218 protein-coding genes, 2 tRNA genes, 1 other RNA gene and 2 pseudogenes (1 of these 223 only partly in view) are annotated in these 225937 nt (G+C 67.0%); 104 read left to right on the plus strand and 119 right to left on the minus strand.

All coding sequences use genetic code 11. The features are described 5' to 3' along the window. Window positions 1-21: 21 nt before the first annotated feature. The 14 genes from GYM46_RS02775 to GYM46_RS02840 form a co-directional block, all read right to left on the minus strand. Entirely contained in the window at window positions 22-939 is a 918-nt protein-coding gene (locus GYM46_RS02775) for a flagellin (RefSeq protein WP_008263660.1), read from the minus strand. Window positions 940-1073: 134 nt separating this feature from the next. Next, window positions 1074-1370 carry a hypothetical protein gene (locus GYM46_RS02780; protein WP_008260919.1) on the minus strand — a complete coding sequence of 99 codons (297 nt, stop codon included), beginning with the start codon at window positions 1368-1370 and terminating at the stop codon, window positions 1074-1076. Window positions 1371-1457: 87 nt separating this feature from the next. After that, window positions 1458-2255 (minus strand): flagellin, encoded by a 798-nt coding sequence (locus GYM46_RS02785; RefSeq protein WP_008260604.1) that lies wholly within the window; start codon window positions 2253-2255, stop codon window positions 1458-1460. Window positions 2256-2368: 113 nt separating this feature from the next. Further along, complete coding sequence (locus GYM46_RS02790; RefSeq protein ID WP_008263969.1) at window positions 2369-3106, minus strand: flagellin; 738 nt, start codon at window positions 3104-3106, stop codon at window positions 2369-2371. Window positions 3107-3219: 113 nt separating this feature from the next. Then, window positions 3220-4032, minus strand: coding sequence for a flagellin (locus tag GYM46_RS02795; protein WP_008260582.1), 813 nt, complete (start codon window positions 4030-4032; stop codon window positions 3220-3222). Between the two features lie 113 nt (window positions 4033-4145). After that, window positions 4146-4889, minus strand: coding sequence for a flagellin (locus GYM46_RS02800; protein WP_008264382.1), 744 nt, complete (start codon window positions 4887-4889; stop codon window positions 4146-4148). A 277-nt stretch (window positions 4890-5166) separates the two neighbouring features. Further along, complete coding sequence (locus GYM46_RS02805; RefSeq protein WP_008262853.1) at window positions 5167-5979, minus strand: flagellin; 813 nt, start codon at window positions 5977-5979, stop codon at window positions 5167-5169. Between the two features lie 222 nt (window positions 5980-6201). Beyond that, window positions 6202-6366, minus strand: coding sequence for a hypothetical protein (locus GYM46_RS02810; RefSeq protein WP_008259209.1), 165 nt, complete (start codon window positions 6364-6366; stop codon window positions 6202-6204). Further along, window positions 6356-6835, minus strand: coding sequence for a hypothetical protein (locus tag GYM46_RS02815; protein ID WP_040349307.1), 480 nt, complete (start codon window positions 6833-6835; stop codon window positions 6356-6358). The genes GYM46_RS02810 and GYM46_RS02815 overlap by 11 nt, the downstream gene beginning before the upstream one ends. Beyond that, entirely contained in the window at window positions 6832-7215 is a 384-nt protein-coding gene (locus GYM46_RS02820) for a M15 family metallopeptidase (protein ID WP_008258918.1), read from the minus strand. Before GYM46_RS02820 ends, GYM46_RS02815 begins: the two co-directional genes overlap by 4 nt. Continuing rightward, the gene (locus GYM46_RS02825; RefSeq protein WP_008258731.1) at window positions 7212-7499 is read right to left on the minus strand and encodes a hypothetical protein; all 288 of its coding nucleotides are present in this window, start codon (window positions 7497-7499) and stop codon (window positions 7212-7214) included. Before GYM46_RS02825 ends, GYM46_RS02820 begins: the two co-directional genes overlap by 4 nt. Beyond that, the gene (locus GYM46_RS02830) at window positions 7496-7651 is read right to left on the minus strand and encodes a hypothetical protein (RefSeq protein WP_164952585.1); all 156 of its coding nucleotides are present in this window, start codon (window positions 7649-7651) and stop codon (window positions 7496-7498) included. The genes GYM46_RS02825 and GYM46_RS02830 overlap by 4 nt, the downstream gene beginning before the upstream one ends. Continuing rightward, window positions 7648-9129 carry a DUF2793 domain-containing protein gene (locus tag GYM46_RS16930; RefSeq protein WP_164952586.1) on the minus strand — a complete coding sequence of 494 codons (1482 nt, stop codon included), beginning with the start codon at window positions 9127-9129 and terminating at the stop codon, window positions 7648-7650. Before GYM46_RS16930 ends, GYM46_RS02830 begins: the two co-directional genes overlap by 4 nt. 144 nt (window positions 9130-9273) lie before the next feature. Further along, the gene (locus GYM46_RS02840; protein ID WP_008260778.1) at window positions 9274-9735 is read right to left on the minus strand and encodes a DUF4112 domain-containing protein; all 462 of its coding nucleotides are present in this window, start codon (window positions 9733-9735) and stop codon (window positions 9274-9276) included. 69 nt (window positions 9736-9804) lie between these two features. Between GYM46_RS02840 and GYM46_RS02845 the strand changes: the two genes are divergently transcribed. Then, window positions 9805-10758 (plus strand): endonuclease/exonuclease/phosphatase family protein, encoded by a 954-nt coding sequence (locus GYM46_RS02845; protein WP_008260265.1) that lies wholly within the window; start codon window positions 9805-9807, stop codon window positions 10756-10758. Here the strand turns inward: GYM46_RS02845 and GYM46_RS02850 are convergent. From GYM46_RS02850 to GYM46_RS02875, 6 genes are all read right to left on the minus strand, one after another. Then, window positions 10739-11944, minus strand: coding sequence for a CCA tRNA nucleotidyltransferase (locus GYM46_RS02850; RefSeq protein ID WP_008263788.1), 1206 nt, complete (start codon window positions 11942-11944; stop codon window positions 10739-10741). The two genes, GYM46_RS02845 and GYM46_RS02850, sit on opposite strands and share 20 nt — an antisense overlap. Then, window positions 11941-12603: a CoA pyrophosphatase gene (locus GYM46_RS02855; protein WP_008261829.1), complete on the minus strand. Its 663-nt coding sequence runs from the start codon at window positions 12601-12603 to the stop codon at window positions 11941-11943. The genes GYM46_RS02850 and GYM46_RS02855 overlap by 4 nt, the downstream gene beginning before the upstream one ends. Further along, entirely contained in the window at window positions 12600-13145 is a 546-nt protein-coding gene (locus GYM46_RS02860; RefSeq protein ID WP_008261102.1) for a DUF1285 domain-containing protein, read from the minus strand. Before GYM46_RS02860 ends, GYM46_RS02855 begins: the two co-directional genes overlap by 4 nt. 50 nt (window positions 13146-13195) lie before the next feature. Then, window positions 13196-13693, minus strand: a complete 498-nt coding sequence (locus GYM46_RS02865; protein ID WP_008263041.1) for a GNAT family N-acetyltransferase — start codon at window positions 13691-13693, stop codon at window positions 13196-13198. A 76-nt stretch (window positions 13694-13769) separates the two neighbouring features. Continuing rightward, entirely contained in the window at window positions 13770-14543 is a 774-nt protein-coding gene (locus tag GYM46_RS02870) for an enoyl-CoA hydratase (RefSeq protein ID WP_008259614.1), read from the minus strand. After that, window positions 14540-15622 (minus strand): MBL fold metallo-hydrolase, encoded by a 1083-nt coding sequence (locus GYM46_RS02875; protein WP_008263335.1) that lies wholly within the window; start codon window positions 15620-15622, stop codon window positions 14540-14542. Before GYM46_RS02875 ends, GYM46_RS02870 begins: the two co-directional genes overlap by 4 nt. Window positions 15623-15745: 123 nt before the next feature. Here GYM46_RS02875 and GYM46_RS02880 point away from each other — a divergent pair, with 123 nt between their 5' ends. The 4 genes from GYM46_RS02880 to GYM46_RS02895 all read left to right on the plus strand — a co-directional run bounded on the left by GYM46_RS02880 (window position 15746) and on the right by GYM46_RS02895 (window position 19085). Further along, window positions 15746-16678, plus strand: coding sequence for a hypothetical protein (locus GYM46_RS02880; RefSeq protein ID WP_008264355.1), 933 nt, complete (start codon window positions 15746-15748; stop codon window positions 16676-16678). A 104-nt stretch (window positions 16679-16782) separates the two neighbouring features. Then, window positions 16783-17580, plus strand: coding sequence for an exodeoxyribonuclease III (gene xth / locus GYM46_RS02885; protein WP_008262908.1), 798 nt, complete (start codon window positions 16783-16785; stop codon window positions 17578-17580). 3 nt (window positions 17581-17583) lie between these two features. Continuing rightward, window positions 17584-18099, plus strand: coding sequence for a hypothetical protein (locus tag GYM46_RS02890; RefSeq protein WP_008260878.1), 516 nt, complete (start codon window positions 17584-17586; stop codon window positions 18097-18099). A gap of 80 nt (window positions 18100-18179) precedes the next feature. Continuing rightward, window positions 18180-19085 (plus strand): hypothetical protein, encoded by a 906-nt coding sequence (locus tag GYM46_RS02895; RefSeq protein WP_008262599.1) that lies wholly within the window; start codon window positions 18180-18182, stop codon window positions 19083-19085. Window positions 19086-19136: 51 nt separating this feature from the next. Here the strand turns inward: GYM46_RS02895 and GYM46_RS02900 are convergent, their stop codons facing one another. The 5 genes from GYM46_RS02900 to GYM46_RS02920 all read right to left on the minus strand — a co-directional run bounded on the left by GYM46_RS02900 (window position 19137) and on the right by GYM46_RS02920 (window position 23694). Further along, entirely contained in the window at window positions 19137-20315 is a 1179-nt protein-coding gene (locus tag GYM46_RS02900) for a carboxynorspermidine decarboxylase (RefSeq protein ID WP_008263617.1), read from the minus strand. A 10-nt stretch (window positions 20316-20325) separates the two neighbouring features. Further along, entirely contained in the window at window positions 20326-21531 is a 1206-nt protein-coding gene (locus GYM46_RS02905; protein ID WP_008259685.1) for a saccharopine dehydrogenase family protein, read from the minus strand. 258 nt (window positions 21532-21789) lie between these two features. Further along, window positions 21790-21978, minus strand: a complete 189-nt coding sequence (locus tag GYM46_RS02910; RefSeq protein ID WP_035308827.1) for a hypothetical protein — start codon at window positions 21976-21978, stop codon at window positions 21790-21792. 67 nt (window positions 21979-22045) lie between these two features. Next, complete coding sequence (locus GYM46_RS02915; protein WP_050771597.1) at window positions 22046-22900, minus strand: hypothetical protein; 855 nt, start codon at window positions 22898-22900, stop codon at window positions 22046-22048. 11 nt (window positions 22901-22911) lie between these two features. Beyond that, window positions 22912-23694 carry a hypothetical protein gene (locus GYM46_RS02920; protein ID WP_040349303.1) on the minus strand — a complete coding sequence of 261 codons (783 nt, stop codon included), beginning with the start codon at window positions 23692-23694 and terminating at the stop codon, window positions 22912-22914. A 33-nt stretch (window positions 23695-23727) separates the two neighbouring features. Here GYM46_RS02920 and GYM46_RS02925 point away from each other — a divergent pair, with 33 nt between their 5' ends. Further along, window positions 23728-24642: a hypothetical protein gene (locus GYM46_RS02925; protein ID WP_008258721.1), complete on the plus strand. Its 915-nt coding sequence runs from the start codon at window positions 23728-23730 to the stop codon at window positions 24640-24642. Window positions 24643-24688: 46 nt separating this feature from the next. Here GYM46_RS02925 and recN read toward each other — a convergent pair whose 3' ends face one another. From recN to GYM46_RS02945, 4 genes are read right to left on the minus strand one after another with little or no spacing between them, the layout of a single operon-like run. Next, window positions 24689-26386, minus strand: coding sequence for a DNA repair protein RecN (gene recN / locus GYM46_RS02930; protein ID WP_008262611.1), 1698 nt, complete (start codon window positions 26384-26386; stop codon window positions 24689-24691). 55 nt (window positions 26387-26441) lie between these two features. Beyond that, entirely contained in the window at window positions 26442-26732 is a 291-nt protein-coding gene (locus GYM46_RS02935) for a BrnA antitoxin family protein (protein ID WP_008262269.1), read from the minus strand. Beyond that, window positions 26695-26979: a BrnT family toxin gene (locus GYM46_RS02940; RefSeq protein ID WP_008262224.1), complete on the minus strand. Its 285-nt coding sequence runs from the start codon at window positions 26977-26979 to the stop codon at window positions 26695-26697. Before GYM46_RS02940 ends, GYM46_RS02935 begins: the two co-directional genes overlap by 38 nt. A gap of 37 nt (window positions 26980-27016) precedes the next feature. Next, on the minus strand, window positions 27017-27871 hold the full coding sequence (locus tag GYM46_RS02945; protein ID WP_008262322.1) for an outer membrane protein assembly factor BamD: 855 nt from the start codon (window positions 27869-27871) through the stop codon (window positions 27017-27019). 191 nt (window positions 27872-28062) lie between these two features. Here GYM46_RS02945 and GYM46_RS02950 point away from each other — a divergent pair, with 191 nt between their 5' ends. Both GYM46_RS02950 and GYM46_RS02955 read left to right on the plus strand, forming a co-directional pair. Continuing rightward, on the plus strand, window positions 28063-28998 hold the full coding sequence (locus GYM46_RS02950) for a ribose-phosphate pyrophosphokinase (RefSeq protein WP_008261436.1): 936 nt from the start codon (window positions 28063-28065) through the stop codon (window positions 28996-28998). Between the two features lie 84 nt (window positions 28999-29082). After that, window positions 29083-30183, plus strand: a complete 1101-nt coding sequence (locus GYM46_RS02955; protein WP_008261773.1) for a hypothetical protein — start codon at window positions 29083-29085, stop codon at window positions 30181-30183. A gap of 67 nt (window positions 30184-30250) precedes the next feature. Here GYM46_RS02955 and GYM46_RS02960 read toward each other — a convergent pair whose 3' ends face one another. Continuing rightward, the gene (locus GYM46_RS02960; protein WP_008262023.1) at window positions 30251-30460 is read right to left on the minus strand and encodes a hypothetical protein; all 210 of its coding nucleotides are present in this window, start codon (window positions 30458-30460) and stop codon (window positions 30251-30253) included. Between the two features lie 30 nt (window positions 30461-30490). Continuing rightward, on the minus strand, window positions 30491-31771 hold the full coding sequence (gene aceA / locus GYM46_RS02965; protein WP_008264350.1) for an isocitrate lyase: 1281 nt from the start codon (window positions 31769-31771) through the stop codon (window positions 30491-30493). A 156-nt stretch (window positions 31772-31927) separates the two neighbouring features. Between aceA and GYM46_RS02970 the strand changes: the two genes are divergently transcribed. The 3 genes from GYM46_RS02970 to GYM46_RS02980 are packed head-to-tail and all read left to right on the plus strand — an operon-like array spanning window position 31928 to window position 34011. Continuing rightward, window positions 31928-33358, plus strand: a complete 1431-nt coding sequence (locus GYM46_RS02970) for a helix-turn-helix domain-containing protein (protein ID WP_008264176.1) — start codon at window positions 31928-31930, stop codon at window positions 33356-33358. Between the two features lie 36 nt (window positions 33359-33394). Further along, window positions 33395-33742, plus strand: a complete 348-nt coding sequence (locus tag GYM46_RS02975; protein ID WP_008261236.1) for a hypothetical protein — start codon at window positions 33395-33397, stop codon at window positions 33740-33742. Then, entirely contained in the window at window positions 33739-34011 is a 273-nt protein-coding gene (locus GYM46_RS02980) for a type II toxin-antitoxin system RelE/ParE family toxin (RefSeq protein ID WP_008261618.1), read from the plus strand. The genes GYM46_RS02975 and GYM46_RS02980 overlap by 4 nt, the downstream gene beginning before the upstream one ends. 4 nt (window positions 34012-34015) lie before the next feature. Here the strand turns inward: GYM46_RS02980 and GYM46_RS02985 are convergent, their stop codons facing one another. The 3 genes from GYM46_RS02985 to GYM46_RS02995 form a co-directional block, all read right to left on the minus strand. Continuing rightward, window positions 34016-34846 carry a universal stress protein gene (locus tag GYM46_RS02985; protein ID WP_008261966.1) on the minus strand — a complete coding sequence of 277 codons (831 nt, stop codon included), beginning with the start codon at window positions 34844-34846 and terminating at the stop codon, window positions 34016-34018. A 71-nt stretch (window positions 34847-34917) separates the two neighbouring features. After that, on the minus strand, window positions 34918-36366 hold the full coding sequence (locus GYM46_RS02990; RefSeq protein ID WP_040349300.1) for a hypothetical protein: 1449 nt from the start codon (window positions 36364-36366) through the stop codon (window positions 34918-34920). Between the two features lie 65 nt (window positions 36367-36431). Continuing rightward, a complete protein-coding gene (locus GYM46_RS02995) occupies window positions 36432-37421 on the minus strand; it encodes a helix-turn-helix transcriptional regulator (RefSeq protein WP_008263974.1) in 990 nt (329 codons plus the stop codon). 93 nt (window positions 37422-37514) lie between these two features. Here GYM46_RS02995 and GYM46_RS03000 point away from each other — a divergent pair, with 93 nt between their 5' ends. Then, a complete protein-coding gene (locus GYM46_RS03000) occupies window positions 37515-37739 on the plus strand; it encodes a hypothetical protein (RefSeq protein WP_040349298.1) in 225 nt (74 codons plus the stop codon). Window positions 37740-37741: 2 nt separating this feature from the next. On the opposite strand, the gene GYM46_RS03005 is transcribed toward GYM46_RS03000, so the two are convergent. From GYM46_RS03005 to GYM46_RS03035, 7 genes are all read right to left on the minus strand, one after another. After that, window positions 37742-38851 carry an acyltransferase family protein gene (locus GYM46_RS03005; RefSeq protein ID WP_008262840.1) on the minus strand — a complete coding sequence of 370 codons (1110 nt, stop codon included), beginning with the start codon at window positions 38849-38851 and terminating at the stop codon, window positions 37742-37744. A gap of 173 nt (window positions 38852-39024) precedes the next feature. Next, complete coding sequence (locus GYM46_RS03010; RefSeq protein ID WP_035307114.1) at window positions 39025-40446, minus strand: NAD(P)(+) transhydrogenase (Re/Si-specific) subunit beta; 1422 nt, start codon at window positions 40444-40446, stop codon at window positions 39025-39027. A gap of 13 nt (window positions 40447-40459) precedes the next feature. Continuing rightward, window positions 40460-40726 carry a hypothetical protein gene (locus GYM46_RS03015; RefSeq protein ID WP_035307111.1) on the minus strand — a complete coding sequence of 89 codons (267 nt, stop codon included), beginning with the start codon at window positions 40724-40726 and terminating at the stop codon, window positions 40460-40462. Beyond that, window positions 40723-41058: an NAD(P) transhydrogenase subunit alpha gene (locus GYM46_RS03020; protein ID WP_008261129.1), complete on the minus strand. Its 336-nt coding sequence runs from the start codon at window positions 41056-41058 to the stop codon at window positions 40723-40725. Before GYM46_RS03020 ends, GYM46_RS03015 begins: the two co-directional genes overlap by 4 nt. Then, entirely contained in the window at window positions 41058-42197 is a 1140-nt protein-coding gene (locus tag GYM46_RS03025; RefSeq protein ID WP_008261772.1) for a Re/Si-specific NAD(P)(+) transhydrogenase subunit alpha, read from the minus strand. Before GYM46_RS03025 ends, GYM46_RS03020 begins: the two co-directional genes overlap by 1 nt. Before the next feature lie 94 nt (window positions 42198-42291). Further along, window positions 42292-42564: an aa3-type cytochrome c oxidase subunit IV gene (locus tag GYM46_RS03030; protein WP_008264067.1), complete on the minus strand. Its 273-nt coding sequence runs from the start codon at window positions 42562-42564 to the stop codon at window positions 42292-42294. A 63-nt stretch (window positions 42565-42627) separates the two neighbouring features. Continuing rightward, window positions 42628-44436, minus strand: coding sequence for a M3 family oligoendopeptidase (locus GYM46_RS03035; protein ID WP_040349293.1), 1809 nt, complete (start codon window positions 44434-44436; stop codon window positions 42628-42630). Between the two features lie 103 nt (window positions 44437-44539). On the opposite strand from GYM46_RS03035, the gene GYM46_RS03040 reads away from it, so the two are divergent. The 3 genes from GYM46_RS03040 to GYM46_RS03050 all read left to right on the plus strand — a co-directional run bounded on the left by GYM46_RS03040 (window position 44540) and on the right by GYM46_RS03050 (window position 48433). Continuing rightward, a complete protein-coding gene (locus tag GYM46_RS03040; protein WP_040349289.1) occupies window positions 44540-45025 on the plus strand; it encodes a DUF1203 domain-containing protein in 486 nt (161 codons plus the stop codon). A gap of 64 nt (window positions 45026-45089) precedes the next feature. Then, complete coding sequence (locus GYM46_RS03045) at window positions 45090-46871, plus strand: DUF4153 domain-containing protein (RefSeq protein WP_008260888.1); 1782 nt, start codon at window positions 45090-45092, stop codon at window positions 46869-46871. Window positions 46872-46984: 113 nt separating this feature from the next. Then, the gene (locus GYM46_RS03050; protein ID WP_008259872.1) at window positions 46985-48433 is read left to right on the plus strand and encodes a sigma-54-dependent transcriptional regulator; all 1449 of its coding nucleotides are present in this window, start codon (window positions 46985-46987) and stop codon (window positions 48431-48433) included. Window positions 48434-48749: 316 nt separating this feature from the next. Here the strand turns inward: GYM46_RS03050 and GYM46_RS03055 are convergent, their stop codons facing one another. The 3 genes from GYM46_RS03055 to GYM46_RS03065 all read right to left on the minus strand — a co-directional run bounded on the left by GYM46_RS03055 (window position 48750) and on the right by GYM46_RS03065 (window position 50208). Next, on the minus strand, window positions 48750-49058 hold the full coding sequence (locus GYM46_RS03055; RefSeq protein WP_164952587.1) for a hypothetical protein: 309 nt from the start codon (window positions 49056-49058) through the stop codon (window positions 48750-48752). 230 nt (window positions 49059-49288) lie between these two features. Beyond that, window positions 49289-49606 (minus strand): sigma factor-like helix-turn-helix DNA-binding protein, encoded by a 318-nt coding sequence (locus GYM46_RS03060; protein WP_164952588.1) that lies wholly within the window; start codon window positions 49604-49606, stop codon window positions 49289-49291. 47 nt (window positions 49607-49653) lie between these two features. Then, window positions 49654-50208, minus strand: coding sequence for a helicase (locus GYM46_RS03065; RefSeq protein ID WP_164952589.1), 555 nt, complete (start codon window positions 50206-50208; stop codon window positions 49654-49656). A gap of 96 nt (window positions 50209-50304) precedes the next feature. Here GYM46_RS03065 and GYM46_RS03070 point away from each other — a divergent pair, with 96 nt between their 5' ends. Next, window positions 50305-50559, plus strand: a complete 255-nt coding sequence (locus GYM46_RS03070) for a helix-turn-helix domain-containing protein (protein ID WP_164952590.1) — start codon at window positions 50305-50307, stop codon at window positions 50557-50559. A 376-nt stretch (window positions 50560-50935) separates the two neighbouring features. Then, entirely contained in the window at window positions 50936-52318 is a 1383-nt protein-coding gene (locus tag GYM46_RS03075; RefSeq protein ID WP_280114356.1) for a recombinase family protein, read from the plus strand. On the opposite strand, the gene GYM46_RS03080 is transcribed toward GYM46_RS03075, so the two are convergent. Together GYM46_RS03080 and traA are read right to left on the minus strand one after the other, a co-directional pair. Next, on the minus strand, window positions 52315-53010 hold the full coding sequence (locus tag GYM46_RS03080; protein ID WP_164952592.1) for a DUF6118 family protein: 696 nt from the start codon (window positions 53008-53010) through the stop codon (window positions 52315-52317). The genes GYM46_RS03075 and GYM46_RS03080 overlap by 4 nt on opposite strands. 17 nt (window positions 53011-53027) lie before the next feature. After that, window positions 53028-56018, minus strand: coding sequence for a Ti-type conjugative transfer relaxase TraA (traA, locus tag GYM46_RS03085; protein ID WP_164952593.1), 2991 nt, complete (start codon window positions 56016-56018; stop codon window positions 53028-53030). A gap of 428 nt (window positions 56019-56446) precedes the next feature. On the opposite strand from traA, the gene GYM46_RS03090 reads away from it, so the two are divergent. The 10 genes from GYM46_RS03090 (at window position 56447) to GYM46_RS03135 (ending at window position 70860) form a co-directional block, all read left to right on the plus strand. Next, on the plus strand, window positions 56447-56737 hold the full coding sequence (locus tag GYM46_RS03090; RefSeq protein WP_164952594.1) for a mobilization protein: 291 nt from the start codon (window positions 56447-56449) through the stop codon (window positions 56735-56737). A 16-nt stretch (window positions 56738-56753) separates the two neighbouring features. Next, window positions 56754-58355 (plus strand): type IV secretory system conjugative DNA transfer family protein, encoded by a 1602-nt coding sequence (locus GYM46_RS03095; protein ID WP_244304273.1) that lies wholly within the window; start codon window positions 56754-56756, stop codon window positions 58353-58355. Window positions 58356-58392: 37 nt separating this feature from the next. After that, a complete protein-coding gene (locus GYM46_RS03100; RefSeq protein WP_164952595.1) occupies window positions 58393-59259 on the plus strand; it encodes a hypothetical protein in 867 nt (288 codons plus the stop codon). A gap of 284 nt (window positions 59260-59543) precedes the next feature. Continuing rightward, a complete protein-coding gene (locus tag GYM46_RS03105) occupies window positions 59544-61268 on the plus strand; it encodes a hypothetical protein (protein WP_164952596.1) in 1725 nt (574 codons plus the stop codon). A gap of 76 nt (window positions 61269-61344) precedes the next feature. Beyond that, complete coding sequence (gene istA / locus GYM46_RS03110) at window positions 61345-62859, plus strand: IS21 family transposase (protein ID WP_164952597.1); 1515 nt, start codon at window positions 61345-61347, stop codon at window positions 62857-62859. Next, window positions 62846-63574: an IS21-like element helper ATPase IstB gene (gene istB / locus GYM46_RS03115; protein ID WP_003170613.1), complete on the plus strand. Its 729-nt coding sequence runs from the start codon at window positions 62846-62848 to the stop codon at window positions 63572-63574. The genes istA and istB overlap by 14 nt, the downstream gene beginning before the upstream one ends. 207 nt (window positions 63575-63781) lie before the next feature. Further along, window positions 63782-65710, plus strand: a complete 1929-nt coding sequence (locus GYM46_RS03120; RefSeq protein ID WP_164952598.1) for a hypothetical protein — start codon at window positions 63782-63784, stop codon at window positions 65708-65710. A gap of 162 nt (window positions 65711-65872) precedes the next feature. Next, a protein-coding gene (locus GYM46_RS03125; RefSeq protein ID WP_115616106.1) for an IS3 family transposase occupies window positions 65873-67059 on the plus strand; the annotation gives its coding sequence in 2 pieces (ribosomal slippage) (window positions 65873-66134 and window positions 66134-67059; 1188 coding nt in all). Window positions 67060-67109: 50 nt separating this feature from the next. Next, entirely contained in the window at window positions 67110-69242 is a 2133-nt protein-coding gene (locus tag GYM46_RS16935) for an SEC-C metal-binding domain-containing protein (RefSeq protein WP_164952599.1), read from the plus strand. Window positions 69243-69969: 727 nt separating this feature from the next. Beyond that, window positions 69970-70860 (plus strand): hypothetical protein, encoded by an 891-nt coding sequence (locus tag GYM46_RS03135; protein ID WP_164952600.1) that lies wholly within the window; start codon window positions 69970-69972, stop codon window positions 70858-70860. A 192-nt stretch (window positions 70861-71052) separates the two neighbouring features. On the opposite strand, the gene GYM46_RS03140 is transcribed toward GYM46_RS03135, so the two are convergent. The 9 genes from GYM46_RS03140 to GYM46_RS03180 all read right to left on the minus strand — a co-directional run bounded on the left by GYM46_RS03140 (window position 71053) and on the right by GYM46_RS03180 (window position 82481). Further along, a complete protein-coding gene (locus GYM46_RS03140) occupies window positions 71053-71781 on the minus strand; it encodes a M48 family metallopeptidase (protein WP_164952601.1) in 729 nt (242 codons plus the stop codon). Beyond that, on the minus strand, window positions 71771-74833 hold the full coding sequence (locus GYM46_RS03145; RefSeq protein WP_164952602.1) for a type I restriction endonuclease subunit R: 3063 nt from the start codon (window positions 74831-74833) through the stop codon (window positions 71771-71773). The genes GYM46_RS03140 and GYM46_RS03145 overlap by 11 nt, the downstream gene beginning before the upstream one ends. 91 nt (window positions 74834-74924) lie before the next feature. Further along, entirely contained in the window at window positions 74925-76112 is a 1188-nt protein-coding gene (locus GYM46_RS03150) for a restriction endonuclease subunit S (RefSeq protein ID WP_244304281.1), read from the minus strand. 2 nt (window positions 76113-76114) lie between these two features. Then, complete coding sequence (locus GYM46_RS03155) at window positions 76115-78592, minus strand: type I restriction-modification system subunit M (protein WP_208861703.1); 2478 nt, start codon at window positions 78590-78592, stop codon at window positions 76115-76117. A gap of 829 nt (window positions 78593-79421) precedes the next feature. After that, window positions 79422-80849: a tyrosine-type recombinase/integrase gene (locus GYM46_RS16675; protein WP_208861704.1), complete on the minus strand. Its 1428-nt coding sequence runs from the start codon at window positions 80847-80849 to the stop codon at window positions 79422-79424. A gap of 287 nt (window positions 80850-81136) precedes the next feature. After that, on the minus strand, window positions 81137-81433 hold the full coding sequence (locus GYM46_RS03165; RefSeq protein ID WP_040349953.1) for a hypothetical protein: 297 nt from the start codon (window positions 81431-81433) through the stop codon (window positions 81137-81139). Window positions 81434-81565: 132 nt separating this feature from the next. Then, on the minus strand, window positions 81566-81841 hold the full coding sequence (locus tag GYM46_RS03170; protein ID WP_008263716.1) for a DUF2312 domain-containing protein: 276 nt from the start codon (window positions 81839-81841) through the stop codon (window positions 81566-81568). A gap of 196 nt (window positions 81842-82037) precedes the next feature. Further along, complete coding sequence (gene ykgO, locus GYM46_RS03175) at window positions 82038-82163, minus strand: type B 50S ribosomal protein L36 (protein WP_008263184.1); 126 nt, start codon at window positions 82161-82163, stop codon at window positions 82038-82040. 241 nt (window positions 82164-82404) lie between these two features. Then, window positions 82405-82481: transfer RNA gene (locus tag GYM46_RS03180), tRNA-Ala, on the minus strand. A gap of 182 nt (window positions 82482-82663) precedes the next feature. Between GYM46_RS03180 and GYM46_RS03185 the strand changes: the two genes are divergently transcribed. Continuing rightward, on the plus strand, window positions 82664-83941 hold the full coding sequence (locus GYM46_RS03185) for a lytic murein transglycosylase (protein WP_008263359.1): 1278 nt from the start codon (window positions 82664-82666) through the stop codon (window positions 83939-83941). Between the two features lie 190 nt (window positions 83942-84131). On the opposite strand, the gene tdh is transcribed toward GYM46_RS03185, so the two are convergent. From tdh to GYM46_RS03220, 7 genes are all read right to left on the minus strand, one after another. After that, the gene (gene tdh, locus GYM46_RS03190) at window positions 84132-85184 is read right to left on the minus strand and encodes an L-threonine 3-dehydrogenase (RefSeq protein WP_008258650.1); all 1053 of its coding nucleotides are present in this window, start codon (window positions 85182-85184) and stop codon (window positions 84132-84134) included. 104 nt (window positions 85185-85288) lie between these two features. Continuing rightward, window positions 85289-86479, minus strand: a complete 1191-nt coding sequence (locus GYM46_RS03195) for a glycine C-acetyltransferase (protein WP_008264384.1) — start codon at window positions 86477-86479, stop codon at window positions 85289-85291. Between the two features lie 41 nt (window positions 86480-86520). Then, window positions 86521-87450: a DUF4232 domain-containing protein gene (locus GYM46_RS03200; protein WP_008259085.1), complete on the minus strand. Its 930-nt coding sequence runs from the start codon at window positions 87448-87450 to the stop codon at window positions 86521-86523. A 40-nt stretch (window positions 87451-87490) separates the two neighbouring features. Further along, window positions 87491-87913, minus strand: a complete 423-nt coding sequence (gene mce, locus GYM46_RS03205) for a methylmalonyl-CoA epimerase (protein ID WP_008264256.1) — start codon at window positions 87911-87913, stop codon at window positions 87491-87493. Beyond that, window positions 87910-90066 (minus strand): methylmalonyl-CoA mutase, encoded by a 2157-nt coding sequence (gene scpA, locus GYM46_RS03210; RefSeq protein WP_008260341.1) that lies wholly within the window; start codon window positions 90064-90066, stop codon window positions 87910-87912. Before scpA ends, mce begins: the two co-directional genes overlap by 4 nt. Next, window positions 90063-91442 (minus strand): methylmalonyl-CoA mutase family protein, encoded by a 1380-nt coding sequence (locus tag GYM46_RS03215; RefSeq protein WP_040349284.1) that lies wholly within the window; start codon window positions 91440-91442, stop codon window positions 90063-90065. The genes scpA and GYM46_RS03215 overlap by 4 nt, the downstream gene beginning before the upstream one ends. A gap of 232 nt (window positions 91443-91674) precedes the next feature. After that, window positions 91675-93654, minus strand: coding sequence for an acetyl-CoA carboxylase biotin carboxylase subunit (locus tag GYM46_RS03220; RefSeq protein ID WP_008264219.1), 1980 nt, complete (start codon window positions 93652-93654; stop codon window positions 91675-91677). Window positions 93655-93768: 114 nt separating this feature from the next. On the opposite strand from GYM46_RS03220, the gene GYM46_RS03225 reads away from it, so the two are divergent. Beyond that, the gene (locus tag GYM46_RS03225; protein ID WP_040349283.1) at window positions 93769-94269 is read left to right on the plus strand and encodes a DUF2199 domain-containing protein; all 501 of its coding nucleotides are present in this window, start codon (window positions 93769-93771) and stop codon (window positions 94267-94269) included. A 21-nt stretch (window positions 94270-94290) separates the two neighbouring features. Here the strand turns inward: GYM46_RS03225 and GYM46_RS03230 are convergent, their stop codons facing one another. Then, entirely contained in the window at window positions 94291-95826 is a 1536-nt protein-coding gene (locus GYM46_RS03230; RefSeq protein WP_008259414.1) for an acyl-CoA carboxylase subunit beta, read from the minus strand. Here GYM46_RS03230 and GYM46_RS03235 point away from each other — a divergent pair. The 6 genes from GYM46_RS03235 (at window position 95825) to GYM46_RS03260 (ending at window position 101706) form a co-directional block, all read left to right on the plus strand. Beyond that, complete coding sequence (locus GYM46_RS03235; protein WP_156796404.1) at window positions 95825-95965, plus strand: hypothetical protein; 141 nt, start codon at window positions 95825-95827, stop codon at window positions 95963-95965. The two genes, GYM46_RS03230 and GYM46_RS03235, sit on opposite strands and share 2 nt — an antisense overlap. Beyond that, a complete protein-coding gene (locus GYM46_RS03240; protein ID WP_008261034.1) occupies window positions 95958-97394 on the plus strand; it encodes a helix-turn-helix domain-containing protein in 1437 nt (478 codons plus the stop codon). The genes GYM46_RS03235 and GYM46_RS03240 overlap by 8 nt, the downstream gene beginning before the upstream one ends. A gap of 7 nt (window positions 97395-97401) precedes the next feature. Beyond that, window positions 97402-98439: an oxidoreductase gene (locus GYM46_RS03245; RefSeq protein WP_040349952.1), complete on the plus strand. Its 1038-nt coding sequence runs from the start codon at window positions 97402-97404 to the stop codon at window positions 98437-98439. A 288-nt stretch (window positions 98440-98727) separates the two neighbouring features. After that, on the plus strand, window positions 98728-99102 hold the full coding sequence (locus GYM46_RS03250; protein WP_008262949.1) for a BlaI/MecI/CopY family transcriptional regulator: 375 nt from the start codon (window positions 98728-98730) through the stop codon (window positions 99100-99102). Then, window positions 99099-100781, plus strand: a complete 1683-nt coding sequence (locus GYM46_RS03255; protein WP_008262443.1) for a M56 family metallopeptidase — start codon at window positions 99099-99101, stop codon at window positions 100779-100781. The genes GYM46_RS03250 and GYM46_RS03255 overlap by 4 nt, the downstream gene beginning before the upstream one ends. A gap of 94 nt (window positions 100782-100875) precedes the next feature. Then, complete coding sequence (locus GYM46_RS03260; RefSeq protein WP_008260646.1) at window positions 100876-101706, plus strand: hypothetical protein; 831 nt, start codon at window positions 100876-100878, stop codon at window positions 101704-101706. A gap of 63 nt (window positions 101707-101769) precedes the next feature. Here the strand turns inward: GYM46_RS03260 and GYM46_RS17000 are convergent, their stop codons facing one another. From GYM46_RS17000 to GYM46_RS03280, 4 genes are all read right to left on the minus strand, one after another. After that, window positions 101770-101886: a phospholipase domain-containing protein gene (locus tag GYM46_RS17000; protein ID WP_164952604.1), complete on the minus strand. Its 117-nt coding sequence runs from the start codon at window positions 101884-101886 to the stop codon at window positions 101770-101772. Between the two features lie 32 nt (window positions 101887-101918). After that, window positions 101919-104825 (minus strand): TonB-dependent receptor, encoded by a 2907-nt coding sequence (locus GYM46_RS03270; RefSeq protein WP_156796403.1) that lies wholly within the window; start codon window positions 104823-104825, stop codon window positions 101919-101921. 254 nt (window positions 104826-105079) lie between these two features. Continuing rightward, window positions 105080-105655, minus strand: a complete 576-nt coding sequence (locus GYM46_RS03275; protein ID WP_040349281.1) for an HD domain-containing protein — start codon at window positions 105653-105655, stop codon at window positions 105080-105082. A gap of 53 nt (window positions 105656-105708) precedes the next feature. Beyond that, window positions 105709-107847, minus strand: coding sequence for a phosphocholine-specific phospholipase C (locus GYM46_RS03280; RefSeq protein ID WP_008264153.1), 2139 nt, complete (start codon window positions 107845-107847; stop codon window positions 105709-105711). Between the two features lie 184 nt (window positions 107848-108031). Here GYM46_RS03280 and GYM46_RS03285 point away from each other — a divergent pair, with 184 nt between their 5' ends. Further along, entirely contained in the window at window positions 108032-108751 is a 720-nt protein-coding gene (locus GYM46_RS03285; protein WP_008264036.1) for a UTRA domain-containing protein, read from the plus strand. Here the strand turns inward: GYM46_RS03285 and phnX are convergent. Next, a complete protein-coding gene (gene phnX, locus GYM46_RS03290; RefSeq protein ID WP_008260318.1) occupies window positions 108748-109557 on the minus strand; it encodes a phosphonoacetaldehyde hydrolase in 810 nt (269 codons plus the stop codon). The two genes, GYM46_RS03285 and phnX, sit on opposite strands and share 4 nt — an antisense overlap. Continuing rightward, a complete protein-coding gene (locus GYM46_RS03295) occupies window positions 109554-110687 on the minus strand; it encodes a TIGR03364 family FAD-dependent oxidoreductase (RefSeq protein ID WP_040349277.1) in 1134 nt (377 codons plus the stop codon). The genes phnX and GYM46_RS03295 overlap by 4 nt, the downstream gene beginning before the upstream one ends. Window positions 110688-110760: 73 nt before the next feature. On the opposite strand from GYM46_RS03295, the gene GYM46_RS03300 reads away from it, so the two are divergent. After that, entirely contained in the window at window positions 110761-112074 is a 1314-nt protein-coding gene (locus GYM46_RS03300; protein ID WP_008261144.1) for a DUF5690 family protein, read from the plus strand. 17 nt (window positions 112075-112091) lie between these two features. Here GYM46_RS03300 and GYM46_RS03305 read toward each other — a convergent pair whose 3' ends face one another. From GYM46_RS03305 to GYM46_RS03315, 3 genes are read right to left on the minus strand one after another with little or no spacing between them, the layout of a single operon-like run. Then, window positions 112092-113216, minus strand: coding sequence for an osmoprotectant NAGGN system M42 family peptidase (locus GYM46_RS03305; protein WP_008262271.1), 1125 nt, complete (start codon window positions 113214-113216; stop codon window positions 112092-112094). Between the two features lie 10 nt (window positions 113217-113226). Then, on the minus strand, window positions 113227-114996 hold the full coding sequence (ngg, locus tag GYM46_RS03310) for an N-acetylglutaminylglutamine synthetase (protein WP_008260917.1): 1770 nt from the start codon (window positions 114994-114996) through the stop codon (window positions 113227-113229). Further along, window positions 114986-116761, minus strand: a complete 1776-nt coding sequence (locus GYM46_RS03315) for an N-acetylglutaminylglutamine amidotransferase (RefSeq protein ID WP_008260016.1) — start codon at window positions 116759-116761, stop codon at window positions 114986-114988. The genes ngg and GYM46_RS03315 overlap by 11 nt, the downstream gene beginning before the upstream one ends. A gap of 64 nt (window positions 116762-116825) precedes the next feature. Between GYM46_RS03315 and GYM46_RS03320 the strand changes: the two genes are divergently transcribed. Continuing rightward, a complete protein-coding gene (locus GYM46_RS03320; protein ID WP_008261289.1) occupies window positions 116826-117308 on the plus strand; it encodes a MarR family winged helix-turn-helix transcriptional regulator in 483 nt (160 codons plus the stop codon). Between the two features lie 30 nt (window positions 117309-117338). Here the strand turns inward: GYM46_RS03320 and GYM46_RS03325 are convergent, their stop codons facing one another. Next, a complete protein-coding gene (locus GYM46_RS03325) occupies window positions 117339-118181 on the minus strand; it encodes a hypothetical protein (RefSeq protein ID WP_008259659.1) in 843 nt (280 codons plus the stop codon). An 88-nt stretch (window positions 118182-118269) separates the two neighbouring features. On the opposite strand from GYM46_RS03325, the gene GYM46_RS03330 reads away from it, so the two are divergent. After that, a complete protein-coding gene (locus GYM46_RS03330; RefSeq protein WP_008260165.1) occupies window positions 118270-119679 on the plus strand; it encodes an SLC13 family permease in 1410 nt (469 codons plus the stop codon). A 59-nt stretch (window positions 119680-119738) separates the two neighbouring features. Here GYM46_RS03330 and GYM46_RS03335 read toward each other — a convergent pair. The 7 genes from GYM46_RS03335 to GYM46_RS03365 form a co-directional block, all read right to left on the minus strand. Continuing rightward, window positions 119739-119825, minus strand: a tRNA-Leu gene (locus GYM46_RS03335). Window positions 119826-119873: 48 nt separating this feature from the next. Next, the gene (locus GYM46_RS03340) at window positions 119874-121325 is read right to left on the minus strand and encodes a M20/M25/M40 family metallo-hydrolase (RefSeq protein ID WP_008262247.1); all 1452 of its coding nucleotides are present in this window, start codon (window positions 121323-121325) and stop codon (window positions 119874-119876) included. 43 nt (window positions 121326-121368) lie between these two features. Continuing rightward, window positions 121369-121608: a DUF3297 family protein gene (locus GYM46_RS03345; protein WP_008263719.1), complete on the minus strand. Its 240-nt coding sequence runs from the start codon at window positions 121606-121608 to the stop codon at window positions 121369-121371. A gap of 300 nt (window positions 121609-121908) precedes the next feature. Further along, entirely contained in the window at window positions 121909-122811 is a 903-nt protein-coding gene (locus tag GYM46_RS03350; RefSeq protein WP_008264214.1) for a MotE family protein, read from the minus strand. A gap of 16 nt (window positions 122812-122827) precedes the next feature. Further along, window positions 122828-123418, minus strand: coding sequence for a DUF6468 domain-containing protein (locus tag GYM46_RS03355; protein WP_008259282.1), 591 nt, complete (start codon window positions 123416-123418; stop codon window positions 122828-122830). Further along, window positions 123418-124458 carry a flagellar motor switch protein FliM gene (gene fliM, locus GYM46_RS03360; RefSeq protein ID WP_008260695.1) on the minus strand — a complete coding sequence of 347 codons (1041 nt, stop codon included), beginning with the start codon at window positions 124456-124458 and terminating at the stop codon, window positions 123418-123420. Before fliM ends, GYM46_RS03355 begins: the two co-directional genes overlap by 1 nt. 2 nt (window positions 124459-124460) lie before the next feature. Next, window positions 124461-125138, minus strand: coding sequence for a flagellar basal body-associated FliL family protein (locus GYM46_RS03365; protein ID WP_008259658.1), 678 nt, complete (start codon window positions 125136-125138; stop codon window positions 124461-124463). 178 nt (window positions 125139-125316) lie between these two features. Between GYM46_RS03365 and flgF the strand changes: the two genes are divergently transcribed. The 8 genes from flgF (at window position 125317) to GYM46_RS03405 (ending at window position 131674) form a co-directional block, all read left to right on the plus strand. Then, window positions 125317-126057, plus strand: coding sequence for a flagellar basal-body rod protein FlgF (gene flgF, locus GYM46_RS03370; RefSeq protein ID WP_008262304.1), 741 nt, complete (start codon window positions 125317-125319; stop codon window positions 126055-126057). 14 nt (window positions 126058-126071) lie between these two features. Continuing rightward, window positions 126072-126860: a flagellar basal-body rod protein FlgG gene (gene flgG / locus GYM46_RS03375; protein WP_008264364.1), complete on the plus strand. Its 789-nt coding sequence runs from the start codon at window positions 126072-126074 to the stop codon at window positions 126858-126860. Window positions 126861-126863: 3 nt separating this feature from the next. After that, entirely contained in the window at window positions 126864-127475 is a 612-nt protein-coding gene (locus tag GYM46_RS03380; RefSeq protein WP_008264100.1) for a flagella basal body P-ring formation protein FlgA, read from the plus strand. A gap of 11 nt (window positions 127476-127486) precedes the next feature. Then, window positions 127487-128227, plus strand: a complete 741-nt coding sequence (gene flgH, locus GYM46_RS03385) for a flagellar basal body L-ring protein FlgH (RefSeq protein ID WP_008260909.1) — start codon at window positions 127487-127489, stop codon at window positions 128225-128227. A 98-nt stretch (window positions 128228-128325) separates the two neighbouring features. After that, on the plus strand, window positions 128326-128796 hold the full coding sequence (locus GYM46_RS03390; protein WP_008263605.1) for a hypothetical protein: 471 nt from the start codon (window positions 128326-128328) through the stop codon (window positions 128794-128796). Window positions 128797-128846: 50 nt separating this feature from the next. After that, a complete protein-coding gene (locus tag GYM46_RS03395; protein ID WP_008261582.1) occupies window positions 128847-129308 on the plus strand; it encodes a hypothetical protein in 462 nt (153 codons plus the stop codon). Between the two features lie 11 nt (window positions 129309-129319). Continuing rightward, window positions 129320-129817 carry a hypothetical protein gene (locus GYM46_RS03400; RefSeq protein ID WP_008263373.1) on the plus strand — a complete coding sequence of 166 codons (498 nt, stop codon included), beginning with the start codon at window positions 129320-129322 and terminating at the stop codon, window positions 129815-129817. A 63-nt stretch (window positions 129818-129880) separates the two neighbouring features. Then, window positions 129881-131674: a DUF885 domain-containing protein gene (locus tag GYM46_RS03405; RefSeq protein ID WP_008260330.1), complete on the plus strand. Its 1794-nt coding sequence runs from the start codon at window positions 129881-129883 to the stop codon at window positions 131672-131674. A gap of 154 nt (window positions 131675-131828) precedes the next feature. Here GYM46_RS03405 and GYM46_RS03410 read toward each other — a convergent pair whose 3' ends face one another. From GYM46_RS03410 to cysG, 5 genes are read right to left on the minus strand one after another with little or no spacing between them, the layout of a single operon-like run. Then, complete coding sequence (locus tag GYM46_RS03410) at window positions 131829-132827, minus strand: cysteine synthase A (RefSeq protein WP_008259265.1); 999 nt, start codon at window positions 132825-132827, stop codon at window positions 131829-131831. A 36-nt stretch (window positions 132828-132863) separates the two neighbouring features. After that, on the minus strand, window positions 132864-133943 hold the full coding sequence (locus GYM46_RS03415; protein ID WP_008259014.1) for a phosphoadenylyl-sulfate reductase: 1080 nt from the start codon (window positions 133941-133943) through the stop codon (window positions 132864-132866). Next, window positions 133927-135597, minus strand: a complete 1671-nt coding sequence (locus tag GYM46_RS03420; RefSeq protein WP_008264342.1) for a nitrite/sulfite reductase — start codon at window positions 135595-135597, stop codon at window positions 133927-133929. Before GYM46_RS03420 ends, GYM46_RS03415 begins: the two co-directional genes overlap by 17 nt. Continuing rightward, window positions 135597-135872: a DUF2849 domain-containing protein gene (locus tag GYM46_RS03425; protein WP_040349276.1), complete on the minus strand. Its 276-nt coding sequence runs from the start codon at window positions 135870-135872 to the stop codon at window positions 135597-135599. The genes GYM46_RS03420 and GYM46_RS03425 overlap by 1 nt, the downstream gene beginning before the upstream one ends. Further along, the gene (gene cysG / locus GYM46_RS03430; RefSeq protein WP_008263762.1) at window positions 135869-137254 is read right to left on the minus strand and encodes a siroheme synthase CysG; all 1386 of its coding nucleotides are present in this window, start codon (window positions 137252-137254) and stop codon (window positions 135869-135871) included. The genes GYM46_RS03425 and cysG overlap by 4 nt, the downstream gene beginning before the upstream one ends. Window positions 137255-137378: 124 nt before the next feature. On the opposite strand from cysG, the gene gcvA reads away from it, so the two are divergent. From gcvA to GYM46_RS03465, 7 genes are all read left to right on the plus strand, one after another. Continuing rightward, window positions 137379-138308: a transcriptional regulator GcvA gene (gene gcvA / locus GYM46_RS03435; protein WP_008261515.1), complete on the plus strand. Its 930-nt coding sequence runs from the start codon at window positions 137379-137381 to the stop codon at window positions 138306-138308. Between the two features lie 50 nt (window positions 138309-138358). Then, window positions 138359-139660: an adenylosuccinate lyase gene (purB, locus tag GYM46_RS03440; protein WP_008264378.1), complete on the plus strand. Its 1302-nt coding sequence runs from the start codon at window positions 138359-138361 to the stop codon at window positions 139658-139660. 43 nt (window positions 139661-139703) lie between these two features. Further along, window positions 139704-139949 carry a type II toxin-antitoxin system Phd/YefM family antitoxin gene (locus GYM46_RS03445; protein ID WP_008261500.1) on the plus strand — a complete coding sequence of 82 codons (246 nt, stop codon included), beginning with the start codon at window positions 139704-139706 and terminating at the stop codon, window positions 139947-139949. Continuing rightward, entirely contained in the window at window positions 139939-140226 is a 288-nt protein-coding gene (locus tag GYM46_RS03450) for a type II toxin-antitoxin system RelE family toxin (protein ID WP_008261032.1), read from the plus strand. The genes GYM46_RS03445 and GYM46_RS03450 overlap by 11 nt, the downstream gene beginning before the upstream one ends. After that, window positions 140223-140726, plus strand: coding sequence for a DNA-deoxyinosine glycosylase (locus GYM46_RS03455; protein ID WP_008258747.1), 504 nt, complete (start codon window positions 140223-140225; stop codon window positions 140724-140726). The genes GYM46_RS03450 and GYM46_RS03455 overlap by 4 nt, the downstream gene beginning before the upstream one ends. Further along, window positions 140726-141568: a formyltetrahydrofolate deformylase gene (purU, locus tag GYM46_RS03460; protein WP_008261825.1), complete on the plus strand. Its 843-nt coding sequence runs from the start codon at window positions 140726-140728 to the stop codon at window positions 141566-141568. Before GYM46_RS03455 ends, purU begins: the two co-directional genes overlap by 1 nt. A gap of 106 nt (window positions 141569-141674) precedes the next feature. Continuing rightward, window positions 141675-142304, plus strand: coding sequence for a fasciclin domain-containing protein (locus GYM46_RS03465; protein ID WP_008261651.1), 630 nt, complete (start codon window positions 141675-141677; stop codon window positions 142302-142304). Between the two features lie 184 nt (window positions 142305-142488). Here GYM46_RS03465 and GYM46_RS03470 read toward each other — a convergent pair whose 3' ends face one another. After that, window positions 142489-142812, minus strand: coding sequence for a DUF1476 domain-containing protein (locus GYM46_RS03470; protein ID WP_196066380.1), 324 nt, complete (start codon window positions 142810-142812; stop codon window positions 142489-142491). A 285-nt stretch (window positions 142813-143097) separates the two neighbouring features. Between GYM46_RS03470 and purC the strand changes: the two genes are divergently transcribed. Together purC and purS are read left to right on the plus strand one after the other, a co-directional pair. Further along, window positions 143098-143856, plus strand: coding sequence for a phosphoribosylaminoimidazolesuccinocarboxamide synthase (gene purC / locus GYM46_RS03475; RefSeq protein WP_008263270.1), 759 nt, complete (start codon window positions 143098-143100; stop codon window positions 143854-143856). Continuing rightward, window positions 143856-144092 (plus strand): phosphoribosylformylglycinamidine synthase subunit PurS, encoded by a 237-nt coding sequence (gene purS, locus GYM46_RS03480; RefSeq protein ID WP_008260221.1) that lies wholly within the window; start codon window positions 143856-143858, stop codon window positions 144090-144092. The genes purC and purS overlap by 1 nt, the downstream gene beginning before the upstream one ends. 10 nt (window positions 144093-144102) lie before the next feature. Here the strand turns inward: purS and GYM46_RS03485 are convergent. Next, window positions 144103-145266: pseudogene (locus GYM46_RS03485) on the minus strand (class I SAM-dependent methyltransferase). Window positions 145267-145380: 114 nt separating this feature from the next. On the opposite strand from GYM46_RS03485, the gene GYM46_RS03490 reads away from it, so the two are divergent. The 5 genes from GYM46_RS03490 to GYM46_RS03510 all read left to right on the plus strand — a co-directional run bounded on the left by GYM46_RS03490 (window position 145381) and on the right by GYM46_RS03510 (window position 148993). Further along, the gene (locus GYM46_RS03490) at window positions 145381-145860 is read left to right on the plus strand and encodes a YbhB/YbcL family Raf kinase inhibitor-like protein (RefSeq protein ID WP_008261374.1); all 480 of its coding nucleotides are present in this window, start codon (window positions 145381-145383) and stop codon (window positions 145858-145860) included. 71 nt (window positions 145861-145931) lie between these two features. Then, window positions 145932-147158, plus strand: a complete 1227-nt coding sequence (locus GYM46_RS03495; RefSeq protein WP_008264286.1) for an MFS transporter — start codon at window positions 145932-145934, stop codon at window positions 147156-147158. A 25-nt stretch (window positions 147159-147183) separates the two neighbouring features. Then, a complete protein-coding gene (locus tag GYM46_RS03500) occupies window positions 147184-147414 on the plus strand; it encodes a hypothetical protein (RefSeq protein ID WP_008262274.1) in 231 nt (76 codons plus the stop codon). 33 nt (window positions 147415-147447) lie between these two features. Then, a complete protein-coding gene (gene purQ / locus GYM46_RS03505; protein WP_040349274.1) occupies window positions 147448-148110 on the plus strand; it encodes a phosphoribosylformylglycinamidine synthase subunit PurQ in 663 nt (220 codons plus the stop codon). Between the two features lie 145 nt (window positions 148111-148255). Beyond that, complete coding sequence (locus tag GYM46_RS03510) at window positions 148256-148993, plus strand: hypothetical protein (RefSeq protein ID WP_156796402.1); 738 nt, start codon at window positions 148256-148258, stop codon at window positions 148991-148993. Window positions 148994-149159: 166 nt separating this feature from the next. Here GYM46_RS03510 and GYM46_RS03515 read toward each other — a convergent pair. From GYM46_RS03515 to GYM46_RS03525, 3 genes and pseudogenes are all read right to left on the minus strand, one after another. Next, window positions 149160-150096, minus strand: a pseudogene (locus GYM46_RS03515) (aspartyl/asparaginyl beta-hydroxylase domain-containing protein); the annotation flags it as partial. 43 nt (window positions 150097-150139) lie between these two features. Continuing rightward, window positions 150140-150322 carry a hypothetical protein gene (locus GYM46_RS03520; protein WP_154726307.1) on the minus strand — a complete coding sequence of 61 codons (183 nt, stop codon included), beginning with the start codon at window positions 150320-150322 and terminating at the stop codon, window positions 150140-150142. 55 nt (window positions 150323-150377) lie between these two features. Further along, complete coding sequence (locus GYM46_RS03525) at window positions 150378-150770, minus strand: hypothetical protein (protein ID WP_008263920.1); 393 nt, start codon at window positions 150768-150770, stop codon at window positions 150378-150380. Between the two features lie 123 nt (window positions 150771-150893). Here GYM46_RS03525 and GYM46_RS03530 point away from each other — a divergent pair, with 123 nt between their 5' ends. Further along, window positions 150894-151685, plus strand: coding sequence for a hypothetical protein (locus GYM46_RS03530; RefSeq protein ID WP_008262651.1), 792 nt, complete (start codon window positions 150894-150896; stop codon window positions 151683-151685). On the opposite strand, the gene GYM46_RS03535 is transcribed toward GYM46_RS03530, so the two are convergent. Genes GYM46_RS03535 through GYM46_RS03550 form a run of 4 tightly spaced genes read right to left on the minus strand, consistent with a single transcriptional unit; the run spans window position 151682 to window position 152785 of the window. Then, window positions 151682-151933, minus strand: coding sequence for a hypothetical protein (locus tag GYM46_RS03535; protein ID WP_008259943.1), 252 nt, complete (start codon window positions 151931-151933; stop codon window positions 151682-151684). The two genes, GYM46_RS03530 and GYM46_RS03535, sit on opposite strands and share 4 nt — an antisense overlap. Continuing rightward, complete coding sequence (locus tag GYM46_RS03540; protein WP_008260671.1) at window positions 151933-152076, minus strand: hypothetical protein; 144 nt, start codon at window positions 152074-152076, stop codon at window positions 151933-151935. The genes GYM46_RS03535 and GYM46_RS03540 overlap by 1 nt, the downstream gene beginning before the upstream one ends. Before the next feature lie 59 nt (window positions 152077-152135). Beyond that, on the minus strand, window positions 152136-152525 hold the full coding sequence (locus GYM46_RS03545; protein ID WP_008261384.1) for a type II toxin-antitoxin system VapC family toxin: 390 nt from the start codon (window positions 152523-152525) through the stop codon (window positions 152136-152138). Then, window positions 152525-152785: a type II toxin-antitoxin system VapB family antitoxin gene (locus GYM46_RS03550; protein WP_008262398.1), complete on the minus strand. Its 261-nt coding sequence runs from the start codon at window positions 152783-152785 to the stop codon at window positions 152525-152527. Before GYM46_RS03550 ends, GYM46_RS03545 begins: the two co-directional genes overlap by 1 nt. 67 nt (window positions 152786-152852) lie before the next feature. On the opposite strand from GYM46_RS03550, the gene purL reads away from it, so the two are divergent. The 8 genes from purL to GYM46_RS03590 all read left to right on the plus strand — a co-directional run bounded on the left by purL (window position 152853) and on the right by GYM46_RS03590 (window position 160990). Then, the gene (gene purL, locus GYM46_RS03555) at window positions 152853-155069 is read left to right on the plus strand and encodes a phosphoribosylformylglycinamidine synthase subunit PurL (RefSeq protein WP_008259717.1); all 2217 of its coding nucleotides are present in this window, start codon (window positions 152853-152855) and stop codon (window positions 155067-155069) included. Continuing rightward, a complete protein-coding gene (locus tag GYM46_RS03560; RefSeq protein WP_008259316.1) occupies window positions 155066-155419 on the plus strand; it encodes a DUF305 domain-containing protein in 354 nt (117 codons plus the stop codon). Before purL ends, GYM46_RS03560 begins: the two co-directional genes overlap by 4 nt. A 2-nt stretch (window positions 155420-155421) precedes the next feature. Next, on the plus strand, window positions 155422-155925 hold the full coding sequence (locus GYM46_RS03565; protein ID WP_035308435.1) for a hypothetical protein: 504 nt from the start codon (window positions 155422-155424) through the stop codon (window positions 155923-155925). Between the two features lie 97 nt (window positions 155926-156022). Further along, complete coding sequence (locus GYM46_RS03570) at window positions 156023-157411, plus strand: cytochrome P450 (protein WP_008261181.1); 1389 nt, start codon at window positions 156023-156025, stop codon at window positions 157409-157411. Between the two features lie 170 nt (window positions 157412-157581). After that, window positions 157582-158589, plus strand: a complete 1008-nt coding sequence (locus GYM46_RS03575; protein ID WP_232216209.1) for a glycosyltransferase family 4 protein — start codon at window positions 157582-157584, stop codon at window positions 158587-158589. Window positions 158590-158687: 98 nt separating this feature from the next. Further along, window positions 158688-160253: an alkaline phosphatase D family protein gene (locus tag GYM46_RS03580; protein ID WP_040349272.1), complete on the plus strand. Its 1566-nt coding sequence runs from the start codon at window positions 158688-158690 to the stop codon at window positions 160251-160253. A 58-nt stretch (window positions 160254-160311) separates the two neighbouring features. Beyond that, window positions 160312-160668 (plus strand): type II toxin-antitoxin system RelE/ParE family toxin, encoded by a 357-nt coding sequence (locus tag GYM46_RS03585; protein ID WP_008259953.1) that lies wholly within the window; start codon window positions 160312-160314, stop codon window positions 160666-160668. A gap of 1 nt (window position 160669) precedes the next feature. Continuing rightward, the gene (locus GYM46_RS03590) at window positions 160670-160990 is read left to right on the plus strand and encodes an XRE family transcriptional regulator (RefSeq protein WP_008264199.1); all 321 of its coding nucleotides are present in this window, start codon (window positions 160670-160672) and stop codon (window positions 160988-160990) included. A gap of 49 nt (window positions 160991-161039) precedes the next feature. Here GYM46_RS03590 and GYM46_RS03595 read toward each other — a convergent pair whose 3' ends face one another. The 7 genes from GYM46_RS03595 to GYM46_RS03625 form a co-directional block, all read right to left on the minus strand. Then, the gene (locus GYM46_RS03595; RefSeq protein WP_008261349.1) at window positions 161040-161861 is read right to left on the minus strand and encodes a TIGR00282 family metallophosphoesterase; all 822 of its coding nucleotides are present in this window, start codon (window positions 161859-161861) and stop codon (window positions 161040-161042) included. After that, on the minus strand, window positions 161858-162277 hold the full coding sequence (locus GYM46_RS03600; protein ID WP_154726295.1) for a type II toxin-antitoxin system VapC family toxin: 420 nt from the start codon (window positions 162275-162277) through the stop codon (window positions 161858-161860). The genes GYM46_RS03595 and GYM46_RS03600 overlap by 4 nt, the downstream gene beginning before the upstream one ends. Beyond that, a complete protein-coding gene (vapB, locus tag GYM46_RS03605) occupies window positions 162274-162507 on the minus strand; it encodes a type II toxin-antitoxin system VapB family antitoxin (protein ID WP_008264254.1) in 234 nt (77 codons plus the stop codon). Before vapB ends, GYM46_RS03600 begins: the two co-directional genes overlap by 4 nt. A 31-nt stretch (window positions 162508-162538) precedes the next feature. Next, window positions 162539-163096, minus strand: a complete 558-nt coding sequence (locus tag GYM46_RS03610; RefSeq protein ID WP_008264368.1) for a 5-formyltetrahydrofolate cyclo-ligase — start codon at window positions 163094-163096, stop codon at window positions 162539-162541. A 163-nt stretch (window positions 163097-163259) separates the two neighbouring features. After that, window positions 163260-163422, minus strand: a non-coding RNA gene (gene ssrS / locus GYM46_RS03615) — 6S RNA. A 65-nt stretch (window positions 163423-163487) separates the two neighbouring features. Beyond that, window positions 163488-163808 carry a cell division protein ZapA gene (locus GYM46_RS03620; RefSeq protein ID WP_008263136.1) on the minus strand — a complete coding sequence of 107 codons (321 nt, stop codon included), beginning with the start codon at window positions 163806-163808 and terminating at the stop codon, window positions 163488-163490. After that, window positions 163808-164086 carry a hypothetical protein gene (locus GYM46_RS03625; RefSeq protein WP_008263869.1) on the minus strand — a complete coding sequence of 93 codons (279 nt, stop codon included), beginning with the start codon at window positions 164084-164086 and terminating at the stop codon, window positions 163808-163810. Before GYM46_RS03625 ends, GYM46_RS03620 begins: the two co-directional genes overlap by 1 nt. Before the next feature lie 96 nt (window positions 164087-164182). On the opposite strand from GYM46_RS03625, the gene tkt reads away from it, so the two are divergent. The 3 genes from tkt to GYM46_RS03640 all read left to right on the plus strand — a co-directional run bounded on the left by tkt (window position 164183) and on the right by GYM46_RS03640 (window position 169383). Further along, entirely contained in the window at window positions 164183-166174 is a 1992-nt protein-coding gene (gene tkt / locus GYM46_RS03630; RefSeq protein WP_008262676.1) for a transketolase, read from the plus strand. 181 nt (window positions 166175-166355) lie between these two features. Next, window positions 166356-167567 carry a formate-dependent phosphoribosylglycinamide formyltransferase gene (gene purT, locus GYM46_RS03635; RefSeq protein WP_008261305.1) on the plus strand — a complete coding sequence of 404 codons (1212 nt, stop codon included), beginning with the start codon at window positions 166356-166358 and terminating at the stop codon, window positions 167565-167567. A 706-nt stretch (window positions 167568-168273) separates the two neighbouring features. Continuing rightward, window positions 168274-169383 (plus strand): site-specific DNA-methyltransferase, encoded by a 1110-nt coding sequence (locus GYM46_RS03640; protein ID WP_008258856.1) that lies wholly within the window; start codon window positions 168274-168276, stop codon window positions 169381-169383. A 9-nt stretch (window positions 169384-169392) separates the two neighbouring features. On the opposite strand, the gene mutY is transcribed toward GYM46_RS03640, so the two are convergent. Next, on the minus strand, window positions 169393-170427 hold the full coding sequence (gene mutY / locus GYM46_RS03645; protein WP_008262490.1) for an A/G-specific adenine glycosylase: 1035 nt from the start codon (window positions 170425-170427) through the stop codon (window positions 169393-169395). Between the two features lie 21 nt (window positions 170428-170448). Between mutY and GYM46_RS03650 the strand changes: the two genes are divergently transcribed. From GYM46_RS03650 to GYM46_RS03675, 6 genes are all read left to right on the plus strand, one after another. Continuing rightward, a complete protein-coding gene (locus tag GYM46_RS03650; RefSeq protein WP_008261212.1) occupies window positions 170449-171000 on the plus strand; it encodes a DUF721 domain-containing protein in 552 nt (183 codons plus the stop codon). A 95-nt stretch (window positions 171001-171095) separates the two neighbouring features. Continuing rightward, window positions 171096-171743 (plus strand): DsbA family protein, encoded by a 648-nt coding sequence (locus tag GYM46_RS03655; RefSeq protein WP_008261078.1) that lies wholly within the window; start codon window positions 171096-171098, stop codon window positions 171741-171743. A gap of 3 nt (window positions 171744-171746) precedes the next feature. Then, a complete protein-coding gene (locus GYM46_RS03660; protein WP_008261295.1) occupies window positions 171747-172349 on the plus strand; it encodes a thioredoxin domain-containing protein in 603 nt (200 codons plus the stop codon). A 12-nt stretch (window positions 172350-172361) separates the two neighbouring features. Then, the gene (locus GYM46_RS03665; protein ID WP_008263665.1) at window positions 172362-175799 is read left to right on the plus strand and encodes an AAA family ATPase; all 3438 of its coding nucleotides are present in this window, start codon (window positions 172362-172364) and stop codon (window positions 175797-175799) included. Further along, a complete protein-coding gene (locus tag GYM46_RS03670) occupies window positions 175796-176221 on the plus strand; it encodes a surface-adhesin E family protein (RefSeq protein WP_008260344.1) in 426 nt (141 codons plus the stop codon). The genes GYM46_RS03665 and GYM46_RS03670 overlap by 4 nt, the downstream gene beginning before the upstream one ends. A gap of 70 nt (window positions 176222-176291) precedes the next feature. After that, window positions 176292-176678: an endonuclease domain-containing protein gene (locus tag GYM46_RS03675; RefSeq protein ID WP_035310524.1), complete on the plus strand. Its 387-nt coding sequence runs from the start codon at window positions 176292-176294 to the stop codon at window positions 176676-176678. On the opposite strand, the gene GYM46_RS03680 is transcribed toward GYM46_RS03675, so the two are convergent. The 4 genes from GYM46_RS03680 to GYM46_RS03695 all read right to left on the minus strand — a co-directional run bounded on the left by GYM46_RS03680 (window position 176675) and on the right by GYM46_RS03695 (window position 180191). Beyond that, window positions 176675-177796: a mechanosensitive ion channel family protein gene (locus GYM46_RS03680; protein ID WP_008262698.1), complete on the minus strand. Its 1122-nt coding sequence runs from the start codon at window positions 177794-177796 to the stop codon at window positions 176675-176677. The genes GYM46_RS03675 and GYM46_RS03680 overlap by 4 nt on opposite strands. A 55-nt stretch (window positions 177797-177851) precedes the next feature. Continuing rightward, on the minus strand, window positions 177852-178940 hold the full coding sequence (murG, locus tag GYM46_RS03685) for an undecaprenyldiphospho-muramoylpentapeptide beta-N-acetylglucosaminyltransferase (RefSeq protein WP_008259100.1): 1089 nt from the start codon (window positions 178938-178940) through the stop codon (window positions 177852-177854). A gap of 72 nt (window positions 178941-179012) precedes the next feature. After that, window positions 179013-179411: a dihydroneopterin aldolase gene (gene folB, locus GYM46_RS03690; protein ID WP_008259843.1), complete on the minus strand. Its 399-nt coding sequence runs from the start codon at window positions 179409-179411 to the stop codon at window positions 179013-179015. A gap of 3 nt (window positions 179412-179414) precedes the next feature. Further along, entirely contained in the window at window positions 179415-180191 is a 777-nt protein-coding gene (locus tag GYM46_RS03695) for an SDR family oxidoreductase (protein WP_008262999.1), read from the minus strand. Window positions 180192-180484: 293 nt separating this feature from the next. On the opposite strand from GYM46_RS03695, the gene GYM46_RS03700 reads away from it, so the two are divergent. The 9 genes from GYM46_RS03700 (at window position 180485) to pgsA (ending at window position 189028) form a co-directional block, all read left to right on the plus strand. After that, entirely contained in the window at window positions 180485-182944 is a 2460-nt protein-coding gene (locus GYM46_RS03700) for an SIR2 family NAD-dependent protein deacylase (RefSeq protein ID WP_008264040.1), read from the plus strand. A gap of 277 nt (window positions 182945-183221) precedes the next feature. Next, a complete protein-coding gene (locus tag GYM46_RS03705; RefSeq protein WP_008259138.1) occupies window positions 183222-183692 on the plus strand; it encodes an NUDIX domain-containing protein in 471 nt (156 codons plus the stop codon). A 52-nt stretch (window positions 183693-183744) separates the two neighbouring features. Then, entirely contained in the window at window positions 183745-184599 is an 855-nt protein-coding gene (locus GYM46_RS03710; RefSeq protein ID WP_008263779.1) for an alpha/beta hydrolase, read from the plus strand. A 31-nt stretch (window positions 184600-184630) separates the two neighbouring features. Beyond that, on the plus strand, window positions 184631-185077 hold the full coding sequence (locus GYM46_RS03715; RefSeq protein ID WP_008259965.1) for a DMT family transporter: 447 nt from the start codon (window positions 184631-184633) through the stop codon (window positions 185075-185077). A 16-nt stretch (window positions 185078-185093) separates the two neighbouring features. Further along, complete coding sequence (uvrC, locus tag GYM46_RS03720) at window positions 185094-186959, plus strand: excinuclease ABC subunit UvrC (RefSeq protein ID WP_008261183.1); 1866 nt, start codon at window positions 185094-185096, stop codon at window positions 186957-186959. A 67-nt stretch (window positions 186960-187026) separates the two neighbouring features. Beyond that, a complete protein-coding gene (locus tag GYM46_RS03725) occupies window positions 187027-187650 on the plus strand; it encodes a carbonic anhydrase (protein ID WP_008261644.1) in 624 nt (207 codons plus the stop codon). A 36-nt stretch (window positions 187651-187686) separates the two neighbouring features. Continuing rightward, window positions 187687-187932, plus strand: coding sequence for a type II toxin-antitoxin system Phd/YefM family antitoxin (locus GYM46_RS03730; RefSeq protein WP_035309584.1), 246 nt, complete (start codon window positions 187687-187689; stop codon window positions 187930-187932). Next, window positions 187929-188384, plus strand: a complete 456-nt coding sequence (locus tag GYM46_RS03735; protein ID WP_008259070.1) for a PIN domain-containing protein — start codon at window positions 187929-187931, stop codon at window positions 188382-188384. The genes GYM46_RS03730 and GYM46_RS03735 overlap by 4 nt, the downstream gene beginning before the upstream one ends. Then, complete coding sequence (pgsA, locus tag GYM46_RS03740) at window positions 188381-189028, plus strand: CDP-diacylglycerol--glycerol-3-phosphate 3-phosphatidyltransferase (protein ID WP_008262640.1); 648 nt, start codon at window positions 188381-188383, stop codon at window positions 189026-189028. Before GYM46_RS03735 ends, pgsA begins: the two co-directional genes overlap by 4 nt. On the opposite strand, the gene GYM46_RS03745 is transcribed toward pgsA, so the two are convergent. Next, complete coding sequence (locus GYM46_RS03745; protein WP_008262498.1) at window positions 189025-189540, minus strand: retropepsin-like aspartic protease family protein; 516 nt, start codon at window positions 189538-189540, stop codon at window positions 189025-189027. The genes pgsA and GYM46_RS03745 overlap by 4 nt on opposite strands. Window positions 189541-189615: 75 nt before the next feature. Beyond that, window positions 189616-189966, minus strand: a complete 351-nt coding sequence (locus GYM46_RS17005) for a DUF1289 domain-containing protein (protein ID WP_197019785.1) — start codon at window positions 189964-189966, stop codon at window positions 189616-189618. 24 nt (window positions 189967-189990) lie between these two features. Here GYM46_RS17005 and GYM46_RS03755 point away from each other — a divergent pair, with 24 nt between their 5' ends. After that, window positions 189991-190143, plus strand: coding sequence for a hypothetical protein (locus GYM46_RS03755; RefSeq protein ID WP_164952605.1), 153 nt, complete (start codon window positions 189991-189993; stop codon window positions 190141-190143). A 116-nt stretch (window positions 190144-190259) separates the two neighbouring features. Continuing rightward, complete coding sequence (locus tag GYM46_RS03760) at window positions 190260-191057, plus strand: crotonase/enoyl-CoA hydratase family protein (protein WP_008263585.1); 798 nt, start codon at window positions 190260-190262, stop codon at window positions 191055-191057. Between the two features lie 9 nt (window positions 191058-191066). Here GYM46_RS03760 and GYM46_RS03765 read toward each other — a convergent pair whose 3' ends face one another. Genes GYM46_RS03765 through GYM46_RS03775 form a run of 3 tightly spaced genes read right to left on the minus strand, consistent with a single transcriptional unit; the run spans window position 191067 to window position 194029 of the window. Next, the gene (locus tag GYM46_RS03765; RefSeq protein ID WP_008261649.1) at window positions 191067-192080 is read right to left on the minus strand and encodes an HlyD family secretion protein; all 1014 of its coding nucleotides are present in this window, start codon (window positions 192078-192080) and stop codon (window positions 191067-191069) included. Window positions 192081-192107: 27 nt separating this feature from the next. Next, window positions 192108-192863, minus strand: coding sequence for an ABC transporter ATP-binding protein (locus GYM46_RS03770; protein WP_035309575.1), 756 nt, complete (start codon window positions 192861-192863; stop codon window positions 192108-192110). Further along, window positions 192860-194029, minus strand: a complete 1170-nt coding sequence (locus tag GYM46_RS03775) for an ABC transporter permease (protein ID WP_035309573.1) — start codon at window positions 194027-194029, stop codon at window positions 192860-192862. The genes GYM46_RS03770 and GYM46_RS03775 overlap by 4 nt, the downstream gene beginning before the upstream one ends. Before the next feature lie 209 nt (window positions 194030-194238). On the opposite strand from GYM46_RS03775, the gene GYM46_RS03780 reads away from it, so the two are divergent. The 7 genes from GYM46_RS03780 (at window position 194239) to GYM46_RS03810 (ending at window position 202936) form a co-directional block, all read left to right on the plus strand. Beyond that, window positions 194239-196332 carry a S46 family peptidase gene (locus tag GYM46_RS03780; protein ID WP_008260601.1) on the plus strand — a complete coding sequence of 698 codons (2094 nt, stop codon included), beginning with the start codon at window positions 194239-194241 and terminating at the stop codon, window positions 196330-196332. A gap of 179 nt (window positions 196333-196511) precedes the next feature. Then, complete coding sequence (locus GYM46_RS03785; RefSeq protein WP_008261637.1) at window positions 196512-198587, plus strand: S46 family peptidase; 2076 nt, start codon at window positions 196512-196514, stop codon at window positions 198585-198587. Next, window positions 198584-199093 (plus strand): GNAT family N-acetyltransferase, encoded by a 510-nt coding sequence (locus tag GYM46_RS03790; protein WP_008260148.1) that lies wholly within the window; start codon window positions 198584-198586, stop codon window positions 199091-199093. Before GYM46_RS03785 ends, GYM46_RS03790 begins: the two co-directional genes overlap by 4 nt. A 208-nt stretch (window positions 199094-199301) precedes the next feature. Beyond that, the gene (locus GYM46_RS03795; RefSeq protein WP_008261319.1) at window positions 199302-199877 is read left to right on the plus strand and encodes a TetR/AcrR family transcriptional regulator; all 576 of its coding nucleotides are present in this window, start codon (window positions 199302-199304) and stop codon (window positions 199875-199877) included. Next, the gene (locus tag GYM46_RS03800) at window positions 199877-201589 is read left to right on the plus strand and encodes an MFS transporter (protein WP_008260279.1); all 1713 of its coding nucleotides are present in this window, start codon (window positions 199877-199879) and stop codon (window positions 201587-201589) included. Before GYM46_RS03795 ends, GYM46_RS03800 begins: the two co-directional genes overlap by 1 nt. Window positions 201590-201614: 25 nt before the next feature. Further along, on the plus strand, window positions 201615-202709 hold the full coding sequence (locus GYM46_RS03805; protein WP_083793331.1) for an HlyD family secretion protein: 1095 nt from the start codon (window positions 201615-201617) through the stop codon (window positions 202707-202709). Between the two features lie 50 nt (window positions 202710-202759). Next, a complete protein-coding gene (locus GYM46_RS03810) occupies window positions 202760-202936 on the plus strand; it encodes a hypothetical protein (protein ID WP_008263847.1) in 177 nt (58 codons plus the stop codon). 20 nt (window positions 202937-202956) lie between these two features. Here the strand turns inward: GYM46_RS03810 and GYM46_RS03815 are convergent, their stop codons facing one another. From GYM46_RS03815 to GYM46_RS03830, 4 genes are all read right to left on the minus strand, one after another. Further along, window positions 202957-203160 carry a hypothetical protein gene (locus tag GYM46_RS03815; protein ID WP_231492465.1) on the minus strand — a complete coding sequence of 68 codons (204 nt, stop codon included), beginning with the start codon at window positions 203158-203160 and terminating at the stop codon, window positions 202957-202959. Between the two features lie 211 nt (window positions 203161-203371). After that, window positions 203372-204805, minus strand: a complete 1434-nt coding sequence (locus GYM46_RS03820; protein ID WP_008261681.1) for an efflux transporter outer membrane subunit — start codon at window positions 204803-204805, stop codon at window positions 203372-203374. After that, window positions 204805-208077, minus strand: coding sequence for an efflux RND transporter permease subunit (locus tag GYM46_RS03825; RefSeq protein ID WP_008259664.1), 3273 nt, complete (start codon window positions 208075-208077; stop codon window positions 204805-204807). The genes GYM46_RS03820 and GYM46_RS03825 overlap by 1 nt, the downstream gene beginning before the upstream one ends. 3 nt (window positions 208078-208080) lie before the next feature. Continuing rightward, window positions 208081-209286 (minus strand): efflux RND transporter periplasmic adaptor subunit, encoded by a 1206-nt coding sequence (locus tag GYM46_RS03830; RefSeq protein ID WP_008260475.1) that lies wholly within the window; start codon window positions 209284-209286, stop codon window positions 208081-208083. A 132-nt stretch (window positions 209287-209418) separates the two neighbouring features. On the opposite strand from GYM46_RS03830, the gene GYM46_RS03835 reads away from it, so the two are divergent. Beyond that, the gene (locus tag GYM46_RS03835) at window positions 209419-210027 is read left to right on the plus strand and encodes a TetR/AcrR family transcriptional regulator (RefSeq protein WP_164952606.1); all 609 of its coding nucleotides are present in this window, start codon (window positions 209419-209421) and stop codon (window positions 210025-210027) included. 71 nt (window positions 210028-210098) lie between these two features. On the opposite strand, the gene GYM46_RS03840 is transcribed toward GYM46_RS03835, so the two are convergent. Together GYM46_RS03840 and GYM46_RS03845 are read right to left on the minus strand one after the other, a co-directional pair. Further along, window positions 210099-211373, minus strand: coding sequence for a sugar MFS transporter (locus GYM46_RS03840; protein ID WP_008259895.1), 1275 nt, complete (start codon window positions 211371-211373; stop codon window positions 210099-210101). 215 nt (window positions 211374-211588) lie between these two features. Further along, window positions 211589-212683, minus strand: coding sequence for a hypothetical protein (locus GYM46_RS03845; RefSeq protein ID WP_244304275.1), 1095 nt, complete (start codon window positions 212681-212683; stop codon window positions 211589-211591). Window positions 212684-212788: 105 nt separating this feature from the next. Here GYM46_RS03845 and GYM46_RS03850 point away from each other — a divergent pair. Further along, window positions 212789-213546, plus strand: a protein-coding gene (locus GYM46_RS03850; protein WP_156796487.1) for an IS5 family transposase whose coding sequence is annotated in 2 segments (ribosomal slippage) — window positions 212789-213110 and window positions 213110-213546 — 759 coding nt in all. Because the reading frame shifts where the segments join, the coding sequence is not laid out codon by codon here. On the opposite strand, the gene GYM46_RS03855 is transcribed toward GYM46_RS03850, so the two are convergent. Beyond that, window positions 213524-215221 carry a TonB-dependent receptor gene (locus GYM46_RS03855; protein ID WP_208861705.1) on the minus strand — a complete coding sequence of 566 codons (1698 nt, stop codon included), beginning with the start codon at window positions 215219-215221 and terminating at the stop codon, window positions 213524-213526. The genes GYM46_RS03850 and GYM46_RS03855 overlap by 23 nt on opposite strands. Before the next feature lie 285 nt (window positions 215222-215506). On the opposite strand from GYM46_RS03855, the gene GYM46_RS03860 reads away from it, so the two are divergent. Continuing rightward, window positions 215507-217327: an alpha-amylase family glycosyl hydrolase gene (locus tag GYM46_RS03860; protein ID WP_008262176.1), complete on the plus strand. Its 1821-nt coding sequence runs from the start codon at window positions 215507-215509 to the stop codon at window positions 217325-217327. Further along, entirely contained in the window at window positions 217324-218964 is a 1641-nt protein-coding gene (locus GYM46_RS03865) for an alpha-amylase family glycosyl hydrolase (RefSeq protein WP_008258837.1), read from the plus strand. The genes GYM46_RS03860 and GYM46_RS03865 overlap by 4 nt, the downstream gene beginning before the upstream one ends. Before the next feature lie 5 nt (window positions 218965-218969). On the opposite strand, the gene GYM46_RS03870 is transcribed toward GYM46_RS03865, so the two are convergent. After that, complete coding sequence (locus tag GYM46_RS03870) at window positions 218970-219983, minus strand: LacI family DNA-binding transcriptional regulator (protein ID WP_008264064.1); 1014 nt, start codon at window positions 219981-219983, stop codon at window positions 218970-218972. A gap of 103 nt (window positions 219984-220086) precedes the next feature. Here GYM46_RS03870 and GYM46_RS03875 point away from each other — a divergent pair, with 103 nt between their 5' ends. The 3 genes from GYM46_RS03875 to GYM46_RS03885 form a co-directional block, all read left to right on the plus strand. Beyond that, window positions 220087-222150, plus strand: a complete 2064-nt coding sequence (locus tag GYM46_RS03875) for a glycoside hydrolase family 97 protein (RefSeq protein WP_008260821.1) — start codon at window positions 220087-220089, stop codon at window positions 222148-222150. Window positions 222151-222292: 142 nt separating this feature from the next. Then, window positions 222293-223828: an MFS transporter gene (locus tag GYM46_RS03880; protein ID WP_035306550.1), complete on the plus strand. Its 1536-nt coding sequence runs from the start codon at window positions 222293-222295 to the stop codon at window positions 223826-223828. Between the two features lie 9 nt (window positions 223829-223837). Further along, window positions 223838-225937: the 5' portion of a glucan 1,4-alpha-glucosidase gene (locus GYM46_RS03885; protein WP_008264391.1), read on the plus strand. 270 nt of this gene lie beyond the right edge of the window; only the first 2100 of its 2370 coding nucleotides appear in the window; its start codon is at window positions 223838-223840; its stop codon lies off the right edge, out of view.

Below are 225937 nucleotides of genomic sequence, written 5' to 3' on the forward strand. Positions count from 1 at the left end.
ACGAAGTCTTAAGCCGCGACGTCAGTTCTTGAACAGCGACAGGATCATCTGCGGCGCCTGGTTGGCGATCGACAGGGCCTGGACGCCGAGCTGTTGCTGCACCTGCAGGGCCTGGAGACGGGCGCTTTCCTTGGCCAGGTCGGCGTCGACCAGATTGCCGATGCCGGCTTCCAGCGAGTCCGAAAGCTTGCCGACATAGGTGGTGTGGCGTTCGATCTGCTTGGCCTGCGCCCCCAGTTCGGACAGTCGTGAACTGGCCACGGTGATGGCGTCGTCGATCCGCTGCAGCGCGAACTTGGCTTTTTCCTGGGTGAGCAGATCAGGGGCGGCGTTCAGCAGGGTCTCGTCTTCTGGCGTGCCGGCATTGTCGGTCCAGGCGTCGATCGCCGCAGTCGCCTTGTTCGAGTCATACGAGTTGGCCGCCAGGCCCAGGCCGACAAGCGTCAGATTCTGACGCTTCATCGCAATGGTTTCATTGCCGTCCGCACTCGCCAGGAACGTCATGTCGGTCGTGGCGGCGCCGTCGAGAATATTGGCCCCGTCGAAAATCGCGTTGTCGGCGAAGGACTGCACCGACTTCAACAGCGCCTGGAATTCCTGGTCATAGGAGGCGCGCGTCGCGGCGCTCTGGCTAGGATCGGCTGCAGCGGTCGCCTTCTGCTTCATTTCCAGCAGAATGTCCGAGATCTGTTCGCCCGCGGCCAGGGAGACATCGGCGATCGAGGTCGCCCGGTTCAGGCTGGTCGTGACGGCTTCCAGAGACCCCTTGTCCGCGCGCTGTCCCTGGGCGACAGCCCAGACGGCGGCGTTATCCTTGGCGCCCTGGACCTTCAGGCCCGTATTCACCCGGCTCTGCGTCGACGCCAGCTGGTCGCTGGTGCGGTTCAGATTCTGCAGGGCGATCATCGCCGAGGTATTGGTGTGGATGCTGGTGGTCATGGCTTCAAGCCCCGGACGTTCTGTTCCCTGCAGGATTAACCATGAGTCGTGAGCGTATGGTTAACGGCGGAGAAAGCATGTTTGCGCCGCCCGGCGAGCCGGCGACGTTGGGTCCGCTTGACTGAAAGACCTCGCTAGATGGAGGTCTTCAGCAGATTTCCGCCCTTGTAGTCCGGGTCCTTGGCCAGATCCTGAACCACCTCTCGCGGCAGTTTCAGCACCACCTGGCCCGTAACCGGGTCGCTGATCGTATAGATGTAACGGCCGTTCTCAGCCGTCTCGATGGTCAGGCGGTAGTTGCTGGACTCGCCCTTTTCCTCGACTGCGGTCTTTGGCGACTGCGGCTTGGTTGGAGGCGAATAGGCTGCGAGGTCGGTGTTTTCGGAAGCAAAGATCTTTACCGGCGGTACGCTCGCGACATTGTCTACCATGGCTCCTCGCGCGGATGGACCGCGCCCTTCTAGGTTTGAACGAGAGCGAAGGGTCGGGACGGCGAGCGCCGTCCCGACCGATCATTCTTAGCGGAAGAGGCTCAGCAGCGTCTGACTGGCCGAGTTGGCGATCGACAGCGCCTGCACGCCCAGCTGTTGCTTGGTTTGCAGGGCGGTCAGCTTGGCGCTTTCCTTGGCCAGGTCGGCGTCCACCAGGTTGCCCACGCCGGCTTCAAGAGCGTCCTGAAGCTTGTTGACGAAGGTGATGCTGCGTCCCAGCGACTTCGACTTGGTGCCGAAATCGGACAGGACGCTGGTGAAGGCGGTGATGGCCGAGTCGACCGTGGCCACGATAGTGGCCGCGTCGCCGGCCACGGCCGCCGTCGTGGTCGCCACGGCGGTGTCCGCCCCCGCGATGGCCTTCAGCGTGTAGGAGGTCGAAGCACCCGTCTGCACGGTGATGGCGGCTGCGTTCGCCTTGTACAGATTGACGCCGTCGAAGGTGGCGCCCGCCAGCGCGCTGGCGATTTCCGTGCCGATGGCGTTGTATTCCGCCAGATATGAAGTCTGGGCGGCGCCGGTGGATCCGGCGATGCTGACCGCCAGGCCCTTCTGTTCTTCCAGCGCGCTCGTGATCGTATCGCCGGCGGCCAGGGCCACGTCAACGATGGATTGACCACGCTGGATCGAGCTGCGGACCGCGTCCTGGGACGCGGCGGCGGCGCGTTGCGACGTGGCGATCGAGAAGATCGCCCCGCTGTCCTTGGCCGAAGAGACCTTCATGCCGGTGTTGATGCGGTTTTGCGTCCGCTCCAGCTCCGAGCTGGTCTTGTTCAGGTTCTGCAGCGCGATGGCCGCGCCGTAGTTCGTATTGATGCTCGCCATTTTGGCGTTCCTTCTTCACTTCGTGATGGCCGTCGTCATTTTGGCGACGGGAGCGTTTTGCTCGGGGTTCAAGACCTATGGCCCGGCCGTCGAGACGACCGGGCCTCCGGGCCTTAGCGGAAGAGGCTCAGCAGCGTCTGGCTGGCCGAGTTGGCGATCGACAGCGCCTGCACGCCCAGCTGTTGCTTGGTTTGCAGGGCGGTCAGCTTGGCGCTTTCCTTGGCCAGGTCGGCGTCCACCAGATTGCCCACGCCGGCTTCAAGCGCGTCCTGAAGCTTGTTGACGAAGGTGATCTGGCGGCCCAGCGACTTGGACTGGGTGCCCAGAGTCGACAGAGCCGTCGTCGTCGCCGTGATTGCGGCATCGACGTTTGCGGTCGTGGCGTTGGCGGCGGTGACGCTGCCCGTATTCACGGCCGTGATCGCCGCATCGGCGCCCAGAGTGGTCAGGCTGTTGACGCCGTCGAAGGTGGCGCCCGTGATCGCCGAAGCGATTTCGGTTCCCAGGGCGTTGTATTCGGCCAGGTACGAAGTCTGCGCATTACCGGTGGATCCGGCGATGCTGACCGCAAGGCCTTTCATCTCTTCCAGAGCGGAAGTGATGGTGTCGCCGGCGGCCAGGGCCACGTCGGTGATCGACTGGGTGCGTTGCAGACCCGAGCGGACTGCGTCCTGGGACGCGGCGGTGGCGCGTTGTGCTGTGGCGATCGAGAAGATCGCCCCGCTGTCCTTGGCCGAAGAGACCTTCATGCCGGTGTTGATGCGGTTTTGCGTCCGCTCCAGCTCCGAGCTGGTCTTGTTCAGGTTCTGCAGCGCGATGGCTGCGCCGTAGTTCGTATTGATGCTCGCCATTTTGGCGTTCCTTCTTCACTTCGTGATGGCCGGCGCCGTTTTGGCGACGGGAGCGTTTTGCTCGGGGTTCAAGACCTATGGCCCGGCCGTCGAGACGACCGGGCCTCCGGGCCTTAGCGGAAGAGGCTCAGCAGCGTCTGGCTGGCCGAGTTGGCGATCGACAGCGCCTGCACGCCCAGCTGTTGCTTGGTTTGCAGGGCGGTCAGCTTGGCGCTTTCCTTGGCCAGGTCAGCGTCCACCAGGTTGCCCACGCCGGCTTCAATCGAATCCTGAAGCTTGTTGGTGAAGCTGATGCTGCGACCCAGCGACTTGGACTGGGTGCCCAGGGTCGATAGAGCGCCGGTGACAGCCGTGACGACCAGATCGACGTTGGCGGTCGTGAAGTCGGCGACAGCCGGCGTCGCCGCCGTAAACTTGGCCAGATCGGTATTGGCGCTGAGAGCGGCGGCCGTACCCAGAACCTTGGTGTCGGTCGCGCCCGTGCCGGTGCGGACCGTGGTGGTCGCGCCGGAGGCGGTGGTCAGCAGGTTGACGCCGTCGAAGCTCGCGCCGTCCAGAGCGGACTTGATTTCCACACCCAGAGCCTTGAACTCATCCTCGTAAGACGTCTTTGCCGCGCCGGTGGATCCGGCGATGCTGACCGCGAGGCCTTTCATCTCTTCCAGGGCGGAAGTGATGGTGTCGCCGGCGGCCAGGGCCACATCGACGATCGATTGACCGCGCTGCATGGAACTGCGGACCGCATCCTGAGCGGAGGCGTTGGCCCGCTGTCCGGTGGCGATCGAGAAGATCGCCCCGCTGTCCTTGGCCGAAGAGACCTTCATGCCGGTGTTGATGCGGTTTTGCGTCCGCTCCAGCTCCGAGCTGGTCTTGTTCAGGTTTTGCAGCGCGATGGCTGCGCCGTAGTTCGTATTGATGCTCGCCATTTTGGCGTTCCTTCTTCACTTCGTGATGGCCATCGCCGTTTTGGCGACGGGAGCGTTTTGCTCGGGGTTCAAGACCTATGGCCCGGCGGTCGAGACGACCGGGCCTCCGGGCCTTAGCGGAAGAGGCTCAGCAGCGTCTGACTGGCCGAGTTGGCGATCGACAGCGCCTGCACGCCCAGCTGTTGCTTGGTTTGCAGGGCGGTCAGCTTGGCGCTTTCCTTGGCCAGGTCAGCGTCAACCAGGTTGCCCACGCCGGCTTCAAGCGCGTCCTGATACTTGTTCACGAAGGTGATCTGGCGCCCCAGCGACTTGGACTGGGTGCCCAGCGTCGATAGAGCGCCGGTGACGGTGGAGATGGCGGTATCGATCTTGGCGGTTGTGGCGTCTGCGCGAGCCTTGCTACCGCCGCTGACGTCAGTCACGCCGGCGACGCCCAGAGGCGTCGTCAGGCTGTTGACGCCGTCGAACGAGGCGCCGGAGATCGCAGAGGTGATTTCCAGGCTCAGAGCGTTGTATTCCGCCAGATAAGAGGTCTCGGCGCTGGAACCGGCCGTCGAGGCCTGGATGCTGACCGCCAGACCCTTCATCTCTTCCAACGCGGTCGTGATCGTGTCGCCGGCGGCCAGCGCCACGTCGGTGATCGACTGGGAGCGTTGCAGACCCGAGCGGACCGCATCCTGGGACGCAGCAGTGGCGCGTTGAGCCGTGGCGATCGAGAAGATCGCGCCGCTGTCCTTGGCCGAAGAGACCTTCATGCCGGTGTTGATGCGGTTTTGCGTCCGCTCCAGCTCCGAGTTGGTCTTGTTCAGGTTTTGCAGCGCGATAGACGCGCCGTAGTTCGTATTGATGCTCGCCATTTTGGCGTTCCTTTCACTTCGTGAGATCCAACGCCATTTTGGCGAAGGGAGCTTTTTGCTCGGTGGGTAAGAAGCAATTGCCGGGCCAGAGGCGACGGCGAAATATCATCGTAACCTATTGAAAAGTCGCGTTTACTATTGATTTACCCTCCCTGGATGCCCGGCAATATTTGCCCACTACAGCCCGCACTTCGGCAAATTTTGCCGAGCTGAGCCTAAAGAGGTGGAGCGGCCGGCGGCCGACCGCGCCCCGAAAGAGACGCGCCTGAAGGCCGCCCTAGTTCCGGAAGAGGCTCAGCAGGGTCTGGCTGGCCGAGTTGGCGATCGACAGCGCCTGCACGCCCAGCTGTTGCTTGGTTTGCAGGGCGGTCAGCTTGGCGCTTTCCTTGGCCAGGTCAGCGTCAACCAGGTTGCCGATGCCGTTCTCGGTAGCGTCCTGCAGCTTGTTGACGAAGGTGACCTGACGGCCGACCGACTTGGACTGGGTGCCCAGCGTCGACAGGGCGCCGGTGATTTTGGTGATGGCCGCATCGACGACCGCCGTCGTCGCGGCTGCTGCGGTGATGGTCTGGCTGGTGATGGTGGTGATGTCGGTGTCCGCCGCCATGCCGCCGGCGACCGTGAAGCCGATGGCGGTGGTGCCGCCGCTGACGTCCTTGATCAGGTTCGTCGCGGTCGCGCCGGTCCACAGATTGACGCCGTCGAAGGTCGCGCCGGCCAGGGACGAGGTGATTTCAGCGCCCAGCGCGCGGAATTCGGTCAAGTAGGAGGTCTGGGCTGCGCCGGTGGAGGCGGCCAGGCTGACAGCCAAACCCTTCATCTCTTCCAAGGCGGCGGTCACGGTGTCGCCCGAGGCCAGGGCCACGTCGACGATGGATTGGCCGCGTTGCAGAGACGCCCGCACGGATTCCATGGCGCCCATGTTGGCGCGCTGGCCGGTCGCGATGGAGTAGATCGCGCCGCTGTCCTTGGCGGAGGAGACCTTCATGCCGGTGTTGACGCGATTTTGCGTCATTTCCAGCTGAGCGTTGGTCTTGTTCAGGTTCTGGAGCGCAATTGCTGCGCCGTAATTCGTATTGATGCTCGCCATTTTGGCCGCCCTCTTCACTTCTGTGCATGTACGACGCCGTTTTGGCGTCGGGAGCATTTTGCTCCGCCCTCCTAAGAGCAAAGGCGGGGCCAGGCTGGCACGGCGAGAAAACCGAGATGAACTTTTGATTTTGTTGAATTTTTCAAAGTCAGCCGCACGCTGACCCGGCATTTTCCGTCGCATGGCGGCAGAAGTTGCCGAGTCGTTTTTGCCGCTTTGCGGTCAGGGTCGCTCTTTCGCCGCCTCCGAGATCCGGGCGTCCTGCATGGCCCGCTCCGCCAGCAGGGTCTCGACCGCCAACCGCCTCGCCCCGTCGCAGGCCAGGATCTGGGCGCCGCGCTGCACATAGGCGGCGTCCAGGTCCGCGGCTGTGGGTTCAGCCGGCAAAACCGCCAGGGCGCACGGCCGCCTCGCCGCCTCCGGCAGGCTGAGCCGCACCGGCGCAACCGTCGAGGTCAGTAGCGAGCGCGCACAGCTCGCGGTCATGAGCGCGCAGACGGTCGGCGCGGCGGCTTTCCAGAGGGATTTCGGCGTCATCGGCGTTCCTGGCCTGTGCGACGGCGGTCGCGGTCGCGCGCGCCGCCGCCGTCTGCTGTTGTTGAAAATCATCGAGACGACGCAACTGTTCGTCCGCCCCCTCGCTCTCAAGACGACGCGCCGCCGTCTGGGCCCGGGCGTCACGTTCGCCGGACGCGGCCCGCGCCTCGGCCGCCGCCAACCGGCGCTGCTGCAGGCCCAGCGGGTCCCAGCGGAAACCGAGACCGCCCAGAAGCGCCGCCGCCAACCCCGCCACGACACCCGCGACGGCGAGCCAGCCGAGCGGCGTCAGCGCCTTCAGGATGGACACGGCCCTCATGGGAAGATCCTTCGATCCAGTTCGAAATGCGGGCCGTCGCGCAGGCTCTTCCAGTCGCCGCCCCAGACGATGGGGGTCTTCAACTCCAAAGCCGCCGCCTTGAAGGCCGAGGCGATGCGTCCATACAGCGGCCAGTCCCAACGGACCTGCCCTTCGACCAGGGCCGCCACATCGACGGCGTGGCCGCTCAGATGGCGAGACCTCAAGGTCCGGCTGGCTCCGGCCTGGACCAGAGCCGCCTGCCGTTCAGGCGATCGCAGCCCCTCCGTGATCATGAAATCAACAGGGCTGCGTGCGACCGCCGCCTCGACCACAGCCACCAGGGCTGGATGCACCCCCTTCAATCGCGCCCTTGAGCGAACGGACAACAGGCCGCTCATGGCCGGCCTCCCGTCAACCGCACCCGCGCATTGGCGATGAGCGCCACCAATTGCTCGGCCGTGGGCGCAACCAGATACAGAACCAGGATCAGGGCCAGCAGCCCCATCAGCCCATCGGTCATCTTGGGCAGCATCTCGGCCGGCATCCGCGCCACCGTCCGCATCAACAGCAGCCACAGGCCGACGCTGACGGCGAAGGCGTACAGCCTGCGCCACAGCCAGCGTCCCTCGGCCAGGGTTCCGTTCTGGGGCCGGATCGGATCCGGCGTCGTCGATCTCGTCATTCCTCGTCCTCCTTGTCGAAGATTTCGGTCGCGCACCGGCCGTCGAAGCCGGTCTGGGCGCGCCAGGCCCTGTCATTCAATCTGTCGGGGGCGTCCCAGACTTCGGGCTCCAGCACCTCCACAGGCTCGGGTCGGTTCAGCCGCCGGCTCATCCGACGGCCGTGAGTCGAACCACGCCTCCCCCGCCTGCGCCGCCCGCGCCCGACAGGGTCAGGCCCGCCCCCCCGCCGCCGCCGCCCGCACCGAACAGGGCGCCCGCGCCACCCGCTGTTCCCGCACCGACGGCGGAAGCGCCGCCCCCGCCGCCCCCGCCGCCGACCCAGGCCAGGTTTGGCGCCGACGACGCCTGCCCCGCCGCACCGGCCGCGCCGCCCGGCGCCTGACGGACCGCCCAGCCGCCTGCGCCGCCCGGGCCGCCAGACCGCGCTGTATTGGCTGTGCTCAACCCGCCGCCGCCGCCTCCCCCGCCAGGACCGTCGGGACAGGCGGTCTCGCCGCCGACGAAGGCCGTCGCCGTGATCGAACCGCCGCCACCGGCGTTTCCCGCCCGCAGGCCCTGACCGCCGGCGCCCCCCGCGCCTGCCGAAGCCGTTGCGCCGAGGCCGCCCGCCCCGCCTCCGGCCCGCAGCAACAGGGTTCCGCCCAGGCTCACCGCGCTCTGACCTCCCGCCCCGCCCAAGGCGCCCGCGCCTGAGCCGGCCGTCCCCGCCGCACCGCCCGCTCCGACCCCGACAACCAGGGTTTCGTTCAAGTCGGCGGCCGCCCAACAGGCCTCGCTCAGTCCGCCCGCGCCGCCGCCGCCGCCGCCGAAGCGCGCGGTTCCCGACGACCCCGCCATGCCCGATCCGCCGCCGCCGCCCCCGCCGACGCAGACCGCCTCGATCCACCGCGCCCAGGACGGCGGCTCATAGGCGCCGTCGGTGGTGAAGACCGTCGTCTCCCGTCGCGTCGCGCCCTTGTCGAATGCGATCCGCCCTGTTGCGCGATCCACCCCGAAGGCCCGGAGCCAGGTCGATCCGTCGGGACTCACCTTCAGGCTCAGGTTCTCGTCGCCTGCCAGGCCCAGTTCCGCCCGGCCGCCGTAGCCGCTCTGGAACAGCAGCGACAGGACATCCCCCGCCGCCTCCTTGTTCAGGGTCAGACGCAGGTCTCCGTCGCCGCCCTCGGCCACGCCGCGGGCGGTGAACAGGGCGGTGTTGGTCTTGACCGCCAGCGGATTGGCGGCGTCCGCCGTCGTGCCGAGGCCCAACCGCGAAAGCCCCTGCACTTCGCCCAGCCACTGTCCCAACGGGCTCCAGCCCTCTTCACTCCGCACCACCAGGACGGCCGTATCCAGCACCAGGGCGATCATCCCCACCGGCGCGGCCACGACGCTCCAGCCGCCGCTCTCGAACCGCATCAGGGCGCCGGCGGGCCGGCCGCTCCACGCCGTCCCTGCGGCGCCGTGCGGCAGGATGTAGAGATCGCCGTCGAAGGGGGCGTCCGGCTGGGTCGTCAGGGTCCGGCTGACCACCGCCGTCTGCAACAGGGCGTCCAGCCGCGTCAGGGCCGCGTTCAGGGTCACATGCTTCTGCATCTGACCGGCTGCGAGATAAGGCAGGGCTAGCCGCGCGGTGAAATCGTCGCTCATCAGGATCTCCGTTGTTGTCGGAGATCAGTCTGCAGGCGCCGCCAGATCAGGCGTGTTGAACGGCGAATTTGTCATTCAACCCACGGTATGAGTTGAAGAAAATCGCCGAAATTAGGTGATCAGGGCGCGGCTTGCGCCCGTAATTCAGTCGTGCAGATAGACGATGCGGCGCAGCTTCTTGTCGTTTCGAACCGTCTCCAGGTGGCGCTCGTGGTCGCCGCTGGCCCGGGCGTTGGCTTCGGAATCCTCGACCCAGTGGCTGGTCTCGATATCCTTCTGCAGCGCCTTGGCCGCCAACAACTGACCGGGGAAGAAGGTGTCGACCACGTCGCCGGCGATCGGCACCGTGCCCGTCGCCGTATCCACCGCCATATAGGCCGCCATCCGCGCCAGGGTCGCCGGCGACGCCTTGGCCCGCACCGCCTGCATCACCAGCCAGGCCCCGGTTCCGACCGTATAGACCGTACCCACCACCGGGACCCAGGTCAGCAGTCCGTCCATGCCGATGCCGAACGGTCCTATGCCGATCACCCGGTCGGACAGCTTCTTGATCCCCTCGACATTGGACCAGATCTTCTCGATATCCGTGATGGACCGTCTGGCCATGTCGCGCCTCTCCAAGCGTCGCCCTAACGCGGTATAGCCCACACCGTTCACCAAGAAAGGCAATAAGCCATGTCCCTGCTGAAGCCGGCGAGCAATGCGGCGGCCAGCCTCGTTCTGATCGGGCTGTCGGGCTTCGGCGTGGCTGGTCTCAGCGGGATCGGCCATCGATGGGTGGACATCCTGGCCCAGTTCACCGCCCCCGTGCTGCTGGCTGCGACGGTGCTGACCCTGGCCTGCCTGGTCCTGCGTCTGTGGCCGGCCTTCGTCGTAGGCGTGCTGGCCGGCCTTGTCCTGCTGGCCGCTGTCTGGCCCCAGTGGATGACGCCCCTTGGCCGTCCTCAACCCGACCAGCCGATAATCCGCCTGTACTCAGCCAATCTCTGGGTGGACAACACCGACGTCGCCGCGATCCGACGATCCATCGTCGACGCCGACGCCGACATCGTCGTTCTGGTCGAGGTCGGAGATGCGCCGTCGGACCGGCTCGACGAGGTTCTGGCCGGCTATCCCAATCGGGCGGTCATGGGCCGCATCGAAGACCCCAGCGGCCGGGCCCTGTCGATCGTCGCCTCGCGCTATCCGATCCAGGGCAAGCTGCCGTCGTTTCGCGACGATCTGGCGGCGATAGGCGCCGTCGTCGAAACGCCGATTGGGGCCGTCAATGTCTTCGGCGTCCACCTGACCCGCCCGTGGCCGTATCAGTATCAATGGGGCCAGATAAACCAGGTCATGGCCCTGACCGCACGACGGGAAAAGGCGGCGCCTCATCCGACCATCGTCGCCGGCGATTTCAACAGCGTGTCCAGCGCCCGGATCGGCCGTCAGATCCAGTCCGACATGAACCTGTCGCCCGCGCCCGGCTTCCCCGGCACCTGGCCTAGCCGCCTGCCCGCCTTCGCCGGCATCACCATCGATCAGGTCTATCGTTCGCCGGACTTGGCCCTGATCAGCCGCCGCATCGGCGAACCGACCGGGTCGGACCACTATCCCGTCGTCACCGAATTCACGCGGGCGAAGCCATAGCGGCCCTCAGCCGCCCCTCATGCCCGTCCGAGGGAAAATCATCGGCGATCCAGCCCGCCTCGAAGGCTTTCAGAACACGGCCCGTCTCCGGGCCCGGCTTCAGGCCCAGCCGCGCCAGGTCCCGCCCACCCACCGGCATTTTCGGCGGCGTCCACCCGGCCGCCAGCCGTCGCAAGGCCCCGCCGTCTCCGCCCGCCGCCTCGGCCCGTGTCAGCCGATCCTCGAAGGCGTCGCGGCCCAGCCGATAGATCGCCGCCCGCGCCTCGGCCTCGGTCATGTCCGTCGCCACGACCGGCCCCTCCGCAACAGCCGCCGCCAGCCGGTCCCGCGTCCCGTTCGACAGCCGCAGGCTCCCCGCGATCCTCACGACTGCGCCCTCATCCGCCGGCAACAGGGCCGACAGACGCAGCACCGGATCGCCCGTCAGTCCGCACATCGCCTCGAACAGGTTCAACGGCTGCGCCTCGGGCAAGACCTGACCCAGAACGCCCGTCTCGGCCATCGCCCGCACCGTGGATCGCGGATCGCGCGCCGCCAGCAGTTTCATTAATTCCTTGGACACCCGTTCGGCCGACAGTTGCGCCATCCCGGCCTTCAGCGCCGCGCAGGCCGCGAGCCCGGTCGCATCGGGCTGGCCCCGCCCGTACCAGGCCTGGAACCGGAAGAAGCGCAGGATGCGCAGATAATCCTCGCGGATCCGCGTCTCGGCCTCGCCGACAAAGACGATCCGCCCCTTGGCCGCATCCGCCAGGCCCCCGCCGGTCGGGTCGAACACCGTGCCGGCCGCATCGGCGTACAGGGCGTTCAGGCGGAAGTCCCGCCGCGCCGCGTCCTCGGCCCAGTCCTCGGTGAAGGCCACCACCGCGCGCCGCCCGTCGGTCTCCACGTCCCGGCGCAGGGTGGTGATCTCATAGGGTTTACGCTCGGACACCCCCGTGACCGTGCCATGCTCCAGCCCCGTGGGCACGGCCTTCAGTCCCGCGGCCTGCAAGGCCGTCATCGTCTCTTCGGGCCTCAATCGGGTGGCGATGTCGATGTCGTCCACCGGCTGGCCCAGCAGACTGTTCCGGACGCAGCCGCCGACGAACCGGGCGCAGTCGGGGCCGCCGGCCGCCTGCAAGGCCGCCATGACCGCCCGTGTGGCCTTGGCCTCAAGCCAGGGCTGCCCCCGCATGGACACGGTCATGCCGCATCTTCCTCGGCGGCGACCTCGGGCGCCGGCTCGTCGCCGTACAGCCGGACATGCAGCGCCTTCAGAATCCCGGCCGTCACGCCCCAGATATAGCGTTCGCCCCACGGCATGGCCCAGAACCAGCGCCGCAGTCCCTCGTCCATGTCATAGAAGTCTTGGCGGTGGTTGGCCGCATCCATCAGGAAGTCCCACGGCGTCTCAAACACCTCGGCCACTTCGGCCGGCGCCGGCGTCGTGACCGGCGCCTCGTGCAGCCAGCCGATCACGGGCGTGACCAGAAACCCGGTGCCGGTCTCATAGGCGTCGGACAGGCCCAGCACCTCGACCTTCGCCGGGTTCAGGGCCACCTCCTCGTCCGCCTCGCGCAGCGCCGCTTGCACAGCGGTCTCGCCAGGATCCAACCGACCGCCCGGAAAGGCGATCTGCCCTGTATGCCGCACCAGGGTGTCGGCCCGCCGCGTCAGCAGCACCGTCGCGCCCTCGGGCCGCGCCACCACCGGGATCAGCACCGCCGCCGGCCGCAACTCCCGCATCGGCCGCGCCGCCTTGGGGTTCAGGTCGAAGTCGGACCGCGCCGCCAGCCCTTCCGGACGCCAGGCTTCGACCGGGTCCAGCCGCTGGACCAGCCGGTTCCTCAAGGTCGCCAGGGTCACGCCACAGCCCCCAGGGAAAACGCCCGCCCGCCGGACCGCACAACCAGCCGCCCATCGACTTCCTCGGCCATCTCGACCAGTTCATAGAAGACCGAGCGCGCAATTCGCGCCCACAGGTCGCGCCGCACATGCACGCGCGGCGCCGGCTCGCCCGTCTCCGGATCGGTCTCCACCACAATCGCGTCGGCCTCGCCCGCCCGCACCTCGTCGCCGACGTCGGTGGTGAAGATCAGGTCGTCGCCCTCGCGCCCGACCGCCACGGCCCGGAACGGCAGATCCTCGACCGCGATCTTCAACTTCTCGACCGGCGTCACCAGATGATAGCCGTCCGGGTCCTTGCGCAAGACGGTCGAGAACAGCCGCACCAGCGCCTCGCGGCCGATGGGCGATCCCTCGTGCATCCAGACGCCGTCGCGTCGAATGACGATGTCGATCTCGCCGCAGTGTTCGGGGTTCCACAGGTGGACCGGCGGCAGGCCCCGCCCGGGCGCCTGTTTCGCCGCCTCGACGATCGCTTTCAGTCCCGGCTTCTGGTCATCCATGTGCGTCATATCGGACCATGACTTAGGCCCCGCCAAGGCCAGGCGAAAGATCAGCCGATGCGAACAGGCCCGGAGACGGTCTCGACGCCTGTCGCCAGCCACAGCACTCGACGACGATCCACCGGCCCCGGCATCTCGGCTTCGGGCGCGCCGACGAAGCCGAAACGTTCGAAATAGGCCCGGTCGCCGACCAGCAGCACCCCGCCGACCGCCAGGGTCCGCGCTTGGTCCAAACAGGCCTGCACTAGTTCGGCGCCCAGGCCGTCGCTGCGACTGGCGGCGTCCACGGCGATGGGTCCCAGGAACAGACCCGGCGTCTGACCGATCAGGACCGGCCACAGCCGTACCGAACCGACGATGCGGCCGTCCCGGCGCGCGACGAATCCGGCCGCTGGGCGCGAACCCTCGCGCAGTCGCTCCGCCGTCTTGGCGAAACGACCCGGCCCGAAGGCGGCCAGAACCAGGGCCTCCACGCCGTCGGCGTCGGCCGGGATCTCGGCGTCGATACGGCCGGCGACAGCGGCCGTCTGGGCAAGGGCGTGCGACATGGGCGCTCCAGAAAGAGGCGCGCGCACCTAGAACCAAAGCTGCGCCAAATCAAGGCGCAGTCTTGTGACGCTGGCGTCAGCCCAGCTTGGAAAAGTCCGGCGCCCGCTTCTGGGTGAAGGCCATGAAGGCCTCCATGGCTTCAGGACTCTTCATCTGCGAACCGAAGGCCTCGCCCTCGCGTTGCATCAGCGCCCACAGACCCTCGGCGTCGCGCATCAGCCGCTTGGTCTTGCGCAGGGAGTTGGGCGCGCGGGCCGCGACGCGGGCCGCAAGGTCCGCCGCCGTCGCCTCGACCTGATCGGCCGGAACCGCCCGGTTCGCCAGGCCCCAGGCCACGGCCGTCTTGCCGTCCAGCGGCTCGCCCAGGGCGAACATCTCGAACGCCCGTTGATGGCCGATCACGGCCGGCAGCAGCAGGCTGGACGCCGCCTCGGGCGCCAGGGCCAGGTTGACGAAGGGCACGGACAGCAGGGAGTCCTCGGCCACCACCACCAGGTCGCAGTGCAGCAGCATGGTCAGGCCGATGCCGACCGCCCGCCCCTTCACCGCCGCCACCAGCGGCTTGTCGAGATCGGCCAGCGCCTTCAGGAAGCGGAACACCGACATGTCGAACGGCTTTTCGGTCTGCGACCCTATGGCGATGAAATCGCCGATGTCGTTGCCGGCCGAGAAGCTGTCGCCCTCGGCGCGCAGCAGCAGCACCCGCACCGTATCGTCGGTCCGCGCCTGTTCGACGGCTTCGGACAGGGCCGAATACATGGCCTGGGTGATGGCGTTCTTCTTGTCGGCCCGGTCCAGCGTCAGGGTCAGGACGCCGTCGGCCAGTTGGGTGCGGATATGTTCGCTCACGTCGTTTCCTCGTCCCATTTGACGGCTGTCCACCAGTCGACGCCGTTCTCGTCGCGCGTCCGCTCGGCGCGGCCGCGCTTTTCCAGATAGTTCAGGTGCGCCTGGGCCTCGCCCGTGGCCATGCCCAGCACCCCGTCTCCGACCGCCCGACCGAACACGGCCGGGAAGCCGTCGATCACCCTAGACGGTTGACGCAACGTCCGCTCAAGCCGTTTCAGCGCGACCTCATGCCCGCGTTTCAGCGCGTCCAGCCTGGCGTGAACGCCGTGGAAGGGTTCGCCGTGCGCCGGCAGAACGAATGCGCCCTCGGGCAACAGGTCCCGCAGCTTCTCCAGGGAGTCCATCCAGTCGCCCAAAGGATCGGCTTCAGGCTCGGTCGGCCAGACCGAGATATTGGATGAAATCCGGGGCAGGATCTGGTCTCCGGCGATGAAGACATCATCCGAGCGCCGCCACAGGCAGACATGTTCGGGACTGTGGCCGGATCCGACCACCACGGTCCAGTCGTCCCCGTCGATCTGGATCACATCCTCATCCGACAGCCGCAGATAGCTGCGCGGCATCGGCGACACCCCCTTGGCGAAACCGCCGTAGTCCGCGCGCCAGCGATCGATCTGAGCCTCGCTCCAGCCCGCAGCGCGATAATAGCGTTCACCGTCTTCGGGCGCGTCGCCGCCCTCGGCCATCAACATCCGGGCGGTGACATATTCCAGCCGCGACATCAGCAGGGGCGCGCCACTGCGCGCGCACAGCCAACCCGCCAGGCCGATGTGGTCGGGGTGCATATGAGTGCAGATCAGCCGGTGGATCGAGCGCGCTTCCAAAGGTCCGGCCAGCGCCGCCTCCCACGCCGCCACGGCGTCCGGCGTCCGCAGTCCCGTATCAACGACCGTCCAGCCGTCGCCGTCCCGCAGGACATAGACGTTCACATGGTTCAGCTGAAACGGCAGGGCGAACCGCAACCAGAACACCCCGCGCGCGACCTCGACCGCCACGCCGGGCGCGGGCGCATCGGGCATGGGATAGGTCAGGCCTCGCGCCTCCATCCCCTGGTTCAGGGCCGCTGCATCGTCCGCCAAGTGCGTCTCCAATAAAAACGATCAAACCTTAGTCAGGTCTTGCCCACGCCGTCCACAGCCGCCTTGACCCCGCCCGATTAGACCGCCACGAAGCCTTCAGCCGTTCCCAACCGAAGGTGTTCCATGAAAGCCCGCATCGCCGCCGCCCTCGCGGCGCTCCTGTTCAGCGCCATATCGGTCGCTCCCGCCTTCGCGCAACAGCAGCGCGGCCCCGAAAACCAGCCCGCCACTGTTGAAGGCGGCTCGCGCGCCTCGGCCTCTCGTCAACGTCGCGAACGCCGCCCCGCCGCCCCGACGGCCGAGCAGATCCAGGCTGCCGCCCAGGAGCAGGCCACCCTGGCCAACACCGGATGCCAGGTCAGCGAATCCAAGCTTCTCGGCCAGACGACCGCCAACACCACAGTTTATGAAGTCGCCTGCGCCGCCGGCCCGGGCTTCATCATCGAAGCCAAGACCCCGCCCGAGGCGGCCAGCTGCATCCTGCTGGCCCATTCGGCCGAAACCCTGCGTGCGCGTGACCCGGCCGCCGACCCTGGTCCCCAGTGCACAATCGCCGCCAACACCGACACGCAGAAATTCCTGCGCGAATACGCCGTCCAGGCAGGCGTCGCCTGCACGGTCGACGAGGTCAAGGTGCTGGGCAAGGCCAACGACGGCGGCGTCATGTACGAAGCCGGCTGCTCCGACGGCGCGGGCTTCTGGCTCAAGCAATTGAACAATACCTGGACCAAGACCCCCTGCATCCAGGTGCTGGCTGAAAATGGAACCTGCGCCTTCACCACCTCGGCCGAGAACGCCGCCCTTGTGAAATCCTATTTCGCGGGTTCGGACGCCGCCTCCTGCGACGTGACCGAAGCCCGTCTGATGGGCCGCAACGCCAACGGCGTCTTCTATGAAGCCAAATGCGCGGCCGGCGACGGCCTCATCGCCCGCCTGAACACCGAGAACGTCGTGCAGCAGGTCTATCCCTGCGCCACCGCCCAGCAGATCGGCGGCGGATGCAAGCTGACGACGGCTCCGGCCGCCGCCCCGGCGCCCGCTGGCGGCCGCCCTTAAGCGACCACTGCAGACCAAACGAAGGGCCGCCGGAGCGATCCGGCGGCCCTTTTGTTTTGCGCGGCCTCTTTTCCGAAACCGAGACGCAGCCTAGCGTCGCCGTCATGCGCATCGCCACCTGGAACGTGAACTCGGTCAACGCCCGCCTGCCCACCGTGCTGGCCTGGCTGGAGCAGGCCGCCCCCGACGTCGCCTGTTTCCAGGAAATCAAATGCGTGGACGAGAAATTCCCGCGCGAGGCCTTCGAGAGCCTGGGCTATAATGTCGAGACCCACGGCCAGAAGAGCTACAACGGCGTGGCCCTGCTGTCGAAATACCCGCTGTCGGACATCCGGCGCGGCCTGCCCGGCGATGAGACCGATGAACAGGCCCGCTATCTGGAAGCCGTGATCGAGGCGCCCCGGCCGCTCCGGGTGGCGTCCATCTATCTGCCCAACGGCAATCCGATCGGGACCGAGAAGTTCGACTACAAGCTGGCCTGGTTCGAGCGATTAAACCGTCACGCCCGCGACCTGCTGGCCTTCGAGGAGCCGCTGGCCCTGTGCGGCGACTATAACGTCATCCCCGAGGCTGAGGACGCCAAGAACCCCGCCGCCTGGACCGACGACGCCCTGTTCCAGCCCCAGAGCCGACAGGCCTTCCGCGCCCTGAAGAACCTGGGCCTGGCCGACTCCCACGAGGTCGGCGGGGAGCCGGCCGGGACCTACAGCTTCTGGGACTATCAGGCCGGCGCCTGGCAGAGGAACCACGGCATCCGCATCGACTTCGCCCTGCTGTCGCCCCAGGCCGCGGACCGGCTGCGGGGGGTCGAGACCCATCGCGACGCGCGCGACATGGACAAGCCCAGCGATCATGTGCCGGTGGTGGTCGATATCGACCTGTCGGCCGGGACGGAGGCCTGAGCCATGGCGGAGGTCGTGCGGGTGATCCTGCTGATCGCCTTGGCGGCGGCCCTGCTGACGACCCTGGCCCTGGCCCTGTCCTGGTGGATGGAGCCGCCGCGCCGCATCCGCCGCGCCTTGCTGAAGGCCCTGGGCGCTCCGCCCGAGGTCGAGGCCGTTTCGCCCCGCGAGGGCCGGGCCTGCGCCCTGAACTTCGACATCGAACAGGTTGTCGTGCTTTGGGCCAACGGCGCCCACGGCCTGGCCTACGCCTTCGAGGAGGTCGAGGGCGGCGAAATCATCGTCGACGGCCATGTGGTGGCCCGCATCCGCCGCGGCGAGGCGCGCAAGTCGCTGGACGTGCTGGCGCCTGACGCCGAACAGGTGGTGCTGCGGCTGATGTTCGCAGACGCCCGCCATCCGGAGTTCGAACTGGCCCTGTGGGACGCCGCCTTGGCGGGCGAGACCGGCTCGCCCGGCGAGGCGCTGCGGCTGGGCCGGCGGTGGCTGTCGCACCTGGAAGCCCTGTTGAAGAGCTGACCGCCCCCTTCCGATTGGGCGGCGAGAGGTCTAGAACCCCCGCTCATTCCTATCGACACGCCTTTTTACGGGAGGCCGCCTTGGCCCGCCTATTCGACGCCTATGTCGTCGCCGACTGGACCGCCGCCGAAACCAAGAAACTCGGCGACACCTCGCTGTGGATCGGGGTGGCGAAGCGCGACGTGCGGTTCCGCCTCTATACCGAGACGCACAATGTCGCCACGCGGGCCGAGGGCGAGGCCCTGCTGGCCTCGATCCTGGCGGATCACAGGAAGCGCGGCGACCGGGTTCTGGTCGGTCTGGACTTCAACTTCGGCTATCCGGCCGGCACGGCCGCGCGGCTGAAGCTGGACGGAACCCCTTGGAATTCCATGTGGAAGTTCATCGCGTCCAATGTCGTGGACAAGGCTGACAATACGAACAACCGCTATCAAGTGGCGGCCAAGATGAATCGGCTGATGACGGACGAGGCCTGGCCGCTGTGGGGCGCGCCGGCGAAACAGGCGCAGCGCTGGCTGACCACGACCAAGCCGCCGGTCGGCGCGGGCGCCGACATTCCCGAGTTCCGGGCGACCGAGAATGCGGCGCGCAAAGGCAAGCTGCAGCCCAAGAGCGTGTGGCAGATGCACGGCGCCGGCGCCGTGGGCGGTCAGACCCTGGTGGGCATCCCGGCTGTGCGTAGGCTGTTGGAAAGCCTGGGGTCTTCGGGCGCCGTCTGGCCGTTCGGCACGGGCTGGCGCGCCCTGACGCCCGAGGATGTCGAGCCCCTGTCGGCCCTGGTGGTCGAGGTCTGGCCGTCCATGTTCGACGGCAAGCCCAATGAGGGCGAGTTCAAGGATCAGGCCCAGGTCCGGTCCACCGCCGAGGCCCTCGCGCAGATGGACGAGGCCGGCGATCTGGCCAAGGCCTTCGGCCCGCCCAAGGACGCCACGCCCGAACTGATCGCCCAGGTCGAGCAGGAAGAAGGCTGGATTCTGGGGGTCTGAACCTGGAGAAAACCTCGACAAATTCTGGAGAATTTGTCGAGGTTCTCGATATCAGGACAGGCGGTCGCGGAACTCGGAATAGTCGAATTCGCGGACCAGTTTCAGCGCGTCGGTGTCGCTGTTCCACAGGGCGATGGCCGGCAGCGGCACCCCGTTGAAGGTGTTGGTCTTCACCATCGAATAGTGGGCCTGGTCCAGGAAGGCGATGCGGGTTCCGGCGGTCGGCGCAGTGGTGAAGCCATAGTCGCCGATGATATCGCCGGCCAGGCAGGAGGGGCCGCCCAGGCGATAGGTCACGCCGCCCTCGGCCTCGTTCAGCATGGCCGGGCGGTAGGGCGCCTCGATCACATCGGGCATGTGGCAGGTCGCCGAGATGTCGGTGATGGCGATGGGCAGGCCGTTATGGAAGGTGTCCAGCACCTCGCCCACCAGTATGCCGGCGTCGAGCGCAATGGCCTCGCCCGGCTCGATATAGACCTGAAGCCCGTAGCGTTCGCCCAGGTCCTTCAGGAAGCCGACCAGGGCGTCGATGCGGTAGTCGGCGCGGGTCACATGGTGGCCGCCGCCCAGATTGATCCACTTCAGGTCCGGCAGCAGGGGCGTCAGCTTAGGCTCCACGGCGGCCCAGATCCGCTTCAGCGGCTCGAACCCCTGTTCGCACAGTGCGTGGATGTGCAGGCCGTCGACGCCCTGCAGATGCTCGGGCGTCAGCTGCGACACCGGGAAGCCGAGGCGCGAACCCAGCTGGCAGGGGTCGTATTTGGCGACCTGCCCCTCCGAGTGCTCCGGGTTCAGACGCAGGCCGATGTCGAACGTCTCACCCCCGGCGCGGGCGGCGGCGATCAGGTCGGCGAAACGGGCGATCTGGTCCGGGGCGTTGAAGATGACCGTGTCCGACAGACGCAGGATCTCGGGCAGGTCGGCGGGCTTGTAGGCGGGGGAATAGGTGGTCAGGTGGCCGTGATAGAACTCCCGCGCCAGCCGCGCCTCCCACAGGCCCGAGGCGCAGACGCCGTCGAGGTATTCCCCGACGACGTCGGCCAGCGACCACATGGAGAAGGCCTTCAGGGCCAGCAGGACCCGGGCGTTGCCGCGCGTCCCGACGTCCTGAAGGACCGACAGGTTGCGGCGCACCGCGACCTCGTCGACCACGAAGGCGGGCGACGGGACGCGGTTAAGATCGAACCGGGCGAAGCCGCCCGGTCCGCCGGCCTGGGTCTGCATGACCATGGGCGTATCCTCAGAAGTCCAGCGGAGCGGACAGTTCCTCGACCGTCCACGGCAGGCCGTGCTTGTTCAGCATGTCCATGAAGGGATCGGGATCCAGCTGCTCCATGTTGAACACCCCCTCGCCCTTCCACTGGCCGGTCAGCATCAGGGCCGCGCCGATCATGGCGGGGACGCCGGTGGTGTAGCTGACGGCCTGGTTGCCGGTCTCGGCATAGGCTTCCTGGTGGTCGCAGATGTTCTTGACGTAGACCGTCTTGGCCGCGCCGTCCTTCTGGCCGGTGGCGATCGTGCCGATATTGGTCTTGCCCTTGGTGATCGGGCCCAGCGACGAGGGTTCGGGCAGCAGGGCTTTCAGGAACTCGATCGGGATGATCTCGCGGCCCTGGAACATCATCGGCTCGATCGAGGTCATGCCGATGTTCTCCAGCACTTCCAGGTGCTTGAGATAGGAGTCGCCGAAGGTCATCCAGAAGCGGATGCGCTTGATTTCCGGATAGAATTTGGCCAGCGACTCCAGTTCCTCATGATACATGAGGTACATGTTCTTGGGCCCCACGCCCTCGAAGTCGAAGGTCTGCTTGTGCGACAGGGCCGGACCCTCGACCCACTGGCCGTCGGCCCAGTGACGCGACGGGGCGGTCACTTCGCGCAGATTGATCTCGGGGTTGAAATTGGTCGCGAACGGCAGGCCGGTGTCGCCGCCGTTGCAGTCCAGGATGTCGAGCGTCTCGATCGAATCCAGCAGGTGCTTCTTGGTGTAGGTGGTGAAGACCGAGGTCACGCCGGGGTCGAAGCCCGAGCCCAGCAGGGCCATCAGACCGGCGGCCTTGAAGCGGTCCTGATAGGCCCACTGCCACTTGTATTCGAACTTGGCCTCGTCGCGCGGCTCGTAGTTGGCTGTGTCGAGATAGTTGACCCCGGCGGCCAGGCAGGCGTCCATGATGGCCAGGTCCTGGTACGGCAGGGCCAGGTTGACGACCAGGGCGGGCTTGACCGCCTGGATCAGGGCCGTAGTCGCCGCCACGTCGTCGGCGTCGATCGCCGCCGTGTCGATGGTCACGCCGAAGCGCGACTTGACGGATTCGGCGATGGCGTCGCATTTCGACTTCGTCCGGCTCGCCAGGGTGATGTGCGAGAAAATGTCCGCGTTCATCGCCATCTTGTGGACGGCGACCGAACTGACGCCGCCGGCGCCAATGACCAGCACCCTGCTCATGTGTGCTTCTCCTGAAGACTGAAATGCTCTGGCGACATCGCCGCCCGTATAAAGGGCGGGGCTCTTAGCACGATGATGACAGGACCGCTAATGCGGGGAGATTCATGCCGGATTCGACGTGTTTCTTATATCGTCGCCGTGCTCTTTCTTCGGCATCCTTGGGAGCACCGACGGACAACTGGATAAGGCCGGGGATCGGCAACCATCGGCCCTCGCCAGGCGGTCTGGCGTAACCGTCACGTAAGGCGACGGTCGCCGTTATTTAGTCGCCACCACCTGCTTTCGCGATCTTACAGGCTTGCGGGGGGCAGACTTAGGCTTCGGGCTCTGCACGGGCTCGGTACGGAAGTTGAACGTCGCGCCCACGTGCGGCGAGCGGGCGAGTACCGTCTCCATTTCCCGACGCAGCTTGTCGGAGCGGATGTCGTATTGAACGGTCGTGTTCATCTGGGCTCCTCTCACAAATACCTGCTTAGCAGCAAAACGCTTAACATAATATGGGGATGCGTAGTCGTCACGCCGAGACTTCTAAGTCGGGAAAATCGTCAAACCTCTGCAGCTTGACGCCTTGGACACCGGACAATCTCAGGCGAGCGCCGCCAGCCTGATCCGCCCGCCTGTCAAGAGTCTGACGGGGATCAGGAGCGAGGGTCAGGGCAAGCAGTAGCCCGTGATGGTTGGCCGGTAGTGTGAGTGATTCCGCCGCAGCTCCCGGTTCCTTCCAGAGCGCGATCTCACACGGCGGCGACTTGCCCGGCGGCGTCGAACGTCGGATCATACCGAGCGAGGTCACAGTAAGAACCGAGCATCCGGGATCCTCGGCGAGTACGGTGGCATAGCGCCCAGGCCAGCGGCTCTCCCACTGAGGTCCATCCATCAGAAGGCCGACCAACAACGTGGGTCCGACCGCGTTGATGACGGGCATGACCGGGTCGAACCGCGCCAGATCTTCACAGACGAGGGTAGCGATGGTGGCGCCAGGACGGATGACGCTAAAGGCGCAGCTGCGGTTGGAGACGTCGATACATTCCCACCAGTCCCGCTCGGGATTGAGGGCGTAACCGAAGCTATACCGCTTGATCTGGTTCTGCTCGAGCTTCCAGCGATGGTGTTTGGGCTGACGCCAGCGATGGGCCATTTCTCCGCCAAAATAGCGCACGGTGTAGGCGCAGTTGCGCTCCCTGCCGTCGGCGTCATGGTCGAGGATGCCAGCGATGAACAGTTCAAGCTCGACATGTCGCGCTCCGAGCGCAGCCGCCACTTGTTCGATCGTCTCGCCGGCGAGCGCCAACTCGGGAAGCACGACAGCGTGCACCGTTCCGCTTTCGCGCTCAGCCTCAACGATCATCGCCGACAGAAACGCGACCACCGTGTCCGCGTCTAGTCCGCTGCGGACCAGCCAAGGCTGGGCAGTGCTGAAGAAACTGTTCTTCGGATCGTGGGGGTTCTCGACGGGATGGAAGTCGCCACCCTCGAGTCGTATGGAAACGGGATCAGCAGGGTGTTGAGGTGGGGCGTCGCCGTATCGGCGGGCGCGGCATAGAGCCAACTTGTCGCCACTAGACTGGAGGGCGGGAGCACCGCTAGGTGATTACTTGCCGAGCGCAAGGTGCAACCGACGCTTGGCGTGTTGGTCTTGGGCTGGACGCACAGCACCGAGGGCGGAACTTGCCAGCAAAGACTGCCCGGTAGGTGCGGCAGCCCAGGGTCGATCCCCTGCTGCTTTTCCGCTAGGGCCTGAAAGACGATGTGGGAATAGGCACCGAGGCCGCCGGCCGGGGGCTGGAAGCCGACGCCCGAACAGGCTTCGTCAGCAACGGCGAGCATCAGCATGATATCCTGACGCCAGTCCCGACGATACTCGCGGGCGTTCATCACCCGGTTCCACGCTTCATGGATGGGCTCCGGCGTGAATAGATTGGAATTCCAGAGCTCTGCAAGCCGGGTCACCTCGGCGAGGTGCGCGTTGTCGAAGACGTAGCCTTCGGTGTCCCAGCCCGCGTTGAATGCGTACTCGGCATAGACGCCAAGCTCCTCGGCGCACAGAGCGGCGAATGCGAATAGGTCCGGCGGCCACTCCGGTGCCGTCGTGGAGCCCAGCCCATCCGTGCCTTCCGGGAAGAGGCGCTTCCTAAGGCGCTTAAAGTCAGGTTTGCTTGCCATGGGCCTAACCTACACGCGATTCGGAGTACAATCATGCAACGCCAGAAGGCCGTCCGGTCCTCCGAAATCACACTCATGATGCTGGGGCCTCATCCCGAGGAACACTCTCCGGTTTTTGATGCGGCGGAGATAGTCTGGGTCCACAGCTATGCGGCTACCAACGCGAAGGGCGAATATCATGTCGCCTTTGGTATAGGGGACGGGATGATGCTGACAGAGGTCGCAAACGCGGCGCTCGAGCGGGCATCCCTTTTCGCTACTGATCGAACCAAGCTCTTCGTCCAGCTTGTTGATCGACGCGATACAGCCGCCAGACGCGTCACCCACACTTTGCGTGACGCCGAGCCCGGATCGCTCGTCTTCATCGGCTTCCGCGATTCCATGCTGGTGGACGCCGGAATGGCGGCCCTGCACGCCGATCCCGCTATAACCGTCATAGCTCCAGACGGGACGGCGATGCGCAAGCTAACGGCCGCAGATCGGATAGGCATCCGAAAGGCAGCAGCTGTGATCCAGGGAGGCATGCCCGCGCCGCGTCGAACGCCGGTACTTCGCCAGCAGGTGTTCAGGGCGCGTCTCGGTGATCAAGAACGACTGGTTGGTGCTGCCTTAACCTTAGGACCGGTGACCGCGAGGCACCTCGAGCAGATCGCGGAGCGTATCGGCGGTGGCCGCGTATTACTAGTGGAGGTGCTCAGTCCGACCAATGGATCGGAGGGGCGAAGTTCTATCTCGCTCAGCGAAATACTGGCCGAGGACCAGGCCGAAGGAGTGTTTTCAATGATTCACGCCGCAGCTGATCTAGCAACCTATCAGTCAATCATTGCTGAGTTCAAAGCGGCTGGTTGGCCCACGGTACGCGCAGTCGGCGTCGGCGCGCCGATGGAGGTCAATATCATGCGTGCGAACTGGACAGTTACAAAAGAGCCTTCCGAACCACCGTATTGATTTGACGCCGCCAACAGACATTTCCGCAAAGCTCCTACCTAGCCCTCTACCCGATCAACGCCCGCGCCGCCGCCCGCGCCTCATCGGTGATCTCCGCCCCCGACAGCATCCGCGCGATCTCTTCCTGACGCCGCGCGTCGTCCAGGGCCACGACGGTGGTGGTCGTCATCCCCTCGTGGTCGGCTTTCATCACCTTCCAGTGGGCGTGGCCGCGGGCGGCGACCTGGGGGCTGTGGGTGACGACCAGGACCTGGGCGCCGGTGGACAGGCGTTTCAGGCGCGAGCCGACGGCCTCGGCCACGGCGCCGCCGACGCCCTGGTCCACCTCGTCGAAGATCATCACCGGCTGGCGCATGTCCTCGCGGCTGGCCAGGGCGGCCTTCATGGCCAGGGCGAACCGGGCCAGTTCGCCGCCCGAGGCGATGGCGTCCAGCGGCCCGAAATCGGTTCCGGCGTTGGTGGCGATCTGGAAGCGGACGGTCTCGACCCCGTCGGGGCCGCGCCGGCCCTCGATCGGCTCCAGGGCGACGCGGAACCGGGCGCGCTCCAGCTTCAGCGGGCCCAGTTCGCCCATGACGGCGGCGGTCAGACGGTCGGCCGCCGCCTCGCGCGCCGAGGTCAGGAAGGTGGCGGCGAGGTCATAGGATTCGGCGGCCTCGGCGGCCTCGCGGCCCGCATTGGCCAGGGCCTCCTCTCCGTCCTCGATCAGGCGCAGCTGCTCGCGCAGGCGGATGCGCAGCGACGGCAGGGCGTCGACCGTGGTGTTCAGCTTGCGGGCGGCGGCGCGCAGGGCGAACAGCCGTTCCTCGGCCTTGTCCAGACGGCCCGGCTCATAGTCGAAGGCGTCGGCGGCGGCGTCCACGGCGGCGACCGCCTCGGCCGCCTCGACCATGGTGCGGTCGATGGCCTCGACGGCGGCGGACAGTTTGACGATGACCGGGTGGTCGCCCTCGGCCCCCGCCTGGCCGGCGCGCTGGCGGGCGTGTTCGACGGCGCGAAGGGCCGCGCCCAGTTTCTGGCTCAGCTTGTCGCCGCCCAGCTGGGTGCGGGCGTCGGCCAGGTCGGCGATGGCTTTTTCGGCGGCGCCGAGCAGGGCGCGTTCGCCGGCCAGTTCCGTCTCCTCGTCGGCGCGAGGGTCCAGGGCGTCCAGTTCGGACAGGTTGAGCGTGATCTCCTCGACGCGGGCGGCGGCGTCGGCGGCCTGGGCCTTCAGCTCCGCCAGCTTGGCCTCGGCGGCCTTCAGCTTGGTCGAGGCGGCGGCGACGGCCTGGAGCTGGGGCTGGAGACCGCCATAGGCGTCCAGCGAGCCCCGGTGGGTGCGCCAGTCCAGCAGGCCGACGGTCTCATGCTGGCCGTGAACCTCGACCAGGGCGGCGCCGATCTCGCGCAGGGCCGTGACCCCGGCGGGCTGGTCGTTGACATAGGCCCGGCTGCGGCCGTCGGCGTTCAGCACGCGGCGCAGGATCAGGTCCTCGCCCGGCTGGACCTCGAATCCCTTTTCGGCGATCAGGGCCAGCAGGTCGGGATCGTCCGGGGCGCTGAAGATGGCGGTGGCCACGGCCTGTTTGGCGCCATGACGCACCAGGCCGGCGTCGCCGCGCCCGCCCAGGGCCAGACCCAGGGCGTCCAGAATGATCGACTTGCCCGCCCCCGTCTCGCCCGTCAGCACGGTCAGGCCGGTCTCGACGTCGAGATCCAGCACGTCGACCAGGACGACGTCGCGGATGGAAAGGGCGGTCAGCATGGGCGCACGCGATTCGGCATGGGGCGCAGTCTAGCGCGCGGCGGCGTGAAAGGAATCAGAGACCGGAGGCCCGGCGCAGGGCGGCGTTGATGCCCGATTGCCAGCCCGGCCCCTGGGCGCGCCAATGCTCCAGCAGATCGGCATCCAGACGCAGGGTGACCTGTTGTTTGGGCGCGTCGGCCTTGGGGCGGCCGGGGGCGCGTTTGAACTGGTTGAGGATGTAGTCGGGCAAGACTTCACGTGCGGGGCGGAGTTTGGCCGCGCGCTCTGCGGTCAGCTCCGGCGTATCGTCGTCGTCGAGAAAGGGCTCAGTCGCCGCTTCCGACACCCCTTTGTTCTCGGACATATCTCCGCTCCCGGTCATTGGCCTTGCGCAGACTGATGGCCCGCACCCTTGCGTCTCGAACCGTGAAGGCCAGAACGTGCAGCCGCCCGTCCAGTTCGCCATAGGCGATCCATCTGGGTTCGCCGTAATCGAAGCGATCATCCACCTCGATCAAGGCTTCGTCCATCTGGATTTCGTCGGCTCGCAACAGCGAGACGCCGTGCTTGACGATATTGACTGCATCCTTCGCCGGGTCGAAGACGATCATTTATGTAACTACATAAATTCGACCGTCAAGGGGACGATCAGCCGGGGATGATCCGCTGCAGCCAGGATTCGCGCTTGGCCTCGGGGGCTTTTTCCGGAGTCTGGCCGTTTTCGGTCAGCAGGGCGTAGGCCTCGGCGTACCAGGGGCTGCCCGGGAAGTTGTAGCCCAGGACGGCGCCGTTGCGGGTCGCCTCTTCCTTCAGGCCCAGCTGCAGATTGACCTCGACCAGGCGGTACAGGGCCTCGGGCGTGTGGGAGGTGCGCTGGAACTCGGGGTTGGCGATGACGGCCTTGTAGCGGTTCAGGGCCGCCAGCGGCTGGTTGGCGCGCTGGTAATAGCGGCCGATGTTCATTTCCTTGCCGGCCAGCTGGTCGTTGACCATGTCGATCTTGACGGCGGCGTCGCTGGCGTAAGGCGTGCCCGGATAGCGGCGAGCCACGTCCTTCAGCCCGGCCAGGGCGGCGTTGGCGTAGCCCTGGTCGCGGCCCACGTCGGTGATCTGTTCGAAGTTGCAGACCGCCTTCATGTAGAAGGCGTAGGCCGCCGAGGGATTGCCCGGGAACAGGGAGATGAACCGGTCCGAAGCCGCGATGGCGTCCGCGTAATTATTGTTCTGATAGAAGGCGTAGACCTGCATCAGGATCGAGCGGCGCGCCCAGTCCGAATAGGGATGCTGGCGTTCCACCTCCTGGAAATAGTCGACGGCGTCGGCCCAGCGGCGCTGTTCCAGGCGCTGGTAGCCGGTGTTGTACAGGGCCTCGACCGGCCGTTCCTCATAGGCGAGCTTGGGTCGTGCGTTGCCGGCGCAGCCCGCGATTGTCATTGCGGCGGCGGCCGCAGCCATCAGCACCAGGCCGGAACGGATCTTGGAAACGGACAAGGATGACCCCATGACGAGCAAAGACAGACCCTCGGCCTGGCTTCGGAAACGAACGCGGCGTTCTCTAGCACCCACGACCGGACCGCGCCATGCCGACGAAAACTCTCCGCACACGACTTGCCCTGCCCGGCACCGCTGGTAAAGAGCGCGCCAACCGACCGCCGTTCATGGGGGTCGGATGACGGCGAAAGGATGACCAGCCGATGAAGCTGCTCTCAGGCAACTCCAACCGCGGCCTCTCTCAGGCCATCGCCGACCATCTGGACGCCCCCTTGACCAAGGCCCAGGTCAAGCGGTTCGCCGACAATGAGGTCTTCGCCGTCATCGAGGAGAACGTCCGCGGCGAGGACGTCTTCATCCTTCAGTCGACCAGCTATCCGGCCAACGACAATCTGATGGAGCTGCTGATCATCACGGATGCGCTGGTGCGCGCCTCCGCCCGTCGGATCACGGCCGTCATGCCCTATTTCGGCTACGCCCGTCAGGACCGGAAGACCGGCGGCCGCACGCCCATATCGGCCAAGCTGGTCGCCAATCTGATCACCCGCGCCGGCGCCGACCGGGTGCTGACCATGGATCTGCACGCCGGCCAGATCCAGGGCTTCTTCGACATTCCGACCGACAATCTGGTCGCCACGCCGGTCCTGGCCCAGGACATCCGCGAGAATTATGCGCGGGGCGACGACCTGATGATCGTCTCGCCCGACGTCGGGGGCGTGGTGCGCGCCCGATCGCTGGCCAGCCGCCTGAACGCCGACCTCGCCATCGTCGACAAGCGTCGCCCCAAGGCGGGCGAAAGCGAGGTCATGAACATCATCGGCGACGTCGAGGGCCGAAGCTGCATCCTGTTCGACGACATCGTCGATTCGGGCGGCACCCTGGTGAATGCGGCCAAGGCGTTGATTGATCAGGGCGCCACCGAGGTATCGGCCTATATCAGCCACGGCGTTCTGTCCGGCCCCGCCGTGCAGCGCATCACCGACGGGCCGCTGAAGGAACTGGTGATCACCGACTCCATCGAACAACCCGATGAAGTCCTGAAGTGCCCGAAAATCCGCAGGGTTTCCGTGGCTCCGCTTATCGGTGAAGCTATCCGGCGGATCGCCAACGAAGAATCCGTGTCGAAGTTGTTCGATTAATCTTCGGCAAACCACTTTCCTCACGTTATAAGCGGCTTCAAGTACACGCCCCGTCCGGGGCCATAGTTCTGTGGACGCGCCCCTATGCCCAAGGCCTTCATGACCCGCGGCCTGTCGATCGCCGCCCTGGCAGCCGCTGTTTTCCTGGCGAGTTGCACCACCAAGGAGCCAGAGGCGCCCCCGCCTGCCCCGCCGCCTCCGCCGCCGGTTTCGCTGAACGAGGGCGTGGCCCAGGCGGCCTCGATCTATGTCGCCTTCCTGCGGGAGGCCGAGACCATCCAGCCGGGCGGCTTCCCGGACGCCGAATCCATCCAAGCCGCCATCCGCAAGGGCGCCTCGTATGAGCCGGCCCAGTTGTCGCGCGGCCTGATCGCCTACGGCTCGATCATCGCGCTTCAGTCGCCCGAGTTCGTGGCCGGGGTGCGCCAGTTCGCCGCCGATCCCGTCCAGCGCCAGCAGATGATCGCCCAGATCGTCGCCGATCCGGCCTATGCCGCCACCCTGCCCGGCGCCGACGCTGCGGCGGGCCTGATCACCGCCACCATCGGCAAGGACGCCGTCGCGATGCGCGCCATCGCCGAGGCCGTCGAGGCCGACGCCTATACGGTTCAGGAACGCAACGATCCGCGCCGTCGCTGGGCCGTCACCCACGTGCCCAACCGCGAAGTTCGGCTGGAGGGCGCCAAGACCCTGTCGGCGGCGACCATGCTGCCTTCCGGCGATGAATCGAGCCGTCTGTTCACGGCCGCCAACACCGGCCAGGGCCTGTCGGTCGAGGCGTCGCGCAAGGCGCCGCCCTATACGCCGGCCCTGACGCGGTCGCTGGCCATCGCCGCCCTGGCCGCTCTCGGGGCCGCCGGCGACGAGGCCCGGGCCAATACCGACGCCCTGGTGGTCGAGACGAACAGCGAATTCTGCCTGAACATGTCCAAACTGATGCTGTTCCAGTGCCTGGCCGCCTCGCGCCCCGCCTATGAGGACATGTTCTGCCTGGGCCGTCACGTCGCACGCGACCTGGCCACCTGCACCACCCAGGCGGTGCTCACGACCTCGATCACGGTCGGCGATCCCGAAGAAACCAGCACGCCCCCCGCCGCGGTTTCGCCGGTTTCGGTCACCCTGACGCAGACGCCCGCGCCGTCGCCGACGGCCTCGCTGAACACCTCGCCGTCTTCGTCGCGCTAAACCCGTTCAGACGGACGAAGGCCCGCCCCGAGCGATCGGAGCGGGCCTTTTCCTTGCGCGGGACGGCCTATTCGTAGCCGTGAGCGGCCTCGTTGATCACCTGGGACGGCATGGACGAGAAGTCCACGGCGATCGGCTTGGCGACCTTGGCCTGATAGGTTCGAAGCACATGGGTCATGCGACGGCGCACCTCGCGTTCGGCCTCGGTGCCTGTGTCGAGCGCCAGGGGCGCCAGGCAGAAGTCGATAATGGCTTCGGTTCGGGTCAGCGGTTCCATGGAGGTTCCTTTCCTTGAGCTGAGGGGGCCTTAAGCCGCGTGGGTGAACTGGGCCGTCTCGGTCGAGTCCTTCAGCGCCGTCGTCGAGGACGTGCCGTTGGAGATGACCGTGGCGACCTGATCGAAATAGCCGGTGCCGACTTCGCGCTGGTGACGCGTGGCGGTGTAGCCGGCGGCCTCGTTGGCGAACTCGCGCTGCTGCAGTTCGGAATAGGCCGCCATGCCGCGATCGCGATAGCCGTCCGCCAGCTCGAACATCGAGTTGTTCAAGGCGTGGAAGCCGGCCAGGGTCACGAACTGGAACTTGTAGCCCATGGCCCCCAGCTCGCGCTGGAACTTGGCGATGGTGGCGTCGTCCAGCTTGGCCTTCCAGTTGAAGGAGGGCGAGCAGTTGTAGGCCATCAGCTTGCCCGGATGCTTCTTCTGGATCGCCTCGGCGAACTTCTTGGCGTCGTCCAGATCCGGGTGGGAGGTCTCCCACCACAGCAGGTCGGCGATGTTCGCGTACGACAGGCCGCGCGCGATGCAATGATCCAGGCCCGTGCCCTCCTTCAGGCGGAAGAAGCCCTCGGGGGTGCGGTTTTCGCGGTCGATGAAGGGCTGATCGCGCTCGTCGATGTCCGAGGTGATCAACTGGGCGCTTTCGGCGTCGGTGCGGGCGACCGTGATGGTCGGCGTGCCCATGACGTCGGCGGCCAGACGGGCGGCGACCAGATTGCGTTCATGCGCCTGGGTCGGGATCAGGACCTTGCCGCCCAGGTGGCCGCACTTCTTCTCGGACGCCAGCTGATCCTCGAAGTGGACGCCGGCGGCGCCCGCCTCGATGAAGGCCTTCATGATCTCGAAGCTGTTCAGCGGGCCGCCGAAGCCGGCTTCCGCATCGGCGACGATCGGGGCGAACCAGTCGCGCTTGGCGCCGCCCTCGGCGTGCTCGATCTGGTCGGCGCGCTGCAGGGTGCGGTTGATGCGGCGGCACAGTTCCGGCGCGGCGTTGGCCGGGTACAGCGACTGGTCCGGATACATGGCCGAAGCGGTGTTGGCGTCGGCCGCGACCTGCCAGCCTGACAGATAGATGGCCTTCAGACCGGCGCGGACCATCTGCATGGCCTGGTTGCCGGTGACGGCGCCCAAGGCGTTGATGAAGGGCTCGTCGTGCAGCAACTGCCACAGACGGTTGGCGCCGCGCTCGGCCAGGGTGTGGGTGATCGGCACGGAGCCGCGCAGGCGCAGAACGTCCTCAGGGGTATAGGGACGCTCGATGCCGTCGAAACGGCCGGCGGGCGAAGGAACCAGGTCGGCGAAGGTGGTCATGGTCGAACTCGGTCTCTGAATGGCGCGGCCGCAGCCGCCGTCTCGGAGACAAGAACACGCTGAAGTCACGAATGACACAGTGTCTAAGCCCGTATTGATGTCAGTTTGTCATATCATGACTTTGCATAGTCAGTCATAATGTGACATTCTCCGACCATGGAAATCGCCGCCGATCGCAAGCTTTTCCTCGGCGCCCGGCTGAAGCGGCTGCGGCGCGACCTGGCTCTGACTCAGACGGCCATGGCGGCCGACCTGGGCGTTTCGCCCAGCTATCTCAACCACATAGAACGCAATCAGCGGCCCGTTTCGGCCCAACTGCTGCTGCGATTGGCTGAGACCTATGACGTCGATTTGCGCAGCCTGAACCAGGGCGGGGCGGCGGACGAGGCACGGCTGGGCGAGGTTCTGGCCGACCCTCTGTTCGCGGGCCTGTCCCTGCCCCGTCACGAACTGGTGCAGTTGCTGGAAGAGGCGCCCGGCGTCGCGGACGCCATGCTGCGCCTGTACCAGGCCTTTGACGACGGCCGCGCCCGGGCCCGCGCCGCCGCCGAGAACGGCGAAGGCCTGGTGGACACCAGCCCGGCCGAATGGGTTCGCGAATATATCCAGTCGCGCGGCAACCACTTCCCCGAACTGGACCAGATGGGCGAGGCCCTGGCCGAGGCCCTGGCGGCCGAGGCGCCGGCCCACGCCGACGGTTTCGAACCCGCCGCGCGCCAGCGGCTGGCGGCGAAACACGATCTGGGCGTCCGCACCCTGCCGGCCGAGGTCATGGTGGAATGGACCCGCCGCTACGATCTGCACCGCCGCCGCCTGCTGCTGTCCGAGGCCCTGGGCCCGTCGTCGCGCGCCTTCGCCATCGCCTATCAACTGGCCCTGGCCGAGCAGGGCCCGGCCCTGAACGCCATGGTCCAGGCTGCGAACGCCCCGGACGGCCCGACGCGATCCCTGCTGAAGGTGGCCCTGACCAATACCCTCGCCGCCGCGATCCTGATGCCCTATGCCGCCTTCCAGCGCACGGCGGAAGAGACCGGATATGATCTGGCGCGGCTCCAGGCCCGGTTCGGGGTCAGCTATGAACAGGCGGCGCATCGGTTGACCACCCTGTCGCGGCCGACGGCGCGGGGCGTGCCCTTCTTCCTGATGCGGGTCGATCAGGCGGGCAATATCTCCAAACGCTATGCCGCCGGCGCCTTTCCCTTCTCCCGCTTCGGCGGCGCCTGCCCGCGCTGGCGGCTGCACTCGGCCTTCCGTACGCCGGGCCGGATCATCACCCAGATCATCGAGACGCCGGATGGCGGGCGCTGGTTCACCTTCGCCCGCACGGTCGAACGCCAGGGCCAGGACGGCTATGGCGACGCCCACGACCTGGCCGTCGGCCTGGGCTGCGAACTGCGCCACGCCCCCCGTCTGGCCTACGCCCACGGCCTGGATCTGGAACGGCCCGAGGTCACGCCCATCGGTCCGGCCTGCCGCCTGTGCCACCGCCATCCCTGCGCCGAACGCGCTGCGGCGCCCATCGACCGGCCGCTGGCCGTGGACGACTGGTCCAAATCGGTCAGCCCGTACCCGTTCGCGGCGATGTGAGTTCACAACCACTCATAGTTGTGACATGGTTGAGTCATGGCCGATCACGTCCTGACCCTGCCCCTGACCGACGCGGCGCTTGAACGGCTCAAGGCCGCTGCGCGCGCGGCGGGGATAACGCCCGAGGCCTATGCCCTCGCTGTCCTGGACAAGGCGCTCGCGAGCGGGCGTGACGCCCCCTCCGGCGACTTCGAAGTTCGAGAGAAAGATGCTGCCTTCGTCGTGGACAGCCCAGAGCCTTGGCCTCCGGCCACGCCTTACGACACCACCGAGGCCAAACGTCGGCTGGCTGAGTACGACCGCACCGGCAAGTTCATCGAGTTCGAGGACTGGGCGGCGGATTTCGAGGCTGAGATCGAGGCCATGTTGAAGGCCAAGGCTTGAAGATACGGCTTTCGCTTGATGCGATTCAGGATCGCCGACGGGTCATCGGCTTTCTGCGGGGCGTCAATCCAAACGCCGCCCGACGAGCAGGCCATACCATCACCCGGTCCATAGGCCAGCTGGCGGAGACCCCGATGATCGGGATCGAACTGGACGGTCTACGCCACCTCTACATCCCCTTCGGCGCCAGCGGCTACGTCGTCCAATACCGCGTCGATGCGGACGCCGTCGTCGTCGCCCGCATCTTCCACGCCCGCGAGGACCGCTGAGGCCTCAGTGGCTCAGCAGAAGCCAGGACTGGCTGCGGTTCAGCAGGGCCTGGGTGACGCCGCCCAGCACCCATTCCCGCATCCGGGAATGGCCCCAGGCGCCGGCGACGATCAGATTGGCGCCGGTCTGTTCGACAAGGGCCAGGATGCGGTCGCCGGCGGGGCGTTCGTCGCGCACCTTGGCCTCGCTTTCGGCGACGACGCCGTGGCGGCGCAGCCAGGCGGCGACGTCGGCGACCCGCGCGGCGGCGGCGGCGGCGTCGGCCGAGGCGCAGATCTCGACCACCTTTACCTCGCGCGCCTGTTTCATCAGCGGCAAGGCGGCGGCGACGGCGCGCTGAGCCTCGCGCCCTTCCTTCCACGCCACCAGGACGACCCCGTCGACCGGCGCGGCCGAGGCCCGGGGCGGCGCGACCAGGACAGGCCGGCCGATGTTCATGATCAGGTCGCCCGCGTCCGGCGCACGATAGGGCAGACGCCCGGCGTCACGCCCCACCAGGATCAGGTCGGCCGCCCGCGCATGGCGTGCGACACAGGAGGCGGGATAGCCGGTCTCCGCCCGCCATTCGTGATCTATGCCGGTGTCCTTCATGGCTTCGAGGAAACGGGCCTTGGCGGCGGACAGTTCGCCGTCGGCCTGGTCCCGGCGCAGGGCCAGGATTTCACCGGCCATTCCCCCGGCGACATAGGCGTCGACCAGCGGCGGCTCGGGCTCGCTGACGGAGATCCCGATCAGGGTCGCGTCGTGAATGGCGGCGAGATCGCGCGCGAAACCGATCCGCGCGACATTGTCGGCCTCGTCATCCACATAGACCATCAGGCTCGCATAGGTCATGGCGGTGCTCCTTGTTGCCGGAGTCTGGATGCGCCCTTCGGCCCCGTCCCGCCTTGATCCGCGTCAAACCGTCAGGTCAGGATCACCCGGCCGTTGTCGAGGCGGAAGGCGACGCCGGTGCGCTGGAACAGGCGGGCGATGACGGCGGAAGGATTGGCGACGCCCTGGTCCAGCATGGTCGAGATGTCGTTGGCCAGGGTGGGGTCGCGCGACAGGCGGGTCAGGGCGCCCAGCCATTCGTCGCGGCTCAGCACCCCGTCGTCATTGTCGCGGCGCTGAAAATCGGCGACCACGTCGAAGAAGTCGCCGCCGCCCGCGCGTCGTTCCGCCGCTTCGATGACCAGGCCCCAGACGGCGCCGCAGGCGTAATAGGCGCGGTTGTCGCCCCGGTCGCCGGCCGAGGCCACGGGCTTGCCCGCCGCCAGGGTGATGCAGTCGTCCACCTCGCGCTGCAACTCGGCCCGGTCGTCATAGGCGGGGTCGATGGCCTTCAGCGCGCGCACCGCCATCAGGTCGGCCCCGCCCTCGGTGATCCAGGCCTCGCGGGCGTACTGGTATTTCAGCCCCTGAGAGCCCAGCCAGAAATGCGCCGCTTCGTGACCGATGAACCAGTGGGCGCGGGCGAGGGCCTGGGCGTCGGGGTCCAGCACCCCCTCCCCTTCGAAATTCATCGAGATCAGACCCGGCAGAACGCTGCCGCCCATGCTGGACAGGGATTTGGTCGGGCCGGTCCAGCTGACCATCAGGGTCGGCGCCTCGCCCTGAGCCCGACCCAGGCGCTGGGCGTAATAGGCCATGACGCGGGGTGTGAAACCGGCCAGTTCATCGCCCAGCCAGCGCGGCAGACCGGGATCGATGACGGTGGTGATCCCTTCGCCCCGGCGGGTCGTGGCGTCGCCGAACAGGACATAGGTCTGGGCGTCAACGGCCGTGACCTGGGGCGCGCGCTCGCCCTTGAACAGCACCGGGCCGGCGCGGTCACGCCAGGTCACGCTGGCCGGGCCGCCGGGCACATCGACGCCGTTCAGGTCGCGCGGCAGGGCGCGGGCGACGGCGGCGGACTCCAGCGGGATGACGTCGAACTGACCTGAGAACAGCGCCACCGTCCCGTCCGAGAACACCAGGGCCGGATCATACTCCGCCTCCAGATCGCCGGGGCGCGGCGTCATGGCGATGCGGACATTGCGCGGCACAGGGCCGCCGTCGGTCGAGCGCAGCACGTCGTAATCGCCGATCCGCTCCAGCACGACGCTCGGCGTCTCCACCCGCCACCAGGCCGGCCGCCACGGCTGGCGGCTCTCGCGCAACAGGGCCGAGCGGAAGAAGGCCCAGGCCGGGGCGTCACGATCCAGCACATACTCCGCCGTCCAGCGATCGCCGTTGCGTTCGACCGACACGTCGACGCGGCCGTCTCCGGCCATGCTCGGGTCTTGCGACGCGACGACGGCGGGCGAAGCGCAGGCCGCAACGGTCGAAAAGCCGACAAGGGCGGCGCATATGAGGGCCGTCTTCAGACGCATGAAGTTCTCCAACAGGTCAGGCCTGCGATAGCGAGGGCCGGCGACAGCGTCACCTTAAGCCTTCTTCATCCGCGAGCCGCGTCCAGAGCGCGCCCGGCCGCCGCCAGTTCCCCGGCCATGACGGCCTTAAGCCGCTCGGGCGCCAGGATCATGGCCTGTTCGCCCCAGGTGAACAGGTGCCAAGCCAGTTCGCGCATGCCCGAGGCGCGGAACCGGACGATGACGGCGCCGTCCGCCTGATCCTCGAACGACTGGGTCGGGTGCCAGCGCCAGCTCTTCGCCTCGGCCGCACCCTCAGGGGCGATACGCAGCACCACGTCCTCGATCTCGTCCTGATAGATGCCGAAGGACTGGCTGGCGAAGACGCCCAGGTCGAAGTCGGCGGGCGGAACCGCCACCCCGTCCTGCGGGGCGACATGGCTCATCCGGTCCAGGCGGAAGGTCTGGATGCGGCCCGTCTCCCGGTCGGCGGCGACCAGATAGTTGGCCCGGCCGAACATGACGCCGCAGGGGGCGACGGTCCGCCTGCGCGGCTCGGCGCCCGGTCGGGAATAGGTGAAGCCCAGCGGCTGCTGCGCCAGCACCGCCCCGCGAATGGCGGTCAGCATGGCCTCGTCCGCCGAAGGGCGCGGTCCGGCCTGGACGGCGATGGTCTCGGCCCGGACCAGGGCCTCCAGGTCCGGGGCCATCCGGTTCAGGGTGGTGGAGCGCATCGCCGCCTTCAGCTTGCGCTCCAGCGCCTCCAGCGCCGCCGCGCGGGCCGGTTCGCCGGCGGCGCGCAGGGCCGAGGCGGCCTTGGCCAGTTCCAGCATCTCGGTCGCGGTCGGCGCCTGTTCGAAGGCGGACAGGCCGCCGCGGATGCGCCAGCGTTTCGACGGCGGATCCGACACCTCCTCCACCTGGGGGAACAGCATGAGGACGGCGTCACGCATCCGTTCGGCGGTGCGGCGGCCGACGCGCATGTCGCGCGCCATCTCGTCGATGGTCAGGCCTTCGGCGCTGGCGGCCATGCGCCGCGCCAGGTCGATCACCATGGCCGCCTTGTCGTGTCTCACCGCCGCTCCTGAAATGATACGTCCGTTTCTGACGCAACAGTGCGCCATAACGCCATCATCGACAAGAGGCCGACCGCTTCAGGAGATCATCAAATGGCTCGCTTCCAACCGAACACCGCCGTCAACACCAACCGCTATCTGATCGTGCCGTGCGAGGCCGACGGCTCGTTGGACCTGGCCGTCATCTGGGATCGGCTGGAGGAACAGGTGGTGGACGTCATCTCCGCCGCCGCCATCGCCCGCTATTCGGACGAGGACGCCCTGTGGGACGAGGCGCGGTCGGACCCGGCGGAAACGCCCTGGCTGATGGCGGCCTGAATTCAGGCGGCCTTGGGCTTGGTCCAGCGGTCGATCAGGCGCTGGGCCGGGCGTTCGACCCGATTGTGCGCCACGACCGCGATCACGACGATGAAGCCGAACAGGCCCAGCGCGAACAGGTCGTTCAGCCAGACCGAGCCGAAATCGACGCGCCGTCCGCCCGGCATCCAGTCCAGCTTGCGCGCGATGATCAGCATCACGGTCAGGATGAACATGTGGACCATGTAGATGGAGAAGGACCAGCGCCCCAGGGTCACGAGCGCCGGATGGTCCAGCAGGCGCGACACCCGTCCCTCCTCGCCCGCGAACACCCAGACCAGGACGACGAAGACCAGGGTGACGGCGACCGTCACCGGCCCCTCGGCCCAGGCCACAAAGAGGCAGACGGCGACGACGGCCGCGATCTCCAGCCCCGTGGCCGCCAGGCCCTTCAGGCGCGGGATGTTCATCCATAGACCCTGCAACAGGCAGCCCAGGAAGAAGCCGTAGACCGCGCGCGGCACGGCGAAGTCATAGGTGGTGTTCATCCAGCGCCGGGCGTAGCTGACCACCAGAACGCCGCCTATGATCGCGAGCACAAGGCCGATCCAGCGAAACCGCTTGGGCGCCGCCAGCACCAGGCCGGCGAAGATCAGATAACAGGCCCATTCCGCGCTCAGCGTCCACGACGGGCCGTTCCAGGTCAGATGCGGATGGACGTGCCAGGCCTGGATCAGGGCCAGATTGGTGAAGATCGCCCACACCGACCGGTCTCCGGTAAACGGCGCCGCACTATCGAAATGAAAGGCCAGCCGCGCCAGCTCCAGGCCGACATAGGCCGCCAGCATCAGCACGTGCATCGGCCAGATCCGCCCGAACCGCCGGACCATGAACCGGCCGGCGTCCGCCGCCGTCTTCAACCGTGCGGCATAGGCATGAGCGATGACGAAGCCCGACAGGACGAAGAAATAATCGACGAACAGATAGGCGTGCTGGATGAAGTCCCAGCTCCGCCAGTGGCTGGCCACCGGCATGTGGAACATGACGACCAGGATGGCGCACACCCCGCGCAGGGAATCGAGCGCCTCGAAACGGCGATGGGCGACGGGAGCGGGTTTGGACAGGGCGTTCACGGACGCGTGATAGCGCCGGTCAAGCTCGGGCGATAGGGGTTTCGGTGGTGGGCGAGACGATGGGCGGCGCGCCCTTTAGCTTCATCTGCCTGCTTCCCCGGATGACGGAATATGAAGCTGCGCGCTCAACCCGTCATCCTGGGCCTCGTACCCAGGATGACGACAGTGGAGCCTCACAGCGCCTTCACGATCCCCTCGACCATCTTCTTGGCGTCGGCGAACAGCATCATGGTGTTGTCGCGGAAGAACAGCTCGTTCTCGACGCCCGCATAGCCCGAGCCCATGCCGCGCTTGATGAACAGCACGGTCCCGGCCTTTTCCACGTCCAGGATCGGCATGCCGTAGATCGGCGACTGGGGGTCGGTCTTGGCGGCGGGGTTGGTGACGTCGTTGGCGCCGATGACGAAGGCGACGTCGGCGGTGGCGAACTCGGCGTTGATGTCCTCCAGCTCGAACACCTCGTCATAGGGGACGTTGGCCTCGGCCAGCAGGACGTTCATGTGGCCGGGCATCCGGCCGGCGACGGGGTGGATGGCGTATTTCACCTCGACCCCCTCCTCCTTCAGCTTGTCGGCCATTTCGCGCAGCGCATGCTGGGCCTGGGCCACGGCCATGCCGTAGCCGGGCACGATGATGACCTTGGAGGCGTTCTTCATGATGAAGGCGGCGTCCTCGGCCGAGCCCTGTTTGACGGGCCGGGTCTCCTTGGCGCCGGCCGGACCGGCCGCGGCGTCCGCGCCGCCGAAGCCGCCCAGGATGACGCTGATGAAGCTGCGGTTCATGCCCTTGCACATGATGTAGCTCAGGATCGCGCCGGAACTGCCGACCAGGGCGCCGGTGATGATCAGGGCGATGTTCTCGAGCGTGAAGCCCAGGGCCGCCGCCGCCCAGCCGGAATAGGAATTCAGCATCGACACCACCACGGGCATGTCGGCGCCGCCAATGGGGACGATCAGGGTCGCGCCCAGCACCAGGGCGATCAGGAAGACGCCCCAGAAGGCCCAGGTCGCCGCGCCGCCGGTGCCGATCAGAATGCCGATCAGGAAGACCAGGCCCAGACCCAGGCCGACATTGATCAGGTGCCGCGCCGGCAGGATGATGGGCGCACCCGACATATTGCCGTTCAGCTTGGCGAAGGCGATGACCGAGCCGGTGAAGGTGATGGCCCCGATGGCGACGCCCAGCGACAGTTCGATGATCGACAGGGTCTTTATGCCCGTCCCGTCCTCGGACAGGATTCCGAAGGCCTCGGGCGCATAGACGGCGCCGATGGCGACCAGGCAGGCGGCCATGCCGACCAGACTGTGGAAGGCGGCGACCAACTGGGGCATGTCGGTCATGGCGACGCGCCGCGCGATCAGGGCGCCGGTCCCGCCGCCAACGATGACCCCGCCCGCGATCAGGGCCAGGGTGACGGCGTCCAGCGCCCCGGTGGTTCCCAGGGTCAGCAGGGTCACGCCGATGGCCAGGGCCATGCCGATCATGCCGAAGGTGTTGCCCTGGCGGCTGGTCTCGGGGCTGGACAGGCCGCGCAGCGACAGGATGAACAGGACGCCGGAAACCAGATAGGCCAGTGCGGCCAACGATGCGTTCATCACGCCCCTCCCCTCAAGACGTGCGCGCCAGCCGCCACAGGGCGGCGGCGATGAACAACGGGCCGATGAAGAACAGGGCCCATTCGAAAACCCCCAGCGGCCGCTCCTGGCTCACGACCCGGACCAGTATGGCCGAGAAGACCAGGGCGATGCCGCAGTCGTGCAGCCGCTGACGCTTCAGCGGCAGTTTCGTCCCGAACCAGCCGTACAGCCACAGGCCGAAGCCGACGCCGGTGGCGATCCATGAGCCGGTTATGGCGATCTGGGCGGGATCGATCATGCCGCGCCCTTGGGAGCCGGCCGCTCCTTCTTCTTGTACATGGCCAGCATCCGCCGGGTGACCATGAAGCCGCCGAAGATGTTGACGCTGGCCAGGGTCACGGCCGCCACGCCCGCGCCCTTGGCGATCCAGGCGCTGGGGCCGGTGACGTCGCCCGACACAGCCGCCGCCGCGATCAGGCCGCCGACGATGATGACGCTGGACACCGCATTGGTCACGGCCATCAGCGGCGTGTGCAGGGCCGGCGTCACGCTCCAGACCACGTAATAGCCGACGAAGATGGCCAGGACGAAGATGGCCAGGCGGAAGACGGTGGGATCGACATGTTCCATCAGCTTGCTCCCTTAAGCCCTTCATGCACCACGGCCCCGCCGTGCGTCACCACGGCCGCCTTCAGGATCTCGTCCTCCAGATCCACGGCCAGGACCCCGTCCTTGATCATCAGGCCCACGAAGGCCGTCAGGTTGCGGGCGTACAGGGCGCTGGCGTCGGCGGCGATGCGGCCGGGCAGGTTGGACCAGCCGACGATGGTGACGCCGTTCGGGGTGGTCACCACCTCGTTCAGCTTCGAGCCCTCGACATTGCCGCCCGCCTCGACCGCCAGATCGACGATGACCGAGCCCGGCTTCATCGAGGCCACATGGGCCGCCGTCAGCAGCACCGGCGCGGCGCGGCCGGGGATCAGGGCGGTGGTGATGACGATGTCCTGCTTGACCACATGGCTGGCGGTCAGTTCGGCCTGTTTGGCCTGATACTCGGACGACATGGGCTTGGCGTAGCCGCCGGCGGTCTGGGCGTTCTTGAACTCCTCGTCCTCGACGGCCAGGAATTTGGCGCCCAGGCTCTCGACCTGTTCCTTGGTGGCGGGACGGACGTCGGTGGCGGTGACGACGGCGCCCAGACGCCGCGCCGTGGCGATGGCCTGGAGGCCCGCCACGCCCACGCCCATGACGAAACATTTGGCGGCGGCGACCGTGCCGGCCGCCGTCATCATCATCGGGAAACCCTTGCCATAGGCGTAGGCCGCCTCGATCACCGCGCGATAGCCGGCCAGATTGGCCTGGGACGACAGCACGTCCATGACCTGGGCGCGGGTGATGCGGGGCACGAACTCCATGGCGAAGGCGGTGGCGTTGGCGCCGGTCAGGGCCTCGACCGTGGCCTTGTCGCGCCAGGCGTCCAGCATGGCGATGACGATTGCGCCGGGCTTGAGCGCGCTGGTCTCCTGGGCCGTCGGGCCGCGGACCTTCAGCACGATGTCGGCGCCGTCCAGCACCGCGCGGGTGTCGGGCTTCACCGCCGCGCCGGCGGCGGCGTAGTCGGCGTCGGGAATGGAGGAGCCCAGGCCGGTCCCGGCCTCGACCGTGACGGTCGCGCCCAGGGCGATCAGCTTCTTGACCGTCTCGGGCGTGACGGCGCAGCGCGTCTCGCCTTCGCGACGTTCACGGGTGGCGGCGATAGCGACGGCCAAGCGAATCCCCTTGTTCCTGTATGGGACGCGAGACTAGGCCGGTTCCGAAGACGCCGTCAAAGCGCGTCGTTATTGCATCGTTGCGGACGGGGGCTCAGTGGCCCGCGTCGGCCTTGGGCTTCAGGGCGAAGAAGCCGACGCCCCCCAGCACCACTGCGCCGACCAGGGCCGCCATCAGGTTGCCGCCCGGATGGAACCACAGGGTCAGGAACAGCAGCAGGCAGGCCACGGCCAACGAGCCCCATTTGGCCAGATCCATGAACAGCTTGAAAGTCGCCGCCTGTTCATTGATCTGCATCCCGCCCCGGACATAGGCGGTCGCGTCGGCGTCTGCCTCGGCGGTGGCGGGATTGTGAGCGTCGGCCATGAGAACTCCCTCGGTCTTGTCGTTGAGGCGACTATAGCGCGGGTTCAGCCGGGCGCCAGCCTCTCACCCCAGCGCTTCGAACTGATCCACCAGACGTTCCAGCCGCTTGCAGCCCACGCTCCAGAAGGCCGGATCGCGCGGATTGAGGCCGAAGGGCTTCAGCGCCTCGACATAGGTCTTAGCCCCGCCCCCGGCCAGCAGGTCGCGGTACAGGGGGGTGAAGCCCGTCGGATCGGCCCGCCGCGCCTCCATCAACGCCGCCACCAGCAGGTCGCCGAAGGCGTAGGCGTAGACGTAGAAGGGCGAGTGGACGAAGTGGCTGACATAGGCCCACCAGTGCTCATAGCCGGGATTCAGCGTCACCGCCGGCCCCAGGGAGGCGCCCATCTCGGTCAGCCACAGCTCGTTGATCCGCTGCTGCGAGACCTCGCCCTTCTGCCGCTCGTCGTGGAAGCGGGTCTCGAACCGGTGGAAGGCGATCTGGCGCACCACCGTGTTCAGCCCGTCCTCGATCCGCCCGGCCAGCAGGCCGCGCTGCTCGCGCTTGGGCGCCGTCGCCAGCAGGCGATCAAACGTCAGACCCTCGGCGAAGATGGAGGCGGTCTCGGCCAGGGTCAGGGGGGTGTCGGCCAACAGGGTGCCCTGGTCCGCCGCCAGGGTCTGGTGCACCCCGTGGCCCAGTTCGTGGGCCAGGGTCAGGACGTCGCGCCGCTCGCCCATCCAGTTCAGGAAGACATAGGGGTGGCGGTCGGCGGTGACCGGGTGGGCATAGGCGCCCGATTGCTTGCCCGGCCGGGCGCGGCCGTCGATCCACGGCTTGTCGAAGAAACCGGCGGCGCGCTCCGCGAACTCGGCCCCAAGGTCGGAGAAACTGTCCAGAACGATCTCGCGCCCCTGGCTCCAGGTGAAGGCGCGCGGGGCGGTGGTCTCGATCGGGGCGTTGCGGTCCCAGTGGTCCAGCCGCGCCTTGCCCATGGCCTTGGCCTTCAGCGCATAATAGCGGTGCGACAGCTGCGGATAGGCGGCGGCGACGGCCTCGGCCATGGCGTCCACCGCCTCGCCGTCGACCTCGTTGCCCAGGTGGCGGCTGTCGGCGGGGCGTTTGAAGCCGCGCCAGCGATCCTCCATCGCCTTGTCGGCGGCGACCGTGTTCAGCACCAGGGCCAGGGTCGGGGCGCGGGCGGCCAGGGCCTCCGACAAACCCTCGGCGGCGGCCTTGCGGCGCGCGGGCTTGGGATCGGACAACCGGTTCAGGGCCTCGGCCAGGGTCAGGCTTTCATTGCCGGCTTTGGCCCGCAGAGCCGCCAGCTGTTCGTCGAACAGGCGCGGCCACTGGGCCGTGATCGGGCCGCGTTCGGCGATGAAGGTCTCAAGCTCGCTGGACAGTTCGTGCGGCTTCATCGCCCGCACCCGCCGCAGCCACGGCCGCCAGCGCGATGCGCCTGCGTGGGCCTGAAGCGCGGCCTCCAGCGCGGCGTCGTCGATCTGGTTGATCTCCAGCGTCAGCCAGACGGTCGGGGTGGCTATGGCGGTGATCTTCTCGCGCACATCCGCCTCGAACCCCTGAGCGCCCGCATCGTCGCGCGCCGTCGAGGCCGCCAGGAAGGCGTAGGCGCCCAGGGCGCCCAGGACGTCCGAGGCCTGTTCATACAGGCTGATCGCCCGATCCAGCGCCGCGCCCAACGAAGCCGGATCGCCGCCCTGCCCCGCCAGCCGGCCTTGCAGGCCGTTCATCTCGTCCACCAGGGCGCGCGCCCGATCCAGGTCGGCGGCGATCCGGGCGTCGTCGCGCGAACCATAGAGGTCGGTCAGGTCCCACAGAGGGGCTTCCGCAGGGTCGGACTGGGAGAGGGCTTTAAAGGGGGCGTTCATGCCCGCCTTTGTGGGGGCGGCGCGGGCGCGATGCAACGGCCGCAAGCCGCCAGACGGCGAGAACCGAACGTCGCAAGGAAAGACCTCAATCTGGAGATTCACCATGACCTATCGCATCGAAGCCCTGCCCCTGGCGCCCTTCGTGCCCTATTTCGCCATGTCCGATAAAGACTTAGCCACGGTCGGCGCGCGCCGGTGGGTCGCCGACGCCCCCGGCCGCGCGCCCTGCCGGGTCAGTCTGCGCGACGCCGACGCCGGAGAGGCGCTGGTGCTGGTCAATCACGCCCATCTGACCGACCCGACCTCGCCCTATCGCGCCTCGGGACCGATCTTCGTGCGCGAGTCGGCGGTGGAACAGGCGCCGATCACCGGACCGGCGCCGGAGATGCTGACCAAACGACCACTGTCGCTGCGCCTCTATGACCGGCGCAACATGATGATTGAGGGGCTGGTGATCGACGGCGCCGATCTGGATGCACGGCTTGCCGAGGCGTTCGACCATCCGGCCCTGGACCAGGTCCACATCCATTTCGCCCCGCGCGGCTGTTATCTGGCGCGGGCGTGTCGGATCGAGGCGCCGCTTCCCTGAACACCCCCGATCCGGCTAGATGGCGCGCCCAGGTCGGGCTCCGAACCGGACAAAAGGGCGCGTCATGACCACCGAAGCGGCGAATATTCTCGGCACGGGCTGGGGCGGGACCACGCCGGACGGCGACCGCCGCCGGATCGCCATCGTGCGGCTGACGGTCGGCCTGGTGCAGGGCATCGTCCTGTACCTGCTGCTGCGCGCCACCGAGGGCGACAGCGCCAGCTGGTCGCAGCGCCATCCCGACCTGTTCGCCCCGGCCCTGCTGACCGCCCTGTTCCTGCCCGCCGTCCTGCTGTCCGGCGTCGGCAAGCTGAGGCTGTGGGTCTATGTGGTCTGGAGCCTGATCGCAGGTTTGGTGCTGGCCCTGCTGGCCTGGCACGACATCGCCCGTCAGGCCGACGGCGCCCGCGAGGCGACCTTCCCCCTGTTCGTCTTCGCGGCGGCGGCCCTGTTCATCGCCCATCATCTGGTCGTGCCGGCAGACCGCGAGCGCCGGCTGGCGGCCTCCTACCCGGCCTATTTCGACGCCGCCTGGATGGCGGGGGTGCAGGGGGTGCTGTCGGTCGGCTTCGCCGGCGCCTTCTGGCTGCTGCTTCTGCTCGGGGCCAGCCTGTTCAAGATCATCGGGCTGAGCTTTCTCAGCGACCTGCTGCAAGAAAGCTGGTTCTCCCTGCCGCTGACCGGCCTGGCCTTCGCCACGGCGGTGCATCTGACCGATGTGCGCGACGGTCTGATCCGGGGCGTGCGGACCGTGGCCCTGATGCTGTTGTCCTGGCTGCTGCTGGTCATCACGGTGCTGGTCGGCGGCTTCCTGCTGGCCCTGCCCTTCACCGGCCTGGACGGCCTGTGGGAGACGGGCAGCGCGACGGCCCTGGTGTTGTCGGCGGCGGCCGCCCTGATCGTGCTGATCAACACCGCCTACCAGGACGGCCGTCCCGACCATCGCCCCCCGGTGGTGCTGCGCTACGGCGTCCGGGTCGCCTCGGCCCTGATCGCGCCCCTGGTTGGCCTGGCCTTCTGGGGCCTGGCCCTGCGCATCGGCCAGCACGGGCTGACGCCGGATCGGATCATCGCCACGGCCTGCGCTGTGATCGGCGCGGTCTATGGCCTGGGCTATCTGTTCGCCGCCGTCCGCCCCGGCCCCTGGATGAAGCCGCTGGAGCCGACCAACATCCTCGCCGCCGTCCTGTCGGTCGCGACCATCCTGGCCCTGTTCAGCCCCCTGGCCGACCCGGCGCGACTGTCGGCGGCGGATCAGGTCGCGCGGCTGGAGCGCGGCGCCGTGACGGCCAAGGATTTCGACTACGAGTTCCTTCGCTTCGACAGCGGCAAGGCGGGGCTTGCGGCGCTGGATCGGCTGATGCGGTCGCCGGATGCGAAGACGGCCGAACTGGCCCGCGTGGCCAGAGCCCAAGAGGTACGATCAGGCTATTCGGTTGAGGAACAGGCGGAACGGGTGAAGAGCATCCGCATTCAGCCCGTCCCCGGCCAGATCACGCCGCCCAGCTTTACCGCCCAGGAGACGCTGCAGGACACCCTGATGTACGTTTGCGGCGGCGACAAACCCTGCCGGCTTCGTACGCTCGATCTGGACGGCGACGGCCGTGCGGAGGTTTTGCTGGCGACGTCCGGCGCCATCTTGACCTTCGCTCAAGACGCCGAGGATCAGTGGGTACAAAGCGCGCAATATACCGCCGTGTGCACGCGCAGACCGGCGGATGATCTGACCAAGCCTTTTGCCGAGGCCATGACCGTCGCCCCCTCCAGCCTGCCCGACCTCGTCATCGGCGGTCAGAGATTGCAGGCTCAACCGCAGATCAGCTGCCCGCCGCCGACGCCCCGTTAACCCCCCGGTCACCACGCCCTCTCACCCGATTTTCACCTCGTCCCCCTAGAAATCGTCCCGAAACGGGCCAGTCCGCACCACGGGCGGCCTATCGGTGATGACAAGGGGCTCCCATGGCCAAGACCGTTCTGGTGGTCGACGACGATCCGACCCAGCGCCGCCTGCTGCAGGCCGTGCTCGAACGCGACGGCTACGCCGTGGTCCATGCGGCCGGGGGCGGCGAAGCCATTGACCGCATGCTCCGGGGCGGCGGCGCAGACATGCTGTTGCTGGACATGGTGATGCCCGAGATGTCGGGCCTGGAATGCCTGGCCGAGCTGCGCAGCGCGGGCGTGACCACCCCGGTCATCGTGCTGACGGCCAACGGCGGCATCGACACCGTGGTCAAGGCCATGCAGGCCGGCGCCCAGGACTTCTTCGTCAAGCCAGTCGGACCCGAACGTCTGCTGGTCGGGGTGCGCAACGCCCTGAAGATGACCCAGTTGACCGCCGAGGTCGGCCGGCTGACCAAACGGGCGCAAGGGCGCGCCAGTTTCGACGATATCATCGGCGACAGCGCCCCCATGCGAATGGTCAAGGCTCTTGGAACGCGGGCCGCCAAGTCGTCCATTCCGGTGCTGATCACCGGCGAAAGCGGCGTCGGCAAGGAGGTCATCGCCCGCGCCCTGCACGGCGCCAGCGACCGGGCCGGCAAGCCCTTCGTCGCCGTCAACTGCGGCGCCCTGCCGGCCAATCTGGCGGAATCCATCCTGTTCGGTCACGAGAAGGGCGCCTTCACCGGGGCGGTCGACAAGACCCTGGGCAAGTTCCGCGAGGCCGACGGCGGCACCCTGTTCCTGGACGAGATCGGCGAACTGCCGCTGGACCTTCAGGTCAAGCTGCTGCGCGCCCTGCAGGAGAGCGAGATCGATCCCGTCGGCGGCAAGCGGCCGGTCAAGATCGACGTCCGCATCGTCTCGGCCACCAATCGCGACCCGGCCCAACAGGTCAAGGACGGCGCCTTCCGCGAGGATCTGTTCTACCGCCTCAACGTCTTCCCGATCGAGGCCCCGTCCCTGCGCGACCGCCGCGAGGACATCCCGGCCCTGGTCGATCACTTCATCGCCCGGTTCAACGCCGAGGAAGGCAAGCGGATCGTCGCCTGCGCGCCCGAGACCCAGGCGATGCTCCAGGCCTTCGACTGGCCCGGCAATGTGCGCCAGCTCGAGAACGCGGTGTTCCGCGCCATCGTCCTGGCCGACTCGCCCTTCCTTCAGCCCTATGATTTCCCGTCCATCTCGGGCGTGGTGGCGCCGATGCCGGAGGCGACGACGACTCCGGCCCAGACCGCCCCTTCCTACGCCGACCTGCCGCCCCTGCCGGAACAGCCGATCCGCATCCTGGACGACCGCGGCCATCTGCGGACGCTGGAAGACATCGAACGCGACCTGATCCAGCACGCCATCGAGGTCTACGCCGGCCACATGAGCGAAATCGCCCGCCGCCTCGGCATCGGCCGCTCCACCCTGTACCGCAAGGTCCGCGAACAGGGGCTGGAAGGGCAGCTGAAGGAGGCGGGGTGAACGCCTCCCTCTCCCAGCGGGAGAAAGATAGCCATCTCTCTCTGGTATAATTGTCTGTAATGTAAGACAATTTTCCTAGTGGAAAATGCCGTGTAGAGTTCGTGTAGATAATTCTTCACGCTCGCAACAAACGATGGCTGGAGTCGGTGGCGGCGTCCAATGATTTGGGCTGCTTGTCAGTATCAGCAGTTGGGCTCCGCGAGGCGTCAGGCGAAGTCGCCGCAGCCCCTCCTGCGCCCAAGGCGCGGAAGCCCCGCCAGCCAAAGGCCTAACGCGTACGGCGGAAGTCCGCGCCAACCGTAACCATCCCGCCCGCCTAGAACAGCGACAACTGCCTGTTCGCCTGATCGAAAGCCCTCCATTCCGGGGAACGCGATGCTTGATCGAGCCATGCTTCAACGAAAGCTAACACGCTGTCGTAACCCTCCATCGCCGCTTTCGGCGTGAAGTGCGACCTGTAACCTGTCTCGGTGATCGGCAATGGCGCCCGCTCGGGTGACACGCTCACCACTTCCAGATGGGCCATATGAGTTCGGTCGTCATAGACCAGATAGTCGGCGTTCCATCGGATTTCGATCTCAATGCCGTTCCAGCGTGTGCGTGTGATTGAATAGTCCTTCTTCATATCCGCCTCTGGGGTTTGGGTTCGTACTGAACCCTTGCCCGTCGGCGAGACTGGGGGAGCAAACGGAGCGGGAGGCTTCGCGGGGCACCGGCTGCAACGAGCAGAGCGAGTGAAACTGGGCGGAAGACTCTCCGAAGTGCGCCAGGGGCAAGGCCCCAAGCTCTTCGCGATAGGGATTGCAACCCGCATGGGCTGAGATCACCCGCGCAGCCGGAAGCTCAGGGCGAAGCCTAAAGCCCGCCGCGCCTCGGCGCGGATCGCCCTGCTGCTGGGTCTCGCTTTTGCAGTCGCGTGAGTTCCAGGGTCTCTTCACGCTCAGAAATTCTGACCGCCAGCGCGAGCCGCACTAGCGCGGCGACCAGCGCCGCCTTCACGGCTTCCGGGGCTATTCCCAGACGCAATCCGATCTCGTCGTAGGTTAGTCTTCCGAAACGATGGAGAACGAACACGTCGCGCAGCCTGGTCGGCAGCCGCAGGATCGCGCCCTTGAGGACATCCGCAGAACTTCGTGCGCGTCCGCGCCTTGGCCGAGGCTTCGATGCCGTCATCCGCTTTTCCTCCGATCGAAGCCGTGATGGTCTCTTCCGTTTGCGGTCTACGCGCCGCACTGGGTCTCCGCCGACAGCGTGATGAGATCTTGCCGCGATCTCGCAATCATGGCGTGGGCTTCCGGGTGGTCCTCAGGCCAAATCAGATGCTCCAGGACAGCGAGCCTTGCGATGATCGCTTCGAAGCTTACGGATGCGGAATCCGGAATAGCCTTCAACAGACGCTCACGCCTCTCGAACAACGTGTCCAGGATCCCGTCGATGTCCCGAAGCTCCTTGGACCAGGGCAATGCTTGCTGCTCGGTGGGGCTAAGATTGCACCAGGAATGCTCCCGGATCAGCCAACCCTCCAGTTTCGCCCAGCGGTTCTGGAGCCGCCCTATCTGGGCGTCGATAGCCAGCCAGTTCTTGCAGTGTCTGGTCGCCTCAGTGGAAGCAATCAACGCGGCGGGCGCCAGATTGGCTGAGGCGGAGGCGGCGGCGGTACCGGTGGCAGGGTTGGCCAGTCCAAACGCCGCGACCGATGTTCCCGCGATGAGCCCGCGCCTGGAAATCTCAGGCAGGCGCGCGTCCTCTACGCCCGTCTTTCGACGTGAGTACATGACTCTACCTTTCTCTGTGTGTTAGTCTTTTAGTACCAAGACACTCCGTTGAGAGCAATCTAAAAATACCATGATCGGCACTAAAAGTGACACAACATGCTGACGCCCGCGCAAATCCGCGCGGCGCGCTCTCTTTTGGGATGGAATGGAGTTGAACTGGCTAAAGCGGCTGGTGTCTCGCTTCAAACAATCCGCCGGATGGAAAGCGAACTGGGCCCGGGTCGCAGTTCGGCCGCCAATGTCGAAGGCGTGCGGCGTGCTCTGGAGACCGCAGGCGTCATCTTCCTTGAAGCAGATGACGCGAGCGAAGTCGGCCCAGGGGTGCGACTGAAAATGGTGAGCGAGAGATAGTCCCGGCTTGTCTGGATCGAAATCGGATCAGCCGTGACCGACGAAGCAGTCATTGGCGCGAGAAGCTAGCGGAACGGCGCGAATAGTAATCCAAGGTGACGTTGGGGACATCTGTCGCGGGATTTAGCCCTCACCGAGCCGTTGCCACGAGCGAACGTTCTAAAAAGGCGCTCGGGGTGACGGGCTCAGGCGGTGACTCACCACGCTAAGTTTTCTTCGGCGCTGAAGCAGCGGCGGCGGATTTACTTTTCGGCGACTCAGCGGGCTGAGATCTGGGATCGGTGAGCGGCGTGCTCCGCTGCACCATTGGGATAGGCCGAGTCGAGACCAAGATTGCTGGGCCTCGATATTCACATTTCCGGTTTTAACCACCGGGATGAAATCAATTGTCCCAAAGTCTCTCATTCCAGCAGCGCAGTATCTGCGGATGTCCACGGACCACCAGCGGTACTCATTGGAAAACCAAGGAGCGACGGTGGCGGCGTATGCCGAGGCGAACGGATACCAAATCGTAGCCTCATACGAAGATGCGGGGAAAAGTGGCCTTACGGTGAAGGGGCGCGATGGTTTGAAAAGGCTCCTGTCGGACATCCTCACCGGCTCACCGCCTTACAAAACGGTCCTCATCAGGGACGTAAGCCGTTTGGGACGGTTTCAGAACCCCGACGAGGGCGCCCACTATGAATTCTTGTGCGACCAAGCAGGCGTACACATTCACTACTGCGCGGAAGCGTTCACCAACGATGGATCGACCGTTGCGAACATCGTCAAGCATCTCAAGCGAGTGATGGCTGGCGAGTACAGCAGGGAACTGTCGGAGCGTCTGAAGACAGCCATCCGTAGAACGGTTGTTGCAGGGGGCGTGAAGGGCGGACCAGCAGCTTATGGAGTCCGTCACCAGGCGTTTGACGATGGCGGAAATGCGCTTGAAGTGCTGACAGGCGGACGCCGGAAGCAGCGATCTACCGATGTTGTTAAGATGGTTCATGGCCCTGCCGAAGAGGTCGCTACGATCCGGGAGGTCTTTAGACTGTTCACTCACAAGAGCATGCGACGTTCGCAGATTGCCGCGAAGCTGAATCAGCAAGGCATAAAGCCCCCGAGAGGCGTTCTGTGGACCGGGATGCAGGTAGACGTCGTTCTTCGCAATGAAGTTGCTCTCGGGCTCTCCGTGTTCAATCAATCACGGGGTCAGGTAGGCGGACCGCGCACACTAGTGCCCCATGCCGAGTGGGGTCGCATCAAGGTGATGAAGCCCCTCGTTAGCGAAAGCCTTTTCAGGAAGGCATCTGACCGGCTGGCCGCAACGAGGAGGCGGAAATACACGAATGAGGAATTGCTTGAGGGCCTTCGACGGCTTTCGCAGGAGAAGGGGGTGTTGTCGGCGGCGCTTATCGAAGGTTGCTGCTATCTCCCAACCTTCAACGTGTTCCGCAATCGCTTCGGCTCGATCCATGAGGCCTACAGGCTCATTGGATATAGCTACACTGACAAGCAGCTTCGTTCGATGCAATCGAAGCGAACGAACGACGCGGACGTGATAGCCGCCCTGACCGCGCTCAGAGAGCGGCACGGCCACCTGACCGCAAAGATCATCGCGGCAGACCGAAGCGTCCCAGCAATGGCTTCTTTGGTGGCACGGTTTGGCTCAACCACACGAGCATATGAGCTTGCTGGCTTTGTCGGGAGTCCGCATTTGCTGGCTTGGGATCGCAAACGCGTTCGACGATCCAATGCGGCAGCTAGGGCCGATCGCTAATCTAGCGCCCGGTCCGCTGCCGAATCCTGCGGCGGTGCCACCATCACCGTACACCGCTGCGTCTTCCCGCTCTCGACCGCCGCCGTCCGGCACGCGTCGAGGGCGTCCCGGTTCTCGTCGGCCAGCCGGGCATCCGCGACCACCCGATCCCAGCCAGCCGGATTCGCCGCCCGCATTAACGCCCCGCCCGCCGTCCACCGATCCTCCCGCATCACCAGAGCCGCCACCCGCGTGTTCAGCCCGAACGGCAAGACGCCGGCGAGGATCGGCGACAGCAACAGCCCGACCGCGAAGGCCACGCCCCCGATCCAGCCCAGCAACCGGACCTGCCGATCCTTCGCCCACGCCTGACCGATCAGGCCCGACAGCCGCGCCCGCTCGCGCTCCGCCTCCTGCGCCGCCCGATCAAGCCGCTGCGCCGCCTCGCGCACCAGCGCCGAACCCGCCCGCGCGATGCCCTGACCCTGCTGCTCCGGCGTCAGGGTCAGCGCGGGAGAGGCCAGCACGGTCTCCAACGATTGCCCGATCTCGTCCAACCCCTTGCCGAGAATGGCGAGGTCCTGGCTGTAGTCAGGCGGCCGGTTTTCGCGCATCGACGCCGGGAGGCCCTCGATCGCGCGGCGCAGCACCGAGACCTCGGCCCGCAAATCCTCGAACGCCTGGGCGGGGTCGCCCGCCTGATCCTCCGCCATCCTCGCCTCCTGTTCCGTTACAACGCCGGACCCCGATCGCGGTCCCGTCCAATCTCCAGGGCGGCCTGCCGCACGCTCGGCGCGGACATCACCCTACCTAGCGTAGAGCCATGACCTACACCCAACTCTCGTGCCCGCGACCGCACCAGCGATTCCAGCTCTGGATCGCGCTTCAAGGTGCCCGCCATCGCCGTCATTCGGCCCTCCAGCCGTTGGCGCGCCGGCCTGTGTCGCCACCCGTCCAGCCTATCGTGCTGCGCTTCCAACCGCTTCCAGTCCTTGACCAGGCGGTCGGCCTTCAAGGTCGGGTCTGCCCGCACCCGATCTTCATGGCGGATGGCACCGGCCAGTTCCACGCCACGCTCCTTCCCGCGCAGATCCCGCATCGCGCGCCAAGTGGCCGGTTCGTGACGCAGCGCCTCATGCAGGTCACGCGTCGCCCCCGGCCGCATACGATCCAGAGCCGCCCCGGCGTCGCGCAGTTCGCGTGTCTGATGGGCGAGCACTGGCAGCTTCTGGCTGCGCATCCGCTCCGCGTCATCCATCGCCCGCGCATACCGCTCCACGGAGAGCTCCAGCGTCTGCCCGAGAACGGGAGCCGTTCGCCCCGGCCCGGAAGACGACAGGCCTTCCACGCGGTCGAGCGACGGGGCCGTCGCACGTTTGTTCAGGGTCAACCCATCGAACATCCCCCGTTTGCGGGGCTCGGCGTCGTGACCCGTGGCGGGGGGCCGCGCATCAAGGCCCCGTCGCGCGGCATAGTCCAGCGTCGTCTCTTTAAGCCCGGCCCGAGACAGCCGCGCCGACAAGGCCTCGACGTCCCGGAACGTCTCGCGCCCGGCGTAGAGGGTCACGGTCTCCCGGTGGCGGGTCATAGCCACATAGGTCAGGTGCCTGTCCATCGTGGCGGACGCCAGCACATGAGTCCGGTCCACCGTCGCCCCTTGCGCCTTGTGGATGGTGGTGGCGTAGCCGTGATCGACGGCGGCGTAGTCCGCCATCGATACCGACACGGCCCGGCCGTGACCGGGGCCCTTGGCGGTGTCCAGCCGTACCTCCAACCGACCGGCCTCGGCCCGTTCCACCGTCCCAAGCATACCGTTCTTCAGCCCGAGGTCGCGATCGTTCTCCCGGAAGAGCAGGCGGTCCCCGGCGGCAAAGGCTCGGTGGCCCTCGGTTGTCCGGTAGACCTGCTCGCCGCGTAGCTCGCCCCGGTCCTGCCGTGCGGCCCGGATGGCGTCGTTCAACTTCGCCACGTCCACGCGGCGATGAGCCAGCACCAGACGTGACCCGTCCGGCCGCGCGTCCATGTCGGCGATCACGTTGCGGACGATCGCGTTGCGGGCCGCGTCGGTATCGGCCCCCAACCGGACCGCGCCGTGTTCGGCATAGGCCGTCAGACCTTCCGCCGTCCGGTGGCGGGCGAAGTCCACGGAGGCCTCCCGCTGCCAGCCCTCGCGCTGGCGCCGGATCTCGCCCAACTCGACGAAGCCGACGCGTTCGGCCACAGCGCGGAAGGCCGCGCCCGGACCGATCGGCTGCAGCTGTTCGGGGTCGCCCACCAGCACCACCTTGGCGCCGGAACGATTGGCCTGCGCCAAGACGCGCGAGAGCTGGCGACTTCCCACCATCCCCGCCTCGTCGATCACCAGCACACTGCGCGGATCCAGCAGGTGCCGACCCCGCTCCCAGCTCCGTTCCCAGCTCGCCAGCGTCCTTGACGCGATACCCGAGGACTCCTCAAGACCCTCGGCCGCCTTGCCCGCCAGCGCCGCGCCCATCACCCGATAGCCTTCGGCCTCCCACGCTTGGCGGGCGGCCCCGAGCATGGTGCTCTTGCCGGCCCCCGCCATGCCGACCACGGCCCCGATCCGTTCGGGACCAATGATGTGGCGGACCGCCTGGCTCTGCTCCCCGGCCAGGAACGGCCGTTCGGTGAGCGCGCGCTCTGTATGTTGGCGGTCGACCCCGAAGGTCCGGCTCTCCGCCATCCGGTCGGCGCTGTCGGCCATCGCCTTCTCGACGGCGATCATCTCTTGCGTGGAATAACGCGCCGGCTCCAGGGTGCGCCCGAATTCGTCCCTCTGCTCGGGGCGGAGTTCGACCAGCGCGGGCGAGGCCATCGCCCTAGCGAAGGCCCGCTGGAAGGCGTCGGGATCATCGACGTAGCGATGGATGACCTTGGCCACATCGGTGCGGTCGAACACGCTCTTCTCGTTCGTGACGAGCGTCAGCGCCTGTTCGGGCTTTTCGCGGATCAGTGTGGCGTTCCGCTGCGCCTGTTCGGCATCCTGGCGGGCCCGGACCACAGGCTTGCCGCGCCGGTCCATCTGGGTGGCGTGCACGCCCATATGCTGGGTCGGCTCGATCTCCAGCCCGCAGGCCTGGTGCGAGCGATGATCGATGCGCAGGTCGTGACCAGCCAGGGCCAGATGCCGGTTGGCCCGATCCTCCCAATCCAGACGAAGGTCACGAAGCTGATCGTGCGACGTCGGCAGGCCGAGCGCGATCAGCCGCTTGTTCTCCAGCTCTATCTCGGACTTCTCGCCCAACCCCTCGCGTTCGACCTTGCGGGTGGTCAGCAGGATATGGGCGTGGTGGTTGCGCACGTCGGTGTCGCCGTGCGGACTGTGGATCGCAAAATCCACCGCCACGCCGTAGCGATCGGCCAAGCCGTGAGCAAACTCCCGCGTCAGGGCCAGGCGCTGCTCGGGCGTCAGCTCGTGCGGCAGCGCGACCTCGACCTCGCGGGCCACACGGGCATCCTTGCGCGCCTCGGCGAACTCCGCCGCATTCCACAGGGCCGATCTGTCCTGCGCCCACTCCGCATCCGCGCCTTCGGGCAGCACGATCTCGGTGTGCTCTACGCCGCGACGCGCGGTGAAGTCATGGGTCTGGCCGTCGCGTTCGTTGGTGAGCTTTTGCGAGGCGCGATAGGCGGCGGCAGCGACGGCGCTACGCCCGCTCGAGCGGCTGATCGGCTTCATCGCCAGATGATAGATCGCCATGACGACCTCCAGGGAGCCGCCACGGTGGCGGCCAGACTGGCGGGCCGAGATCACGCAAAGCCAGGACACAACCTGGGTCCGTCGATCTCAAAATACCAAGCCCTGAGTTGCGCAGCAACTCGTAAGTGCGCCCTTCGCTAATCTTCACTTCGCTCAATAGGCTCGGTGAGGCGCGCTTGTAAGCAAGCGGGTCAGCAAATGGGAGAGGCGGATCAGGAATGTAGTATCGGCCGCTGGCGCGAATCGAGTCCGCATCGTCGTGATAGCATGACGGGGCTTGCGGTCCGTCGCAACGTCATCGTGAACGCAAGGGCATTGCTGGGACGTTGCTGGCAGCGTTGCCGGGTGCGGCGCTGAAGACAGATGACGCCTCTGCGATCTCGCGCTACCTTGGGTTCTGAAAGAGGAGTGGCGACACGGAGGAGACGATGGCGAGGCGTTCGATCGCCGAGAGGCTGGCTCAACTGGAGGCCCAGCGCAAATCGCTGCAGACCAAGCTCGGCAAACAGGAACGGGCCAGGGATACGCGCCGTAAGATTCTGCTCGGCGCCTTGATCTTGCACCGGCTGGAGAAGGGGCAGGACGCCTTCTCCAAAGACCAACTTCCCGACTGGCTGCGGCGCGAGCTACCCGGCTTCATCACCCGTGACGACGACGTTGCCCTGTTCCCCGATCTGATCGGCGAGAGCGGCGCGGCGCCGCTGCCAGACAAGACCTGATCGGGGCGCTGGAGTGGTGCGCCGGCTCTTCGGATTCGTCGGGCTGATCATCACCCTGATCGGCGGCTACCTGATGGGCACCATCATCGGCCTGGTCTTCATAATTCCGTTCATCCTGATCCGGCACACCAATGAGACTGAGCAGAACTGGCTGTTGCTCGCGGCAGGATCGGCGGGAGCTCTCATCGCCTGGCTAAAACGGCGGGCGGCGGGCGCGGGACTCGAAGACACCGGCGACGTGCATGGCTCGGCCCGGTGGGCGAGCGAGCGGGAGGTTCGGGCGTCACTCGGCGGGGCGGACGGGTTGATCGTCGGTCGCGAGAACCAGCGGGGTGGCCAGCTTCTTCGCTACGATGGCGAGCAGCATCTGATCACCATCGCGCCTACCCGGTCTGGCAAGGGCGTCGGCGCCATCATTCCCAATCTGCTGACCGCCAACCGCTCGATCCTCTGCATCGACCCCAAGGGTGAGAATGCGCGGATCACCGTGCGGGCGCGGCTCGGCTTCGGGCCGGTCGAGGTGCTGGACCCGTTCGGCGTGTCGGGTGTGCCGTCCGCCGCCTTCAATCCGTTGGACGGTCTCGATCCGGACAGTCTGGAGCTAGCCGAGGACGCAGCCCTGTTGGCCGACGCCCTCGTTTACGATCCGCCGGGCCAGATCGGGGAGGCTCACTGGAACGAGGAGGCCAAGGCGCTGATCACCGGCGTCATCCTCCATGTCGTCTGTTCCGAACATCCGGGCGCCCGCAACCTCGTCACCGTGCGCGACCGGCTTACCGCAGCTCCCGAGGCCTTCGCCGAAATGCTGGCGGTCATGCAGAAGTCGCGATGCGCCGGTGGCCTCGTCGCGCGGGCCGCAAATCGGCATCTGAGCAAGAGTGGTCGGGAGGCGGCGGGCGTGCTGTCGTCGGCCCAGCGCCATACCCATTTCCTAGATAGTCAGCGGATGGCGGCGGTGCTGGAGCATTCGGATTTCCGGTTCGAGAATTTGAAGGCCGAGGTCTGCACGGTGTTCCTGGTCCTGCCGCCCGAGCGGTTGAGCACGCATGCGCGCTGGCTGCGTCTGCTCGTGGCCCAAGCCATCGGAGACCTCGCCAAAACCACGGCGCGGCCGGAACCGCCGGTCCTGCTTCTGCTCGATGAATTCGCGGCTTTGGGTCGATTGGAGCCGCTTGAGCAGGCCTTCGGTCTGATGGCGGGTTATGGCCTGCAACTGTGGCCGATCCTTCAGGACCTGCACCAACTGCGGAGCGTCTATGGCGAAAGGGCGGGGACCTTCCTATCAAACGCTGGCCTGATCCAGATCTTCAATGTCGGCGATGTCGAGACCGCGAGTTGGGTGTCCCGGTCGATGGGCTCGGGGACCGTCGCCTACCGAACGGCTAGCAGCGGAGAATCCCAATCGCCGGGGCCGATGATGTTCTCGCAGACGTCCACCAACACCTCCACGACAGACCATCTCGTGAAGCGCGAACTGCTGACGCCGGATGAGGTGATGCGGCTGGACTCCAGCCTCGAGATTCTGCTGCGCCAGGGGCAAGCGCCGGTCGCGGCGCTGAAGGTGCGGTATTTTTCTGATCCAGAGTTCACCGCTACCCCTACCAATGGGTTGTGGTAGCGTGACCCTAACCTTTTGAACAATTTCCAGGGGCGACGTGAAAACTCTGACGCCCCTTGAACAAGAAGCCATCGTCCTGAGCGCGGTCGCGGGGATGGTGGATGACATGGTCAATCAGGTCATCTTCTGTTCACTCGGCGAGAAGAAGACCGACACCAACCTCCTTCCGCAGTCGGCCGATACGCTTCGGCAGTTTGCGATCCTGCTGCGAGATTTCCTGTCGCCCGTGAAGAGCCTTGGAAAGAACCCGATGCCATTCGGACTTCCCAAGCCTAGCGATAGCGACCGGGCATCGGATCACACCACGCTCTTCTACCTCGCGCGAGTTTGCGAGAACCCCTTGATTGGGACGGATCCCACCTTCTTGGCCGAACAGGTGCGTCAGTTCAGAGATTGGCTCGACACGACCATCACGGTTCCGAAGGTTTGGCTCTCAAGAATCGGCGTTGAGGTTGACTTGGAGATCAAGCGCATCGACTTCATCCGGATCGGCGGAGACCTCGGCAAGCACAACTTCCTTCGCTTGGGAGGGCAGGCCGCGAAGCTGAAATCGATCCTTGGAAAGCAAGGTGTCGAGATCGACGAAAGCCAAGCTTATTCAGCGTTGCCGGACTGTTGGGATTGGTTCCACACCCACCTGCTTGCCTACCACGCGAGCACGATCGCGGAGTTCCTGAACAACATCAGGTACGCGATCCGCCTGTATGTCGAGCCCACCGCGCAGGCGACCTATCAGGTGAACTACAAGATCGACGAGTACGCGGACGCTTACACGTTCGAGCGACCGGCGGAGATAACCAATTCCTTCGGCTGGGAGCAGTATTATGGACTGTTGGATTGGTCGCGGCGGAAGCCAAACTTCCCGCCGTTCACGGTCACGAGGTTTCTGAAGGATCAGTTCTAGTGGTTAAATGATTTTGACTCACGTATCCGAAGTGGGTCAGGCTGCCTTCCACGATGTCGCTGATGGGCCAAAATCAGTTATTGGCGACGGGCCTGAAAGCAGACCTTTCGTCGACGGCCTCGCTGAGGCCAGTTCCGTCCCACTGCAGAAGTTCAACATCATGGCGAACAATACGCCTGCATGCTCTCTACTATATGGCCTAACCACCGCGCCCGATGGCGCGCCTCCGTGAAGCCTCTCAATCGAGCCTCGCCGTGATACACCCCGACCCACAAGCTACGAGAGTGATCGCCGACCTGGGCGACGAACTCGGCCCGCTGAACCCAATGCGCGCTGCGGCCGTCTTGGGCGGGCTGATGACCCTCCCGGCACTGCAGGCGAACACGCTGCGACTGGAGACGCTTGCGACCACAGCTGCCGCAGTTGCGGCCGGCGGACAGGCACCTGGTCGTGGCCGGCTGGCCGGCTGGCTCAATAATGGTATGCGCGGCATCGCTTTCGCCGAGGATCCGCCCGAGGACGCTTTCCTGCTGCCGGTCCTGACAGACTTCGGAGAGTTCCGTGTTTTCGAGGGTGTGTTCGAGAAGAATGCTGCGATGACGGACGGCCTCGTTGAAGCTCTCGCGGATCTCTCGCGGGAAGAGCCCGACGTCACCGAACTCATGTTTGAAGCCTTTGCGCTGTTGTCGCTCTCTGAGGTAATCGCCACACGCGCTCGCCTCGCTCGCGCGAAATATGGTGGCGGATCAAACGGCGGGACGATCGAGCTGCCGCCCAGCGATCGGCTATCTGCGTTGGGCCGTCGCGTTCAGTTCAGCCGCGCCGACCTAGCGTTAGCGCGCGCGCCGTATCAGTTGTTGAAGCCATACCTGCTGGACGTGCGGGAGGAGGTCGGCAAACGCGACTCGCTGCGCCGCCAACCGGTGATGACCGACGGGACGACATTCGTAGTCGGCGCGCCAAGTTTCCTGCTCGCCGCGTGGCGCCAGCGCGTCGCCATTCAGGCCGAGACGGCCTCTTGGGGGCCTCGGCTGGCCGAGAAGCGCGTCTTCGCCGAGCTCCGTCGGGTGGCGGAGAGCGGCTTCGAGAAACTTCCGGACCGGTTTGTGATGAAGCCGGTCGGTTCGTTCGTAACAACGTCGGTTCTGCGCGACCACGGCCCCGGTCGATGGGTTCATCTGATGGTCATAGGCGACGGCTTCGCCAATGCATCGGAGGCCAGCCTTGACGAGATGGCACCGAACGCCACCGAGGTCGGCGACTTCCTTATACAACAGGCGGCCCAGGCTGAGTCTTTCGTCTCGACGCAACCCGGTTTCATCGCCGGTGCCCACCTGGTGATCCTGTGTGGGTGGGGTCGCGGTCTGATGTGTCGGCTTCCGGCACCTGCGGCCGGTTGGACGGTGATCCATGCTCCAGCCGCTGATTTCGCGACGATCGGCGCTTTGGGCGTCGACCTCGACGATCTCTGGCGCATGGAGCAACAGCAGGAGCGTCTGACCGAGGCCGGCATCCGGCTCCTGAATCTGAACGGTACGCTCAATCTGGTTCAGTACTGGCGCTCGACCGACAATCTGCTCACCCCCAATGTCGACGATGGAGCGGTCCCGGTGACCATCTCCGTAGGCACTGACTACGTCCTGCCCGCCCGGCGCGAGGCGTTCAATCGACTCGGCCTCCAATCACTTTCCTGGCGCGAAGACGGCCCCTTCATCCGCGTCCGCCGCAAAGCTACGTCGAGCTGGTTCACCGAACCCGAAGACCTGATGCAGTTCATGGCGATGGGAATGGTCATGCAGGGCGAGACTGTCGGTGCGGTCGCTATCGACGGTCTCGCGCCGGTGTGGGTTGAAATTCCCAAGGCCTGCGGGTCGCACACCTATCGGGTTCCGATGCTGGACATCGTGATCGGCTGGACGGAACGCGCGGTGAAGGCTCTCGCATCCGCCGGTAAAGGGCCAGACCAAGTTGTGGATCGGCGTGGAAAAGGGACCCCGTTAGCGGTGTGATCGGCGTCGAATAAGGACCCCTCATTCCTGAGGTCTAACGGTGGCGGCTTGGCGGATGTCAGGCGGCGAGTTCGGGATGTTGGTGTTGGAGACGGTGTTGAGGATTCGGCGCGAGTTTGCGTCCGGGAAGGCGATCAAGGCGATCGCGCGTGACCTTCGATTGTCGCGCAAGGTGGTGCGCAAGGCGATCCGGGAGCCGGATGCGGAGTTCGCCTATCGGCGGGCGGTGCAGCCGTTGCCGAGGCTGGCGCCGTTCCAGGCCAGGCTCGATGAGCTGCTGGAAGAGGACGAGGCGCGGCCGCGGCGCGAGAAGCTGCGGATGACGCGGGTTCATGACCTGCTGGTGCGCGAGGGGTTCGACGGGTCGTACGACGCGGTCCGGCGCTACGCGGCGGGGTGGCGGCTGAAGCGACGCCGGGGCGTGGCGGACGCGCCATCGTTCATCCCGCTGATGTTCCGGCCGGGCGAGGCCTACCAGTTCGACTGGAGCCACGAGGACGTGGAGATCGCGGGCAAGCCGATGCGGGTGAAGGTGGCGCACATGCGGCTGTGCGCCTCGCGGGCGATCTATGTTCGGGCCTATCCGCGCGAGACCCAGGAGATGCTGTTCGACGCGCATGCGCGGGCGTTCGCCTTCTTCGGCGGCGTGCCGACGCGCGGGATCTACGACAACATGAAGACGGCGGTGACGACGGTGTTCACGGGCAAGGACCGGGTGTTCAACCGGCGCTTCCTGGTCATGGCGAGCCACTACATGGTGGAGCCGACGGCCTGCTCCCCGGCGGCGGGCTGGGAGAAGGGCCAGGTCGAACACCAGGTCCAGACGGCCCGGGGACGGTTCTTCCAGCCGCGCCTGCGCTTCACCAGCCTGGAGGAGCTGAACGGCTGGCTGGAGGCGGAGTGCCGGCGCTGGGGCGAGCTGCGTCAGCACCCCGAGCAGAAAGAGCTGACGGTTGCTCAGGCCCTGGCCGCCGAGCGGCCGGCGCTGCAGCCGATGCTGGGCCCGTTCGACGGCTTCCACGAGAGCGAGCACGCGGTGACGGGGACCTGCCTGATCAGCTTCGACCGTAACCGCTACTCGGTGATGGCGAAGGCCGGGCGCCGTACGGTGCAGGTCCGCGCCTATGCCGACCGGATCGTCGTGCGCTGCGAGGGTGAGGTCGTCGCCGACCATCGCCGGTTCTTCGGTCGTGACCGGACCCTCTACGATCCCTGGCACTACCTCCCGGTGCTGGCGACCAAGCCCGGAGCCCTGCGCAATGGCGGCGCGCCGTTCCAGGACTGGGAGTTGCCGCCGGGGCTGGCCCGCCTGAGGCGCAAGCTGGGTGCGGGCGACGAAGCCGATCGCCGGTTCGTGCGGGTTCTGGCGGCGGTGCTGGAAGACGGCCTGGAGCCGGTCGAGGCCGCGGCGCGCGAGGCGCTCGCCGCCGGGACCGTCAGCGACGACGTCATCCTCAACATCCTGGCGCGCCGGCGCGAACCGCCCCGGCCGCTGAGCATCGTCACGCCCGATGACCTGGCGCTGCGGCATCCGCCTCTGGCGGACTGCGACCGCTACGACAGCTTGCGAGGCATGCATGCAGCGGCATGAGATGATGGCGGCCCTGACCGGCCTGGGCCTCAAGGGCATGGCCGGAGCCTTCGACGAGGCGGTCACCACGGGCCTGCAGCGCAAGCGCACGACCATGGAGATCCTCGCCGACCTGCTGCGCGCCGAGACGACCCACCGGCATGCGGCTTCCATCCGTTACCGGATGGCGGCGGCCAGGCTGCCCGCCGTGAAGGACCTCGACGCCTTCGTGTTCGACGACACGCCGATCAACGAGGGGCTGGTGCGCTCGCTTCACAGCGGCGCCTTCCTGGCGAACCGGCGCAACATCGTGCTGGTCGGCGGGACCGGCACGGGCAAGACCCACCTGGCCACCGCCATCATCGCCAACGTCGTGCGGGCCGGGGCGCGTGGCCGGTACTTCAACACCGTCGACCTGGTGAACCGCCTCGAGGAGGAGACCCGCCTGGGCAAGGCCGGTGCGCTGGCTGCTCACCTCTGCCGCCTCGACGTCGTGGTCCTCGACGAGCTTGGCTACCTGCCGTTCGCCCGCTCGGGCGGCCAGCTGCTGTTCCACCTGATCAGCAAGCTCTACGAGCGGACCTCGGTGATCGTCACGACCAACCTCGCCTTCGGCGAATGGCCGACCGTGTTCGGCGATCCCAAGATGACCACGGCCCTGCTCGACCGCATCACCCACCACTGCGACATCGTCGAGACCGGCAACGACAGCTGGCGCTTCAAACACCGCAGCTAACCCTCCACGAAGAACGCCAGGCGAGGGTTGAGCCTCCGGTCGGGCTACGCCCTCCCTACGCCCCAACCCTCGCAAGCGGTGCGCTCGTGACGTCCATCCCGAACCTCAAAAGGGGGTCCCTATTGCACGCCGATAGGGGGTCCCTTTTAGACGCCGATTGACAACCAAGTCCTGCACCTGACGTTCCAGATCCCCGCCGAAGCCGATGTGGAGGTCTTCGAAACCGCTGGCAACGAAACGGCTCCCGACATCTCAGAAACCATCCAGGTCCAGGTAGACGGCAAGTCAGCGACATTCGAGCTGTCTCCCGTCTGGTTCGGTCGATGGCACGACAAGGCTAACACGGCCGAGCGTGCGTTGGCGGAGCGGATACTACTCGTCGTGAGCGACCTCTCGGACCGACCCGCGACCACGGCTACCTTGGCGCGGCTGGCCACCGTAGTCGTGCCCGACGATCGCGCCCGCTACCGGCATGCGATCGCGGCCCAAACCTACTACGACCTGATCCAAGGCGTAGACGCACCCGAATATCGGGACCTTCCAGAGTCTGCGGCGGCCCTAGCAAAAACGGGCCTCGTCTGGGATGCCTTAGGACGCAACATCGTTGGGCGGCTGCCCGAGACCGACGTCCTGCCGACCATCCGCGCGTCTGTGAACCATCTTCTCCACAAGGTGGCTTCGCGCGCCCTAGCCCTCGATCATGCTGCGCTGGTTCGTCAGATCCTTCGCCGCCTCGAGGGCGCCAACATCGACGAACGTCTCTGGAATGACACTGCCGGATCGGCTTTGTCCCTCGCCGATGACAGGGAAAAAGCCGAGGAGGTCTTGCGCGACCGCATCTGGGCCGGGACCGCCGTGCGCATCGGTTGTCGATTGCTTGCCGAGATCGTTGGATCGGTCCCACTGAATGACGGCGCCAACCCTGAGCCGAGCGTCGTCGATGTAGACGAGATGCTCGCTGACACGGTTCTGGCGCTGCACATGGGCGACCTCCACGCCGAGATTGAGAATGGGGTCACGCCGCCGGAGGTCGCGGTGTCGCTTTCCGGCGAGTTGCTGAGCCAGCAGGACTTCAGCGAAGCGGTGGTTCGGCCAGTGGGTGAGCGGGTCGCCAACCGTAAGATTCGCGCGGACATGCGCCGCTATGAGAGGCGCGTCGTTCAGCAGGAGGGGATGCCGTCCGTGGATGACAAACTTCCTGCAGAGTATGGCGAAGCCCTAGCTGCCGAGTTCGGCCTCACTATGGATGGAATCCGCCACTTTCGGGACGAGCTCGAGAACATCGCGCTCGGGAGAGGCGAGGCCGTGTTCCGGATGCGCCGGTCCGAGGTGGTGAAGCACGTAGTGGCGGCGCGTGGATTGTCAGAGTCGAGCGTGACGCAGTTTGTCATCCATCTGACGATGCCCGTACGCACCCACTGGAGTGCGCCGCCGCTCGGCTTCTCGCGCCAGGAAGTCGAACCGTGGCGCTCGGGACGCCGGCTGGCCTTTTACGCTCGTCCGCTGCTCCCTCTCGACGCGAGTGACGACCCAGAGCTGATGATCGCCCCCGGGGCGGTTGGAACGGGCTTGGAATGGATGACCCGCCGCGCGTTCGACGGCGCGCTGCCCGAGACGTTCTGGACCAGTCCGCAGATGAAGGCTTGGTCCATCGACGCGGCCGCGCAGGAAGCCGCCGAATTCGCTGAGGACGTCGGCCGCAGGTTTGAAGCGCTAGGATTGGAAGTCGACGTCGGGGTCTACGCCAGCAAAATTCTGAATGCGAAGGTCCCGCCCGAGCTTGGGGATATCGATGTCTTCGCGCTGGATCGCGCGAGGAACCGCGCCTGGATCGTTGAGGTGAAGGACCTTGGTCTCTGCCGGAGCCAGCGCGAGATCGCGCTGCGCCTGGCTGACTATGCCGGCATAGTAAAACCCGGCGGCCGTCCCGACCCCATGATGAAGCATCTCCGCCGCGTGCGATATGTGCGCGACCAGGCCGCAGCGCTGGCCAAGCACAATCGCCTGACGGCACCCGTCGAGGTCCGGGGTCTTCTCGTGGTCTCCACCCCGCAGCCCATGATGGTCGTGGAACCGGCCGACTCGGACGCTCGCGTCGTGCTGCTGGATGATCTTGAGACGGCGATTAAGGATTAGCATACGCGCAACAGGCCTTGCCGATGGGCCAGGACAGTAGCCATGCCACTCACGATTCTGTAGAACATTTGGCGAACAAAAACGCGCGCTTCTGGAGGTGACGTGCCCCTGAGAATTTCCTCCACGCGGAGCTAGAGTCCGCCCCTTGAAAGGACGGACGGAATGAAACGAGCGAGATTCACGGAAGAGCAGATCATCGGGATCCTGCGGGAGAACGAGGCCGGCGCGAAAGCGGGCGAGCTGGCGCGCAAGCACGGCGTGTCTGAGGGCACGATCTACGCCTGGAAGGCCAAGTTCGGCGGGATGAGCGTGTCGGACGCCCAACGCCTCCGGGCCCTGGAAGATGAGAACGGAAAGCTGAAGCGCCTGCTGGCCGACGCCATGCTCGACAAAGCGGCGCTGAACGATCTGCTCTCAAAAAAGTGGTAGGGCCCGCAGCGATGCGCCAGGCCGTCGCCCATCTGAAGGCGGCGTTCGGCGTCAGCGAGCGGCGGGCCTGCTTCATCATCAAGGCCGATCGAAAATCGGTGCGCTATCGCTCCTGCCGTCCGCCGGACACGGCGCTGCGGGAGCGGTTGCGCGCGTTGGCCGTGGAGCGGCGACGGTTCGGCTATCGCCGGCTGTTCGTGCTGCTGCGGCGTGAGGGCGAGCCTTCGGGCAAGAACCGGATCTACCGGCTCTATCGCGAGGAAGGCCTGACGGTGCGCAAGCGCCGCTCACGTCGTCGCGCCATCGGCACGCGGGCGCCGATCCTGGTCGAGGTCAGGCAGAACGCCCGTTGGTCGCTGGACTTTGTGCACGACCAGTTCGCCACGGGCCGCCGCTTCCGCATTCTCAACGTGGTCGATGACGTCACCCGCGAGTGCCTGGCGGCGATCCCCGACACCTCGATCTCGGGACGCCGCGTCGCGCGTGAGCTGACCGCGCTGATCGCTCGGCGGGGCCGCCCTGCCATGATCGTCAGCGACAACGGCACGGAGTTCACGTCCACCGCCATACTGGCCTGGGCGCAGGATCATGGCGTCGACTGGCACTACATCGCGCCGGGCAAGCCGACCCAGAACGGGTTTGTGGAATCCTTCAACGGGCGGATGCGCGACGAACTTTTGAACGAAAGCTTGTTCTTTAGCCTCGACCACGCCCGCCAGAAGGTCGCTGCCTGGGCGCTGGACTACAACACCCGCCGGCCGCACTCATCAATCGGCTACCTCACCCCGGAGGCTTTTGCCGCCAGTCTGACCGCAACAGGCCGACCCGCTGCGCAGGATGAAAGCTGCGCGGTCCGGCCTGTTGCTCATCCCACGCTGCGAGGCGTAACTAACCCAAGGACTCTGGTCGCCGCTGGATGAAAACTCAGGGGCACGTCAGAGGAACTATGGACGCGAGGACCGAGACAGAAGTGTTCGCGGACCTGGCTGACCTTTGCCGGTCACCCGGCTTCATCCATGCGATCGCCTACTTCGACTTTCGCGACAACCTCATCCGGTTTGGGGACCGGCTCGATGCCGAGGCGATGGAAAGCCAGCACGCAGCGGAGCGGCTAGTCCGTACCGAGATCGCCACCATGATCGGCCTTATGGTTCAGGCCACCATCGACGCCACCCTCCCGGCTCCCGAGCGGTTTCAGGAATATGTCGATCGCGCGCAGGCGCTTCTCCAGGAGCTCCATTGGGCGATGTCGGCGTCTTGGCGCGACAGCTTCAAGGTCGTGGATGGCGTCGCGCAGATTCAGGAGCCCATGTGGGCCGGCCCCAGTCTACGCGAGCCAATCTTCTACTCGGGGGAGTCTGCCTACGGGTTCCAATACCGCGCCTTGGCGATACGAAAATACGCCGCCGACAATCCTTGGCTCTTAGCAAACAAGGGTTTTGAGATCGGCGACGCCGTCGCGGTCGCGAAAACGCTAGCGGATGTGCTTTCGGAACGTCAGATGGCGCTCTCCAAGGCAATGGTGGAGCTTCCGCCCGACGCGTGGACGATGCTGCCGGGATCGGTTTTTTCGGTCGATGACCTTCAGGCTCGATGCGAGTTGGATCGCTCACGGATTGAGGCGGTGCTGGCGGCGTTCACCTTACCGTCGGGAGATCTAAACCCACGCTTCACGGCTCTCCACGAGTTCAACGCCACCAACGCGATGCCCCTCTTGCATTGGGACGATGGGCAGTTCCTGCTGCTCCAGCACTACAGTCTGCTGGAAGCGATCTACGAAAGTCCGGTGTTCTGGCTGACGGACGACAAGGCATATGCGCCGACCGCCGTGCGTCATCGCGGCGCATTTACCGAGACCTTCGCTGCCGAACGCCTGGAAAAGGTTTTCGGGAAAGCTCGAGTGTTTCGGAACATCGACATCTATGGCCCTGACCGCAATCGCGTCGGCGAGATTGATGTTCTCGCCATCTATGGCCGCCGGGCGATCCTCGTGCAGGCAAAATCCAAACGCCTGACCATTGAGGCCCGCAAAGGCAACGACCTGCAGCTCAAGGACGATTTCAAGAAGGCGGTGCAGGATGCAGCCGATCAGGCGTTTCTCTGCGCCACTGCCTTGCTGGACTCATCCTTCAAGCTGAAAAATGCCGCAGGCGATGAGATCGAACTGCCGCGCCGTTTCGACGTCATCCAGCCGCTGTGCATCGTCTCTGACCACTATCCAGCCCTCGCCTTTCAGGCGAGCGAGTTTCTCAAACAGAAGACGACTGAGCACATCGTCGCCCCCTTGGTGATGGATGTGTTCGCCCTGGACGTGATGGCCGAAATGCTCGCCTCACCCCTGCAATTTCTACATTATTTGACGCTACGGGAGCGGTTCGGCGACCGGCTTTCGGCCAGTCACGAGCTCACTTTGCTAGGTTATCATCTCACGCATCATCTCTGGTTCGACGACGAATTCAACATGATGACACTGGGGGATGACTTCAGTATTCCGCTCGATATCGCCATGCTGGCGCGTCGCGACGGACTTCCGGGGCTAGAAACACCGGAAGGCATCCTGACCAAGCTCAAGGGTACGACCTTTGGCCGTTTGGTCGCACAGATCGAAAGCCACGATGACCCCGACATCGGGGAGTTGGGATTGTTGTTGCTCCAACTCGGTGAGGAGACGGCCAGGTCACTCAGCTCGGGTATCGATACGCTTGCCGGCGCGGCCAGAAGAGATCGACGTTCCCATGACCTTTCGCTGGAGTTCGGCGAAGCCCAGTCGGGCCTGACTGTGCATTGTCGTTACCCGGACACGCCTGACACCATGCCGAGGCTGTTGGCGCATTGCCAGCTCCGCAAGTACGCCAGCAAAGCCGACCACTGGCATGGTCTTCTCATTCACCCCGATACTCTCGATATCCTGGCCGGTGTCGGATCACGCGAGTCATGGGCGTTCGACGCCAAGATGGAAGAATTGGTGAAGCAGTGGCCAGTTCGCCCGCAAGTGCCGTGGAACGCCATAAAGCAGCAGATTGCTCAAAAGGTCGGCCGAAACGATCCTTGTCCTTGCGGCAGCGGAAAGAAGCACAAGAAATGCTGCCTGGTGAGCTACTGAACGGACCCTCCCGGTTTCCGATTTGAGCCAGAAGTGGCTGGGCCTAGGGTCTGAAATGCGCCAGCAGCGGAACTTGGCCCCGCTCCAAAAACCGGACATTCTGCACCCGGCTACGCAGAGATCTGTAGTCTACCGCGCTGTTATGCGTGTCGTAGGCTGCTCCCAACCGTCCTCAGCGGGGCCACACCTCCTAACCCGATCAGGTTTGTTCAACTACCTATTGTCAGGATCGCCATGCCGTTTCCCCGAATGGACCAAGCGCTAGCAGAAGCATCACGCGAAACATCGCCGCCCACGGCGTTTGTGCTTAGCCAGGCCGACTATGCAGTCTTCAAAGTCTCATCGAACGCCGAGAAAACGGTGACGATTTTCCATGGAACTCTTCCCGCGGGTGCGAGCTCGCCGGCCGAGTGGATCTACAAGACGACCCCGGTCACTGAGGCGACGGACAGCGGATCGCCATCGCGTCTGCACGTCTATAAAGCTCAAGGAGCCTTGTCCGACGTGTTCGAGTTTTAGCCGGACCAACGAATGGATCGCCAGCCGTGCCGTTAACTGGGTTCACCTCAGCGTCGAAAGCAAACATCGGCCTGCTTGCGCGAAGCAGACATTTCGCCAAGATCGCAGATTCGACGATGCCTAAGTTGGGACGATCCGGTGCGGCTCGTCGGCCATCCCATCTCCTGTCTTGGGGCCACCCGAGCCGGGGCTTAACGTGAGGCTGTTGATGAACCTTGACTATGGGGTTACCGACCCGTTCGCACCGGCCAGCCAAGTGGGATTTGGAGGCGAGGCGCGGACGGTTCACGCGCGGCGGCACACCGATTCAGCCGAGGCGTGGCTGCGATTGCTGGTGCACCGCAAGCTGAGTCCCACGCGCCAAAATTACATAACGGAAGGAACATGGAAGCAAGCCCTGCGGGACCACGTCGCCGCACGCTATCTCGCCAACCTTGGACAGTTTTCGCGTGAGATCGATGCGACCACGTTCGACCAGTTGATCGACATGGTATGTCACCCGAACCATTGGTCTGCCTGGTCGGAGGCTCTCGACGAGGCTTATCCGAACGGCCCGAAAGAGGCGCGCGTATTCCTTGAGCGCCTTCAGGTCATCCGTAATGCTGTCGCTCACGGGCGCATGGCCTCAGAACGGGATCTTGAACGGGCGGTTTGTTACGCCAACGATCTGGCGGATAGCATCAAATCATACTTCGGGAGGCTAGGTTTGGAGCGCGAGTTTAATGTGCCGACAGTTGTTCGCGCCTACGACAACCTTGGCAACGACATCCATGTGGTCGCGGACCCAAACTACTCCTATCGGCCGATAGATTTCTCGTCGCCTCCCGCCCGCTCCCTATCTCCCGGCGATACCCTTATCGCGGAGGTGGAGGTGGACCCGACCTATGCTGCCGGGACCTATGACGTCGTCTGGCGCGTCAAAACGCACGACATCGGACTGCAACAAGGTTCAAAGGCTATCCTGGCCATCACAGAACGCCACATCGGCGCGCGATTGGAGATACAGTTCAAAGTCGTCAGCCATCTCGATTGGCATAAGGGTTCGGATGCGGACGACGTTATAGACCTCTACTATCGGGTTAGACCGCCGCCAGCCTAAGCGGCAGACGGAGCCGGAAAGCGCCATTAGCGGTCACAGTCTTGCGCGCCTGAACCGGACGTTCACGCAGGTCGCGCTGACAAGCCCTCAAGGACCAGCCGGGCGCTTTCCCGCACTCAGCCTCGGCCACCCGCCGGCTTCTCTCCAAGGGCTTTGAACTAGCCTGCGCGATTAAGTCTGACTGCGTTGTCGCTAGCCGAGCCACTCTTCATGGGCCAACGGCTCGGCGTTGAGCTCGTCACGTAGCAGTCGCCAGTTCGGCAACGCGCCATCCATCAAGGCGACAAACCGCTCCGAATGTTGCCGCTCCAGAAAATGCACCAGCTCATGCACGACGACATACTCCAGAGACTGGGGGGGCTTCTTGACCAGCTCCAGATTGAGCCAGATGCGACCGGCATCGACGTTGCAGGCTCCCCACTTCGTCTTCATCCGCTTGATTCCCCATATCGGCAAAGGAAGGACTAGCTTGGCGGCCCACTTGTCGATGAAGGGCGTTGCCTGCGAGCGAAGTTCTTCCCGATACCAGCTGAGTAAGATGCGCTCTCGGGTTTCCCGGTCGCTTCCGGTCCTGACAAAGAGATCAAGCGCCTTGCTGCTACGGACGTGCACGCGGCCAGAAGGAGCCCCTTCGATCAGGCGGAGCCGGTAGGGCCGGCCCATGAAATAATGGGTCTCGCCTGACACATAGGCGCGCTCGGATTGCCGAGGCTGCGCGGCGAACCGGGCGCGTTGGCGCTTGATCCAGGGCAAACGGGTCACCACGGCCAGCCGCACCGCGTCGTCGCTCACGGTAAGCGGCGCGGCCACCCGAACCCGCCCGTGGGGTGGATAGACACCGACGTGCAGGTTCTTGATCGGCTTGCGTATGACGTCGATACGAAGGCCGCCAACGCTGAGCCTCTGGGCCTCAATACTCATGCTGGTTCTTCACCAGATCCATGATGAATTCGGCCTGTTCGTTGTCCGAAACGTGGAACCGGATCGCATTGCGGACCTCGCGCTCTTTGAAGGTATTTCCCCGCCAATCGTCCTTCTTGACCTTGCGAATTTCCGTATCGATCGCTCTGGCCAAGTCCTCGTCCTTGCCGAGGTTGTCGTACAGGGCCCGCCGCGCGGCCGAGTTCATGGCGTCGGGATAAACCGCCCCGGAAGCCGGGCTGCTCGCCTTCTTCGTGAGCTCTACGATCTCGGCGAGGTATTTCTCGTAATCGATAGCTTGCTGCTTCCGCTGCTCGATCAAGGCGTCGAGGAGTTCCGACATCGTCTCGTAGTATTTTGGATTGATCGGCGTCTCGTCGATGATCAGTTTGCGGACGTTATTCTCGATGGTCTCGGCAACGGCTTCCCGGCTCTCACGAATGCCCTTCGGCAAGGCGTCAACCGCGTCCGGGCCGCGTTCGACGATCAACTGGATCAGCGACATATCGTCGAAGGCCGAGATCAATTCGCTTTCCTCGGCCCGGATGTAGGTGTCGATCAGGTGCCGCATCGCCGGCTCGTACATCTTGAGATCGATGTAGTCGCCGCTGGCCAGCTTCACTTCATTGCGGACCTTCTCGAAATGGTCGACGTCCGTCTTGATCGTTGTGATGCCGGCATCGGAATAGCCCGCTTCGGACATTTCACCGGCAATGTCCGCATAGGCCCGCACCAGCGAGGCGGCGAGTTTGTAGAGCGCCAGCCGCTTCGGCTCATTGGCTTTCAGCGCATCTTTGTCGCTGGTGTCCGCTCCGCAGAAGAACCGGATGTAGGCGGGTGTGTCGCGCGGATACTCGACCGGCTCACATAGGGCTCTGATGGTCTCAAGGGCTTCGTCCAGGCGCTTGCGACCCATCTCCAGCCGGTCTGACAAGAGGCCCGCGACGTCCTCCTTCGCATAGCCGTCGAGCGCACCCTTGGTGTAATCGTGGATCGAGGTCTCAAGGCTCTGGAACAGGTCCTTGTAATCGATGATGTAGCCATATTCCTTGTCGTCGCCATCCAGCCGGTTGACCCGGCAAATGGCCTGGAACAGGCCGTGATCCCTCATCTGCTTGTCGATGTAGAGGTAGGTCGCCGCCGGGGCGTCGAAGCCGGTCAGGAGCTTGTCCACGACGATGAGCAGCTTCATTTGGCCGGGCTCGTCGACGAACTTCTTCTTGGCCTCCTTCTCGAAGGCTTCGGGATCCTGGCCCCCGAGCATGTTGTTATAGATCTCGAACTTTCGCAGGCGTTCCGTCAGGCCCTCGCCGCTCGCCTCACCCTTGATGTCGTTCGGAGAGGGTTTGTAGGAGGTGACGATCGCGCACTTGCCGGCGAGGTCGGTCTTGGCGAACAACTCATAGAATTTGCACGCCTGATAGATGCTGCCGGAAACCAGCATCGCATTGCCGCGACCGCTCTTCAGGCGATCCCGGGTCTCCATGTCGAGCAGGATGTCGGCGACGATTTTCTCAAGCCGCGACTGGCTGGAAAGCACCTTCTGGAGAGTCCCCCAGCGCTGCTTCAACTGCGCCTTGGCCAGATCGTTCAAGCCCTTGGTCTTGGCCTCGAACCATTGATCGATCTTGGCGGGCGAGGTGATGTTCTGATCGATGTCCCGCGCCTCGTAGCGCAGGTCGAGCACGACCCCGTCGCTGACCGCCTCGTCGAACTTGTAGGTGTGGATGTAGGGGCCGAAGACCTCGATGCTGGTCTGCCGGTCGGCTTTCAGCAGAGGGGTTCCGGTGAAGCCAATGAACAGGGCATTGGGCAGCAGGGCCTTCATCGCCTTGTGCAACTCCCCGGTCTGGGTCCGGTGACACTCGTCGACAAACACATAGATGTCGCCCTTGGGCGTGAACCCGACCGGCAGCGCCTGTTTCATCGCCTCGATATAGCCGGTGACATCGCCACCCTGATCGTCGTCCTTGCCGGCGAACTTGTGGACCAGCGAGCAGAGCAGCCACGGGTCGGTCTCGTTGAGTCTGGCGATCAGATCGGCGCCGCTCTTGGTCCGCACGATCTGTTCGTTCACGCCCTTGAACACCTTCTCGATCTGCTCATCGAGTTCGGTACGGTCGGTGATGATCAGGATCCGGGCGTCGCTGACATGCTCCCGAATCCATTTGGTCAGCCACACCATGGTCAGGCTCTTTCCCGACCCTTGGGTGTGCCAGATGATCCCGCCCGCACGCCGTCGGACATGATCCTGCGCGGCCCGCACGCCGAAATACTGGTTGTGGCGGCATAGCTTCTTGATGCCGGAATCGAAGACGATGAAATCGTGGACCAGCTCAAGGAAGCGGGCCTTGTTACAGGTCTGCAGCAGGGCGCGATCCAGCGGGTTTTCGACCGCGCTCGGCTCCTTCCAGGCGAGATAGTATTTCTCGGGCGTCTCAATGGCGCCGTAGCGCATGCCCTCTGTGTCATTCCCCGCCATGATGATCTGCAGGGTGGTGAAGAAGGGCTGGATGAAGATTTTCGTCTGATTGTCGAGGTTCTGGCGGATGCCCTCCGACACCGAAACGGTTGAGCGTTTCAGCTCCAGAACGCCCAGCGCGATGCCGTTCACATAGATCACGACGTCCGGACGCTTGCCGTAGGCCTTGGCCGCGTCGGTGCTTGCTGGCTTGACCGCCACCTCTTCGGCGATGGCGAAGTGATTGGCGTCCGGATCAGCCCAATCGATCAGCCAGACGGTTTGGCTGTTCTCGCCGATCTCAGCTTTCACCTTCACGCCATAGCGCAGCAGCTCGTAGACGTCGCGGTTGATGTCAAAGAGGCTCCGTGATTGGTCGGTCGCGACCTTGGTCAGATGGGCGATGGCCTTGGTGACCAGAGCCGGCTCGTAGCCCTTCGCTTCAAGGAAGGGACGCAGATAGGCGGGCTCGATATTGGCGTTGCCCACCCGGTCGATCCAGTTACCCAGATAGTCGTACCCAAGCTGATCCTGAAACAGACGCACGATCCGCGCCTGCGTCCGCTTTTCGATCTGGCCGACCGTATTCATGCCTGAACCTCATTGCAGGGCATTTGCGGCGCTGGAGCCGGATTCCAGCCGCCGACATCCCAGCCGATGAACACCTGATCGCCGCCTGCCATTATACCAGCCGCACCCGTCCGGTCAGCAGTTCCTGCATCATGCCCTGCTTGACCGCGCGGGCCTTGGCGGCCTGAGCCTCAAGGGCGGCGAGGTCAGCGTCCATGTCGGAGAGGGCTTCGGCGATTGCGGTTTGTTCGGCTTTCGTCGGAGGCGCAAGAACTTCAAGGATCAACAGCTTTGAAACCGTCAGAACTGGTTGGGCAGATGACTCGGCGCGACGATTGAGGCCGAGAGTGTCCAAAATCACTGCCAACCAGCCAATGTCCACCCGATCCAACGCAGTCACAACAATCGCGTGCTCCGAGGCGAAAAACTTGCCATCGGCGAGCAAGATATTCCCGCAGAGCGCACCAACCCGGCCGATCAATGCGTAGCGCCCCTGATGCGTGAAGCGCGTTGTGTATCCGCGAAGTCCGTTACCCCCATAGCACGGATACGCTGAGCTTTCGTCGATGCTCTTGGCAGTAATTCCCTCACCGCTTCGCATCGCACACAACTCACCGAGCCGCTTCACCTCCCACTCCCCCGAGAACCCCGGCAGGCGGGTTTTACCGGTGAGGAGGTGTTGCATGGCGGCCTGCTTGAGGTCGCGTTTTTTGGCGATCATCCCCTCCAACGCCGCAATCAACGTATCCGCATCCGACAACGCCTCCGCAATGCCGCGCTGTTCGGGGAGGGACGGAAGAGGAACATTGGTATCACGAACTTGCACCAAGCTGAGCTGTGGGTATGCCTGACCGGTAGTAATCGAATTATAGAAGACGCGAATTTCCGGCTGACGTAGATAGTGAAAGAGAAATTCTTCATCAGCTTCTCTCGCGACAATTCTTACTCTGGCGATGTGCTGATTTAAGTTGGCCGCTCCAATGCCCGACAGGCGAACGATTCTTCCTACATTGCCTGTAATAGTAACTAAAATGTCGCCATCTTTGACTTCACTCCGCCGCAATGTGCGGTGCGCAGTTTCTGAAATAAACATAGACTTTTCAAGATCAAGTCCATCTTCAGAAACGCATTCGCTGCGCAAAAAGAGAACGCCTGACTGCACCCAGTCGAAGCCGTAGGTCGTCGGTGTAGAGCCCTTGGTGATAAATTCAGAAAGGACGCCCAGAGAGCGAACCTCCCAATCCTCAGGAATAACCCCCACCTCCGACTGCTTGTACCCCGGCCTGATCCCGCCCTGCATCGTCACGCCGTGAACCCCATCTGCTTCAGATGCGCGGCCACACGGGCGCTCAGCACGTCCAGATCCTCGGCCAGCTTCGGCAGCGGCGTGGCATAGCGTTCCGCCAGAACCTTGACGCGCCCTGCCAGCGCCTGGGACACGCGGTCCACCTCGGCCCCGATATCCGCCCGTACCTGCGCCAGCCATTTGTCCTCGACCAGCAGGGCTCTCACCCGATCCTCGGTGAGCTTGGCATACTGGGCCACCACCGCCGCATCCAGCGCCGCCTGCGCCGCATTGACCGCCGCATCGGCATCCGCCGCCGCCTGGATCAGCGACAGGCAGGTTTTCAGCATCGCCCGCTCCTCGCCCGCGTCATTGTCCAGTCGGATGTCCTTGATCCGGTCCTTGACCGATTTCGCGGTCAGCTTGCTCTTGCCGGTCTTGGCTTCAAACAGCAGCCCATCCTCACCGCCGTGTTCTTCGTCCAGCTCCTCCACCGCCCGCGCGGCCTCTTCGGCCTTAGCCTCCAAAGCTTCCAGCGAAGCCTGCTCGGCGGCAAAGAACCGCGCCACGACAAAAGTGGGCGGGATCAGCTCCGCCTTCAACTTGCGCCGCCCCAGCGTGATGTCGGGGGTTTCCGTGAACTTGCCGTCGGCATTCTTGACCAGTTCGCGGATCACCCGCCCCGCCGCCCAACCGTCCTGGACGAGGATGTAGGTGTCGTCCTGCATGACCTCGGCCCAATAGGTCATCAGGTGCTGATAGACGTCGTAGCCGTCGATCAGCGGCACGGGCTTGAAGCGATCCAGCAGGTCTTCGGAAATGGTGGCGATCAGCTCCTTGGGATGGTCGCCGATGGCGATGTGCCGCAACCGTTCGAGATGATCTGCCGCCCATGTCGCGAACACCTCGGTCACCCGCTCGGTGAAGGCGGCAAACTCGGGGTGGTTCAGGATCGCGCCCTTGACCTCGGCGGCATCGACCAACGGCGTCAGGTAGCCCGGCCGGTCGCCCGGACCGAACAATGTAGCCCGGACCGCAGGCAGCTCGCGCCAGAAATCAGACAGTGCATCGACGTCGCGGACCGGTATGCCGCCCTTCAGATGCGCTTCGATATCCTGCAGGTCTTCGGGTTCGGAGGAGTCGATGTAGCGCGGGATGTTGAGGTTGAAGCCGTGCTTTTCGATCTCGGCCAGCGGCACCATGCGGGAATATTTGTCGATCTCGACCTGCTTGGTGAAAGCGTCGACAATCTTGTGCAGGTCCTGGGACCGCAGACGGTTCTTGTTGCCGTCCTTCACGAAGCCCTTGGAGGCGTCGACCATGAAGATGCCGGTCCGGGCGTGGGCGTTTTCCTTGTCGAGCACCACGATGCAGGCCGGGATGCCGGTGCCGTAGAACAGGTTCGCGGGCAAACCGATGATGCCCTTGATGTAGCCTTTTCGGACGATCTTCTCGCGGATGTCAGCCTCGGCATTGCCCCGGAAGAGGACGCCGTGGGGCAGGATGACCGCGCCCTTCCCGGTCGTCTTCAGCGAGGCGAGGATGTGTAGGAGATAGGCGTAGTCGCCGTTCTTGGCGGGCGGCACGCCATAGTCGAACCGGTCATAGAGATCGTTGGCCGGATCGAGGCCGGTACCCCATGCCTTGTCCGAGAACGGTGGGTTGGCGACGACGAAGTCGAAGGTTTTCAAACCGCCGGCCGCGTTCTTGAAATGAGGGCTGGACAGGGTGTTGTCGCGCCAGATTTCGGCGGTCGGGCAGTCGTGCAGCACCATGTTCATCTTGGCGAGGGCGCGGGTCGCAACATCCTTCTCCTGGCCGTAGATGGTGATGCCGTGGGGGGCCTCATCGCGCGCTTTGAGCAACAGGGACCCGGACCCGCAGGTCGGATCGTAGATCGTCTGGTCCGCGCTCTTCGAGGCGCTGATGCCGATGGCCTTGGCCATGATCCGCGAGACCTCGGCCGGGGTGTAGAACTGGCCCTTGCTCTTGCCTGACTCAGTCGCAAAGTGGCGCATGAGGTATTCATAGGCGTCGCCCAGAATGTCGTCGCCTTCCGCGCGGTTCTTGCGGAAATCCAATTCGGGCCGGTTGAAGATCGCCACGAGACTGGAGAGGCGATCGACCATCTCCCTTCCGGAGCCCAGCTTTTCCGGATCGTTGAAGTCTGCGACGTCGATCACGCCCTTGAGGTCGTTAGCCTCGGCGAGCTTGGCGATGATGATGTTGATCCTCTCGCCAATGTCCTTGTCGCCCTTGAGCGCGACCATGTCGGCGAAGCTGCCGCCGTCCGGCACTTCGATCAGGCCGTTCGGGTCGCCGGCGTATTTATCGGAGACGTATTTCACGAACAGCAGCACGAGGACGTAGTCCTTGTACTGAGACGCATCCATACCGCCGCGAAGAGCGTCGCAGCTGGCCCAGAGGGAGCTGTAGATCTCAGATTTCTTGACTGCCATGCATGCCCCCGTGCCAACTGCCTGCGCGGCACGCAACTCCGCATGCTTCCCGACTCGCAGGCTCCTTCACTAGACCGGAATGGCAGTAGGCTGCGAGCGGCAGCTCCCAAAAGATGCTTCAGCCAAGGGTGATGCACCTGTCCTGCAGGGAACTACCCAGCGCGGACCGACGCAACGACCCAGCGTTACGGCAACGCCGCCGCTCGCCCGTCGGCTTCCTAGCTAGAGTGCCATGGGAGTGGTGGCGCCGCTCAGGTGACTCGAACACCTGCCCCCGCATTACGAGTGCGACGGTCACTGGCCGACAGCAGACGTTCCTAACTTCGCCCTTGAGTCAGGGTCGGCTATTCGTGACATTTCAGATGCCCTAAGGCGTATTTCAACTTCCGTCCGGATAGCAAGATCCAGCTCTCTATCTGATCGCCAGTGGGGGCGTTGCCTTAGCGCCAGCCAGGAAGCGCCGGCCACGCCGAGCGGATGAAGCAGGAGGCTAGGTGCACCATCGCCAGCGGGTGAGACTGTCAAAGGAGCAGCAGATCGATGAGCATGCCGCTACTGCGCTTGCGGCCAACGAGCACGTCTTTAAGAGTGACCTCAATCCACTGACGTTAGCAGTAATCCGAAGTATGAGGCCTTGCTATCGTCCCTCCAAGAGCGCCACGGCGCGCGGGACGAAGCGGCGGAAGACGCAGGCCTGCGGGCCGCATCGATCTCGACACGGCTCACTCCACCGGCCTGCTTCGCCAACCGGCCGATCAAGGGCGCAGGCTGCGCATCGGACGTTTGGCAGAGGTTCAGACCAGCCCTTCGCCATCAGCGGCGCACCGAACTCGGTGCGTGGCTCCTCGGCGGCGACGGCAGGACATCAATGGGGTTTGCGCGGTTCTGTCGTTCGCTTGGCCCGCGCGGCGCGTTTGATCTGAACTCTTTGTTTTTCCTCAGTCGTGGCCACCGACTCCTGCGGCTCCCAATCGCTCATGCCCTGCAACACGAGGTCGGCATGTTTGATGGTGTCCACATGGCCGTAATGCTCCTGGATCATCTGCACCGAAGTTCCCATCTGCTCGGCCAGCAGCAACTCGCTAACGCCTTCGGTCAACCGGATGGTGGCGTAGGTATGCCGGAACGAATAGGTCGAGCGAAGAATGCCGGAGGGGCCGACACGCAGGTTCGCGTCGTCCAGCAAGTCGGCGATGAAAGCCTTATAGAGGGTGCGTTCTTCCTTGCCGTTAGCGTTGCTGAACACTGGCGTCTCTGGAGCGGTGCTCACAGCAATGGCGCGGATGCGGTCCAGATATTTCCCGACGTTGCTACTCGGAGCGACAAGCTGGCGGGACTTGCCCTTGCCCCGCACGGACAACACCGTGACCGGCTGGCCGTTCTTGTCGGTCGCCTCCATCACGTCGCGCCAACGCAGGTTACGCGCCTCTGAGGGCCGCATGCCCGTGTTGCACATGATGAGGACGAACTGATAAACCATCTCCCGATACCAGCGGGCGGTTTTGGTCTTTGCGGCCCCGACCCATTTGGTGCGGGCGTAGGTGTGAAGGCGGCGGTATTCCTCCAGCGTGAAGGCATCGCGGCGCTGCTTCTCCAGCGACGGCATCCCCTCGATGCGGTGATGGGGCGGGGCCTCCTGTTTTGAAATCGCGTCATTGATGATGGCGCGGTAGATCTTCATCTCGAAACGGATGGTGGCGTCGCTGACGATGATCCATTCCGTTTGCTCCGCCTTGGGGTTCGTCTCGGGCGGCTTGCCGTCCCGACGAAGCTTTTCCTTGGCCTTGCCTTCGGCGACCTCTTTGGCGGCAGAGCGTTCGACCTCCGTCATCGGTCGCACGTTACCGTGGCGTGTCATCCGCCCTTGACCGAGCGACCGTCGCCAGGACGGATAGTTCTGCCAGCGATCCAGCGCGATCAGGTCGATCTGGGTCTTGCCGACATAGGGGTTGAGTTGGTTCTTCACGACCGACTCGATGAGCTTGACCCGGCCGAGAGTGATCTCGCCTCGCTGCGCGCGCAGTCTCTGCTCTGCGATATAGTCCTTCGCCACCGTCGCAAACGGGCGGTTGAACACCGGCAGATTGCGCTTCAACGAGAAGCGGATTTCGCTTTCGTGGTCGTATGCCAGGGTGCGCGCCGTCGTGATGTCCGGCGTCTTCAAGGCGATAGTCTTGTAGCGCGTCGCCTTCGGCAGCCTCACACGGCAGTACCAATCCCGCGTCTGCAAATCACCACGCCGGAAGATGATTAGTCCGGGTTTCAGTTCTTCCTTGTCCGTGACAAACGCCATGACAGCCTCCATCGTCGTGCAGATTTCGTGCACATCGCGGCGCTAAGTCATTGATCTACCGTGACGTGCATACATCGTGTAGCAACATCATAGCAAAAAATGTTGTGTTTTTCTAGTTGTTTAGTGTTCTAGCCTTATCCCACCGGGAGAGGGCTTGAGCGCACGGCGGCGTAAGCCGTCGTTCTGGCGCGAAAGGGTGAGGGGCACGGTGGTGCGAACTGGCCCACCGGCGGAACCCTCATCCGGCCCTTCGGGCCACCTTCTCCCGCAAGGGGAGAAGGAAGACATCACTCTTCCTTCTTCCTGCCCCACCGCCGCTTAGGCTCCTCGCCCTTGGCCTTGGCGGTGATTTCTTTCAGCTTGCGGCCTTGCATGGCCGACAGGGCCTGACCAGGCGCGCCCTTTTCAGGGTCGGCGAAGGCGCGGCCGTGGGTCTTGACCCGCTCGCCGACTGAATCGAGGAACTCGCCCTCCCATTCCGACAGAGAAACGCCCGCCTTCTCTGCCGAGCGGCGGGCGCGTTTCAATGCGTTCAAGGCCGCGCGCTTGGCGGCCTCACGCTGGATTTCGAACGGGCTAGGCAGCGGCTTCTTGGGCGCGCTATCGCCCTTCGGGCTGCTTGAACGCGTCTTGAAAGCGCTATCGCCCTTCGGCCCGCCTGAGCGCGAAAGGCCGCCGCCGGGCTTGAAGGGGGTGCGCTTCAAGCCGGGTCAGTCTCAGATCTCGCCGAGGGCCGACAGATAGAGGTCCAGGATGGCGTCCTCTTCCTGGCGCTTGGCCTTGTCCTGCTTGCGGATGCGGATGACCTTGCGCAGGATTTTGACGTCATAGCCCTCGCCCTTGGCCTCGGCGAAGACTTCCTTCATGTCCGTCATCACGGCCTGCTTGTCTTCCTCAAGGCGTTCAAGACGCTCGATGATGGAGCGCAGCCGGCCCTGGGCCGTCGCGGTCAGAACATCGGACGAGGCGTCGAAGGCGGCGTCATCGGCCATGGGGAATACTCCAGAAATCAAGCGCGGACGCTAACCACGCCCAGCGGCGTGGCTCAACCGCCGAACACGAAAAAGGCCGCGGACAAAGCCCGCAGCCTGTGGATCGTCAGAGCTTTTGTCGCGCTGTCGCCCTTCGGGCGACCTAAGCGCGGCCCTGCGTGCGCACGCCGCCCGAGCGGCGCGCCGCGAACGCAGCTTAGCCCTGCTTCGCCTTGAAGCGCGGGTCGGTCTTGTTGATGACGAAGACGACGCCCTTGCGACGCACGACCTTGCAGTCGCGGTGACGGGTCTTCAGGGACTTGAGCGAGCTGCGGACCTTCATGGTCGGACGTCCTGAGAGAAGCCAATAAGAAAGCCGCTGATCCGGTCGGATCGCGGCGGAGGCGGTCGTATAGAGAGCGGTCTTCCGAACGTCAACCCGCTACAAGGCAAATGCACGGAAAACCCAATCCCCGCCTGCCCGGCGCGGCGATCCCCGACCTGTGCTCAAGTAGCGCAAAGCGCGATAGCACCCAAAGAGATGTGCTCAAGCAGCCCGAAGGGCGGTAGCACCCAAAAAAAGATGGAGGCCTGACCTCCGAGTCGAACGGAGGGTTTCCGGGGTTGCACGCCCGTCGCGTCGCCACTCCGCCATCAGGCCGTCAGAGGACCCTGCGCCAATACGCCGCAGTTCGTTAGCGCGTCGATGAAATTGAGGGTTAACGACGTCAATAGGGGAGTCTCCCGGCGCCGCTTTCGCGCCACAGGCGCTTTGTGGCGCGTGAAAGTCATTCGCGCGGATGTCATTTCACCTATTACCTCGGGGGCTGTAGTCTGAATCTCATGCGCTTTTCCTATCGCCTACTCCTCATCTGCTGTGTCGCCGCCTGCGCGCCGATGCTGCCCGAGCCGCCCGTCAATTTGCCGACGCCGACGCCTGACCCGGGCGCGCCCGTCGCGGCGCCGACGCCCGCGCCCCAGACGCCGCCCCTGGCCGCCTATGACCAGCAGGGGTTCGAAGGCTGGAAACAGGGATTCCTGGCGCGCAAGGGCGGGGGCCGTCGCGCCGACTACGAACGCGAACTGGCCGGGCTGACGCCCGACGCCTCGGTCGTGCGGCTGGACCGCAATCAGCCCGAATTCTCCAAGCCCGCCGGCGCCTATATCCAGAATGCGGTGACGCCGGTGCGAATCGCCCAGGCCAAGCAGCGGATCGACCGCGTGCCGTGGCCGGTGGTCCAGCGCTTCGGCGTGCCGTCCGAGATCCTGGTCGGGGTCTGGGCTCAGGAGAGCGCCTTCGGTCAGGTCCAGGGCGACTATGACGTCATCCGCTCGCTGGCGACCCTGGCCTATGACGGCCGCCGCCGCGACTGGGCCGAGGCCCAGCTGAAGGACGCGCTGGACATCGTCGTCGACGGCCGGCGCGAACGCGAGGGTCTAAAGGGCAGCTGGGCCGGGGCCATGGGCCAGACCCAGTTCATGCCCGACAACTATCTGCGCCTCGGCGTCGATCAGGACGGCGACGGCAAGGTCGACATCTGGGGCGACGACGCGGACGCCCTGGCCTCCGCCGCCAATCTGCTGGCCCAGGCCGGCTGGAAGCGCGGCCAGGGCTGGGGTTACGAAGTCGTCCTGCCCGCAGGCTTCAACTACGCCGAGGCCGAAGGGCCGAAACACAACTGGGCCCACTGGGCGGCCAGGGGCGTGCGCCTGTCCCAGGGCGGCACGCCGAACGGCGCCGAGGCGCTGGAAGAGGCGACCATCCTGTTGCCCCAGGGCGCGAACGGCCCGGCCTTCCTGGCCCTGCCGAACCATTATGTGATCCGGCGCTACAACAACTCGGTCTCCTACGCCCTGGCCATCGGCCTGACGGCGGACGGGATCATGGGCAAGCCCGGCCTGACCAAGGCCTGGCCCAACGACGCCTCCATGTCGCGCGAACAGCGGATCGGCGCCCAGGCCGCCCTGACGCGGCTGGGCTATGACACTCAAGGGGTCGACGGGGTCATCGGAACCAACACGCGCACGGCCCTGCGCCGCTGGCAACAGGCCAACGGCCGCATCGCCGACGGCTATCTGACCGCCGCCCTGGCCGACGAACTGATCCGCAAGGCGAACTGAGGGGCGACTTTACCTCCCCGCGCGCGAAGGCGCGCGGGGAGGACAGGCGATCGCGTCAGCGAGCGCCAGGAGGGGGCGACTCGGTTTCTGAAGCTGGATCGGTCATCACCACTGTCGGAGTCGCCCCCTCCTGGTCGCAGCGCGACCGGTCCTCCCCGTCGGCCTTCGCCGACAGGGAGGTGAAGTTCGCTCAGGCCGCCTTGTCCCAGTTCAGCACCACCTTGCCCGACTGGCCCGACTTCATCGCCTCGAAGCCTTCGCGATAGTCGGCGTAATCCAGCCGGTGGGTGATCAGCGGGCTCAGGTCCAGGCCGGCCTTCAGCAGGCCCAGCATCTTGCGCCAGGTGGTGAACATCTCGCGGCCATAGACGCCCTTGATCGTCAGGGCCTTCAGGATGATCGCGCCCCAGTCGGTCTCCATGGGTTTGCCGGGGATGCCCAGCATGGCCATGCCGCCGCCCATGATTAGGGTATCGACGCACTGTCTGAAGGCGATCGGCGAGCCGGACATCTCCAGCGCCACGTCGAAGCCGACCTTCAGGCCCAGCTCCTTCATGACGTCGTGGATGTCTTCCTTGGTCGTGTTCACGGTGCGCACGCCCGGCGCCACCTTCTGCGCCAGCTCCAGCCGGAAGTCGTTGATATCGGTCAGGACCACGGTGCGCGCCCCCGCGTGGCGGGCCACGGCGGCGGCCATCATGCCGATGGGGCCGGCGCCGGTGACCAGGACGTCCTCGCCCAGCAGGTCGAACTGCTGCGCCGTGTGCACCGCATTGCCGAACGGATCCAGGATCGAGCCGATCTCATAGGGCACGTCGTCCGGCAGTTCGATGACGTTGAAGGCCGGCGCCACCACGAACTCGGCGAAGGCGCCCTGGCGGTTGACGCCGATGCCGCGCGTCTTGGGGTCCAAGTGGAAATGGCCGGCGCGGGCCGCTTCGGAGTTCAGGTCGATGACATGCCCCTCGGCCGAGACGCGCTGGCCGATCTTCAGCGGGCGATCCACATCCTTGCCGACGGCGACGATCTCGCCGGCGAACTCGTGGCCGGTGATCATCGGGGTCGGGACGTTCTTCTGGGACCACTCGTCCCAGTTCCAGATGTGGATGTCGGTGCCGCAGACGGCGGTGCGATGGACGCGGATCAGCACATCCTCCGGTCCCGCCTCGGGGATCGGCGCGTCGATCAGTTCCAGGCCGACGCCCGGGGCGGTCTTGGCCAGGGCCTTCATCGTGTCGGTCATAGTCTCAACTCCCTGAAATCATGGCCTCGGCTTGTTCCGAAGCCCGCGGCTGAGGCCCCACGCCTCCTCACCGCTTGTTCTTCGTCGATGGCGCGCGAAGAGGGCTAAATGACGCCCAGTTCTCGTCCCGCCTGCGTAAACGCCGCCACCGTGCGGTCGATCTGGTCGAAGCTATGCGCCGCCGACATCTGGGTGCGGATGCGGGCCTGGCCGCGCGGCACGACGGGGAAGGAAAAGCCGATCACATAGACGCCCAGCTCCAGCGCCCGCGCCGCGAAGTCCTGCGCCAGTTTGGCGTCGCCCAGCATGACAGGGATGATCGGATGTTCGCCGTTCAGCAGGTCGAAGCCCGCATCGGTCATGGCCATGCGATAGCGGTGGGCGTTGGCCGACAGGCGGGTGCGCAGGGCGTCGCCCTCCACCCCTTGAGCGATACGGATGGCCTCCAGGCTGGAGCCGCACACGGCCGGCGCCAGGGCGTTGGAGAACAGATAGGGCCGCGCCCGCTGCTTCAGCAGTTCGACCACCGACTTCTTCGCGCAGATGAAGCCGCCCATGGCGCCGCCCAGGGCCTTGCCGAAGGTGCCGGTGACGAAATCCACCTCGACCCCGTGATGGGCGAAGGATCCCTTGCCTTGCGGACCCAGGAAGCCGGTGGCGTGACAGTCGTCCACCATGATCAGGGCGTCGTACCTGTCGGCCAGCACCCGGATCTGATCCAGTTTGGCGATATAGCCGTCCATCGAGAAGGCGCCGTCGGTGGCGATGATGATGTCGCGGGCGCCGGCCTCGCGGGCCTCCTTCAGGCGGCTTTCCAGCTCATCCATATCCGAGTTGGCGAAGCGATAGCGCTTGGCCTTGCACAGCCGCACCCCGTCGATGATCGAGGCGTGGTTCAGGCTGTCCGACACGATGGCGTCGTTCTCGCCCAGCAGGGGTTCGAACAGGCCGCCGTTGGCGTCGAAGGCGGCGGCGAACAGGATGGCGTCCTCGAAACCCAGATAGCCGGCGATGGCGGCTTCCAGCTCCTTGTGGATCTCCAGGGTGCCGCAGATGAAGCGGACCGAGGCCGTGCCTGCGCCCCACTTCTGCTGAGCGGCGATCCCGGCCTGGACGACGCGTTCGTCGCCCGCCAGGCCCAGATAGTTGTTGGCGCAGAAGTTCAGCACGTCGCGGCCGGCGACCTGGATCACCGGCCCCTGACGCGAGGCGATGATGCGTTCGGGCTTGGTCAGGCCCTGGGCGTCGATCTCGGTCAGTTCGCCGGCGACGCGGTCATAGAAGCTCTGGGTCATGGCCGCGACCTACGCCGATTTCGACCGGGATTCCACCCGTCTTAGGTCGCCATCTCGGGGTCCGCCTCGGCCCGGATCGGGCTGACGCGGATCTTGCCGCCGCACGGCTGGAACTCGAAGGGCAGGCTGACGGCCGCCGTGTCGCCCGGCGCTGTGGCGCGCAGGGTGGCGACGCTGGGGCAGGTCTTCTGCATCGTCTCGTCCGGCACGACGTTCCACGCCACCTCGAAATAGGCCTTGGCCCGGGGCGCCAGTTCGACCGGCGCCGGCGCCTGGCCCTGACGGAAATAGCTGCCGGGGCTCTGGTCGGCGCGGATTGAGGTCAGGGGCCGCCCCTGCCCGTCCAGCAGCGTCACGCCCGGATAGCCGGTCAGGCTGCACGCCTGGGCGCCGAGGTTCTGGAGGCTGAAGTTGCGCACCCGGTTGCCCGCCCCGGCGTCGCCGCCCTCGGCCGCCAGCTTCAGCTGCGGTCCCTTGCAGGGCGTGGACGCAGGCAGGACTCCGCCCGGCGCGGGCGTGGTCGTCTGGCCCGGCAAGGCTTGCGGAGCCGGCGCGGCGGTCGCCGCCGTCGCCACCGGCCGCGCGCATTGTTCCAGCACCGCCACCCCGACCTCCTCGTTGGGGCCGAGGCGGCTCAGGGTCGCCTTCTCCTGGCCGTCGCGGGGGGCGGTCCACCATTCGACGCCCGAGCCGACATAGCGGGCGCCGCTGGCCGCCTCGACCGAGCGCAGATCATAGGTCCGCCCCTTGTAGGCCAGTTGCGCCGTGGCCGTGTCGGGATAACGCGCCTCGACCATCGCCCCGCTCTCGCAGGCGTAGCCGACAGCCGGAACGGCCGACGCGGGCGCCGGCTGGGGCTCGACCGGGGCGGTCGGCTGCTCCGGCTCCGCCTGCTGACAGGCGGAGACCCCGGTCAGGGCGGCGAGGACGACGAAAGCGGTCAGGCGGCGCATCATGGTCAGGTCTTCCATTGGCAAACTTAACGGCGAAGCTGGCGAAAGGCTCCAGCGATCAGTGCGCGCCTTTCGGCGTCTCCATCAGCTCGATCAGCACCCCGCCCATGTCGCGCGGATGCAGGAAGACGACCGGCGTCCCGTGCGCCCCGATGCGCGGCTCGCCCGTGCCCAGGATTGTGACGCCCTTGGCCCGCATCTCGGCGACGGCGGCGTGGATGTCGGCGACCTCGAAACAGACGTGGTGCTGGCCGCCCTTGGGGTTCTTGGCCAGGAAGCCGACGATGGGGCTGGTGTCGTCATAGGGTTCGATCAGCTCGATCTGGGCCGTCGGGGTGTCGATGAAACAGACCTTCACCCCCTGCGCCGGCAGGTCGAACGGCTCTCCGATCTTCGTCGCCCCCAGAATGTCCCGATACAGTTTGATCGAGTCCGCGATGGAGGGCGTGGCGACCCCGACATGGTTCAGGGCGCCGATCATGCGGTCTCCTTAGGCGCGGGCTGAGCGTAACCCAGCCGCTGGTTCAGCTTCTCGATCAGGTCCACCGCCGTATCGGCGATGGCCGACCCGGGCAGATAGACGGCGGCGGCGCCCATATCGAGCAGGGGCTGGACGTCCGACGGCGGGATCACCCCCCCGACCACGATCATGATGTCAGGCCGGCCCAACTTCTCCAGCTCGGCCTTCAGCTCGGGAACCAACGTCAAATGCCCCGCCGCCAGGGACGAGGCCCCCACCGCATGGACCCCCTTCTCGACCGCGTCCTTCGCCGCCTCGGACGGAGTCTGGAACAGGGCGCCAGCGGTGACGTCGAAGCCCAGGTCGCCATAGCCTGTGGCGACCACCTTCTGGCCCCGGTCGTGCCCGTCCTGGCCAAGCTTGGCGATCAGGATGCGCGGCGGCCCGCCGTCATTCTCGACGAAGGTCGCCACCATCTCGCGGGCGCGAGCGAAGCGGGGATCGGCGCCGGCCTCCTTGGCGTAGACGCCCGACACGGTCTGGACCGTCGCCACATGGCGCCCAAAGGCGGCCTCCAGCGCGTCGGAGATTTCACCCACCGTCGCCTTGGCCCGCGCCGCCTGCACCGCCAGCTCCAGCAGATTGGCGCTGCCCCGCGCGCCGTTCGTCAGCGCCTCCAGCGCCGCATCGGTCGCCGCCTGATCCCGCTCGGCCCTCAGCCGTTTCAGCTTGTCGATCTGGGCGGCCAGCACCGCCGCATTGTCGACCTTCAGCATCGGAATATCGTCGACGACGGGGTTCAGATATTTGTTCACCCCCACCACCGTCTGCTGGCCGGTGTCGATCCGGGCCTGGGTCTTGGCGGCGGACTCCTCGATCCTCAGCTTGGGGATGCCGGCCTCGATGGCCTTGGCCATGCCGCCCAGGGCCTCGACCTCGGCCATGTGGGCGCGCGCCCGTTCGGCCAGTTCGTGGGTCAGCCGCTCGACATAGAAGCTGCCGCCCCACGGATCGATGACCTTGGTCAGCCCCGTCTCCGACTGCAGCAGGATCTGGGTATTGCGCGCGATCCGGGCCGAGAAGTCGGTCGGAAGCGCCAGGGCCTCGTCCAGCGCATTGGTGTGCAGGCTCTGCGTCTGCCCGCCCGCCGCCGCCATGGCCTCGACCATGGTGCGCGGCACATTGTTGAACACGTCCTGCGCCGCCAGGCTCCAGCCCGACGTCTGGCAGTGGGCGCGCAAGCTCAACGACTTCGGATCGACCCCGCCCTCTTTCCGCACCGCCTCGGCCCACAGCAGGCGGCCGGCCCGCATCTTGGCCACCTCCATGAAATAGTTCATGCCGATGGCCCAGAAGAAGCTCAGCCGCGGCGCGAACCGGTCGATCGGCATGCCCGCCGCCACGCCCGCCCGCAGATATTCGATCCCGTCCGCCAGCGTATAGGCCAGCTCGATATCCGCCGAGGCCCCGGCCTCCTGCATATGATAGCCGCTGATGGAGATGCTGTTGAACTTCGGCGTCTCCTGCGCCGTCCAGGCGAAGATGTCGGCGATGATCCGCATCGAGGGTTCGGGCGGGTAGATGTAGGTGTTCCGAACCATGAACTCCTTCAGAATGTCGTTCTGAATGGTCCCGGTCAGGGCCGCGTGCGGCACGCCCTGTTCTTCCGCTGCGACGACATAGAGGGCCAGGATCGGCAGCACCGCCCCGTTCATCGTCATCGACACCGACATCTGGTCCAGCGGGATCCCGTCGAACAGGGTCCGCATGTCATAGATGCTGTCGATGGCCACCCCCGCCATGCCGACGTCGCCCTTCACCCGCGGGTGGTCGCTGTCGTAGCCCCGGTGCGTCGCCAGATCGAAGGCGATGCTCAGCCCCTTCTGCCCCGCCGCCAGATTGCGACGATAGAAGGCGTTGGATTCCTCGGCGGTCGAGAAGCCGGCGTATTGGCGGATCGTCCAGGGATTGCCCGCATACATGGTCGGATAGGGCCCGCGCACGAAGGGCGCGAAGCCCGGCAGGCCGTCCTGATGCTCCAGCCCCGCCAGCGCCTCGGCGCCGTATGCGGTCTCGACCGTCAGGCCCTCGGGCGTCAGCCACGGGTCGCGCGTCGGCCCCTGCCCGGTCGCGTCGAGGTTCAGGGCGATCTTGCTGAAGTCGGGGAAACTCATTGAGCCGCCTCCTCGAAGGCCGCCGCAAATCGGATCGGCGTCAGGGGTTCGCAGACCCGCTCGACCGGCGACGGCGCCGCGTCAGCCGCTTCGACCGGCGCCGGCCGCACGTCCGCGTCCACATATTTCGTCACCCCGATGATCTGGGCTGCGCCGTTCGCCAACGCCGCCTCACGCAAAGCGCGGGCGCGAGCGATGCGGGGCTGGATCACCGACCCCTTCAGGGCCTCGACCAAACCGCCCTCGGCCTCGATCATCTGGAACTCGGCCCAGCCGGCCTCGGCCAGATCCCGCGTCCGGGCGTCCAGATACCAGCTGCCCGCCGCCGGATCGTCGACCCGGCCCAGATTGGCCTCCTCCATCAGCACCAGCTGGGTGTTCCTCGCCTGCCGCCTGGCGAAGGCGTCGGACCGTCCGGTCGCGCGGGTGAAACCGTCCAGCACCACCACGTCCGCGCCCCCCACGGCGCCCGCAAACCCCGCCGCCGTGAGCCGCAGCAGATTGGGCCAGGGGTCGCGCGCCGCCAGCATCCGCCGCGACGACCGCGCCTCGATCACCGCCGGCGCTTCAACGCCAAACCCTCGCGTCAACGCCGCCCAGATCAGCCGCATGGCCCTGAGTTTGGCCAGGCTGTCGAAATATTCCGCATCGACCGACAGGCCGACGACCGTGCCGCGCAAGGCCGCCTCGACCGACATCCCGGCGTCCACAGCCGCCTTCGCATGGGCCACGACGCTTGAGGCCGCAAAGGCCAGCTCCTGCGCCGCCGATCCCCCCGCCTCGTGCGCCACGCGCCCGCCGGCCAGGAAGAAGGTCGCGTCGGGATAGGCCCCCGCATGGCGCGCCGCCGTATTGGCCGCCAGGCTCAGATGCTCTTCCACCGAACGCGGCGCCCCGCCCGCCTCGGCGAAGGCCGAAATCACGTCCATGTGGAACCTCAGCTTGGCGCGCGGCGAGCCCTTGGCCACGACGGCCAGGGCGTTGGCCGCATCCGGCCCGTCGATCCCGGCCTCCAGCGCGACCGGCGCCAGCTCCAGAGCGACGCCTTCCAGCGCTCGACCCAGCGGCGCTGAATCCGCCAGCACCCGCCCCTTCAGCACCACCGAGGCGGCCCCGTTCTCCAGATCGGTCAGCACGGCTTCATTGACCGCCTCGGGATCATCCCCCTCGACCAGGGTCCGCAGATCCCAGGCCCGGCCTTCGGAATCGGACGGACGCGGGGCGAAGATCGGCTGAACGCCCGTCGCCCCGGCGTACAGCGGCCGCGTGACCAGCTGGTCCGCGTCGAGGGACATCAACGCCTCAATCGGCCGATCCTTCAACGCCTTCTGGGCCGCCTCGCGCCATTCGAGGGGGGTGGGGATGGGGAAGCTCATGCGCCCGCCCCCCCTTCTTCTTTCGTCATCCTCCGGCAAGCCGCGCAGCGGCGCAGACCGGGGGACCCAGCGGCGCGCGAAAGCGCGAACCTGCCGCACACGCCGGCCTGCCCGTCGAGGCGCTGACGCGCCGCCCTGCGGGCTTTCGCCTTCGCTTCGCTACGGCGCCGCTGGGTCCCCCGGTCGCTCCTGCGGAGCGCCGGAGGATGACGAAAGAGGAGAAGGGCAGGCATCACCCGAACTCCACCAGCACGTCATCCGCCGCCACCGAATCCCCGTCCTTGGCCCCCACGGCCTTCACCACCCCGTCGCGCTCGGCCTTCAGGATGTTCTGCATCTTCATGGCCTCGATGATGGCCACCGTCTCGCCGGTCTTGACCTCCTGGCCGACGACGACCGGGATCGACACCACCAGCCCCGGCATCGGCGACAGCACCATCTTCGAGGTGTCCGCCACCGCCTTCTCCGGCAGGCGCGCATACAGTTCGGCGACATGCGGCCGCAGCACCCGCACCCGCGCCCGCACCGCCCGGTGGCGGATGTCGAAGCCGTCGGCGACGCGCTTGACCTCGGCGGTGAAGGGCTCGCCGTCCAGCTCGGCCTTGAACTGGGCCAGGCCGGGCCGCCAGTCGATGTCCGACAGGCGGATGTCGCCCCCGCCCGTCAGGGTCAGGATCATCTCCTCGTCCTCGTCATAGGACAGGCCGACGCCGTGCGGGGTCTTGTCGATCATCACGATCCAGTCGGTGCGGTCCGACGGATCGCCGTCCTGTTCGGCGATCACCTCGTGCATGGCCAGGGCCGAGGCGATCAGGATCCGCTCCTGCTCCACCGTCGGCCGCAGGCCGTGGAAGCCGTCCGGGAATTCGTCCTTGATATAGCTGGTCGACAGTTCGCCCGACTTGAACCGGTCCTGGTCCATCACCGCCGCCAGGAAGGGCACATTATGCCCCAGGCCCGACAGATGGATGTCCTCCAGCGCCCGGGCCATGCCCGTCACCGCGTCCTCGCGCGTCTCGCCCCAGGCGCACAGCTTGGCGATCATCGGATCGTAGAACATGCTGATCTCGTCGCCCTCGCGGACGCCGGAATCGTTCCTGACCGTATAATCCCCCTGATCGCCCTCTTCCGGCTGCTCGTAGCGGACCAGCCGCCCGATGGACGGCAGGAAGCCGCGATACGGGTCCTCGGCATAGATCCGGCTCTCGATGGCCCAGCCGTTGATCGACAGATCCTTCTGCTCGAAGGCCAGTTTTTCACCCCAGGCCGAACGGATCATCTGTTCGACCAGATCGACCCCGGTGATCAGCTCCGTCACCGGATGCTCGACCTGCAGCCGGGTGTTCATCTCCAGGAAGTAGAAGCTCTTGTCCTGACCGGCCACGAACTCGACCGTGCCGGCGCTGTCATAGTTCACCGCCCGGGCCAGGGCGACGGCCTGGGCCCCCATGGCGGCGCGGGTGGCCTCGTCGAGCAGGGGCGAGGGCGCCTCCTCGATGACCTTCTGATTGCGGCGCTGGATCGAACATTCGCGCTCGAACAGGTGGACCACATGGCCGTGCTTGTCGCCCAGCACCTGGATCTCGATGTGGCGCGGGTCGATGATGAACTTCTCTAGGAAGACCCGGTCGTCGCCAAAGGCGTTCAGCGCCTCGGCCTTCACCGCCGCAAACCCCTCGGCCATGTCGGCGTCCGAATGGGCCACGCGGATCCCCTTGCCCCCGCCGCCGGCGCTGGCCTTGATCATGATCGGATAGCCGATCTGGTTGGCGATCTTGACCGCCTCGTCCGGCGTCTCGATCAGCCCCATATGCCCCGGCACGGTCGAGACCCCCGCCTCGGCCGCCAGCTTCTTGGAGCTGATCTTGTCGCCCATGGCCTCGATGGCCTCGGGGTTCGGGCCGATGAAGGCGATCCCTTCGTCCCTCAGCCGCCGCGCGAACCCGGCGTTCTCGCTCAGGAACCCAAAGCCCGGATGCACGGCCTGCGCCCCCGTCTGGCGCACCGCCTCGACGATCTTATCCGCCAGCAAATAGGACTGCGCCGCCGGCGCCGGCCCGATCAGCACCGCCTCATCGGCCATCTCGACCGCCAACGACCCGGCGTCGGCCTCCGAATAGACCTGCACGGTCTTGATGCCCATGCGGCGGCAGGTCTTGATGATCCGAACCGCGATCTCGCCCCGGTTGGCGATGAGGATTTTAGAGAACATTCAGGCGGTCCTTGAGGGCAGCGAGGGCGTCGGACGGAAACGGGAGGCGACAAGACCGGCATTACGCCAGTAAGTTTGGCGGGCTGTAGTTTGGCGGCGGGTCGGGTCAGCGAAATGGCGTCTTTTATTTGTGCGACGTGCGGGAAGGTCCACAACGGTCTTGCCGCTCTCACTTTCCATGCGCCCGCGCCTTATGACTGGGCGACACCCGAGGAACGCGCGGGAGACTGGGTTCTTCAGAGTGACTTCTGTCGGTTTAAAGACGTGGATTTCTACGTTCGCTGCGTTCTTGTTCTGCCCATAATCGGCAGCGATCAAACTTTGGAGTTTGGCGCCTGGTCCACGCTCAGCAAAACCAATATCGACCGCTATTGGGACACCTTCGAGGATGCCGACCAGTCGAAGCTTGGAGTCATGTTCGGCTATTTCGCGAACGCGATACCGGGCTACCCGCAAACGACTGCACTGATGTGCGATGTCGTTCCGCAAGATGATCGGCAGCGCCCACTCATTAAACTGCACGAGGCCGACCATCCGCTGGTTCATCACCAACGAAACGGCATCAGCTTCGATGAAGCGATGGCCTACTATCACGCACATATGGCTCAGCACTGAAACGGCTCCGGGTTTCATCACCTAAAGCGGAATATTGTCGTGCTTCTTCCAGGGGTTCTCCTGGACCTTGTTCTTCAGCGTCCGCAGCGCCTTCACCAGCCGCCGCCGCGTCCCGTGCGGCATGATGACGTCGTCGATATAGCCCAGGCCCGCCGCCACGAACGGATTGGCGAACCGGTCCTTGTACTCCGCCTCGCGCGCGGCCAGGGCCGCCGGGTCGCCGGCCTCCTTGCGGAAGATGATCTCGACCGCGCCCTTGGCGCCCATGACCGCGATCTCGGCGGTGGGCCAGGCGTAGTTGACGTCGCCGCGCAGGTGTTTCGAACTCATCACGTCATAGGCGCCGCCATAGGCCTTGCGCGTGATCAGGGTCAGTTTCGGCACGGTCGCCTCGGCATAGGCGAACAGCAGCTTGGCCCCGTGTTTGATCAGGGCGCCATACTCCTGCTTGGTCCCCGGCATGAAGCCCGGCACGTCCACCAGGGTCACCAGCGCAATGTCGAAGGCGTCGCAGAAGCGCACGAACCGCGCGGCCTTGCGGCTTGAATCGATGTCCAGCACCCCGGCCAGCACCTGGGGCTGGTTGGCGACGATCCCGACCGTCTGGCCGTCCAGCCGGCCGAAGCCGCAGATGATGTTCTTGGCGAAGTCGGCCCCGATCTCGAAGAAGTCGGCCTCGTCGACCACCTTCAGGATCAGCTCCTTCATGTCATAGGGCTGGTTCGGATTGGCCGGGATCAATGTGTCCAGCGACGGTTCGTCCCGCTCGGGCTCGTCATAGCTCTCGCGCACCGGCGGCTTTTCGCGGTTCGACAGCGGCAGGAAGCCGATCAGGCGGCGCACCTCCGACAGGGCCTCCAGGTCGTTCTCGAACGCCCCGTCCGCCACGCCCGACTTGCCGGCATGGACCCGCGCCCCGCCCAGGTCCTCGTGGCTGACCACCTCGTTGGTGACCGTCTTCACCACGTCGGGGCCGGTCACGTACATGTAGCTCGTGTCCTTCACCATGAAGATGAAGTCGGTGATGGCCGGCGAATAGACGTCGCCCCCCGCGCACGGCCCCATGATCACGCTGATCTGGGGAATGACGCCGCTGGCCAGGGTGTTCTGCAGGAAGATGTCGGCGTAACCGGCCAGGCTCTCGACCCCCTCCTGGATCCGCGCCCCGCCCGCGTCGAACAGGCCGATGATCGGCGCGCCGGTCGTCAGGGCCATCTTCTGCAACTTGACGATCTTGGCCGCATGGGCGCCCGACAGGCTCCCGCCGAACACCGTGAAATCCTTGGAGAAGACATAGACCAGCCGCCCGCCGATGGTGCCGCGCCCCGTCACCACCCCGTCGCCGGGGATGCGCTGCGTCTCCATCCCGAAGTCGTGGCTGCGGTGCTCGACGAACATGTCGGTCTCCTCGAAGGAGCCCTCGTCCAGCAGAACGTCGATGCGTTCGCGCGCCGTCAGCTTGCCCTTGGCGTGCTGGGCGGCGATACGCTTTTCCCCGCCGCCCAGTTTGGCGGCGGCGCGACGGCGCTCCAGTTCTTCAAGGATGGCTTGAGTCATGATCGGTTTCGGCCTTGTGTTCGAACGGCAAGGAGTGGCGGCTTCATCGCAAAATGGCAAACGCAACTTTGCAAAAGGTGCGGAACTGCGCGGACTTGCAAAGGTGGGAACGATGAACTGCAAACTTGCGAATGGCTGAGAAGCTTTTCCTGGGCGCCAAGCTGCGCAAGCTGCGCGAGGCGCGCGGCTGGACGCTGGAGGCCTGCGCCGAGCGGCTGGGCCTGTCGCCCTCCTATCTGTCGCAGATCGAGACCAATCAGCGCCCGGCCACCGCCCGCGTCCTGATCGCCCTGACCCGCGCCTTCCACATCGACGCCAGCCTGTTCGATCTGGAGGGCGACGCCCGCCTGATCGCCGACCTGCGCGAGGCCACCACCGACATCGCCGGCCCGGTCAGCGGCGGGGCAGAGCCCCCGACGGCGGCCGAGCTGAAACAGGCCGTCGCCAACACCCCGCGCCTGGCCCATCAGTTCCTGGCCCTGCACCAGGCCTTCCGCCAGCTGGACGAGCGGGTGAAGGCGCTGGACGACACCCTGGGCCGCGACGAACTGGGCGCCCGCGTCGCCCTGCTGCCCTATGAGGAGGTGCGCGACTTCTTCCACTACCGCGACAACTACGTCGACAGCCTGGATACGGCGGCCGAGGCCCTGGCCGCGGCGGTCCCCCAGGACGGCCCGATCGAACGGGCGCTGGAGACCCTGCTGGCCGACCGGCACGGGGTCCGCACCGTCTATGTCGCGGGTCAGGAGGCCCTGCGCCGCTATGATCCGGCCAACCGGGTGCTGACCCTGGACGCCTGGCGGCCCGGCGCCACCCGCTCCTTCCAGCTGGCCCACCAGTTGGCCCTGTTGTCCTTCCGCGACCTGATCGAGACCGAACTGGACCAGGCCGCCTTCCGCACCCAGGCCGCGCGCGACGTGGCCCGCGTCGGCCTGGCCAACTACGCCGCCGGCGCGCTGCTTCTGCCCTACCGCGCCTTCCTGGAGGCCGCGCGGGCGGAGAAGCACGACATCGACCGGCTGCGCACCCGGTTCCAGGTCAGTTTCGAACAGGTCTGCCACCGGCTGTCGACCCTGCAACGGCCCGGCTGGCGCGGCGTGCCCTTCTATTTCGCCCGCGTCGACATGGCCGGCAACATCACCAAACGCCACAGCGCCACCCGTTTCCAGTTCGCCCGCTTCGGCGGCGCCTGCCCCCTGTGGAACGTGCACGAAGCCTTCGCCACGCCCGACCGGATCGGGGTGCAACTGGCCGAGATGCCCGACGGCTCGCGCTACATCTCCATCGCCCGCAGCGTGTCCAAGCCCAGCGGCTCCTACCTGGCCAACGACCGCCGCTACGCCCTGTCCCTGGGCTGCGAGGTCGAGCACGCCGGGTCTCTGGTCTATGCCGCCGGCCTGGACCTGAACGGCCCCGCCGCCCGGATCGGCGTCAGCTGCCGCATCTGCGAGCGCACCGACTGCACCCAGCGCGCCTTCCCCCCCCTGGACCGCGCCCTTCACGTCCCCGAGAACGAGCGCGGCGTGGTGCCCTATGTGCTGGATGGCCCGCGCCCGGACCGCTATTGATCGGGGCATGACCTCACACGCACCCATCGGCGTCGCCGTCGTCGGCTACGGCCTGGCGGGCCAGACCTTCCACGCCCCCCTGATCGCCGCCACCCCCGGCCTAACCCTGACCGCCGTCGTCTCGTCCCGCCCTGAAGCCGTCCACGCCGACCTGCCGGACGTCGCGGTCCTGCCCAACCTGGACGCCGCCCTGGCCCGCGACGACATCGGCCTGATCGTCGTCGCCACCCCCGACGCCCTGCACGCCGAACAGTCCATCGCCGCGCTGAAGGCCGGCAAGTCGGTGGTGGTGGACAAGCCCTTCGCCGCCACGCTTGAGCAGGCCGAAGCCGTCGCCGCCGTCGCCGCCGAAGCGCCCGGCGTGTTCAGCGTCTTCCAGAACCGTCGCTGGGACGCCGACTTCCTGACCCTGCGCCGCCTGATCGACCAGGGCGACCTGGGCGAGATCGCCGTGTTCGAAAGCCACTACGACCGCTTCCGCCCCACCGTCACCGACCGCTGGAAGGACCAGCGCGACGGCGGCGTCTGGGCCGACCTGGGCCCGCACCTGATCGACCAGGCGGTGCAACTGTTCGGCCCGCCCCTGGCCGTCTACGCCGACCTCCAGGCCCAGCGGGTCGGCACCACGGCCATCGACTACGCCCACGTCCTGCTGCGCTACGACCGGCTGCGCGTCATCCTGAACATGAGCCACCTCGCCGCAGAGGCTTCGCTCCGCTACGTCGTCCACGGCACAGGCGGAAGCTTCATCAAGCACGGCCTCGACGCCCAGGAGAGCCAATCCAAAGCCGGGCTCCGCCCCGGCCACCCCGACTGGGGCCTGGACCCCTCGCCCGGCGTCCTGACCGAACAGATCGACGGCCAAACCCTCCGCACAACCCCCACGCCCGAACGCGGCGACTACCCCGCCTTCTACGCCGCCGTCCGCGACGCCATCCGGGGTGAAGGCCCGCCTCCCGTCCCCGCCGCCCAGGCCCTGACCGTCATGCGCATCCTCGACGCGGGTCTCCGCAGCGCCGCCGAGGCCCGCGAGGTTTCGCTCTAGCTTTTCTTTCGTCATTCCGGGCGAAGGGCCGCTTGGCCCGAAGACCCGGAACCCAGCGGCGCCGAAGGCGAAATGGGTCCGCCGCTCGATGTTCGAAGGTCAGAGCCCGCGACAGGTTCGCGCTCTCGCGCGCCGCTGGGTTCCGGGTCTCCGCTGCGCTCCGCCCGGAATGACGAAAGCGTGGACGCCCCACCCTACCGCGAGTTCATCCCCCCGCCTCATTCCCGCCCCAATCCGCTACGCATGTAGCGCTACAGGTGTAACGTCAACAGCCACGGGAACAGCCTCATGATCGAATCCCTGCCCCGCCGCGAACGCGAGGTCTTCGAGACCCTGTGTCGGCTCGAGAGGGGCTCAGCCGCCGCCGTCCGCAACGCTCTGTCCGACCCGATCAGCGACTCCGCCGTCCGCACCCTGCTGTCGCGGCTGGAGGCCAAGGGTCTGATCGAACGCGCCCCTGGCCCCGACGGCTATGTCTACAGCCCGGTCCAGCGCACCGAGGCGGTCGCCGCCGGCGCCCTGCAACGGATGATCGACACCTTCTTCGCCGGCTCGGCCGCCAGCGCCGCCACCGCCCTGCTGGGCCTGGGCCAGAAGCTGACGCCGCAAGAGGCCGCCGCCCTCGAACGCATCATCGACGAATCCGTGGAGCGCGAGTCGTGACCTGGGCCCTTCTGCTTTCGCTCCTGGTCAAGTCCAGCCTGATCGCCGGCGCCGGCCTGGCCTGTTCGCGCCTGCTGGCCCAGCGGCCGGTGGACCGGGTCGACATCCTGCGCGGCGTGACCTGTCTGTTGCTGGCCCTGCCGGTGATCATGGCGGTCCTGCCGTCGCTGGAACTGGCGCTTCTGCCCGCCGCCGAGCCGCTCGTGACGCCGCAAACCCTTCCCATGTGGCAGGGCGAGGTCGGCCCCGTCGCCGGGGTCGAGATCTCCGGCGCCCTGCCCTGGCCCACCCCCGCCCTGATCGTCGGCCTGATCTGGCTGATCGGCGTCGCGGCGGTCGCCGGACGGCTGCTCTTGGGCCTGCACACCCTGGACCGCTGGACCCACGAAGGCCGCGCGGTCAAATGCCCCGCCTGGCGCACCGCGCTGGACACCCAGACCACCGGCCGACCGCCGCGCCTGATCGCCAACGACCGGCTGTCTGGCCCGCTCAGCTGGGGCGCCGCGCCCGGCGTCATCCTGGTCGATCCGACCAGTCTCGCCGAACGCCAGGCCGCCCCGGCCATCCTCGCCCACGAACTGGCCCATCTGCGGCGCAAGGACTGGGTTTTCCTGGTTCTGTCGCGGCTCAGCCTGGCCCTGTTCTGGTTCAATCCCCTGGTCTGGGCCCTGCACCTCGACCTGGTCGCCCGCTCCGAAGAGGCCGCCGACGCCGACGCCCTGACCACCGTGGACCGTCAGGTCTATGCCCGCGCCCTGGTCCGCCTGGCCGCACATCCCGTCCCCCGCTCCATTCCCTGCGCCGCCAGCCCCATGGCCGCCGACGCCCGCACCTTGAAGACAAGGATCGCCTGCATCATGTCGAACACGCCGTCCCGCCGTCGCCCGCTGACCGTCGCCCTGACCGTCGCCGCCCTCGCCGCCGTCGCCACGCCGCTGGCCGCCCTGGAGCTGAGCCGTCAGGACTGGGCCAACCCGCCCCCGCCTGCCCCGCCGGAACCGCCCACGCCCCCGTCGATGGTCGTCGCGCCCCCGCCTGCTCCTCCTGCTCCGCCTGCTCCTCCTGCTCCGCCTGCGCCTCCCGCTCCCCCGGCGCCGACCATTTTCAGCTCAAGCTCCACCTACACCTACAGGGGCGCCCCCTTCCCGGAAGCGGATCGCGCCGCAGCCGACATCCGCGCCGAAGCCGATCAGGCCCGCGCACGCGCTGACGAGACCCGTCGCGGCGCCGATCAAGCCCGCGCGCGAGCCGATGAAAGCCGCGCCCAGGCCGAGATCGCCCGACGCGGCGCCGACCAGGACCGAGTCCGCGCCGAGCTCGCCCGCCTCGCCGGGGCCCAGGCCCGCGCCGCCGCCGCCCAGGCCCGCGTCGAAGGCGAAAAGGCGCGACGCATGGGTGAACAGGCGCGGCTCCAGGCGGCGAGCGCCCGCGTGGACGCCCGCCGCCAGATGGCCCAGGGCGCCGAACAGATGCGCAAGAGCGCCCAGGACCTGCGGTCGGAGGCCGTCCGCCTTCGCGACCCCGCCTATCGCGCCCGCCAGATCGCCGAGAACCGCACGCGCGGCAACCGCGTCACCGACGCCGAACTCCTGGCCGTCGCCGCCAGCCTGCCCGCCCAGGCGGACGAGATGGACCGTGACGCGGCCCGCTTGACGCGCGACGCGCGCCGTCAGGATTGATCCGGACACGACCCTATCGCGAACCTTCACGACCTAAGATTGACTTCGCCGCCCAGATGCGACACTTTAAGGTTGCACACAGGGAGCAAACACTATGTCAGTCATCGTTACGCTTCACATCTTCTCTGGTCGTCCGGACCCGGTTTGGGAATTGGCGGAAGACCAGGTGCTTCAACTCACGGAACGGCTCCGATCCACGCAGGAGCGGTCACTTCTTCGCCCCCCCGGCATCGCCGGCGCCCTGGGCTATCGGGGCTTCAGCATCCTCAGCACGGGCGAGAAGGCGCTGGATTCGCACATCTTCGTCCACCAGGGCCTGGCCGAGATCGGTGGCCTCAATATCTCGCTCAACCTCGGATCGCCCGAAACCGAACTGTTCCTGCTCGAAACCGGCCGGGCGGCGCTTCCGGACGATCTCTACGACTATGTCTCGGAGGAAATCGGCGGCGAGGGTTTTAAGGCGGAGGCCGCGCCCACGGTGTTCGCCGCGCCGCCCTATGATCCCGGGAAGTGGAACAACAACCCCTACATCATGGCGAACAACAACTGCTACAACTACGCCAACGACAAGATCACCAACAGTTTCGCACAGCCCGGGCGCGGGTCCGGTCAGATGTACACGACGTTCAGCTGCGACAACGTCGGCGCCGCCTCGCAGCGCGACGGCCAGATCCTGATCCCCAATCCCAACGTCACCCCGGCGGCGGGGCAGATCATCTGCCTGGTCATCTGGCCCGGAAATGACTTCCACTGGTACCGAAGGGACAGCAACGGCCTGTGGTCTCACAAACCCGGCAGCACGCCGGCCAAGAACACGGACAACTCCGGAAACCTGATCCAGAGCCCGGCCACCTGCAATCGCGGCCCGTATGTGAACCTCTGCAGCTATTTCAACAGCATTCCCGCCCAAACCCAGATCTGGTGAAGAGGGCGTGGCGCCTGGACGGCTCGGGCCTTCGTCCCGCGCCGTCCAGGCCTCAGCCTTGGGTCAGCCGACGAAATGACCGACCCGCCCTGACGGTCCCAGAACCCAGAGGTCGTATCGTCCTCCATCGGGCGCCAGCGCCCATACGCCCGTCAGGCTCTCGCCCGCCCCCGATCGCAAGATCGGGGGCGGGGCGGCGCTTCGTCTTCAGATCAGTAGGAGTAGGCCAGGCGGACCAGGAAGTTCCGACCGGGCTCCATATAGTCCTTCTGGTACGAGGGGCTCTCGCCCTTGGTGGTGTAGTAACGATGGCCGTCCAGGATGTTCTGGACGTCGAAGTCCATCGTCAGACCGGGGCGGAAGTTGTAGCGCGAGTGGAAGTCCAAGCTCTTGTTCGGCTGGACCCATTTATCGACGGCGTTGTCGCGCAGGTCTTCGATATAGGCGCCCTGGTACTGATAAGACAGGCGGGCTTCGAAGCCGTATTTCTGATAGGTCAGAGAGGCGTTGTAGATCAGATCCGGCGCCTGGATGAAGGAGATCGACCGACCCTTGCGATAGTCCAGGCCGGTCTCCGCCTCGCTGACCTGACGGGTCAGGTTGGCCTCGACGCCGAAGCCGTCGAAGGGCGCGCCCATGCCCTCGAACGACTTGATCAGGTTCAGTTCGACGCCGGTGATCTTGGCCGTCTCGCCGTTCTTGGGTTGGCTGATGGTGATCACGCCTTCCTGGGTGTCGGCGTCGACCGCGCTGCCGTTGGTGAAGATGAAATGGTCGATCTTCTTGTGGAAGACGCCGATGGAGACCAGGCTGGAACGGTCCGGGTAATATTCAGCCGAAACGTCCAGGTTCAGGGCCTCGGCCGGTTTCAGATCGGGATTGCCGCGGCTGATCGAGACGATGTCGCCCAGGGTCTGGCCAGGACGCGGCGGTGCCCGGCCGACGCTGACGCCCCGCGAGATATTGCTGAACTCGGGCCGGGAGAAGCTGGTCCAGATCGCGCCGCGATAGACGAAGTTGTCCGACGGGCGATAGACCGCCGTCACGCTGGGCAGGACGTTCGTGTAGTTGCTGTCGGTGTCGCCGAAGCCGGTCTGGGCCTCGTCCTCGATCCAGTTGGTGTTGCTGACCTCGGTGTGCTCGACCCGCACCCCGGCGACCACGTCCAGATCGTTGAACTGGAAGCTGGCCAGGCCGTAACCGGCGTAGATGGTCTCTTCGCCGCTCTTATCGCTGGAGCTCAGATCAGCGTAGGAATAGGTGACCGGATTGGCCTTCTGGGCGGCCTCAATGGCGGCCGTCACCCGATCGCGGTTCAGGATGGCGCCATAGTAGTAGCGGCCGTTCAGAACGGAGCCGACCTCGCGGTCGATCAGACCCGACTGACCCAGGCTCTTGCCCTCCAGGGGCGTGTTGTCGAACGAACCGCCCCAGATCGGGGTGGCGTCGTATTCGCGCTCGGACCGCAGGACCTTCACGCCCGCCTTCAGATGACGGACCACGCCTTCCATCTCATAGACAGCGTCGAACTTGAACGCCGTGCGCGCGTCGGTCTGCTTGTCGCGGCTGCGGCCGCCCCCGTCATAGGGCAGCAGATTGGGATCGTTCTGCGCGTTCTGGGCGAAGGCCGGCAACTGCGGCATGGGGAAGCGGGGGTCGTAGGACGACCACAGCAGACCCGTCTGATTGAACGGCGCCGAACAGGCGTCGCAATTGTAGCCGATCGAGAAGCTGTCCGGTCCGCCCTTCTCACCCGCGCTGTAGCTGAGGTCGTAATCAAGGGTCAGGCGGTTCAGACGGCTCTGGCCGCCCAGGTTGATCGTGCCCAGGGTCGAGACCTGGTCCAGGGTCTGGAAGGTCCGCGCGAACTGGAAGGTCTCGGGCTTCCACACACCGGAACGACCGAACAGCGACCAATAGGACGAGCCCGAAATGCGGTCTTCATCGGTGATTATACCATCCCCGACCATCACCTCTTTACCGTCAATGATCTTTTTGATGGTGAGTTTATCGACGATCTGATCGGTGGTGTAGCTGTAGACGCGGCCCTTCTCCTCGTCGTAACCGACGATGGCGTTTTCCGGCTGAATCAGGCTGGTGTCGTCCAGATTTCTCTGCTGCAGGCGCTTGGTCTTGCGACTGCGGAAATCGGTGTAGTCGTTGGTGCCCGTCCGTTCCAGACGGCTGTACTGGCCGCGCAGATAGAAGTCGTTCGCCTGACCTTGATAATCCAGCGAGAAGTTGCCGCCGAAACGCTCCTGTTCGATACGGCGGTAGTCGAGGTCGATCCCCGGCAGATACATCGAGCGTTCGTCGATCGCCTCTTCGCTGTCCTTGCGCCAGCGATAGGGCTCCCACTCGCCGTCGTTTTCGGTTTCTTCGTTCAGGCTGTTGCTCTTGCCGTAGTTGAACGAGACGAAGGCGCCGAAACGGCTGTCGGACGACAGGCGGCTGGCGAAGTCCATTTGGATCTGGCCAGAACCGTCTTCTTCGCCCTGTTCCTGGGCGCGGTCATTGACGCCGTAGCTGAGGAAGGCGCGCGCAACCGGCTTGGTGAAGTCGAAGGCCGTCGGGGTCTGGAAGTTGACCGAGCCGCCGATGGCGTCCCCGTCCATGTCCGGCGTCAGGGTCTTGGAGACGGTGATGCTCTTCAGACCGTTGGGCGGCAGGACCGTCATCGACATCTTGCGGCTGTCGGGGTCGGTCAGGGCGACGCGGACGCCGTTGATCGAATAGGCGTTGAAGGTGCCGGCCAGCCCTCGGACCGAGACATATTCGCCCTCGCCCGTTTCCTGGTTCACCACCACATTGATGCCGGGCGCGCGCGCCAGGGCGTCGGCGACGTTGGCGTCGGGCAGTTTGCCCAGGTCGTCAGACGAGATCACGCTCGAGACCACGCCCGACCGGCGTTGGGCCTCGATGGCGTTGGCGGTGCTGAGACGCTGACCCGTGACGACGACCTCGTCCACCTCGGCCGCTGCAGGGGCCTGAACTGTCTGGGCGTGGGCGGACGAGGCCGCCAGAACGGCGGAACCCGCAAGAAGGACCGTGCGCAGATCGGCGCCGGCGAAGATTTGACGATGAACGGCCCGCGCACGGGCGATGACATGACGCGACATGACTGTCTCCATTGATCCTGATGTGATTTCGGTTCGACCGATCAGGGTCGGCGCAAGGCAGCCGTCAGCGATCAGCGACGCGCGTGCGCGCCCTGTCGGTGTCGATCACCCTGTTGCCCCCCCGGCCGATCGTGTTCGGCTGTAACGACGCCGCTTCAGGCGACGTCGGTCATTCTCTCGCTGGTCCGCCTATCCGGACCGGCGACGATTGAAACGCTCACTCATTCAACAACCCCCATGCGTTGAAATGAAAACTAGGCTTCCGCCCTGCGGTTGATCAGGTCGCAGAGAAGCTCGCGATAGGCCTCGAAGCCGTCGACCTCGACGCCCTGGGCCTTGCCCAGTTCGTCGTAGCGCCGCAGCCGCAGCGCGGCCTCGGCCGCCGGCAGGGCCATGAATTCGTCCACCTCGGCCGGGCTCATCGGCCCGCCCTGCAAGGCCAGGCTCTGAAGCGAGGCCGCGCTGAGCCGATCCACATAGCCGGGCGCGGTGGCGGCCAGACAGCGTTTGGCCGCGACGTGCAGCCGGACCGGCTCGGTCACCTCCGGGCCAAAGGCGCGCGACAGGTAGCCGGCGCTGATATGTTCGTGGCGGGTGTCGATGCCGCGGTCGGCGGCGTCCTCGCCCGCCTTCTGCATCATATGGCCGACGTCGTGCAGCAGGGCCGCCGCCACCAGGGCCGGCGGCGCCCCATCGACGCGCGCGTGATGCGCGGTCTGCAGCGCATGCTCCAGTTGGCTGACGTCTTCGCCGTAATGCAGTGCACCCAGTCGGCTAAACAGGTCCGACAGTTCGGTGAAGAAGGCGTCGGCATCCACGGGAGAAGTCATCGAAAGTCCGTCTGTAAACTGGGTCGAAATCGGGTGGGCGGGCGTGGCGTCGGTCACAGGCGCATGCGTCCGATGGCCGGGTCGGTGCGGCTGGGACGACCGGTCTCCACATGACCGGCCAGGCGCTGGATGAAGGTCGGATCGTCCGCCAAGGTCACGGTCAGATCGTACCAATGGTCGCTGCCGCGCAGATCCCAGACCGAATGCGCCGCCGTTCCGGGACGAAGGGTCAAGCGGCGGCGCGCCTCCCCTTCGGACAGGGGATAGGCGGCGTCCATGTCCAGCACCGCCTGCGCCGTCCCCTCCTGCGCACCGGTCAACTCGACGGTCAGAAGACCCTTGGCGTCGGTGGAGATCGTCACCTGGGGTTGGGGCCGCGTGGCGTCGCCGGCGAACCGACGATAGAAGCCGTTGGGACCGTGAACCGTCAGATCATAGACGCCGGGCCGGCCGTCGTTCCAATGTCCGGCCGCATAGGTCTCCCCGGATCCCAGGGTGAAGCGCCACGGCCCCGCGCGGTCGGTGTTGTCGAACACCTGGAAGACCGCGCCCGTCCGCCCGCTGTTGACCAGATCGATCAGGACCGCCCCATCCGCGACGCGGGCCGCGGCGGCCAGGTCATAGGGCAAGGGACGTGCGCCGCGCTGGGGGCCGTCCTGGAAGGCCGGCGTCTGGCGCTCCGGAATCCGCAGACTGGGCGCGGCCTTGGAACGGGCGACGCGCTGCATGTAGTCGGCCGTGGCCGGCAGGGACAGGGCCGACCAGTCCTGGTTCGGGCGCGCGAAGTCGAAGGCCGAGGTCAAGTCGCCGCAGACGGTCCGACGCCAGTCGCTGATGTTCTCTTCCCTGACACCGAAGCGTTTTTCCAGGAACTGAAGCGTGGAGGTGTGATCGAACACCTCCGAACAGACAAAGCCGCCACGGCTCCAGGGCGAAACCACGATGGCCGGCACCCGGATGCCGAGGCCCAGCGGATGGGCGCCGTGGTGGGGCCGTTCCGTATCCTGCCCATAGTCCTTGGCCTCGCCGGCGACGGACACGGTGCTGTACCCCTGGTCGGGCGTCAGCGGCGGCATGGGCGGCTGGACATGGTCGTAGAAGCCGCCGGCCTCGTCGTAGTTGACGATGAAGACCGTCTTGGAAAACACCTCGGGATGATCGACCAGGGCCTCGATCAACTTGGCGCAGACATGCTCGCCCTTGGACGGCTCGGCCGATGGATGTTCGGACAGATCCGCCGCCGTGACGATCCACGACACCTGGGGCAACCGCCCGCCGGCGATGTCGGCGCGGAAGGCCTCCACCAGCTGTTCGCCGTCCGAGCGGGTGCGATCCGCGCCGGTCTTGTCCTCCGACACCCAGGCGCGGCCGCGCTGATACAGGGGCGAGTCCTTCGGGCAGGGCCGGAACGGCTTGAAAACCGACAGGATGTTGTCGCCGAAATTGTCGTATTCCTGATAGACCTTCCAACTGACGCCCGCCGCCTGGAGCCGTTCGGCGTAGGTGGTCCATTCGTGCGGACCGCGGGCCATCGGCCTGTCCTCGGCCATGTCGGCGCTGGGCGTCTCGTCCTCGCCGTAGTTGCTCATCTCCGGATCGCCGCCGACTTTTCCGCCGCCGTTGCATCCGGTCCAGAGGTGCAGGCGGTTCGGATAGGTCTGGGTCAGGGTCGAGCAGTGGTAGGCGTCGCAGACGGTGAAGGCGCCGGCCAGGGCGTAGTAGAAGGGCAGGTCGGAGGCCTTGTAATAGGCCATCCGCTTGTGCAGCTCGAGCGAATGGCCCCACTGGTCATAGCGGCCGCCGTTGACGATGGTGATCGCCGCCGTATGGCCCTGATCCGCGCCATCGACCGTATAGGCGTTGGTGGTGCGGGAATCGCCGTGGAAGGGGGCGACGAAGCCGTCAGGATGCTCGGCGCTGGGCTGGCGCCAGACAGAGGCTCCGCCCGGCAGGCGCTGCGGCCGGGGGTCGCCGAAGCCGCGCACCCCGTTCAGGGCCCCGAGATAGTGATCGAAGGCGCGGTTCTCCTGCATGAAGATGACCACATGCTCGACATCCATGATCGTGCCCGTGGCGTTGTTGGCGGGAATGGCCATCGCCTTGCGCACCGTCGCCGGCAACAGGTTCAACGCCGCTCCAGCCGCCACGCCGCCCAGAGCGCCCCGCAGGAAAGACCGCCGATCATTTGACATGGATCAAATCCCCCTCTTCAATTTTGGTATAGACCAGATAAAGGGATATCTTCGGCGAAGTTTTCGTGAAGCTTGAGCGGCGAATGTCTGAACCGTCAGGGGGCTGATCCGGTTCACTTGACCCCACAGACACGACTTCTCATCCTTCGGTGGGGCGGGAATCGACCGTCGATCGAGCGATCCCATGACTCAGCCGGACAGCCTTCACTATCTCGGAGTGCGCGACGCCATCGCCACACGGATCGCGGGAGGAGAGTTGAAGCCCGGCGAACGCCTGCCCTCCGAACGTCAGTTGCAAGTGGGCGGCGGGGTGGCGCGCGGCACGATCCGGGAGGCCCTGTTCCAGCTGGAGGCCGAGGGGATCATCTATCGCAAGGACCGCAGCGGCTGGTACGTCTCGCCCCCGCCGGTGGTCTATGATCCGACCCGGTGGGAAGGCTTCATGTCCTATGTCGAGGCCCAGGGCCGCCGCCCGGAGACCGAGACCCTCAGCAAGACGGAAATCGCCTGCACCCCCGCCCTGGCCCCCATCTTCGGCCGCCCGGTCGGCGCGCCGATGTATCGCATTCGCCGACGGCGTTCAGTCGATGGCCGCGCCGTACTGGTGGAGACCATCGTCGTCGACGCGGCCCTGGCCCCGGACCTGCTCAGCCACCCGCTGGACGGTTCGCTGACCAGCGTCCTGAAGTCCGCCTATAATATCGCCGTGGCCCGCAACCGGGTGGACATGCAGCCGTGCGCCCTGACCCGCGGCGAGGCCGAGGCGCTTCAGGTCAAGTCGGGACTGCCGGGGCTGAATGTGGTCCGCACCAGTTATGACGCCCAGGGTCGCGTGGTCGAGTTCGACCGCGAATACTGGCGCCACGACGCCCTGAAGATCAGCGTCGATATCCGGGTGCGTTAGGAAAGGCCGGCGCGTCGGGCCGCCTCGGCCTCCAGGGCGGGGATCAGGTCGGCAACAGTGCCGATGACCAGATCGGCGCCGGCGTCACGCAGCCGGTCGGCGGCGGCCTTCAACAGAACGACGCGTTCATCGCCGTCCAGATCGGCCAGGGCCTGGGCGGTCAGACCGACCATATTGCCTGAGGCGGCCACGCCGATGGTGAAACAGCCGGCATTGCGCCCCTCGGCGACGCCCACCTCCGCATCGTCCACCTTGACCACGCGCGACAGGGGCCAGACGCCCAGATCGGCGCAGGCCTTGTAGATCATCAGCGGCGAGGGTCGCCCCTCCGGCGTCTCGTGGGCGCAGACCACCAGGTCGGGTGCGTACCCCTGAGCGGCGGCGCGCGGCAGGATCGCCTGCATCATCTCGCGGGTGTAGCCGGTGCAGGACGCGATCTTCAGACCCTGGCTGCGCAGATGCGCCACGGCGTCCGCGGCGCCGGGGATCAGATCCGCCGTCTCCTCGGCCAGACGGATCATCGGCGCCTGGAGTTCGGCCATGACCTGATCGACAGCCTGCTGGTCCGGCGCCGCGGCGTGGGCCGCCATCCAGGCCTGGTTGATCCGGGGCTGTTCGAACAGGGCGCGGACGTGGTCGGCCTTGGCCCGGCCCATGTCGCGGCGGGCCTCCTCTTCACTGACGGGCGCGCCGAGGACGGCGAAGGCCTCCATCAGGGCCAGCACCGGGGCGCGGCTGCCGAAATCGACCATGGTGCCGGCCCAGTCGAAAACGACCATGTCGAAGCTGTCGCGGATGGAGGTCATGGTTCGAACGTCTCCTGAAACAGGTCTGCGATCACCTCTTCGCCAAAGGCGAAGGCGGTGGAGGCGCCGTTGCCGGCGGTGATGAGGGCGAGGCGAACGCAGGGGTGCGGCGCGGCGACCAGGTCGGCGTGCGGACCGCGGGCATAGGTCCCCGTCCAGCGTTGCAGGACGGGCGGCGCGGGCCGGCCGGTGGCGGCGCGCCATTCATCCAGGATCAGTTGATCGACCGCCTCGTCGGCGAACGGATCGGGCGTGGCGGCGTCGTGATGGCTGTCGCCCACGACCAGGGCGCCGTCGGCGTCCTGCACCGCGATCAGGTGGACCCCCTCGGCCAGGGCCCGGCCCTGCTCCGCCTCCAGCCGCGTGCGCAGGGCGGCGGCCTCCGGCAAGTCGGCGTAGCCGCCGTAGCGAACCAGACCCAGGTCGGACATGACCGGCGCCGGCAAGTCGAAGCCAGGCGACGCCAGCCGCATCATCTGCAACTTGCAGCGCGCCAGGCCGGCGTCAGCCAGGCAATCCGGGAACAGGCTGACCATATCGTCTCCGGGACAGACCACCACCCGCGCGGCCTCCACGACGCCCCGGCCCGTGACGACGCGCGGCGGCTCGACCGCCTGGACGACGGTCTGACGCAGAAACTCGACCCCGAAACGCCCCTCCAGCCACGCGGCCAGTCGCGGGATGGCCGTGCGGGAGTCCACACGCAATTCATGGGGGCTCCAGAGGGCGGCGACCGTGTCGGGTCCGGTCGTTTCCGGCGACCGGGCCCGCGCCTCGTCCGGCGTCATCAGCCGACAACCTTCGCCCATCTCGGTGGCCATGAAGGCTTCCAGCACGGCCGCGGCCTCGGGCCTGCGCACGGGCAGCCAGAGGCCGTGTTGCAGGATCGGCACGCCCGCCTCGCCCGCGACCTCGTCCCAGACGGCGCGGCTGCGATGCGCGCGGCGCCACACCCGGCCGCGCGGCTGGCCGGTGACTGTGACGAAACCGAAGTTCCGGATCGAGGCGCCGTTCGCCTGGGCGTCACGGTCGATCACCACCACCGAAAGGCCGCGCCGTGCAGCGGCCAGGGCGCAGGCCAGGCCGACGATTCCCGCCCCCACCACGGCGACGTCGTACCGTCCCATCATCCCATCATCCTCGTCATTCAAGCGTCGCAGCAGTGGTCTAGACCACGTGGGTGCAACAGGATGATGTCAAACGATGAACCGGATGCGGCTCTGGCTGGCGAAGGCCAACCCCGTTGTCTTTGTGGCGTTCGCGGGCCTGGCGGGATTTTGCGCCTATTTCTCCATGTACGCCTTCCGCAAACCCTTCACCGCCGCGACCTTCGATGTCGTGGCAGGTTGGGATTTCGCCCTGGACTACAAGATCGCCCTCGTGATCGCGCAGGTGGCCGGCTACGCCCTGTCCAAGCTGATCGGGATCAAGGTGATCGCGGAGATGCGGCCCGAACGCCGAGCGGCCGCTATCATCCTGCTGATCGGCGTCTCCTGGATCGCTTTGGTCCTGTTCGCGGTCGTGCCTGCGCCATGGAATGTCGCGGCCCTGTTCCTCAACGGTCTGCCGCTCGGTCTGATCTGGGGCCTCGTGTTCGGTTTCATGGAGGGGCGACGCACCAGCGAGGTGCTGGGGGCGATCCTGTGCGCCAGCTTCATTCTGTCTTCCGGCGTCGTGAAATCGGTCGGCAAGGCCTTGATGGAGAACTGGCAGGTCAGCGAGTTCTGGATGCCGGCGGCCGTCGGGGTGGTCTTCATGCCTCTGCTGGCCGTTTCGGTGCTGGCCCTCGCCACCCTGCCCGCGCCCAGTCCCGCTGACGAAGCCGAGCGCGTGGCGCGTCGGCCGATGATGGCCAGAGAGCGCGCCGCCTTCCTGGCCGCGCACTGGCCGGTGCTGCTTCTGCTGGTCGCCGCCTATGTGATGCTGACGGCCTTCCGCGACCTGCGCGACAACTTCGCCGCCGAAATCTGGCAGGCGCTGGGCTACGGCGACGCCGCCTCGGTCTTCACCGCCAGCGAAGGGCCGGTGGCGGCCCTGTCGCTGGTGGCGATGGGCGTGTTGATCGCGGTGAAGAACAACGGCCGGGCCCTGCTGTTCATGCACGGCGTCATTCTGGCCGGGTTCGCCATCCTGGGCGCCTCGACCCTCGCCTTTCAGCAGGGCCTGCTGTCGCCGATCGTCTGGATGATCGCCGGCGGCGCGGGCCTGTACCTCGCCTATACCCCCTTCAACGCCATGCTGTTCGACCGGATGATCGCCTATTCGGGCACGGTCGCGACCGCCGGTTTCCTGATCTATGTGGCCGACTCCACCGGCTATCTGGGCAGCGTGGCGCTGCTGCTGTTCAAGAATTTCGGCGCTGTGGATCTGCCTTGGCTGCCCTTTTTCGTGGGCGCCGCCTACGCCACCAGCCTGGCCGGCCTCATATTGGTCGGAGGCGCCGCAATCCTGTTCCTGCGAGGACGTGGAGATGGATCTCCCTCTCCCAAGGGCTCGGAGGGCCAAGAGCGCCCCTGAGGGCGACGGCGGTTAAACTAGTCGTGGTCTTCATCCACCGGCTGGTGAGTGAAGCCTTTGACGCCGCTCAGTGGTTTGGCGTCGCGGCCGATCTCGACGTCGCTTTCGGCATAGGCGACCAGAAGGCGCGCCAGGTCCGTTAATGCGCTTTCGTGGATGCGTTCATAACCGTGGCTGGCGTCGATGCCGAAGGTGACCAGGGCCGTCCGGATGTCGGCGCCCGATTCCAGCGCCGAGGCCGAGTCCGAGCGGTAATATCGAAAGACGTCCTTCTGGTGCGGGATGTCATGCTCGCGCGCCAGCTGAACCAGTTTGCGCGACAGGTGCCAGTCGAACGGGCCCGTCTGGTCGGCCATGGCGATGGTGACGCCGAACTCGGACGAGTTCTGGCCCGGCGCGGTCGTGCCGTTGTCGACGGTGACCATGGCCGCCACGTCCGGGATCAGCACGGACGAAGCGCCCAGCCCCACCTCCTCGGCGATGGTGAACAGCCACCAGGTGTCGACCGTCGGGATGCGCTCCTCGCGGATCATGCATTCCAGCGCGGCCAGCAGGGTGGCGACCCCCGCCTTGTCGTCCAGATGGCGCGAGACGATGAAGCCGGTGTCCATGAACTCGGGCTGGGGGTCGATGGCGACGATGTCGCCGACGTCCACGCCAAGCGCCAGGGTGTCGTCCCGACCATGGGTCACGGCGTCGATGCGCAGCTCGATCTGGCGCCAGCTCACGGGCTGGGTGTCCACCTCCTCGTTGAAGGTGTGGCCCGAGGCCTTCAGCGGCAAAATGGTCCCGCGCCAGGCGCCGCCCTCGGAGAAGATCGTGGCCCGCGCGCCCTCGGCGAAGCGGGACGACCAGTGACCGATGGCCACCAGCTCAAGCCTGCCATTGTCCTTCACCTGTTTGACCTGGGCGCCCAGGGTGTCGACGTGGGCGACGATGGCGCGGGCGGGCTTGGCGGTCCGGCCCGGCAGCCGGGCCCGGATGGCGCCGCGCCGGGTCAGCTCATAGTCGAGCCCGAGCCGCTCCAGCTCGCGGCACAACTGCCACACCGCCTCGTCCGTATAGCCGGTGGGGCTGGGCGTGTTCAGAAGGTCGGCGAGGCGGGACTTGAGATAATCGAGATCGATCGCAGGACGGGCCAAGGGGCCTCCTTCAGACGTCGGCCCGGACCACGGCGCGCGCCGAGGTCGGGGCGGACAGGGGAAACAGCAGATCGACGAAACGCTCGGCCGTCGGCTGGGGTTCGTGATTGGCCAGGCCGGGGCGTTCGTTGGCCTCGATGAAGGCGTAGTCGGCCTCGCGCGGCGACTTCACCATCAGGTCGACGCCGGTGACGGGGATGTCGATGGCGCGGGCGGCGGCGACGGCGGCGCGGATCAGGGTCGGGTGCACCTCCTCCGTCACATCATGGATGGTGCCGCCCAGGTGCAGATTGGCCGCCTTGCGCACCAGCACCTCCGCCCCCTCCGGCGCGACGTCGTCCAGCCGATAGCCGGCCTCGGCCAGCGTCCGCTCGGTCTCGCCGTCAATGGGAATGGTCGATTCCCCGCCTGTGGCGGCGGCGCGGCGACGGCTCTGGTGCTCGATCAGGGCGCGCAGGGTGGAGCGACCGTCGCCGATGACGCGCGGCGGGCGACGCAGGGCGCAGGCCACGACCTTGTAGTCGATCACCACCAGACGCAGGTCCTCGCCCTGGACCTGTTCCTCGATCAGCACCTCCGAACAGATGCGACGCGCGCGGACCAGGGCCGTCTGGACCTCGTTCATCGTCGTCAGGCCGACGGCGACCCCCTGGCCCTGCTCGCCCCGCGCGGGCTTGACCACCAGGGCGCCGAACCTGGCCAGGGCGGTGTCGATGGCGGACGGGTCGCCGGGGTCGATCCGTTCGGGCACGCGCACCCCGGCCGCCTCGACGATGCGCCGCGTCATCCGCTTGTCGTCGCAGATGCTGAGCGCCACGGCCGAGGTCAGCTCCGACAGGCTCTCGCGGCACCGCACCGACCGGCCGCCCCAGTTCAGGCGGAACAGCCCGCCCTCGGCGTCGATGATCTCGGTATGGATGCCACGCCGCCGCGCCTCGTTGACGATGATCCGGGCATAGGGGTTCAGGTCATGGTCGTCGGTCGGACCGACGAACAGGGCCTCGTTGATCGGATTCTTGCGCTTGACCCCGAAGAAGGACACGCGGCGAAACCCCAGCTTCTCGTACAGGGCGATGGCCTGATCGTTGTCGTGCATGACCGACAGGTCCATGTGGGCCAGACCCTGGGTCTTGAAATGCTCGGCCAGACGCCGGACCAGGGCCTCCCCGACACCCGGCTGGGTCGCCTGGGGATCGACGGCGAGACACCACAGGGACGAACCGCATTCGGGATCGTCGAAGGCGCGGACATGATTGACCCCCGTCACGGTGCCGATCACCGCTCCGGTGGTCGTGTCCTCGGCGACGAAATAGGTCAGGGTCCGGTCGTCGCGATGCGACCAGAAGAAGTCGGGCGGCACCGGCACCATCTTGCGCTTGGCGTAGATGTCGTTGACCGCCTGGGCGTCCATCTCGGACGTCAGTCGCCGGACGGTGAACCCCCTCGGCTGGCGGCGGCTGGCGCGATAGGTGGCCAGTTCCAGCCGATAGGTGTGCGACGGATCCAGAAACAGCTCCTGCGGCGCCTGGGCCAGCAAGACATGCGGATTGCGGACATAGAAGGCGATGTCGCGGCGGTCCGGCCCCTCGGCGCGCAGGGCGTCGACCAGGGGCTCGGCCGTGTCGAAGGTCTGGGCGAACAGCAGCCGCCCCCAGCCGCAGTCCAGCACGGCGTTGGGGCTGGGCCCCTCCCCCGTCCGCACCGGCGGCTTCAGCCCCTCATGACGCAGCCGCTTGAGCCGGTGCGCCTTGGACCGTTCAGGTCGGACGTCAGACGCCATGCTGTTGCATCCACATCTCGAGCACGGCGACCTGCCACAGCTCCGAGCCGCGTAGGGGCGTGATATGTTCGGTCGGATTGGCGAACAGGGTGTCCAGATAGGCCGTATCGAACAGGCCCCGGTCGCGGGCGGCCTGATTGGTCAGGGCCTCGCGCACCATCTCCAGATACGGGCCCTGGATGTATTTCAGCGCCGGGACAGGGAAATAGCCCTTCTTGCGGTCGATCACCTCGGACGGGATCACCAGACGCGCCGCCTCCTTCAGCACCCCCTTGCCGCCTTGGGCCAGCTTGTGTTCGGGCGGAATTCGGCCGGCCAGCTCGACCAGTTCGTGGTCGAGGAAGGGCACGCGCGCCTCCAGACCCCAGGCCATGGTCATATTGTCGACCCGCTTCACCGGGTCGTCGACCAGCATCACCTGGCTGTCCAGGCGCAGGGCCTGATCGACCGGCGTATCGGCGCCCGGTTGAGCGAAATGGGCCTCGACCAGAGCGCGGCTGACGTCAGTGTCGGCCATATAGGCGCCGTTCAGCTGGGTCTTCAGCGTCGCATGGCTGCGGTCGAAGAAGGCCTTGGCGTAGGTCTCGACCGGATCGGCCGCCTCCAGCATCGGCGGGTACCAGTGATAGCCGGCGAACACCTCGTCCGCCCCCTGCCCCGACTGCACCACCTTGATGTGTTTCGAGACTTCCTGGCTCAGCAGGTAGAAGCCGACATTGTCATAGCTGACCATCGGCTCCGACATGGCCCCGATGGTTCCCGGCAGGGCCTCCATCAGCCGCTGGTGCGGCACGAAGATCTGGTGGTGCTTGGTCCCATAGTGTTTGGCGATCAGGTCGGAATAGACGAACTCGTCGCCCTTCTCGCCATTGGCCGCCTCGAAGCCGACCGAGAAGGTCATCAGATCCTTCTGGCCCAATTCCGCCAGCAGGCCGACGATCAGGCTGGAATCGACCCCGCCCGACAGCAGCACGCCCACCGGCACATCGGCGACCATGCGGCGCTTCACCGCCTCGCGCAGACTGTCCAGCACCCGGTCGCGCCAGTCCTCGGCGGTCAGGGCCGCGTCCTCGGCATGGCGGGTCATGTCGGGCTGCCAGTACAGCCGGTCCTTCGCCGTCCCGTCCGCCTCGATCACCCGGATCGTCGCCGGCGGAAACTTCTTCACCCCCTTCAGGATGGTGTGCGGCGGCGGCACCACGGCGTGGAAGGTCATGTAGTGGTGCAGGCCGACCGGATCGATGGTCTTGTCCACGTCCCCCGCGGCCAGCAGGGCGGGCAGGGTCGAAGCGAACCTCAGCCGCTTGCCGCTTTCGGCCAGATACAGCGGCTTGATGCCGAACCGGTCGCGGGCGATGACGGTGCGGCCGCTGTCGCGTTCGTGCAGGACGAAGGCGAACATGCCCTTGAACCGCTCGACGCAGGCCTCGCCCCAGGCCTTCCAGGCCTTGATGATGACCTCGGTGTCGCCGTGCGAGAAGAAGCGGAAGCCTAGCCCCTGCAGCTCTTCGCGGAGTTCAGGATAGTTGTAGATGCAACCATTGAAGGCCAGGGTCACGCCCAGGTCGGCGTCGACCATCGGCTGCTGCGCCGCCTCCGACAGGTCGATGATCTTCAGCCGGCGATGCCCCAGCCCCACCGGGCCGCGCATCACTATGCCGGACCCGTCCGGTCCACGGGGCGAGAGCGCATCGGTCATGCGTTGGACAGCCCCGGCGTCGGCCGGCCGTCCATCGAAATTGATCTCGCCGCTAAGACCGCACATGGGTCCTCCTTGAATTGTGGAAGCAGCGTGTACAAATGGTTCGTGCACGAAAGAGTTCAACCGGATGAGCGATATTTCTCCCGACGCGGCCGAAGACCTGTCCACGTCCCTGCTCCGCTCGGTGCGCCGGATCGCCCAGGCGATCGACGTCCGGTCGCGCGAGATCGCCCGGCTGACAGGCCTGACCCTGCCGCAACTTCTTGTGCTGCAATCGATCCGCGCGATGGGCGAGGTGAGCACCAGCGCCATTTCGCGCGACGTCTCCATGTCGGCGCCCACCGTGGTGGCCGTTCTCGACAAGCTGGAGGCCAAGGGGATGGTCGTTCGCTATCGGTCCAGCATCGACCGACGTGTGGTTCACGCGCGCCTGACCGAGCCTGGCCGCCAGGCGCTGGCGGCGTCGCCGGGCCTGCTGGGCCAGAATTTCACGACCCGGTTCGACGGCCTTTCGCGCATGGATCGAGAGACGATGACCGCCGCAGCGGATCGCCTCGCCACGATGATGTCCGTCCGTAGCGCCGCCCCCGAGGATCCATCCTCGACCTGACCCGGCCCCGCCGAATGGCGAGACCCGGCCTTACCCCGGCCGCCACTCGCTGAGCCCCTGGCCTTGGGCGTCCTCGAAGGCGACCCGGTCCAGTTGGACCGCGCCGATACAGACCGGGCGCTGATCCGGTCCGGCGGCGCGACAACGAATGGCGCGGCCGTCCGCAAAGGCCGTCATCCGCCCCTCCAGCACCAGTCGATACCCGTTCGTCGGCGCGACCGGGGCCTGGTCGCCCTCGGCGCGGACGGTGAATTCATAGGCCCGGCCGTTGCGGCGGCCGAGGCGCGAACCGTCTTCCTCGAACACGGCCGCCAGACCAAAGGTCTGGGGCGAGACCGCCGTCGCGCCGTCCGCCGCCGGATCGCTCGGAACGCCCGGACAGCCGTCCGTGCGCAACCACGGGCGCGGCAGCCAGAACCCCTCGGCCGCTTCCCAGCTGTCGGCGCCGCCCGCGACCATCGGCGAACCCGTCCAATCGGCCGGCGCCAGGGTCAGTTTCAGGCTCTTGCCCTTGTCGCCCCAGGACCAGGCGGCCAGCCCGTCGCCCCCCGGCGCCCCAACCGTCGACCGACCCGCCGGCGCGGGCCCGGCGCAGCCGAAGGCCTGACGGATGACGAAGCGGCGACCGGCCAGGGTGGCCCCGCCCGGGTCCTTGCCGGCGGCAAAGGCCGAGGCCGCGACATCCATGGCCTGCAAGAGCCCGGTCCGGTCCAGCACCGGCGCGGGACCGATGGCGACGACCGGCGGCGCGCTGACGGCCGGGGCCGGCGGCGGAGCGGGGGCGGCCTCCTCGCGCTGGCAGGCGGCGAGGAAAACAAGGGACGCCGCAAGCGCGACGACCGACGGGCGAGGCGACACGGTCGGTTCCAGCATGAATCCACCCTAGCATGGGTTCGCGCTTTCGGGGGCCATCGTGCGAAAAAGGTTGACGAAAGCTACGGAGACCGGTCTGCACAGGGTCATGACCTTCGATCAGATCGCCGCCCTGGCGGTGCTCATCGGCGTGGTCGGCGTGCTGATCCACGGCAAGCTTCGCGCCGATGTCGTCGCCCTGACTGGAGCCGCCGTCCTGCTGCTGCTGGGGGTGGTGCGGCCGGTCGAGGTGCAGAGCGCCTTCGCCAGCCCCGCTGTCATCGCCCTGGCCGGCCTGTTCGTCATCGCCTACGCCATCGAACTGTCGGGCCTGTTGGGCCTGCTGATCCGCCAGGCCACCCGACTGGCGGCCCGGATCGGGGCCATGGGCATCTGGATCGTCATCGGCCTGTGCGGCGCCGTCGGCGGTTTCCTGAACAATACGCCGGTGGTGGTGCTGGCGGCGCCGGTGATCCGCGACGTCGCCCAGTCCCTGCAGTTGTCGCCCAAGCGGTTCCTGATGCCGCTCAGCCATGTGACGGTGATGGGCGGCCTGCTGACCCTGATCGGCACCTCGACCAATCTGCTGGTCAACGACATGGCGCGCAATGCGGGCCAGCCGGTCTTCGGCCTGTTCGAGATCACGCCCGTGGGTCTGTTCATCGCCGTGATCGGCGGCCTGTGGCTCTATTTCGTCGGCGCGCGACAGCTCGGCCGGTCGGTGGCCAAGGACGAGGCCCAGGCCGCGCGCCTGGCCGAGTTGGAAGGCGCGCGTCGCCGCGCCGAGGCGGAGGCGGCCGGACGCCGCCGTCGCGCCCTGCCCTTCGGCCTGCCGCGCCTGGGGGAATCGCGCAACCAGTCGGACGGCTCGGGCGACGCCCATCTGGGCGACGTCGCCCTGTTCGGCGCGGCGGATCGCCCCTTCCGGCTTCGGCCCGCGCTGATCTCCCTGGCGATCTTCGCTCTGGTGATCGCCTCTGCCGCGCTCGGCTGGGCCCCGATCGCGGCCTCGGCCTTCGCCGGGGCGGTGGCGCTGATCCTGCTCAGGGTCATCACCCCCGAAGAGGCCTATGCCGGGCTGCGGCCCGAAATTCTGCTGCTGATCGCGGGCATGGTGGTGGTCGGCACCGCCATCGAGGTGACGGGCCTGGCGTCCGCCGGGGCGGACCGGCTGATCGACGTGATCCGGCCGATGGGACCCCTGGGCGCGCTGATCGTGCTTTACGGCGTGACCCTGTTCGCGACGGAGCTCCTGTCCAACGCCACCGTCGCCGTGTTGATCACCCCCATCGCCGTGGCCCTGGCCGAAAGCCTGGGCGTCGATCCCCGCCCGTTCCTGGTGGGCGTGATGATGGCCGCCTCAGCCGCTTTCGCGACCCCGTTCGGCTATCAGACCAATGTGCTGGTCTTCAACATGGGCGGCTACAGCTACATGGACTTCGTCCGTGTCGGCCTGCCGTTGAACCTGGTCACCTGGGTCGCCGCGATGATCGCCATCCCGGTCTTCTTTCCGTTCTGACCCGACCAACGCGCTTCGGCGCCGGTCTGGCGGGCACGACGCATGGATCCTTCAAGATCTGGTGCGGGCGGCCGGGGTCGAACCGGCAAGGGCTTGCGCCCGGCAGATTTTAAGTCTGCTGCGTCTACCAGTTTCGCCACGCCCGCGAGCCGGTCCGGCTCTATAGCCAGAACCGGACCGTGTGGCCAAGCGACCTAGTGTGCGGCCGGCGTCGCTGTCGTCGTCGCCGGTCGCATGGCGCGGAAATCGACGTCGGAATCGGCGATCAGCCAGAGCAAGCCCGCCCAGGCGGCGACGTTCTGGCTCAACTGCGCCGGGTCGATCTTGTCCAGGGTGTCGTTGGCGGTGTGGTGCAGGTCGAAATAGCGGGTCCCGTCCTGCGCCAGACCGAAGAAGGGCACGCCCAGCGGCCCCATGGGCCCGACATCGACCCCGCCGTCGGTCTCGACCTGGTCCGACGCCAGGACGCCGAGCGGATAGAGGACGCGGGTCGCCGCCTTCTGGAAGTCCGAGCCCTGGGCGCCGGCGGGCAGGCGCAGCGCATAGACCCGGTCCGCGCCGAAGTCGCTTTCGCCGGCGATCACGTGTTTCTCCAGGGCGGCGCCCTGGTTGCGGGCGTAGACGCCGCCGCCGTTGCCGGTCTGGGGCGTGGGCTGGGCCACTTCCTCGGAGCCGTAGAAGATCACCCGCAGGGTCCGCGCGGGGCGTCTGCCGCTGTCGGCGATGGCCTTGGCCGCCGCGACCGTGATGGCGCCGCCCGCCCCGTCGTCGATGGCGCCGGTGCCCAGATCCCAGCTGTCCATGTGCGAGCCCAGCACGATGACCTCCTCTGGCCGGGTCGCGCCAGGCAGATCGCCGATGACGTTCTGGCTGTGGGTCTCATAGGTGCGGGCGGTCGAGGTCAAGCGCATCCGCACCGGCTCGCCCAGGGCGATCAACCGGCTGACCTGGTCGGCGTCCGGCGCGGACAGGGCGAAGGACGGAAGGGTCGGCTTGCCGTCGACATAGCGGGTGGTGCCGGTGTGGGGCATGCGGTCCTCGTCCGATCCGACCGAACGCATGATGAAGGCCGCCGCGCCCTTGGCCGCCGCCACGCCGGGACCGGCGCCGCGCACCCGGGTCTGGGGTCCGTATCCCGAGCCGTCCTGCATCGGGTGCATCTGACCCAGATCGACATAGACGATCTTGCCGCGAACGGTCGCCGGATCGGCCGCCTGCAGGTCTTCAAAACTGGAGAATCGCACCACGTCCGCCTCGACCCCGCCGCGCGGCGTGGCGGGCGAATGGCCCAGGGCGGCGGCGACCAGCGACTGGGCGTTCCTGCCGACGATGGCGGCCGAGCCTTCGCCCCGCTCCCAGCCGACCAGCGGGAATTCTTCGATGCGGACGTTCTGGAAGCCGTGGGCGCGCAGATAGTCGGCGGCCCAGGCGGCGGCGTCCTGCTCGGGCTTCGACCCGGCCGGCCGCGCGCCGAAGCGGGTGGTCAGCTGGGTGACATAGTCCAGGGCGATGTTCGACGTCAGCGCCGCGTCACGAACGGCGATGGCGCGCTCCACCGTAACTGCGTCCTGGGCCCTGGCCAGCGGAGCAACGGCGGCGACGAGGCCGAGCGCGAGCGCGCTGACGGTCAGCAGACGGAAGGACATCGGCAGGCTCCAGACTCGGGGAAGAGCCGCAGCCTAGAAAGACTCAGCCGTTCTGGAAATAGGGTTCGACCAAGCCCTGCAGTTTGACCGTCAGGGCCTTGCCCTTGCGGTCCACCCGATTGCCCAGCGCCAGCCGCACCCAGCCCTCCGAGACGCAATATTCCTCGACATTGGTCTTTTCCTCGCCCTTGAAGCGAATGCCGACGCCGCGTTGCAGCACGTCCGCATCATGGAAGGGGCTGGAGGGATCGACGGAGAGGCGGTCGGGGGGCGTGTCGGACATGATCGTTCGGCGGCTCGGATATCGGGAAGGCGCGGTGATAGCCGCGCCCGGCCCTCATGCCAACCGAAACCGGCGATCAGCCCATGTAGTGATGAACAGCGGCGCCGACCCAGATCAGCCCCGCAGCGGGCACGACCAGGATCAACACCCGTCGCAGGCGGTGCGCGATATACAGAACCTCGCCCATCATGGCGGACACCCTCGATATGATCGTCGCCCTGTATCTGGGCGTGAGGGATATGATCCGCCAGTAGGGTTATCGTCGGGAAATCGTCAGGCTACGCATCAATGCGGATGCGCCTACTGCACCGTCTGGCGCGGCGGGGCGTCTGTAGCGGCAGGCTTGTAAGGCTGCGGGCCGGCGGCGGGCGCGGCGGCCGGGCTCGCCGCAGGTCGGCTGGCAGGGCGGCTGGCGGGCCGACGGGCCGGCTGGCGGGCGGCGGGACGAGGCGTGGGCCGCGCCTGGGGCGCTGTCGCGACGGCGGGCGTGGGCGAAGGCGTTGCGGCGGCGGGCTGGGCCACAGGCTGTGCGGCCGGGGTCGCGGCGGGCGGCGGCGTCGCGGCTTCGGCGGCGGCGGCGCGGGCGGCCATCTGCTGGGCCTGGAACCGGGCGGCCAGTTTCTCGGTCAGTTCCTTGGCCTGGGGCGCCGTCATCTGGGCCATGATGGCGGCCAGGGTGCGCGGACGCATGGCGGCGGCGACGGGCAGGCGGACCCGATCCTCCAGGCTGGCCATGACCGGCGCGGCCTCCTTGGGGCGCATGGCGGAATAGACCTGGACCAGCCGATCGATCTCGGCCTTCTCGCGCTCGTCGACCTGGCCCAGCATCTGTTTCATCTCGGCCTTCAGCGCCGCTAGGGCCTGAACCTTGGCGTCCAGTTTCTGCTCGGCGGCGACCATCAGCGGCAGGGTGGTCGCGAAATCCTGGTCGCGCGCGTCCAGTTCGGTGCGGCGCTGCGACAGCGACTGGATGATCTTCAACTCGGCCGGCGAAATGCCCGCCTGCTGGGCCAGTTGTTCGGGCGACAGGGCGCAGGTGCCGGGCAGGGCCGGCTTGGCCGGGGCGCCGGCGGCGGCCGGCGCCTCTTCCGCCCAGGCCTTGGCGCCCTCGAACAGGCCGGGCGCGACGCCGACGGCGCGCACCGCGACAACCCCGCCAATGGCGACGGCGATCAGGGGCAGAAGGCGGGGTATGCGAGCCATGAATGGGGTTCCGAACTCAGGCGGCGAACAGATCGTCGTCGAGATTACGACGCGCGGCGTTGAGGCTTTGTTTGGCGGAATGGTTAGCGGAGCCGACGGAGGTCAGGGCCTGGACGATGGCGGCGACGTTGTCGCGCCCCGCCGGCGCCCCGGCTCGCGACGTCGCGGCGGGGCCGGACATGCCCTGAATGCGCTGGGCCAGGGCGGCCATGCGCCGGGCGCGCTCGTCATCATCATTGACCACGGCGGCGGGCGAAGGCGCGGACGCGACCGGCCGAACGATTTCGGGGCGCGGGGCCGTCTCTTCCTGTTGCAGCCGCAGCGGCGCCGCGACGGGGGCGCGGGCGATCAGGGCTTCCAGCTGTTGCTTCACCTCGCGCGCCTTGATGATGCGGTCGTGCAGCAGGTCCGTCTCCTGGCCCGAGGCGCGCAGGGTCGCCAGGGCGGCCTCGGCGCGACCGGCGGCGGCGTTCAGTTCCGTCACCGCCTGGGCGAAGGCGACCTGCCCGGTGCGTAGGGCCGACAGCTTGCGTTCCAGCTTGATCCCGTAGCCCACCGCCGCGACGAGCAGCAGCATCAGCACCGCATCCATGATCATGCCGGTCATCAGCGGGGTCCTCTTATGCGGGCGGCGATTTCCGGGTTCACCGGGCCTTCGATGCGGACGGCGATATGCTGACCCTTGCGGCCCATTCGCCCAGTCGTCAGGGGGATGGCGCCGGCGCGGATCGAGACTTCCGAATCCGGCGTGGCGTTCAGCATCATCGTATCGCCGACCTTCAGGTTCAGCACGGTGGACAGGGGCATCATCTGCTCGTCCAGAACGGCGCGCACCTCAGTCTCGGTCGTCCAGAGCTCGGTGGCCAAGTGGCCTTCCCAGATGTTGTCGCGGCCGAACTTCTCGCCCATGAACTGCTGCAGCAGCATTTTCCGGATCGGTTCCAGCGTCGCATAGGGCAGAAGAAGCTCGATTCGCCCGCCGCGGTCTTCCATGTCGATGCGAAGCTTGATCAGGATGGCGGCGTTGGCTGGCCGGGCGATGGCGGCGAAGCGCGGATTGGTCTCCAGCCGGTCCAGGTTGAAGGTGACGGGCGTCAGGGGTTCGAAGGCCAGGCGGGCGTCGTTCAGCACCACCTCCACCATCCGCTGCACCAGCACCCGTTCGATCGTGGTGTAGGGGCGCCCCTCGATCCGCAGCGCCGCCGTGCCCCGACGACCGCCCAGCAGCACGTCGACGATCGAATAGATCAGATTGGAATCGACCGTCAGCAGACCATAGTTGTCCAGCTCCTCGGCGCGGAAGACCGCCAGGATCGCCGGCAGCGGGATCGAGTTCAGATAGTCGCCGAAGCGGATCGACGAAATATTGTCCAGCGACACCTCGACGTTGTCCGAGGTGAAGTTCCGCAGCGAGGTCGTCATCAACCGCACCAGGCGGTCGAACACGATCTCCAGCATCGGCAGGCGTTCGTAGGAGACGAGCGCCGAATTGATGATGGCGCGTATGCCGGACTTTTCCGAACCGTCGTCGTCGCCCAGGTCGAAGCCCAGCAGGCTGTCGATCTCGTCCTGGTTCAGGACGCGTTCGGACAGGGCGTCCGCCGGATCGCCCATGCCGCCGAAGGAATCGAGCGCCGTATCGGTCATGCCTACTGCACCAGCATTTCTTCGATCAGGACCGCGTCCACCTTGCCGGGCGCCGCGACCAGATTGACGCGGCGCAGAATCTCCGCCCGAAGCTGGTAGGTGCCGGCCGAGCCGCTCAGATCCTCGGGACGCAGTTCGCGCACGAAGCCGGTGAACATGTCCTGCAGGCGCGGCATCTCGGACTGAAGATGCGTCGCCACCTCGGCGTCGTGCATCTCCAGCGTCAGCTTCAGCTTCAGGAAGGTCGGCCGGCCGTCGGCCGACTGGATGTTCATGACCATGTCCGGCAGGGTGTAGAAGGTGACGCCGTCAGGCCCTTCGCTGATCTTGCCCAGAGCCGGATCGGCTTCGCCGCCTTCGGCGGGCGCGCCGTGTCCGCCGCCTTCGGCCTTCTTCTCTTCCTTGCCGTGACCGCCCTTTTCCTCAGCCTTCTCCTCGCCGTGACCTGCGGCGGCGGCTTCCTCGCCATGGGCCTCGGCCGGCTTGGGCTTCATCAGGAAGAAGGCCGCCGCGCCGCCGCCGCCCAGGACCAGCAGGGCCACGGGCGCGATGATGAACAGCATCGGCAGCTTCTTTTTCTTGGGCGCGCCCTCTTCGCCCTCGGCCGCGTCCGCATCGACCGACTTGTCGGCGGGCGCATCGGCGTTCGGGTCGCCCTTCTTCTTGCCAAACTTGAACATGCGCTCGCCCCGGAGAATCTCATGGGGAGGATCGGCCCGGCTTGGTTAACGCGACGTTTACAAACGGCAGTTTTTGCCGGGCGTCACCGGCCTCCCGCCCCCTCAAACCGCCATTCCTGCTGGATTAACCCTGTTGGCACGGTCGTTGCGAGGGAGGAATCGAAGGAGCACGCCACTCGTGGAAAACGCCGCCTATATCGGATTGTCCCGTCAGATGACGCTGCGCCGCGAACTCGACATCGTGGCCAACAACGTCGCCAACGCCGACACCACCGGATTCAAGGTCGAACAGCTGATGGTCGGGACGGAAGTGGGCCAGCGCGCCCGCAACGACTCCATCCGCCCCTCGGCCAGCTTCGTGCTGGACAACGGCGTGGGCCGCGACTTCGGCCAGGGCTCTATGTCCGAGACCGGCCGCCCCCTCGACTTCGCCATCGCCGGCGAGGGCGCCTTCTTCACCGTTCGAGACGGCGCGGCCGGCGAGGCCTACACCCGCGACGGCGCCTTCACCATGGATCCGGAAGGCCGGCTGACCACCAAACAGGGTCAGGCCGTGCTGGGCGGCGGGGCGGAGATCGTGCTGGACCCGGCCCTCGGCGCCCCCTCCGTCGGCGCAGACGGCACCATCACCCAGAGCGGCCAGATCACCGGGCGCCTGTCGGTCGTCCGCTTCGACACGCTCGGCGTGCTCGAAAAGGGCGGTGACGGCCTCTATCGCAACGGCTCGAACGTCCAGCCGGTCGAGGCCAACGACGTCCAGATCCATCAGGGATCTCTGGAAGCGTCGAACGTCAATTCGCTGACCGAAATCACCAATCTCATCGAGATCAGCCGGGCCTACGAAAGCATCACCCGAATGATCGAGAACACCAATGACCTGAGCCGTCGCGCCGTCGAGCGCCTCGGCAAGGCCGCTTAAGGGAGAGCCGGACAATGCAAGCGCTCAGAACCGCAGCCTCGGGCATGGCCGCCCAACAGCTGAACGTGGAGGTCATCTCCAACAACATCGCCAACATGAACACGGTGGGCTTCAAGAAGCAGCGCGCCGAGTTCCAGGACCTGCTGTACCAGAACGTCGAACGGATGGGCGCGCAGTCGTCCAGCCAGGGCACCGTCGTTCCGACCGGCATCCAGATCGGCGCGGGCGTCAAGGCCGGCGCCGTCTATCGCGTCACCGAACAGGGCACGCCGGCCCAGACCGGCAACGATTATGACATGGCCATCGACGGAAAGGGCTATTTCCAGATCACCCTGCCCTCGGGCGAGATCGGCTACACCCGCGCCGGCAACCTGCAGGTCAACCAGGAAGGCCAGATCGTCACCGACGACGGCTATGCGCTGCAACCGGCCGTCACCATCCCGCAGGACGCGACCGACGTCACCATCTCCAAATCGGGTCTGGTCCAGGTGACCCAGGCCGGCCAGACCGCGCCGACGACGGTCGGCCAGATCGAACTCGCGACCTTCTTCAACGAAGCCGGTCTCGAGGCCATCGGCGACAACCTGCTGCTGGAAACGGCCGCTTCGGGCGCCGCCAACATCGGCACGCCGGGCAGCCCGGGCTTCGGAAAGATCCTGCAAGGCTACACTGAAGCCTCCAACGTCGACTCCGTGGCCGAGATCAGCGCCCTGATCATCGCTCAACGGGCCTACGAGATGAACTCCAAGGTCATCTCGACCGCCGACAACATGCTGTCGGTGACCGCTCAGGTGAAAAGCTAAGCCATGACCCGTATCCGTCGCGCCCTGGTTCTCGCCGCCGCCCTCGCCGCCGTTTCCAGCGCCGCATGGGCCGGACCGGTTTCGCTGAAGTCCAATCCTGTCGATGACGACGGCCGCGTCACCCTGGGCGACATCTTCGACGGCGCCGGCGCCGCCGCCGAAGTGGTCGTGGCACAGCGGGTCGGCCCGTCGGTGGTGATCGAGGCCGGCCAGCTTCAGGCCCAGGCCCGCCAGGCCGGTCTGGACTGGACCAATCCCAATGGTCTGCGGCGCGTCGCCGTCCGCCGATCGACCGGTCCGGTTTCAGCCGCCGCCGCCCAAACAGACCTGCAGGCCTCTGCGCCCCAGAACCGTCCCGTCTATCGTCCGGCCGGCGGCGGACAGCAGGTCATCGCCCGCAACGACATGGTGCGCGTCACCTATCAGGTCGGCGGCGTGAACCTGAGCATCATGGGCAAGGCCATGCGCAACGCCGCGCTGGGCGAGCCCGTCGCCGTCCTCAACACCGCCTCCAACCGCGTCATCGACGCCGTCGCGTCCGGTCCGGGCCAGGCTGTCGCCGGCCCCGCCGCCGACAGGGTCCGCGCCAATCCTCAACAGTTCGCCGCCCGCTAGGGGAATCCGTCATGCGCAAGATCCTGATCGTCGCCGCCGTCTCCGCCGCCGCCTCGCTCGGCGCCTGCTCCACCGCCATCGAGGCCGTGCGTGGCCCGGAACTGGCCCCCATCGGCTATCCGGCCGCGCTTGTGCCGGCGCAACAGGCCTATATGGCCGACCCCAGTCTGCGTCAGGAAGCGACCCCCGCCAGCGCCAACAGCCTGTGGCGCGTCGGCGCCCGCACCTTCTTCGGCGATCAGCGCGCGCGTCACATCGGCGACATCCTGACGGTCAGGATCGATATCGACGACCGGGCCCAGACCCAGAACTCGACCCAGAGGGCGCGCTCGAACACCTCCGCGAACGGAGTCTCCAACTTCTTCGGCCTGGAGAGCAGCCTGGGCCGCGTCTTCCCCGGCGGCTTCGACCCGGCCAACATGGTCGGGCTGGAAGGAAAGACCAACGCCGCCGGTTCTGGTTCGGTCAACCGCTCGGAAAAGGTCTCCCTGACCGTCGCCGCGGTGGTCACCGACGTCCTCGCCAATGGCAACCTGGTGATTCAGGGTCGGCAGGAAGTGCGCACCAATCGCGAAGTCCGCGAACTGACCGTCGCCGGCATCGTGCGACCCGAGGACATCTCGTCGGCCAATTCGATCAATCACACCCAGATCGCCGAGGCCCGCATCTCCTACGGCGGTCGTGGCGACATCAGCCGGATGCAGGCGACGCCGGCCGCCCAGAGCCTGGTGGAGCGGTTCAGCCCGTTCTGATCCACTGATGCCGCTCGGCCACAGGACGACGGCGGCTCAAGCGGAGCCGTGAACCCTTGATGCGTAACCGCGTTTGTTCGTCAGACGCGAGTATTCACATGTTCAAGGTTCTGATCCCCGCCGCCGCCGCTGTCGCCCTGGTCGCCTTCGCCGCCAGGACGCAACCGCTCGACGCCTTCCCACCCGTCGAGACGCCGACGATGAGCTGGCATCTGAGCCATGAAGGCGCGATGGCCAAGCTGGCCTACGGGGTCGAGAACTCGGACCAACTGGCCCTGATGGTCACCTGTTCCCCCGGCGACGCCGCCGCCGTGGTCTATGGCGACGTCCAGCCGGATACGCCGCGTCTGATCGCGGCCTCTCACGGCCCTGCGCCCCTGGATCCCATGAGCGGCGGAGACGCGACGGAAACCCGCCTCTCCCTGCAGGACGCCAGCCTGACGGGGCTGGCTTCGCGCGGCGCGATGCGCGTGCAGGGCGACTCCGGGCGGTTCGTCCTGAAGGCCGGCCCGGATGAGCGCCGGATGATCGCGGGCTTCCTTTCCTATTGCGGATCGTCGCGCGCTTGACGAAATGGGTGGAGACGCCATTTCGCGTCGCCATCAGCGGGGGCTGATCCATGAACCTTGTTCTCGCGGTCGCTCTGGCGGCGGGCCTGCAGGCGGCCGCCCAGCCGCCTTCACCCCCCTTGGCCTGGACCTGGACCCTTTACGAGAGCGAAGGCCCTGTCGTTCTGGCCAATGAGGTGACCGACACCCCGGCGCTCAGGGCCACGCTGCAGTGTGCGCCCCGATCCAACGTCGCGACCGTCACTCTCTACGACACCGACGCCAGGTCCGCGCCGGAGACCCAGCCCGGCTTCGCCCGACTGACGTCCGGTGCGGCTTCGACCACCAGCGCGGCGCGAATCGGGCGCGGCGGAAGGCTGGAGGTCACGCTGCGCACCGATCATCCCCTGTTCGCGGCCTTTGTCGGCTCCGGCGACATGGCGATCATGACGGGCGACCGGACCGGGGCGGTTAAGGTCGAACGCCCCCATCTTGCCAAGCTTCGCCGCTTCGCGGATCGTTGCGCCGGATAGGAACACCGATCATGCGTCTGCTGAAGCCCTTGTCGTCCCTGCTCGCCCTGTCGGCCCTGGCCGCCTGCGCCACGCCGGCGCCGGTCTCGACCTCCATGGCGGACGCCGGAGCCCCGGCGCCGACGCCGAACTATGACTGGCTCCTCAACCAGGAGGCCCGGGAAAACACCCTGGCCTACGGCGTCGCCAACAGCGACGAGGTGAAGCTGAAACTGTTCTGCGGCTCCGGCTCCGGCGCGCTGGAGCTGGCCGCCGTCCTGGAGAAGCCGTCGCGGCAGCTTCATCTGGAATCCGGCGGCGACACCGAAAACTATCCGGCCACCTCCGAAGACGCCGGCGTCACCGACGGCCACTACGCCGAGGCCAAGGCCCGCACGCGCGATCCGGTCTTCCAGCGCTTTCGCCGTCTGGGCTGGATCGCGGTCTGGGATGGCGACCGGCGGCGGACCTACGCCGCCCACCCCCAGACGCGCGCCGACATCGAACGCTTCTTCGTCGCCTGCGACTGATCCCGACGGCTTGACGCGCCCCGCCGGCTCGGCTTGCCTGTACGGGCTGTTCTGGAGGGCGTCATGAAGATCTCTTACCTGGCCGTCGCGGCCCTGCTCGCCGCGGGGTCGCCGGCGGCGGCCATGGCGCAAGCCTCGGCGACGCCGGCCCCCGCCGCCCTCGCCCCCAGTCCGGCTGACGCCGCCCTCGACGCCCTGATCGTCGATTACGAGGCCTATCTGAAGTCGATCGACCCCTTCGCCGCCAGCAGCGAGGGCGACGTCGAGGCCATGGGCCGGGTTCCCGACCTGTCGCGCAGCTTCGAACTGGCCCAGCGCGCGCCGCTGGAGGCCTTCGTCGCCCGGCTCGGGGCCATCGACCCGGCAAGTCTTTCCCACGCCGGCGGCGTCAACCACGCCTTCCTGCTCTACACCCTGAACCGCAGCCTCGAGGGGCTTGATTACGACACCTCGCGCCTGGCCTTCGACAGCGAGGGCGGCCCTGGAACCTGGGCCCTCTATATCGGCGGAAGCACCCGCCTGAACTCCGTCGCCGAGGCCGAGGCCTATATCCGCCGCATCCGGGGCTTCGGACACATCTACGCCCAGACCACCGACAACGCCCGGCGTGGCCTGGCCACCGGCCTGGTCCAGGCCCGTTCCGTGACCGAGAGCGCCCTGGCCGGGGCGCGCAACGACGTGGCGATCACGCCCGACGCCGAGCCCCTGCTGAAACCCTTGTCCACCCTGCCCCCGACCGTGTCCCAGGCGGACAGGGATCGTCTGACGGCCCAGGCGGCGGCGGCCGTGGGACAGGCCATCGTCCCGGCTCGCCAGGCCTGGCTGAGCTTCCTCGAGACCGAATACCTGCCCAAGGCCCCGGTCGAACCGGGTCTGGGAAACCGCCCCGGCGGCAAGGCAATGTACGCCTATCTGGTGCGGGGCCACACCACCACCGACCTGACGCCGGACCAGATCCACCAGATCGGCCTGTCCGAGGTCGCCCGCATCCGCGCCCGCATGGATGTGGAGATGAAGGCGTCCGGCTGGACCGGCGACTTCGCCGGCTTCCTGAACTTCCTGCGCACCGATCCCCAGTTCTACGCCCCGACGCGCGAGGCCCTGATCGAGAAGGCGTCGGAGATGGCCAAGCGCGCGGACGGCGGCCTGCCCGCCCTGTTCGCCACCCTGCCCCGCCTGCCCTACGACGTGCAGCCGGTCCCGCCGCAGATCGAGGACAACTACACCACCGGCCGCTACAACGGCGGTTCGATGCAGAACGGCGTCGCCGGCCATTATGTGGTCAATACGTCGAAGCTGAACCAGCGCCCCCTGTACGAACTGCCGGCCCTGACCCTGCACGAGGCGGTCCCCGGCCACCACATCCAGATCGCCCTGCAGCAGGAGGCCGAGGGCCAGCCCTATTTCCGTCGTCAGGCCAATGTCAGCGCCTTCACCGAGGGCTGGGGCCTGTACGCCGAATATCTGGGCGAGGAGATGGGCTTCTACCGCACGCCCTATGAACGGTTCGGCCGCCTGTCCTATGAGATGTGGCGCGCCTGTCGCCTGGTGGCCGACACCGGCCTGCACTGGATGGGCTGGACCGAGGAACAGGCCCGCGCCTGTTTCCGCGACAACTCGGCCCTGGCGCCCCACAATATCGAGACCGAGCTTCAGCGCTACATCGGCTGGCCGGGCCAGGCCACGGCCTACAAGATCGGCGAGATCCGCCTGCGCGAGATCCGCGCCCGCGCCGAGCGCGAACTGGGGTCGAAGTTCAACATCCGCACCTTCCACGACGCCCTGCTGACCGAAGGGCCGCTGCCGCTGGCCCTGCTGGACCGGCGGATGGATGCCTGGATCGCGGAGGAGAAATAGGACCTTCCCCCGCTCGCGGGGGAAGTGTCAGGCCGTGGCGCGCAGCGACACGCCTGACGATGGGGGAAGTCTTCTGTTCAAACGAGACTCCCTTCTCCGACCCTAGTCCGCTGCGCGGACGCCGGGCCACCTCTCCCGCAAGCGGGAGAGGGTCTCAAGCCCACCCCGGAACCGGCAGGCCCTTCGATGTCAGGAATTCCGGATTGAACAGCTTCGACGCATAACGCGACCCCGGATCGCACAGGCAGGTGACGATGGTCTTGCCCGGCCCGATCTCGCGCGCCAGCCGCACGGCGCCGGCGATGTTCACCCCGGCCGATCCGCCCAGCGACAGGCCTTCGTACTTCACCAGATCGAACAGGATCGGCAGGAACTCGGCGTCCTCGATCCGATAGGCGTGGTCGGGTTTGAAGCCTTCCAGATTGCCGGTGATCCGCGCCACCCCGATCCCTTCGGTGATCGACGAGCCCTCGCCCGTCATCTCGCCCTTGGTGTACCAGTTGAACAGGGCCGCGCCGGCGGGGTCGGCCAGGGCGATGGTCACCTCGGGCTTCTTCTCGCGCAGATAGGCGGCGACGCCCGAGATGGTGCCGCCCGAGCCCACGGCCGAGACGAAGGCGTCGATCTTGCCGCCCGTCTGCTCCCAGATCTCCGGCGCGGTCGTCGTATAATGGGCGTCGCGGTTGGCGGTGTTGTCGAACTGGTTGGCCCAGATCGCCCCGGCCTCTTCGCTCTCGTTCAGTTCAGACGCCAGACGGCCCGAATAATGGACGAAATGATTGGGACTGGAGAAGGGGGCGGCGTCCACCTCGACCAGGCGCGCGCCCAGCGACCGGATGGCCGACTTCTTCTCTTCCGACTGGGTGCGCGGCATGACGATGACCACCGGATGACCCAGAGCCGCCCCGACCAGGGCCAGGCCGATGCCGGTGTTCCCCGCCGTGCCCTCGACGATGGTCCCGCCGGGCTTCAGCGCGCCGGACGCCCGCGCGCCCTGGACGATCGACAGGGCGGCGCGGTCCTTGATCGAGCCGCCGGGGTTCATGAACTCGGCCTTGCCCAGGATTTCGCAGCCCGTCTCGTCGGACAGGCGGTTCAGGCGGACCAGCGGCGTATGGCCGATCAGGTCGATGACGGACGGTGTGACGGACACGTTTCAGCTTTCAGGCGAGGTCGAACGGGAGGGGGATCAGGCGGCGACCTGACGCTTGCCTAGGTGGATGCCGCACTCGACCTTGTCCATCCCCGGCCAGCGTCCGGCGCGCGCCTCTTCGTCGTCCTGAACCGCGCGCGTGCACGGCCAGCAGCCGATGGAGCGATAGCCCTGCTCGACCAGCGGGTGGCGCGGCAGGTCGTGCGCCTCCAGCCAGGCCTCGACGTCCTCGGCGTCCCAGTCGGCCAGCGGATTGATCCGCAGCACCCCGTCCAGCACCTCGAACGGCTTCAGCGCCGCCCGCGTCGCGGCCTGGTAGCGTTTGCGCCCGGTGATGACGGCGTTGAACCCAACGGTGGCGTGGGCCAGCGGCCGCACCTTCCTCAGGTCGCAGCAGGCGTCGGCGTCGGTCCGCCAAAGGTCGTTGCGCGCGTCCAGGGTCGCCTTCTCGTTCGCATCCGGCGTCACCAGCCGGACGTCGGTCAGGCCCAGGGCCTTGGTCAGTTGGATGCGATAGGACAGGGTCTGGAGGAAATGCTGGCCCGTCTCCAGGAAGACCACCGGCACGTCCCGGTCCGTCTCGGCCACGATGTGCAGCAGGGCCGCCGATTCCGCCCCGAACGAGGATATGGCGCCGACGCGCAGGCCCAGGGCCGGATCCAGCGCCGCCTTCAGGATCTCCGACGCATCCTTGCCCGCCGTCTCGCGGTTCAGCCGGTCGGCCAGGGCTTGCAGATCAGGGTCGTTCGACGCCGCCCGCCGCCTCTGCCAGATGGTCGGCGCCGGATCGACCGCCGGCTGGTACGACCCGCTGAAGGCCTGATCCATCCGCGCCCAGGCCGCCGTGTCCACGCCCGGCGCCAGCTCCACCGCGTCAAAGCCCGATCGCCGCAGGTGCCGCGCCTGGTCCGGCAAGACCTTGCCCGCCGCGATCAGCCGCCCGGCATAGCCCCGCTCGCGCAACACCGCCGCCAGCGAAAAGCCGCGCCCGTCGCGAAAGGCGTCGAACTTCAGCACCAGGACGTCGGTCGCGGCGGCGGCCGTCTCGACCTCCTCCAGCGGCGTGGTGACCGACAGCCGCGGTCCGTTCTGAACCCCTTCAAGCGTTTGCAGCATCGAGCGTCTCATAGATGGCGTCGCGGAAGGGATCGGGTCCGACACGGCGCACCGTGTCGATGAACCGCTCGCCCTCGGCGCGGATTTGCAGATAGCGATCCAGGGTCCGCTGTATGGCGGGCGCGACCTCGTCCGCCGGCAGGCTCTTGCCGACGATGTCGCCCAGGGACGCCTGTTCGTCGGGCGAACCGCCGACGGTGATCTGGTAGTATTCCTCGCCCTTCCGGTCGACGCCCAGCACGCCGATGTGGCCGACGTGGTGGTGGCCGCAGGCGTTGATGCACCCGCTCATATTGATCCGGACCGGCCCCAGCCGCTCCTGATAGTCCATGTCGGCCAGCCGCTTCGACAGGGCCTGGGCGACCGGAATCGACCGGGCGTTGGCCAGGCTGCAATAGTCCAGCCCCGGGCAGGCGATCACGTCGGTCGCCAGGTCGGCGTTGGCGGTCGCCAGTCCCGCCGCGTGCAGCGCCCGCCACAGCCTCGGCACATCGTCCAGCTTCACATGCGGCAGGACCAGATTCTGCTCATAGGCGGCGCGCAGTTCGTCGAAACCGTATCGCTCGGCCAGATCCGCCACCGCGTCCATCTGGTCCGCCGTGATGTCGCCCGGCACCCCGCCGACCGGTTTCAGCGACACCACCACCGAGGCGTAGCCCGCCTGGCGATGACGCCGCACATTGTTCCTTGCAAACCGGGCGAAGTCCGGATCGGCCAGCAGAGCGCGGTCGAACGGCGCGCTGGCCTTGGGCAGATCCTCGAACGGCGGCGGGGCGAAATAGGCCTTGATCCGCTCGGCCTCGTCTTCCGGGATCCGCAGATCTTCGTGGCGCAGGGTGGCGTAATGCTTGTCCACCTCCTCGCGGAAGGCCTCCAGCCCCACCGAAGCGACCAGGATCTTGATCCGCGCCTTATGGATATTGTCGCGCCGCCCCAGCAGGTTCCAGGCTCGCAGGATGGCGGTCAGATAGGCCAGCAGATCCGCCGCCGGCACGCTTGATGCGATCTCCTGCCCGATATGAGGCAGACGCCCCTGCCCCCCGCCGACGAAGACGCGGAAGGCGGTCCCTCCATCCTCGCCGCGCACGATCTGCAGCCCCACATCATGGGTGCGGATCGCCGCCCGATCCTTCTCGGCCCCGATCACCGCGATCTTGAACTTGCGCGGCAGGAAGCTGAACTCCGGGTGGATCGTCGACCACTGGCGGATGATCTCGCACCAGGGGCGCGGATCCTCGATCTCGTCGTCGGCGGCGCCGGCGAAGACATCGGTCGTGGTGTTGCGGATGCAGTTGCCCGAGGTCTGGATGGCGTGCATCTCGACCTCGGCCAGGTCGCTCAGGATCGCCGGCAGGTCGGTCAAGGCCGGCCAGTTGTACTGGATGTTCGTCCGCGTGGTGAAATGGCCGTAGCCCTTGTCATAGGTGCGGGCGATATGGGCCAGCTGGCGCATCTGCCGGCTGTTGAACGTCCCATAGGGAATGGCGACCCGCAGCATATAGGCGTGCAGTTGCAGATAGACCCCGTTCATCAGCCGCAGCGGCTTGAACTCGTCCTCGGTCAGGGCGCCCGACGCACGACGCGCCACCTGGTCGGAAAACTCCTCGACCCGTTCACGCACCAGGGCGTGGTCGAACTCGTCATAACGATACATCAGGCGGACTCCCGCACCAGGCTGCTGCCCACGGTCGGCCCGGTCGCGCGGATCCGCTCCTTCAGCCGGTCCCGGCCCGAGGGCGTGCGGTCCTGCACCTCGACTAGATAGGGATTGACGAAGATGTCCGGTCGCCCGGCGACCTCGGCCAACACGATCTCGGCCGTGGCGTCATCCAGGGTCGAGGCCTGGTCGAGGCCCTCCACCGGCTGATTGTCCACGCCCGCATAGATGACCCGGCCGTCCGACAGGCGGTTGGCGGTCACGATCTTCACGCCGCGACCTCCGCCCGCACGTCCAGCTGGGCCGCCGAGAACGCCGCCGTCTCGCCGACAAACAGCAGGGCCGGCCCGCTCAGGTCGGCGCCGCGCACCAGGGCGCCCAGCCCGTCCAGACGGCCGGTCAGAACCCGTTCGTCCGGCCGGCTGCCGTTCTCGACGATGGCCACCGGGGTCGAGCCCAGACGGCCCGCCGCCATCAGCTTGGCCGCCGTCTCCTCGGCCCGGTCCACCCCCATATAGATGGCCAGGGTATGACTGGGCCCAGCCAGTCGGGTCCAGTCGGCGTCGACGCCGCCAGGCTTGGCCTGGGCCGTCACGAAGGTCACGGCCTGGGCGTGGTCGCGGTGGGTCAGCGGAATCCCCGCCGAGGCCGCGCAGGCTAGGGCCGCCGTCACGCCCGGCACGACGAAGACCGGCACGCCCGCCGCCCGCATCGCCTCCAGCTCCTCGCCGCCGCGCCCGAAGACGAAGGGATCGCCGCCCTTCAGCCGCACGACCCGATGGCCCGCCTTGGCCTCCGCGATCATCAGGGCCTCGATCTGGTCCTGGGGCACCGAATGTTCGCCGCGCGCCTTGCCGACATACAGGCGTTTGGCGTCGCGCCGCGCCCGCTCCAGCACGGCGTCCGGCACCAGGCGGTCGTGAATAATGACGTCGGCGTCCTGCAGCACCCGAAGCGCCTTCAGGGTCAGCAGCTCCGGGTCGCCCGGCCCCGCCCCGACTATGTGGACCACGCCCTGTTCCGGCGCAGCCGAATTCAGCAGACGCAGCATCTCGCGCCGCGCCTCAGCCGTGCGGCCTGCCGCCGCCAGATCGGCCGCCGGTCCCCGGAAGGCCTTCTCCCAGAACCGACGCCTAGCCATGAAGTCGGGCACATTGGTCTTGACCGTGTCGCGCAACTCGCGCGCCAGCCGGGCCACATTGGCCAGACCCGCCGGCAGCACGCCCTCGATCCGCGAGCGCACGTCGCGCGCCAGAATGGGCGCCGATCCGCCGGTGGCGACCCCGATCACCACCTCATCCCGGTCAATCAGGGCCGGGGTCTGGAAGTCGCTCAGATGGGGCTTGTCCACCACATTGACCTGGGCCCCCGCCCCCCGCGCCAGGGCGCCCAGCCGCGTCAGCTCATCCGCATCATCCAGCGCCATGAAGACCAGCCGCGCACCCGCCAGATCGTCGGCCTCCGGCGTCCGCAGCACCGGCTCCGGCGCCGTCAACGGCGTCTCCATCTTCGGCGGCGCGCCGTCGGGCGCGAACCACAGCAGCTCGGCCGGCGTGTTCAGAAACAGTCGCAGCTTGGCCAGGGCGGGCTCGCCGCCGCCTATGATCACGATCTTGGCGGCCTCAAGCGGAATGGAGGCGAGAAATACACGCATCGTCTTGCTTTCAGGGCCGTCATCAGGGGAAGAAGGGACGACGGCAGGATGCGAACCATCGGCTTCCCCGCCCAGACCCGCAAACCAGATTGCCTTTGTCGCGCTGATAGGATTTCTAACGGCGATGGCCCGTTCCCTGCTCCCGCTCAACGCCCTCCGCGCCTTCGAGGCCGCCGCGCGTCACCTGAACTTCTCGCGCGCCGCCGACGAACTGTCGGTCACGCCGGGCGCCGTCAGCCAGCAGATCCGCCTGCTCGAGGACATCGTCGGCGGCCCCCTGTTCGTGCGCGAGGCGCGCGGGCTGCAGCTGACCGACCTGGGCCGATCCTCCGTCCCCCTGCTGCGCGAGGGATTCGAGCGGCTGATGGACGCCTCGGCCCTGCTGCGCGAACCGCCGCGCCGCAAACAGGTGTCGATCAGCATCGCCCCCGGCTTCGCCTCCAAATGGCTGATGCCGCGGATGGACGACTTCCACGCCGCCCATCCCGAGATCGAGCTGTGGATCTCCGCCGACATGGAGCCGGCCGACCTGACCGAGGGCAAGGTGGACCTGGCCGTCCGCTATGGTCCCGGCGACTATCCCGGCCTTACTGTGGACCGGTTGATGACCGAGACGGTCCTGCCCGTCTGCGCCCCGTCGCTGATGGACGGCGAACATGCGATCCGCAAACCCGCCGACCTGGTGCGCCACATTCTGCTGCACGACATGTCCAACGACGGCGACCCCAGCCGCCCCGACTGGGCCATGTGGCTGAAGGCGCGCGGCGTGCGCCACCCCGACCCGCGCCGCGGTTCGCGCTTCAACCAGTCCAGCCTGCTGATCGAGGCCGCCGTCTCCGGCCGCGGCGTCGCCCTGGCCAAACGCACCCTGGCCCAGGCGGACCTGGCCTCGGGCCGTCTAGTCGCCCCCTTCCCGGACGGCTCGGAAGCGGTCGGCTTCGCCTATTCCGTCGTCCAGCCCCGCGACCGCCCCCCCTCGCCCAGCGCCACCGCCTTCGTCGCCTGGCTGAAGCGGCAGGCGGTCGATCACGACAATACGATGGGTCAGCTTTAGGTCGCCGCAAACCTTGACTCCGGCGGCGGCCGGACCGACACGACCGCCCCATGATCACCCGCTATTCCCGCCCCGCCGCCGCCGCCATCTGGTCGCAAGAGACCAAGTACAAGATCTGGTTCGAGATCGAGGCCCATGCGGCGACCAAGATGGCCGAACTGGGCGTCATCCCCCAGGACGCGGCCGACGCCATCTGGGCCAAGGGCAAGGATGCGAGCTTCGACGCCGACCGCATCGACGAGATCGAGCGCACCACCAAACACGACGTCATCGCCTTCCTGACCCATGTGGCCGAGATCGTCGGCGACGAAGCCCGCTTCCTGCACCAGGGCATGACCTCGTCGGACGTGCTGGACACCTGTTTCGCGGTCCAGCTGGCCCGCTCGTCGGACCTGTTGATCGACGGCGTGGACCGGGTTCTGGCCGCGCTGGAGACCCGCGCCAAGGAGCATAAATACACCCCGACCGTCGGCCGCAGCCACGGCATCCACGCCGAGCCCGTGACCTTCGGCCTGAAGCTGGCCGGCTATCACGCCGAGTTCCAGCGCGCCAAACGCCGCCTGATCACCGCCAAGGAAGAGATCGCCACCTGCGCCATCTCCGGCGCCGTCGGCACCTTCGCCAATGTCGATCCGGCCGTCGAACAGTACGTCGCCGACAAGATGGGGCTTCAGGTCGAGCCGGTCTCCACCCAGGTCATCCCGCGCGACCGCCACGCCGCCTTCTTCGCCGCCCTGGGCGTCGTCGCCAGCTCGGTCGAACGCCTCGCCATCGAGATCCGCCACCTGCAGCGCACCGAGGTGCTGGAAGCGGAAGAATTCTTCGACAAGGGCCAGAAGGGCTCGTCGGCCATGCCGCACAAGCGCAACCCGATCCTGACGGAAAACCTGACCGGCCTGGCCCGTCTGGTCCGTTCGGCCGTGACCCCGGCGATGGAAAACGTCGCCCTGTGGCACGAGCGGGACATCAGCCACTCGTCGGTCGAGCGCGGCATCGGTCCCGACGCCACCATCCACCTGGACTTCGCCCTGCAGCGTCTGGCCAATGTGGTCGAGCGTCTGAACGTCTATCCCGAGAACATGCAGGCCAATATCGACCGCCTGGGCGGTCTGGTGCATTCGCAACGCGTCATGCTGGCCCTGACCCAGGCGGGCATCTCGCGCGAGGCCGCCTATGCCGCCGTGCAGGAGAACGCCATGAAGGTCTGGCGCGGCGAAGGCGCCTTCCTGGACTTCCTCAAGGCCGACGAACGCGTCACCCTGCCCGCCGAACAGCTCGAGGCCCTGTTCGACCTCGGCTATCACACCAAGAATGTGGACGTGGTGTTCAAGCGGGTGTTCGGCGAGGGGTGATCTTCAGTATTGAAAATCGCACCGATTTTCGTACTCTATCACTATGCAACGGGTCGAAGCCTCTGTCGCGGTCAGCGTCTCTGACCTGAAGAAGAGCCCCAGCGCCGTCATGGACGACGCGGCGGGCCAGACCGTGGCCGTGCTGAACCACAATCGGGTCATGGCCTATATGGTCCCCGCCGCCGCCTACGAGGCGATGGTCGAACGCCTGGACGATCTGGCGCTGATCGAGACCATCCGCCAGCGGCAGGACGAGACGCCGGTGCGCGTCTCGCTCGATGCCCTTTGATCTTCAGTTCCTCCCCTCCGCGCTGAAGGAGTGGGAGAAACTGGGCGCGCCGGTTCGGGCCCAGTTCAAGACGAAGCTGGCCGAGAGGCTGGAATATCCGCGTGTTCCGAAGGATGCGCTTCACGGGATGCGCGATCACTACAAGATCAAGCTGCGCGACGCCGGATATCGGCTGGTCTATCGGGTCGAGGACGCAATCGTCACGGTGACCGTCGTCGCGGTGGGCAGACGCGACCGCAGCCAGGTGTATCGGGACGCGGCGCGTCGGCACGAATGACCAAACACGCCTTCTCCCCCGTCGTCGATGCAGACGCCTGCCTGCTGATCCTCGGCAGCCTGCCCGGCGACGCCTCGCTGAAGGCGGCCCAATACTACGCCCACCCGCGCAACGGCTTCTGGCCCTTGATCGGCGGCGTGCTGGACGAGCCCCTGACCGCCCTGCCCTACCCCGACCGCCTGGACCGGTTGAAGGCGTGCGGCGTCGGCCTGTGGGACGTGATCGCCTCGGCCCAACGTTCCGGCAGTCTGGACGCGGCGATCAAGTCGCCCGAGGCGGCCGATCTTCGCGGACTGATCCAGAGCCTGCCGAAACTGCGCGCCGTGGCCTTCAACGGCGGCCTGGCGGCCAAGCTGGGAAGACGGATCCTCGCCGACCTCGACGGCGTGACCCTGATCGATCTGCCGTCCTCCAGCCCCGCCCATGCAATATCCTTGTCGGCAAAGGCGGCGAACTGGGCCATACTGGGTGACTTTCTCCCGGATAAGCCTGCCGCCTGATGATCCTGACCCTTTCCTGCCCCGACCGCCACGGCATCGTCGCGGCCGTGTCCGCCTTCCTGCTGGAGCGGGACGCCAATATCTCGGACGCCCAACAGTTCGGCGACGCCTCCAGCGCCACCTTCTTCATGCGGGTGGTGTTCGAACCGGCCGACGGCGACGCCCTGGCCGCCATCCACGCCGCCTTCACGCCGCTTGCCGACCGTTTCGCCATGGACTGGACCCTGCGAGGACCGGAGCCGCGCAAGGTGATGATCCTGACGTCCAAATTCGATCACTGTCTGGCGGACCTGCTGTACCGCTGGCGGATCGACGAACTGCCGATGGAGGTGACGGCCGTGGTCTCCAACCACCCCCGCGAAATGATCGGCCATGTCGATCTGGGCGACCTGCTTTTCCACCATCTGCCGGTCAGCGCCGCCGACAAGCCGGCGCAGGAGGCGGAACTGCTGCGCCTGATCGAATCCACCGGCACGGAACTGGTCGTTCTGGCGCGCTACATGCAGATCCTGTCCGACGATCTCAGCCGCCGGCTGGAGGGACGCTGCATCAATATCCACCACTCCTTCCTGCCCGGCTTCAAGGGCGCCCGCCCCTATCACCAGGCCCATGCGCGCGGGGTGAAGGTGATCGGCGCCACCGCCCACTATGTCACGCCCGACCTAGACGAAGGCCCTATCATCGAACAGGATGTAGAGCGGATCAGCCACCGCGACACGCCGGAAGATTTGATCCGTAAAGGTCGTGATATCGAACGTCGAGTTCTGGCCCGCGCGGTGCGACGCCATCTGGAAGATCGCGTTTTGCTGCACGGCACAAAGACGGTCGTGTTCGAAGACTGAACGGTCAAGCTGCGCTATCTTGTCGCGCGACACGCATCCTTTAGGTCATGCCGAACGTAACCTTGTCGTGACCGCAACAAAGCGGGCCAATAGGGAACGAAACTCCATGACCAATATTCGCACGCTCATGCTCGTCGCCGTATCCGGCGGGGCGCTGATGGCGCTCGGCGCCTGCAACAACAACGAAACCACCACGCCCGCAGACTCCACCGCCATGGCCCCGGCCGAAGGCGCGGCCATGGCCCCGATGGCGGCCGATCCCATGGTGGGCGGCGCGGCCATGAGCCCGAACGAGACCATCGTCGCCAATGCGTCCAAGGCCTCGAACCTGTCCACCCTGGTCGCCGCCGTTCAGGCCGCCGGCCTGGTCGAGACGCTTCAGGGCCCAGGCCCCTTCACCGTCTTCGCCCCCGACAACGCCGCCTTTGACAAGATTCCCGAGGCCACCCGCACCGCCCTGATGCAACCGGCCATGAAGGCCGATCTGACCAAGATCCTGACCTATCATGTGGTCGCCGGCCGTCTGACCGCCGCCGACATCGCCAGCCAGGCCCAGGCCAACGGCGGGACCGCGACCCTGGAGACGGTTCAGGGCGAGGAACTGAAGGTCGCGGCCGGTCCGAACGACACCTGGGTCATCACCGACGCCAAGGGCGGCAAGTCCACCATCACCCAGGCCGACGTGGCCCAGTCGAACGGCGTGGTCCACGTCGTCGATGCGGTTCTGATGCCGTAAAAAATAATTACAGTCCGGTCGGAACGGGCTGAAACCAAATCTCGCGCGCCGTGTTCTTCAGGGGCGCGAGACGCACAGTACGCCGGGTGAGACATCCCCCAACGTCCCCGGCAAAAAGAAAGGGCCGCACTTTCCCCCGGGTGCGGCCCTTTCGAATTCTCAAACCCGCCCTTAGGCCGGGTGTCTACTCCCCGGCGCGAATCTGCTCGCGCGCGATGGAGGCCAGTTCGTCGATCTTGGAGCGAATCTCGCCTTCCGACACCGACAGGCCCGAGGCCTTGAAGTCGCCGGCGACCTTGCGGAACACGTCCTCGTCGCCGGGCTGCTCCATGTCGGCGCGCACGATGGCCGCCGCGTACTGGTCGCTGCTTTCAGCCGACAGGCCCATCTTCTCGGCCGCCCACAGGCCCAACATCTTGTTGCGCCGGGCGATGGCCTTGAATTCCTGCTCCTGATCGAGGGCGAACTTGGCCTCGTAGCCTTTTTCCCGATCGTCGAAGGTCGTCATGTCGCTCAGCATAGCTCCGAACGCCCCGCTAACCTCGGGGCAAGCGCCGTCTATAGCCCGACCGCGCCTGAACGCAACATGACTTCCGTCGCATCCCCTCCTCCTCCCTCCCGCATTCCGGTTTCGCCTCATTTGTATCGGAGGCCGCGTTCGGCTAAGGAGTCGCCGAACGAGATTGACTGCCCGAACGATTCCGAAACGCGCCGCCAGGACCGGGTCTTCCCCTTTCCATCATGGCCGCGCGATTTTTGTTTTTGGAGGGCGCCCGTAGGCCGGGACCGGAATATGAACAGCAAGCGCAAGAAGATTTACGAAGGCAAGGCCAAGATCCTGTACGAAGGACCCGAGCCCGGCACCCTGATCCAGTACTTCAAGGACGACGCCACCGCGTTCAACGCGCAGAAGAAGGCGGTCCTCGAAGGCAAGGGCGTGGTCAACAACCAGATCAGCGAATTCATCATGTCGCGCCTGAACGGCATCGGCGTGACCAACCACTTCATCAAGCGCCTGAACCTGCGCGAGCAGCTGATCCGCGAAGTCGAGATCATTCCGCTGGAAGTCGTCTGCCGCAACATCGTCGCCGGCTCGATGAGCCAGCGTCTGGGCATCGAGGAAGGCACCCCCCTGCCCCGCTCGATCATCGAATTCTACTACAAGAAGGACGAGCTCAACGACCCGATGGTCACCGAAGAGCATATCACCGCCTTCAACTGGGCCTCGACCCAGGAACTGGATGACATCCTGGCCATGACGGTGCGGGTGAACGACTATCTGTCGGGCATGTTCGGCGCCGTCGGCATCACCCTGGTCGACTTCAAGATCGAGTTCGGCCGCATCTGGGAAAACGACTTCAGCCGCGTCATCCTGGCCGACGAAATCAGCCCGGACAGCTGCCGCCTGTGGGACGCCACGACCGGCGAGAAGATGGACAAGGACCGCTTCCGCCGCGATCTGGGCAATGTCATCGAAAGCTACACCGAAGTCGCGCGTCGACTGGGCATCATGAAGGGCATGCCGACGGTGATTCAGGGAGGGCTGCACTAGTGGCTAAGGTCAAGGTTCACGTCTTCCTCAAGCCCGGCGTCCTGGACGTCCAGGGCAAGGCCGTCGAAGGCGCCCTGCAGGGTCTGGGCTGGACCGGCGTGTCGAACGCCCGCGTCGGCAAGCTGATCGAGTTCGACCTCGACGGCGTTGCAGACCCCCAGGCCGAGGCCAAGAAGATGTGCGAGCAACTGCTCGCCAACACGGTGATCGAAGGCTACCGCATCGAGGCGGCGTAAAGCCGCCGCCTCATCGGCACAGATAGTCCCGCGTCAGCGGCACGGCCTCCGGCCGCTTCGTCAGCTGAAGCTGGAACACCATCTGGCCCAGTTCGCGAAAGGCGACCTCGCTGACCGCGAGATAGAATTCCCACATCCGGCAGAACCGCTCGTCGTACATGGCCCGGGCCTCGTCGCGGCGGGCCAGGAAACGCGTGCGCCACGCCCTCAGCGTCTCGGCGTAGTGCAGGCGCAACACCTCCATGTCCGTGACCCACAGGCCGGCGCGCTCGATGGCGGGCAGCACCTCGGACAGGGCGGGGATATAGCCGCCGGGGAAGACGTATTTGCGGATCCACGGCTGGGTGCGGCTGGGCGGCCCCTTGCGGCCGATGGAATGGATCACCGCCACCCCGTCGTCAGTCAGCAGCCGCGCGACCGTATCGAAATACGCCTGATAGTTCGGCGCGCCCACGTGTTCGAACATGCCGACGGAAACGATCCGGTCGAACGGCTCGTTCAGGTCGCGATAGTCCTGCAGCCGGAAATCGGCTTTGTCGGCCAGCCCCCGCTCGGCCGCCCGCGCATTGGCGGTGCGGTGCTATTCCGTCGACAGGGTGACGCCGGTGACATGCGCGCCCGCCTCGGCCAGCGACAGGCCCAGACCGCCCCAGCCGCAACCGATGTCCAGCGCCCTCTGGCCCGGCGACAGCACCAGCTTGTCGATCAGCCGCCGCTTCTTGGCGACCTGCGCCTGCTCCAGCGTCGCCTCGGGCGTCTCGAAATAGGCGCAGGAATACTGCAGGTCGGCGTCCAGGAAGAGGCGGTAGAAGTCCACCGTCAGGTCATAGTGGTGATGTACGTTCGCCCGGGCGTGGGCGCGGTCGTTGGCCTGTTCGATCGCCCGGCGCAGACGCCAGCCCGGGCCCAGACGTCGCGACGTCTTGGCCAGTTGGGAGGCGGCGAGCGCCAGGAAGTCATAGATGGACCCGCCCTCGATCCGAAGCGCGCCGGCCATATAGGCCTCGCCCAGTTTCAGCTCGGGGTTCGAACCGATCGCCAGCGCCGTCCGCGCGTCGTCGATGACGACGGTCAGTTCCGGCGTTCCGGGACCAGCCGTCAGCGTGCGGCCGCCAGGAAGCCGGACGGCGATCGACCGTGTCCGGAACGTCCTGTCGATCAGGGACTGAAGCATCCGACCCGCCTTGGCTTGACCGCATCTGCATTACAGCTAGTGACAGAATGTCGCAGTGCAACGCCCCGGCGCCCGACGCCGTTTAACTGGCGATCACGAAACGGAGAGACGTCGATGACCTTCACCCTCACATCCCGGGATATTCAGGACGGCGGCGTCCTGCCCGACGCCCAGGTTCACGCCAAGGGGAACACTTCGCCGCACCTCGCCTGGTCAGGCGCGCCCGAGGGGACCAGGAGCTACGCCGTCACCTGCTATGACCCCGACGCCCCGACCGGTTCCGGCTTCTGGCACTGGACCGTGGCCAACATCCCCGCCGATGTGACCGAACTCGCAACCGGCGCCGGCTCGCCCGGCGGCCATCTGCCGCTCAGCGCCGTCCAGGGGCGCACCGACTACGGCAAGGCCGGCTTCGGCGGCGCCGCTCCGCCCCCCGGCCACGGTCCGCACCGCTATATCTTCACCGTCTTCGCCGTGGACGTGGACCGGCTGGACGTGACCGCCGACGATTCCGGCGCCGTCTTCGGTTTCAACCTGCATTTCCACACCCTGACCAAGACCTCGATCACGGCGACCTACGAAAACCGCGGCTGAGGCGTTGATCCAAGGAGGAGGCTCCTTATGTTGCATCGCAATATTCCCCTCCCCCTTTACGGATAGCTTTCATGGCCGCTGGCGGCGCCGTCGTCGATTCCGACGTCACCAACGAACCCATGACCGCCGGACGGGTGGCTCTGGTGCTGGTCGCCCTGGCCATGGGCGGCTTCGCCATCGGCGTGACCGAGTTCGCGGCCATGAGCATCCTGCCCGACTTCGCCGCCGGCCTGAGCGTCGACGCCCCGGCCGCCGGCCATGTCATCAGCGCCTACGCCGCCGGCGTCGTGGTCGGCGCGCCGATTCTGGCCGTGCTGGGCGCACGCAGCCCGCGCTGGCTGCTGCTGATCGGCTTCATGGCCCTGTTCGCCGTCGGCAACGGCCTGTCGGCCCTGGCGCCGACCTATGAATGGATGCTGGTCTTCCGCTTCCTCAGCGGCATGCCGCACGGCGCCTATTTCGGCGTGGCGGCCCTGGTCGCAGCGTCGGTCGTGCCGCTGCATCTCCGCACCCGGGCCGTCTCGACCGTCCTGATGGGTCTGACGGTCGCCACGGTCATCGGCGTGCCCTTCGCCAATATGATCAGCCACGCTTTCGGCTGGCGCTGGACCTTCGCCATCGTCAGCGTCCTGGCGGTGACCACCATGGGTCTGGTCGCCCTGTTCGCCCCGCGCGACCCGGCCCATCCGGACGCCAGTCCCGTGCGCGAACTGGGCGCCCTGAAGCGGAGCCAGGTCTGGCTGACCCTGGGCGTCGGCGCCGTCGGCTTCGGGGGCATGTTCGCCGTCTACGCCTATCTGGCATCGACCCTTCAGGCCGTGACCGGCGTGGGGCCGGAAATCATGCCCTGGGTCTTCGCCGTCTTCGGCGTCGGCATGTTCCTGGGCAATATCCTGGGGGCCTGGGCCGCCGACCGGGTCGGCTTCCCGGCGGCGGGCGGCCTTCTGCTGTGGAGCGCCGCGGCCCTGGCCCTCTATCCCTTCGCCGCCCCGCACCTGTGGGCCGTCATGATCGTCGTCTTCCTGATCGGCGGCGGCGGCGGCCTGGGCTCGGTGCTGCAGACCCGGCTGATGGACGTCGCCGGCGACGCCCAGACCCTGGCCGCCGCCCTGAACCACTCGGCCTTCAATACCGCCAACGCCATCGGCCCCCTGCTGGGCGGCATGGCCATCGCGGCCGGCTACGGCTGGACCTCGACCGGCTGGGTCGGCGTCGGGCTGTCGCTGGGCGGCTTCGCGATCTTCGTGGCGGCGTGGGCGGAGGGACGGAGACGCGCCGCGTCCAAGCGTTTGGCGTAACCACAGTTTATGGTAGTATGAACTCATGGCCGACGTCACCAACGACCTCATCTACGAAGTGCTGAAGTCCATGCAGACACGCCTGGACCGGATCGACGGCAATGTCGCCGGCGTGAGAGGCGAACTTCAGGCCATGCGCCTCCACCTCAACGGCCTGAACCAGGACGTCTCCAACCTGTATCAGATTGTCGATCGTCAGGACGCCCGCCTCGGCCGGATCGAGACCCGCCTCGGACTTCTTGAACCCGCGCACTGACATTTCCCGAAAACGGTGCTAGAGGCCCGCGCCATGAGCGCAGCCGTCATCGTCTTCCCCGGTTCCAACTGTGATCGCGACTGCAAGGTCGCCGTCGAACGCTCCACTGGCGAGCCCGTCTCCATGGTCTGGCACGCCGAGACCGAACTGCCTTCGGGCCTGGACCTGATCGTCATTCCCGGCGGCTTCTCTTACGGCGACTATCTGCGCTGCGGCGCCATGGCGGCCCAGTCGCCGGTGATGCAGGCGGTCAAGAAGGCCGCAGACGACGGCGTCGCCGTGGTCGGCATCTGCAACGGCTTCCAGATCCTGTGCGAGGCCGGCATGCTGCCCGGCGCCCTGCTGCGCAACAAGGGGCTGAAATACGTCTGCAAGCCCATCGCCCTGACTGTCTCCAACGGCCAGACCCGCTTCACCGCCGGCTATCAGGGCCAGCGCGAGGTGGTCATGACCCAGGGCAACGGCGACGGAAACTTCTTCGCAGACGCTGAGACCCTGGCCCGGATCGAGGGCGAGGGCCAGGTGGTCTTCCGCTACGTCGAGAACCCGAACGGCTCGGTCAACGACATCGCCGGCATCCAGAATGCGAGCGGCAATGTGCTCGGCATGATGCCCCACCCCGACCGCGCCTTCGAGGCCGAACTGGGCTCCGCCGACGGCGCCGTGCTGTTCCAGAGCATTTACGCGGCGGCTTGACGGCAATCTGTCGTTGAGGCGAAGTAGCGCAATGCTTCGCTCCATCTCCGCCGTCCTGTTCCTTTGCCTGTCATCCTCTGCAGCCTGGGCTCAAGAGGCCTCGCAGCCCCCCGCGCCGGGTGATTCCGCACGGGAGGATTGGACCTTGGCGCGTCTTCCCGAGCACGACGCCGTGGTGGCTGCCATTGGTTTTACGTCCGGCCTCAATCTCATCGCGAGGTGTCAGGGCGGCGTGTACGATCTGATGATCAACGGCCTGCCGGACGCGCCCAAGAATCAGCCGACACGAGAGCTGGGGATTCAGGTCGGCGATGAAGGCGAATCAAAAACGACAGTCTGGACGGTAGGATCGCAGCGAACGATGGCGTTCAGTCGCATCCCCGCCCTGGTCGCGCGGGACCTGGCTGAAGGCGGAAAGCTGCAGGTCGTGATTCCGGCTGACCGCCCGGGTGGTCCGCGCACCCGCTACGTCATGGATGTAGAGCCCTCCAGCCAGGCCATCGCCGAAACCCTGACGGCCTGCGGCCGCCCTGTCATCGACCCGCGCGAGGAGCGTGCAGATCAGATCGAAGGCAACGGCCAGGACGGGCTGCCCGCCGCCGTGATGTGGCGGACCATGCCTCGCCCCACCTTTCCGGAATCGGTCAGGGGCCGAAGCCCCCGCATGGGCTATGTCGTGCTTTCGTGCGTCGCCGAGGACGACGGCGGCCTGACCGAGTGCGTGACGGAGAGCGAGCAACCGCCCGGCTACCATCTGGGCTTGGCGGTTCAAAGATCTCTTCCGCGCGCGCGCCTGAAGCTGACGGACGAAGCCGCGGCCAGCGGGCGGCCTTTGGCAGGCCGCCTGATCGTGTTCAGCGTGAACTTCATAATGGAAAACTGACGGATCTTCGGCCCGGTCAGGTCCCCAGCTTCGGCGTCGCCCCGCCCCCGGCGTCGATGGCGTCGAACAGGGCGCGGATCAGCCCTCGCTCTTCCTCGGTGATCTCGGGCTTCCAGACGTCGAAGATCAATATCGTCCGGTCTTGGTCGCTGTCGTTCCAGGCCTCATGCTCGATCGTGTCGTCGAACGCCCAGGCCTTGCCTTCCTCCCACTGACGCAGGTCCGACCCCACCCGGAACCAGGATCCCGGCGGCGCCACAAGCGGCAGGTGGCAGATGAGACGGGTGTTGATCAGGCCGTGATGCGGCGGGATGCGCGCGCGCCGCCAGTTTCGAGAACAGGATCGACGGCGACCGCCCGGGAATGATGCTCAGCGGCGCGGCCTCCAGCGCCTTGAGCGTCTGCGGGCACCGCGCGGCGACCTCGGGAACCACCGCGCCGTCCTTCCACAGGAAGACCGCGCTCCAGGAGGGGTTTTCCAGCATCCCCGCCTGTCCGCTGCGCGGTCGGTTCGAACGGTCCTCGACATAGGGTGCGAACAGGGCGGGTTCCGCCAGAACCGCCTCCAGTTCGGCGCGGATGGCGGGCGCCGCCGCCTCGATCTCCGCCAGCCAGGGCGTATCGGCGCGGGGCTGGAACTGGACCTGCGGCAGGCCCGGAAACAGATAGAATTTCGGCTGCTGGTGATACAGTGGCTTGCGCCCGGTCAGCAGGTCGAGCGACAGGGCGAACCGCGCGCTGGACTGGGCTTCGTCAAATCCGCGCGCCTTGATCCCGGCCAGAAGCTCCTCCTCGAACCGGCGCCTCATGTCCGCCAGCGCCTGTTGCACCCGCCGCAACTCGCCCTTCAGTTCGGGATCTGCGCCGCGCTGTTGCGCACTCGCCAAGGCCGCGCCGTAAAAGCTCGAGGCGGACCGCGCATCGCCCCGGGCGGCCAGGGCGTCGCCCTTGAGAATGGCCCCCAGGACATTGCGTCCATCGACACCCAGCACCCGCTCCGCCGCCGCGAGCGCCGCGTCGGAATCTCCGCCCGCTCTAGCGGACAGGGCGTGCTGAAGAAGGGTCTCCAGAGCGACAGGGGCGTCTGCGTTCATGCGCTGCATGAACGACGATCATCGAACCGCCGTCAAGCAGACAGGGACGCGCTCACTCCGGGCGCGCCGCCTGTCCGTTCTCCAGGTCTTCGTCCTCGTCGGCCGTGACCACGCCGCCCGGATCGCGTTGGGCGGCCAATTCGCGGGCGCCGACGCCCTGACCGTGTTCGATGGCGAGATTGGCTTCGACCTCGTTGGTTTCGAAGATGGGTGTTTCGTCGTCGCGGTCAGCCATGGTCATCTCCAGTTCGTGTGGGCTTGAACAACCGACCACACGACAGGCGGTTCCTCTAGCGCCCCAGGAAGGGGTCCAGACTGGCGCGCGACAAGGGACGAAAGACCAGGAACCGCCCATCGACCGTCAGGGTCACCTCGTGCGCCTGCGGCCGCTGCAGCAGCGCCGGATCGTCCAGCGACACGGCGCGACCCGAAGCAATATGTCGCGCGTCCAGGGCGGGCGTGATCGGCCTGCCGTTCGCCGCGGCCAGGGCCGACAGAAAGCGGCGCACCTCCAACGCCTGCTGCTCGGGCGTCAGCGCCTGGCGAACGCGCGCCCAGGCGTCCTGCGACGGCTGGGTGAGAACGACGGTCGCTCCACTTGTCTGGGCGTGGCCCACGCCTGCGACGGCCGATGCGGCCATGGCGGTCAGGCAGAAAATCCAGCGTCCGGCGGCGTTCGTCATGCCCGATGACAAGCAGCACAGAGGGCGTGGCGCAGGCAAGCTTCACTTTTCACGTTGCAACGGTGAACCTTACCACCGTCCGGCGCGTACATTCCACCTGAACACCGTCGTATCGGAATCCGCATGTCCTCGATCCTTCGTCCCACGCCCGCCCAGCGGACCCGCCGACTGGTGGTGCTGGCCGCCGCCGTCTTCGCCATCGTGGTCCCGCTGGTCCAGAACCTGGCTGGCCTGGGCCTGACCCAGGCCGAGTTCGCTGCGGATGGAAACAGCACCTTGCGGGTCGCCGGCTACGCCTTCTCGATCTGGGGCCTGATCTATCTGGGCGTCCTGGCCTACGCCGTCCGCCAGGTCCTGCCCCAGACCGGCGAGAGCCCTCTGATCAACCGGATGGGCTGGCCGTCGGCCGTGGCCTTCTTCGGCATCGGCATGTGGATCGTCGTCGCCGCCCTGAACCTGAAGGCGGCCAGCGTCATCGTCATCTTCGCTTCGTTGATCGCCCTGCTCGCGCCGCTGGTGGCCTATTCGGGCTCCATACGCGCGCTCAGCCGAACGGATCGCGACCGACTGCTGCTGGTCTGGCCCCTGGCGGCGCTCGCGGGCTGGCTGACAGTGGCCGCGCCGCTGAACCTGATCACCACCCTGACCGCCTTCGAGGCCCTGTCGACGGCGTTGTCGCCAAGCGCCTGGGCCATCCTGGCCATCATCGTGACCACCGGCGTCGCCCTGGCGGTGACCGCCAGCCTGCGGACCCTCGCCTATCCCCTGCCCACAGCCTGGGGCCTGCTGGGCGCCTTCGTCGCCGAACAGACCGACAAGCCCGCCGTCGCCTTCACCGCCCTGGCCGGCGCCATCGTCCTGCTGGTCGGCGGGGTGCTGCTGGCCTTCCGGCTGAAGCCGGGGGTCGAGCGTTAGGGCTTCTTGCCGGGCGTCACGGGCGTATCAATCGCCGCATCTTCCCCGGCGCCGACGTCAAAGGCGCCGGCCTCCTGAAAGCCGACGCTGCCGATTCCGGTCGCCTGTCCGGTCAGCCGCTGCCGACGGCTGATCATCGCCTGCTCGGGCGCGGCCTTGTCCATCTCGCGCGTCATGGCGGGATCATTGGACCGATCCATCTGCTGGCCGGTGGCCGGCGTGACCTTTGTCGAGGGGGTGGAGGACATCAGATGCCCTCCCCCTCGTCTTTGACTTCGGCTTCGTTCTGGGCCTGCTCGGCCATGGCCGAGGCGCCGGCGTCGTCGGCCGCAATCTCGGGCAAGTCTTCATCTTCAGGGGTCGCGGCGGGGTCGATGGGGGTGTCGGTCATGGTGAACTCCGTGTTGCTACACACGAAATGACGCCCAGCCTCTGGACGTTCCCCCCTACTCAGATCGTGATCGCCACGTCCGTCTTCGAAAAGTCTTCGCCCTTGAACAGCAGGGGCTCGCTGCTGCTCAGGCTCAGCGCATAGGCGAAACAGTCGCCATAGTTCAGCCGCGCCGGACGCCGCCCCTTGCCGAACCGCACCATGGCCTCGCAGGCGATCCGCATCTGCGCCTGATCGACCGGGACCAGATCCAGCCGGTACTCCTGTTCAAGACGATCCAGCACGGGCCGGGCGTCCACGCCGAGCCGGGACGTCAGCACCGCCGCCAGTTCCGCCCAGGTCGCGACACTGACCCGGCGCGTCGTCGCCGAACGGATCCGTTCGTCGAACGCGGCCGCTTCCGGCTCTCTCAGAACAATGGCGACGAAGGCCGAGGTGTCGACGACCATCAGCGCGGCAGACCGTGCTCGTCGTACATTTCGTCGTCGACTTCCTGAAGAGAGCGACCGTCGCCGGGCGGCAGGGTCCGCAGATAGGCGAACAAGGCCTCGCGCTTGCTCGCCCGCTCCGCCGCGCCCTCTTCGGCGGTCAGTTCCTTCCAGGTCTTGTCCAGGGCGATGTCGATGGCCTCGGTCAGACTGACCCCCAGCCGCTCGGCGACGGCGCGCGCCTTGCGCTCCGTCTCGGCGCGCTTGATGCTGAGGCCCATTCTAGAACTCCCAAAATACTGTCTAGAATATAGCCTATCGGCCCATCTGCGGCTAGAAGCCCCGCCCATGACCGCTCCTCAAAAGACCATGGCTGAATTGGCCGCCGAATACGGCCTGGCCCCGAATGAATATCAGGTCGTCCTCGACCGGCTGGGCCGCGAGCCCAACCATGTCGAACTGGGCGTCTTCTCGGTCATGTGGTCCGAGCACTGCTCGTACAAATCCTCCAAGATCCACCTGGGCAAGTTCCCCACCACCGGCGACCGCGTCATCTGCGGCCCCGGTGAGAACGCCGGGGTGATCGATATCGACGACGGCGACGCCTGCATCTTCAAGATGGAGAGCCACAACCACCCCTCCTACATCGAACCCTATCAGGGCGCGGCGACGGGCGTGGGCGGCATCATGCGCGACGTCTTCACCATGGGCGCCCGCCCGGTGGCCCTGCTGAACGCCCTGCGCTTCGGCGACCCGTCGCACGAGAAGACCAAACGCCTGGTCAAGGGCGTCGTCTCCGGCATCGGCGGCTACGGCAACTGCGTCGGCGTTCCGACCGTGGCGGGCGAGACCAATTTCCACGCCGGCTACAACGGCAATATCCTGGTCAACGCCATGTGCGTCGGCCTGGCCAAGGCCGACAGCATCTTCTATTCGGCCGCCCCCTCAGCCGGCCTGTCGGTGGTCTATTTCGGCTCCAAGACCGGCCGCGACGGCATCCACGGCGCGACCATGTCCTCGGCCGAGTTCGACGATGAGTCGGAATCGAAACGCCCCACCGTCCAGGTCGGCGACCCCTTCGCCGAGAAGCTGCTGATCGAGGCCACCCTCGAACTGATGGCCTCGGGCGCCGTCGCCGCCATCCAGGACATGGGCGCGGCGGGCCTGACCTCCTCCTCGGTCGAAATGGCCGGCAAGGGCGGCGTCGGCATCGAGCTGAACATGGACGCCGTGCCCCAGCGCGAAGAGGGCATGACCGCCTATGAGATGATGCTGTCGGAAAGCCAGGAGCGGATGCTGGCGGTCCTCAAGCCCGGCCGTGAGGCCGACGGCGAACGCATCTTCAAGAAATGGGGCCTGGACGCCGCCACCATCGGCGTCACCACCGACACCGGCCGTCTGGTGCTGAAGCATCACGGCGAGACCGTGTGCGACGTGCCTTTGGCGCCCCTGTTCGACGACGCCCCCCTGTACGACCGCCCCTGGGTCCAACCGGAGCTGCAACCCAAGCTGAACCCCGCCGACGTCCCCGCGCCTGAGAACTGGGCCGATGCGGTGATGAAGGTGATCGCCTGCCCCGACATGGCCTCCAAGCGCTGGATCTGGGAACAGTACGACCGCCACGTCATGGCCGACACGCTTCAGGACTCGGCCACCGGCGCCGACGCCGGCGTGGTCCGCGTCCACGGCACGGACAAGGGGCTGGCTGTGACCAGCGACTGCACCCCCCGCTATGTCCAGAACGACCCCTATGAGGGCGGGAAACAGGCCGTGGCCGAGGCCTGGCGCAACCTGACCGCCGTCGGCTCGCGCCCCATCGCCATCACCGACAATCTGAACTTCGGCAATCCGCAGCGCCCCGAGATCATGGGCCAGATCGTCCGCGCCATCGACGGCATGGCCGAGGCCTGCCGCGAGCTGTCCTTCCCCGTCGTCTCGGGCAACGTCAGCCTGTATAACGAGACCAACGGCGTCGCCATTCCGCCCACCCCGACCGTCGGCGCCGTGGGCCTGCTGCCCAACTATGACGTGGTCACCAACTTCTCGACCATGGCCGCGGGCGACACCCTGGTCCTGATCGGCCAGACCGTCGGCGAACTGGGCGCCTCCATCTATCTGCGCGAGGTCCTGGGCCGCGAGGACGGCGCCCCGCCCCCCGTCGATCTGAAGCTGGAAAGGAAGACCGGCGACTTCGTCCGCGACCTGATCGAGGCCGGCGACCTGACCGTGGTCCACGACCTTAGCGACGGCGGCCTGATCGGCGCCGCCGCCGACCTGGTCCTGGCCTCCGACGTCGGCGTGACCCTGGACGCCTCCAGCGCGGCCCACGCCCACATCTTCCTGTTCGGCGAGGATCAGGCCCGCTACCTGGTCGCAGTCCCCGACGCCGACGCCCTGATCGCCAAGGCCCAGGCCGCCGGCCTGCACGCCTCGGTCGTCGGTCAGGCCGGCGGCGACGCCTTCGCCTCCAAGGGCGACAAGGGCGAGCTGTTCAGCATCCCCGTCGCCCACCTGCGCGAATGGCACGAAGGCTGGATGCCGGGCTGGTTCGGCGACGCCGCATGATCCGCGCCGCCCCGCCGATCGCGCTGCTCCTCGTGCTAGGGGCCTGCGACGGCGGCGGCGATCCGGTGCAGCAGGCGCTGCGTGAAGCGTCGGCCGCCAACCAGGCGGCTGCGACCCGCACCACGGCCGAAATGCAGGCGGCGGCCCAGACCGCGGATCAGACTGCGGATCAGGCCTATGTCGCCAAGATGATCGCCAACCACGAAAGCGCCGTCGCCACGGCCCGGGTCGCTCTGCGCGACAGCCGCGATCCGGAAATCCGGCGCATGGCCCAGAGCGTCGTGGATGCCCAGACGCGCGAGATCGCCGAGCTGAAGGCCTGGGCGCCGACCGTCGCTCCGGCGAACTGAGCATGGCTAAGGGATCCTATCTCGGCGGCGGAAAACGGGCGGGTTCCCCCAAAGCCAAAGCGACGCCGACTGGACGCTCTCGGGAGCGGACGCCGGAGCGGCCTGTCGGACGCTCGCAGTCCAAGCCTTCACAGATCACCAGAGACGAACTGAAACACTTCGCCTTTCGTGATCGATCCAAGGAGGCGTTCCTGGATGAGCTCGACCCTCTGCTCCGTGCCTGTTTCAAGAGCGGCTTCACCAGGCCCAACGAGGTCGCCGGCCTGCTGAACAAGGCGGGAAAGAAAACCGCCTGCGGCCAACCGTGGACGCCTCACCTTGTCTGGGGTCTTCAACGCTTTCTGTTCGAGCGGCGCGAAAAGAAGAGGGCGTCTCAAACGGCTCCAGCGGCGCCGTCGGCCCCTGTTTCGAAGCCCGCGACCTCAAGCCAACGCGCGAAGGATCTGGCCGCTGAAGACATGGCGCGACTGCTGGGCGCCATCGACAGGACGTCGCCTTCTCGTTGACGTCGTGCTGGTCCACTATGCTTCATGAACGCACGCACCAGATCGAGCGTTTACGGACCCGCGCCTGGCTGACGGGCGATTTGCATAGGAGCGTCTTATGGACGCGACGACGGCCGACACCATCTTCCGCCCCGCCATACCGCCTCGACGGACGGGCAAGCCCCTGTCGCTGCTGCCCTTCCTCTGGATCAGTTGGCGCGACCCCCTCCGTATGTGGTCCGAGCGGCACTTCACCGAGCCGCAACTGCACGGCAACAGCGCCTTCGGCGAGATCCTGGTGGTCAGCCACCCCGAGGGCGTCCGCCACGTCCTGACCGAGAACGCCGCCAACTATGAAAAGGGCGACCTGCAACGCCGCGTCCTGGGGCCCATGCTGGCCGAGGGCCTGCTGCTGACCGAGGGCGACGTCTGGCGCCGCGCCCGCCGCATCCTGGCCCCCCTGTTCACCCCGGCCAAGATGGCGACCCTGAACGCCCGCATGGCCGAGGTCTGCCAGGCCCGCGTCGCCGGCTGGTCCCTGTCGCCGCGCGGGCGGGTGCTGGACATCGACTCCGAAATGTCCGGCCTGACCTTCGACATCCTGTCCGCCACCATGTTCTCGGACGAGTTGGGCGGCGAGGCGCGCGGCTTCGAGCGCGCCCTGAACCAGTTCCTGGCCAATGGCGCCCGCATTGATCCGCTGGACGTCCTGGGCGCGCCGGACTGGGCCCCGCGCCTGGGCCGCCTGGCCAGTTTCCGCTCGGCCCGCTTCTTCGAACAGCGCGTCACCAAACTGGTCGAGGCCCGCCGCGCCCGCATCGAATCCGGCGACGCCCCGCCCGAGGACCTGCTCAGCGCCCTGCTGCTGGCCCGCGACGAGAACGGCGGCCCCGGCTTGAGCGACGAAGAGGTCGCCGCCAACATCCTGACCTTCATCCTGGCGGGGCACGAGACCACGGCCCGCGCCCTGGGCTGGACCCTGCACCTGCTGTCGCGCCAGCCCGAATACCTGGCCCGCCTGCAAACCGAGGCCGACGCCTTCGACGTCTCCGACCCCAAATGGGCCGACGCCCTGCCCTGGACCCGCGCCGTTCTGGACGAGACCATGCGCCTGTTCCCGCCCGCCCCGACCATGGCCCGCAAGGCCCTGGCCGACGACGAGATCGGCGGCCAGCCGATCAAGGCCGGCGCCACCGTCATCATCTCGCCGTGGATCCTGCAGCGCCACAGCCTGCTGTGGGACGACCCCGACGCCTTCAGGCCGGAACGCTTCCTGCCGCAGAACCGCAAGTCCATCGACCGCTACGCCTACATCCCCTTCAGCGCCGGTCCCCGCGTCTGCATCGGCGCCGCCTTCGCCATCCAGGAGGCGGTGATCGCCCTGGCCTCCATCCTGCGCGCCGCCGAGATCGAGCCCGTCACGATGATCGAACCCCGGCCGGTGCATCAGATCACCCTTCGCAGCCGCGAGGCGATGCGGTTGCGGCTGCGGGCGCGCAGACGCTGACGATTTCGGCGACGGATTTCCCGACCTGGAGCGTTTGACAGTCGGTCTCGCCGATCAGGCGAGCCCTCGCTGGCTAATTATCTCCGGGGATCATCGCGCTGCGCACCGCCATTCTGCTGCCTCCGGGCTCGCTCTTCTCCGAGGCCCGCCCCAACTCCATGGAGACGGTCGTGCGCACTCTCGCCCTCTTCAACGGAGACGCAGACACGCGAATTTTCTGCCTGGAGGGCGCCCTGGATCATAATGCGCCGGGCATGGTGACCACCCTGCCGCGCCGCAATACACAGCAAGGTCTCATCGACGCCTTGCGCGATTTCGGGCCGGATCTGATCGAACACCACCAGCAGGTGAAACAGGCCCTGTCCGTATCGTCACGCTTCCCCCAGGCCGTCCATGTTCTTTATCGGCATAATGCGCTGAAGCCTGCGCGCCATCGGATCGACCGTTGGCGCTACGCGGCCCGATATGGCCGAATGGACGGCTTCATCTTCGTCAGCGCCGCCGAGCGGAACGCCTTCGCCCGCACCTATCCCCGCCTGGCCGACCGCGCCTACGCCCTGCCCAACCCCATCGACGCGGCCGCCTGGTTCGCCTCACCCGACGACCGGCAGCGGGTGATCGCCTTCGCCGGTCGGGCCATGCCGGAGAAGGGTCTGGACGTCCTGTGCGCCGCCCTGCCCGCCGTACTCGACGCCCACCCCGACTGGCGTGCGGTGCTGATGCTGAACGACTGGGACAGGCACGCCGCCTGGGCCGGGCCCCACCTCGCCCCGCTTGAGCGATACGGCGCCCGGGTCGCCGTCCTGCATTCGGCGCCGCTGTCGGAGGTGCGCGACATCATGAAGACCGCCGCCATCGCCCTGACCCCCTCGGTCTGGGACGAACCCTTCGGCCTGACGGCGGTCGAGGCCCATGCGGCGGGCGCGGCCCTGATCTCGTCCGGCCGGGGCGGCCTGCGCGAGGCCAGCGGCGACCACGCCCTCTATGTCGACGAGATCACGCCCGAAAGCCTGGCCGAGGCGATGGAGCGCCTGATCCGCAACCCGGATGAACGCACAGCCCTGGCCCGCGCCGGACAGCGTCATGTGATGGACGTCCACTCACCCCGACAACGGTCCGCCGAACTGAAGCAGATCCGCAAGGCGGTCGTCCTGTCGGGACGTCGCCTCGCCGCCTGACGCCCAAGGCGGCGTGCCGAGCCCCGGCGGATGCGGATACGGCTGGAAAATCTGTCACATCGCGGCGATAGAGCCGGGCTCCAGTTCGGGGATTTTCGATGACCACGCTCGCCCTCTCCCGCCGGTCCATGCTCGCCGCCTTCGGGGGCGGCCTGGCCCTGTCGAACACCGGCCCCGCCCTGGCCCAGGCCGTCTTCGACGTGAACCCCTTCCGGCTGGGCGTGACCGCAGGCGACCCCCTGCCTGACGGCTTCGTCATCTGGACGCGTCTGGCCCCCGACCCTGTCGCCTACGGCTCGGGCATGCCCAAGGCGCCCGTCGCAGTGAAATGGGAAGTCGCCGCCGACCGCGGCTTCAACACCGTTGTCCGGTCCGGCGAGGCGGTCGCCCGGCCCGAACTGGGTCACTCCGTCCATGTCGAGGTCGAGGGACTGGAGCCCGCCCGCCTCTATTTCTACCGCTTCCAGTGCGGGACCGAGCGCAGCGGCGTCGGCCGCGCCAAGACCGCCCCCCTGGCCGGCGACGCCGTCTCGGCCGTCCGCTTCGGCGTCGCCGGCTGCCAGGCCTATGAGAGCGGCTACTACACCGCCCACCGCAAGATGGCGGAAGAGGATCTGGATTTCATCTTCTGCTACGGCGACTACATCTACGAAGGCCGGGGCAACCCGATCTACCAGTCGGGTTCAGGCCCGCAGGACAACACCCGCGTCCACCTGGGCGGCGAGATCTACAGCCTCGACGACTATCGCCGCCGCTACTCCCAGTACACGATGGACACGGATCTTCAGGCCTCGCGCGCCTCGGCGGCCTGGTTCTGCACCTATGACGACCATGAGGTCGACAACAACTGGGTCGGCGACATCGATCAGGACGGCGCGCCGCCTGAAGTCTTCCTGCTGCGTCGCGCCGCCGCCATGCAGGCCTTCTACGAATTCATGCCGATGCGGAAGTCGGCCTTCCCGCGCGGCGCGGGCATGCAGGCCTATCGCCGGGCCCAGTACGGCGACCTGCTGGACATCGCCTTCCTCGACACCCGCCAGTACCGCACGGACCAGCCCTGCGGCGACCGCTACAACGCCACCTGCCCCGGCATAGAGGCGACGACGGCCCAGGTGCTGGGCGACGCCCAGGAGGCCTGGCTGCTGACCAATCTCGACCGCTCGAAGGCGCGCTGGAAAGCCCTGGCCCAGCAGGTCATGATGATGGACCTGAACCGCAACACCTCGGGCGGCCAAGGGGTCAACACCGACAGCTGGGCCGGCTATCGCGTGCCCCGCAACCGCCTGCTGCGCCACATCCGCGACCGCCGCATCGACAATGTCGTGGTCCTGACCGGCGACGAGCATCAGAACTACGCCGGCGGCCTGTGGCTGGACGGCAGCCAGCCCGAGGGCGCCCCCATCGCCGTCGAATTCGTCGGCACCTCGATCAGCTCCGGCGGCGACGGCTCGGACCGCGGCTCCGACTACGACCGCTTCCTCTCGGCCAATCCCCAGCTGAAGTTCCGCAACACCCAGCGCGGCTATCTGATCTGCGAGGCGACCCCGAACCTCTGGACCACCCAGTTCAAGGTCCTGGACAAGGTCTCGACCCGCTCCGGCGCGCTGACGACCCGTCAGACCTTCGCGGTCGAGGCGGGCTCGAACACCCTGACCACGGCGTGATGACCTCGCATAGGCTGTAGCCTATGGACAGGATATAGCCTCGAGGCTATATAAAGACATGCCATGGGCCGTCAGCAACCATGATGACTTCGACCCGGAGTTCGACGCCCTCCCCGTCGAAGTCCAAGACGAGCTTCTGGCGATGACGGCGCTCCTGGAAATCTATGGACCGGGTCTGGGCCGACCCCACGCCGACACCCTGACCGGGTCAAGGCACGCCAACATGAAGGAACTTCGGTTCAAGGCGGCGGACGGGGTCTGGCGGGTGGCGTTCGCATTCGATCCGGCGCGGCAGGCGATCCTGCTGGTGGCCGGCGACAAGGCGGGCGTGGCCCAGAAACGGTTCTACAAGGGGCTGATCGCCAAGGCGGACAGCCGGTTCACCAGCCATTTGAAGGCGTTGAAGGAGACATAGGATGGGTCGCACGCGCGAAGAGATCATGGCTGCGCTGCCCGAGGCCCGCCGGGCGCGCATCAACGCCCGCGCCGCCGAACTCGTGGGCGAAGTGGAAGGCCTGAAGGCGTTGCGCGAGCTGGCCGAACGCAGCCAGGAGCAGATCGCTCAGGCGCTTGGAGTCAAACAGCCTTCGGTGCTCAAGATGGAACGCCAGGCCGATCTCTATCTGTCCACCCTGCGCCGGTTCGTCGAAGCGGCCGGCGGAACCCTTGAACTGCGCGTCGAACTGCCTGGAAAGGGCGTCCTGCACCTCACAGGCATGGGCGACATCACCCACTGAGTAAGGATCCGCCTCGCCCAGGAGAGTGCGGCGACTTCTCCCTTGCAGATTAGAGAACCGGCACCGCCTGGCTCAACCGTCCGCCGACCCGGATCGGCTCGACCCGCGTCGCCAGCCCGGTCTTGTCGTCGGTTTCGACAAACACGCCGCACACCGTCGCCGGACCGGACGCCGGCATGTAGCGCCCGCCCGAGATCCGGGTGGTGAAGCGGCGCAGCGGCTCTTCCTTCTCGTTGCCGATGACGCTGTCATAGTCGCAGCAGCCGCCGGCGTCGGTCTGATAGGCCGTGCCGCCGGGCAGGATCTGGCAGTCGGCGGTCGGGACGTGGGTATGGGTGCCGACCACCAGCGAGGCGCGGCCGTCGCAGAAATGGCCCATGGCCATCTTCTCGCTGGTCGCCTCGCAGTGCATGTCCACGATCACCGCATCGGCCACGGCCCCCAGGGGCGCGGCCGCCAGCTCGCGTTCGACGGCGCCGAACGGATCGTCCATCGGGTCCATATGCACCCGGCCAAGCACATTCATCACCAGGACGGTGCGGCCCGAATGGGTCTCGAACAGATTGGCCCCGGCGCCCGGCGCATCCATCAGGCGCGGATAGTTGGCCGGCCGGATCAGCCGCGGCTCGCGCACGATATAGGTCAGGGCCTCGCGCTGATCCCACGAGTGGTTGCCCAGGGTCAGGCAGTCGGCGCCCGCCATGAACAGCTCGCGCGCCGTATTCTCGGTGATGCCGAAACCGCCCGCAGCGTTCTCCGCATTCACCACCACGAAGTCCAGCTTCAGGTCGCGCTTCAGGCCCGGAAGATGATCGCTGATCCCGTCACGGCCGGACTTGCCGATGACGTCGCCGAAGAAGGCCAGTCTCATTCGTGTACGCCTTTACTAGGATCCGACCAGTGCTCGACCCTGAGGCCGGCTACACGCTCGAATTCGCCGATGTTGCGGGTGACCACGGTCAGTCCCTGGCTGCGGGCGTGGCCCGCGATCTGATAATCATAGGGTCCAATGGGCCGCCCTTGGCGCTCCAGCACGGCGCGGATTTCCGCCGTGTGGCGCGCGGCGTCCTCATCGAACGGAAGAATTTCCAGACGCGCCAGAAACGCCTCCAGCAAATCGCGTCGGCGCGGGTCGGCCAGCTTGTTCGGGCCGACCGCCAATTCCATGACGACCACCGTCGAAACATGCAACGGCGCCTGTTCGCTCTTCAGACGATCATTCAGCGCAGCGCTGCGGCCCCGCAGAATTTCGATACAGATGCTGGTGTCCAGCATGAAGCCGGTCACCACTCCTCCCGCTTCTGCATCTCAGGCTGATCCCGATCCGGCCAGTCTGGAATGCCGGGCCGGTCGAAGAAGTCATCCCACAGGGCGTTGACCGGCACCAGGCGCAGGCTCTTGCCCTCTTTGATGACGCGCAGCTCTTTCACGTCATCCGGAAAGGCGGCCGCCTTGGGCAGGCGCACAGCCTGCGAGCGGTTCGACTTGAAGACTGTGGCTTTCAGCGGCGGGCTCATGAGTTCGCTATCGGCCCGACTAACGTATATGTCAATGGGATATGCCGAAATCCCGATACCCCGCCTCGGTCAGCACCCCGTGCAGCCGCATGTCGTGCGCCTCCAGGCTCAGCGCCTCGACCGCCTGTCCCGCATAGGCGAAGCCGACCCGGATCACCTCGGGCCGCGCCGCAAAGGTGCGGTCGTAAAACCCGCCGCCCTGCCCCAGCCGTCCGCCGACCGCATCGAACGCCAGCAGTGGCGTCAGGATCAGATCCGGCTCCAACACCTCGGCCAGCGGCAGGGGCGCGGGGCAACCTGCGGCGTCCATCTCCAGCGGCTCGCCCGGCGACCAGGCGCGAAAGATCATCGGCGCATCCCGTTCCAGCACCACCGGCAGGCACAGCCGCCGCCCCGCAGCCTCCAGCGCCACGGCCAGGGCCTCAGCGTCCAGTTCGGACCCCATGGCGCTGTACAGGGCCACCACCTGCCCCGGCGGCAGGGCCTCGGCATGGTCGGCGGCGCGCCGGGCGGCCATCGGATCGGCCTCGGCCAGAGCCTTTCGCCGCGCGCGGGCGGCCGCCCGGAGTTCATGCTTCTCAAGGGTCATGCCGCGGGCTTACACGCCCCATCCGGTTCCGCACAGAGACCATGCCCCTCGCATGCCGGACTCGCTCAAACAGCGAGCGACCGCGTCGCGAGCGGTAGCGACAAAAATCGCTGAAGCAGCGAGCCGCCGCGCGGCGAGCGATAGCGCAAAAAAGAGAGAGGTTGGCGGCGCCGCAAGAACCGTGAAGGGCGTTTAAATCCTCTCGAACCTGGGTAGCCAGGTGGGCTCCATATGCCCAGGCCCTCGAGCCCGGACAGGGACAGATCCCTTTGAGTGAATTAAGGTCGCGAGGAAATGTATGCCTTCGACGAGGGCCGCAGCAGGACCCGCCATCAAACAAGATAGGCGCTGCGCCCCGCCTTCTCAAGCGCCGTGATCAGATCGACCGTGATCAGATAGATTGGGCGATCTTCTCGATCCGCGCGGCCACGGCGTTCAGCGCCTCGGCCACCCCGTCGCTGGTCGGCGGCGCGGCGGCTGTCTGCGGCGCAGGACCCCCGCCCCCGTTCAGGCGCGCCTCGTGCAATTCGTCCGACAGGATCAGGGCCGACATCAGGAACAGCCGCAGGTCCCCCACATGACCCACGTCCTGGGCCACCTGGCGCACCTGATTGTCGAATTGTTTGGCCAGGATGCGGACCCGCTCCTCCTGCCCGTCGGCGCAGCCCACCGCATAGGGTCGGCCGTTCACCTCCACCGTCACCGTCGCCATCAGCGGGCCTCGCTTTCGGTCTCTTCGTCGTCCTGATCCAGCACCTCGCGCACGGCGGCGGCCGCCCGGGCCAGGGCCTGCGACGCCTCGCGCCCGGCCACCTCCAGCTCGGCCACCCGCGCCGCATCCGCCCCGTTCCCGGCTCGGGGCGCGAACAGGTCGTCGTCGGCGATCGCCGGCGCGGAGGCCGGGCGAGCCTTCAGCTCCAGGATCTTGCGTTCAAGTTCGGCCAGGGCCCGGTCGATACGGGCCCGTGCGGCCGTGGTGGCGTCTGCCATCGGTCGCTCCTTGTAAATTCCGTATAGAACCCGAGGACGCGCCGGGGTAAAGCGGCGCGCCCCTGAATTTCCGCTTCCGCCGAAAGGTCTTCCCTCGTGACCGACGTCAAATCCGCCCCCAAGGCCACGCCCCAGCAGATGGCCAACGCCATCCGCGTCCTCGCCATGGACGGCGTCGAACAGGCCAAGTCGGGCCACCCCGGCATGCCCATGGGCATGGCCGACGTCGCCACGGTGCTGTTTTCGAAGTTTCTGAAGTTCGACGCCAGCCGCCCCGACTGGGCCGACCGCGACCGCTTCATCCTGTCGGCGGGCCACGGCTCGATGCTGATCTACGCCCTGCTGCACCTGACCGGCTACAAGGCCGCGACTAAGGAAGAACTGTCCAACTTCCGCCAGTGGGGCTCCAGGACCGCCGGTCACCCGGAATACGGCCACATGCCCGGCGTCGAGGTCACCACCGGCCCCCTGGGCCAGGGCCTGGCCACCTCGGTCGGCTTTGCGATGGCCGAGCGTCACCTCGCCGCCAAATACGGCGAGGACCTGGTCGACCACCGCACCTGGGTCGTCGCCGGCGACGGCTGCCTGATGGAAGGCGTCAGCCAAGAAGCCATCGCCCTGGCCGGCCGCTACAAGCTGAACAAGCTGACCGTCCTGTGGGACGACAACGAGATCACCATCGACGGCAAGGTCTCCCTGTCCGACACGACCGACCAGAAGGCCCGCTTCAAGGCCGCCGGCTGGGCGGTGAAGGCCATCGACGGCCATGACATGGACGCGATCAAGTCCGCTCTCAAATGGGCGACCCGCCAGGACAAGCCGACCCTGATCGCCTGCAAGACCAAGATCGGCAAGGGCGCCGCCACCATGGAAGGCAGCCACAAGACCCACGGCGCCGCCCTGGGCGCCGCCGAGATCGCCGCCACCCGCCTGGGCCTGGCCTGGGATCACGAACCCTTCGACATCCCCCAGACCATCGCCGACGCCTGGGCCAAGGTCGGGCGTCGCGGCGCCAAGGACCGCAAGAAGTGGGAGGCCCGCCTCGCCGCCTCCGGTCAGGCCGCCGACTTCACCCGCGCCATGAAGGGCGACCTGCCCGAGGGCGCCTTCGACGCCCTGAACGCCAAGATCGCCGAACTGATCGAGACCCAGCCCGCCCAGGCCACGCGCCAGTCCTCGGGCGCCGCCCTGGACCAGGTCTTCGCCGCCATCCCCGAACTGATCGGCGGCTCGGCCGACCTGACCGGTTCGAACAACACCTTCGTCGCCGGCACCCCCATCCTGGACGCCCCGTCCTATGAGGGCCGCTACGTCAACTGGGGCATCCGCGAGTTTGGCATGGCCGCGGCCATGAACGGCCTGGCCCTGCACGGCGGGGTCATCCCCTACGGCGGCACCTTCATGGTCTTCTCGGACTACAGCCGCCCGGCCATCCGTCTGGGCGCCCTGATGGGGGTCCGCGCCATCCACGTCCTGACCCACGACTCCATCGGCCTGGGCGAGGACGGCCCCACCCACCAGCCGGTCGAACACCTGGCCGCCCTGCGCGCCATCCCCAACCTTCTGGTCTTCCGCCCCGCCGACACGGTCGAGGCCATGGAATGCTGGAAGATCGCGCTGGAGACCAAGACCGCCCCCTCGGCCATGGCCCTGTCGCGCCAGAAGACCCCGGCCGTCCGCACCGTCGCGGGCACGGAAAACCTGTCCGCCAAGGGCGCCTATGAGATCAAGCCCGCGTCGGGCGAGGCCAAGGCCACCCTGTTCGGCACCGGCACGGAACTGGCCCTGGCCCTGAAGGCCGCCGAAACCCTCGAGGCCGAAGGCGTCCCGACCCGCGTCGTCTCCGTCCCCTGTGTCGAACTGTTCGAACAACAGGACGCCGCCTACCGCGCCTCGGTCATCGGCCGCGGCACGATCCGCGTCGCCGTCGAGGCCGCCATCAAACAGGGCTGGGAAGGCTTCATCGGCGAAGACGGCGCCTTCATCGGCATGACCGGCTTCGGCGCCTCGGCCCCCGCCGAAGTCCTCTACGACAAGTTCGGCATCACCGCCGACGCGGTGGTCGCGGCGGTCAAGGCCCGGCTCTAACCCCTCTCACCTCCCTCTCCCTCTGCGGGAGAGGGAGACCGCGCACGGCGGCGAAGCCGTCGTCCTGGCGCGGTCGGGCGAGGGGTCGCACCGACCGCAAAAGTCCAACATCCACCGACCCCTCATCCGGCCCTCCGGGCCACCTTCTCCCGCAGGGGGAGAAGGGACGTTGGAGCAGACGATGAATCTCGGCACCCCCCTCTCCGACACCGCCATCCGCGTCATGCTCCTCGGCTCGGGCGAACTGGGCAAGGAGGTCGCCATTGAGCTTCAGCGGCTCGGCGTCGAGGTGATCGCCGTTGATCGCTATCCCAACGCCCCCGCCATGCAGGTCGCGCATCGCAGTCACGTCATCCCGATGACCGATCCCCAGGTGCTGAACGGCGTCATCCTGGCCGAGGCCCCGCACATCATCGTGCCCGAGATCGAGGCCATCGCCACCGAGGTCCTGGCCGATATCGAGGCCGCCGGCCTCGCCGTCGTCATCCCCACCGCCCGCGCCGTGCAACTGACCATGAACCGCGAGGGCATCCGCCGCCTCGCCGCCGAAGAGCTGGGCCTGCCCACCAGCCCCTACGCCTTCGCCGGTTCGGCCGAGGAACTGGCCGCCGGCGCCGAGACCGTCGGCTACCCCTGTTTCGTCAAGCCGGTCATGTCCTCGTCCGGCAAGGGGCAGTCCTTCGTCGAAAGCCGCGACGAAATCGCCGACGCCTGGACCTATGCTCAGGATAGCGGCCGTGTCGCCGGCGCCCGCGTCATCGTCGAGGGCCGCATCGACTTCGATTTCGAGATCACCCTGCTGACCGTCCGCTCGCGCGCCGCCGACGGCTCGACCCGCACCGACTTCTGCGCCCCCATCGGCCACCGCCAGGTCAAGGGCGACTATGTCGAGAGCTGGCAACCCCAGGCCATGACCCCCGCCGCCCTCGCCGCCGCGCAGGACATCGCCGGCAAGGTCACGGACGCCCTCGGCGGCCCAGACAACAAGGGATGGGGCGTCTTCGGCGTCGAACTCTTCATCAAGGGCGACCAGGTCTGGTTCTCCGAGGTCTCGCCCCGCCCCCACGACACCGGCCTCGTCACCCTGGCCAGCCAGACGATGAGCGAGTTCGCCCTCCACGCCCGCGCCATCCTGGGCCTGCCCGTGGACGTCACCCAGCGCGAGCCCGCCGCCAGCGCCGTCATCTACGGCGGCATGGAGGCGCAAGGCGTCGCTTTCGAAGGCGTCGCCGAAGCCCTGTCCGTCCCGACCGCCGACCTGCGCCTTTTCGGCAAACCCGAAGCCTTCGAGCGCCGCCGCATGGGCGTCGCTGTCGCCCGCGGCGCCGACACGGACCAGGCCCGCGAACGGGCGCGCGAGGCGGCGGGATGCGTGAAGGTGGTGCGGGGCTGACCTCACCGCCCCCTCCGTCACGGCGCTCTGCGCCGCGCCACCTCCCCCAAGGGGGGAGGAATGCGAACACCAAAATCCTCCCCCCCTGGGGGAGGTGGATCGCCGGCGAAGCCGGCGAGACGGAGGGGGCCCGAACGGCGCCAACTGTCACAATGACGCTGGTCTCACCCCAGCGATTCCAACTCCTTGCCAGATTCTCGTCCCGACTTCCCCGCCTGGGTTCGCCCACCCCCTATAATCACTCCCGGTCTCGTCTCTTGGAGGGCTCGTAAGGCCTGCGACCTTGTGGCGGCGGGAGCGGATGGAACGGGAGCGGGGGTGAAATCCCTCCGCGCCGACGGCGACACATGGTGCGCCGGCGGAGGGTCGAGGGGGATACTCGATCGCACTCGGGACGGTTCTTCGCAGGGACCGCCGACCCGTCGCAGGCTTATGGGGTTAGGCGATAAGACCGCCACCGCTCGGCGCCCCGAGCTTGCAGGCCAACCATTCGCGCGGGGCGTCAAACCTTCGTCGAAACGGTATTTCTAGATCAAACTCCGGGCGAAGGCCCGGCGCCCCGCCCAGCCCTTCATAACTTCGCAGCGAAAGCGCGTCGGCGCCTCCGCTCGCCCGCGTCACGGCGCGCAAAGAAAACCCCGGAATCAACACTGCCTTAACCGTAAGGATTCACCATGCCCGTCTCACTGTTCCGAGGCCGCGTTGCATGTCCGATCTGAAGCTCCCCACCCTGGATAAGCCCACCCTGGCTAAGGACGTCATTCACCGTGGCGATTGCATCGCCGTGCTGAAAAGCCTGCCCGACGCCTCGGTCGACATGGTCTTCGCCGACCCGCCCTATAATCTCCAGCTGGGCGGCGACCTGCTGCGTCCCGACAATTCCAAGGTCGACGCCGTCGATGACGACTGGGACAAGTTCGACAGTTTCGCCGAATACGACACCTTCACCCGCGCCTGGCTGACCGAATGCCGCCGCGTGCTGAAGCCCGAGGGTTCGATCTGGGTCATCGGCTCCTATCACAACGTCTTCCGTCTCGGCGCGGCCATCCAGGACCTGGGCTTCTGGGTGCTGAACGACATCATCTGGCGCAAGTCCAACCCGATGCCGAACTTCAAGGGCACCCGGTTCACCAACGCCCACGAGACCCTGATCTGGGCCGCCCGCTCGCGCGAGCAGAAGCGCTACACCTTCAACTACGACGCCCTGAAGGCCTTCAACGAAGACACCCAGATGCGGTCCGACTGGACCTTCGCCCTGTGCACCGGCGAAGAGCGGATCAAGGACGCCGACGGCAAGAAGGCCCATCCGACCCAGAAGCCCGAGGCCCTGCTGCACCGCGTCCTGCTGTCGGCCACCCGCCCCGGCGACGTCGTGCTGGATCCCTTCTTCGGCACCGGCACCACCGGCGCCGCCGCCAAACGCCTGGGCCGCCACTACATCGGCATCGAGCGTGACGAGACCTACGCCGAGGTCGCCGAAACCCGCATCGCCTCGGTCATTCCCGCCAATCCCGAAGACCTGATGGTCATGGGCTCCAAGCGCGCCGAGCCCAAGGTGCCCTTCGGCGCCCTGGTCGAGGCCGGCCTGTTGCATCCCGGCGACCGCCTCTACTGCCCCAAGGGCGAGCGCGAGGCCCGCGTCCGCGCCGACGGCTCCCTGGTGTCCGGCTCCCTGACCGGCTCGATCCACAAGCTGGGCGCCCTGTTCGAGAACGCCCCCGCCTGCAACGGCTGGACCTACTGGCGCTTCAAGACCGACCAGGGCCTGAAATCCATCGACGCCCTCCGCGCCGAGGTCCGCGCCGGGATGCAATAGGCGGTGGCCTCAGATCAGGGCTGGTTCGCCGGCCCGATCCAGCGCCTTGGCGAAGACGGTGGGCAAGGCGACCCGCGCCGCGTCCAGCCCCAGCCACTGATAGTCGCCGGCCGGCCTGACATGGGCGACCCGCACCGTCAGGGTCAGGCTGAAATGGGTGAAGACATGCTCGACCGCCCCCGCCTCGCGCCAGTCGGCCGCGACCGGCGGCGTCGGATCGGGCGCGGCGCTCCAATCGCTGGTGGGCAGCCCCAGCATCCCGCCCAGCAACCCCTTGTCCGGCCGCCGCTCCAGCGCCACCTGTCCGTCGGGATCGATCATGACGAAGGCCACCCCCCGACGATGTGGACGCTCCGCCTTCTTGAGTTTTACCGGAAACCGCTCCGGCGCTCCGCTCGCCAGTCCCAGACACTGGTCCGCCGCCGGACACTGGCCGCACAGCGGCGAGTTGGGCCGACACACCGTCGCCCCCAGATCCATCAGCGCCTGAGCCCAATCGCCCGGCCGCTCGTCCGTCACGAACAGCCCCGCCAACCGCCTCAACTCGGGCCCCGCCGCCGGAACCGGGGTCTCGACCGCGAACAGCCGCGCCATGACCCGCTCGACATTGCCGTCCACCACATTGGCCGGGCGATCAAAGGCGATGGCCGCCACGGCCGCGGCCGTATAGGCGCCCACCCCCGGCAGGGCCAGCAAGCCCGCCTCCGTATCCGGAAACACGCCCCCATGCTCGCCCGCCACCGCCCGGGCGCAGGCCAGCAGATTGCGAGCCCGGGCGTAGTAGCCCAGCCCCGCCCAGGCGGCCATCACCTCGCCGTCCTCGGCCCCCGCCAGGTCCGACACCGTCGGCCAGCGGGCGGTGAAGCTCTGGAAATACGGCGTCGCATGCGGCGTCGTGGTCTGCTGCAGCATCACCTCCGACAGCCAGACCCGATAGGGATCGGTCCGCGCCTCCGCCCCCGGCGGCGCGCGCCACGCCAGACTGCGCGCATGCCGGTCGTACCAGGCCAGCAATTCGGAACGGATCAGAGAGACGTCGAGCATGAGATGGCGCTATATAGGCCCATGCGCCGCCCGCTGCCCACAGACGCCGAGGTCCGCGAGATCCTGTCGCGCCGCCGCACCCGCCCGGCGCCGCGCCCGGCCCCGCGCGCCGGCAAGGCCCTGACGCCGCTGATCAAGAAACTGGACGAGAAGTTCGGCCGCGGCGCCGGCGCGCTGGAGCCCCGCTGGCGCGAGATCGTCGGCGACCGCCTGGCCCGCGTCACCCGCCCCCAGAAACTGACCAAGGGCAAGGCCGGCCAGCCCGGCGTGCTCGAGCTGCGCGTCGCCGGCGCCGCAGCCCTTCTGGTCCAGCATCAGTCCGAAGACATCCTGGCCCGCGTGAACCTGTTCCTCGGCGCCGGTTCAGTCGATCGCCTCCGCATCGCCCAGGGCCCGGTCAAACCCCTGACCGAGGCCGCCGCCCGCCCCAAGCGCGCCGCCAAGCCCCCGCCCCTGGCCGCCGAGGCCGAGGCCGATCTGGCCGCCTCCATCGCCGACGTTCCCGACGAACTCCGCGCCGCCCTGGCCCGCCTGGGCCGCGCCACCCTGTCACGCTCGAACGACCGCGATTGACAAATCTTCGCCGCACCTGTTCTCGAATGATCAAGGTTGCGCTGTTCCCCGGGAATCGCGCGATCATCCGGCAACGCTCCGACCAAGGAAGTCCAATGGCCAATTTCGAAACCCGTTTCGCCCGCATGAGCCGCCGTGCGGCCATCACCGGCGCCGCCATGGCGACCATGGCCCTGGCCGCCTGCGGCGCCGGCGGCTCCAAGGGCGCGGCCGAGGGCGACATGGGCCTGGGCGCGGCGGAAGGCGCCAAGGTCACCGTGGTCGAATACGCCTCCGTCACCTGCCCCCACTGCGCCGTGTGGCAGGCCAAGACCTGGCCGGCGTTCAAGGCCAAGTACGTCGACACCAACAAGGTCCGCTACATCTTCCGCGAACTGCCGACCCCGCCGGTCGACGCCGCCACCGCCGGCTTCCTGGTCGCCCGCTGCGCCGGTCCGGACAAGTATTTCGACGTCATCCACCAGCTGATGGCCACCCAGCAGGAAATGCTGACCTCGTCGCCGCGCGACTGGCTGCTGCGCACGGCCCAGGCCGCCGGCCTGTCCGAGCAGCAGTTCAACGACTGCGTCACCGACAAGGAGGCCGTCGCCGCCATGGAGAAGCGCGTCCAGTTCGCCCAGGCCCAGGGCGTGACCGGCACCCCGGCCTTCTACGTCAACGACACCCAGGTCATCACCCCCGGCGGCGAAGGCGCAAGCCTGGCCGACCTGTCGACGGCCATCGACGCCGAACTGGCGAAATAAGCCATGATCCGGCGCGCCGTCCTCACCCTCGCCCTCCTGACCGCCACACTGGCGGGGCCGGCCTTCGCCGCCGAGCCCCCGCCGCCCGTGACGGCCCAGGATCATGTGCTGGGTCGGGCCGACGCGCCGGTGACGGTGATCGAATACGCCAGCTTCACCTGCTCGCACTGCGCCGACTTCCACAACGACGTTCTGCCGGCCTTCAAGGCCCGCTATATCGACACGGGCAAGGTCCGGCTGGTCCATCGCAACCTGCCGACCGCCCCGGCCAATGTCGCCGCCGCTGCTGCGGCCGTGGCCATCTGCGCCGCGCCCGGCCGCTATTTCGACGTGGCCGAGGTCTTCATGCGCGACCAGGCCAATCTGCGCACCACCGGCGCCAAGCCCTGGTTCGACGCCGGCCTGGCCGCCAGCGGCAAGACGCGCGAACAGATCGAGACCTGCCTCGGCGATCCCGCGACCGGCGCCGCGCTCCAGGCCCAGATCGAAGGCGCGCAGGAGGCCGGCGTGGCGGGCACCCCCAGCTTCTTCGTCAACGGCAAGCCCGTCGCCGACCACTCGCTGGAGGCCCTGTCGGCCGCCGTCGATCCGCTGCTGCGCCGGTAACCGCCAGGACCGATGCAATTCCAGCGCCTCCGGCTCGTCGGCTTCAAGTCGTTCGTCGATCCGGCGGAAGTGCACATCGAATCCGGCCTGACCGGCGTCGTCGGCCCCAACGGCTGCGGCAAGTCCAACGTCCTTGAAAGCCTGCGCTGGGTCATGGGCGCCAACTCGGCCAAGGCCATGCGCGGCCAAGGCATGGACGACGTCATCTTCGCCGGCGCCGCCGGCCGCCCGCCGCGCAGTCACGCCGAAGTCAGCCTGACCATCGACAACGCCCAGCGCCGCGCCCCCCAGCCCTTCACCGACAGCCCGGTGCTGGAGGTGTCGCGCCGCATCGACCGGGGCCAGGGCTCGACCTACCGGATCAACGGCAAGGAGGTGCGCGCCCGCGACGTCCAGCTGCTGTTCGCCGACGCCTCGACCGGCGCCAACTCCCCCGCTCTGGTCCGCCAGGGCCAGATCTCGGAACTGATCGCCGCCAAACCCCAGAACCGCCGCCGCATCCTGGAAGAGGCGGGCGGCGTCGCCGGCCTGCACACCCGCCGCCACGAGGCCGAACTGCGCCTGAAGGCGGCCGAGACCAATCTGGAACGCCTTGACGACATCGGCCGCGAGCTGGAGACGGCGCTGAACCGGCTGAGGCGCGAAGCCCGCCAGGCCGAGAAGTACAAGAAGATCTCCGCCGAAATCCGCGCCCTTCAGTCGGCGCTCCTCTACGTCCGCTGGAACGACGCCAGACTGGCGGCCGAGACCGCCGCCGAGGAACTGCGCGCCGCCGACCGCGCGGTGGCGGAAACGACGACCGCCGCCGCCGCCGCCCAGACCGCCGCCCTCGCCGCCCAAGAGGCGCTGAAGCCGGCGCGGGAGGAGGACGCCGTCGCCTCCGCCCTGCTGCACCGAGCCAGCCTGGAGCGCGACCGGCTCGACATGGCCGAACAGGCCGCCCGCGCCGAGGTGGACCGTCTCAAGGCCGAGGCCGCCCGCATCGCCGCCGACGCCGAGCGCGAGACCAATATGGCCGCCGACGCCCGGCGCGAACTGGACCGGCTGGACCAGGAACTGACCCGGCTCCAGGCCGAGATCGCCGCCGCCCCCGAACGCGGCCCCGAACTCGACAAGGCCCTGGCCGCCGCCGAAGAGGCCCGCAAGGCCGCCGACGCCGAGGTCGAACGCCTGGCCGCCGCCCTCGCCGCCGTCGAGGCCCGCGCCAATGCCGAGGCCGCCCGCCGCCGAGACGCCGAGACCCGCCTCACCCGCGTCGCCGCCCAGCGGGATCAGGCGCAGCGCGAACGCGACGCCCTGGGCCCGCTGGAAACGCCCGAGCTGGAGTCCGCCCGTCAGGCGCTGGAGACGGCCCAGACCGAACTGTCCGCCGCCCGCGAAGCCGTCGAGGCCGCTGAGGCCAAACGCGGCGACCTCGCCCGCGCCGAGCAAGAGGCCCGCACCGCCGCCCGGGCCGCCGAGGACCGGTTGGGCCGGCTCCAGACCGAGGCGCGCGGCCTGGCCCAGCTGCTGGTCGGCGGCAAGCGCGACCATCCCCCCGCCCTCGACAAGGTCCGCGCCGACCGGGGCTACGAGGCCGCCCTGGCCGCCGCCCTGGGCGAAGACCTCGACGCGGCCCTGGACGCCCGCGCCGCCGCCTACTGGGGCGGGGCCGATCCCCACCCGCCGGTCTGGCCCGCGGGGGTGGAGCCCCTGTCCGACCACGTCCAGGCGCCCGAGCAGTTGGCCGCCCGCCTGGTTCTGTGCGGCGTCGCCCCTCGCGCCCAGGCGGCCTATCTCGCTCGCACCCTGCCCGTCGGCGCCCGTCTGGCCACGCCCGAGGGCGACCTCTATCGCTGGGACGGTTTCGTCAGCCGCGCCGAGGCGCCCCGCCCCGCCGCAGTCCGTCTGGCCCAGCGCACCCGCCTGGCCGAGCTGGAAACCGAGATCGACAAGGGCAAGCCGGCGCTCGAACAGGCCCAGGCCCAGCAGAAGGGGGCGGCCGAGGCCTTCCGCGCCGCCGAGGAGGCGGTGAAGACCGCCCGCCTCAAACCCTTCGCCCTCGACAAGGCCGTGACCGCCGCCCGCGACCGCGTCGAAAGCCTGACCCGCGACCAGACCCGCCGCGAGGCCCGCGCCCAGGCTCTGGATGAGGCCCTGGCGCGTCTGGCGGCCGAGGTGGCCGAGGCCGAAGCCGCTCTGGCCGCCGCACAGACGGTCGAGGCCCCGTCCGAGACCCTGTCCGGCCTGCGGGACGATCTGACCGCCGCCCGCGCCGCCGCCGACGCCGCCCGCATCGCCGCCCAGACCGCCCGGTCGGACCGGGACGCCGAGGCCCGCGACCGCCAGGGCCGCGAACAACGCCTGGGCGGCCTGACCCGCGCCCGCGACGGCTGGATCGCCCGGTCCAAGGACAGCGGCGCCCGGGTCGCCGCCCTGACCACGGACGCCGAGCGAACCTCCGCACAGCTGAAACAGGCCGAGGTCGCGCCCCAGGGTTTCGCGGAACAGCGCACCAGGCTGCTCGACACCCTGACCGCCGCCGAACAGCGCAAACAGGCCTCGTCCGACGCCATGGCCACGGCCGAGACTGCTGCAAGCGAGGCTGATCGCGCCGCCCGCGCCGCCGACGCCGCCGCCTCCCAGGCCCGCGAAGCCCGCGCCGGTCTCGCCGCCCGCGCCGAGGCCGCGGCCGAGAAGCTGACCGAGGCCGAGACCACCGTCCGCGAAACCGCCCAGATGTCGCCGGAAGACCTGGCCCGCAAGCTGACCGACGAGGCCGTAGCCCGCCCGCCCGACGCCGCCGGGGCCGAGAGCCTGCTGTACGGGCTGGAGCGCGAACGCGAGGCCCTGGGCGCCGTCAACCTGCGGGCCGAGGACGAGGCGACCGAATACGGCGACCGACTGAACAGCATGAAGTCGGAACGGATCGACCTGACCCAGGCCATCGCCAAGCTGCGCGACGGCATCGACGAACTGAACGCCGAGGGCCGCGAACGGCTGGTCGCCGCCTTCGACGTCATCAACGCCAATTTCAAGGCCCTGTTCGAGGCCCTGTTCGACGGCGGCCAGGCCGAGCTGAAACTGGTCGAGAGCGACGATCCGCTGGAGGCGGGCCTGGAGATCTACGCCTGCCCGCCCGGCAAGCGGCTGTCGGTCATGAGCCTGATGTCGGGCGGCGAACAGGCCCTGACGGCGGCCGCCCTGATCTTCGGCGTCTTCCTGGCCAACCCCGCCCCCGTCTGCGTGCTGGACGAGGTGGACGCCCCGCTGGACGACGCCAACGTCGACCGGTTCTGCAAGATGTTGCACGAGATGCGCTCGCGCACGGACACCCGCTTCATCGTCATCACCCACAACCCCGTCACCATGAGCCGCATGGACCGCCTGTACGGCGTCACCATGCCCGAGCGCGGCATGAGCCAGCTGGTCAGCGTGGACCTGCACCAGGCGGAGAAACTGGTCGCATGATCCCCCTGCTGCTGGCCTTCCTGCTGACTGGAGCAGATCCTGAACTGGTCCCGACCGGCGTCGGCCGTTTCGCCGTCTATGCCGATGTCGCCTCCATCGAACGCACGGGCGACGTGGCCCATATGCGCGAGCTTCAGGTCACGGAGGCCGGGTTCAAGGTCGGGGACGTGACCTATGTCGGCGGCTGGTCGCGCTGGGCCTTCGATTGCCGCGCCGGCACGGCGGACCGGCTCGACTTCGCGTCCTTGAAAGCCGACAGAACCGAAGGCCCGGCGACGCCCGACCCCGCCCCGCCCTATGAAGCCGCGCCGGGCGGAGACGCGGCGGAACTGATGGCCGTGGCGTGCGGGGAGGCTGCTGCTCGCGAGACCCTCAGGCTGGACGAAGCGATCCTTCAGGGTCAAGCCGCGCTGAAGGATTGACCCCTTGCCTCTCCCTCCCCTTCAGGGGAGGGTGGTCGAGCGCAGCGAGACCGGGTGGGGGCGGCCCAGAATGGCCAGGATTGCCAAGGCCAGAGCCATGCGAAAATCCATGAGCCCGCCGGAAGCGCGGCTTTGGCTGTCGCTGCGTCGCCTGCGCGCACAGGGCTTTCACTTTCGACGCCAGCACCCCCTGCTTGGCTATTATCTCGACTTCGTCTGCCTCTCGCGAGGACTGGTGGTTGAAGTCGATGGCGGTTCGCACGAGGGGCGCAGCGACTGGGATCGACGACGCGACGACGCCCTGTTGCAGGTGGGGTTGAAGACGCTTCGCATCCCGGCCGTCGATGTCAGGGATCGCCTGACAGATGTTGTGGACTTCATCTTACGCGAGCTTGAGGCGGCCGCCCCCACCCGGCCGCTGCGCGGCCCCCCTCCCCGGGACGGGGAGGGAGACTAAGGCGCTGAAGGACTGACGGCCCGCTCCTCAACCTGCGGCCATTCCAGCCGGTCGCGCGGCAGGGCTTCACGGCATTCGTCGCGCATGAAGGCCATCAGCTTCTCGCGGATTTCGCAGCGCAGGTCGAAGGCGACGCCGGCGGAGCGGGCGCTGGCCAGGCAGCGGACCTGAAGCACTCGTGCGGTGATGTCGGTCACCTGCATCACCTGGACATCGCCGTCCCACAGCTTGGACGCCTTGACGATCCCCTCGAACGCCGTGCGCAGCCGGTCGATCGGGGCTTCGTAATCGACGTAGAAGAAGGCCGAGCCGATCAGGCGGGCGTTCTCTCGCGTCCAGTTCTGGAACGGCGTCGAGATGAAGTAGGACAGGGGCAGGACCATCCGCCGCCAGTCCCACAGCTTGACCACCACATAGGTTGCGGTGATCTCCTCGACATTGCCCCACTCGTTCTCGACGATGACGGCGTCGTCCAGGCGGATCGGCTGGGTCAGGGCGATCTGGATGCCCGCGACCATGTTCGTCAGGATCGGCTGCAGGGCCAGACCGGCGATGATGCCGACCACGCCCGCCGAGGCCAGCAGGCTGACGCCCCACTGGCGGAAGCCGGCGATGGTCATCAGGGCCAGGCCCACGGTGACGATGAACAGGATCACCTTGGCCACCCGTTGCAGGATGCGGGTCTGGGTCAGGTGTTTGCGGGCGAGCAGATTGTCCTCGACGGCGATATTGTACCGCTTCAGGTGCATCACCGACCACATGTCCAGCAGGCCCGAGGCCAGCCAGCCCAGGGTCAGGACGAACAGGAAACGCAGCACTTCGCGGATGTCGGCCGACGGCGCGGGATCCATTGGCGAGACGGTCACGCCGATGCCGATGCCGATCAGGATCATCATGACCCGCAGCTTCTTGCGCGCCCGCTCGACCACGCCGCGCCAGAAGACGTCGCGGTTCTTCACCACCCGCCGCAGGATCATGAAGACGATCTTGTGCGCCACCCATCCGCCTGCGACGAAGCCGGCCGTCACCAGCACGATCACGGCCCATTCGGGCAGCCAGTCGAACCGGCGCCACAGGTCATGAATCTGGCGGGTCAGGGCGGTGATTTCAGGAGGCATGCGTAAGGGACGCATTGACGCCGAATGGGTTCCCGCAAAGCTTGGCGAACGGGGTTCAGCCCCTCGCCGTCTTCTCCACCAGATCGGCCAGGCGCTGCGCCGCATCGGGGATGGCGACCGAACGCGCCGCCGCCGACATGGCCGCCAGACGCCCCGGGTCGGACAGCAGTCCCTCCAGCGTCACCGTCAGGCCCTGAACCGTCAGATCATCCTCCAGCACCATCTCCGCCGCCCCGGCGTCGACCAGGGCCTTGGCGTTCAGGCGCTGGTGGTCGTCCATGGCGATCTTCAGCGGAATCAGCACCGACGGCAGGGCCGCGACGGCCAGTTCGGCGCAGGTCGAGGCGCCCGAACGGCCGACGACCAGATGCGCCTTGGACAGACGCTCGGCCATGTCGCGGAAGAAGGGCGCGACCTCGGCCTCGATCCCGGCCTCCAGATAGATCTGACGCGCGGTCTCCAGCGTCTCGGGCCGCGACTGCTGCTGCACCTTCAGACGACGGCGCAGGGCTTCCGGCAGGGCGGCCAGGGCGCGGGGCGTGGTCTCCGACAGGATGCGCGCCCCCTGGCTGCCGCCCGTCACCAGCACCTGGATGGGGCCGCCGTCGACCGGGGCCGCATAGGCGCGGTCGAACAGGGCGCGGATCTCGCTCCGCACCGGCGAGCCGACGACGTGCGACCGGCCCTGCACCCTGGCCGGCGCCCGCTCCAGCGTCGGGAAGGACGAGGCCACTTCGCCGACATAGGGGGCCAGGATGCGGTTGGTGCGGCCCAGGACGGCGTTCTGTTCGTGAATCACGGTCGGCCGCTGCGACGTCACCGCCGCCACCAGGGCCGGCGCCGACGGATAGCCGCCGAAGCCCACCACCACGTCCGCCCCCAGCCGATCGAAGGCCGCGCGCGCCTGCATCACCCCCTTGAAGATTTGAACCCCCGCCTTGATCAGGCCCAGCGGACCCGAGCCGGTCGCCGCATCCAGGGCCAGACGTTCCTCGGCCGGGAAGGCGTGGGCGTATTGCTCGCCGCGATGATCGGTCGCCAGCACCACGCGCCAGCCGCGCGCGGCCAGTTCACGCGCCAGGGCCTCGGCCGGGAACATGTGGCCGCCGGTGCCGCCGGCGGCGACGACGCAGAGCTGGGTCATGGGTGCGGTCTCCGAAAAACACCGTCTGAATAGTCTGAAACCCGGACGACAGGGAGCGGGATCACCGACGCTCTAGCGCGCCAGAACGATCTCGCAGCCCGGCGCGATCACGGCCTGAAGGGCGCCCGGCTTCTCGATCCGCACGGTCGCCCGCCGCACCCGCCGGTCCTCCAGACAGGCCCGCGCCAGCCGTTCGGCGAAGGTCTCGACCAGGCCCACATGGCCCTCGGCGGCGATGGCGCGCGCCGCATTGGCCACGGTCTCGTAGTTGATGGTGTCGCCCAGCCGTTCGATCGGCCGCGGCTCCAGCTCCAGCGTCACATCGATCACCAGCCGCTGCAGCCGCCCCTGCTCGTGGTCATAGACCCCGATCCCGGCCTCGACCTCCAGCCCGCGCACGAAGACGCTCAGCCGTTCGAAACGCAGCGGCTCGTCCGCCGGAAACGGCGTCACCTGAGAGGACTGGACCACGCGCTACTCCTGGATGTCGGGGGTGCGCCAGGCCAGGTGCTGGCCCCCGTCGACGGCGATCATCTGGCCCGTGACCATCCGCGCGTCAATGAGCCACAGCACGGCCTCGGCCACCGCCTGCGGGCTGCCGGGCGTCTGCAACAGGGTGCCGCGCGCCTCGGCGGCGAATTCCTCGGGGGTCTGGTGGATCGACGGCAGGGTCGGCCCCGGCCCCACGGCATTGACCCGGATGCCCGGCGCCAGGGCCTGGGCCAGGGTCCGGGTCGCCCACCACAGGCCGTTGCGCGACAGGCTGTAGGAGAAGAAGCGCGGATCCGGCTTCAGCACCTTCTGATCCAGCAGATTGATGATCACGCCTTCCACGGCCTGGGCCGCGAAGGCCTCGGCCAGCACCAGGGGCGCCCGCAGATTGGTCTCGATATGCCGGTCCCAGCTGTCGCGCGTCAGGCCGCCGACCCGGTCGTCCTCGAACACCGAGGCGTTGTTGACCAGCACCGTCAAAGGCCCCAGCGCCTCGACCGCCGCCGGAACCAGCGCCCGCACCTTGGCCTCGTCCGTCAGGTCCGCCTGCAACAGACACGCGCGCCGCCCGAGGCCCGCGATCTCGTCGGCCAGGGTCCGGGCGTCCTCGCCCGACGCATGATGATGAATCGCCACGTCGAAGCCCGCCCGCGCCAGGGTCAGGCAGATCTCCCGCCCGATCCGCCGCGCCGCGCCCGTGACCAGGGCGACGCCCCGCGCCGGGGCGACGCCGGCGGGCGCCGCCGGGACTTCAGTCAACCCGACCGAACTCGAAGACGTTGAACGCCGCGATGACGGCGACGAAGCCGAAGATGATGCCGAGAGCCAGCATGGGATGCTCCTGTGTCTGATCTTCGATTAGAGCGGTCCGGGGCGCGGTTCAAGCGGGGGCGGGTTTGGGGGGCGATGAATAGCTCGGCGACGTCAGTAATTGACGGCTGCCATAGGCCAACAGTCTACAAGGCTAGTTTGATTAAGGTTTCCTAGACACCGACAGGTTGTTGCCCCTATCTGGAAACTGAAAAAGCGGACATTGATGCCTTGGGGGGCAAATGACGATCGATATCAGCCGTCTCGCGAGCGACCTGAAGCCCGAGCGCACCGTTTTGCTTTTCGGCTCCGGCTCTTCAATTCCATCCCTCGTGCCCGGCGTGAAGGAGTTGCAGGAGGCCTTGCAGTCAAAATTCGGCGTTGCAAGCACCTATAGCCTAGCTGAACAAACGGAAATTATCGAAATTCAGAAGAATGACCGTCGCCCCCTTATCGAGTTTCTCAGAAGCCTTATAGAAAACAAGAGACCGACGGGAGGGATTTTAAACTTACCATTATTCACATGGAAGAGCATATTCACGACCAATTATGACAAGCTAATCGAAATAAGCTACAATCGTCGGTCGCGTCCCTATGTGGCGTACTCGTCGAATTTTGATTTCGGGCGAGAACGCCCGGCAGATTCTACGCAGATTTTTAAGCTGCACGGCACCATCGACAAGGATGTCGTCGATGGGGATCGGTCACGAATAATCCTTACGTCGAGCGACTACGACCTCACAGAAGAATACCGTGAAAACCTATTCGACCGGTTTAAGTCTGACGTAGGCGAAGGCGATCTACTCGTGATCGGCCACTCTCTGGCTGATCCTGACATCAAGGAAGTGGTGGAGAGAGCCGCGCGTATCCGGCAAAAGGCCGGTGGCCAAGGAGCAATCACGGTTCTTTCTTATTCGCCCGACGCCAATCTCGCTTCTATCTTGGAACGCAAGGGAATTACGGTCTGCTTCGGTGGGCTGGACGATCTCTTCGCCGCTCTCTCGAAACGAGTTGCACCGGACCTTTTGGTCGCGTCAACATCATCGTCGGACCCGCTGGACATTGTCTCTTCGCTTCGCCCTGCGACCGTCGATGTGCGGCATTCGCTGGAGATTGGGCGCCCAAACGTCGCTGCCATGTTTAATGGTTGGTCTGCGTCCTATCCCGACGTGAAAGCGGGTCTCACCTTTGAACGGGTTGTCGCGAGCGACGCGGCCAAGGCGCTCGCCAACAGGAAGCATCAGATAGTCACGATTCTTGGGCCGAGCGGCGTTGGGAAGACTACCGCAGCCAGGCAGGCGCTGACAATCTTGTCCGGCCAAGGGGTATTCTGCTGGGAACATAAAACGGACCAGCAGCTATCGGCAAAAGATTGGCGAAAAGTCGCAGGGATACTTGAAAAGGAGGGCAAGCAGGGTTGCCTCCTGATTGATGATGCCCATTCCGAACTGACCGAGATTAACGATCTGATCGATTATCTTGTTACGGATAAGGTGACGGTTCTGTCGCTCATTCTGACGTCGTCGAAGAACCAGTGGTACCCTCGAGTGAAGACACCAGGATTTCACAATCGATCACGCGAATACCAGTTTAATCGAATCAACGAAATTGAGGTTGATCGACTCCTCGACCTGCTAGACCGGGTTCCTGAAATCAGCCGTCTCGTCGGTGATGCGTTCACTGGGTTCACGAGAAGCGAGAGAAAGCAGAGACTTATAAGTCGCTGCGATGCCGACATGTTCGTGTGTCTGAAGAACATATTCTCTTCCGACCAGTTCGACAGCATCGTGCTCAAGGAATACGCAGATCTCTCGCGGGAAGCCCAAGATGTGTACCGAGCCGTAGCGGCGATGGAGAGTGCTGGCGTTCGTGTCCATCGGCAGCTGGTTATCCGGCTATTGGGCATTCCGTCTATGTCGATTGCTCCAACGCTCGCCGGACTGCAGGACATCGTACATGAGTACACCGTCAACCAAAGAGAAGGCGTGTACGGTTGGCGCGGAAGACATCGCGTGATCATGAATATCATTGCCGAGCACAAATATTATAGCGTCGACAAGAGGTACGACCTATTCGAGCGTGTGATCGATAATCTTTCGCCCAGCTACGACATTGAGGTTCGAACGATTAACGAACTCTGCAATGTCGACACCGGTCTGTCCACAATACCGGATAAGCGCCGCCAGAATGCATTGCTGCGCAAGATGATGTCGGTTGCGCCTCATGAACGCGTACCCCGTCACCGACTGATCCGCAATTTGATCTCGCTGGACGACTATGACGCCGCTTCTACGGAAATCCGCGTATTCGACGCAGATTTCCGTCTGGACGGTCCGACGACCCGGTATTCAATTGATCTGCAGGTCGCCCGCGCGACCAAGACGGCTGGCATACTCGATGAAGATCGCATCGCGATCCTTCAAAAAGCCTGCGAAGCTGCGGCGGCAGCCGCGTCTCGGTTCAAAGACAATAAGGCCGTCATCGGCGCATATTGCGAGGCGGCGCTACATTTGGCTCGTCTAGGAGGAGACAGGCAGTTCTTCGATGACGCTATCAGAGCCTTGCGTGCTGCAGAACTAAAGACAGGGGATCGCCACATCACTTCGATGATTTCGCGCTTCGAAAATATGATTTCTCGGTTAGACGTTGAAATTCCTGATGGCGAAGACTTGGATGATGTGGTGCCGGAGATCGTCGATTAGCGTGATACTTGTTTGGCTATCGGGCGAACTCGGTGATGAGGAGCATCACAATTACAGACTTGGTCCATCCACAGACCGCTGGCTGGTTCGAAGCGCATTGCTGGGCGCAGCAAAACGTTTTTGCTCCCCCAAAGGGTCAGCATTCCGACCAAGCGCCAACTTCCGCTCCATGGCGTGACGGCACCTAGTCCACGCTGCAGCCCCCCTCCCCTTCCCTCCCGCCCCCAAAGATGATCGAACATCCCGCCACACACCACGGCCGGGGGCGGATACATCGATGAACTGGCGTCAGCGCGTCGAACCCTTCACCCGCCCCGTCTTCTTCGCCTGGTCGCGGCTGTCGCGGGGCAAGACGCTGGGCGTGCGGGCCGTGGCGGTGGATGCGGACGGGCGGGTGGCGATGGTCCGGCACACCTATCTGGCGGGCTGGTGGCTGCCGGGCGGCGGGGTGGACCGGGGCGAGACCACCCATGAGGCCGTGGTGCGCGAGCTGCGCGAGGAGACCGGGCTGATCGCGCGGGCGGCGCCGCGCCTGGTCTCGCTGCATGCCAACGAGCGGTTCTTTCCCGGCGATCATGTCGCCGTCTTCGTCATCGACGCCTTCGACCGGGGCGAACGCACCAGCCACGGCGAGATCGCCGAGGTCGGCTGGTTCGCGCCCGACGCCCTGCCCGCCGACGTCAACCGGGGCTGTCGCGCGCGGCTGGCCGAATGGTTCGACGGCGTACAAATCGATACAAATTGGTGAGGCGGACCGGACGGCGCACGGCGTTATTCTGAGGGTCACGAAAGGACGTATCATGCCCGTCTCCCGCCGCGCCGCCCTGCTGGGCCTGACCCTCTCAACCCTGGCTGGCCCGGCCCTGGCGCAGCGCCGCCTGGGGCGCCGACGCGACCAAGCCGGCGGCAGCGCGGCGGCCCCCGTCCACACCTGGGCCTTCGGCCCCGACCCGCTCCAGGCCTATGACGTCTATGCGGACCATGGTTCCGGACCGATCCTGGTGTTCGTCCACGGCGGCGGCTGGTCGCGCGGCGAGCGGGCGATGGTCAGCGAACTGCCCGCCTACGCCCAACGGCACGGCCTGACCCTGGCCTCGACCAGCTATCGTCTGGTTCCCGCCGTCAGCGCCCGCGAATCGGCCATGGACGTCGCCGCCGCCGTCGCCGATCTGAAACGCCGCCTGCCGGGTCGCCCCCTCTATCTGCTAGGCCATTCGGCCGGCGCCCATCTGGCCGCCCTGGTCGGGATCGACCCCGACTATCTGGGAGCGGTCGGGCTGAAGCCGTCTGATCTGGCGGGGGTCATCCTGCTGGACGGGGCGGGCTATGACGCCACCGCCCCGCGCGGCGACGACCGGATCGATCAGTGGCTGGGCCAGACCTATGACCAGGCTTTCGGCGACCAGGCGGCCGCCCTGTCGCCGACATTGCGCGTCCGCCCCGGCGTCGCCTATCCGCCCTTCCTGATCTTCCACGTCGCGCGGCGTCAGGATTCGGCCGTCCAGAGCCGCGACCTGGCCCAGGCCCTGACCCGCGCCGGCGGCCGGGCCGAGGTCGTCGCCGCCCCTGACGACAGCCACATGACCATCAACCGCGGCTTCGGCGTCGCCGGCGACCCCGAGGGCGAACGCGCCGCCCGCTTCATCTCGGGCTAACAAACGGCCGAGGGCATGCTAGCCAGAGGCCATGAACCCCTCCCTGATCGCCATCCTCGTCGTCGTCCTGGCCGGGGGCGCCACCGCCCTGCAGGCGCCGACCAACGCCAAGCTGGCCACGGCCGTCGCCTCGCCGGTCAACGCCGCCTTCATCTCCTTCGCCGTGGGCACGACCGTGCTGGGGATCGTCGCCGCCCTGATGCAGACCCGGCCCGACATGGCCGCCGCCCGCGCCCTGCCCTGGTACGCCTGGCTGGGCGGGGTGTACGGCGCCTGTTTCGTGGTCGCCGCCGCCTGGGGCGTACCGCGCCTGGGCGTGGCCATGACCATCACCCTGATGGTCGGCGGCCAGCTTCTGCTCAGCCTGATCCTCGACCATTTCGGCGCCCTGGGCGTGCCGCGCCAGCCGCTGAACCTGGGCCGGATCGCCGGGGTGGGGCTTGTTCTCGCCGGCGTCCTTCTGGTTCGCCGGTCTTGAGCCTATATCCCCCCGGATGACCGAGGAGACGCTCGATTCCAACCTGAAGGCCGCCGCCCTGATCGCCGACGAGGCGCGCCGGGCCCCCGACAAGCCGGGCGTCTATCGCATGTATGGCGAGGACGGGTCCTGCCTCTATGTCGGCAAGGCCAAGTCGCTGAAGAAGCGGATCGTCCAGTACGCCCAGGGTCGGTTCCACACCCAGCGCATCGGCCTGATGGTGGCCCAGACCCGGTCGATGGAGCTGGTCGTCACGGCGTCAGAGACCGAGGCCCTGCTGCTGGAATCCAACTTCATCAAGAAGCTGAAGCCGCGCTTCAACGTCCTGCTGCGCGACGACAAGTCCTTCGCCGAGCTGATGATCCGCAGCGACCATCGCGCCCCCCAGGTGAAGAAGCATCGCGGCGCCCACACCACGCCGGGCCACTATTTCGGCCCCTTCGCCTCGACCTGGGCGGTCAACCGGACCCTGAACACCCTGCAGAAGGCCTTCTTGCTGCGCTCCTGTTCCGACAGCGTCTACGAGACCCGGACGCGGCCCTGCATGCTGCACCAGATCAAGCGCTGCTCGGCCCCCTGCACCGGCCTGATCAGCCTGGAGGACTATGGCGAACTGGTCACCGAGGCCGAACAGTTCCTGCGCGGCAAGTCCCGCGCCGTCATCGGTCGCCTGTCGCAGGAGATGCAGGCGGCGTCGGACGCCATGGACTTCGAACAGGCCGCCCGCGTCCGCGACCGCATCCGCGCCCTGTCCGCCATCTCGATGGAGAACTCCGTCAGCGCCGACAGCGTGGCCGAGGGCGACGTCTTCGCCCTGCACAGCGACGGCGGCCAGGCCTGCGTCCAGGTCTTCTTCTATCGCGCCGGCCAGAACTGGGGCGGCCGCGCCTATTTCCCGCGTGTGGACAAGACTGACACCGACCCGGAGATCCTGGCCGCCTTTCTGGGCCAGTTCTACGAGGACAAGCCGATCCCGCGCCTGATCCTGTCCAACGTCCGCCCGCACGAGCTGGAGCTGCTGGAAGAGGCCTTCTCGATGAAGGCGGACCGCAGGATCGAGATCGTCCGCCCCATGCGCGGCGAGAAACTGGCCCTGGTCGACCACGCCCTGACCAACGCCCGCGAGGCCCTGGGCCGCCGCCTGGCCGAAAGCTCGGCCCAAGGGAAGATCCTGGACGAGGTCTGCGAGGCCTTCGGCCTGGAGACCCGGCCCGAGCGGATCGAGATCTACGACAACGCCCACATCCAGGGGACCAACGCCGTCGGCGGCATGGTCGTCGCCGGCCCCGACGGCTTCCAGAAGTCGCAGTATCGCAAGTTCAACATCCGGGGCGAGGATCTGACCCCCGGCGACGACTACGGCATGATGCGCGAGGTGATGCGCCGCCGCTTCGCCCGCCTGGTCAAGGACGAGGAAGAGGGCGAGGACGCCGTCCGCCCCGACCTGCTGCTGATCGACGGCGGCGCGGGCCAGCTGGCCGAGGTGCTGGCCGTCTTGGCCGACCTGGGCCTGGACGACATCGCCGTGGTCGGCGTCGCCAAGGGGCCGGACCGCGATGCAGGGATGGAAAAGTTCTTCATGCCCGGCAAGCCCCCCTTCATGCTGCCGCTGAAGTCGCCGGCCCTCTACTACCTGCAACGGCTGCGCGACGAGGCCCACCGCTTCGCCAACGGCGCCCACGCCAAGCGCCGCTCGATGGACATCAAGAAGAATCCCCTCGACGAGATCGAAGGCGTCGGCCCCGGCCGCAAGAAGGCCCTGCTCCACGCCTTCGGCTCCGCCAAGGGCGTCAGCCGCGCCTCGGTGGCGGACCTGCTGAAGATCGACGGAATCAACCAGGCCCTGGCCGAACGCATCCACGCCTTCTTCAGGAAAAGCTGAAGTTCGGCCTCGGCCTTGCGGCCTCGTGGCCGTTGAGTCCGGATTGAAGCGAGGCTACAGGCGAGTCATGAGCGACATCGACGACGAACTCACCGCCGGATACCGCAGGTTCCGCACCGAGCACTGGCCCGCCGCCCGTGCCGAGTACGAAGCCCTGGCCGAGTTGGGCCAGAAGCCGCACACCCTGATCGTCGCCTGTTCCGACAGCCGCGCCGATCCGGCCCTGATCTTCGACGCGGCGCCCGGCCAGTTGTTCGTAGTACGCAACGTCGCCAATCTGGTCCCGCCCTACGAGCCTGACGGCCTGCTGCACGGGGTGTCGGCGGCGCTGGAGTTCGGGGTCAAGGTGCTGAACGTGCGCCGCATCGTCGTCATGGGCCATGCCCACTGCGGCGGGGTCGACGCCATGTTGAACGGGGCGCCCGACATCTGCGCCGACTTCGTCGCCCCCTGGGTGGCCCAGGGCTCGGCCGTCGTCCGCCGCGTCGCCGAGGAAGTGTCCGAAGATCAGGTCGAAGGCGCCGCCGAAGAGGCCGTCGTCCGCCTGTCGATCGAGAACCTGCGCACCTTCCCCTGGATCGCCGAGCGCGAGGCGGCCGGCGAACTGACCCTGACCGGCCTGCATTTCGGCATCGCCGACGGCGTCCTGCGCGCCCTGACGAACAAGCCGCGGTTCGAACCGTTGGCGTGACTTGCGCGAAGTAGTGGAAAACACTACTATTGAACCATGGAACGGACGATCACCGCGACTGAGGCCAATCGCGAGTTCTCGCGCATCTTTCGCGAGGTGGCGTCTGGCGAGTCCTACGTCGTCACCGCGCACGGCAAGCCGCTGGTGCGGATTACGCCTGCAACCGCCGGCGAGCCGACAGACGATGAACGCGTCGCTCGGCTGCACGCCCTTGTGGACGATTTGGCCGCCCTGCCCGCCCGCGCGCCCGGACGCATCACACGTGAAGACGGTTACGCTTGAAACTGGCGCTCGACACCAACGTTCTGGGTTACGCCGCCGGCATCGGTGATGACGAACCCAAGCGTCAGCGCGCGTTAGGGGTGCTGAAGACGCTCGCCAAGCAGAACCTCGTCATCCCGACCCAGGTTGCCGGCGAGTTCTACAACATCCTGACACGCAAGGGCGGACACCCGCCGAAGGTCGCCAGGAAGATCGTGCTGGACTGGAGCGCTGGCGTTGGGCTGACCGCCGCCTCGGCCACGACCATGGACGCCGCGCTGGAGGCCGCGGCCTTCTTCAATCTACAGATCTGGGACGCCTTGATCCTGACCGTCGCCGCCGAAGCGGGCTGCGGCCTTCTGCTTTCCGAAGACATGCAGGACGGCTTCGTCTATCGAGGCGTGACCATCGCCAATCCGTTCGCGGAGACGCTTCATCCCCTGCTCGCGTCCCTGCTGGAAATCCTGCCATGACCACCTATCCGCACCGCGCCAATCCGATCCCGAATATCCTGACCGGCATCCGCCTGTTCGCCGGTGTGGTGATGTTCGCCATGATGGCCGGCGCCGCGCCGGGGGCGCTGGACGCCTGGCTGTCGCCGGACACCCAGGCCAAGTTCGGGATCTGGGCCTTCTGGATCTTCGTCATCGCCGCCTCGACCGACTGGGTCGACGGCTTCCTGGCGCGCCGCTGGAACTCGACCACGCGGTGGGGCGCCATCCTGGATCCGATCGCGGACAAGGTGTTGATCACGGGGGCTATCCTGGGCGTGCTCGCCTCCGGCTCCCTGCCGGGCATCGCCCTGCCCTGCGGCCTGATCCTGTTCCGTGAGTTCGCGGTCTCGGCCCTGCGCGAGACCATGGCCGGGCGGATCGAACTGCCCGTCACCCTGGCCGCCAAGTGGAAGACCACCGTGCAGATGGTCGCCCTGGCCGCGCTGCAACTGACCCTGTTGTGGAACGCCTTCGGCCTGCAGGAGCCGGACGGTTCGCCCCTGTCGTGGCAGCCGGCGTTCGAATCCTTCGCCGTCTTCCTGATCTGGTTCGCCGCCGTCATCACCCTGTGGACCGGCTGGCAGTATTTCCGCGAAGCCAAGCGCCAGATGCGGGATCTCTAGGGCCTGAGCGTCAGACCCGCCGGCGTCGCCTCGAAAGCGGACAGCCGACCCAGATAGCTCATGCCCAGCAGCGAATAGGTCAGGCCTTCCTCGACCACCAGGGCCTCGACCTTATCGACCCGAACCCCCGCGACCGAGATCGTCTTCAGTTCGACCGGCGCGGCCCGCACCACGCCCGAGGCGGTCTGGACCTTGCCGGTGAAGGCTTCCGGCGCAGGATCGACACCCAGCCGACGTGCGTCGGCGCGCGTCAGGGCCACCACGCTGGCGCCCGTATCCACCAGAACCTGGACCGCACGGCCGTCGATCCTGGCCTGCGCCCAGTAGTGACCGTCCGGCCCCTTGACCACCTGGGTCGGGGTTCCGGACGCGGAAGCCGCAACAGCGACATCGGCGGAAGCCGCCATGGCTGTCTCTCCGCCGTCCAGATGACGGATCGTGAAAGCTGTCGCGAACGAGGCCATGAGGGCGACGCTCAGCACGGCGGCGGACTGAAGGTCGATGCGGATCATGCACCCTGCCTATCCGACCCAGGTTGGAATGCGGTGAACCGACTTGGCTGACGAAAGCTTAAGCCCCGAGCCGTCCTAGCCCAGCTTGGCCGGGTCCACCCGAGACCGCCGGGACGGCAGATCCGCCATCACCGCCGCCCTTTCCGCGTCGCTGAGCGCGCGCCAGCCGGCGATCTCGCCTAAGGTCCGGAAACACCCCAGACACAGGCCGCTTTCGCCATCGACGGCGCATACCATGACACAGGGCGTGGCGATCGATTTCGGCGGCCCGGCCGGGCGCGGGACCCTGCTCAATGTGACACCATCAAGAAATATACTCCGCTTGCTGATCGATAAATTTGCAATTTCCGCAAAACTGCCTATCTTGGGCTCTGACGCGAAACGACTGATGGTGAGATTCCATAGGTACGACGCGTCTCTTTTCATCGTTCTGCGAAAGGAGACGCCAAAATGAACGATAAGGAGCGTAACCTCCAACACGCCATGATGTCCTTCGCCCTGTGGGGCGGGATGCTGGTCAACAGTCGGCACATGCCGTCGAACTCGGGACGGGCGGTCAGCCATCCGTCCAACTTCGTACCCTATACGCCCAAGAAACCCTGACGGCCTCGAAAGCCCGACGTGCAGCAGCCCCGGTCCGCGCCGGGGCTTTTGCAATTCCGGGCTTGCGTAACGCGGCGTCGGCGTCCGATGACGGAGGCGGAACGAGGAGACGACCGATGGGCCTGATCGCCGAAACCAGACAGGGCGCGATCCTGATCTGGACGCTGGACCGCGAGACCCGGCTGAACGCCCTGCCCGACCTGACCGACGGCGACGAATTCGCCGACGCCTGCGCCCGCGCCAACGCCGACATGACGGTCAAATGCGTGGTCCTGACGGGCGCCGGGCGCGCCTTCTCGGCCGGCGGCGACCTGACCGCTATGCGAGACCGGCGCGACCTGTTCGAAGGCTCAGGCGCCGAGATCCGCGCCCGCTATCGCCGCGTCGTCCATCGGATCGTCCGCAGCCTCTATGATCTGGAGATCCCGCTGGTCTCGGCCGTCAACGGTCCGGCCATGGGCCTGGGCTGCGGCATCGCCGCCACCGCCGACATCCGCATCGCCTCGGACCGGGCCAGCTTCGGCGTGCCCTTCCTGAAGCTGGGCATCATTCCCGGCGACGGCGGGGCCTGGCGGCTGCCGCGCGACGTCGGCTACGCCCGCGCCGCTGAAATGCTGTTCACCGGCCGCAGCATCGACGCCGAGACGGCCGAGCGCTGGGGCCTGGTCAATCGGGTCGTGCCGCACGACCGGCTGATGGACGAAGCCCTGATCACCGCCGGCCAGATCGCGGCCCAGCCGCCCCAGGCCCTGCGCATGGCCAAGACCCTGATGCGTCAGGGCCGCGACCAGACCTTCGAACAGATCCTGGAGCTGTCGGCCGCCATGCAGGCCCTGGCCCACATGACCGAGGACCATCTGGAAGGCGTGAACGCGGTGCTGGAGAAGCGGCCGGGAGACTTCACCGGCCGCTGACCCGCCGGCTTACGACTGGCCGGCCGAACGCATGGCCTGGTTGGGCCCCACTCCGGCGCTGGCCGGGCGGGCGACGCCCGCCTTCTGGCCCGGCTTCATGAACTTCACCAGCACCCGCTGCCCGATCAGGAAGGGGGTGTTGTCGGCCGAAACCACCACTTCGACCACCCGTTCGTCGGTCCTGGCCGAGGGATCCTCGGACTGCAGCTGACGGGCGCCGAAGACTGCGGCGCGGCGCAGGACCCGCCCGACCGAAATCTTGGTCGGATCCCCCTCGGGCGTCAGTTCGACCTCCTGACCGACCGTGACATTGGGCAGGTCCGCCTCGACGATCTCGGCCCGCACGATGCGGTCGGTGTCCGGCTCAAGGTCGAACATGGCGGTGACGTTCAGGGTCGAGGCGCCGGCGCCGGGCTGGGCGTAGCGGCGGGCGATCCGACCGTCCATAGGCGCGCGGATCACCGTCAGTTCCTGATTATAGCGGGCCTCGTCCAGACGCGACTGGGCCGTCTGGATCGCGGCCTCCTGCGACGCGAGACGCGCTTCGGCCTGGGCGATCTGATCGCGGGCCTGATCCAGACGCTGGGCGGCGACGAAATTGGTCGAGGCCAGCCGCGACAGCCGGTTGTACTCGCGCCGGGCGGCGGTCAATTCGACGCGCGTCAGCCCCAGCTGCGCGCGGCTCTCCGACACAGCCGCAGCCGCGCTCTGCGCCGCCAGACGGGTCTCGTCGTCCTCCTGTCGCGCCAGGATCTGGCCGGTGACGACCCGGTCGCCCTCGTTGACGAAGACTTCACGCACCACGCCGCCGCGACGCGCGGCGACCTTGATCACCCCGCCCTCGACGTCGGCCTTGCCGTTGGCGATGGCGGCGTAGGGGCTGTCGATCTTCTGGGCGGATTCTTTCTCGACCTGGGCCTTCTTGGCCGCCCCGGCCTTGCTGAAGGCCATGAAGCCGACGACCAGGACGATGATCAGGACCAGGCCGATCCAGAGCCATTTGTTTTTGAGGAAGGCGGGCATGACGGTTCAGTCCGTTGGAAAAGGGTCTTAGTGGGACGCCAGCTGGGCGTCGGGATCAGGAGTGCGGCGCTGATCGTCCAGGATCCGGCCGTCCTCGATGTGAATGACCCGGTCGGCCCAGGCTTCCAGGCGCGGGTCGTGGGTCACGCAGATCACGGCTGCGCCGTGTTCGGTTGCGGCCCGGCGCAGCAGGCGGATGACCACCTGGCCGTTTTCGCCGTCGAGCGCCGAAGTCGGTTCGTCGGCGAACAGGATCTGCGGGTCCTTGGCCAGAGCGCGGGCGATCGCGACGCGTTGCTTCTCGCCGCCGGACAGGGCGTTGGGCCTCTGGTGCAGACGATGACCCAGGCCCACTTCTTCCAGCGCCGTGGTGGCGCGCTTCTTCGCGTCCGCCGACGACAGCCCCTGGTACTTCAGCACCGTCATGACCTGCTGCAGGGCGGTCAGGGACGGGAACAGGTTGAACCCCTGGAAGATGAAGCCGCAGTGGTCCAGGCGGAACTTGTCGATCCGACCCGAGCCGTAGGTCCACAGGTCGTCGACGTCCAGTATGTCCACCCGCCCCTCCTCGGGCTTCAGCAGGCCCGAGAGGTTGGCGATCAGGGTGGACTTGCCGGAACCGGAGGGGCCCATGACCATGGTCAGGTCGCCGTGCCGCGCATCGAAATCGACGCCCTTCAGGACTTCGACCCAGCTGCGGCCCGTCTTGAACCGTTTGACCAGGCCCTTGGCTTCGATGGCGAAGTCGCCGTGTTTGCCGTGCACTTTCGTATGAGTGTTCATCGCAGCAGGTCCGCCGGCTGGCTGTTCTTGAGGACGCCCAGCGACAACAGACCGGACAGCAGGGCGATGACGATCAGCATCAGCGACACCATCATCACCATCATGGGCGGGAAGGACATGGTCAGGCCCGAACCGGCCGCCAGCAGGCTGACCCCCCAGGTCAGGACGAAGGCCGCCAGCACCCCGGCGATCCCGACCCAGAAGCTGAGCTCCAGCACGATCCAGCGCAGCGACCCCATGGCGACGCCCAGGGCGCGCAGCGAGGCGAACTCCTTGATATTGGCCATGATGGCGCCGCGCAGCGTCTGCCAGGTGATCGCCACCCCGATCAGCACGCCCAGGAACAGCGAAAAGCCCAGCATGATGGCGATGAAGCTCTCCTTCATCATCGCCCCTTCATTGGCCTTGGCCAGATCCTGACGCGTCCAGGCCTTGAACTGACCGTTCGAGATAGAGTTCAGCTGGGCGACCACGATGGGCGCGCGCGCCGGATCCTTGATCTGCACCATCAGCGGTCCGACCCGTTCGCCGGTGTTGGCCTCGCCCAGCATCCGCAGGGTGTCGCGCGACATGACGACCGTCGCCTGCATCATGTTGGGATAGCCCTGGGTCACGGCCGCGACCCGGACCGTCTTGCCGTTGTAGCTGGCCTGATCCCCCAGCTTGACGCCCAATCGCCCCAGCGCCGTCTGGTCCACCGCCACCGCATAGGGCTGACGCAGAGCCTCGACCAGGTCGTCGGAATAGTCGACCGGCACCGTCACCGCGCCAGGCACGGCGTCGATGGTGGTGACGTTGACGAACTCCATCTTCTTGGCGCCGGGCGCGGCCGGGTCGCCGCCGGGCTCCTTATCCTTGACGATGTTCTGCCAACGACCGCCGGAACCGTCCAGATCGGCCACGGCCAGGACTTCCGGATGCTGATAGACCACCGGCATGATTCGCCGCGGCACGCCTGAGGGGCCGCCGTTGAACAGGGCGGTCGCGCCCGGGCTCAGAATCATGATGTCGGCGCGGGCCCGATCGATCTGGGCCGTGAAGGCCTTGCCGATGCCCATGAACATGCCGACCTGGGCCAGGACGAGCAATCCCGAGAAGGCGAGCGCCACGACGGCCGCCATGTAGCGACGCCACTCGTAGAGCAAGGTTGATAGCGCAAGCGACATGGTTGTCGATAAATCCCCGATACGTCCGTCTATCTGAGCGAGCGCGGCATCACGGCCAAGTTAAATCGGGGTAAGGCTTGCTTTTGACCCGTGCGACCACGGGCCGTAGGGCAAAGACCGTCTCGCCTCTTGGCGGCGTCGCCGAAACGGCGCTAGTTACAAGTTAACAGGCGGACCATCCTCGCTCCGCCCTCTGTAGGAAACCCCGCATGTCCCTGCCGTCCCTTCGTCTCACCGCCTCGCTGGCCGCCCTCGGCGCCGCGACCGTCGTCCTGTCCGCCCCCGCGACCTCGGCCCGCGCCGACGAGGGCATGTGGACCTTCGACAACTTCCCCATCGCCACGGTGAACGAAAAGTACGGCACGAACATCGACCAGGCCTGGCTGGATCGCGTGCGCAACGCCGCTGTCCGCCTGCAGGGCTGTTCGGCCTCGCTGGTCTCGGGCGAAGGCCTGATCCTGACCAATCACCACTGTGTCGTGGGCTGCGTCCAGGACCTGTCCAGCGCCGAGAACGACTACGTCAAGAACGGCTGGATGCCCGCGACCCGCGAGGAAGAGAAGAAATGCCCCGGCCAGACGGCCGAGATCCTGACCGACATCACCGATGTGACCGACCGGGTCGTCGGCGCCGGCGCCGGGCTTGAGGGCGCCGCCTTCGTCCAGGCCCGGGCCGCCGAGATCGACAAGATCCAGAAGGAGGTCTGCGGCGACGACCAGAAGCTGACCTGCCAGGTCATCAGCCTGTACCGCGGCGGTCAGTACAAGCTGTACAAGTTCCGCAAGTATGACGACGTGCGCCTGGTCTTCGCGCCCGAGTTCCAGGCGGCCTTCTTCGGCGGCGACCCGGACAACTTCAACTTCCCGCGCTACGCCCTGGATGCCGGTTTCCTGCGCATCTACGAGGACGGCAAGCCGGTCGCCACGCCGAACCACCTGGCCTGGAACCCCAATGCGCCCAAGGAAGGCGACGTCACCTTCGTCGCCGGCAACCCGGGCTCGACCTCGCGCCTGCTGACCATGGCCCAGTTGGAGGCCCTGCGTGACCAGCAACTGCCGCTGACCCTGATCCAGACCTCGGAACTGCGCGGTCGCCTGCTGGAATATTCGACCACCGGCGAAGAGGCCAAGCGCGTCTCGGTCGATCCGATCTTCGGCCTGGAGAATGGCTTCAAGGTCTATTACGGCCAACAGGGCGCCCTGACCGACCCGGCCTTCATGGCGACGAAGCGGACGGCCGAACAGGAACTGCGCCAGCGCGTCGCCGCCGACCCGGCCCTGGCCCAGCGCATCGGCGACCCGTGGGCCGAACTGGAGCGCGTCGCCGCCGCCCAGCGCGACCTCTACCTGCCCTACCGCCAGTTGGAAGCCGCCGCCGGCCAACGCTCGTCACTGTACAGCTACGCCAAGTCCATCGTCCGCGCGGCCAAGGAGCGCGCCAAGCCGGTCGCCGAACGCCGCGCCGGCTATTCGGACGCCGACATCGCCTCGCTGGGCCGCCGCCTGGCGACCGAGACGCCGATCTCGAACGATCTGGAGAAGATCTATCTGGACTTCTGGCTGTCGAAGACCCGCGAATATCTGACCGTCGACAACGCCGACGTGAAGGCCCTGCTGGGCAAGGAAAGCCCGGAGCAGATCGCTGAACGCCTGGTGGATGGCACCCGCCTGGCAGATCCGGCCTTCCGCGCCCAGGCCCTGGCCATGACGCCGGAACAGCTGGCCGCCTCGGGCGACCCGCTGATCGCCTTCGTCCTGGCCAATGACGATGCGGCCCAGGCGATCCGCACCCAGTGGGAATCGGCCGTGTCCGGCCCGACCAGCCGCGCCGGCGAAAAGATCGCCCAGGCCCGGTTCGCGGTCTACGGCACCAACCTGTACCCCGACGCCACCTTCAGCCTGCGCCTGTCCTACGGTCAGGTGAAGGGCTGGACCTATCGCGGCGTGACGGTGACGCCCTTCACCGAGATCGGCGGCCTGTACGAGCGCAACACCGGCGCCGAGCCCTTCAACGCCGCCGAGGACTGGATGGCGGCCGAGGGCAAGGTCAACAAGTCGACGGTCTATGACTTCGTCTCGACCAACGACATCATCGGCGGCAACTCGGGCTCGCCCGTGATCAACGCCAAGGGTGAAGTCATCGGCGCCGCCTTCGACGGCAACATCCACTCGCTGGGCGGCAGCTTCGGCTACGACGGCGAGCTGAACCGCACGGTCACCGTCTCGACCGCCGCCATCACCGAGGCCCTGCGCACCGTCTACAACCAGCCCCGCCTGCTGCGCGAACTGGGCGTGCGGCGCTAATACCGACGCATAAGCGCCTCTCCCTCCCCCTCGGGGGAGGGGGGTCGCGAAGCGACCGGGTGGGAAGGGCTGGGCGATCCATCACAGGACCGCGCCCTTGTCGCCCTGCCGCCCCCACCCGTCCGGCGCTGCGCGCCGGCCACCCTCCCCGGACGGGGAGGGAGAGTTTTGGAGCCCCCATGCGCCTCGCCCTTCTCGCCTCCGCCGCCGTCCTCGCCTTCGCCTTCGCCTTCGCCTCGTCGGCCTCCGCCGAAGAAGGCATGTGGACCTACGACAACTTCCCCATCGCCCGCTCCAACCAGGCGCTGGGAACCGACATCGACCAGGCCTTCCTGGACCGCGTCCGCCTGTCGTCGGTCAAGTTCGGCGGCTGTTCGGCGGGCGTCATCTCGGGCCAGGGCCTGGTCATGACCAACAACCACTGCGTCGCCACCTGCGTCGCCAACCTGTCCACACCCCAGATCAACTACGCCGAGACCGGCTTTACGCCGAAGTCGCGCGAGGAAGAGCTGAAATGCCCCGGCGCCACCGCCGAGATCCTGACCGACATCGGCGACGTGACCGAGCGGATGCACAAGGCCGGCGCCGGGCTTGAGGGCCAGGCCTTCACCCAGGCCCGCGACGCCGAGGCCGGCCGGATCGAGAGCGAAGCCTGCGGAAACGACCCCAAGATCCGCTGCCAAGTCGTCAGCCTGTACCGGGGCGGCCAGTTCAAGCTCTACAAGTACCGCAAATATTCCGACGTCCGCCTGGCCTGGGCGCCCGAGGATCGCGCCGCCACCTTCGGCGGCGACCTGGACAACTTCTCCTTCCCCCGCTTCGCCATCGATGCGGCCTTCATCCGCCTGTACGAGGATGGTGAGCCTGCGGTCACATCGACCCATTTCGCCTGGAACCCGAACAAGCCGACGCAGGGCGAGGCCGTCTTCATCTCCGGCAATCCCGGTTCGACCCAGCGCCTGCTGACCCAGGATCAGCTGACCACCATCCGCGACGTGGTCCTGCCGCTGGACCAGTTGATCGCCTCCGAACTGCGCGGCCGGTTGATCCGCTATTCCGAAGAGGGCGAGGACCAGGCCTTCATCGCCATGGACCCCATCGTGGGCCTTGAGAACACCTACAAGCGCGGCCGTGGCCGGATGGCCGCCCTGATCGATCCGGCCTTCATGGCCCGCAAGGCCGAGCAGGAAACCGACTTCCGCGCCCGCGCCGCCGGGTCCGGCGTCGATCCCTGGTCAACGCTCAGCACGGTCCAGCCCGTCGCCCGTGAACTCTATCCCTCCATGGCCCTGCTGGAAGGCGGCACGGGCCTGGGCACGACCTCGGTCGCCGGCGGGTCGCAACTGTTCGCCTATGCCCGCACCCTGGTGCGCGGCGCCCAGGAGCGGGCCAAGCCGTCCGACCAGCGCCTGCCCGAGTTCGCCGACAGCCGCCTGTCCGGCGTCGAATCCCGCCTGTTCGCCGAACGTCCCACCTATCCCGAGCTTGAGCAGATCCGGCTGGAATGGTGGCTGTCCAAGACCCGCGAATGGCTGACGGTCGACAACCCTTCGGTCCGCACCCTGCTGGGCAAGGAGAGCCCCGAGACCCTGTCCGCCCGCGTCGTCGCCGGCACGACCCTGGCTGACCCGGCCGTGCGCCGCGCCCTGTGGACCGGCGGTCTGGCCGCCGTCCAGGCCTCGACCGATCCGATGATCCGCTACGCCCTGGCCATCGACGCCGACGCTCGCGCCGTCCGCGACGCCTGGGAGACCCGCGTCCAGGCCCCGACCGACCGCGCCTCGGAACAGCTGGCCGCCGCCCGTTTCGCCGCCTATGGCGACGCCGTCTATCCCGACGCCACCGGCACGCTTCGCCTGACCTATGGCCAGGTCGAAGGCTCGGACGTGCCGGGCCAGCGGTTCGGCGCCTTCACCACCTTCGCCGGCCTGTGGGACCGCGCCACCGGCGCCGAGCCCTTCGCCGTCGCGCCCAAACTGCTGGCGGCCAAGGACCGGATCGACCCGAACGCCGTCATGGACATGGCCGTTTCGACCGACACCATCGGCGGCTCGTCCGGTTCGCCCGCCATCAATGCGAAGGGCGAGATCATCGGCGCCAACTTCGACTCCACCGTCCTGACCCAGCGCAACGCCTACGGCTATGACCGCGCCGTCAACCGCAGCGTCATCGTCACAACCCAGGCCGTCACTGTGGCCCTGCGCGACGTCTATGGCATGGAGCATCTGGTGCGGGAGCTGGGCGTCTCCAGGTGAGCGACTTCGTTTTTCGCGCGGCGACCCTCGCCGACGTCGCCACGCTCCATCCCCTGATCGAGCGCGCCTATCGCGGCGAGACGGCCAAGGCCGGCTGGACGCACGAGGCGGACCTGCTGTTCGACACCCGCACCAGCGCCGAAGAATTGTCGGCCCTGATCGCCGATCCCGACCGGGTCATTCTGCTGGCCCATAAGGACGGCGCCCTGATCGGCTGCGTCCAGGTCGCCCGCGTCGGCGACGACCGGACCTATCTGGGCATGCTGACGGTCGAGCCGACCCTTCAGGCGTCCGGCCTAGGCCGCCGCCTGCTCGCCGCCGCCGAGACCGAGGCCGTCGCCCGTTTCGCCGCCCGCCGCATGGAGATGACCGTCATCCACCGCCGCGCCGAACTGATCGCCTGGTATCAACGCCGCGGTTACGCCCCCACCGGCGAAACCCGCCCCTTCCCCGTCGATCCGCCCCGGCCGGAGCTGGAGTTCGTGGTGTTGGAAAAGGGGCTGTAAACGCCCCTTTCTTCTCCCATGGGGAGAAGGTGGCCCGAAGGGCCGGATGAGGGCCCGCCGGTGGGCCAGCTCGCACCGCCGCGCCCCTCACCCTTGCGCGCAAGACTGATCGCTACGCTCTCAGCCGCTCAAGCCCTCCCCGCTGGGAGAGGGATCTTCGAACGGCCCCTTGCAAAACGGACACCCATGTCCATTTATGCGCGTCATCATGTCGCGCCCCGCCCCCAAACATGTCCGTAAGGACGTCGTCCACAACCACGCCGCCCTGCTTGAGGCCGCGCGCGCGGTCTTCGCCGACCAGGGGCTGGACGCGCCGCTGGACCTGATCGCGGAAAAGGCCGGCGTCGGACGCGGCACCCTGTATCGTCATTTCGCCGACCGCACCGAACTGGCCCTGGCCGTGCTTGAGGCCGACCTCGCCGACCTGGACCGCCGCACCGCCGAACAGGGCGACGCCCCGGAAGCCTTCTTCTGGTTTCTGGACCGGCTGGCGGAAGACATGATCCGCAACGCCGGCCTGGCGGGGTTGGTCCGGAACGTGAGGTCGCCCGATGCGCTTACCCCCCTGCGGCAGAGCTTGATGGAGGCGGGCGCCGCCCCCCTCGAACGGGCCCAGGCGGCCGGTCTGGTGCGAAAGGATCTGCGGCCGATGGACATCCGCCTGATCGCCACCCTGCTGGGCGCCGGCTTCCAGGGCGCCGACGAGGCCGAGCGTCAGGCCGTGTCCCAGCGCACCCGCGTCATCATTCTGGACGGGCTGAAGCCCAGGCCGGAGGCGTCCTGATGGCTCGTCGCGCCGATCACAACTGGCATCTGCCCTGGGAGCAGTATCTCGCCACCCTGAAGCCGCACGAGCGACCCACCCTGCCCGGCTCGCCGGCCACGCCCGACCATACGGCCTGGCTGCGGTTGCAGTACGCTCTGACCGGGGTTCTGGTGGCCCTGGTCGGCAGCCTGGGCAACGCGGCCGTCACCGCCAATCTGACCAGTCTTCAGGGCTCGTTGGGGATCACGATCACCGAGGCGGCCTGGCTGCCGGTCGTCTTCGTCATGACCAACGCCTGCATGAACCTGATCCTGTTCAAGTTCCGCCAGCAATACGGCCTGCGCCTGTTCACCCAGATCTGCCTGACCGCCTTCGTCGTCACCTGCGCCGCCCACCTGGCGGTCGACAACTATGAGTCCACCCTGTTCGTCCGCGCCGTCGCAGGCATGGCGGCGGTGGGGCTCAGCACCCTGGGCTTCCTCTATATGATCCAGGCCTTCCCGGCCCAGCACCGCCTGAAGGGACTGGTGATCGGCATCGGCCTGTCCAGCTTCGCCGTCCCCATCGCCCGCCTGATCATGCCCAGCCTGCTGGAGATGAACGACTGGCGCGCCTTCTACACCTTCGAGCTGGGCATGGCGCTTCTGGCCTGGGCCGCGGTCCAGGTGCTGCGCCTGCCCCCGTCCGAGCGGCTGAAGCTGTTCGAGCCGCTGGACTTCGTCACCTTCGCCCTGTTCGCGCCGGGCGTGGCCCTGCTGGCCGCCGTCCTGGGTCTGGGCCGGATCGTCTGGTGGACCGAGGCCGCCTGGATCGGCTGGGCCCTGGCCGGCGCCATCCTGCTGCTGACTGCGGCGCTGATGATCGAGTACGATCGGCGGAATCCGCTGATCAACGTCCGCTGGCTGACCGGCCCGGACATCCTGCGCCTGTTCGGCGCCATCCTGCTGATCCGCATCACCCTGTCGGAACAGACCTCGGGCGCCGTGGGCTTCCTGACCGTGGTCGGCCTGGGTCCGGACCAGTTGCACGGCCTCTTCCTGCTGATCCTGCTGGCCATGATCGCCGGCACGGCGGTCAGCGCCCTGACCCTGAACCTCACCAAGCTGAACAAGCCCATCGCCATCGCGCTAGGCCTCATCGCCGTCGGCGCCTTCATCGACAGCCACGCCACCGTTCTGACCCGTCCGGCCCAGCTGTATGTCAGCCAGGCCATGATCGCCTTCGCCTCGGCCATGTTCGTCGGCCCGGCCCTGTTGATCGGCGTCGGCAAGGTGCTGCAACAGGGGGCGCGCAACATCATCAGCTTCATCGTCATGTTCAGCGTGCTTCAGAACCTGGGCGCCCTGGCCGGCAGCGCCCTGATCGGCACGATCCAGGTGATGCGCGAGAAATTCCATTCGAACCAGCTGTCCGCCGACATCACCAGCCTGAATCCCGAGGTGGTTCTGCGCCTGCGCCAGCTGTCCGGCGCCTATGCCTCGACCATCACCGACCCGGCCCTGCTGAACGCCGAGGGCGTGGCCATGCTCACCCGTCAGGTGACGCAACAGGCCAATATCCTGGCCTATAACGACGTCTTCCTGATCATCGCCGCGGCCGCCGGCCTGGGCTGCGCCTGGGTCACGGCCGTCCATCTGCATCCGCGTTTCGAGGCGCGCCGCCAGGCGAAGCGCGCCGCCCGTTCCATGACCGCCGACCCAGCACCCGCCGCCGCCCCGACCGCCGACTGATCCCCTGAAAGCCCCCCGCACGCCGATGACCGACACGACATCCCCCCAATCCGCTCAACCTGCGCCTCCGCCTGCGTCGCCGCCCGAGCCGGACAAACGCGTCCTCTGGGCCGTGATCGCCGCGGTGGTCGCGGTCTTCGCCGTGGGCCTGGTGCTGTACGCCTGGCAGTTGCCGCCCTTCACCGGCCATGTGCAGCGGACCGACAACGCCTATGTGCGCGGCCAGGTGACGATCATCAGCCCCCAGGTCAGCGGCTATGTGGTCCAGGTCCCGGTCCAGGACTTCCAGGCCGTTCAGCAGGGCCAACTGCTGGCCCAGGTCGACGACCGCATCTATCGCCAGAAGCTGGAGCAGGCCGAGGCGGCGCTGCATTCCGCCCAGGCGGCCCTGTCCAACTCGACCCAGAGCCAGGCCTCGGCCCGCGGCGCGGTGGCGCAACAACGCGCCGGCATCGCCGCCGCCCAGGCCGCCCTGACCCGCGCCCAGGCCGACGCCAACCGCGCCCGCACCCTGAAGGCCGGGGGCTGGGTGTCGCAATCCAATGTGGACATCGCCGTCGCCGCCCTGCGCAGCGCCCAGGCCCAGCTGGCCCAGGCCCAGGCCGGCGAAGGCGTGGCCCAGACGGGCGTCACCTCGGCCGTGGTCAACCGCGACAGTCTGGCCGCCGCCGTCGAGAACGCCCAGGCCGCCGTCCGCCTGGCCCAGATCGACCTGGCCAACACCCGCATCACCGCCCCCCGCCCCGGCCGCCTGGGCGAGGTCGGCGTGCGCCAGGGCCAGTATGTCACCGCCGGAACCCAGCTGATGGGCCTGGTGCCCGACGTCGTCTGGGTCACGGCCAATATGAAGGAGACGCAGATGCGCGACATCCGCATCGGCCAGCCGGTCGAGATCGCGGTCGATTCCCTGGGCGGCCGGACCCTGCGCGGGCGCGTCGAACGCATCGCCCCCGCCGCCGGCAGCGAGTTCAGCGTCATCCGCCCCGACAACGCCACCGGCAACTTCACCAAGGTCGCCCAACGCATCCCGGTCCGCATCCGCATCGAGCCGGGGCAGGCGGGCGTGGAGCGTCTCGCGCCGGGGATGTCGGTGGTGGCGAAGGTGGATACGGGCGGCTGAGGGAACCCTCCCCCTCCCCCCGCGCTCCCCTCCCAGCAAGGGAGATCCTGATGGACCGTGAACAGACCAAGGGCCGGGAGAAGAACGGCGCGGACCCGGCGGGCAAGCCCGACGGCCTGACCTCCGACGCCGATGTGAAGAAGGTCGGTCAGCAGGAGCGCCGCAGCGCGGGACCGGACGGTCCGGACGCGGCGGAGGTAGGCGACACCTTCAAGCGCAAGCCCTGAATCGCCGCCGCGCGCGGCTCTCACCCCCGGCGGGGCGACAACCGGGCCGCCAGCAGATGCACGTCGTGGGCCCGCATCCGCTCGAAATTGCCCAGGCCCAGGGCGAGGGCGCGCATCACCTCGGTCTGGCGCGTCTGTTCGGGATGTTCCGGCAGGGACGCCTCCGCCCGCGCCAGTTCCGCATCCAGTTCGGCCATCATATCGGCCAGGACTCCGTCGTTCATCTGTTCCTCCGTCACGCCGCCGACCGCCGCCATCGGTTAAAGCACAAACGGAACAAATCACGAACATACTGACGCATCACAGCTGTGGACGACCGCAGTCACGGCCGCCGGGCTCGGCGCCTCATGCTCAGACGAACGCCGGCGACCGTGAGGCCGCCGGCGCTTGTTTTCGTCGAAGCCGTCCCCCGCCCGGGCGGGGGACGGGGGTCGATCAGCTGTCGGCCTGCCAGCCGCCGGCGAGGGCGCGGAACAGGGCGATCTGGTAGGTGGTGACCAGGGCGTCCGACTGGGCCAGGGCGGCGTCGGCGGCGGCCTGGGTCCGTTCGGCGTCCAGCACCAGCAGGAAGCTGTCGGCGCCGGCGTTGAAGCGCTGACGCGACAGGTTGGCGGCGCGGGCGGCCTGATCGCGGGCCTCGGTCAGGGCCGCGCGGCGGTCCAGTTCGTTGGCGTAGTTGCTGAGCGCCGTCTCGGTCTCCTGCAGGGCCGTCAGCACCGTCTGGTCGAAGCTGGCCAGGGCCGCGTCGGAGCGGGCGTCGGCGGCCTTGATCTGGGCGCGGGCGGCGAAGACGTTGGGGAAGGACCAGCTGATCAGCGGACCGAAGCTGAACCGGAAGTTCTGGTCGTCGCCCAGTTCGCCCGAGTCCTGGGCCGTCGAGCCGAGAGAGCCGCCCAGGCTGATCTGCGGATACAGATTGGTGGTCGCCACGTTCACGCGGGCCGCGGCGGCGGCCAGATTCGCCTCGGCCTGGCGCACGTCGGGACGTCGCGCCAGCAGAGCCGCGCCGTCGCCGACCGGGATCGGTTGGCTGAGCTGCGGCGGCCGGACGCAGGCCGCGGCGGCCTGGCTGGCCTCGGCCGGGGTGACGCCCGTCAGGGTCGCCAGACGGTACAGGGCCTCGTTACGCGAGGCGCGCAGCGTCGGCAGGGTCGCCGCCGTCTGGGCCAGGGCCGCGCGGGCGCTGGCCACGTCCAGGCCGGTGCCCGCCCCGCCGTCGAGCAGGGTCTGTGTCAGCTGAGCCGTATTGCGTTGCAGCCCCAGCGTCCGTTCGGCCACCGCGATCTGGGCGTTGGCCGAGCAGGCGTCGGCATAGGCGCGGGCGGTCTCGGCCGCGACCGAGACCTGGACCGTGGCCAGGGCGGCCTCGGCCGCGCGGGCGTCGGCGCGGGCGGCGCGGATGGTCGATTCCACCCGGCCGAACAGATCGACCTCGTAGCTGGCCGACAGACCGACGTCATAGGTGTCGATCTCGGGCGCCTTGCCGTCCGCCTCCAGAACCGAAGAGGTGGCGGCCGAGGCGCGGCTGCGCTGGGCCTGGGCGCTGGTGGTCGTGGTCGGGAACCGGCCCACGCGCGCCTCGGACAGCGACGCCCGAACCGCGCGCAGGTTGGCGAAGGCCGCCTCCAGCTCGTTGTTCTCGGCGAAGGCCTGACGGATCAGGCCGTCCAGGGTCGGATCGTCGTACAGCCGCCACCAGTCGTCTCGCGCCTGGGCGGTCGAGACCGTGGTCGAGGCGGAGCCGACGAAGGCGCCCGTCCCGGCCACGGGCAGGTCGGCGGCAGGCGCCTGGGGCCCGACCGCGCAGGCGGCCAGCAGGGCGCCGGATGCTGCGACGGTCAGGAAGCGGAGGGTCTTGGTGCGGGTCATCAGAAGTCCCCTCCCCGCCCGGCGGCCGGAGCCGGCGCATCGGGATCGGTCAGGCTGGAAGTTTGATCGTAGCGGACGGCTTCGGTGACGTTCGACTTCGGCGTCGGCTTCTTGCCTTGCGGCAGTTTGGACGACAGCCAGCGGGTCACGACATAGAAGACCGGCGTGAAGATCAGGCCGAAGAAGGTCACGCCCAACATGCCGGAGAAGACCGCCGTGCCGAGCGACTGGCGCATTTCGGCGCCCGGCCCGGTCGCCAGCATCAGCGGCACGACGCCGAGGATGAAGGCGAAGGAGGTCATCAGGATCGGACGCAGGCGGGTCCGGGCCGCAGCCACGGCTGCATCGAAGCGGTTCATGCCCTCGTCCTCTTCCGCCTGTTTGGCGAACTCGACGATCAGGATGGCGTTCTTGGCCGCAAGGGCGATCAGGACCACCAGACCGATCTGGACCAGGATGTTGTTGTCCAGGCCCCGCAGATTCACCCCGATCATGGCCGCCAGCAGGCACATGGGCACGATCAGGATGACCGCCAGCGGAAGCGTGAAGGCCTCATACTGGGCCGCCAGCACCAGGAAGACGAAGACCACGGCCATCAGGAAGATCATGGTCGTGCCGGAACCCGCCGCCTTCTGCTGGTAGGCCAGTTCGGTCCACTCATAGCTGAAGCCTTGCGGCAGGGTGCTGGTCGCCATCTGCTCCATGACGCCCAGCGCCTGGCCGGAAGACACGCCCATGGCCGGGTTGCCCTGAAGCTCGGACGCCGGGAACAGGTTGTAGCGGACGATCCGGGACGGACCCGAGTCATTGACCAGGTTCGCCACCGAACCAATCGGCACCATGGCCCCGCTGGACGAGCGGGTCTTCAGGTTGGCGATGTCGGCGATGTCGTCGCGGTACTGGGGCTCGGCCTGCGCCGTCACCCGATAGGTGCGGCCCAGCATGTTGAAGTCGTTCACATAGGACGAGCCCAGATAGACCCCCAGGGTGTCGAACACCGCGCCGGGCTGGACGCCCATCATCAGCGCCTTGTCACGATCCACGTCGGCCGAGATGCGCGGCGAGCCGGTGTTGTAGGTCGAGAAGACCTGGCTCACCTGATCCGGGGCCTGGGCGGCGGCGCCCATCATGGCGAAGGTCGCCCCCTCCAGCGCGCGGTAGCCGGCGCCCGAGGTGTCCTGGATCATCATCTTGAAGCCGTTGCCGTTGCCCAGACCCTGGACCGCCGGCGGAGCGATGACGAAGATCTGCGCGTCCTCGATCTGACCCGTGGCCTGGGTGATGGCCCCGGCCAGGGCGGCGGCGGCCTCTTCCTTGGTCCGGTCCTCGAACGGGCTCAGACGGACGAAGATGGTGGCGGCGTTGGAGCCGAACGAGAAGCTGGCGCCGTCGAGACCCGCGAAGGCCACAGTGCCGTCCACGCCGTTGGTGTCGCGGATGATCTGACTGGCGCGCTGCATCACCGCTTCAGTGCGATCCAGCGAAGCGCCGGCCGGAAGCTGGATGACGCCGATCAGGAAGCCCTGATCCTGCTCGGGAATGAAGCCCGAGGGTGTGTCCACCAGACGCCAGGCGGTGAGGCCCAGCAGACCGGCGTAGATGATCAGAACCAGACCCACGGTGCGCACCAGGCGCGCCGTCAGACGGCCGTAGCGATCCGACAGCCAGTCGAAGCCCTCGTTGAACTTACGCCCGGCCCAGCCGCCGTAATAGACGACCGAACCCAGGACGCCCGGCTTGCGGTCGTTCTCGTGGTCCTTCCTGTGCGGCTTCAGCAGCAGGGCGGCCATGGCCGGCGACAGGGTCAGCGACACGAACAGCGAGATCACCGAGGCCGAGGCGATGACCACGGCGAACTGGCGATAGAAGATGCCGGGGATGCCGGGCACGAACATCGTCGGAATGAACACCGAGATCAGCACCAGGCCGATGGCGATAAGGGCGCCGGAAACCTCCTGCATCGAGCGGTAGGCGGCCTCCTTTGGAGTCAGCCCCTCGCTGATGGCCCGCTCCACATTCTCGACCACGACGATGGCGTCATCGACGACGATGCCGACGGCGAGGACGAGCGCGAACAGGGACAGGGAGTTGATCGAATAGCCCAGGGCCAGTTGCACCGCGAAGGTGCCGACCAGGGCGACCGGGATGGCCACGATCGGGATGATCGCCGCCCGCCAGGTCTGAAGGAAGATCATGACCACGATCACGACCAGGATGACGGCCTCGATCAGCGTGTGCTGAACCGACTCCACCGAGGCGGCGACGAACTCGGTCGGATTATAGGGGACGGACAGGTCCATGCCGGCGGGCAGTTCGGCCTTGACGGCCTCGACCTCGGCCAGCACGCGTTCGGCGGTGCCCAGGGCGTTGGCCCCCGGTTGCTGGACGACGGCCAGGCCGACGCCGCGTTGGCCGTCGAAGAAGCCGCGGATGCCGTAATCCTGGGCGCCCAGTTCGATCCGAGCCACGTCGCGCAGATAGGTGACGCGGCCCTGGCTGTCGGTTTTCAGGACGACGTTGGAGAACTGGTCGGGATCGGTCAGACGACCTTCAACCTGAATCGGCAGTTGGAAGGCCGAGGCGCTGTTGGGGAACGGCGGCTGGCCGATCGAGCCGGCGGCGGCCTGGACGTTCTGGGCCCGCAGGGCGGCGACGATATCCGGGCCGGTCAGGCCGCGCTCGGCCGCCTTGGCCGGGTCGATCCAGATCCGCATCGAATAGTTGCCGCCGCCGAAGACCTGGACCGCACCCACGCCCTCGAGCCGCAGCAGACGGTCCCGCAGCGTCGAATTGCCGTAGTTGCCGACATAGTCGTTGCTGAGCGAGCCGTCGGGCGAGGTCAGACCCAGCACCATCAGGAAGCCGCTCTCGGCCTTGTTGACCACGACGCCGGTCTGGCGGACCGCGTCGGGAAGACGGGGTTCAGCCAGCGAGACGCGGTTCTGGACCAGCACCTGCGCGGCGTCGAGATCCGTGCCGGGCTGGAAGGTGACGGTGATGGCCACCGCGCCGTCCGAGGTGGACGAGGAGGTGATGTAGAGCATGTCCTCGACGCCGTTCACCTCCTGCTCGATGGGGGCGGCGACGGTTTCGGCCAGGGTCTCGGCCGAGGCGCCCGGATAGGCGGCGTTGATGGTGATCGTCGGCGGCGCGATCTCCGGATACTGCGACAGGGGCAGCAGCGGATAGGCGAAGACGCCGATGATGGTGATCACCACCGCAATCACGGCCGCGAAGATCGGCCGGTCGATGAAGAAGCGGGATATGTTCATGGCTTAGTCGCCGGTGGAGAGGCTGTTGGCGAACGAGCCGGTCGAGGCCGGAGCCGCCTGGGTGACCGGGGCGTCCGACGCCTGTTCGGCGACGGGAGCGATGCGGCCGTTCTTGGGCGTGACCTTGGAGCCCGGCTGGGCGGCGCGCTGGAGACCGGCGATGATCACGCGGTCGGTCGGGGCCAGACCCGACTTGATCACGCGCAGACCCTGGACGATCGGACCCAGTTGGACGGCCTTGGCCGTGACCGAGCCGTCGGCGTTGACGACCGAGACGACGCGGCGCGACTGATCGGTGCCGATGGCGGTGTCCGGCACCAGCAGGGCGTCGTAGGAGCCGGCGCCCGCGACCTGGGCGCGGCCGAACAGGCCGGGACGCAGGAAGCCGTCGCCGTTCGGCACGATGGCGCGCATGCGGATGACGCCTGACGAGGTGTCCAGCGCATTGTCCGAGAAGTCCAGGCGACCGGTGCGGGTGAAGCCGCTCTCGTCCTGCAGGCGGATGCGGACCGGGGCGCCGTTGGCGGCGCCGCCGTCACGCAGATATTTCAGCAGGACCGCTTCCGACCCGTCGAAGACGAAGTGGATCGGGCCGCCCGAAATGATGGTGGTCAGGATGTCGCCCGCCGAGGAGCCGCCGGCGATCAGGTTGCCGGGATCGACGCGGCGATCGGAAACGCGGCCCGAGGTCGGCGCGGTGACCCGCGTATATTCCAGATTCAGCCGCGCCGTGCGCACGGCGGCGTTGGCGGCCGCGATATTGGCGGCGGCGGCATCGACGGCGGCTTTGTTGGAATCATATTCGGCCTTGGACACCGCCTGCGAGGCCAGCAGGGTCTCGCTGCGGGCCAGGTTGGCGCGGGCCAGGGTCAGTTGCGACTGCATCTGCGCGACCTGGGCCTGGGCCTGGGCCAGAGCGGCCTGGGCCGGGCGCGGGTCCAGGGTGAACAGCAGTTGCCCCTTCTGGACCATCTGGCCGTCGCGGAAGTGGACGGCCTGGACATAGCCGCCGACCCGCGCCCGCACGTCGACGCTCTCGACCGCCTCGAAGCGGCCCGTAAACTCGTCCCAGTCCACCACCTTCTGCTGCAGCGGCGTGGCCACCGTCACCGGCGGGGCGCCGGGCGCCTGGCCTTCGGCCTTGGGGGAACATCCATATAGCGCGCCCGTCACCATGACGGACACGGCCGCAATCTTCAGCCCGCGCATCTGCGCAATCTCCCTGTCGGAGGTAAATCCCTGTCGTGCGGACAGAGGCCGATGGGGAGTCGGCCGTTGTCAACGCGTGGTGACTTAATGATGGGCGTCGTGACGCTTGTCAACACGCGTTGACAAAGCCATATGGTGTCTACGGTTATTGTTCTGTGGAGTGTCATCCCCTTGTTATGTCCCGGCCCACGCCCGAGGAACGCCGCTGCGACGCGCACGGCCATTCTCGACGCAGCACGCGAAAGATTCGCGGCCGAGAGCTATGACGACGTGGGCATGCGCGACATCGCCCGCGACGTCGGCGTCGATGCGGCCCTGATCAGCCGGTATTTCGGATCCAAGGACGATCTGTTCCTGGCGGCGCTGGACAGCTGCGGCGACGGCAGCGCCCTGATGTCGGGCGAGAAATCCGATTTCGGCCGGCGCGTGGCCCATGAGATCGTGTTCGAACCCAAGAAGGCCGAGAAGCTCAAGGGCATGTCGATCATGCTGCGCTCCATCGGCTCGGCCAAGGCGGCGGACATGGTGCAGACCACCTGCACGGCCCGTTTCTTTGGCCCTCTGGAAGACTGGCTCAGCGGCCCGGACGCCACGGTGCGGGCGCGGCTGCTGGCGGGATTCATCATGGGCATGTCGGTCAGCCGCGAACTGGGCGGCGGCAGTTTCAACATCGAGCCGGCCGAATGCGAGGCGATGCGAGACCGGCTGGCGCCGATCCTTCAGTCCCTGATCGACGGCTGATCACGCCCCCGAAATGAAGAAGGGCGCGGAGGTCGCCCTCCGCGCCCTTTGTCTTGTCCGACGACCGGCCCTTAGTGCGAGGCGACCGTGGTCACTTCCGCCTTGGCCTTGGTGCGGGCGCAGGCGATGGCGAAGACGGTCAGGCCGACATAGCCCGCCATCGGCACCAGGAAGGCCGGCTGAAGGGCGCCGGCGGCGTCGGCGATGCGCGCCGCCACCTGCGGCAGCAGGGCGCCGCCGATGATGCCGAAGACCAGCAGGCCCGAGGTCGCCGAGGTCGGCGCCGTGGACCGCTCCAGCGTCAGGGTGAAGATGGTCGGGAACATGATCGAGTTGAACAGGCCGATCGACAGGACCGCATAGGCCGCCGTCGGTCCGCCGATCTGGCTGACCAGCAGGCAGAGCGCGGCCGCAGCGACGGTGCAGCAGGCCAGGACCACGCCGGGCGACACGCGCGACAGCACCCACGAGCCGATGAACCGGCCGACCATGGCGCCGCCCCAGTAGAGGGCGACCATCTTGCCCGCGGTCTCGATCGGGGCGTTCAGGATATCGGGGCTTTCCAGGAAGTTGGTCAGCATGCCGCCGATGGCCACTTCCGAACCGACATAGAGGAAGATCGCCAGGGCGCCGAAGATCGCCCAGGGCGAGGACAGGGCCTTCAGCGGCGAGACCGCCTCGGTCGCGGCCGGGGCCGCCACATTGATCTTCTTGCGGGCCGTGAAGATGAAGAAGGCCACGACGGCGAAGAAGGCGCCCATGCCCAGGAAGGCCATGTCGATGCTGCGCAGCGACTGGGTGCGGGTCGCGGCCGTGACCACGGCGCCGGCGGCGAAGACGCCCCCCGTCAGCAGGACGTGCGACCCCAGCCACGGTCCGACCGTGGTGCCCAGGGAGTTGAAGGCCTGGGACAGGTTCAGACGGCTGGACGCGCCCTTGCGGCTGCCCAGTTCGGCGACCAGCGGATTGGCCGCGACCTGAAGCAGGGTGACGCCCGAGGCGATCACGAACAGGGCGATCAGAACGCCGGGGTACCAGTCGGCGGCCGTGGCGGCCGGCACGATCAGACAGCCCGCCACCATGACCACCAGGGCGCCGATGATCGAACGGCTGTAGCCCAGCCGGCCCAGCACCGCCGCCGCCGGCAGGGACATCAGCCCATAGGCGATGAACCAGGCGAAGGTGGTCAGAAAGGCCTCGGCGTTGTTCAGATCGAACACCCGCTTCACCGCCGCGATCAGCGGATCGATCAGCGAGGTGGCGAAGCCCCAGGCGAAGAAGAGCGTGGTGACATAGGCGAAGGCCAGGGTCGTACCCTGGCGCTTGGCGGCCTCTGGAGCGGACATGAATTCCCCCTGCGGATAGAACTAAGGACGGCCGCGCTTTCCCCGCGCGGTTCTGGTCGCCTTGGTTCGGGCATCGCGGACGCGCCGTCCAGCGGAAAAACACAGGCTGTAACCAAACTTGGGCGGCGGCGACCAGCGGCGGGGGCGATAGGCCAGGGCCAAAAAGAAAGGGCCGCCCCGTTTCCGGGGCGGCCCAAGTTTGCTCAGGGGAGAAATCAGAAGCGGTAGTTCATGCCCACCGCGAAGGTCCGGCCGTAGCTCTGATAATCGATGGTCCGGCGCTCATCGCCGTTCTCGAAGGTCTTGAACGGCTCGTCGGTCAGGTTGTTGACCTGGGCCAGGATGGACAGGCCTTCCAGCGGCCCCGACTGGAACTCGTAGCCGACCTGGGCGTCGACGACGGTTTCCGCCGCGACCGAGCGCAGGGTGCGGCCGTTGCCGAAGCCGGCGACCTCGCCCAGGAAGTCCGAACGGTAACGACCCGAGACGCGCGCCTGGAAACCGTAACGCTCATAGTAGAGCGTGCCGTTGACGACGGTTTCCGACAGACCGGGAAGGGCGGTCGGAGGCTGGGTCGGATCCGGCTGAACCTCGCTGTCGGTGGTCGAGGCGCTGAAGACGCCGCCGAAGCCTTCCAGCATCGGATGGAAGATGTCGAACGGCGCCGACACTGAGAATTCGAGCCCCTTGATCCAGCCGCCATCGCCATTGTCCGGCGCCCCGACCAGCCCTTGACGCAAGGCCGGCTCCGGGTTGGTCGGCGAGATCACGCCGATCGGATAGCCGGTGAAGTCGAAGATCTGGTTGTGGTTGTAAACATAGGATTCGAGATACTTGTAGAAGGCCGCCACCGAGACATAACCCTTGCGGTTGGCGAAGTACTTCTCGAACGAGACGTCGGCGACATCGGCGATATAGGGCCGGAGCTCGGGATTGCCGCCGCCGCCGCCCCACGGCGAACGATTGATGTCCGTCGATTGGGCAAGGCTGGTGTTGTAGCTGTAGTTCCGCGAGGCGCGCATGTCGTCCATCCGCGGCCGCGCCAAGGTGCGCGAGGCAGCGAAGCGGGCGAACATGTCGTCGCCGACCTCAAGGATGAAGTTCGAGCTTGGCAAGATTTCCAGATAGTCGACTCCGCCGCTGACGGCGAGCGTTTCCGACACGCCGGGTGAGACTTGGCGGGCCGAGAACCCATCGGACATCTGATCGGTGTAGACGAACTGCATTCCGACATTGCCGGTCAGAGGCAAGCCAAACAGATAGTGGTCAATGTTGGCGCGGACATAGGCGGTCGAGACCTTTTCCGTCACTTCCCAGTTGCCGGCGGCGACGTCGGCATTGGGGTTGCGAACTAGGCTCAGGACCCATTGATGTGATGTGCTCGATCTGATTCAGGCTCTGTAAGGAGACTGGATATGAGCGACCTCTATTGGCTGACGGACGAGCAGATGGCGCGGCTGCAGCCGCACTTCCCCAAGAGCCACGGCAAGCCCAGGGTGGATGATCGTCGGGTGTTGAGCGGGATCATCTTCGTCAACCGCAACGGGCTTCGCTGGCGTGACGCGCCGCCGGTCTATGGCCCACACAAGACGCTGTACAACCGCTGGAAGCGTTGGAGCGAGGCCGGGATCTTCATCCGGATGATGGAGGGACTGTCCGGCGCTCAGGCCGAACGGCGCACCCTCATGATCGACGCGACCTATCTCAAGGCGCACCGTACGGCTTCGAGCCTCGCGGTAAAAAAGGGGGTCTTGGGCGGCTCATCGGACGCACCAAAGGCGGCATGAACACCAAGCTTCACGCCGTAACCGATGCGAACGGACGCCCCATCAGCCTGTTCATGACGGCAGGCCAGGTCAGCGACTACACCGGTGCTGCGGCCCTGCTGGACAGCCTTCCCAAGGCCCAATGGCTGCTGGGCGACCGGGGCTATGACGCAGACTGGTTCAGGGACGCTTTGGAGGCCAAGGGCATCACGCCCTGCATCCCCGGTCGAAAATCCCGGACCGCGCCTATCCGTTACGACAAGCGCCGGTACAAAAGCCGAAACCGCATCGAAATCATGTTCGGCCGGCTCAAGGACTGGCGTCGCGTCGCCACCCGCTACGATCGGTGCCCGACCGTCTTCCTGTCCGCCATCGCCCTCGCCGCTACAGTGCTATTCTGGCTATGAGTCCTGAGCCTAGGTCGAGCAGGCCGCTGTTGACCACGCCCAGCGCGTCGTAGCTGAGCACCTGTGAGATGCCGAGGTAGCCCAGGTCGGTCGGCGCCAGCAGATATTCCGACGGCACGAACAGGTCCCCGCCGCCCGGGACGCCGATGTAATACTGGTCGTTGACGAAGGTCTTGTTGCGCTCCGAATAGTTGAAGCCGAAGTCGATGGACTTGAACGGGCTCTGGTGCAGAGTGCGGTTGGCCGTCAGGCGAACGGCCTTGATCTCATCCTCGATGGACGGGGTGTTCATATAGCCGACCTGGCCACCCGCGATGACGTCAGAGCCCCAGCCCTGGGCCGAAGTGATGCGGATCAGGCTGGCGTCAGCGTAGTCGAGCTGGCTGGTGAAACGGGTCACCCCGTCGTCGGTCAGTTCGAAGCCCAGGGTGTCGAGGGCGCCGTTGATGTTGCGGCCCGTGCCAGCGTTGGTCTCGAGGATGATGTCGTTCCGCTCGACCTTCGAATAGTTGACGTCGAGAGCCAGGGTCCAGTCGTCGTTGGCGACGAACTCGGTGTTCCAGCCCAGGGCGGTGATATTGCTGTCGCGCTTGTTCAGGTCGTTGCGGACGACGCCCTTGATGTTGTCCCAGGTGCCGGCGACGATCATGCCGTCTTCGACCGTGTAGCCGGCTCGCAGCGAGGGCGCCGGACGGCAGAACGACGACGGCACGTTCACTGTGCAATCCCCGGACGAACCGCCCCAAGCCAGCGGGAACTCGATGCCGCGCAGAACCTGGGTGTTCTTGAACTCGGAATAGAAGGCGTCGATCGTCGAGTGGATGCGGTCGTTCGGACGCCATTCCAGCACACCCATATAACCGTCGCGCTCCAGCTCCGACGACATGACATAGGGTTTGACGCCGCCGGTCAGCAGATTGCCGTCGCTATAGGTCGGATAGCCCCAGGCGTTGAACCGCTCGGACTGATAGGGCGAGCTCATGTGGGCGTAGCCCAGGGCGACGCCCAGCGTCCCGTCCATAAACTGGTCGATGTAGGAGAGGGTGTAGCGGTCGCCGCTGTCGGTCGTGCCCGAGTTCAGGGCGCCGATGTCGTTCCATTCGTGGCGATAGTTCACGGCGATGGCCTGACGGCCATAGGCCAGGGGCCGGACGGTGCGCAGGTCGACGGTGCCGGCCAGGCCCTGGCCGATCAGGGCCGCATCCGGGGTCTTGTAGACCACGACGCTGCCCAGCAGTTCCGAGGGGAACTGGTCGAACTCGACGCCGCGGTTGTCGCCGGTGGTGACAAGTTCGCGGCCGTTCAGCAGGGCGGTGGTGAAGTCCGGGCCGAGGCCGCGGATGGAGATCTGCTGGCTGCGGCCGTCGAGGCGCTGCATGGTCACGCCCGGCAGACGAGCCAGGGATTCGGCGATGGAGACGTCCGGCAGCTTGCCGATGTCCTCGGCCGAAATGACTTCCACGATAGAGGTGTTGTTGGCCTTGGCCGAGATCGAAGCCTCGATCGAGCGACGAATGCCGGTGACGACGATTTCGCCGACTTCCGCAGGCTGTTCGTCGGCCTGGGTCGTCGCCGCGGCGGTTTGCGCCTGGGCGCTGCTGACGGCCACGAGCGCGGCGGCGCCGAATGCGGCGCCCGACAGCAGGCGCACGCGCCGATTAAGACGTTGAGACATTGTCATCCTCCCTGGGGCTGCCGCGATTCTGAATGTCGCAGCCGAAGCCTTCGCAAAAATATGCAAACATCTGGCATTCTTGCAAGCAGTTAATGCGAGGGGCGTAATTTCGCCGCACCCGAACCACCGCAAACAGCCCGAAAACCTTAGCTCGGCGGGAGAGTCATGCCGATTACTTGCTGCAATGCAGCATTCTAATCCGCGTTGACAGGGGCCGCCCGGACTGCAAAATCTTGCAAATCGATCTGGAAGGCTTTGCACTTTCTGGACAGGGAGAACGACAGGATGACCCTCGCCCGACAATGGAAGACCCCGGCGCGCGCCATGATCGCGGCGGCGGCGCTGTTCGCCTCGACTTCCCCCCTGCCCGTCCAGGCCCAGTCGGCCACGCCGGACGTCCTGACCGCCCTGCGCCAGCGCCCGCCCCAGGATGAGGTCATCTACTTCCTGCTGCCCGACCGGTTCGCCAACGGCGATTCCTCGAACGACCACGGCGGCTATGCGCCCGAGCGGCTGAAGAGCGGCTTCGACCCGTCCGACACCGACTTCTATCACGGCGGCGATCTGGCCGGCGTGACCCAGCGGCTGGACTATATCCAGGGCCTGGGCGCGACGGCGGTGTGGCTGGCGCCCGTCTTCAAGAACAAGCCGGTCCAGACCCACGGGAACTACACGGGCGCGGCGCATCACGGTTACTGGATCACCGACTTCACGGCCGTCGATCCGCATTTCGGCGACGAGGCGGCGATGCGCGCCCTGGTCGATGCGGCCCATGCGCGGGGCATGAAGGTCTATCTGGACATCGTCGCCAATCACACGGCCGACGTGATCCGTTATCGCGAATGCCCCGACCGGCCGTGCGAATACCGCAGCCGGGCCGACTATCCTTACACCCGTCTCGGCGGGCTGGACGGAGCGGCGATAAACGAGCGTTTCGACGGGCGGGACTTCTCGCGCCTGACCCGACCCGACTACGCCTACAGTCCCTATGTTCCGGCGGGCGAGGAGACGGCCAAGGTTCCGGCCTGGCTGAACGACCCGATCCACTATCATAACCGGGGCGACAGCACGTTTGCGGGCGAAAGCTCGCTGGACGGGGACTTCGCCGGTCTGGACGACCTGCTGACCGAGGATCCGGTCGTGATCCAGGGCATGATCGACATCTTCGGCGGCTGGATCGACAAGTACGGGATCGACGGCTACCGCATCGACACCGCCCGCCACGTGAACCCCGAGTTCTGGCAGGCCTTCATCCCCGCCATGCTGGCGCGGGCGCGGGCCAAGGGGATCCCGAACTTCCACATCTTCGGCGAGGTCTATGACCCTGACCCGGCGGTCACGGCGCGGTTCACGCGGGTGGACGCCTATCCGGCCGTGCTGGATTTCCCGTTCCAGAAGACGGCGGTCGAGGTCGTCTCGGGCAAGTCGGGAACTGACGCCCTGGCCAAGCTGTTCGCCGCCGACGCCATCTACGCCAAGGGGGCGGACACCGCCGCCATCCTGCCGACCTTCCTGGGCAACCACGACATGGGCCGGGTCGGCTTTTTCGTGAAACAGGCGAACCCGAACGCCAGCGAGGCGGAGATCCTGGCCCGGGTGAAACTGGCCCATGCCCTGATGATGTTCAGCCGCGGCGTGCCGACCCTGTACTACGGCGACGAGCAGGGCTTCGCCGGCGCCGGCGGTTACGGAAACTCACGCCAGGACATGTTCGCCAGCCAGACCGCCGTCTATGCGGCGGAGCGGCCCATCGGCGGTCGTCAGCCGGCCTATTCGACCGAAGCGCCCCTCTATACGGCCATCGCCGAGATGGCCCGCATCCGCGCCGCCGAACCGGCCCTGCGCCACGGCCGTCAGGTCGTCCGCGTCGCCGGCGACACGCCGGGCCTGTTCGCCATGTCCCGCATTGACGAGGCCGGCGGGGAGACCCTCGTCCTGTTCAACACCTCGACCGCCGAAGTCACGGCCCAGGTCGAGGTGGAGCCCGGCTCGCGGCGGTGGCAAGCTGTTCGCGGCGACTGCGCGGCCGAGGCTTCGGCCCCGGCCAGCTACGCCGTCCGCATCGCCCCTCTCGACTATCTGATCTGCAAGAGCACGCCCCAGTGAACGCCCACACCCTCGATCTCGCGACCGCCGCCCGGCCGGCGACCGCCCACACTGAATGGTGGCGGGGCGCGGTGCTGTACCAGATCTATCCGCGCAGTTTCGCCGATGCGAACAACGACGGGGTGGGCGACCTGAAGGGGATCACCCAGCATCTGGACCATGTCGCCTCGCTGGGCGTGGACGGGATCTGGCTGTCCCCCTTCTTCACCTCGCCGATGAAGGACTTCGGCTATGACGTCGCCGACTATTGCGACGTCGATCCGATCTTCGGGACCCTGGCCGATTTCGACGCCCTGGTGGCGCGGGCCCATGACCTCGGCCTGAAGGTTGTGATCGATCAGGTCTTCTCGCACACCTCGGACGAACATCCCTGGTTCCTGGACAGCCGCGCCTCACGCTCCGGCCCGCACGCCGACTGGTACGTCTGGGCCGACGCCAAGCCGGACGGATCGCCGCCGTCGAACTGGCAGTCGGTGTTCGGCGGTCCGGCCTGGACCTGGAACGCCCGGCGCGGCCAGTACTACATGCACAACTTCCTGGCCTCCCAACCGCAGTTGAACGTGCGGAACCCCGAGGTTCAGGACGCCCTGATCGCGGCGGCGCGCTTCTGGCTGGACCGGGGGGTGGACGGCTTCCGGCTGGACGCCATCAACTTCTCCATCCACGATCTGAAGCTGACCGACAATCCGCCGATCAACGACGGCAAGAAACGCACCCGGCCGTTCGACTTCCAGGACAAGATCAACAACCAGAGCCAGCCGGAGATCATCGGCTTCCTGAACCGAATCCGCGCCCTGACCGACAGCTACGAGGGCCGGTTCACCGTCGCCGAAGTGGGCGGCGACCACGCCGACCGCGAGATGAAGGAATATACGGCCGGGACCGACCGTCTGCATTCCGCCTATGGCTTCCTGTATCTCTACGCCGACACGCTGAAGAGCGAACTGGTCGCCCAGGGCGAGACCATGTGGCCGGATCAGCAGGGCGAAGGCTGGCCGTCCTGGACCTTCTCGAACCACGACGCGCCGCGCGCCGTGTCGCGCTGGGCCCAGGGCCGGGACCGCAAGGCCTTCGCCGAGATGGCCCTGCTGCTGCTGGTGTGCCTGCGCGGCAATGTCTTCGTCTATCAGGGCGAGGAGCTGGGCCTGCCCCAGGCCGAGGTGCCGTTCGAGCGGCTGGTCGATCCCGAGGCCATCGCCAACTGGCCCGAGACCCTGGGCCGCGACGGAGCCCGCACGCCCATGCCCTGGCATGCGGACCAGGCCAACGCCGGCTTCTCCACCGTCGAGCCCTGGCTGCCGGTCGATGCGCGCCATCTGCCGCTGGCGGTGGATGCGCAGGAGGCCGATCCGGCCTCGACCCTGCAGGTGGCGCGCCGGATGATCCGGCTGCGTCATCAGCATCCGGCCCTCCGCTACGGCGGCATGGCGCCGATCGAGACCTCGCACCTGTTGGTGTTCGAACGGCGGGAGCGCGGCGGGAGCGGGGAACAGCTTCTGTGCGTCTTCAACCTGGGCCACGATCCGGTCGAATGGCGTCCGCCCGTCGACGCGACGCGGATCGAGGCGATCAACTGGACTGAGGCCGACGGCGCCACCCTGCCCCCGCTCGCCGGCCTGGTCTTCAGACTGGCATGAGCCGGTCAGCCGCCACAGGTCTCGCGCACGATCAGATCGGTGGGAACGCGTTCCGACCGACCGGCGGTCGCGCCCCCGTGGTCCAGCAGTTTGGACACCATCAGTCGGCCGGCCTTCATCGTGTCCTGGGCGATGGTGGACAGGGCCGGGCGCGAGTAGCGGCTGAAGGGCACATTGTCGAAGCCGATCACCGAGACGTCGCCCGGCACGGTCAGTCCGGCATGCTCCAGCGCGCGCACCGCGCCCAGGGCGATCTGGTCGGACGCCGCCACCACGCCGTCGAACCGCACGCCCCGGCGAACCAGGGCGTCGACGGCCGCCTCGGCGGACTCGACCTCGAAATGGGCGGGAACGATAAGTTCGGCGTCCACCGACAGGCCCGCCGTCTCCAGCGCCTCCAGATAGCCCCGGTGCCGCTGCATGGCTTCGGGCGGATCGAGGTCGCCCAGAAACACGATCCGCGTGCGTCCCAGCCGCGCCAGATGCGCGGTCGCGCGGCGACCGCCCGAGAAGTTGTCGGAGCCGATGGAGCAATAGTCCTGCTCCGGCAGGTCGGCGCCCCAGACCACGAACCTATGGTCGCCCGCCGCCAGCCGGTTGAAGGCGCCGTGCAGGCTGGACTGGCCCAGGAAGATCACCCCGTCGGCGCGGCTGGTGTTCATCGCAGCCGCCAGCTCGTCATAGGTGGCGGGCGAAATATGGCTCATCAGCAGGTCGCAGCCGCGTTCGCGCGCCGCCTCGCCCACCCCGGCCAGCAGCTCCAGAAAGAAGGGGTCGGAGATCCGGCCTTCCCGTCCCTGGGGTCGCGGCGTCACCAGGGCGATCGTACCCTGGGCCCCGATCGGGCCGGCGGGCATGTAGCGGCGGAACGGATAGTCGTGCTCCTTCGCCAGTTTCCAGATCAGTTGCTTGGTGCGGTCGTTGACGGCGGGGCTGTCGTTCAGCGCCCGCGAGGTGGTGGCGACCGACACCCCGGCCAGGCGCGCAATGTCTTCAAGTCGAGTGGTCTTGCGGCTCAAGGTCGCGGGTCCCCAGCACAGCCTGTTCTGACTGCAAATTTTTCTGCAAACATTTCAGCCACCGTTCGCAGCGGTTGGCAAGAGGCGGCGTAACGGAGTTTACATGATGCAGCGCAGATCCTTCCTGGCCCTCGGCGGCGCCTCGATTCTGGCCTTCGGCGCGACGGGCGTTCGCGCCCAGACCACGCCGACCCACGCCCGCGCCAGCTCGCCCGGCGGCGTCCTGACGGTCGAGGCCTTCACCGACAACGACGGCCGGCCGATGTACGCCGTCCTGCGTCAGGGGCGGATGGTGGTCGCGCCGTCGAAGCTGGGCTTCCTGCTGACCGACGCCCCGGCGCTGGAGCGCGGCCTGGCGATCACCGCCGGCCAGCCCGTGACCATGGACGAGACCTGGGAGCAGCCGTGGGGCGAGCGCCGCTTCATCCGCAACCATTACAACGAATGGCGCGTCAGCTACGCCGAGACCGCCGGCCTGCAACGCCGCGTGGACGTGGTGTTCCGCCTGTATGACGACGGCCTGGGCTTCCGCTACGAATTCCCGGACCAGGCCGCGCTGAAGACGGTCCGCATCGGATCGGAGATCACCGAGTTCAACCTGGCCGAGGACGGCGAGGCCATCTGGTGCCCGGCCTGGGAATGGAACCGCGAGGAATACCTCTACAGCCGCACCCCGATCAGCGCGGTCGGCAGCGCCCAGACGCCGATGACCGTCAAGGGCCAGTCGGGGCTGCACGTCTCGATCCACGAGGCCGCCTGCATCGACTACGCCGGGATGAACCTGCGGCGGTCGGAGGAGACGAAGTTCCGGGCCCAGCTGACGCCCGGCCTGACCAACGCCGCCGTGGTGCGCCAGGCGCCCTTCAACACGCCTTGGCGGACGCTGCAGGTGTCAGACAGCGCGGCCGGTCTGATCGAGTCCAGCCTGATCCTGAACCTGAACGAACCCAACAGGCTGGGCGACGTGTCGTGGTTCAAGCCGATGAAGTACGTCGGCGTGTGGTGGGAGATGCACCTGGAGCTGAAGAGCTGGAACTCCGGCCCCAAACACGGCGCCACCACCGAGAACGCGATCAAACACATCGACTTCGCAGCCAAGCACGGCTTCGGCGGGGTTCTGGTCGAAGGCTGGAACAAGGGTTGGGATGGCCAGTGGTTCGCCAATGGTTCGGACTTCAGCTTCACCGAGGCCTATCCGGATTTCGACATCGAGGCGGTCTGCGCCCACGCCCGGTCCAAGGGCGTGCAACTGATTGGCCACCACGAGACGGGCGGCAACGCCTTCCACTATGAGCAGCAGCTCGAACCGGCGATGGCCCTGTATGAACGCCTCGGCGTCCATTCGGTGAAGACGGGCTATGTGGCGGACGCGCAAGGGGCGCGCGTCGCCGGGCCGGACGGCCGGATGGTCATGGCCTGGCACGAGAGCCAGGCGATGGCCCAGCACCATATGAAGGTCGTCGAGGCGGGCGCCCGGCACAAGGTGGCGATCAACGCCCACGAGCCGTTCAAGGACACCGGCCTGCGCCGCACCTATCCGAACATCATCAGCCGCGAGGGCCAGCGCGGCATGGAATATTCGGCCTGGGGCAATCCGGGCAATCCGCCCGAGCACGAGCCGAACCTGGTCTTCACCCGCCTGCTGGCCGGACCGATGGACTATACCCCCGGCATCTTCGGCATGGAGACACGCAGCCCCGGCGGCGTGCAGACGACATGGGCCAAGCAGCTGGCCCTCTATGTCGTCATCTACAGCCCGATCCAGATGGCGGCCGACCTGCTGGTCAATTACGAGGCCAATCCCGGCCCGTTCCAGTTCATCAAGGACGTGCCGGTCGACTGGTCCGAGACCCGGGTGCTGGCGGCCGAGATCGGCGATTACGTCGCCATCGCGAGGAAGGATCGGGCGTCGGACGTCTGGGCCCTGGGCGCCGTCACCGACGAGCATCCGCGCGTCCTGACCGCGCATCTCGACTTCCTGGACGACGGTCGGCGCTATCGCGCTGAGATCTACCGCGACGGGCCGGACGCCGACTATCGCGGCAAACGCGAGTCCATCATCATCGAGCAGCGCGAGGTCACTTCGGCCGACGTCCTGACCCTGGCCCTGGCGCCCGGTGGCGGCCAGGCGATCCGCTTCGTGCCGGTCGGGCGGAGGCGGCGATGATCTACCCCCATACTCCCCCGTCATCCTCGGGCTTGACCCGAGGACCGGATGATCAGCCGCTCATGCGAAGGGGCGACGCACAGCCCGACCGGCGCCCGGTCCTCGGGTCAAGCCCGAGGATGACGGGTTGGGGGAGCGTCGCATGAGCCTTCTTGCCCACCGCCCGCGCCTGTCCGGCCTGGCGATCTGGAACATGTGCGTCGGCTTCTTCGGCATCCAGATCGGCTTCGGCCTGCAGAACGCCAACACCAGTCGGATCTTCCAGACCTTGGGCGCCGAGGTCGACAGTCTGGCGATCCTCTGGATCGCCGCGCCGCTGACAGGTCTGCTGGTTCAGCCGATCATCGGCCATTTCAGCGACCGGACCTGGACCCGGTTCGGGCGTCGCCGCCCCTATTTCCTGGTCGGCGCCATCGCCACCACCCTGGCCCTGATCGCCATGCCCAACAGCCCCGGCCTGTGGTTCGCCGCAGCCATGCTTTGGATCATGGACGCCTCGATCAATATCACCATGGAGCCGTTCCGCGCCTTCGTCGGCGACAATCTGCCGGAGGAACAACGCACCGCCGGCTATGCGATGCAGAGCTTCTTCATCGGCGCCGGGGCCGTGTTCGCCTCGGTTCTGCCGTGGCTGCTGTCGAACGTGTTCGGCGTGGTCTCGACGGCCGAGGCGGGGGTCGTGCCCCTGTCGGTCAAGATCGCCTTCTATGTCGGGGCCGCCGGCCTGTTCTCGGCCGTGCTGTGGACCGTGCTGAGCACCCGAGAATACAGCCCCGAACAGATCGCCGCCTTCGAACGCGCCAAGCAGGACGCGCTGGGTACGCCCGCCGACGACGGACCCGAGGCGCCGGCGCGCAGCGTTCAGGGCTGGATGACGTCGGGCCTGGTCTGCGCCGTGCTGGGGGGTCTGGGCTTCGTGCTGATCGGCGCGCTGAACCTGGAGAAGGAACTACTGGTCCTGGCCGGCTTCTTCGCCGGTTTTGGGCTGCTGCAGATCGCGGTCGGCATGATGCAACGCCGCCAGATCGTCAACGCCGCGACCGAGATCCTGAACGACATCTTCCGCATGCCCGAGACCATGCGCGGCCTGGCGGTCGTCCAGTTCTTCAGCTGGTTCGCCCTGTTCTCCCTGTGGATCTACACCACCGCCGCCGTGACCCGTGTCCACTACGGCACGACCGACACGACCTCGGCCGCCTATGCCGCCGGGGCCGACTGGGTCGGGGTGCTGTTCGGAGTCTATAACGGCGTGGCGGCCCTGGCGGCCTTCACCCTGCCGGTGCTGGCCACGCGCATCGGCCGAAAGGCGACCCACGCCCTGATGCTGCTGCTGGGCGCGGCGGGTCTATTCGGGGTCTTCGTCATCCGCGATCCGGGCCTGCTGTGGCTGCCGATGATCGGCGTCGGCTTCGCCTGGGCCTCGATCGTCTCCATGCCCTACGCCATCCTGTCGGCGGCGGTGCCGGACCGGAAGATGGGCGTCTATATGGGCGTCTTCAACATCTTCATCGTCGTGCCCCAGCTGCTGGCCGCCACCGTCCTGGGCCTGATCCTGAAGACCCTGTTCGACGGCCAGGCCATCTGGGCCCTGGTGCTCGGCGCCGTTTCCTTCGTGCTGGCGGCGGCGAGCGCCCTGCTGGTGCGCGAACATTCCCCCTCCCCCACGCCCAACCCGTGAGGCTTCTCCATGCGTAAGTTCAAAACCCTTTGCCTCGCCGGTGCCGCCGGTCTGGCCGTCGCCTCGGCCGCGTCCGCACAGTCGGTCGCGCCCGGCGCACCCGGCGACCTGCCGACCTGGTCCAGCGCCGCCAAGACCGGCGCCGGCGCGTCCTACGAGGCCTATGTCGACGGCCAATATCGCGACGGCGGCCAGACCGGGGCGGTGTCCAAGGTCTGGTTCTCGATCGCCGACGGCGTTCTGACCGAGACCATGTACGGCCTGATCCACGAGGCCCAGATCAAGGCGCTTCGCTTCGCCGTCGTCACGCCGGATGGTCTGGCGCTGGAAGGCGACGACACCACGGCCAAGACCGAATACCTGCACGTGGACGCCGAGGGGCGCCCGCTGTCCCCCGCCTACAAGGTCACGACGCGCGACAAGGCCGGCCGGTTCGAGATCGAGAAGCGCATCTTCACCGACCCCGACCGCAACGCCCTGGTGCTGCGGGTTCAGATCACCGCCCTGAGCGGCGAGGCGACGCCCTATCTGCTGCTCGAGCCGCACATCGCCAATACCGGCGTCGATGATCGCGGCCAGGTCACACGCGAAGGCTTCCACGCCTGGGAGGGAGACACGCACCTGGTGCTGAAGCCCAGCGAGGCCTTCGCCGCCGCCAGCGTCGGCTTCGTCGGCGCCTCGGATGGCCTGACCGATCTGAAGGACGGCAAGCTGGACTGGACCTACGCCTCGACCGGCCAGACCGCCGGCAACACCATGATGACCGGCGCCCTGCCGACCCTGCGCATGGGCCAGAGCCTCAGCCGCGACTTCGTCATCGGCTTCGGCGACAGCGAGGCGGCGGCCCAGGCGGCGGCGGACGGCGCCTTCGCGACCGGACTGGACGAGGTGCTGGCCCGCTTCAACGGCGAGGGCGAGCGTGCGGGTTGGGAGGATTATGTCGCCTCGCTGAGCGAGTTGCCGCGCATCGCCGAACAGGCGACCGACGGGGGCAAGCTGGCCTATGCCTCGGCCCTGATGCTGAAGGTGCAGGAGGATCGCACCCACGCCGGCGCCCTGATCGCGTCCCTGTCCAACCCATGGGGCGACACGGTGGACGCGTCGAAATCCTCGACCGGCTATAAGGCGGTCTGGCCGCGCGACTTCTATCAGGTGGCCATGGCCCTGGCGGCCCTGGGCGACAAGGAGACGCCGCTGGCGGCCTTCAACTATCTGCCGCAGGTGCAGGTCGGCCCGAACACGCCCGGCAACACCGGCGTCGGCGGCTGGTTCCTGCAGAAGACCCATGTGGATGGCGAACTGGAGTGGGTCGCGGTTCAGCTGGACCAGACGGCCATGCCGATCATGCTGGGCTATCGTCTGTGGAAGATGGGCTGGCTGTCAGACGCCCAGATGACCGAGCACTACAACGCCATGCTGAAGCCGGCGGCCGACTTCCTGGTGGACGGCGGCAAGGTCGGGCTGTTGTGGAACGAGGCCGAGATCAAGCCGCCCTTCACCCAGCAGGAACGCTGGGAAGAGCAGCAGGGCTATTCGCCGTCCAGCACCGCCGCCGTGGTCGCCGGCCTGACGGTCGCGGCCGAGATGGCCCGGGCCTCGGGCGATGCGACGGGCGCGACCCGCTACCAGGCCGCCGCCGACAGCTATGCGTCCAAGATCGAAGACCGGATGTTCACCACCAACGGCGACTTCGGCGACGGTCGCTACTACATCCGCATCACCCAGAACGAGAACCCGAACGACAAGGCGCCGATCGGCGCCGCCAACGGCCAGATCGCCCCAGCCGAAGACCGGGTGGTGGACGGCGGCTTCCTGGAACTGGTCCGCTACGGCGTGCGCAAGGCGGATGACCCGCACATCGTTTCGACCCTGCCCGTCTATGACGACCAGAGTCTGGAGGACCTGTACCGCGTCCGCTACGACTTCGGGCCGGAAGGGGACAAGACGCCCGGCTGGCGCCGCTACGGCGTCGATGGCTACGGCGAGGATCACGTCACCGGCGCCAACTATGGCGTGGGCGGGCAGATGAGCCCCGGCCAGCGCGGCCGGGTCTGGCCCTTCTTCACCGGGGAACGCGGCCATTATGAACTGGCTCGCGTCAGCGTGAAC

Source organism: Brevundimonas mediterranea (assembly GCF_011064825.1).
GTDB classification, from domain to species: domain Bacteria; phylum Pseudomonadota; class Alphaproteobacteria; order Caulobacterales; family Caulobacteraceae; genus Brevundimonas; species Brevundimonas mediterranea_A.

Excerpts from the sequence above, each read along its gene's own strand:
- GYM46_RS02775 (WP_008263660.1), bottom strand. The coding sequence starts at position 939 with ATGACCACCAGCATCCACACCAATACCTCGGCGATGATCGCCCTGCAG.
- GYM46_RS02780 (WP_008260919.1), bottom strand. The coding sequence starts at position 1,370 with ATGGTAGACAATGTCGCGAGCGTACCGCCGGTAAAGATCTTTGCTTCC.
- GYM46_RS02785 (WP_008260604.1), bottom strand. The coding sequence starts at position 2,255 with ATGGCGAGCATCAATACGAACTACGGCGCGGCCATCGCGCTGCAGAAC.
- GYM46_RS02790 (WP_008263969.1), bottom strand. The coding sequence starts at position 3,106 with ATGGCGAGCATCAATACGAACTACGGCGCAGCCATCGCGCTGCAGAAC.
- GYM46_RS02795 (WP_008260582.1), bottom strand. The coding sequence starts at position 4,032 with ATGGCGAGCATCAATACGAACTACGGCGCAGCCATCGCGCTGCAAAAC.
- GYM46_RS02800 (WP_008264382.1), bottom strand. The coding sequence starts at position 4,889 with ATGGCGAGCATCAATACGAACTACGGCGCGTCTATCGCGCTGCAAAAC.
- GYM46_RS02805 (WP_008262853.1), bottom strand. The coding sequence starts at position 5,979 with ATGGCGAGCATCAATACGAATTACGGCGCAGCAATTGCGCTCCAGAAC.
- GYM46_RS02815 (WP_040349307.1), bottom strand. The coding sequence starts at position 6,835 with ATGAGGGCCGTGTCCATCCTGAAGGCGCTGACGCCGCTCGGCTGGCTC.
- GYM46_RS02820 (WP_008258918.1), bottom strand. The coding sequence starts at position 7,215 with ATGAGCGGCCTGTTGTCCGTTCGCTCAAGGGCGCGATTGAAGGGGGTG.
- GYM46_RS02825 (WP_008258731.1), bottom strand. The coding sequence starts at position 7,499 with ATGACGAGATCGACGACGCCGGATCCGATCCGGCCCCAGAACGGAACC.
- GYM46_RS02830 (WP_164952585.1), bottom strand. The coding sequence starts at position 7,651 with ATGAGCCGGCGGCTGAACCGACCCGAGCCTGTGGAGGTGCTGGAGCCC.
- GYM46_RS16930 (WP_164952586.1), bottom strand. The coding sequence starts at position 9,129 with ATGAGCGACGATTTCACCGCGCGGCTAGCCCTGCCTTATCTCGCAGCC.
- GYM46_RS02840 (WP_008260778.1), bottom strand. The coding sequence starts at position 9,735 with ATGGCCAGACGGTCCATCACGGATATCGAGAAGATCTGGTCCAATGTC.
- GYM46_RS02845 (WP_008260265.1), top strand. The coding sequence starts at position 9,805 with ATGTCCCTGCTGAAGCCGGCGAGCAATGCGGCGGCCAGCCTCGTTCTG.
- GYM46_RS02850 (WP_008263788.1), bottom strand. The coding sequence starts at position 11,944 with ATGACCGTGTCCATGCGGGGGCAGCCCTGGCTTGAGGCCAAGGCCACA.
- GYM46_RS02860 (WP_008261102.1), bottom strand. The coding sequence starts at position 13,145 with ATGGATGACCAGAAGCCGGGACTGAAAGCGATCGTCGAGGCGGCGAAA.
- GYM46_RS02865 (WP_008263041.1), bottom strand. The coding sequence starts at position 13,693 with ATGTCGCACGCCCTTGCCCAGACGGCCGCTGTCGCCGGCCGTATCGAC.
- GYM46_RS02880 (WP_008264355.1), top strand. The coding sequence starts at position 15,746 with ATGAAAGCCCGCATCGCCGCCGCCCTCGCGGCGCTCCTGTTCAGCGCC.
- xth (WP_008262908.1), top strand. The coding sequence starts at position 16,783 with ATGCGCATCGCCACCTGGAACGTGAACTCGGTCAACGCCCGCCTGCCC.
- GYM46_RS02890 (WP_008260878.1), top strand. The coding sequence starts at position 17,584 with ATGGCGGAGGTCGTGCGGGTGATCCTGCTGATCGCCTTGGCGGCGGCC.
- GYM46_RS02900 (WP_008263617.1), bottom strand. The coding sequence starts at position 20,315 with ATGGTCATGCAGACCCAGGCCGGCGGACCGGGCGGCTTCGCCCGGTTC.
- GYM46_RS02905 (WP_008259685.1), bottom strand. The coding sequence starts at position 21,531 with ATGAGCAGGGTGCTGGTCATTGGCGCCGGCGGCGTCAGTTCGGTCGCC.
- GYM46_RS02910 (WP_035308827.1), bottom strand. The coding sequence starts at position 21,978 with ATGAACACGACCGTTCAATACGACATCCGCTCCGACAAGCTGCGTCGG.
- GYM46_RS02920 (WP_040349303.1), bottom strand. The coding sequence starts at position 23,694 with ATGGCAAGCAAACCTGACTTTAAGCGCCTTAGGAAGCGCCTCTTCCCG.
- GYM46_RS02925 (WP_008258721.1), top strand. The coding sequence starts at position 23,728 with ATGCAACGCCAGAAGGCCGTCCGGTCCTCCGAAATCACACTCATGATG.
- recN (WP_008262611.1), bottom strand. The coding sequence starts at position 26,386 with ATGCTGACCGCCCTTTCCATCCGCGACGTCGTCCTGGTCGACGTGCTG.
- GYM46_RS02935 (WP_008262269.1), bottom strand. The coding sequence starts at position 26,732 with ATGTCCGAGAACAAAGGGGTGTCGGAAGCGGCGACTGAGCCCTTTCTC.
- GYM46_RS02940 (WP_008262224.1), bottom strand. The coding sequence starts at position 26,979 with ATGATCGTCTTCGACCCGGCGAAGGATGCAGTCAATATCGTCAAGCAC.
- GYM46_RS02945 (WP_008262322.1), bottom strand. The coding sequence starts at position 27,871 with ATGGGGTCATCCTTGTCCGTTTCCAAGATCCGTTCCGGCCTGGTGCTG.
- GYM46_RS02950 (WP_008261436.1), top strand. The coding sequence starts at position 28,063 with ATGAAGCTGCTCTCAGGCAACTCCAACCGCGGCCTCTCTCAGGCCATC.
- GYM46_RS02955 (WP_008261773.1), top strand. The coding sequence starts at position 29,083 with ATGCCCAAGGCCTTCATGACCCGCGGCCTGTCGATCGCCGCCCTGGCA.
- GYM46_RS02960 (WP_008262023.1), bottom strand. The coding sequence starts at position 30,460 with ATGGAACCGCTGACCCGAACCGAAGCCATTATCGACTTCTGCCTGGCG.
- aceA (WP_008264350.1), bottom strand. The coding sequence starts at position 31,771 with ATGACCACCTTCGCCGACCTGGTTCCTTCGCCCGCCGGCCGTTTCGAC.
- GYM46_RS02970 (WP_008264176.1), top strand. The coding sequence starts at position 31,928 with ATGGAAATCGCCGCCGATCGCAAGCTTTTCCTCGGCGCCCGGCTGAAG.
- GYM46_RS02975 (WP_008261236.1), top strand. The coding sequence starts at position 33,395 with ATGGCCGATCACGTCCTGACCCTGCCCCTGACCGACGCGGCGCTTGAA.
- GYM46_RS02985 (WP_008261966.1), bottom strand. The coding sequence starts at position 34,846 with ATGACCTATGCGAGCCTGATGGTCTATGTGGATGACGAGGCCGACAAT.
- GYM46_RS02990 (WP_040349300.1), bottom strand. The coding sequence starts at position 36,366 with ATGCGTCTGAAGACGGCCCTCATATGCGCCGCCCTTGTCGGCTTTTCG.
- GYM46_RS03000 (WP_040349298.1), top strand. The coding sequence starts at position 37,515 with ATGGCTCGCTTCCAACCGAACACCGCCGTCAACACCAACCGCTATCTG.
- GYM46_RS03010 (WP_035307114.1), bottom strand. The coding sequence starts at position 40,446 with ATGAACGCATCGTTGGCCGCACTGGCCTATCTGGTTTCCGGCGTCCTG.
- GYM46_RS03015 (WP_035307111.1), bottom strand. The coding sequence starts at position 40,726 with ATGATCGATCCCGCCCAGATCGCCATAACCGGCTCATGGATCGCCACC.
- GYM46_RS03020 (WP_008261129.1), bottom strand. The coding sequence starts at position 41,058 with ATGGAACATGTCGATCCCACCGTCTTCCGCCTGGCCATCTTCGTCCTG.
- GYM46_RS03030 (WP_008264067.1), bottom strand. The coding sequence starts at position 42,564 with ATGGCCGACGCTCACAATCCCGCCACCGCCGAGGCAGACGCCGACGCG.
- GYM46_RS03035 (WP_040349293.1), bottom strand. The coding sequence starts at position 44,436 with ATGAACGCCCCCTTTAAAGCCCTCTCCCAGTCCGACCCTGCGGAAGCC.
- GYM46_RS03040 (WP_040349289.1), top strand. The coding sequence starts at position 44,540 with ATGACCTATCGCATCGAAGCCCTGCCCCTGGCGCCCTTCGTGCCCTAT.
- GYM46_RS03045 (WP_008260888.1), top strand. The coding sequence starts at position 45,090 with ATGACCACCGAAGCGGCGAATATTCTCGGCACGGGCTGGGGCGGGACC.
- GYM46_RS03050 (WP_008259872.1), top strand. The coding sequence starts at position 46,985 with ATGGCCAAGACCGTTCTGGTGGTCGACGACGATCCGACCCAGCGCCGC.
- GYM46_RS03055 (WP_164952587.1), bottom strand. The coding sequence starts at position 49,058 with ATGAAGAAGGACTATTCAATCACACGCACACGCTGGAACGGCATTGAG.
- GYM46_RS03060 (WP_164952588.1), bottom strand. The coding sequence starts at position 49,606 with ATGACGGCATCGAAGCCTCGGCCAAGGCGCGGACGCGCACGAAGTTCT.
- GYM46_RS03065 (WP_164952589.1), bottom strand. The coding sequence starts at position 50,208 with ATGTACTCACGTCGAAAGACGGGCGTAGAGGACGCGCGCCTGCCTGAG.
- GYM46_RS03070 (WP_164952590.1), top strand. The coding sequence starts at position 50,305 with ATGCTGACGCCCGCGCAAATCCGCGCGGCGCGCTCTCTTTTGGGATGG.
- GYM46_RS03075 (WP_280114356.1), top strand. The coding sequence starts at position 50,936 with ATGAAATCAATTGTCCCAAAGTCTCTCATTCCAGCAGCGCAGTATCTG.
- GYM46_RS03080 (WP_164952592.1), bottom strand. The coding sequence starts at position 53,010 with ATGGCGGAGGATCAGGCGGGCGACCCCGCCCAGGCGTTCGAGGATTTG.
- traA (WP_164952593.1), bottom strand. The coding sequence starts at position 56,018 with ATGGCGATCTATCATCTGGCGATGAAGCCGATCAGCCGCTCGAGCGGG.
- GYM46_RS03090 (WP_164952594.1), top strand. The coding sequence starts at position 56,447 with ATGGCGAGGCGTTCGATCGCCGAGAGGCTGGCTCAACTGGAGGCCCAG.
- istA (WP_164952597.1), top strand. The coding sequence starts at position 61,345 with ATGTTGGTGTTGGAGACGGTGTTGAGGATTCGGCGCGAGTTTGCGTCC.
- istB (WP_003170613.1), top strand. The coding sequence starts at position 62,846 with ATGCAGCGGCATGAGATGATGGCGGCCCTGACCGGCCTGGGCCTCAAG.
- GYM46_RS03135 (WP_164952600.1), top strand. The coding sequence starts at position 69,970 with ATGAACCTTGACTATGGGGTTACCGACCCGTTCGCACCGGCCAGCCAA.
- GYM46_RS03140 (WP_164952601.1), bottom strand. The coding sequence starts at position 71,781 with ATGAGTATTGAGGCCCAGAGGCTCAGCGTTGGCGGCCTTCGTATCGAC.
- GYM46_RS03145 (WP_164952602.1), bottom strand. The coding sequence starts at position 74,833 with ATGAATACGGTCGGCCAGATCGAAAAGCGGACGCAGGCGCGGATCGTG.
- GYM46_RS03150 (WP_244304281.1), bottom strand. The coding sequence starts at position 76,112 with ATGCAGGGCGGGATCAGGCCGGGGTACAAGCAGTCGGAGGTGGGGGTT.
- GYM46_RS16675 (WP_208861704.1), bottom strand. The coding sequence starts at position 80,849 with ATGGCGTTTGTCACGGACAAGGAAGAACTGAAACCCGGACTAATCATC.
- GYM46_RS03170 (WP_008263716.1), bottom strand. The coding sequence starts at position 81,841 with ATGGCCGATGACGCCGCCTTCGACGCCTCGTCCGATGTTCTGACCGCG.
- ykgO (WP_008263184.1), bottom strand. The coding sequence starts at position 82,163 with ATGAAGGTCCGCAGCTCGCTCAAGTCCCTGAAGACCCGTCACCGCGAC.
- GYM46_RS03185 (WP_008263359.1), top strand. The coding sequence starts at position 82,664 with ATGCGCTTTTCCTATCGCCTACTCCTCATCTGCTGTGTCGCCGCCTGC.
- tdh (WP_008258650.1), bottom strand. The coding sequence starts at position 85,184 with ATGACCGACACGATGAAGGCCCTGGCCAAGACCGCCCCGGGCGTCGGC.
- GYM46_RS03195 (WP_008264384.1), bottom strand. The coding sequence starts at position 86,479 with ATGACCCAGAGCTTCTATGACCGCGTCGCCGGCGAACTGACCGAGATC.
- GYM46_RS03200 (WP_008259085.1), bottom strand. The coding sequence starts at position 87,450 with ATGGAAGACCTGACCATGATGCGCCGCCTGACCGCTTTCGTCGTCCTC.
- mce (WP_008264256.1), bottom strand. The coding sequence starts at position 87,913 with ATGATCGGCGCCCTGAACCATGTCGGGGTCGCCACGCCCTCCATCGCG.
- scpA (WP_008260341.1), bottom strand. The coding sequence starts at position 90,066 with ATGAGTTTCCCCGACTTCAGCAAGATCGCCCTGAACCTCGACGCGACC.
- GYM46_RS03215 (WP_040349284.1), bottom strand. The coding sequence starts at position 91,442 with ATGAGCTTCCCCATCCCCACCCCCCTCGAATGGCGCGAGGCGGCCCAG.
- GYM46_RS03220 (WP_008264219.1), bottom strand. The coding sequence starts at position 93,654 with ATGTTCTCTAAAATCCTCATCGCCAACCGGGGCGAGATCGCGGTTCGG.
- GYM46_RS03225 (WP_040349283.1), top strand. The coding sequence starts at position 93,769 with ATGGCGTCTTTTATTTGTGCGACGTGCGGGAAGGTCCACAACGGTCTT.
- GYM46_RS03235 (WP_156796404.1), top strand. The coding sequence starts at position 95,825 with ATGATCGGTTTCGGCCTTGTGTTCGAACGGCAAGGAGTGGCGGCTTCA.
- GYM46_RS03230 (WP_008259414.1), bottom strand. The coding sequence starts at position 95,826 with ATGACTCAAGCCATCCTTGAAGAACTGGAGCGCCGTCGCGCCGCCGCC.
- GYM46_RS03240 (WP_008261034.1), top strand. The coding sequence starts at position 95,958 with ATGGCTGAGAAGCTTTTCCTGGGCGCCAAGCTGCGCAAGCTGCGCGAG.
- GYM46_RS03245 (WP_040349952.1), top strand. The coding sequence starts at position 97,402 with ATGACCTCACACGCACCCATCGGCGTCGCCGTCGTCGGCTACGGCCTG.
- GYM46_RS03250 (WP_008262949.1), top strand. The coding sequence starts at position 98,728 with ATGATCGAATCCCTGCCCCGCCGCGAACGCGAGGTCTTCGAGACCCTG.
- GYM46_RS03260 (WP_008260646.1), top strand. The coding sequence starts at position 100,876 with ATGTCAGTCATCGTTACGCTTCACATCTTCTCTGGTCGTCCGGACCCG.
- GYM46_RS03270 (WP_156796403.1), bottom strand. The coding sequence starts at position 104,825 with ATGTCGCGTCATGTCATCGCCCGTGCGCGGGCCGTTCATCGTCAAATC.
- GYM46_RS03275 (WP_040349281.1), bottom strand. The coding sequence starts at position 105,655 with ATGACTTCTCCCGTGGATGCCGACGCCTTCTTCACCGAACTGTCGGAC.
- GYM46_RS03280 (WP_008264153.1), bottom strand. The coding sequence starts at position 107,847 with ATGTCAAATGATCGGCGGTCTTTCCTGCGGGGCGCTCTGGGCGGCGTG.
- GYM46_RS03285 (WP_008264036.1), top strand. The coding sequence starts at position 108,032 with ATGACTCAGCCGGACAGCCTTCACTATCTCGGAGTGCGCGACGCCATC.
- phnX (WP_008260318.1), bottom strand. The coding sequence starts at position 109,557 with ATGACCTCCATCCGCGACAGCTTCGACATGGTCGTTTTCGACTGGGCC.
- GYM46_RS03295 (WP_040349277.1), bottom strand. The coding sequence starts at position 110,687 with ATGATGGGACGGTACGACGTCGCCGTGGTGGGGGCGGGAATCGTCGGC.
- GYM46_RS03300 (WP_008261144.1), top strand. The coding sequence starts at position 110,761 with ATGAACCGGATGCGGCTCTGGCTGGCGAAGGCCAACCCCGTTGTCTTT.
- ngg (WP_008260917.1), bottom strand. The coding sequence starts at position 114,996 with ATGGCGTCTGACGTCCGACCTGAACGGTCCAAGGCGCACCGGCTCAAG.
- GYM46_RS03315 (WP_008260016.1), bottom strand. The coding sequence starts at position 116,761 with ATGTGCGGTCTTAGCGGCGAGATCAATTTCGATGGACGGCCGGCCGAC.
- GYM46_RS03320 (WP_008261289.1), top strand. The coding sequence starts at position 116,826 with ATGAGCGATATTTCTCCCGACGCGGCCGAAGACCTGTCCACGTCCCTG.
- GYM46_RS03325 (WP_008259659.1), bottom strand. The coding sequence starts at position 118,181 with ATGCTGGAACCGACCGTGTCGCCTCGCCCGTCGGTCGTCGCGCTTGCG.
- GYM46_RS03330 (WP_008260165.1), top strand. The coding sequence starts at position 118,270 with ATGACCTTCGATCAGATCGCCGCCCTGGCGGTGCTCATCGGCGTGGTC.
- GYM46_RS03340 (WP_008262247.1), bottom strand. The coding sequence starts at position 121,325 with ATGTCCTTCCGTCTGCTGACCGTCAGCGCGCTCGCGCTCGGCCTCGTC.
- GYM46_RS03345 (WP_008263719.1), bottom strand. The coding sequence starts at position 121,608 with ATGTCCGACACGCCCCCCGACCGCCTCTCCGTCGATCCCTCCAGCCCC.
- GYM46_RS03350 (WP_008264214.1), bottom strand. The coding sequence starts at position 122,811 with ATGGCTCGCATACCCCGCCTTCTGCCCCTGATCGCCGTCGCCATTGGC.
- GYM46_RS03355 (WP_008259282.1), bottom strand. The coding sequence starts at position 123,418 with ATGACCGGCATGATCATGGATGCGGTGCTGATGCTGCTGCTCGTCGCG.
- fliM (WP_008260695.1), bottom strand. The coding sequence starts at position 124,458 with ATGACCGATACGGCGCTCGATTCCTTCGGCGGCATGGGCGATCCGGCG.
- GYM46_RS03365 (WP_008259658.1), bottom strand. The coding sequence starts at position 125,138 with ATGTTCAAGTTTGGCAAGAAGAAGGGCGACCCGAACGCCGATGCGCCC.
- flgG (WP_008264364.1), top strand. The coding sequence starts at position 126,072 with ATGCAAGCGCTCAGAACCGCAGCCTCGGGCATGGCCGCCCAACAGCTG.
- GYM46_RS03380 (WP_008264100.1), top strand. The coding sequence starts at position 126,864 with ATGACCCGTATCCGTCGCGCCCTGGTTCTCGCCGCCGCCCTCGCCGCC.
- flgH (WP_008260909.1), top strand. The coding sequence starts at position 127,487 with ATGCGCAAGATCCTGATCGTCGCCGCCGTCTCCGCCGCCGCCTCGCTC.
- GYM46_RS03390 (WP_008263605.1), top strand. The coding sequence starts at position 128,326 with ATGTTCAAGGTTCTGATCCCCGCCGCCGCCGCTGTCGCCCTGGTCGCC.
- GYM46_RS03395 (WP_008261582.1), top strand. The coding sequence starts at position 128,847 with ATGAACCTTGTTCTCGCGGTCGCTCTGGCGGCGGGCCTGCAGGCGGCC.
- GYM46_RS03400 (WP_008263373.1), top strand. The coding sequence starts at position 129,320 with ATGCGTCTGCTGAAGCCCTTGTCGTCCCTGCTCGCCCTGTCGGCCCTG.
- GYM46_RS03405 (WP_008260330.1), top strand. The coding sequence starts at position 129,881 with ATGAAGATCTCTTACCTGGCCGTCGCGGCCCTGCTCGCCGCGGGGTCG.
- GYM46_RS03415 (WP_008259014.1), bottom strand. The coding sequence starts at position 133,943 with ATGCTGCAAACGCTTGAAGGGGTTCAGAACGGACCGCGGCTGTCGGTC.
- GYM46_RS03420 (WP_008264342.1), bottom strand. The coding sequence starts at position 135,597 with ATGTATCGTTATGACGAGTTCGACCACGCCCTGGTGCGTGAACGGGTC.
- cysG (WP_008263762.1), bottom strand. The coding sequence starts at position 137,254 with ATGCGTGTATTTCTCGCCTCCATTCCGCTTGAGGCCGCCAAGATCGTG.
- gcvA (WP_008261515.1), top strand. The coding sequence starts at position 137,379 with ATGGCCCGTTCCCTGCTCCCGCTCAACGCCCTCCGCGCCTTCGAGGCC.
- purB (WP_008264378.1), top strand. The coding sequence starts at position 138,359 with ATGATCACCCGCTATTCCCGCCCCGCCGCCGCCGCCATCTGGTCGCAA.
- GYM46_RS03445 (WP_008261500.1), top strand. The coding sequence starts at position 139,704 with ATGCAACGGGTCGAAGCCTCTGTCGCGGTCAGCGTCTCTGACCTGAAG.
- GYM46_RS03450 (WP_008261032.1), top strand. The coding sequence starts at position 139,939 with ATGCCCTTTGATCTTCAGTTCCTCCCCTCCGCGCTGAAGGAGTGGGAG.
- GYM46_RS03455 (WP_008258747.1), top strand. The coding sequence starts at position 140,223 with ATGACCAAACACGCCTTCTCCCCCGTCGTCGATGCAGACGCCTGCCTG.
- purU (WP_008261825.1), top strand. The coding sequence starts at position 140,726 with ATGATCCTGACCCTTTCCTGCCCCGACCGCCACGGCATCGTCGCGGCC.
- GYM46_RS03465 (WP_008261651.1), top strand. The coding sequence starts at position 141,675 with ATGACCAATATTCGCACGCTCATGCTCGTCGCCGTATCCGGCGGGGCG.
- GYM46_RS03470 (WP_196066380.1), bottom strand. The coding sequence starts at position 142,812 with ATGACGACCTTCGACGATCGGGAAAAAGGCTACGAGGCCAAGTTCGCC.
- purC (WP_008263270.1), top strand. The coding sequence starts at position 143,098 with ATGAACAGCAAGCGCAAGAAGATTTACGAAGGCAAGGCCAAGATCCTG.
- GYM46_RS03490 (WP_008261374.1), top strand. The coding sequence starts at position 145,381 with ATGACCTTCACCCTCACATCCCGGGATATTCAGGACGGCGGCGTCCTG.
- GYM46_RS03495 (WP_008264286.1), top strand. The coding sequence starts at position 145,932 with ATGGCCGCTGGCGGCGCCGTCGTCGATTCCGACGTCACCAACGAACCC.
- GYM46_RS03500 (WP_008262274.1), top strand. The coding sequence starts at position 147,184 with ATGGCCGACGTCACCAACGACCTCATCTACGAAGTGCTGAAGTCCATG.
- purQ (WP_040349274.1), top strand. The coding sequence starts at position 147,448 with ATGAGCGCAGCCGTCATCGTCTTCCCCGGTTCCAACTGTGATCGCGAC.
- GYM46_RS03520 (WP_154726307.1), bottom strand. The coding sequence starts at position 150,322 with ATGGCTGACCGCGACGACGAAACACCCATCTTCGAAACCAACGAGGTC.
- GYM46_RS03525 (WP_008263920.1), bottom strand. The coding sequence starts at position 150,770 with ATGACGAACGCCGCCGGACGCTGGATTTTCTGCCTGACCGCCATGGCC.
- GYM46_RS03530 (WP_008262651.1), top strand. The coding sequence starts at position 150,894 with ATGTCCTCGATCCTTCGTCCCACGCCCGCCCAGCGGACCCGCCGACTG.
- GYM46_RS03535 (WP_008259943.1), bottom strand. The coding sequence starts at position 151,933 with ATGTCCTCCACCCCCTCGACAAAGGTCACGCCGGCCACCGGCCAGCAG.
- GYM46_RS03540 (WP_008260671.1), bottom strand. The coding sequence starts at position 152,076 with ATGACCGACACCCCCATCGACCCCGCCGCGACCCCTGAAGATGAAGAC.
- GYM46_RS03545 (WP_008261384.1), bottom strand. The coding sequence starts at position 152,525 with ATGGTCGTCGACACCTCGGCCTTCGTCGCCATTGTTCTGAGAGAGCCG.
- GYM46_RS03550 (WP_008262398.1), bottom strand. The coding sequence starts at position 152,785 with ATGGGCCTCAGCATCAAGCGCGCCGAGACGGAGCGCAAGGCGCGCGCC.
- purL (WP_008259717.1), top strand. The coding sequence starts at position 152,853 with ATGACCGCTCCTCAAAAGACCATGGCTGAATTGGCCGCCGAATACGGC.
- GYM46_RS03560 (WP_008259316.1), top strand. The coding sequence starts at position 155,066 with ATGATCCGCGCCGCCCCGCCGATCGCGCTGCTCCTCGTGCTAGGGGCC.
- GYM46_RS03565 (WP_035308435.1), top strand. The coding sequence starts at position 155,422 with ATGGCTAAGGGATCCTATCTCGGCGGCGGAAAACGGGCGGGTTCCCCC.
- GYM46_RS03570 (WP_008261181.1), top strand. The coding sequence starts at position 156,023 with ATGGACGCGACGACGGCCGACACCATCTTCCGCCCCGCCATACCGCCT.
- GYM46_RS03580 (WP_040349272.1), top strand. The coding sequence starts at position 158,688 with ATGACCACGCTCGCCCTCTCCCGCCGGTCCATGCTCGCCGCCTTCGGG.
- GYM46_RS03585 (WP_008259953.1), top strand. The coding sequence starts at position 160,312 with ATGCCATGGGCCGTCAGCAACCATGATGACTTCGACCCGGAGTTCGAC.
- GYM46_RS03590 (WP_008264199.1), top strand. The coding sequence starts at position 160,670 with ATGGGTCGCACGCGCGAAGAGATCATGGCTGCGCTGCCCGAGGCCCGC.
- GYM46_RS03595 (WP_008261349.1), bottom strand. The coding sequence starts at position 161,861 with ATGAGACTGGCCTTCTTCGGCGACGTCATCGGCAAGTCCGGCCGTGAC.
- vapB (WP_008264254.1), bottom strand. The coding sequence starts at position 162,507 with ATGAGCCCGCCGCTGAAAGCCACAGTCTTCAAGTCGAACCGCTCGCAG.
- GYM46_RS03610 (WP_008264368.1), bottom strand. The coding sequence starts at position 163,096 with ATGACCCTTGAGAAGCATGAACTCCGGGCGGCCGCCCGCGCGCGGCGA.
- GYM46_RS03620 (WP_008263136.1), bottom strand. The coding sequence starts at position 163,808 with ATGGCGACGGTGACGGTGGAGGTGAACGGCCGACCCTATGCGGTGGGC.
- GYM46_RS03625 (WP_008263869.1), bottom strand. The coding sequence starts at position 164,086 with ATGGCAGACGCCACCACGGCCGCACGGGCCCGTATCGACCGGGCCCTG.
- purT (WP_008261305.1), top strand. The coding sequence starts at position 166,356 with ATGAATCTCGGCACCCCCCTCTCCGACACCGCCATCCGCGTCATGCTC.
- GYM46_RS03640 (WP_008258856.1), top strand. The coding sequence starts at position 168,274 with ATGTCCGATCTGAAGCTCCCCACCCTGGATAAGCCCACCCTGGCTAAG.
- mutY (WP_008262490.1), bottom strand. The coding sequence starts at position 170,427 with ATGCTCGACGTCTCTCTGATCCGTTCCGAATTGCTGGCCTGGTACGAC.
- GYM46_RS03650 (WP_008261212.1), top strand. The coding sequence starts at position 170,449 with ATGCGCCGCCCGCTGCCCACAGACGCCGAGGTCCGCGAGATCCTGTCG.
- GYM46_RS03655 (WP_008261078.1), top strand. The coding sequence starts at position 171,096 with ATGGCCAATTTCGAAACCCGTTTCGCCCGCATGAGCCGCCGTGCGGCC.
- GYM46_RS03660 (WP_008261295.1), top strand. The coding sequence starts at position 171,747 with ATGATCCGGCGCGCCGTCCTCACCCTCGCCCTCCTGACCGCCACACTG.
- GYM46_RS03665 (WP_008263665.1), top strand. The coding sequence starts at position 172,362 with ATGCAATTCCAGCGCCTCCGGCTCGTCGGCTTCAAGTCGTTCGTCGAT.
- GYM46_RS03670 (WP_008260344.1), top strand. The coding sequence starts at position 175,796 with ATGATCCCCCTGCTGCTGGCCTTCCTGCTGACTGGAGCAGATCCTGAA.
- GYM46_RS03675 (WP_035310524.1), top strand. The coding sequence starts at position 176,292 with ATGGCCAGGATTGCCAAGGCCAGAGCCATGCGAAAATCCATGAGCCCG.
- GYM46_RS03680 (WP_008262698.1), bottom strand. The coding sequence starts at position 177,796 with ATGCCTCCTGAAATCACCGCCCTGACCCGCCAGATTCATGACCTGTGG.
- murG (WP_008259100.1), bottom strand. The coding sequence starts at position 178,940 with ATGACCCAGCTCTGCGTCGTCGCCGCCGGCGGCACCGGCGGCCACATG.
- GYM46_RS03700 (WP_008264040.1), top strand. The coding sequence starts at position 180,485 with ATGACGATCGATATCAGCCGTCTCGCGAGCGACCTGAAGCCCGAGCGC.
- GYM46_RS03705 (WP_008259138.1), top strand. The coding sequence starts at position 183,222 with ATGAACTGGCGTCAGCGCGTCGAACCCTTCACCCGCCCCGTCTTCTTC.
- GYM46_RS03710 (WP_008263779.1), top strand. The coding sequence starts at position 183,745 with ATGCCCGTCTCCCGCCGCGCCGCCCTGCTGGGCCTGACCCTCTCAACC.
- GYM46_RS03715 (WP_008259965.1), top strand. The coding sequence starts at position 184,631 with ATGAACCCCTCCCTGATCGCCATCCTCGTCGTCGTCCTGGCCGGGGGC.
- uvrC (WP_008261183.1), top strand. The coding sequence starts at position 185,094 with ATGACCGAGGAGACGCTCGATTCCAACCTGAAGGCCGCCGCCCTGATC.
- GYM46_RS03725 (WP_008261644.1), top strand. The coding sequence starts at position 187,027 with ATGAGCGACATCGACGACGAACTCACCGCCGGATACCGCAGGTTCCGC.
- GYM46_RS03730 (WP_035309584.1), top strand. The coding sequence starts at position 187,687 with ATGGAACGGACGATCACCGCGACTGAGGCCAATCGCGAGTTCTCGCGC.
- pgsA (WP_008262640.1), top strand. The coding sequence starts at position 188,381 with ATGACCACCTATCCGCACCGCGCCAATCCGATCCCGAATATCCTGACC.
- GYM46_RS03745 (WP_008262498.1), bottom strand. The coding sequence starts at position 189,540 with ATGATCCGCATCGACCTTCAGTCCGCCGCCGTGCTGAGCGTCGCCCTC.
- GYM46_RS17005 (WP_197019785.1), bottom strand. The coding sequence starts at position 189,966 with ATGAAAAGAGACGCGTCGTACCTATGGAATCTCACCATCAGTCGTTTC.
- GYM46_RS03755 (WP_164952605.1), top strand. The coding sequence starts at position 189,991 with ATGAACGATAAGGAGCGTAACCTCCAACACGCCATGATGTCCTTCGCC.
- GYM46_RS03760 (WP_008263585.1), top strand. The coding sequence starts at position 190,260 with ATGGGCCTGATCGCCGAAACCAGACAGGGCGCGATCCTGATCTGGACG.
- GYM46_RS03765 (WP_008261649.1), bottom strand. The coding sequence starts at position 192,080 with ATGCCCGCCTTCCTCAAAAACAAATGGCTCTGGATCGGCCTGGTCCTG.
- GYM46_RS03770 (WP_035309575.1), bottom strand. The coding sequence starts at position 192,863 with ATGAACACTCATACGAAAGTGCACGGCAAACACGGCGACTTCGCCATC.
- GYM46_RS03775 (WP_035309573.1), bottom strand. The coding sequence starts at position 194,029 with ATGTCGCTTGCGCTATCAACCTTGCTCTACGAGTGGCGTCGCTACATG.
- GYM46_RS03780 (WP_008260601.1), top strand. The coding sequence starts at position 194,239 with ATGTCCCTGCCGTCCCTTCGTCTCACCGCCTCGCTGGCCGCCCTCGGC.
- GYM46_RS03785 (WP_008261637.1), top strand. The coding sequence starts at position 196,512 with ATGCGCCTCGCCCTTCTCGCCTCCGCCGCCGTCCTCGCCTTCGCCTTC.
- GYM46_RS03795 (WP_008261319.1), top strand. The coding sequence starts at position 199,302 with ATGTCGCGCCCCGCCCCCAAACATGTCCGTAAGGACGTCGTCCACAAC.
- GYM46_RS03800 (WP_008260279.1), top strand. The coding sequence starts at position 199,877 with ATGGCTCGTCGCGCCGATCACAACTGGCATCTGCCCTGGGAGCAGTAT.
- GYM46_RS03805 (WP_083793331.1), top strand. The coding sequence starts at position 201,615 with ATGACCGACACGACATCCCCCCAATCCGCTCAACCTGCGCCTCCGCCT.
- GYM46_RS03810 (WP_008263847.1), top strand. The coding sequence starts at position 202,760 with ATGGACCGTGAACAGACCAAGGGCCGGGAGAAGAACGGCGCGGACCCG.
- GYM46_RS03815 (WP_231492465.1), bottom strand. The coding sequence starts at position 203,160 with ATGAACGACGGAGTCCTGGCCGATATGATGGCCGAACTGGATGCGGAA.
- GYM46_RS03820 (WP_008261681.1), bottom strand. The coding sequence starts at position 204,805 with ATGACCCGCACCAAGACCCTCCGCTTCCTGACCGTCGCAGCATCCGGC.
- GYM46_RS03825 (WP_008259664.1), bottom strand. The coding sequence starts at position 208,077 with ATGAACATATCCCGCTTCTTCATCGACCGGCCGATCTTCGCGGCCGTG.
- GYM46_RS03830 (WP_008260475.1), bottom strand. The coding sequence starts at position 209,286 with ATGCGCGGGCTGAAGATTGCGGCCGTGTCCGTCATGGTGACGGGCGCG.
- GYM46_RS03835 (WP_164952606.1), top strand. The coding sequence starts at position 209,419 with ATGGTGTCTACGGTTATTGTTCTGTGGAGTGTCATCCCCTTGTTATGT.
- GYM46_RS03840 (WP_008259895.1), bottom strand. The coding sequence starts at position 211,373 with ATGTCCGCTCCAGAGGCCGCCAAGCGCCAGGGTACGACCCTGGCCTTC.
- GYM46_RS03855 (WP_208861705.1), bottom strand. The coding sequence starts at position 215,221 with ATGTCTCAACGTCTTAATCGGCGCGTGCGCCTGCTGTCGGGCGCCGCA.
- GYM46_RS03860 (WP_008262176.1), top strand. The coding sequence starts at position 215,507 with ATGACCCTCGCCCGACAATGGAAGACCCCGGCGCGCGCCATGATCGCG.
- GYM46_RS03875 (WP_008260821.1), top strand. The coding sequence starts at position 220,087 with ATGATGCAGCGCAGATCCTTCCTGGCCCTCGGCGGCGCCTCGATTCTG.
- GYM46_RS03880 (WP_035306550.1), top strand. The coding sequence starts at position 222,293 with ATGAGCCTTCTTGCCCACCGCCCGCGCCTGTCCGGCCTGGCGATCTGG.